Consider the following 170,707-nt stretch of genomic DNA (forward strand, 5'->3'; position numbering starts at 1 on the left):
TGATCCTCACGGCCAGCGCCAAGGATGCGCTGCTGAACACGGTGGTCAACAACGAGGGCGTGATCGAAGCCAAGGGCATCGACGCTGCGGGCGGCACCATCCTGTTGCTGGGCGGCTTCAACGGCGGCACCGTCAAGGTGGCGGGCACGCTGGATGCCTCGGCCAGCGGCGCCCACGACGGCGGCTTCGTGGAGACCAGCGGCGCGCATGTGCAGGTGGCCGGCGGGGCTCGGATCAGCACCCTGTCCCAAAGCGGCAAGACCGGCACATGGCTGGTCGACCCGACCGACTTCACCGTCAGCGCCGGCAGCGCGGCCGGCACCACGAGTGGCATCGGCGCCGACACGCTGTCGGCCAACCTGGCAACGACCAACGTCACGCTGGCCACCGACAACAGCACGGGCACCGACAGCGGCGACATCAACGTCAACGCCGCGGTGAGCTGGGGGGCCAACACCACGCTGACGCTGAATGCGTACCACGACATCAACATCAATGCAGCCATCACCGCCACGGGCACCAGCGCCGGGCTGGTGCTGAACCACGGCAACTACGCCAGCACGGGAACGGTCACCAGCGGCACCGACTACAACGTGAAGGCGCCCATCACCTTGAGCGGGGCCAGCGCCACGCTGGGCATCAACGGCACGGCCTACACGCTGCTGCACAGCATGGCTGAGATCGACGCCATCGACAGCACCGGCCTGAGCGGCAACTACGCGCTCGCGCAGGACCTCGATGCCGGCGGCACCACCTACACCAGTGCGCTGGTGGGCTCGACCAGCTTCGTCTTCGGCGGCCGCTTTGCCGGCTTGGGCCACACGATCTCGAACCTGACCATCAGCGCCGGCAGCGCCAACAGTGTGGGCCTGATCGCGCAAAACTTCGGCACCCTCCGTGATCTGGGCCTGGTCGGCGGCAGTGTATCGGGCGGCGACCGCGTCGGCTCACTGGTGGGCTTCAACGGCAGCAGCGGCAGCATCAGCAACGCCTATGCCACCGGCAGCGTTTCAGGAGACGACTACGTCGGTGGCCTGGCAGGCTACAACGGCATCGGCGGCAGCATCAGCAACGCCTATGCCGCCGGCAGCGTTTCGGGGACTGGCGACTTCGTCGGCGGGCTGGTGAGCGTGAATTACGGCAGCATCAGCAACGCCTATGCCGCCGGCAGCGTTTCGGGAACCAGCAGCTGGGTCGGCGGGCTGGTGGGCGTGAACGCGGGCAGCGGCAGCATCAGCAACGCCTATGCCACCGGCAGTGTTTCGGCGACTGCCGGCAACTACGTCGGCGGGCTGGTGGGCTTGAACGACGGCGGCACGATCAGCGGCGCCTATGCCACCGGCAACGTCCTGGCACCCGGCGGCTTCGTCGGCGGGCTGGTCGGCTACAACAACGGCGGCATCGGCAACGCCTACTGGGACAGCAGCACCACGGGCCAAGGCGCCGCGGTGGGCACGAACAGCGGCACGGTCACCAACGTCAACGCCGTCACGAGCGGCACCGCCTACAGCCACGGCAGCTACGCCAACCTGGGCACCTGGGCCGAAACGGTTTCGGGCTCCGGCGTCTGGGTGGCCAAGGACGGCAGCGGCAACCCGCAGTGGGTGATGGTCGAAGGCGCGACCCGCCCCTTCCTGTACAGCGAGTACTCCACCAGCATCCGCAACGCCCACCAACTGCAGCTGATGGCCTACAACCTCTCTGCCAGCTACAGCCTGGCCGCCAATGTCGACGCCAGCGAAACCGCCGGCGCCAACCCCAGCGGCATGTGGACCACGGCGGGCTTCTCGCCGGTGGGCAATGGCACGGTGGCGTTCAGCGGCAGCCTGGACGGCCAAAGCCACACCATCACCGACCTGGTGATCAACCGCGGCACGACGTCGAAGGTCGGGCTGTTCGGCCAGGCCGGCAGCAGCAGCGTGATCCAAGGCGTCGGCTTGCTGGGCGGCAGCGTCACCGGCGGCGACGAGGTGGGCAGTCTGGTGGGCCACAACGAAGGCAGCATCAGCAATGCCTACGCCACGGGAACCGTCAGCGGGGCCAACAGTGTGGGCGGCCTGGTGGGCTACGGCTTCGGCGGCAGCATCAGCAATTCCTTTGCCACGGGCGATGTCAATGGCGCCGGCGACAGCATTGGTGGCCTGCTGGGATTCAGCTACGCCGGCAGCATCAGTGGTGCCCACGCCACGGGTGCCGTCGATGGCTCCGGCAACGAAGTCGGCGGCCTGGTGGGCCACAGCGCCGGCAGCAGCGGCAGCATCAGCAATGCCTACGCCACCGGCACCGTCAATGGCACCGGGAACGATGTTGGCGGCCTGGTGGGCTACAACCGCGGCAGCATCAGCAATGCTTACGCCACCGGTGCCGTCACCAGCGCGGGCAACAATGTCGGTGGACTGACGGGTCTTCTCGACCTTGGCAGCATCAGCAATGCATACGCCACGGGCGCTGTCAGCAGTTCCAACGCGGCTGGCGTCGTGGGCGGCCTGGTGGGCTACAACTCCCTCGGCAGCATCAGCAACGCCCATGCCACGGGAGCTGTCGGTGGTGTTGCCTCCTTGGGCGGCCTGGTGGGCTACAACTACAGTGGCAGCATCAGCGATGCCTACGCCACGGGCAACGTCACTGGCTCCGGAGCCACTGTAGGTGGCCTCGTGGGCCTCAACGACGGCGTCATCAGCAATGCCCACGCCACGGGGGCCGTCCGCGGGGCCACCGCCGTCGGCGGCCTGGTGGGCCACAACAGCGGCATCGTCACGAGGGCCTACGCCATCGGCACCGCCACGGGTATGAACGACGTGGGCGGTCTGGTGGGTTTCAACGTCGGCGTCAGCAGCTTCATCGGCAATGCCTACGCCACGGGCGCCGTCAGCGCATCCAATGACTATGCCGGTGGTCTGGTGGGCCGAAACGGCGCCGGCGGCGTCAGCAATGCCTACGCCACCGGGGCCGTCAGCGCGGCCAATGACTACGCGGGCGGCCTGATGGGCTGGAATGGCGGGAGCATCCTCAACACCTACGCCACCGGCGTCGTCAGCGGCGCCGGCCTTGTGGGCAGCCTGGTGGCCCACAACGCCGGCTACATCACGGCATCGTTCTGGCTCGGTGCGGGCAACACTGGCGTGGGCATCAATGCGGGGTCGGTCGATGCGCTGACGCGGGGCCTGAGCATCAGCGAAGCCACCAGCGCCAACACCTACAGCGCCGCCGGCTGGGACATCGCCACCACCGGTGGCAGCAGCGCGGTGTGGCGCATCTACGAGGGCAACACCATGCCCTTGCTGCGCAGCTTCCTGACCGCGCTGACCGTCACGGCCGGCAACGTCAGCAAGACCTACGACGGCACGACCAGCTTCAGCAGCAGCTACACCCTCAGCGATCCAGGTGCCAACACCGGCCTCATCATGGGGACCGCGAGCTACGACACCAGCAGCAAGAACGTGGGCAGCTACGCCATCACCGTCGGCGGCCTGTATTCCAGCCAGCAGGGCTACGACCTGATTTCAGCGGGTACGGCCAGCATCACCGCCGCCACGCTGACCGTCAGCGGCGCGACTGCGGCCGACAAGACCTATGACGGCACGACCAGCGCCACCGTGAGCGGCGGTAGCTTGAGCGGCCTGGTCGGCGGCGACACCGTGGCGCTGAGCCAGAGCGGCAGCTTCAGCGACAAGAACGCCGGCACCGGCAAGACCGTCACCGAGACCTTCGCCATCAGCGGCAGCGACGCCGGCAACTACGTGCTGGCCAGCAGCAGCGGCACCACCACGGCAAACATCACTGCCGCCACGCTGACGGTCAGCGGCGCGACTGCGGCCGACAAGACCTATGACGGCACGACCAGCGCCACCGTCAGCGGCGGCAGTTTGAGCGGCCTGGTTGGCGGCGACACCGTGGCGCTGAACCAGAGCGGCAGCTTCAGCGACAAGAACGCCGGCACCGGCAAGACCGTCACCGAGACCTTCGCCATCAGCGGAAGCGATGCCGGCAACTACGTGCTGGCCAGCAACAGCGCCACCACCACGGCCAGCATCACCGCCGCCGCGTTGACGGTCACCGCCAACAACGACAGCCGCGTCGCCGACGGCAGTGCCTACAGCGGCGGCAACGGCGTCAGCTACAGCGGCTTCGTCAATGGCGAGACCGGAAGCGTGCTCAATGGCAGCCTGGTCTATGGCGGCAGCGCCCAGGGCGCCACCGCGGCCGGCAGCTACAGCATCGCGGCCGGCGGGCTGAGCTCGGGCAACTACACGCTGAGCTATGTCGACGGCGCGCTGGTGATCAGCGCGGCGGCGGCCAGCCCCGCTCCGTCGAGCCCCGCTCCATCTAGCCCCGTACCGTCGAGCCCCGTGCCGTCCAGCCCCGTGCCGTCGAGCGCCAACCCGTCGCTTGGCGATGCGCAGCAGCGCGCAGTGGCCAGCCTGGCCGACTTGCCTAAGTCGCCGGCCAACCCGCACGAGCCGCTGCGCATCGAGTCTTGCGGTCTGAACATGGACCAACCCGCGACCGACTTCTTCACCCGCAACGAGAACAAGCTTTCATGCATGTCACGCCTCGAATCCCGCTGAGCCTGCTTTCCACCGCCCTGGCTCTGGTTTCCACCATCGCCGTCGGCCAGGTCCGCACGCCCACCCCGGATGCCGGCCAGATCCTGCAGGAACCCCGCGCTCCGCAGCCCCTCCCCAGCACCGGGGCTCCGGCCCTGACCATCGACAAACCCGGCGCCGGCAGTGTGGCCGAGGGCGGCGCCCAGGTCCGCGTGGCGGCCATCCACTTCAGCGGCAACACCGCCTTCAGCAGCGCCGCCTTGGAGAGCCTGCTGGCCGACGCCATCGGCAAGGAACAGACCTTTGCCGACCTCAGCCGCCTGGCCGCACGCGTGACGCGGCACTATCGCGAAGCCGGCTACCTGGTCGCCCGGGCCTACCTGCCGGCGCAAGAGCTCAAGAACGGCGTGCTCGACATCGCCGTGCTGGARGGCAACCTGGGCCAGGTCAGCRTCACCAACAACGCCGGCCTCAAGGACTCGGCCCTCGCGCCCTTGAGCGCCCTGCCGCTGAACGCCCCGGTGCARGCCCAGAGCCTGGACCGCACCCTGCTCACCCTGTCGGACCTGCCGGGCACCCGCGTGCAGTCCACCCTGCGCCCGGGCACCACCCTGGGGGCCTCGGACCTGCTGGTGGAGGTGGACAAGACCCGCGCCTTCCAGGGCATTGCCGATATCGACAACTTCGGCAGCACCTACACCGGGCAGTACCGCGTGGGCACCAGCCTGTACTGGAACAATCCGCTGGACCGCGGCGACCAGATGAGCCTGCGGCTGCAGGCCAGCAACACCAGCATGCACTACGCGCGCCTGGGCTACCAGYTGCCGCTGGGCGCCAGCGGCACCCGCGTGGGCGTGGCCGTGTCGCACCTGGACTACCGCCTGGGCAAGGACTTTGCGGCCCTGGAYGCCGACGGCAAGGCCGATACCGTCAGCCTGTATGTGCGCCAGCCCTTGCTGCGCAGCCTGGAGAACAACTGGTATGCCCAGCTCCAGSTGGACGCCAAGAATCTGCGCGACACCGTGGGCAGCACCGCCACCACGTCGGTGCACCAGCTGCGCAATGTCGTGCTGGGGCTGAACGGCGACTGGCAGGATGCGCTGGGTGGGGGTGSCGGCAACAGCCTGGCCGTGAACCTGACCACCGGCCAGCTGCGGCTGGACAACGACAGCCTGGCGCAGGACGCGGCCAGYACCCGAAGCGCCGGGCACTTCAGCAAGCTGAACTACCAGCTGCAACGCGTGCAGGCCTTGCGCCCCRACTGGTCGCTGGCACTCAACCTCGGCGGCCAGCTGGCCGACCGRAACCTGGCTTCGGCGGAGAAGTTCAGCCTGGGCGGCAACAACGGGGTGCGCGCCTATGCGCAAGGCGAGGCCCTGGGCGACGCGGGCTGGCTGGCCAGCGCGGCGCTGCGCTGGCAGCCCGCRCCGGGCTGGCAACTGCAGGCKTTCTACGACGCGGGCGGCGTGCAGCTSAACCACCGCGCGTGGAACCGCACCGGCAGCACCGGCAACCGCGCGCATCTGGCYGGCGCCGGCCTGGGCGTGGGCTGGGCGACGGACAAGCTGGCGTTCTCGCTCACCTCGGCCTGGGCCACCGAGGGCCGCGCCAGCGATGGCCGCCGCGGCGCGCGGCTGTGGGCGCAGGCGACCGTGGCGTTCTGAATCGCTGCAGCTTCCTCGCCTACTTGTCGTGACGCAGGTACGTCGCCTGCTTCGGCAACAGCAAGCTCACCAGGAACGCCACCCCCATCATCGCCGTCACGTACCAGTAGAAGTACGACTCGTGCCCGATCGACTTCAGCCCCAGCGCCACGTATTCCGCGCTGCCGCCGAAGATGGCATTGCCTATCGCGTACGACAGGCCCACGCCCAGTGCACGAATCTCGGGCGGGAACATCTCCGCCTTCACGATCCCGCTGATCGAGGTGTAGAAGCTGACGACTGCCAGTGCGAGCGTGATCAGCATGCCGGCCACCAACGGGCTGCCGACGTTCTGCAGGTTGCTCAGCACCGGCACTGTCATCAGCGCGCCCAGCGCACCGAACAGCAGCATGTTGCTGCGCCGGCCGATGCGGTCCGACAGCGCGCCGAACAGCGGCTGCATGCACATGTAGATGAACAGGCAGGCCGTCATCACGTTGCTGGCGGTCTTGATCGACATGCCGGCCGAGTTCACCAGGTACTTCTGCATGTAGGTGGTGAAGGTGTAGAAGATCAGCGAGCCGCCGGCCGTGTAGCCCAGCACCACGAGGAAGGCGCGCTTGTGGTTCGTGAACAGTTCGCGCATCGTGCCCGCGCCCTTGGCGGCGCGGGTCTTGGTGCTGGCGGTTTCGGTCAGCGTGCGGCGCAGCATGAGGGCGACCACCGCGGCGATGGCGCCGATGACGAATGGAATGCGCCAGCCCCAGCTCTTGAGCTCGGCTTCGTCGAGCACCTGCTGCAGCACCACCACGACAACCACCGCCAGCAGCTGCCCGCCGATCAGCGTGACGTACTGGAACGAGGAGAAGAAGCCGCGCTGGCCGCGCATCGCCACTTCGCTCATGTAGGTGGCGGTGGTGCCGTATTCGCCACCGACCGACAGACCCTGCAGCAGCCGCGCGGCCAGCAGCAGCGCGGGCGCGGCGGCGCCGATCTGCGCATAGGTCGGCAGGCAGGCGATGACGAGCGAGCCCACGCACATCATGACGACCGAGGTCACCATCGAAGTCTTGCGGCCCTTGCGGTCGGCCAGGCGGCCGAACAGCCAGCCGCCGATCGGGCGCATGAGAAAACCGGCGGCGAACACGCCGGCGGTGTTCAGCAGTTGCACGGTGGGGTCCGACTTGGGGAAGAACGCCGGCGCGAAATAGATCGCGCAGAAGGCGTAGACGTAGAAGTCGAACCACTCCACCAGGTTGCCGGACGAGGCGGCAAAGATGGCGAAGATGCGCTTGCGCTTTTCTTCGAAGGTGTAGGGGGTGTTGTTGGCGGCGGTCGCGTCGGGGCTGGAGGCGCCGGCGGTGCTCGCACTTGCGATGGCGGTCATGGAAAAGGGGTCCTTGTCTCTGGCTGCGGCCTGCCGCGAAACCACACGCGAAGCCGTTCTGCCGAGTCTGTCCGGCCGCCGCCGTGCTGTCGTCCGTAGCCGGCCGCCGCAGGGCTGCGTAGCGGTACGCAAGGGTAAATACCTAGAAAGGCTTGCAGGCGCGACGCAGAGGCGCTAGAGAGCGTGTTCCCGCAGAAACCGGTCCAACTGGTGGCTGTTCGCCAGCCCCAGCTTGGCGAACAYGTGGGCGCGGTGGGTTTCCACCGTGCGCTGCTCCAGCGGCGCCAGCTCCAGGGCGATCTGCTTGTTGGGCTTGCCCTCGGCCACCAGCCGGGCCACCTGCATCTCGCGCGGCGTGAGCTTGGCCCACAGCGCCTGTGCCGCCTGGCGGGCCTGCCGGCGCACGGCGAGCTCCTCGGCCTTCTGCAGGGCCTTGGCGATGCTGTCGAGCAGGCGCTCGTCGTTGCAGGGCTTCTCGAGCCAGCCGAAGGCGCCGTTCTGCACCGCCTCGACCGCCATGGGAATGTCGCCATGGCCGGACAGGAAGATCGCGACCAGCGGGCTGTCCTGCGCGCGCAGTGCATCGAACACCTGCAGCCCGCTGACGCCCTCCATGCGCAGGTCCAGGATCACGCAGCCCGCACGCTGCAGGTCGGCGCCGGCCAGAAAGGCCTCGCCCGATGCAAAGGTCTGCACCGCGTAGCCGCGCGACAGCAGCAGCAGGCCCAGCGAGCGTCGCACGGCCTCGTCGTCGTCCACCACGCACAGGTTGTTGGCAAGAGCGGTCACGGGGGAGAGATTTCCAGTTCGAGGGTGAAAACTGTGCCACCACCGGCCCGATTGGCAAAGGACAGCCGGCCGCGATGGGCCTCGACGATGGTGCGGCAGATGTTCAGGCCCAGCCCCAGCCCGCCGGTCTTGGTGGTGAAGAAGGGCGCGAACACCTGCTCGGCCAGCGCGGCGTCGATGCCCGGCCCGCGGTCGGCCACGCGGATGTGCAGGCGTCCTTCCCGCACCTCGGCCTCGATCTCGACGAGCCGCTGTTCCGGCGGCGTGGCCTGCATGGCATGCAGGCTGTTGGACAGCAGGTTCAGCAGCACCTGTTCCAGCAGCACGCGGTCGCCGCGCACCTCGGGCAGCCCCGCCGGTATGCGAACCTCGGCGCGCGCCTGGCGCATCCGCATCTCCCCCTGCAGCAGCGCCAGCGCGTTGGCGACCAGCGCCGCCACCGCGCAATCCTCGGTGCCGACGGTGCGCTGGCGCACGAAGCCGCGGATGCGCCGCACGATCTCGGCGCTGCGCTGGGCCTGGGCCATGGTCTCGTCGAGGCTGCTGACCAGCAGCGACTGGTTGCCTTGCTCCGCAAAGGCCTTGGCGGCGCTCGCGAAATTGCTCAGCGCCATCAGCGGCTGGTTCAGCTCATGGGCCAGGGTGGAAGCCATCTCGCCCAGGCTGGCGAGGCGCTGGGCATGCTGCAACTGCTCGTCGTTCTGGCGCTGGCGCAGTTCAGCGCGCTTCTGCTCGGTAATGTCCACCACCGAACTCATCCAGCCGCTGTGCTCGCCGTCGGCGTCGATGAGCGGCGCGGTGTAGACCATGGTGATTACCTCGTGCCCGTCGCGATGCCGCAGGCGCGACTCGAAGCCGGAGCGCGTGGGCTGTCCGCTCATCATGGCGTCGTAGTGGTGCCAGTGCTGCGCCACGTCATCGGGGTGCCAGTAGGGGTAGGGCGGAAGCCGGCCGAGCAGTTCGTCGGCGCCGTAGCCGGTCATCTCGCAGAAGGCGGGGTTGACGTAGATGATGCGGCCCTCCAGGTCGCGTGCGCGCATGCCCACCAGCAGCGAGTCTTCCATCGCCTTGCGGAAGGCGTGGGCCTCGTCGAGCTCGTGGGTGCGCTCGCGCACGCGCAGTTCGAGGTCGCGCCGCGCATCGCGCTGTTCGGCGAAGCGCCGCTCGCGCAGCTGCCAGTACAGCCCGCCCAGCAGCAGCACGCCCGCGCACAGCAGGCCCAGCATCCAGGTGCGCTCGCGTGCGCGGGTGACCTCCGAATGGTCGGCCATCACTGTCAGCGTCCATCCCAGGTCGGGCAGCGGCTCGTCGACCGCGAGGAAGTGGCGCGTCTTGCCGCCGATGTCGGTGCGCACGAGGTAGCCCGGCTGCCCTTCCTTGCGCTCCACCGTCCATGGCAGCGGCGAGAAGCCGGCGCGGGCGCCGTACTGCTGGTCGCGCTTCATGCCGTCCAGGTCGGCAGCGCCGAGGGGCCGCGTGGCCTGGTACATCCACGCGGGCACCGAGCTCAGGAACACGATGCCGCGCGCGTCGGTCAGCAGGATCGGTTCGCGCGCGAAGGCCCAGGCTTCCTGAAGCTGGCGCAGGCTGATCTTGACCGTCAGCACGCCCAGTACGGCGCCGGCCTCGGAGCGCACCGGCGCGGACATGAAGAGCCCCGGCTCGCCGGTGGTCTGGCCCACGCCGTAGAAGAGGCCGCTGCGGCCCGCGCGCGCGTCGATGAAGTAGGGCCGGTTGGCATAGGACTCGCCGACAAAGCTCTGCGGCGTTGCCCAGTTGCTCGCCGCCAGCGTGAGGCCCTCCAGGTCGATCAGGTAGAGCGCGTCCGAGCCCGCGTGGCGGTTCACTTCCTCGATGTAGCGGTTGGCGCGCTGCTGCGCCGCGGGGTCCCGGGGATGGGCCAGCACGCCGAAGACGTCCGGGTGCATGCCTGCGGTGCGCGGGAGGTAGCCGTACTTTCCGGCTGCGTCGCGCAGGCCCAGCGCGTGGACTTCCATCGCGCGGCGGATCGAGTCCGCCTGGAAGCTCGCCTCGCGGCCTGCGGCCCATTGGCCCGCCGCGCCGATCAGCAGCAGCGCCACGGCCACGGCGGCAACCCAGGCGTACAGCGTGCGGTAACGGCCGAGGTGGGAGCTGGCCATCGGCGGTTCGGGCGGGAGGGGCGTCGTGGGAGGCATGAAGGGCGGGGCCRGCCGGAGCGGCGATCGGAATTTTGCCCTGATCCCCGGATCGGCCGGCGTGGCCGCCGTACCATCGCGCCCATGCGAACCCTTTCACTCCCGGCCGGCGGCGAGATGCCGGTGCTTGGCCTCGGCACCTGGCGCATGGGCGAGGTCGCGGGCCGTCATGCAGCCGAGGTCGCCGCGGTGCGCGAGGCCATCGGCCTGGGCTACCGGCTCATCGACACAGCCGAGATGTACGGCGAGGGCGGCGCCGAAACCGTGCTCGGCCAGGCCATCGCCGAGGCGCTGCGCGCAGGCGACGTGCGGCGCGAAGAGCTCTTCATCGTCAGCAAGGTCTACCCGCACAACGCGAGCCGTCGCGGCACGGTCGAGGCCTGCGAACGCAGCCTGAAGCGGCTGGGGCTCGATGCCATCGACCTCTACCTGCTGCACTGGCGCGGCAACCACCCGCTGAGCGCAACGGTCGAGGCGATGCACGCACTCGTCGCGAGCGGGCGCATCGGTCACTGGGGCGTGAGCAACTTCGACACCGACGACATGGAAGAGCTGGCGCAGGTCACCGGCGACGGCCCGGGCTGCGCGGCCAACCAGGTGTACCTGTCGCTCGGCGAGCGCGGCCCCGAGTTCAGCCTGCTGCCCTGGCTGCGCGAGCGCGGCATGCCGCTGATGGCCTACAGCCCGATCGACCAGGGCGCGCTGGCCGGAGACGATGCACTGGGAGCGCTGGCCGGGCGGCTCGGCGTGACCGCCGCGCGGCTTGCGCTGGCCGCGGTGATCGCGCGGCCCGGCGTGGTTGCGATTCCGAAGGCGGTGCGCAGCGCGCACCTTCAGGAGAACCTGGCGGCCGCTTCCCTGAAACTCGACGCGGCCACGCTCGCCGAACTCGAACGTCTCTATCCGCCGCCTCGGCGCAAGAAGCCGTTGGCGATGATCTGACGGACTTCTAGTGCGCTTCGGCCTGCTTGGCCGCGTCGATCACGGCCTGCTCATCGTGCTTCGCACCATTGAGAAACAGGTTCAGCAGCACCGCCGCAATCGACGCCAGCAGAATGCCCGACTCGATCAGCGAGTGGATCGCATGCGGCATCCATTGCTTGAAGTTGGGTGCGATGAGCGGAATCATGCCGATGCCGATCGACACCGCGACGATCATCGCGTTGTGCCGGTTGCCCTTGAAGTCCACGCCCGAAAGAATGCGGATGCCCGTGGCCGCCACCATGCCGAACATCACCAGGCCCGCTCCGCCGAGCACCACGGTGGGCAATGACTCCACCAGCGCCGCCATCTTGGGCAGCAGCCCGAGCACGACCAGGATCACGCCGCCGGCCACGCAGACATAGCGGCTCTTGATGCCGGTGACGGCCACCAGGCCCACGTTCTGCGAGAAGCTGGTGTACGGAAAGGTGTTGAAGATGCCGCCGATCAGCGTGCCCAGGCCGTCGGTGCGCAGGCCGCGTGCCAAGTCCTTCTGCCCGATCTTGCGATCGGTCATTTCGCCGAGCGCGAGGAACATGCCCGTCGACTCGATCATCACCACGATCATGATCAGCGTCATCGTGAGGATCAGGATCGGGTCGAACTGCGGCATGCCGAAGTGGAAGGGCAGCACGACATCGACCCACGCGGCCTTGCCCACCTTCTCGTAGGTCATGAGCCCGGTGATCGAGGCCACCACCGCGCCGATCACGATGCCCAGCAGCACCGAGATGTTGGCGACGAAGCCCTTGGCGTACTTGACGATCAGCAGGATCGACACGAGCACCAGCGCCGCCACGCCGAAGCCCGAAAGGTCCGCGTACTTGGGGTTGGGCACCGTGGGCATGATCGCGAAGCCCTTGGGCACTGCCGGAATCGAGCTGCCCGGCGAGGTCACTTCCGCGAGCCACTTGGCATACACCGGGTCCACCAGTGCAGGTGCGGTCGGGCCTACGGGATTGCCGAAGATCCAGTTGATGCCCACGCGCATCAGGCTGATGCCGATGACCGCGATGATGGTGCCGGTGACCACCGGCGGAAAGAAGCGCAGCATGCGGCTCACGAGCGGCGCGATCAGTATCGACACGACGCCCGCGCCGATGATGGCGCCGAAGAGCAGCTGCGCACCGTTCTGCCCGGGGTTGGCATTGGCGATGGCCACCATCGGCGCGACCGACGCGAAGGTCACGCCCATCATCACCGGCAGCTTGATGCCGAACCACTGCGTGGCGCCCAGTGCCTGGATCAGCGTGGCAATGCCGCAGCAGAACAGGTCGGCCGAGATCAGCAGCGCCACCTCGTCGGGCGACAGCTTGAGCGCGCGGCCGACGATCAGCGGCACCGCGACGGCGCCCGCATACATCACCAGCACATGCTGCAGGCCGAGGGCCGCGAGCTTGCCCGAAGGCAGGCGCTGGTCTACCGGATGGACTGTCTGAACAGTGGAAGAGGTCTCGGCCGTCATCGTGCATCTCCTGGCGCAGCAAGGGGAAAACGTGCGTGGACGGCGCGGTTGTCCGTGGCGTCCACAGTGTGTGTACGCCAAACTGTATACAATTTATGCGGCAATCTGGATGCGGAAAACCCGCATCGCGGGCGGTCGAGCGAAGACGATCAATCTTCCATTTTCAGCCGCCGCATGAGCCAGTTCGCGGTGAACTCGAAGTGCTCTCGCATGTTCGACTCCGCCGTGTGACCATCATCCCCAAATACCAGTGGCGTCACATTGAAGCCAAGCGCCGCAAGAGATGCAGGTTCATCTCTGGAGACGAGATCTTCGCGAGCGCCGTTCACCATGAGAATGGGTTTGCGCAACTGCACCGCAGTCGGTGTCTTCAATTGGCGTGAGAGCTGGAATGCTTCGTAGTATTCGCACATCGCCTGACGAGGTGTCGTCTGCGGATTCATGTTCGCGAACACGGTGTAGGGCGCGACGATCCATGCAGGCGCTGTCTTGCAATGCGCTTGTCCAAAGCTCGAATCGCTGGGGCCGCCGATGTTGACAATCGCTTTGTAGAAGTCGTTTCTCAGCCCGCCAAGCGTCCCCAGATAGCCTCCCATGCTCCACCCGTACACGGCCACTCGGTTCGCGTCCAGGTCGCTGCGGGTCTTGATGTAGTCGGCAATGGTGTCAAACATCACGGAGGACTCCGGACGGAATCCCAGCTGGTTCTCCCCAGTGTCTGGATTTTCCACAATGATGGTGGCGAACCCGCGGCTCATGAAGTAGTTGCTGTGCCGGATCATCTCCGTCTTCAGGTTGTCGAGGCCGCCGAGAATAACCAGCACCGGCAGCTTCTCGTTGCTGCTGCGTCGTGTCGGGGGTGCTCGGAAGTAGCCAATGAATTCTTTCTCTCCGGTCTTGAATGTGATCCGTTGGAGCGGCTTTCCCGCGACCGCATGGGCTCGTTCGGTCGCCTGCAGATCCGCGGCGGGGACACGCTTGGGCAGCCGATTCATCCGCAGATAGAAAGCCGCCTTCTTGTATTCGGCCGATGCGGCAGTGCTGTCGCCCCGCTCTTCGGCCACGCGGGCTCGTTCCAGATGCACCTGAGCGGGCTTGTTGAAAGTCGCTTGCCAGACCGCCTGCGACGGCCCGGCGTGCTCCGGCAGCGTTCCAGCGATGTCGTCGAACGTGCTTGCTTCGATGCCGGCATCCTCGAGCCACCAACAGATGTTGAATTTGAACGAAGGATGCATGCGAGCGATGCCTCCTGGGTACTCCGCCTGTCCTTTCCTGCAGAACTCGGCCATGCTGTCCGCGGCCCTGCCCGAAGGGATGCCCTGCGCTGCGGATTCTTGCGGCGCTGCCGCGACAAGAAAGACGGCTCCGAGGGCCGTCGAGAGTTTCAAGATCAATCTGTTCGTCATGGTCTTTCCTTTGTCGGGTTGGGTGGCTCACGCCCGTCGCAGGGGCGAAGAAGCGATCTACTTGGCGTTATTGGGGCTACACACTGGGCAGCCAGCCATTGCCGCGATACCAGGCGACCGTATCGGCAACGGTTTGCTCGATCGGGCGAAACTTGAGTTGAAGTTTCTGCTCGCTCTTCGTGTGGTCGAAATGGCTGCGCCCCGCCTCCTTGCGCATCAGCCGCACCGTCGCCAGGCTGAGCAGGATGGGCTTGCCGCTGATCCGCGCGTAGAGCTCCTGTGCCGCCGCCAGGAGATACAAGAGCGCAAAGGGCAAGTTGCGTGTCGGCGTCTTGATGCCCGCGATCTTCCCCACCAAGGGCACCAATTCCTGCATCGTCATGTGGCGGCCGGCAGCCAGATAGCGTTCGCCGCGCTGCCCGTGCTCCGCGGCCGAAATCTGCGCCCTCGCCACATCGCGGGCATCGACGACGGAAAAGCTGCCGGGCAGCAGCCCCGGCAGTTTTCCACGCACCACGTCGTTGACAAATTGTCCCGAGGAGGTGGGGCCGATATCGGCTGGCCCCCACATCCATCCCGGCAAGACAAAGCTCGCGTGCATGTCCGGGTGCACCGCAAGAAAGGCCGATACGACCTGATCGGCCAGTATCTTGCTGCGGTAGTAGTCGTCGCCGGCATCCGCCAGGTCGCGCAGACAGGTCTCGTCGATGGGCATTCCCGGCTCGCCATTCAGCACCGCGATGGACGAGGTCTGAACGAAGCGCCGGATGCCGGCGTCGTATGCCCGCTCGATGAGCTGCTGTGTGCCGTCCACATTGATGCGCTTGAGCTCTTCCCAGTGGCTGCCTCCCTTGAAGTTGTCCCGGAAGAACGCGGCGGTGTGGAATACCACGTCGCATCCCTGCAGTGCCCTGGAGAAAGCGGGTACATCCGCCATGTCGCCCAGCACCAGTTCGACACCTTTCACCCCTGCAAACTGCTGCTGACCTTTGGCCTTCGAGCGGACGAGCGCCTTGACGGAGACGCCTCGCATGACCAGCTCGCGCACAAGGTTGTTGCCGAGAAGGCCGGTGGCGCCGGTGACAAACGCGGACCTTGGGCTCTTGGTTTTTTCCATATCGAATGAATCTCAAAGATCAAATGAGCTTTGAATGTACCTTTGCCATTTTGAAATATCAAGTGATATCTGAATGCCGATGTCCAGACTTGCTTTCGGAAGCACGCACCCGCCGGTCGATATCCAAAGTTCATGTGATATCTTTTGGGGCATGAGCCCAACGACGGCAAGAAGGCGCCTGACCCGCGAGGAAAGCCGGGCGCAGACGCGCGAGCGTCTGATCGAAACCGCGCAGCACTTGTTCGTGTCGAACGGGTATGGGGGCGCGTCGATCCGCGACATCGCGGACAAGGCGGGCTACTCCCAAGGCGCCTTCTATTCGAACTTTTCGAGCAAGGAAGACGTCCTGCTGGAGTTGCTGCGACGGCATATGGAAGGGGAAGCAACGCAGCTTTCCAAGGTCATGGGCAACGACCGACAAAAGCCTGAGCAGATGCTGTCCGAACTGGAAACCTGGGCTTCCACGCTCAACCACGATGCCGATTGGTGCATGCTTTCCATCGAACTGCAGTTGCATGCCAACCGCAGTCAAACCTTCGCTGCGGAGTACCAGAAGGTGTGGGACAAACACCGGTCCGAGATCGGCGGCGTGATCGGCCAGCTGTTCGGCAAGCTCGGGCGCACGCCTCCTGCCGCACCGGACGAACTGGCCGCTGCCTTCATGGCACTCTCGCATGGGCTGGCACTGCAGCGGATGACCACGCGCCCGGATCCCTCGGGACGGCTGATCATGGTGTTCCTGCGCGGACTGATCGCAAGTGCGGAATGCCTGGGAACCGAAACTGCCGCACCGGCCGACGCCTCTTCGCGCGGGCCCAAAAAACGCTCTCCGAAGAAAGGCCAACGCTGAATCGCACCCGGGTGCCCTGGACACCGTCGAGTCGTCCTGCAGGCGCTCCCTAGGCGAGCAGCGCCTTCACCAGATCGAGCTGCCGGTCGGGCTTCTCGGTGCCCAGTTCGAGGCTGGCCTCGATGCGCTCCAGGTGATCGATCATGCAGGCCACGGCGCCTTCCACGTCGCCCTTGCGGCAGATGCGCAGGAACTCGGAGTGCTCGTCGGACGAGCAGTGCGGGTCGTTCGACGAGTGATAGAGCATCGCGATCAGCGAGCTGCGCGCGACCAGCTCGCGCACCAGCTCGGCCAGCGTCTTGTTGCCGGTGGCCTCGGCCAGCGCCACGTGGAAGTCGCCCAGCACCTTCTCGCGCACGGTGCCGGTGGTGGTGGTCTGGCGCAGCGCAGTGCGCTCGAACTTGATGTGCTGCTCCAGCACCTGGTAGTCGCGCGGCCGTGCATGGGCGACGAACAGGCGCACCACCTCGCTCTCGAGGATGCGGCGCACCGCGAACACCTCGCGCGCCTCCTGCACCGTCGGCTGGCAGACGAAGGCGCCCTTGTCGGGAACCATCTCGATGAGCTTGTCCTTCGAGAGCATCAGCAAGGCCGCGCGCACCTTGGTGCGGCTCACGGAGTAGACGCGGCCCAGTGCCTCTTCGCGCAGCCAGGTGCCGGGCGGCAGGCGCTTCTCGACGATCGCGGTGGCGATGTCCTGGGCGATGCTTTCGATCGAGCTGCCCTTGTCGGTGGCAGTGGCCCCGCTCTCGGCCGGAGCGGCGGTTGCAGGAGAGGCGGGGGATTTGGAGCTGGCGCGGGGYATGCGGAGATTGTGGCTCAGCGTGCGGCCCCGGCGCCTGCGCAGCCCCGTATCACCCGATGAGGGTGAAGCCTTCGAGGGCGCCGGTCATGGTCTTGGGCAGGGGCCGCGCGAGTTCGCCGTGCTTGCTGGTCTGCAGCTTCAGCGCGACCAGCGACTCGACGAGCTTGGTGCCCGCGGCCACGCCGTCGATCACCGGCACGCCGAGCAGGCCGCCGATGTGCTCGCACAGGTCGGTCATGCCCGCGCAGCCGAGCACGATGCAGTCGGAGCCATCTTCCTCGAGCGCGCGCCGGCATTCGTCGACGATGCGCTCGCGTGCACGCGAACCCGGCGCTTCCAGTTCGAGCACCGGCAGCTCGCAGGCGCGCACGTTGGCGCAGAAGCGCTCCATGCCGTAGATCTCGGCCAGGTGCCAGGCCTGGCCCATCGTGCGGCCCAGCGTCGTCACCACGCTGAAGCGGCTGCCGATCATGCTGGCCAGGTGCATCGCCGCTTCGGCGATGCCCACTACCGGGCCGCGCGCCAACTCGCGCGCGGCCTTCAGGCCCGGGTCGCCGAAGCAGGCGATCACATAGCCGTCGATGCCGTCGCGCTCGCCGGCCGCAATCTCCTGCAGCAGGCCGGGCACGGCGAGCGCCTCGTCGTAGTGGCTCTCGATGGAAACCGGCCCCATGGCCGGGCTGACCGCGACGATTTCCGTGCCGGCTTGCGCCACTGCGCGGGCGCAGGCGCCGATCTTCTCGGTCATGCTCCAGGTGGTGTTGGGGTTGATGATCTTGATGCGCACGGCGCGGCCCTTTCTTTCTCTTTCGGTTCAAGTCTTGTTGTTGCGGTTCAGCAGGGCATAGATGACGAAGCCCAGGCCCATGCCGATGAACCATGCATAGTTCGCGCCACCGCGCAGCACCGGCACCATCACGCACAGGATCGGAACGATCGCCGACGGCACCAGTGCCTGGATCGCCTTCGGGTTGTAGCCGCTGCTGTACCAGTACTTGCCCTGCTTGCTCATGGTGTAGAGCGCGTCGACGTCGATCTGTTGCTTGCGCACGATGTAGTAGTCGGCAATCAGGATGCCGAACAGCGGGCCGATGAACGAGCCCAGCACATCGAGCGTGTAGTGGATGACCTCGGGGCTGTTGTAGAGGTTCCACGGCGTCAGGAACACCGAGCCCACCGCGGCGATCATGCCGCCCGTGCGCCAGCTGATGTGCTGCGGCGCCACGTTCGAGAAGTCGAAGGCCGGCGAGACGAAGTTGGCGACGATGTTGATGCCGATGGTGGCGATCATGAAGGTCAGTGCACCCAGCACCACGGCGGTGGTGCTGTCGATCTTGCCCACGGTGTGCACCGGATCGGTGATCAGCTCGCCGAACACCGGCAGCGTGGCGGCCGTGGTGATCACGGTCAGCAGCGAGAAGAAGACGAAGTTCACCGGCAGGCCCCAGAAGTTGCCCTTCTTCACCGCGTCGAAGCTCTTGCCGTAGCGCGAGAAGTCGCCGAAGTTGAGCATCGGTCCGCTGAAGTAGCTCACCACCAGCGCAATGGCCGAGAGCATCACCGGCAGCGCGTCCCAGCCCTGGAACTTGATGCCGCCCAGGTTCAGGTCGATCCTGCTCCAGCCGGCCTTCCACACCAGCCAGCCGCACAGCACGGCCATCACCACGTACACGGCGGGGCCCGCCCAGTCGATGAACTTGCGGATGGCCTCCATGCCGTGCCAGAACACGAAAGCCTGCAGCACCCACATGACCATGAACGCCACCCAGCCGAGCGTCGACAGGCCCACGAAGCCGTGCTGCGCCACGTCGGCGTAGGGCGCGAGGTTCGGGAGCATGTGCAGCGCCAGCACCATGAAGGCGGCCGAGGCGAGGTAGGTCTGCACGCCGTACCAGGCCACCGCGATCAGCCCGCGGATGATGGCCGGGATGTTGGCGCCCAGCACGCCGAAGGGTGCGCGGCACACCACGGGGTAGGGCACGCCCGTCATCTGGCTCGGCTTGGCCACGAGATTGCAGAAGAACTGCACGATCACGATGCCCACCAGCAGCGACACCAGCACCTGCCAGCTCGACAGGCCCAGCGCGAACAGGCTGCCGGCCGTGATGTAGCCGCCCACGCTGTGCACGTCGGACATCCAGAACGCAAAGATGTTGTATTGGCCCCAGGTCTGCTTCTTCAGCGGGGCGAGGTCCTCGTTGGTCAGGCGCGGGTGGTAGCCGGGCTTGATGACGGCGTTCGATTCCGCGTGCGGCGCAAGGCCGGCTTCGCTTGCCCCCGCGGGGGCCTGGCTGACGACTGTGCTCATGGTCTTTCCTCGTGCGAGTGAATTGGGGTTTCGAGACCCGTTTTGACGCAAATTTCGCGCCGGATTTACGGATGCGTTATTTGTATACAAAAACTGCGCGCAATCAAGACCATTCGAGGAATCATATATCCGTAGATTCCCGGAGGGAATGCTGATGCTCAATAAAGTGCGTCGCCATGTCGACGATTTCGTCGCGGGGCTGGGGAGTTCGCTGGGCCCAGTAGCGAATGGCTGTTTTCATCTGTCGATGCGACCACAGTTACACATACTTCTCCGACAACACCAGAGGCATCGCAGGAGAGTCGAATGGGTCGATGCCTCCGATCTCTACGCCTGCACCTCTGACCCAGGCTGACAAGGATCTTGTAGCGTTCTGCAGACGCAGCCCAGCACCGACAACATCATGCTGCGCGGGGTGAACGCCGCGCCAGTGCTGCCGGATACGACGCTGCAGCGCTCGAACAACCGCGGTGCGGGCAGCACCCGCATGGAAGGCACGCAGCTCATTCCGCCGCCGCAGCCGCTGGTCGATACGCGCAAGCTGGCGCCCAGCCCGCTGCGTGGGGCGCTGCCGCCTACGGCCGATCCGGTCAGCGCGCGGGAGCTTCCGTAGGGCAGCAAGCGGAGGTGTTCAGTGTCATCAAAGGCCGGTCAAGGTCGCTAATGGGAAGGCTGGCAAGAGGAAGCAGTCGAGCGCTGCATCGGTATGTGAAGCACCCTGCACGGTCTTGCGCTTCTTGGCAACGCCCGTGGACCTCCGCACCCCACGGTTCCGGCACCTGCCTCGGCGCGCACGAAGCCGCGGCGTGCCGGCTCATCGGGCAAGGTGCCCATCGCAGTTGTCTTGCTGATGAGCGATGCGGGGATGAGGCGGACGGGGTTCAGTTGCTGTAGAACGCGCCCCGGCCGGTGCCGCTCACGTAGATGCGTCCGTAGATGTTCTGATCGGCCGCCATCACGCCGATGCCGCCGAACTGGTGGGCGTCGTCGTTGAAGCGGGTCCAGGTGGCGCCGGCGTCGTCGGAGCGGTACACGCCCCACACGCCGTTCACCACGCCCACCACGTAGACCGCGGCCGAGTACGCCGCACCAGGCGCTGCCTTGCCCAAGGCCACCAAGGTGGCGCCCTGGACGTCGGGCCACGGGTTGCTGCCCATGATCGACGTAAAGTGGCTCAGCTTCTTCCAGGTCGCCCCCGAATTCACCGAGCGGTACACGGCGTTGCCGTCGGCCAGCCAGAGCTCGCCTTCGACGTTGGGGTTGACTGCCAGCGAGGTGTTCGTGAAGTAGTCGGGAACCAGCCCCGCGGCCACCGAGCCCTGGCTCAGCGTGAACGTGTGGCCGCCATCCGTCGACACGTAGACCTTGCCCGGCGTGCCCCACCAGTGGCCGCCGGAATCGTAGGCATAGACCTTGTTCGGGTTCTTGCGATCTGCGACCAGGTGGTAGGCGCGGGGGAAGATGGTGTCGATCGCGGGCAGATTGGTCGGCACCCAGGTGGCGCCGTTGTCCGTGGTGTAGGACGGCACCGAGTAGCCGGGCGCCCAGACCGCCCTGTTGCGCGCGGTGACGGCGATGCTCGCTTCCCCACCCTTGTTTTCCGCGACGCCCGGCGGGTAGGTGGCGAACTTCGCCCAGGTCTTGCCGCCGTCGCCGGACCAGACGCCGTAGCCGGTGCTGTTGCCCAGGACGACGCCGATGGTGGCCATGTATTGCGGGTCGGACCACGCCATGTCGGCGGCGAAGCCGTTGCTCCAGCTGGTGGCCGGCGTCAGGGTCGGCTTGGTCGCAAGGTTGGTATGCACCCAGGTGCCGATGTCGCCCGTGCTGTTGATCACGGTGTATGTGGCGCCGGCCGGCGGCGTGGCCAGGCCCAGGACGGCAGTCTCCTCGATGCCGTCGTTCAGCTCGTTCCAGCTCGGCGTGGCCGAGGAAGCGTCGCGCGTTTCCCAGACCCCGCCGCCATGGCCGTACAGGATGTGATCCCGGTCGGCAGGATCGATCTCCATGTCGTCGGGCCATCCCCAGAAGGGCGCGTCGGCCGGCGTATGCGGCATGGTGGCCGCGATCTCGCGCCAGTTGCGGCCGGCATCGTCGGACAGCTGGATGATTTGCTGGCCGCTGAAGCTGCCCCAGGTGTTGGTCACACCCAGCGCAATGCGCGTGGTCGAGCCGGTGCCGGAGACGGACAGGCCGCCGTAACCGGTGGAGTCGTTGCTGTCGAGCAAGGTCCAGTTGCTGCCGTTGAACTTGTACAAACGGGCGGGACCACCGGCGCCTGGTCCGGTCTCCTTGGTGAACACGACATAGAACATGCCGTCCGCGGCGCGCACCATGTGCGGGATGTGATAGCCGGAGATAGGGACCGAGACCGGGGTCCACGAGACGCCGCCGTTGCTGGACTTGTACAGGTTCGAGGCCAGGCCTGCTGTCTGGACGTAGTCCGGGGCGATGGGCGCGTAGATCGTCTGCGTGGCCGAGCCACTGCCCTTGGTGCCGGTGTCGTACACGACCGTCTCGACGCCCATCGCGCTGTCCATGCCCAAGGCATTGACCTGATCCTGGGTCAACTTGGCGGACGACAGCGACGTGACCTGCGCCCAGGTCAGGCCCGAGTCGATGCTCTTCCATAGGCCGGCCGTGCGCGTGCCGTAGAACAGCGTCGAAGGCTTGTTGGGGTCGACCATCAGGCGTTCGCCGATGGCCCGGCCGGGGTTGTTGCCGCCCAGCGGGAAAGGCAGGGCGACGTAGGTCCACTGGTCACCGCGGTTGCTGGAGATGTACAGGCGGCCGTTGCCCCCGGACGTGTACATGCCGGCGGCCATGTAGACGAGCTGGTCGTTGTTCGGATCGACGGCAATGCTTTCGACGCCGTGGAAACTGGCCTCGCCTCCACCGAAGCCCAGGCCATCGGTGATGGGCACCCAGGCTGAGGTGGGCTGATTCCAGCGGTAGGCGCCGCCGACGTCGGTGCGTGCGTACAGCAGATTGGCGGTCGTCGGGTGGAAGACGAGGCCGCTGACGTAGCCGCCACCGCCGAACTTCACGCTCTTCCAAGAGGTGCCCTGGGCGGCTGCGGGTTCAAACGCGGGTGCGGGTGCGGGTGCGGGTGCGGTTGCGGTTGCGGTTGCAGGTGCGGTCGCGGGTATGCCTGCAACGAGCGCTGCTGTCGAAGTGCCCGACGACCCACCACAAGCCGCAACCCATGTGCTCAGCAGCCCGATCGCGATGAGCCGCGCGCGATTCCAGTTGCGGGGGATCGTGGATCGAGCCGGCGACAATCTGTCAATGGACGTCTCACTCATTCTTCTTGAAATCCGTGACATTTTTGGCATATTTGTGTAATTGTGCAAACGCAGCAAGAACCGAACCGCGCAGATCGTCGCCGCGCGGCCGTGAAAAAACGACAAGATGCGTCGCCCGGATCGATGCGCGGGTAATCGCGCATCGAGCCCACTACGGCTTGGAAACGAACAGCCCGAATTCGGAAAGAGCTGTCGCCGTTGTTGGCTGCGATGTTCAGCCGGTAGTAGCGATACGAGGCCGGACTCGCGACCGCGTAAGTCTTCAACTCGAAGCGTTTCTGGTTGCTTTGCGTGTCGAGCGTGGTCCAGTTGGAGCCATCGTTGGAGCCCTGGAGCTGCCAGTCCTTCGGATCACGCTCGACGAGATTGGCGTCGGGCGTGCTGGTGACCGCATAGCGCAGGACGCGCTCCGTGTGCCCGAGGTCGTACTGCAGCCAGCGGGTCGTGCCGGAGTAGAACTATTGCGTCGCCGAGTCCTGGTCCAAGGCGCTTTCAGCGTTGCCGGAGTTGCTCGCGCTGTCGGTGGCAGTGCCGCCTGTGGCAGCCTTGACCATCGGACGCCCCGGTGCGGCACTGTCCTCAGGAGAACGGCCGCTCGTTCCGACGGAGTTGCTCGCCGTGACGGTGTAGTAGTAGGTYGTGCCATTGACCACGGAAGTGTCCGTGTAGCTGCTGCCCGTGACGCCCGACGCGATGGCCTCGTAGGGCCCGCCGCTGAATTCGGAGCGGCCGACGGTGTAGCCGGTGGCCCCGAAGGACGCCTGCCAGCGCAGCGGCACGGCGCCATCGCCCGGCGAGGCCAGCAGCATGGCGGGCGCCGCCGGAACGACGCGCGGGGCACCACCGTCGCCGCCGGTGATCTGGACATTGCTGAAGACGCTGTTGTTCAGCTTGCTTGTGACCGACGAGACCACCAATCCGACATAGATCGTGTCGGGAACGGGGGCGACGATGCGGCCGACATCGGTGGCAGCCCAATTGGTGCCATCGGGAGAAACGTAGCCGGTGATGATGTTCCCGATGCGCTCGAGCTTCACCCAGTGAGTGGGCCCGGAGCTCGTAACCTTGTTCGCGTAGTACGAGCCGCCATACACCGCCAGTTTCGTCATGTTCTGCAAGACTTCACTCTTGTAGTTCATCGCCATCCAGGCGCGCGGAGCGCCTGGTTCCAGGCTTGTGCGCATCATCACGCCCGCCACTGCGGACGGGTGGGTGTTCTCGAGCGACTCGACTTTCGCGATGATGGTGCTGTTGCCGGTGAGGGCCTTGTAGACGAAGTGGCAACTGTCCCTTGCGCCCCAGATGTCGTAGCCTGCCCCAGCCACGTTCCACTTGCCGTCGGCGTAGGTCGCCGAGCCGGCCGGGCTGGCGCCCCCGATGTCAGCACTGCTGAACCCCGAGGTGATCGAGGTCGCCGAGGGAATGGGCAGCGCCGGCGGCGGCGTCGCCTTGGAGGTGTCGGACTCCCTGAGGAACATGAAGCTGCCGCCGTCCACCGGCATCCGGAGGCGCCTCTGCGCGATGAAGGGTGCCTGGAGACCCTTGCGCAGGACGTAGGCGTTATAGATCTGGGTCAGCGCCACGGTCCCGCCATTGGCGCCGTCCCAGCCGTGCCCGGTGACATCGGTGAGGTAGTAGCGATCGGTGGTGCCGAAAGGAAGCGCGGGCGTCGGCACGCGCTCGTTCACCCTCGCGAAATACTCACCCGCCGCCAGCAGGCGGTTGTCGAAGTCGGAATAGATGTCGATGCCTTGACTCCAGAGCGCCTCGGCGAGCATGGTCAGTGACTTGAGCTGCCCATAGGCATGCCCCTGGTCGCGCAGCGAGTCGCCGAGCATGCCGATGTCGTTGGAGTTGCGCAGCCCGATGTGGGCCAGCGTGCGGGCCTGATAAACGACCCTGTCCAATGTCTCGATGTCGTCGTTGTAGATCGCCATCAGCCCCAGCGCGGTGAGGGACAGTGCGCCCTTGTTGGCGGCCCCGAACTGGCTTTCGCCGTAGGGGTTCGCTGCCGGCATCAGCACGTCCTTGAAGTACTTCTTGACGATCGCCGTGTCGGCCTCCTTCCAGCCCGGCCATGTGGTGCGCAGGATTTCCGCGCCGCCCACGAAATCGAGCGCGTAGTCGCCCAGGTCGAGCATCGACTCGCGACCCGAGAACTCCGTATGGGTGGTGGCCCATCCAAGCAGGAACTTGCTCGCGTGCTCCGCGTATCGCTCGTCACGGGTGAAATACCACAGCCGCGAGAGATTCGAGATCGCAACCATGTCGTTGCGCCAGGCCCAGAGGTTCTCGTCGGGAGCGCGGCTCACCTTCGCGAACGGTCCATACCCTCCGTAGCTGAGCCTGGACTTGGGACTGTTAGCCAGTTGGTCGTAACCGGACTTCCACGGCTCCTTACCCTGATCGACGTTCACCTTGAGCGTCTGAAGATCCGAGAGGGTAAGCCCGGCGCCTGGATGCTTGATGACGCGGGCCACCGGGGTGTCTCCCGGGGCGGCGGGAATCTCCGGTGTGCCTCCCGCGACAGCGGGCACCTCCGGGGTGCCCCCCGCGACAACAGGGACCGTAGCGCCTGCCTGGAAACTTCCCGAATCTCCGCCCCCGCAACCGGGGAGCACGACCGCGCTCAATACGAGCAACGCAGCAGCAAAATTGGTTTTATCAAACATGGGAACCTTCTTAGTCAATACGCGGAAAAGTCGCGGGACCCGGCATGGGTCGCCAGCTTTCCTCGAGGCGTTGATTTCATTGATAGGCCCGCGATCCGCCTTAAAGGCTTTTCGGCTCGCGAGGCTGACTGATCCTGGTGTTCATCCAGGAAAAGGATGTAGAACCGGGGCGCCTTCCACATACATGGTGGTCGAGTACGTCGCCGTCGGATCAAGTGCGATTCCAGCGTCCGATCGCTACTTCAAGGCCGCACCGCCTCGCGCAAGGTACTGGCCCGAGAGGCGGGCAAACTGGCCGCCATCGGTGGTAATCGAGGTCTGATGGCTCCCTCCGGGGCTGAAGACGATCGCGAACGTGTGGGTGTCGCCGTACTCCTGTGTGTTGCGCAGCATGTAGTCGACATGGTTGTTGCGGTAGTGCTGGTCGGTGCCGCCGGGCGTGTCGGAGGGCACGCCCATCGGCGTCTGCCACCACAGGATCGGGAGGTCATTGCCCAGTGCTGCACGGTAGTCCGAAATCTGCTTCTGGGAGTCGTGGAAATTCGGGCTGGTCTTGTTGCTTGCGTCCCAGTAGAACGTTCCGCTTCGTCCCGTGCATTCGTCGGGCGGCGATTCAACTTCCCAGCAGCCCGCGTCGCGGTCGCTGGTCTGGGCGACGATGAAGTCCGCCTTGTCTGCTCCGACCACGCGCATCTGCGCGCCGATCTCGGCAGCGGTGCCGCTCCAGAAGGAGGGCGGGAACCCTATCAGCGCCTTGGGCGCGATCTGCCTGCCCATCTGCACGAGGCATTGACCGAGGCCCGCGGCGGTGTTCGGCAACCCGGCACATTCCGCCTGGCTGTTGACGACGGCCGGAACTTGCGTCGCGTCGTGATCGGGCCTCTTCGACGCAAGGAATCCCCAGAAGTCCGGCTCCAGGTTGATCAGAACGGGCCCGCGCAGGTCCGCAATGAGCTGGTACATCAGCCGCGTCTGGCCCCAGTATTTGTTCATGAAGGCCGCGTCGTTGATGCCGCTCAGATCGCCCTTCATCTGGTAGAGCGTGAACATCGGAATCGCGCCGTAGGCCTGCTTGGCCTGCGCGGTGTATGTGAGGTACGCGCCGTCGGGACTGTTCCAGGTAGGCCAGGCGCCTGCGCCAGTGCCTACCAGGTAGGTGTCCACGATGTCCGGGTGAATGTCCTGTTTCTTCATCTCGTCGATGGAACCGGAGCCGAGCCCGAACAGCACCCGGGCGGGCTTGCCGAGCCTGGTCACCAGTGCTGTGGTCGCTGCGACGGGCGCAGTTCCCCCATTTGTGCCACCTGCGCTGCCTGTGCCGGCTGTGCCAGAACCACTTTGGGCAGCACCTTGGCTGCCGCCAGTGCCACTGCCCAGGCCGAACAGGCCGGCCGGGCCACTGCCTTGGTTGCCGCCACCTCCTCCGCCACAGCCAGACAGGAGCACCGAAATCATCAGTGCGGAAACGCATCCTCGGGGAAACATCATCATGGGAATGATTTTTTTGAGATTGAAGAGAACCAGCCGCCGCACTCGTTGCGTACTTCGCATGCGGGGGAATACTTTCGTAGTGCATGGCCAGCGGCATGTCGCAGGCTCGGGCCCGGATCCACTCGCCGACCAAGCCATGAGGCGCACGATTCATGCCTCAGTTCCCCGCCGCAGAAGAACGCGCCAATTGATCCCGGAAAGTGACGCGGAGCGTCGCTTCGGATTCACTTTGTGACAAGTTATGGCCAGCTCTTAAGTGGAGTCCGACAAAAAAGGAAATACCGGCGCATCAGGCCTAACATCAACCAACACTTGTGCATTACAACGTGCTCCATTCACGATGCGGCGATCGACGGAGTGGGAGCAGCTGAGACTTCGTCCTTGTTTTTTTGACTGCATCGAAAATCGAGATGCACTCGCTCATTTTTCAGGGGAATGGCATTGTTCTCTCACGCGTGCGGACAGCCTCTGAACGCTATGCACTGGATGCTGGCACCCAATCCTGATGACTGAGCTTCGCCACGCCCATGTCGGCGAGCATCGACGCTGCCAGCGGCCGCTGCTGGCGGCTGGGGTAGAGCACACTCAGGCCGCGGCCGGCCCGCGTGTACTCGGGCAGCACCCGCACCAGCCGGCTGGCAGCAATGTCGGAGGCCGTGAGTACCGACGGCAGAGTCGCGATGCCCGGACCCGCGCATGCAGCCTAGCGCAGCACCTCTTGCGCGTTGCCGTTGAAGTGCCTCTCACACGCACTTCCGCTTCTCCATGTTGATTTCCATCTCAAAGCGCCCCAGTTTTCCGTAGAGCATTGATCCGCATGCAGCACTCAGGCCGCCTGATGAACAACGGACAGAAAGGGCATTTCAACGGGTCAACGCTCCATGGAAATGTGAGCCGATCGAGGGCGGAAATCCACACCCTGAGAAGACTGAATGCTGCGACGCACTTTCCGCAGCTCTCTTTCAAACAAGAAAATCCCAGGCGAATCAATAAGTTGCGGTGACGCTGAGCGCGACGCACCTTGTTCCGAATCAGCACAGATGTTGCGCGCATCGATTCATCCAATTGGCTCCCGCATTGACCAACAGCGCAATTTGAATTGCACCAACCCGCCCAGGTGCGCCAGAGCGGGCTGTAGCCCCGAGCATCCGCCTGCAGAGACAACTCAGGACGGACACGGGACAACAACATGGCGCAACAGGTTTTCGACTTCGTGGTGGTGGGGGCCGGCTCGGCCGGCTGCGTGCTGGCGCACCGGCTGGTGCTGGCGGGGCACAGCGTGCTGCTGCTGGAGGCGGGGCCGCCGGACAATGACCGCTTCATCCACATGCCTGCCACTTTCGTGCGCGTGATCGGCACCGAGCGCACCTGGGCCTACGAGAGCGAGCCGCAGTCTGCGGTGGGTGGCCGGAAGATGTTCGTGCCGCAGGGGCGCACGCTGGGCGGAGGCAGCTCGGTCAACGCGATGGTCTACATCCGGGGCACGCCGGCCGACTATGACGGCTGGCGGGCGCAGGGCTGCGAGGGGTGGGGCTGGGACGATGTGCTGCCGTGGTTCCGCAAGGCCGAGTCGAATGCGCGGTTCGCGTGCGAACTGCACGGCACCACCGGGCCGCTGAAGGTGAGCGACACACGCTTCCGGCACCCGCTGAGCCTGGCCTTCCTGCGCGCTGCGCAGCAGAGCGGGCTGGTCTACAACGACGATTTCAACGGCGCCGGACAGGAGGGCGTGGGCTTCTACCAGACGACCACCTTCGAGGGGCGGCGCGCGAGCACCGCGGCCACCTACCTTGCGGCAGTGCGCGACAACCCGAAGCTCACCTTGGTCACGGGCGCGCACGTGATGCGCGTGCTGATGCAGGACGGCGCCGCCACTGGCGTGGTCTATCGCACGGGGCAGGGCGGCAGCGGCGAAGACATCGTCGCCACGGCCCGCCACGAAGTGATCCTCTCGGCTGGCGCACTGGCCTCGCCCAAGTTGCTGCTGCTGTCGGGCATCGGCCCCGGCGCACAGTTGCAGTCGCTCGGCATCCCCGTGGCGCACGCCTTGCCGGGTGTGGGCGAGAACTTCCAGGACCACCTGGAGGTGTCGGTCTATGGCCGCACGCGCGAACCCATCAGCCTGCTCGGCAACGACCGCGGCTTCGCAGCGCTGAAGCACGGCCTGCAATGGATGCTCTTCAACACCGGCCTGCTGACCTCCAACGTGGTCGAGAGCGGCGGCTTTGTCGACACCACCGGCGAAGGCCGGCCCGACCTGCAGTTCCACGTGCTGCCGGTGCTCGTGGGCGACGTGGACCGCGCGCCGCTCGCTGGCCATGGTTTGTCGATCAACCCCTGCTTCCTGCGCCCGGCATCGCGCGGCAGCGTGCGCCTGCGCAGCGCCGACCCGATGGCGCCGATCCTGTTCGACGGCGGCTACCTCCAGGCGCAGGCGGACGTCGACACGCTGGTCCGCGGCGTGAAGCTGGCGCGCCGCATCCTGCGCGCACCCGCGCTGCGAGCGGTGATCTCGCAAGAGCTGGCACCTGCCGACGCGGACGACCTGGCCGACGACGCCATCGAGGCCTACGTGCGCCAGCGCGCCAAGACCGTCTACCACCCGAGCGGCACCTGCCGCATGGGCCGCGACGGCATGGCGGTGGTCGACCCGCAGATGCGCGTGCACGGCGTGGCGAAGCTGCGCGTGTGCGACGCCTCGGTGATGCCGTCGCTCGTGAGCGGCAACACCAACGCGCCGACCGTGATGCTGGCCGAGCGCTGCGCGGCCTTTGTGCTGGGGCAGTCGGCATGAACCTGCCCGGCAGCGCTGCCGGGCAACGAACACTGCGCGTTCGGTCAATCGCCGAGGCGCCCCGAAACCTAGAGTCCATCCCAACAAGGAGACAGGGCGAATGAGTTCCACAGCTTCCATGGCCGGCAAGGTCGCATTCATCACAGGTGGCGGCACCGGCATCGGTGCAGCGGTTGCCGCGCAGTTCGTTGCGGCAGGTGGCCGCGTGGTGCTGATGGGGCGCCGCCTCGCGCAACTCGAAGCGGTGGCTGCCCGGCTCGACGGCCTTGCCGTGGCCGGCGATGCCGCCAGCACTGCCGATGTGCAGCACGCGGTTGCAGCGGCACGCGAGAAGTTCGGCCGCATCGATGTGCTGATCGCCAACGCGGGTGGTCATGGCGTGGGCGATGCGCTCTCCACGGACGACGCCTCCTGGGCGCTTTCGACGCGGCTCAACCTCGACACCGCCTTCGTCTGCGCACGCGAGCTGCTGCCCGAGCTGATCGAAAACCGCGGCAACATCGTCGTGCTCTCGTCGCTCGCGGGCCACTTCGCCGGCCCGGGTGTGATCGGCTACGTGACGATGAAGCATGCGCTCATCGGCCTCGTGCGTTCGCTGGCACGCGACTACGGCAAGCAGGGCGTGCGCGTGAACGCGGTGTGCCCCGGCTGGGTGCGCACCGAGATGGCCGATGAGCAGATGCAGGTGCTCGTCGACAAGTACCGCCTGCCGGATGCCGACGCCGCCTACGACCTCGCTACGCGCGACGTGCCCATGGGCCGGCCCGCCAGCCCCGGGGACGTGGCGAATGCCGTGCTGTTTCTCGCCTCGCCGCTGGCCGCCATGGTCACCGGCAGCTCGCTGATGGTCGATGGAGGGGCCTCCGCAGTTGACCTGCCCACCATTGCCTTCGCGCACGACGCCTGAGGAAAACGCCATGAGCACCGAAGCCACCAGGCCGGCCGACTGGAAGACCTACGACCAGTTCGCCCTCGGCATCGCCACCAACCGCCTGCCCGCCACCGATGCGCTCGCCGGGCAGACACTGAAGCTCGCCTTGCCCGACTTCCAGCTCACGCTGCAGCCGCGCTCGCAGGATGCGCTGGATTGGCAGGAACAGGGCGCTCGCGGCGGGCAAGGCAACGGCGACTGGTACGAGGCCATCGAAGTCGCGCCCGATACCTTTTTCCTCGACATCACCCAGGCCAGTCGCCCGACCGAAGCACTGAGCGTCGTTCTCAACACGCGCACCCGCCGCGTGCTCGCGATCCGCTGCCGCATCGTCGGCGCCGACGAAGCCGCGGGCCAGCCGCGCGTACCGCAGGACTTCGGGGTCGGCACGCTCGAAGGTGGCACCGCCACGGGCCTCGTTCCGCATGCCACGCGCGACCTGGTCGGCCTTCGCACCTGGCAGACCTACAGCCCCAACCACACCTATGAGCACACCTACCTGAGCGCCGAGCGCTACGCCTGGCAGTGCCTGGTCGGCGTGCAGCGCGGCCATGGCGATGTCGACCTTGCGAGCTACTACAAGTTCGACGACGACCAGTACATCTTCACCTTCCGAGAGTTCCTGATTCCGGTCGCCTCCGTGTTCTTCTTCAATTTCGCGAGCAGCCGCTCGACCGGCAAGTTCCTCGGCGTGACCGGCGCGGGCGAAATCGCCAACAACCCCGCCGGCGCCTTCATGCGCAAGGCCTCGCAAACCTTCTATCCACCCGAGTTCGGGCCGGTCTGACCTTCTTCGTTTGCTCTCACTTCTTCAGGAGCCCTTCTTCATGCGCACGCCCCATCAGATCGTTGCCGATCACTACGCCGCTTCCGACCGCCACGACCTCGATGCCATGTTCGCCGACGTGGCCGACGACGTGCAGTGGACCGAGATGGCCGGCTTTCCCTGCGCCGGCACGCACGTCGGGCCGGCACAGGTGGTCGAAAAAGTCTTCAAGGTGCTGGGCGCCGAGTGGGAGGGCTACCGCTTCGTGCTCGAGCGGCTGGTCGACGGCGGCGACACGGTGGTCGGCATCGGCGACTACCACGGCCGCCATCGCCTGACCGGCAAGACGATGCATGCCCGCGTGACGCACGTCTGGCAGGTGGCGGGCGGCAAGGTGCGGCGCTTCGAGCAGTTCACCGACACGCTGCTCGTCGCGCAGGCCATGCGATGAAACCGTCGCTTCCTTCATCAACGCATTGCCCCGGAGCCAACCCATGAATCTGCGAGACCTGTCCATCGAGCACCTCGGCCTGGTGGGCCTGCTGGCCCAGCGCCGTCGCGGCAACCACATCGATGGCCGCGAGGCGGCACCCGCCAACGGCATGTACCTGCCCGTCGTCGATCCGGCCACCGAGATGACCGTGGCCGAAGCACCCGACAGCGATGCGGCCGATGTGAATGCCGCCGTCGCCAGCGCGCGCCGCACCTTCGAGAGCGCCGCATGGAAGTCGCTGCGCCCGGCCGACCGCGAACGCATGCTCTACACGCTCTCGACGCTCATCGAGTCGCACGCCGACGAGCTCAGTGCGCTCGAAACCCTGCAGAGCGGCAAGCTGCGCGGCATCGCGCGCATGGTCGATGTGGGTGGCGGCGCTGAGTTCGTGCGCTACATGGCGGGCTGGGCCACCAAGCTCGAAGGGCAGACGCTCGACAACTCCATCGGCATCCCCGGAGCGCAGTGGGTGACGTACACGCGGCGCGAACCTGTGGGCGTGGTCGGCGCGATCGTGCCGTGGAATTTTCCGCTCGCGATCGCGCTGTGGAAGGTCGCGCCCGCGCTCGCCGCCGGCTGTACCGTGGTGCTCAAGCCCTCGGAAGAAACGCCGCTCTCCGCGCTGCGGCTGGCCGAGCTGGCCATCGAGGCGGGTTTTCCGCCCGGCGCGCTCAACGTGGTGTGCGGGCGCGGCGCAACGGCCGGTGCCGCGCTCGCCGCACACCCGGATATCCGCAAGATCAGCTTCACCGGATCGACCGCCGTGGGCCAGCGCATCGGCCATGCCGCGGTCGACAACATGGCGCGCTTCACGCTGGAACTGGGCGGCAAGTCGCCGCTCATCGTGCTCGACGACGCCGACCCGGCTGCGGCGGCGCAGGGCGCGGCCAACGGCATCTTCTTTCACCAGGGGCAGGTGTGCACGGCGGGCTCGCGCGTCTATGTGCAGCGCGGCATCTTCGACAAGGTGGTGCAGCAGCTCGCCCACGTCGCGGAGGGCCTTCGCATCGGCTCGGGCTTCGACCCGCAGGTGCAGTTCGGGCCGCTCGTGTCCAAGCGCCATATGGACCGCGTGATGGCGCACATCGACGGCGCGGTGGCCGAGGGGGCCACGCTCGTCACGGGCGGAAGCCGCGCCTTCGATGGCGGCTGCTTCGTGCAGCCGACGGTGTTCGTCGACACGCAGCCCTCGATGCGCATCGTGCGCGAGGAAGTGTTCGGCCCCGTCGCCACGGTGGTGCCCTTCGACGATGTCGAGGATGCCATCCGCCTGGCCAACGACAGCGCCTATGGCCTCGCCGCGAGCGTGTGGTCGAACAACCTTTCGGCCGTGCATCGCATCGTGCCGCGCCTGCAGGCGGGGGTGGTCTGGGTCAACGCGCACAACGTGCTCGACAACGCGCTGCCGCTGGGCGGCGTGAAGCAGTCGGGCTACGGGCGCGACCTGGGGCGCGCGGCGGTCGAGGGCTTCACCGAACTCAAGAGCGTCTGCATGGCGGTGTAGCCGCGCCCGGTTCCGATCACAACAGGAGACATTCATCATGCTGAGCAAAAAGAAGATCGCGCTGTCGGCCATCGTCGGCACCATGGGCCTTGCCGGCTTCAGCGGGGCCTGGGCACAGTCCGGCCTCGACTGCGGCCTCAACAGCGGCAAGCCCGCGGCGGGCGAGCCCATTCCCATCGGCGCCGTGGTCGGCAAGACCGGACCCGACGACTTCAGCGCCTCGGGCCAGGCGGCGGCCGCGTACTTCAAGTGTGTGAACGCCAACGGCGGCATCAACGGCCGGCCGGTCGACTACATCGTGGTCGACGACCAGTGGAACCCCGAGACCGCGGCACAGGTCGCCTCCAAGCTCGTGAAGGACCGCAAGGTGGTTGCGCTGGCGGGCAGCACCAGCTTCGTGGAATGCGGCGCCAACGCCAAGATGTACGCCGACGAGGGCGTGATGGTGATCGCCGGCACCGGCGTGCCGCGCGAATGCTTCAACGCGCGCAACTATGTGCCCGTGAATGCGGGGCCGCGCGTGTCGGCCACCATCGCCGCGATGTATGCGGCGCAGAAGTACAAGTCGAAGAAGATGGTCTGCATCATTCCGAACATCCCGAGCCTGGGCAACTGGGCCTGCGAGGGGCCGAAGGAGTGGGGCAAGAAGAACGGCGTGGAAGTCGAGACCATCGCCATCGACCCCGGCTCGGCCGACGCCACCTCCACCATGCTGCAGGCCGCCGCGAAGAAGCCCGACACCATCATCATGAACGTGCCCAAGGGCATCCTCGTGCCCATGCTGGCCGCCGCCGAACAGCAGAACCTGGGCAAGAAGATCCACTTCGTGTCGTCTGCGCCGGCCTACAACGCCGACGTGCCGAAGGCCATCGGGCCCTACTGGAAGGGCAACTTCGACGTCAACCTCGAGTTCAACCCGCTCGAGTCGGCCGGCCCCGACAACAAGAACTGGCTCGCGGTGATGGAAAAGTACGGCGCCAAGAGCGATCCGCGCGACACCTTCTCGCAGGCCGGCTACGTCGCCGCGCGCCTCGTGACGCAGGCCCTGCTCAAGATGGACCCGAAGAAGATCGACCGCGCGAGCGTGACCGACGCCTTGCGCAAGGTGACGGACTTCCGCAGCGACATCCTCTGCAAGCCCTTCTACGTGGGCAATGGCAACCGTCACAACGCCAACAACAGCGGGCCGATCGCGAGTCCGGACGGCAATGGCTGGCGCTTTGCGCCTGGCGGTTGCCTGACAGCGGAAGACCCGGAACTCGTGGACATCCGCACCGACGAACTGAAGATGGGCCTCAAGTGAGGCGGCAGGCAATGACGCTGGTGCGCTGAGCCATGGAAGACTACCTGCCTTTCGTCATCTCCGGCCTGGGCCTGGGCGCGGTCTATGCGCTCTCGGGCGTGGGGCTGGTGGTGCTCTATCGCTCGTCGGGCGTGCTGAACTTCGCGTTCGGCGCCATCGGCGCGATCGGCGCGTACGTGGCCTGGTCGCTGCTGGAGGCGGACTGGCCGCAGGGCCTCGCGTGGTGCGCGGCCATCGCCGCGTCGATGCTGCTGTCGCTGGCCTACGGGCGGCTGCTCGCGCCACGGCTGTCGCACCGCGACCCGACCATCCGCAGCATCGCCACGCTGGGCTTCGCGCTGGTGGTGGTGGGCTTCACCGAGTGGTACTGGGGCGAACAGCCGCGCCGGCTGGTGCTGCCCACCGATGCCGGTGCGCTGGAGTTCGTGCTCGGCGAGGTCGAGGTGCGGCTCACGCACACACGTGCACTGGGGCTCGCGCTGGCGGTGCTGATGATGGGGGGCGTCGGCCTGCTGCTGTCGAAGACGCGCGTGGGCCTCAAGATGCGCGCGCTGGCCAACGACCGCGACCTGAGCGCGCTGCTGGGCATTCGCGTGCTCGGCGTCGACACGGTGGCCTGGGTGCTGAGCGGCGCCTTCGCCGGCGTGTGCGGGCTGCTGCTGGCGAACATCGTGCGGCTGCAGGCCACGCTGCTGACCTTCCTGGTGATTCCGGCCTTTGCCGCGGCGATCATCGGGCGGCTGCATTCGCTGCCGGCCACGGTGGCGGGCGGCATCGCGATCGGCGTGCTTGAAGCGCTGGCGATCACCGTACCGGGCTTTGCGGCGTTTCGCACGGCCACGCCGTTCCTGATCGCGCTGGCCATGATCGTCTTCTTTCGCACGGGCACGCGGCAGGCATGAGCGCTTCGATCTACACCGACGCGGCACCGGCTCCGGACATCGCGCCGCCGCCGGCCTCGCTGGCGGAGGCAACGCGCCGTGCACGGATTTCATTGGCCGTGATGGTCGGCTGCGTGCTGCTCATCGGCATCGTCGTCCCGTGGTTGGCGAATGCCTACTGGATCAAGACGCTCACCTCGTCGCTCGCGCTGTCGATCGCGGCGGCCGGCGTGGCGCTGCTCTACGGCCAGCTGGGACTGGTGTCGCTGTGCCAGTACGCGCTGCTCGGCGCGGGCGGCTGGATCGCGTTGCGAGCGGGGCACGGACTGGGCTGGCCCTTCGAACTTTCGGTGCTGGCGGGCGGGTTGCTGTCGTGCGGGGTGGGCATGCTCGCGGGACTGCCGGCGTTGCGCCTCAAGGGGCTCTACCTCGCGCTCGTCACGATGATGATGGCGGGCGGCTTCCAGGTGGTGATCAACGTCATGGGCTTTCCCGACGGCGGCGCGGGCTGGCTCGGCCGCGTGTTCGGCAGCGAGCGGCTGATGATGCCGCGGCCTGCGCTGGCGCTGTCCGATGCGGCGTACTTCCGCTACGTGGCGATGTGGCTGGCGGCGGTGCTGGCGCTGATCGAGCTGCACCGGCGCACGCGTGCCGGCCGATCGTGGGCGCTGATCCGGCGCGGCGAGGCTGCGGCCGTGGCGGCGGGCGTGAACATCCTGCGCTACCAGACCTGGGCCTTCGGGCTCGCGGGCTTCTGCGCCGGCGTGGCGGGCGCATTGCTCGCGGGTGGGGTGGGTCAGCTCGACGGGCGTGCCTTCACCGCGGGCGATTCCGTGATGCTGTTCGCGCTCACCGTGGTGGGTGGCGCGTACCACTGGGCCGGTGCACTGATCGCGGGGCTGTTGCTGCGTGCGGTGCCGGCTTTGCTCACGGACTTCGGCGTGAACGGTTACCTCGCGATGATCTTTTTCGGTGTCGCCCTGCTGCATGCGCTGATCACGGCGCCGAGCGGCATCGCGGGGCAGCTCGTGGGCGCGCTCGATGCGGCGCGGAAGTGGCTCTCGCCGCGCGGCAGGAACGTTTCGCCATGATCCGCATTCACGACCTCACGGTGGCCTTCGGCGGCGTCAAGGCCATCGATGCGCTGAGCGCCGAACTCGATGCGCCGGTGTGCGGACTGATCGGGCCGAACGGCGCGGGCAAGACCACGCTGGTCAATGTGCTCGGCGGCCTCGTGCTGCCACGCGCAGGCACTGTCACGGTGGACGGCACCGACCTGCTGGGCCTGAAGTCCATCGAGCGCGTGCGCTTCGGGCTGCGGCGTTCGTTCCAGACCGAGCAGGTGGTGGAAGATCTCAGCGTGTGGGACAACGTGCGGGCGCTGCTCGACCATGTGCCGCACGCGCGCGGTGATGCGGCTGCGCAGGTGGCGCGGGCGCTGTCCCACACGGGCCTGCTCGAGGTGGCGACTGTCCTGGGCCAACGCCTCAACCTGTTCCAGCGCCGCATGCTGGAGATCGCGAAATCGCTGGTCGGCGCACCCAAGCTGCTGTTGCTCGACGAACCCGGCGCAGGCCTGACCGAGCAGGAAGCCGGCGTGCTGCGCCGCGTGATCGGCTCGGTGCATGCCTTCTGCGGCGCGCAAGTGCTGCTGATCGACCACGACGTCGACCTGATCGCGGCCACCTGCACGCAGACGCTGGTGCTCGACTTCGGCCGCCGCCTTGCGCTCGGGCCGACGCGCGCGGTGCTCGACGATCCGGCTGTGCGCAAGGCCTACCTGGGGACGGAATGACATGCTGAGCATCCACGATCTGCGCCTGCAGCGCGGCGGCAAGGCCGTGCTGCACGGCATCGACCTGCAGGTGCCGCCGGGCGAGGTGACCGCGCTGCTCGGCGCCAACGGCGCGGGCAAGTCGAGCACGGTGATGGCCATCGGCGGCGTGCTGCCGCTCACCGGCGGGCGCGTCGAGGTCGAGGGCCATGCGTTGCACGGCCAGCGCCCCGAGCGGGTGCGCGCACTTGGCGTGGCGGTGGTGCCGGAGGGGCATCGCGTGCTCGGCGATCTGTCGGTGCTCGACAACCTGCGCGCCGCAGCCACCGCGTTGCCGGCGGCCCGCGTGGCGGACGCGGTCGAGCAGGTGCTTGCCGTGTTTCCCGAGCTGCGCGTGAAGCTCGCGCTGCCCGCGCGCTCGCTCTCTGGCGGGCAGAAGCAGATGGTCTGCATTGGCCAGGCACTGATCGGCAAGCCGCGCTACCTGGCAATCGACGAGCTCTCGCTGGGACTCGCACCCACCGTGGTCAAGCGGCTGGTGGAGGTGGTGCAGCAGGTCGCGCGCGAGGGCGTCGGCGTGCTGCTGATCGAACAGTTCACCACCGTGGCGCTGGCCGTCTCGAGCCGCGCCTATGTGCTGGAGCGCGGCCGCATGGCCTTCGAGGGATCGTCGGGAGAATTGCGCAGCCGGCCGGAGATCCTGCACAGCAGCTACCTGGCTGCTGCCTAGGCCCTGCAAGTCCTCAGTGCGTCAGCGCCACCGAGGCGAGGGCCCGCTCGGCTTCGCGCCGCTGGAACTCGCGCGGCGAGGCGCCGTACTGCGCCTTGAACACGCGGCAGAAATGCGCGCTGCTGTTGAAGCCCCAGGCGAAGGCGATCTCGGACACCGAGATGCGGCGGCCGGCCGCGCTGCGCAGCGCCTCGCTGCAGCGTTCGAGCCGCGTCTGCCAGATGAAGCGGTCGAGCGTCTGGTCTTCGTCTTCGAACACGCGGTGCAGGTAGCGCTTGGAGCAACGCAACTGCTGGGCGATGAGATCGAGCGACAGGGCAGGGTCCGCGAGGTGCGCATGCACGAACTGCTTGACGCGGGCCTTCAGCACGCCCGGCACCGGGTGTGCGCCGAACTGCTCGTCGGAGTGCGTGGCGAGCGTCGAGGCCAGCAGGCCCAGCACGGTGTCGCTGACCGAGCGGCCAACTGCATTGGGCAGCGACGGAAGCTGGTCGGCGAGCGAGGTGAGGAATGAGCCCAGCACCGCATAGAGTCCCCGCATCGCCGGCGTGTGCGCCTCGCAGGTGTGCAGGTCGGGAATCTTCATGCCCTTGAACTGTTGGCGCGGGATGGTGATGGCCAGCAGGCGCGAGCGCTCGGGGTTGGTGATGGCGTAGGGCACGCGCGGGTCGTACAGGCTCCAGTCGCCGGGGTGCAGGTGGAACTCGCGGTCGCGCTGCGAGATGTGGCCGTGGCCTTCGAGTTGCAGCACCAGCTTGTAGTGCTCGTCGAGCGCGATTTCCTGGCGCGTATCGGGCCGCGCCACGCGATGCGACGGCGCCTCGATCAGGAACATGCCGAGCGGACCCAGTTCGTAGGCGTCGAGGCGCGCGTCGAAGGTGCCCGCATCGAGGCACTGCACGCGCAGCGCGCCGAAGTACGAGGTGTTGATGCGGCCCCAGCAGGCCTGCCGGTCCGCAGGGTGTTCGAGCAGAGTGCTGAAGTGGTGTGCGTTCATGCCATGGGTTCCGTGGAGGGCGCCCGGAAGCGCTTCCGCAGGATAGGCATGCGAGGGCGCGACATCATCGGTGTTTCCACCCGTCCAGGGCGGGCCCTGCACTGCCGGTCAACGCGCGGTGCGCGCTGGGTCAACGCACGGATGGGTCGCCGAAGACGCCGGCCAAAGGAATCGCAGCCCGATTTCGCCGGTGGTGATGGCCTGTCGCGAAGCCGGCCCGCATTGAAAACAATTCGTGCGCGGCTTTGCTCAGATGGGTCGTCCTGGGTGGATTCCGCCATTCTGCGGGCGTTCTGGAACGCCAAAAAGATCAATCGACCTTGATGTTGTTTGCCTTGATGAGGCGGCCCCAACGTTCGCGCTCGTCCTTGACATACCTGGCCATGTCGTTCGGTGTGCCTGGCAATCCCTCCACGCCCAGTGCGAGGAAGCGTGCCTGAACCGCTGCCGAGTTCAGTGCGTCGACCAAGGCCTTGTTGAGCTTCGTCACAGTTTCGGCAGGCGTGCCGCTCGGCACTGCGAGCCCCTGCCACGCATATGCCTCGAAATCGGTCAGGCCTTGTTCGGCCAGCGTCGGCACGTCGGGCAGCGTCGCAATGCGCTTCGCGCTCGCGACGCCGATGGCCTTGACCTTGCCGGCCAGCACGAACTGATTGCCGCTGGCAGTGTCGACCATCATGAAGGGCACCTGGCCGCCGAGAATGTCCTGCATCGCGGGTGCCGCGCCGCGGTAGGCGACGTGCGTCATCGCGACGCCGGTTTTTTCGCGCAGCAGTTCGGCGGCCAGATGGTGCGGGCTCCCGGCACCGGCCGAAGCGTAGTTCACACCGCCGGGCTGCGCCTTGGCCCAGGCGATGAATTCCTTGAAGTTCTTCGCCGGCACCTGGGGTCCGACCACCAGAACGAGCGGAAAGCGCGCCAGCATGCCGACCGGCGCGAGGTCTTTCTCGGCGTTGTAGCTGAGCTTGGAAAACAGGAACGGGTTGGCTGCGAGCGTGGCGAAGTCGGCCGTCAGCATGACATTGCCGTAGTCCTTCGAGCGGGCGACATAGTCCGCGGCAATGTTGGTTGCCGCGCCAGGCTTGTTGGTGATGACGACGGGCCGGGCCACGCTCTTCGACATCGCCTCGGCCGTGGCACGCGCGACGGAGTCGGAGCCRCCACCCGCGGCGTAGCCGACCACCCATTCGATGGGTTTGCTGTCCTGCGCGACGGCGAGGTGGGTGGTTGCGGCCAGTGCCAGGCCGGTCAGGAAAAGGCGAATCATGGGTTTGTCTCCGGTGGTTGTGATGGGTAATTTCAGCTGCGTGTTGCGGCGGCGAATGCCTCGCGCAGCACGGGCAAAGATCCGATGTGATTGGCCAGGACGAGCACCAGCCGCGCATTGAAGGCGTGGCTTTCGTCCGTGGAGAGGCCCTGGTGCGCATCGATCAGTGCCTCGTAGAAATCGTCCGGCACATCGATGTTCGGTGCGGTCGTCAGGTGCGCGGCGGTGGCTTGCGGCATGGCAGGGGAATCCTTCAGGCGTTGCAGAGCGCGCGATGCAGCGCGGCACGCACGATGCCGGCGTCGACCTGGCGCCAACGTCCGCACACGTGCTGGTCGGGGCGCAGCAGGTAGACCGTGCCGGCTCGCGCGTCGTAGCGTCGGGCTGCCAGCGCGTGGGCTTCATCGATCGGGATGCGTACCGTCGCGACAGGCACGCCGGCGGCGGCGCCAGCTTCAGCCGCAGCGCGTGCCGCGCGGTCCGCCGTCTCGCCGTCGCCGAACACCACGGCCGTGAACGCGCCACTGCCTGCTTCCTGCAGCAACCAGCCCGCCTTGCCATCGGCGCGGATCACCGGCGCGTCTGCCGCCACGGCGCCCGGCACCATGCATCCTTCGAAGGTTTCGGTGTCCGGCGTGTTCAAGGCCGACGTGCGCAGCGTGGCCGGCACGGACAGCCGGCCGCTGTTGACCAGGGTGCGTGCAAAGGCGTGGAACTTTGCAAGCTCCAGCACGGCGTCCCGGAACAGTCTGCTGATCTCGCTCTTGGGCGTGATGAAATCGGTGGCTCGCGTCGAGTTGAGGATGTTTTCGTCGGCGGCGCATTCGCGTTCGTGGCCATAGCTGTCGAGCAGCGCGTCGGGCGCCCGGTGCTGCAGGACCGCGGCAAGCTTCCACGCCAGGTTCTCCGCGTCCTGCACACCCGAGTTGGCACCGCGGGCGCCGAACGGGGAGACGCCGTGCGCCGAATCCCCGGCGAAAAACACGCGGCCATGCCGGAACCGATCCATCCGCAGGCAGGAAAATGTGTAGACGCTCGCCCATTCGAGGTCGAACTGCGCGTCTTCGCCGAGCAGCGCCTTGACGCGGGGAATGATCTTCTCGGGCTTCTTTTCTTCTTCGGGGTCGGCGTCCCAGCCGAGCTGGAAATCGATGCGCCAGACGTTGTCGGGCTGCATGTGCAGCAGCACGCTCTGGTTGCGATGAAATTCGGGATCGAACCAGAACCAGCGCTCGGCAGGCCGGTCGAGCTTCATCTTCACGTCGGCGATCAGGAAGCGGTCCTTGAACTGACGCCCCTTGCTTTCCAGCCCCAGGAGCCCGCGCATGCTCGAGCGGCTCCCATCGCAGGCCGCGACATGGTCGGCATCGAGCTGGTACGGCCCGTTGGAGGTCTCGACCGTCAACTCGACATGGTCCGCGTGCTGCACGACGCCCGTGACCTTGTTCTTCCAGCGCAGGTCGATCAGCGGCAACTCCGCTGCGCGCTCGGCCAGAAAACCTTCCACGTAGTACTGCTGCAGGTTGATGAAGGCGGGGCGCGCATGCCCCGTTTCCGGCAGCAGGTCGAAGCTGTAGATCTCCTCGTCCTTGAAGAACACGCGGCCGACGTTCCAGGACACGCCCTTGTCGACCATGCGGTCGCCACAACCGAGCCGATCGAAAATCTCGAGCGTGCGCTTCGCAAAGCAGATGGCACGGGAACCGGTGGACAGCGTGTTGTCGTTGTCGAGAAGAACGACCGGAATTTCGCGCTGCGCCAGATCGATGGCCAGCGCCAACCCCACAGGGCCTGCGCCGACGACGACCACCGGGCGGCGCACCGGCGTCGCGGCGTCCTGGTCGGGATGGCGGGAGTAGTCGAACACCAGCTTCTGGTAGTCGACGGCTTCCCCCTTGCGGAACGCAAGTTCATTCAGTTGCATGGTTCTGTCTCCTGCGGCGCGGGGCGGTTCAGCCCTCCAGCGTCTTCCACATCTCGATGTCGCGTTCGGCCGTCCAGATGCGCGGGTCCGGGTACTGGGTGGCTTCGTCGTAGCAGCGCGTCACGTCGAACGGCATGCAGTGGTCGAAGATGACCCAGTGGCCGTACTTGGGCTTGAGGGTGGCGAAGGTGTCCTGGTAGACCGCATGGAGGTCCTTGCCGGCGGCCACGCCGGCTTCGACGCAGGCGCGCACGTCGGCAATGAAGCCGCCGGTGGCGGCAAGGCCGGCTGCGACCTGCTCCTCGCCCAGCAGGGCGGGGCCGCGGCCCGGAACCAGCGCGATGGGCTTCAGCGCTGCGATGTTCTCGAGCGTCTGTGGCCAATCCTTGAAATAGGCGTCGCCCGCATAGGGGGTGGCGTCGAACTCGACCAGGTCGCCGCTGAGCAGCACTCGGTCTTGCGGCAGCCAGACCACGGTGTCGCCCTTGGTGTGGCCGCGGCCGAGTTGCAGCAGTTGCACCTCGAGCTTGCCCAGCCACAGCGTCATCTTGCCGGTGAAGGTCATGGTGGGCCAGGTCAGGCCCGGGGGCACCGTCTCGACGTTCTGGAACAGGCGCGGGAAACGCCCGATCTCACTGGCCTTGTCCTGTTCTCCACGCTCGACGATCAGGTCACGCGTGTCCTGGCTCGAAATGATCTGCTGCGGATCGAAGCCGCTCGCGCCCAGCACGCGCACCGCGTGATAGTGGGTCAGGACGACGTACTTGATCGGCTTGTCGGTCACCTCGCGAATGCGCCTGACCACGTCTTGCGCCATTGCCGGCGTGGCCTGGGTGTCGGCCACGAGCACGGCGTCGTCCCCCACGATGATGCCGGTGTTCGGGTCGCCCTCGGCGGTGTAGGCCCAGGCGTGTTCCGAGAGCCTTGTGAAGCTGACGGTCTTCTCTTCGAGGTCGGCCTGCGAGGCGAATTTCTTGGGGGTGTTCATGCGAGGTTCCTGGGATCGATATTTGTCTAAAACAAACGCGTTTGCAGTATGCGATGTGAATTCGTTTATGGCAAACTAATTTGCATATGGAGAATTAGGTGCTTTCCCTAGGTCGTCCATGCCGGCGATTTGCACATGGCGAATCTCTTCGTCCAGGGCGAAATAGACTTGCGATAACTTGAAAGGCGATATGCAAGACAGCCATCCCGAAGAAGCCGCGAAGGAAGACAAGGGGCAGCGGGCCGTCCAGGCGATCGAGGTGGGAGGGCGGCTGCTGCTTGCCTTGGCCGACAGCCAGACGCCCTTGACGCTCAGGGACCTCTCGAGCCGATCCGGACTTCCCGCTTCACGCGCGCACCCGTATCTGGTGAGCTTCGGCAAGCTCGGATTGATCGAACAGGAATCCGAAACCGGCCGCTATGCGCTCGGCCCGGCCGCATTGCAGTTGGGACTGACCTGCCTGCACCAGCTGGACCCCGTCCGGGTTGCGTTGCCCATCGCCCAGCAGCTTGCGGCCTCGACCGGGCATGCAGTCGCGGTATCAATCTGGGGCAACTTCGGGCCGACGATCATCCGGATGATCGAAGCGCGCGAACCGCTGCACGTGTCCATGCGCGCTGGAACCGTGATGTCCATACTCGGCACGGCCACCGGCCGCGCCTTTGCGGCCGTGATGCCCGCCGAACGCATCGAGAAGGCCATGGCGGTAGCGCTCGGAGACCCGGAAGACCGGAAGGTGCCGCTGCTGAAGCCGAAGACCAAGGAACTCCGCGAGGCTGCGGCGGAGCTGCGCGACCATGGCGTCACTCGCGCCGAAGGCAAGCCGATTCCCGGCGTCAACGCTTTCAGCGCCCCTGTGCTGGACCACGACGGTGAACCCGTTGTCGTGATTACGGCACTGGGACATCGGGACAGCTTCTCGGCCGACTGGAACTCTGATGCCGCGACAGCCGTTCGCAATGCAGCAGCAGAAGCATCCAGCCGTCTTGGATGGCGAAATATCTGAACCGCGCCCGCTCGGTGACGGCACGCTTGCTGCATCGTCCGCGGCTGCGCCATGCCACGCGACGATCTGGTCTGGACGAATCGACGCAAGCGGCGCTTCATGGAGCTCGCGCGGGGACGGCTGCGCCAGCCGCACCACGCGCAAATCGATCGCCAGTGTCCGGGCCGCGGGCTCGAAGGCCTCGGTAGCGGGGGAATCGGGGCCCCGTGCCAGCAGCAGGCTCAGGCTGCGCGCCCGGTCGTCAGCGGATAGCCTGCCTCGCGCCAGGCCTTCATGCCACCGTCCAGCGCGACCGCGTGCAGAAAACCCATGCCGCGCAGCGTCGAAGCCGCCAGCGTCGAGATGTAGCCCAGCTCGCAGCAGGTGAGGATGCGCCGCGTGGGGTCGGGCAGGTCCTGGTTGACGCGCAACTCCAGTTGGCCGCGCGGCAGCAGGCGTGCGCCGGGAATGTGGCCGGCCTCGTAGGCGTCGCGCTCGCGCACGTCGAGCACGATCAGGTTGTCCTCCGCGGCCTCGACGCGCGCCTTGAGTTCGGCCAGCGACATGAAGGGCACCGCCGCCGTCGCTTCGGCGAGCAGGCTCGCCACGGTCTTGCCGCCGCTCATGTTCGTGCGCAGCGCCTCGGTGATGTGCGTCGGCATCGTGAGGTTGAGGCTGCGCATCATCTCGACGAAGGCTTCGCGGTCACGCGCCTGCAGGCGCGGGTTGGATGCGATTTCCTCGGCGATCGTCGAGTGGGTGCGCCCCTTGTAGTCGTGCGCGGGGCAGACCTTGAGCGCCGGGTCCATTCGCAGCACGCGGCTGAACAGGCTGTCGTAGAGTGCCTCGGGGTCGCCGCTGGGCAGGTCGGTGCGCCCGGTGGCGCCGATGAGCAGCGTGTCGCCGGTGAACAGGCGGTCTTCCACCTGAAGGCACATCGAGTCGGCGGTGTGGCCCGGCGTGTGGGTGACCTGCAGCCGCAGGCGCCCGACGACGATCATCTCGCCGTCGCCGATGCGCATGTCCACGAAGGGCGCGGGGCTCGCGTGGTGCATGACCACGGGCACCTTCAGCTGGCGCGCGAGTTCGCGGGTCGCCGAGAAGTGGTCGGCATGCGTGTGGGTGTCGATCAGGTAGCGGATGCGCACGCCGTCGCGGGCGGCGAGCGCGATGTAGTGATCGATCTGGCTCAGCTCCGGATCGATGAGCGCGGCGGCACAGGTCTGGTCGCAGCCGACGAGGTAGGACTGGCAGCCGCCGGTCGCGATCTGCGCGAAGACCATGCTGCGCTCGCGTCAGCCGGGCTGCTTCACCACACGCAGGTAGGGCTTCGGCGACTTCCAGCCCGCGGGGAACAGCTTCTTGGCGTCCTCGTCCGACACCGAGCCGGCGATGATCACGTCTTCGCCCTTTTGCCAGTTGACGGGCGTCGCGACCTTGTGCGCCGCGGTCAGCTGCATCGAGTCGAGCACGCGCAGGATCTCGTCGAAGTTGCGCCCGGTGGTCATCGGGTAGGTCAGCATCAGCTTGATGCGCTTGTCGGGCCCGATCACGAACACCGAGCGCACCGTCGCATTGGTTGCCGCGGTGCGGCCCTCGGACGTGCCCGGCTCGTCGGCCGGCAGCATGTTGTACAGCTTGGCCACCGCAAGGTCGGTGTCGCCGATCATCGGGTACTTGGGCAGGTAGCCTTGCGTTTCCTCGATGTCCTTGGCCCAGCGGTCGTGGGCATCGACCGGATCGACGCTCAGGCCGATCAGCTTGGCGTTGCGCTTGGTGAACTCGGGCTCGATCTTCGCCATGTAGCCCAGCTCGGTGGTGCAGACCGGCGTGAAGTCCTTGGGGTGCGAGAACAGGATCGCCCAGCCGTCACCGATCCATTCGTGAAACTTGATCGGCCCCTGGGTCGTCTGGGCCGTGAAGTCGGGGGCAGTATCGTTGATGCGCAGTGACATGATCACTCCTTGAACGGGTTGACGACATACGCTCTTTCTTGCCCGCCATCCGGCAAGACTCGAAGCATAGAACGGTGCGGCGGCGGACGCCAGTGCCGGCAAGCCGGAAATTGCCGCGGCAGGTTCGCGGCGGCCCTGTCGCGCCTTTTGGGACGGTGACGTGCGCCCCCGGGATGCTCAGCAGCACGACGACCTCGTCTCCGTCCAGCTCAACCCACGACACCGTTTCGCGCGTGCAGCGCACTCGCCGCATCATCACGGCGGCTCAGGTGGCCCCGTCGGAGGGTTTCGCGGCCATGGAGGCGCCCGTGGTCTCGTTCCATCCGCCGCCCAGCGTCTTGTACAACGTCACAAGGTTGGTGAAGCGCGACAGGCGCGTGCCGATCAGGTTCTGCTGGGCGGCGTAGAGTGAACGCTGCGAGTCGAGCACGCTCAGGTAGCTGTCCACGCCCCGCCTGAAGCGGGCCTCCGAAAGCCGGTAGCTCTCCGTCGTCGCATCTGCCAGCGATTGCTGCGCGTCGAGCTGGCGCCCGAGCGTGCTGCGTTGCGCCAGCGCATCCGAGACTTCGCGGAACGCCGTCTGGATCGCCTTCTCGTACTGCGCCACCGAGATGTCGCGGCTCACCGTGGCGATCTTGAGGTTGGCGCGGTTGGCGCCGCCATCGAAGATCGGCAGCGTGATCTGCGGCGCGAAGCTCCAGCTGCCCGAGCCGCCCTTGAACAGGCCCGAGAGTTCGCTGCTCGACGTGCCGGCCGACGCCGTGAGGCTGATGCGCGGATAGAAGGCTGCGCGCGCCGCGCCGATGTAGGCATCGGCAGCCTTGAGGTCGCGTTCGGCCTGCAGGATGTCGGGGCGGCGCTGCAGCAACTCCGAGGGCAGCCCCGGCGGGATGGTGGCCATCGGGCTCGCGGACGCTGCCGCGCCGTCCGGCAAGGCCTGGGGCAGCAGTTCGTCCGGCACTTCGGCGCCCACGAGCAGCACCAGCGCATTGCGGTCCTGCGCCACCTGCGAGGTGTAGCGTTCGACGTCGACGCGTGCGGCATCCACGCTGGTTTGCGCCTGGCTCAGCGTGAGCGCGGACGCCACGCCCAGCTCGAAGCTGCGCTGGTTGAGGCGATAGGAATCGCTTTGGCTCTGCAAGGTGTCGCGTGCGAGCTTCAGCCGGTCCTGGTCGGCTGCGAGCGTGAGGTAGCTGGTCGCCACTTCGGCCACCAGGGTGATCTGCGTGCTGCGGCGCGCCTCGGCGGTGGAGAGGAACTGCTGCAGCGCCTGCGCGCTCAGGCTTCGCACGCGGCCGAACAGGTCGATCTCGTAGGAGCTGAATCCGAGCGATGCGCTGTACTGGCGGGCAGTGAGCGCCTCGCCGGTGGACGACAGGTCGGCCGGCGTGCGGCTGCCGCTGCCGCCGGCGCTGGCGTTGACGGTGGGGAAGAGCGCCGCGTCCTGCACCCGGTACTGGGCGCGGGCCTTCTCGATGTTGAGCACCGCAACGCGCAGGTCGCGGTTGTTGGCGAGGCTCATCTCGATCACGCGCTGCAGCGACGGATCGGTGAAGACTTCGCGCCAGCCGAGATCGGCGACGGGCATGGCGGCCGGGGCGGCGCCCGCGTCGCCGGCGAACTTGCCGGGCACGGGCGCTGCGGGCTGCTGGTAGGCGGGCATCAGGCTGCAGCCGGCCATCAGGGCCACGAGCGCGAGCGGTGTAAAGCGGAACAGGTTCATGACAGGCACCTCAGGATGCGGCCGCAGCCGGTTGTGCATGCGCGGCGGGCGCGGCGAAATCGCCTTGGTCCTTGCCCTTGAAGAGGCCACGCACCAGCACGAAGAAAAGAGGCACGAAGAAGATCGCGAGGAGGGTGCCGGACAGCATGCCGCCGATCACCGCCGTGCCCAGCGCATGCTGCGCGCCGGCCCCGGCGCCGCTGCCCAGAACCAGCGGCAGCACGCCGAGGATGAAGGCCAGCGATGTCATGAGGATGGGGCGCAGCCGCAGTCGCGCCGCTTCCAGCGCGGACTCGACCAGCTCCTTGCCCTGCGCGTGCAGGTCTTTCGCGAACTCGACGATCAGGATCGCGTTCTTCGATGCGAGGCCGATCGTGGTGAGCAGGCCCACCTGGAAATAGACGTCGTTCATCTTCCACGTCAGGATCGCGCCGACCAGCGCGCCCAGCACGCCGAGCGGCACCACCATGATCACCGAGAACGGGATGGCCCAGCTCTCGTAGAGCGCGGCAAGGCAGAGGAACACGATCAGGATCGACAGCCCGTACAAGAGGCCGGTCTGGCCGGTCGAGGCCTTCTCCTGGCGCGACAGGCCGGTCCATTCGTAGCCGATGCCTGGCGGCAACTGCGCGACCGCCGCTTCCACGATGGCGAGCGCCTCGCCGCTCGATGCGGACCCCGGCATTGCCATGCCCAGGATTTCCACGGAGGGGACCCCGTTGTAGCGCTCCAGGCGGGGCGAGCCGGAGCTCCAGCCCGCCTTGGCGAACGAGGTGAAGGGCACCATCGTTCCGGCGCTGTTGCGCACGTACCAGCGGTCGATGTCCCCGGGCAGCATGCGGTACTGGGCATCGGCCTGCAGCATCACCTTCTTCACGCGGCCCTTGTCGATGAAGTCGTTGACATAGCTGCTGCCCCATGCCGCCGAGAAGGTGTCGTTGATGTCGGTCATCGAAAGACCCTGGGCCTGTGCCTTGTGCGGATCGATCTCCAGCCTGAATTCGGGCGTGTCTTCCATCCCGTTGGGGCGCACGGCCACCAGGCGCTTGTCCCTGGCCAGCGTGGCGAGCAACTGGTTGCGCGCCTGCATCAAGGCCTCGTGCCCGAGGTTGGCACGGTCCTGCAGCATCAGGTCGAAGCCGGTCGCGTTGCCGAGCTCCGCCACGGCCGGCGGGGCGAAGGCAAACACCTTCGCGTCGCGGATCGTGTTGAAGAAGGTGCCGGCCTTCGCCGCCACGCCCGTCACGCTCAGCGCTTCGCCCTTGCGCTCGTCCCAGGGCTTGAGCTTGATGAAGGCGAAGCCCGTGTTCTGCCCGCTGCCCGCGAAGCTGAAGCCCGCCACCGTGAAGATGCCCGAGACCGCATCCTTCTGATCGACCAGGAAGTGATGCTCCACCTGGCGAATCACTTCTTCCGTGCGCGCGTTCGTCGCGCCCGGCGGCAGCTGGACCAGCGCGAACATCGTGCCCTGGTCTTCGTCCGGCAGGAAGCCGACCGGCAGTTTCATGAAGCCGAATACCACCGCGGCCAGCAGGACCGCGTACACGACCATGTAGCGCCAGCCCTTGCCCACCATGTGCCGCACGACACCCTGGTAGCGGTGGTTGCCGCGGTCGAAGCTGCGGTTGAACCCGCCGAAGAAGCCGGTGGTTGCCATCGCATGGCCCTTGGGCACCGGCTTGAGCAGTGTCGCGCACAGGGCCGGCGTGAGTACCAGCGCCACCAGCACCGACAGCGTCATGGCCGAGACGATGGTGATCGAGAACTGCCGGTAGATCACGCCCGTGGAGCCGCCGAAGAACGCCATCGGCACGAACACCGCCGCCAGCACCAGGGCCACGCCGACCAGCGCGCCGGTGATCTGGCCCATCGACTTGCGCGTGGCCTCCTTGGGTGAGAGGCCTTCCTCGGTCATCACGCGCTCGACATTCTCGACCACCACGATGGCATCGTCGACCAGGAGGCCGATGGCCAGCACCATCGCGAACATCGTCAAGGTGTTGATGGTGAAACCGAAAGCCGCGAGCACGCCGAAGGTGCCGAGCAGCACCACCGGCACGGCGATGGTCGGAATCAGCGTGGCGCGGAAGTTCTGCAGGAAGAGGTACATCACCAGGAAAACCAGCACCACGGCCTCGATCAGCGTGCGCACCACCTCCTCGATGGAGATGCGCACGAAGGGCGTCGTGTCGTAGGGCTTCTGCACCTTCATGCCCTGCGGAAAGAACTTCTCGAGCTCGGCCACCCGCGCGTCGACCGCCTTGACCGTGTCGAGCGCGTTGGCGCCGGCGGCCAGCTTGATGGCCAGGCCGGCGGCCGGCTTGCCGTTGTAGCGGCCGACCGTGTTGTACGACTCGCTGCCGAGCTCGATGCGGGCTACGTCGCGCAGGCGGACCTGGGCGCCGTTGGTCTGCGTGCGCAGGAGGATGTCTTCGAACTCCCGTGCGGTCTTCAGGCGCGTCTGCGAGGTGATGGTTGCGTTGAGCTGCTGGTTGCCGGCCGCCGGCATGCCGCCGAGCTGCCCCGCCGACACCTGCGCGTTCTGCGCCTGGATCGCGTTCTTCACATCCAGCGGCGTGAGGCTGAAATTGGCCAGCTTGTTCGGGTCGATCCATACGCGCATGGCGTACTGCGAACCGAAGAGCATGGTGTCGCCCACACCCTCGACACGGCTGAGGGCGTCCTGCACGTTCGCAGCCACATAGTCCGACAGGTCGGAGCCGTTCATGCTGCCGTCCTCGGAGGTGAAGGCAAGCACGTTCAGGAAGTTGGTGGCCGACTTCGTGACGGTGACGCCTTGCTGCTGTACCTCCTGCGGCAGCAGCGGCGTGGCAAGCGAGAGCTTGTTCTGCACCTGCACCTGCGCGGTGTCGGGGTCGGTGCCGTTCTCGAAGGTGAGCGTGATGGTGACCGAGCCCGACGACTCGCTGGTCGAGGCCATGTAGCTCAGCTTGTCGAGCCCCTTCATCTTCTGCTCGATGACCTGGGTGACGGTGTCCTCCAGCGTCTTGGCGGAAGCGCCGGGGTAGTTGGCAGTGATGGCGACGGCAGGCGGCGCAATGCTCGGGTACTGGGCGATCGGCAGGGTGGCGATGGACATGACGCCGCCCAGCATCACGATGATGGCGAGAACCCACGCGAAGATGGGGCGGTCGATGAAGAAACGTGCCATGACGGTCTCTCGCAATCAGTTGGCCGCGCTGCCGGGCTCGGAGGGCGCGGCCTTGGCGGTTTCGGTGCCCGGCTTGGACTTGGGACTCCATTGCACCGTCTTCACCTCGACGCCCGGCGTTGCGCGCTGCTGACCATCCACCACGAGCTTGTCGCCGGCCTGCAGGCCGCCGCGCACCAGCCATTGGTCGCCGATGGCGCGTTCGGTCTCGAGCACGCGCCGCTGCAGCTTGCGCTGGGCGTCCACCACGTAGGCCGTCGGCTTGCCGGTGCCGTCGCGCGACACCGCCTGCTGCGGCACCAGGAGCGCCTCTTCCTTCACGCCTTCCTGCAACACGGCGCGCACGTACATGCCGGGCAACAGGTCTGCATTGGGATTGGGGAACACCGCGCGCAGCGTGATGGCACCGGTGTTCTGGTCCACGGTGACGTCCGAGAACTCGAGCTTGCCTTCGAGCGGATACGCGCTGCCGTCTTCCAGCAGCAGCCGCACCCTGGCTGCATTGGCGCTGCTCTTCTGGAGGTCGCCGCGCGCCATCGCCTGCTTGAGCTGGAGCACCGCGGCGCTGGGTTGGGTCACGTCGACGTAGATCGGGTCGAGCTGCTGGATGGTCGCCAGCGCGGTCGACTGGCTGGCCGTGACCAGCGCGCCGGGCGTGACCGTCGACTTGCCGATGCGCCCCGAGATCGGCGCCTCGATGCGCGCATAGGCGAGATTGATGCGGCTCGTCTCGACATTGGCCTTCGCAGAGGCGACATCGGCTTCGCCTTGCTGCAGCGTGGCCGCGGCGTCGTCGTAGTCCTGCTGGCTCACCGCCTTGATGGCCACCAGTTCCTTGTAGCGCTCGGCCTTGAGCCGCGTGGTGCCGAGGCTGGCCTGCGCCTTGGCGAGCGCGGCGACGTTGCTGTCGTAGCTTGCCTTGTACGTGGCGGGATCGATCTGGTAGAGGGCCTCGCCGGCCTTCACATCGCTGCCTTCGCGGAACTTGCGGGACTTCACGATGCCTCCGACCTGCGGCCGCACGTCGGCGATGAGGAAAGGCACGGTGCGCCCGGGCAGTTCGGTCGTGATGGCCACGCGCTGCGGCTGCACCGTGACGATGCCGACTTCAGGAGTGCCGGGCGCTGGCGGCGGACCGCCCGGTGGCTTGCCGCAGGCGACGAGCATGCAGGTGGACGCGAGGGCCGCGGCAAAGGTCAGGCCGTAGGCGAGAGGGGGGCGCATTGCGATTCTCCTGAAGAAGGGCGACCGGGCCGTAAGGTGTCCGGGCTTTGATTAACTAGACAGTGCTGTACTGAAATGTATTTTGACTTCCAGCCGCTTGTCAATCAATAATGAACAGTCTTGTATAGAAATAAGGAGATGTGAGATGCGGGTCAAGACCGAAGCCAAGCGCGAGGCCATCGTCCAGGTGGCATCGGAGGTCTTCAGGGAACTGGGGTTCGAGGGGGCCTCGATGGTGGAGATCGCCGCACGCGTGGGCGGTTCGAGGGCAACGCTCTACGGGTACTTCAGCTCCAAGGAGGAACTGTTCGTGGCCGTGATCCACGCTGCCGCGAAGAGTCACTTCGAGCCGATCTTCGCGGCGCTGGGTCAGGAGGACGACGACGACCTCGAGCGCGTGCTCCAACGTTTCGGCGAGAAGGTGCTGGCCGTGGTGTGCTCGCAAGAGCTCATCCAGGCGCACAGGGCCGTGATCGCCGAGGCCGGCCGCAGCGACATCGGGCGGCTTTTCTTCGAGGGAGGCCCGAGGAAGGGCCTCGAGGAGTTGGGAGGATTCCTGGAACGACAGATGCGCAAGGGCCGGATGCGGACGGCCGACCCGTACGTGGCGGCGGGCCATCTGACCGCGCTGCTGGACTCGGAAACCGTCAGGCCGAGTCTTCTCGGCATGCAGGGGCCGTTGACCCGGAAGGATCTGCGAGAGGCGACGCGCCGCGCCGTGCAGGTGTTCCTTGGTGGCTACGCATCGGCCAGCAAGCCTGCGGAATGACGGTGGATGGAGGCGCCTCGTGCACGCATCCCGATCGGCAGGCCCGCTCACATGAAATTCGGCATCAGGGCAAAGCTCTTCCTGTTCGTTCTGCTTGCCTGCGCTGCCGTGGTCGTGGTGCAGGCCGTCGCCGCGCGGCTCGTGATGGAGCGTGGTTTCCTGGGCTACCTCAACCAGCAGAGCCGGACGCGGATGGAGGAGATCGTTCCACGCCTGGAGCAGGCCTATGCCATTCGTGGCAGCTGGGACTTCTTGCACTCTGATTTCCGGGAGTGGGTGAACCTGGTGTTGCCCTTTCTCCGCGAAGCGGGGGGTGATGCTGCGCCTCGGTTGGCGGCTTCCGATCAGACTGGCGCACTTGCACGCGTGGGCCTGCTGGACGCGGAGATGCGCCGCGTGGTCGGCAATCCGGACGTCAACGCGGATTCGATCCGTGTTCCCGTCGTGGTTGGGGGACGCACAGTGGGTTGGGTCGCGACGGTGCCGTTCGAGGCTGTGCTTCCGAAGAATGACAAGCGCTTTCTCGAACACCAATTCACCGCCTTGACGATGGTCGGGCTCGGATCGATTCTTGTGGCGGCCTTGCTGACATTCATCCTGGCGCGCGCTCTGTTGCGGCGGGTTCGCGATATGGCCCGGGCCACGCATCGCCTGGCCGCAGGAGACTTCGCGTCGCGTATTGCGGATGGAGCCCATGACGAGCTCGGCGCGCTGGCGCGTGACTTCAACCACATGGCGCAGACGCTGGAGCATGCCGACCGGGCAAGGCGAGGCTTCATGGCGGACATTTCCCATGAATTGCGAACGCCGCTGGCGGCGTTGCGAGCGCAACTCGAGGCCATTCAGGACGGCATCCGTTCATCCTCGATCCAGTCGACGAACGCCATGCACATGGAGGTCGAGCGGCTCGGCAGGCTGGTCAACGACCTTCACGATCTGTCGCTGAGCGATGTCGGTGCAATGGCGTACCGGCGGGTCCCCATCAATGTGGTCACGGTGCTCCGGGCGGCGGCCGAAAGCATGCAGCGGCGGCTCGACGCGGCGTCGCTGCAGTTGGTACTGCAGGTCGCACAGGTGCCGCTGACGATCAGTGGCGACGAGGCACGCTTGCACCAGTTGTTCGGCAACCTGCTCGAAAACTCGCTGCGCTACACGGACGGTGCCGGCATGGTCCGTGTGGACTGCGCCCGGCACGGCGCCACCGCGCTCATCGTCATCGAGGACAGTGCGCCCGGCGTGCCGGACGACAAGATGGAGAAATTGTTCGAGCGCTTCTACCGTGTCGAACAGTCGCGCAACCGCGCCACCGGTGGAAGCGGCCTGGGATTGGCAATCTGCCGCAACATCGCGCAAGCCCATGAAGGCCGCATCACTGCCTCGGCGTCGCAATGGGGCGGACTTCGCATGGCGATCGAACTGCCGCTGATCTGACATGCAGGTGGCAGGCATAACGCGCCCACGGCGTCAATGCCGGGACCCCGCATCGACACCGCGGCCCGGCGCGTTTCACGGAACTCCCACACGGACTTCACCCTGACTTCACTGGGGTCACGCACACTGCCTCTCGACAGCGGTTCGGCGCTGGTAGAGGCGGGGAGAAAAAAACCGCTCAGGGACTCGCCTCGATGCCGACCGCTGTCACCCTCCATACCCAGGCTTGCAGGTGGCGCTCCTGCGCCTGGAATCGAGGGGGAGCCTACTGCGCCGCGACCTTCACGAACACCGGGTTCGAGTAGAACCACAGGTCGCTGTAGTTGCGGGCATTGATGGCGTTGAAGCGCGCCACGTTGTCGGTGCCGGTCGTCTGAGCATCGAACAGCGGTTCGCCGCCGGCGGTTTCGTTGGGCACGTCGGCCCCCAGGTTGGTGCCCCGCAGGCGGAAGTACTGGTTGCTGCTGGCCTTCACGGTGTAGCTCACCGCGAAGTAGCCCTCGGCATCGAGCTTCCAGTCGTTGCGCGTGAAGCGCTTGAGCACGCGGGTCGACGGGTTGGTGTCGCGCGAATAGCCGGGGGTGCCCGGCTTTTCGGGGCCGGTCACGTCGCCCGCGATCAGGTCGATGTGGTCCACCACCGGTTTCACGTTGGCGAAGACGCCGCTGCCGAGCTGGAACTCGAAGTTGTTGCGCTCGGGGCTCTTGAAGCGGATGGTGATCTTCAGGTCCTCGTCCGGCCTGGCCGCCACTTCTGAACCCATCTCGCCCGCGCCCTTGGCGCTCTGCACCTTGAAGTCGAGCGCATCGATCAGCCCGCCATTGACCGCGAAGAGCTTGCCCGAGCGCATGGCCGCGAGCAGCGATTTCGGGTCCTTGATGTCGCCCCACAGGTGGTTCTTGGCGTATTCACCGGGTGCGTAGCCGCTGCTGTACTGGCCCTGCGAGGTGGTGAAGTGATAGTCGGAATCCGCCACGTTCCAGATGTGGCGGCCTTCGGAAAGCAGCGCGTCCCAGGTGCCGCCGAGCTTCGCGACGAGGTAGTCCACGCCGCCGTAGGTGCGCGAGGGCAGGTTGGCCGGGCTGTAGGCGCTGTTGTAGCCGCCGCGGTCGGGCTCCATCTGGTTGCCGACCATGCCTTCGAGCGAGAACACGATGTTCGGTGCGGCGTCGTTCATCTCGCGCAGCTGGGCGATCGTGTATTTGCCCGGGTTGCGCGAGGGATGGTTGATCTGCAGGTAGCTCGTGTCGGGGTAGTTCTTCTTCAACCAGGCGATGGCCTTGAGCACGTCCGCATGCGTGGAGAAGGCCCGTGCATCCTGGGCATTCCATGCGGCCACATCGGCGGCCGGGAACAGCGCGGGGTCGCGGTTGGTGAAGAGGTATTCGAACTGGCTCGCGGCCTTGAGCGCGGCATCCGACATCGGGTTGTCGGTCAGGATGCCGATGTTGCCGTGGTCGTGGGTGGGCATGTCCCATTCGAAGGACGAAAAGATCGTCTTGTCGGCGTACTTCCCGCTGGCCTGCAGCGCCTTGATGCGCGGCACCTCGTACTTCGCCATGCCCAGCGAGAACGGAATCTGCGCCGGCAGCCTGTTGCCGTCGTTGTCGTAGGAAGACAGGCGCAGGTGGTTGGAGATCGCGGCCCAGTCGAGGCCGAACCGGTCGAAGGCCTTGGCGAGCACCTGGTCCAGCGTGGAGATCTGCTGCGTGTCGTCCGACTGCATGGTGTGGATGTGCAGGTCGCCGATGGTCCAGCGGCCGGCCGGGGGCGGAGCGACCGGCTCGACGGGCGGCGAGGGCGTGGTTGTGGGCGGCGCAACGGTCGCCGGCGTGCCCGGGGTGTTCGGCGCCACGGGAAAGAAGGCCGTGCCGTTGGAACTGCCGCCGCCGCAGCCGGCCAGCATCAGCGTGCCGAGGGCGAGGGTGGACAGGAGCGAGCGGGGAAGGGGGAGGACTGTCGGGAGGATGGACATGGCGGAAGAAAAAAAGGATGACGGATGCCTGAAATGCATCCGCCGGAGCGAGCCGCCGAGTCTGGGATTTCGCCGTGACGCCACGATGAAAGCGAAACGAAAGTTCACGTGTGCACCGTGCGTGGATGTTTATCGCCCCGCGAGGGGGCCCAGCCGCGCTTCCGCTCTATAAACTGTGCCGATCCATGAATTCCAGCGAGCCCTTCCCCACCTTCACCGCTTCCGTCGACGGTGAGGCGTTGTCGCGCACGGTCCGCACGGAACAGCTCGTGGTGGTACGCCGCAGCGTGCTGTCGGCCATTCCGATCAACATCGTGCTGAGCTGCACGGCCGCGCTGGTGGCCCTGAATTCGGGCCGGGTGATCGTTGGGCTGTGCTGGCTGATGCTGTCGCTGGCGGTGAACGGCGCGCGCATCGTCATCAGCCGCCGGCCGTTCGCGCTGCCGGAGGGCGTGGCGGTCGACAGCAACGTCGCCACCTCGCCGACGGGCCGGCCGGTCGAGTGGCACCTGCGGATCGCGGTGGTCTCGGCCCTGGCCTCGGGCTGCGTCTGGGCGCTGATTCCGGTGCTGTCCGACGGGTATACGTCGCCGCAGACAGTGTTCTACCTGACGGTGGTGTGCGGCATCTGCGCGGGCGCGGTGACCTACGGCATCGCCTACGCCTTCGTGCCGATCTGCTTCATCACACCGGTCCTGCTGTCGGTCATGGGCTGCCTGGTGTATGCGGGGGGCTTCGACAACCTGAGCCTGGCGGCGATGGTGCTGGTGTACCTCGCGGCGCTGGTGCGCAGCGCGTTGCAGAGCGATCGGGTCTTCCGCGAAGGCAGCCGCCTGAAAAACGAGGCGACCGCCATGGCGGCGCAGTTGCGCCAGGTGCATGGGCTGTCGCTGGAGGCGACGCAGCAGCTGTCCTTTCGCGCCTCGCACGACGCGCTCACCGGCCTGCTCAACCGCGAGGGTTTCACGGAAGCCGCCTCGCTGCACCTGACCGCGCCCGACGGCCGGCAGCATGGCCTGCTGCTGCTCGACCTCGACGGCTTCAAGGCGGTCAACGACGCCTTCGGCCACAAGGGCGGCGACCGCGTGCTGCAGGACGTGGCGGCCTGGCTGCAGCGCGAGCTCACCGACCTGCAGCCGGTCCTGGGGCGCTGGGGCGGCGACCAGTTCGCCGTGCTCTACGACCTCCAGCCGCAACGGCGTGCGCCGGCGGCCGTCGCCGAGGCGCTGATCGAGGCGACGCCCTCCGCCACGGCCTCCTACGGCGGCCAGTTCGGCGTGAGCATCGGCGTCCTGGTGTCGGGCGACGCCGAGATCGCAGACATGATCAGCTTCGCCGACGAGGCGCTCCACGAAGCCAAGCGCGCCGGGCGCAACCGCTACCAGCTGTTCGACGAAGCGCTGAACCTGCGGCTGGCCACGCGCCGCGATGTCGAGCGCGACCTGCTGACCGCCATCGAGGAGCGCGACATCGGCGTGTGGTACCAGCCCATCGTGAGCTGCGACGGCAGCAAGATCCACAGCCTCGAGGCGCTGATGCGCTGGCACCATCCGCGCCACGGCCGGATCGCGCCGGAGGACGCGGTGTTCGCCGCCGCCAACACCGGCATCGCCGAGACGCTGCTGCGCCACCTGGTCGACGAGGTCTGCCTCGGCATGCGGAAGCTGGAGCAGGCGGGTTCGCCGCTGGCGCGCGTGCCGGTGGCCATCAACGTCTCGCCGCGCGAGATGGCGCAGCTGGCCGTCGACGACATCGTGCTGGGCATGCTGGAGGCGCGCGGCATCGCGCCGAACCGGCTGCAGATCGAGATCACGGAAGAGGTGGCGCTCGACACCCATGCCACGCGCACCCGGCTTGCGGCGCTGGCGGCCGCGGGGGTGGCGATCGTGGTCGACGACTTCGGGGTGGGCTACTCGTCGCTCGCCTCGCTGCGCGGCGAGTACGTGCGCCAGGTCAAGATCGACCGCAGCTTCATCACAGGGCTGCCGACCGTGCCGGGCAACGTGGTGCTGGTGGATTCGATCATCCAGCTGGCGCGCTCGCTGAACCTGCAGGTCGTGGCCGAGGGCGTCGAGACGGAGGGAGAGCTCAATGCGCTGTGCGCAATGGGCTGCCCGCTGGTGCAGGGCTACTTCCTCTCGCTGCCGGCACCGCTGGCCGATGTGGACGCGTGGGCCGCGCGGCGCCGGCGTGCGCTCACCACCGGCGCGCGCTGACCGCCGGGTGGGCGGGGGTCAGGCCAGCAGGTCGCCGAGCGTGCGCGCGATCACCTTGGTGGCGCGGCGCAGGTCTTCGAGCACCACCCGCTCGTCGCTGCGCTTGGCATGCGACTCGAGCACGGTGCGCGGGCCGGCGCCGTAGATCACGCCGGGAATGCCGGCTTCGCCATAGAGGCGCACGTCGGTGTACAGCGGCGTGCCCATCGCCTTGATCGGCTCGCCGAACAGTTCCTGGCCGTGCTTCTGGATCGCGTCGACCAGCGGCTTGTTGCCGGCCAGCGGCTTCATCGAGTTGGCCAGCAGCAGGCGCTTGATCTCGACCGTGATGCCGGCGCCGTCCGTTCCAAAACTGGCCGCCGCATCGGCGATCACCTTGCGGATCGCCGCTTCGACCTCGACCGGGTTCTCTTCGGGGATCATGCGGCGGTCGAGCTTGAACACGACCTTGCCGGGCACCACGTTGGTGTTGGTGCCGCCTTCGATGCGGCCCACGTTGAGGTACGGGTGCGTGATGCCCTCGACCTTCGACGTCACCTGCCGGTAGAGCGTGTTCTGCGCGTAGAGCGCGTTGAGGATCTTCACCGCGCCTTGCAGCGCATCGACGCCGGTGGTCGGAATGGCCGCGTGGGCCATCTTGCCGTGCACCGTCACTTCCATCTGCAGGCAGCCGTTGTGGGCGGTGACCACCTCGTAGCTGAAGCCGGCCGCGATCATCAGGTCGGGCTTGGTCAGCCCCTTCTTGAGCAGCCAGCCCGGGCCGAGGATGCCGCCGAATTCTTCGTCGTAGGTGAAGTGCAGCTCGACGCTGCCCTTGGTCGGCCTGGCGACGGCTTCGAGTGCGCGCAATGCGAAGGTGAAGCTGGCGAAGTCGCTCTTGCTCACCGCGGACGCGCGGCCGTAGAGGCTGCCGTCGGCGATCTCGCCGCCGTACGGGTCGTGCGTCCAGCCTTCGCCCGGGGGCACCACGTCGCCGTGGGCGTTCAGCGCCACGGTGCGGCCACCGTCGCCGTCCTTGCCGTACTTGCGGCGCACGATCAGGTTGGTGATCGATTCGAGGCCGTAGTCCTTCACTTCCTGTGCGGGCACGGCGTGTTTCTCGGCCTCCAGGCCGAAGTCCTTCAGCAGCTCGGCGGTGCGCTCGGCGTGCGGCGCGTTGTTGCCGGGTGGCGTGTCGGTGGGCACGCGCACCAGTTGCTGCAGGAACTGCACTTCTTCGTCGAAGTGGGCGTCGATCCAGGCGTCGAGCTTGGCGTAGTCGGTCATGGTTTTTCTTTTCAGTGAGCTTGTTCGGCGGCGAGGTTGTCCAGCAGCAGCTGGAAGGCCTGCACTGCGAGCTGGATGTCGTCGTTGGTGCTCGATTCGAGCGGGTTGTGGCTGATGCCCGAGTTGATGCCGCGCACGAAGAGCATGGCCTGCGGCATCACCTCGTGCAGCTTCATCGCATCGTGGCCGGCGCCGCTGGGCATGCGGAAGAGCGGGATGCCGAGGGCGTCCACGGCTGTCTCCCAGCGCTGCTGCCAGGCGGGTGCGCTCGGCGCGGCGGCGGCGCGCATGGTTTCTTCGAGCTCGTAGCGAACGCCGCGGCGTTCGCAGATGTCCTTCAGCGCATTGACCACGTCGGTGGCCAGCGCATCGCGCTGCGCGTTGTTGGGCGCACGCAGGTCGAGGCTGAACTTGCAGCGGCCCGGCACCACGTTGATGGAGCCGCTGGGCACTTCGAGCATGCCGACGGTGCCGACGGAGTCGCCGTCTTTTGCGGCGCGCTGCTCGGTGTAGAGGATCAGCTCGGCCACCGCGGCGGCGGCGTCGCGGCGGCGGTCCATCGGCGTCGTGCCGGCATGGCTGGCGATGCCGATGACTTCGCCGACATAGCGCACGCTGCCGTTGATGGAGGTGACGATGCCGAGCGGCAGGTCGAGCTCGGTCAGCACCGGGCCCTGCTCGATGTGCACCTCGACAAAGCCGAGGTAGCGCGCCGGATCGCGCTGGATCTTCGGAATGTCTTCCTGCTTCAGGCCCGCATGCTGCATGGCCTCGCGCATCGTGATGCCGTCGGCATCCTTCTGGTCGAGCCAGCGTTGATCGAAATGGCCGATGAGCGCACCCGATCCCAGGAAGGTGGCCTTGTAGCGCTGGCCTTCTTCTTCTGCGAAGCCGACGACCTCGAAGGCGAAGGGCAGGCGCTTGCCTTGCCGCTTGAGTTCGCGCACGCAGGCCATCGGCACGAAGATGCCCAGGCGCCCGTCGTACTTGCCGCCGTTGCGCACGGTGTCGTAGTGCGAGCCGGTGAGGAGGGTTTTCGCATCCGGCGTCGCGCCAGAACCTTCGATGAAGCCTGCTGCTTCATAGCGGCCGACCACGTTGCCGACGGCGTCGATGTGCACGGAGTCGAAGCCTGAGGAGCGCATCAGGCCCGAGATCTGCGCGGCGCAGGCGCGGTGCGCATCGGTCAGGTAGGTGACGGTGAGCTGGCCTTTCTCGGCATAGCCGGGGTCGGTGTGCACCGAGAGCGCTTCCTGCCAGTCCCACACGTCGTTGCCGAGCGTGATGTCGGCGGCGAACTTGTCGTCGAGGCGGATCTCGGCGATGCGGTGGATGTTGCGCAGCGCTTCGCCGAGCTCGAAGGCGGGGTGGTTGTACAGCCGGCGCTCGAAGGTGTCGATGATCTCGCGCTTGGCGAGGCCGGTGCCGCGCGGCCCGCGCACCGCGAGGATGAACGGAAAGCCGAACTTCGCGTTGTAGTCGGCGTTGAGCTTCTGGATCTTCGCGAACTCTTCGGGCGTGCAGTCGGTGAGGCCGGCCTTGCTCTGCTCGTTGGTCGATTCGGCCGTGAGCGTCTTGCTGACCATGGCCTTGCCCGCGAGCTCGGGGTGGGCGCGGATCAGGCCGATCTGCTCGTCGGCCGACGACGCGGCCAGCGCCTGCACCAGTGCATGCTTGAGGTGTGCGAGCGAGCGGAAGGGGCGTGCAGCCAGCGCGCGCTGGGCGATCCAGGGCGAGTGCTCGTAGATGCCGTCGAGCAGCGCGACGGCTTCGGCCGGCACCGCGGCGTTGAGTTGGGCGATGGTGAGGCTCATGATACGGCTCCGGCTTCAAAGGGGTGCGCCTGCTTCCAGTGGCGCGCAATGTCGATGCGCCGGCAGACCCACACGCGGTCGTGCTGCGCGATGTGGTCGAGGAAGCGCTGCAGCGCCGTGATGCGGCCGGGCCGACCGAGCAGGCGGCAGTGCATGCCGATGCTCATCATCTTCGGGCTGTTGTCGCCGCTCGGGTCGCCTTCGGCGTACAGCGCATCGAAGGTGTCCTTCATGTACTGGAAGAACGGGTCGGCGTGCGAGTAGCCCTGCGGCAGCGCGAAGCGCATGTCGTTGCAGTCGAGCGTGTAGGGCACGATGAGCTGCGGCACCACGCTGCCGTCGGTCTTCTGCACTTTCATCCAGAAGGGCAGGTCGTCGCCGTAGTAGTCGCTGTCGTATTCGAAGCCGCCGTAGTCGGCCACGAGGCGGCGCGTGCGCGGGCTGTCGCGGCCGGTGTACCAGCCCAGGGCGCGTTCGCCGGTGAGTTTCTCGATGGCTTCCATGCCCAGGCGCATGTGCTCGCGCTCGGTGGATTCGTCGAGGTTCTGGTAGTGGATCCAGCGCCAGCCGTGGCAGGCGATCTCGTGGCCCAGCGCCTTGAAAGCGGCGGTCAGCTCGGGGTAGCGCTCCAGCGCCATGCCCACGCCGAACACGGTCAGCGGCAGGCCGCGCTTCTCGAACTCGCGCAGGATGCGCCATACGCCGGCGCGCGAGCCGTACTCGTAGATGCCTTCCATGCTGATGTGGCGGTCCGGAAAGCTGGCCGGATTGAACATCTCGGAGAGGAACTGCTCGGAGCCCGCGTCGCCATGCAGCGTGGCGTTCTCGCCGCCCTCTTCGTAGTTGAGGACGAACTGCACCGCGATGCGCGCGCCGCCGGGCCACTGGGCGTGCGGTGGGTTGCGGCCGTAGCCGACGAGGTCGCGCGGGTAGGGCAGGGTGGTGTCGTAGACGGTCATGGTGTGGATCAGGACAGCGCGAGGGAGATGTCGTTGGTCGGAACCTTGCGGTCGAAGGTCAGGTTGGCCTCGACGTGTTCCAGGTGTTCGGTCATGAGGCGCACGGCGCGCTCTTCGTCGCGCGCGGCCAGCGCCTTCACGATGTCGGCGTGCTCGTCGTTGGAGTGCTCGGCCGCGCTGGTGCTCTGGTACATCAGCGTGATGAGGGCGCAGCGCGAGATCAACTCGCCGAGGATCTGTGCCAGCACCTGGTTGCCCATGAGCTCGGCCATGCGCACGTGGAAGTCGCCGAGCAGCTCGGTGCGGCCCGAGATGTCCTCGCCCGATACGGCCGACTTTTCCAGCGCGACGTGTTCCTTGAGCGCCTTGATCTTGGCGGGCGTGACGGTGCGCACGAACTCGCGCGTCATCTCGGCCTCGAGCATGCGGCGCACGGCGAACACCTGCCTGGCCTCGTCGACGGCGGGCGCGGCCACGAAGGCGCCGCGCGCGGGCTCGAGGCGAATGAGTTTGTTCTGCGAGAGCTGGAACAGCGCCTGCCGCACCAGCGTGCGCGACACGCCGAAATGATCGGCCAGCTTCTGCTCGGCGAGTTTGGTGCCGGGCTGAAGCCGGTGCTCGACGATGGCCTTGGTCAGGGCATCGACGATCGAACGGGTGGTGGAGGACTCCATGTTTTTCATGATAGACCCAAAGCCGGTAACTGTATACACTTTTGTCCACCGGAATTTCCCGCACCCGATCCCCTCTTTGAAGGAGCGCCCCATGGGCCTGAGCACTCACGTACTGGACACGATGCACGGCGGCCCCGCTGCCGGCATGGAGGTGGCGCTGTACACCACCGACGGCGACGCCGCGACGCTGGTGAAGCGCTTCACGCTGAATTCGGACGGCCGCAGCGACGGGCCGCTCTACGACAACGACTCGCTGAAGGCCGGCACCTACCGGCTGGTGTTCGACGTGGCGGGCTACTTCAAGACGCGCGGCGTGAAGCTGCCGGAGCCCAATTTCCTGAACAAGGTCTCGCTGGATTTCGGCGTGGCGCACACCGACCAGCACTACCACGTGCCGCTGCTCGTCAGCCCGTGGAGCTACTCCACGTACCGCGGGTCTTGATGTCAGTCGCCTTGCTGCTGCCCTTCGGTGAGGGTGTCCAGCTGGAAGCGCCCGCTCTTGTCCCAGAGCCAGGTGTCGGTCCATGTCACCGCGCCGAGGCGGCTGGCGGCGGGGAAGGGCGCGGCCTTCAGCACCATGCGCTCGATCTCGGCGATGACCTCGGGCGCATGCTTGGGTGCGCGCAGCCAGTGCATCGACAGCACCTTGCCGCCGGCATCGAGGTGGACCTGCAGGGTACCGACCGCATAGAGCATCGGCGGCAGCTGGCCACTGTAGATGCGCGACCTGTTGGCGTCGTAGATGTGGCGCGCTGCGTCGCGGCGGTAGTCGCGCGCATTGGCCGCATTCGATCCGCGCGACACCGGGGCGGCCGCACCCTGTTCGGCCTTGGCCGCGCTCAACTGGCCGGGAACGGTCCCGGGGCTCCCGCAGCCGGCGAGCCAGAGTGCGGAAATGACGGATGCCGCCAGGGCAAGGCGGCGCGGCGTAAGCTGACGATTCATCGATGGGTTTATACCGTGAGTCCTCGCGGGCCCGGCAACCGAAGGTATCGGCAATGAGCGGTGCGGTCGATCAACTGCTGGCGCGTCTCCGAAAAGAAGACGCGGTGCTGGTGCGTGTCGAGTCCACGCAGGGCTCGGCGCCGCGCGAGGCCGGCACCTGGATGGCGGTGTGGGCCGAAGGCCTCACGGCCACCATCGGCGGCGGCCAGCTCGAGTTCCAGGCCACGCAGGAAGCGCGCGAGCTGCTGGCCGGCAAGCGGACCATCGACGGCATCCGGCGCTATCCGCTCGGCCCCAGCCTGGGCCAGTGCTGCGGCGGCGTGATGTTTCTTTCGTACCGTCGCGTCACGGCGGCCGATGCACCGGCGCTGCAGCGCGAACTGGTCGCGCAGCTCGAGCCGGTGGCGCTGTTCGGCGGCGGCCACGTGGGCGCCGCGCTTGCGCGCCTGCTGGCCGCGCTGCCGTTCTCGGTGCGCTGGATCGACAGCCGCGACGGCGTGTTCCCCGATGCGCTGCCCGCGCAGATCGACACCGAGCATTCCGAGCCCGTGCAGGACGCCGTGGCCGCGCTCGCGCCGGGCAGCCGCGTGCTGATCATGAGCTTCAGCCACGCCGAAGACCTCGACATCGTCATCGCCTGCCTGAAGCGCCTGCGCACGCACGGCGACCTGCCGTACATCGGCCTGATCGGCAGCAAGACGAAGTGGGCCACCTTCAGCCATCGGCTCGAAGCCCGCGGCTTCAGCGCCGACGAGCTGGCCCGCATCACCTGCCCGATCGGCGTGCCCGGCATCACCGGCAAGGAGCCCGAGGTGATCGCGGTCGCGGTGGCGGCACAGTTGTTGCAATCGCTGGGCTGAACAGGGTTTTCCCGGCGGCGACGCCCCAAAAAAGCATCCCGCCCTTTGCCAAAACTGTATACACTTTCGGTCCACAACAAGCCGCAGCGGAGCGAGGCCCAATCCACGGAGCCTGCGTTCGCGGCACTTTCTCTGCTTACAGCGCCCGCAGTGGTGAGCAGGCTGAAATCCCTTGGCGACGCCCCCATGCGCGCACAGGGCTGAGAGAGAGCACATGGAAAGCTACTACCTCGACTGGGCCAACCTGCTGCTGCGCTGGGTCCACGTCATCACCGCCATCGCCTGGATCGGCGCCTCCTTCTACTTCGTGATGCTGGACAACAGCCTCGAGAAGCCGCAGGACCCCGAGTCGCTCGACAAGGGCGTGGGCGGCGAGCAGTGGGCCGTGCACGGCGGCGGCTTCTACAACATGCAGAAGTACACGCTGGCGCCCAAGAAGCTGCCGGACCATCTGCACTGGTCGTACTGGGAGAGCTATTCGACCTGGATCACCGGGTTCGCGCTCTTCACCATGTCGTACCTGTGGAACGCGAGCACCTACCTGATCGACAAGTCGAAGATGGACTGGCAGCCCGGCGCCGCCATCGGCGTGGCGCTTGCTTTCTTCGTCGTGTTCTGGATGGTCTACGACGGCATCTGCCAGATCTTCGGCCGCCGCAAGAACGGCGACACCATCGTCGGCGTGCTGATCGCGATCTTCATCGTCTTCGCGACCTGGCTGGCTTGCCAGTGGTTCGCGGGCCGCGCGGCTTTCCTGCTCGTGGGCGCCATGATGGCCACCACGATGAGCGGCAACGTGTTCTTCTGGATCATCCCGGGCCAGCGCAAGAACGTGCAGGCGCTGCGCGAAGGCCGTCCGGTCGATCCGGTGCACGGCCAGCGCGGCAAGCAACGCAGCGTGCACAACACCTACTTCACGCTGCCCGTGCTGTTCGCGATGCTGAGCAACCACTACAGCTTCACCTACACGCACAAGTACAACTGGATCGTGCTGCTCTTGATCATGCTCGGCGGTGCGGCCATTCGCCAGTTCTTCGTGGTGCGCCACCGCTTCAAGCTCGGCAACGCGGGCAATCCGCTGCCCTATGCGCTGATCGGCATCGTGGTGCTGGGCCTCAGCATCGTCTGGATGAAGCCCGAGCCGGCTGCCGCGCCCGTGGCCGCCGCGGCGGCGCCCGCCGTGGCGTACAAGGACGTGCAGAAGGTGCTGGAGCAGCGCTGCTTCATGTGCCATGGTGCGGCCGTGCAGATGAAGAACGTGCGCGTCGATACGCCCGACCAGGTGACGGCGCATGCGCAGGCGATCTACCAGCAGGTCGTGGTGACCAAGATCATGCCGATGAACAACGCGACCGGCATCACGGACGACGAGCGTGCCCTCATCAGCCGCTGGTTCCAGGCCGGCGCAAAGACAAACTAGACCGCGGTCAAGAGGGCGGGCCACCGCTCCCCGCACAATCGCCGGATGGAGACAAGCAAGCCATGACCGCATCGAACCCGGCCTTAGTGCCCGCACCCGACCCGCGCGAAGCACCGCGCGCCTTCCTCGAACACCTCTACCGCGTGGCGGTGGATCGCGCGCTGCCGCTGTCCACGCTGGGCGCCCACTTGCCGCCGCCGCCCAAGGGGCGCACGCTGGTGCTCGGCGCCGGCAAGGCCGGCGGTTCGATGGTGCAGGCGCTCGAAGCCCTGTGGCCGGCCGATGCGCCGCTCTCGGGCCTCGTCGTCACGCGCTACGACCACATTCCGCCGCGCCCCGAAGGCGTGCCGCAGCGCATCGAGCTCGTCGAGGCCGCGCACCCGGTGCCCGATGCAGCGGGGCAGCAGGCGGCCGAGCGCATCCTGGCCCTGGCGCAAGGCCTCACGGCCGACGACCTCGTGCTGTGCCTGATCTCTGGCGGTGGCTCCTCGCTGCTGGTGCTGCCGGCCGAGGGCTTGACGCTGGCCGACAAGCAGCGCATCAACAAGCAGCTGCTCGACAGCGGCGCCGGCATCGGCGAGATGAACTGCGTGCGCAAGCACCTGTCGCGCATCAAGGGCGGCCGGCTGGCGGCGGCCTGCGCCCCGGCGCGCGTGGTGACGCTCACCATCAGCGACGTGCCGGGCGACGACGCGGCCGTCATCGCGAGCGGCCCCACGGTGCCCGACGCGACCACCTGCGCCGATGCGCTCGCCATCCTCGACCGCTATGGCATCGAGGTGCCCGCACCCGTGCGCGCCCAGCTTGAAAGCGGCGGGCTCGAAACGCCGAAGCCGAACGACGCGGCCTTCGCGGGCCACGAGACCCACATGATCGCCACGCCCCAGCAGTCGCTCGAAGCCGCGGCCACGGCAGCGCGCGCGGCCGGCATCGAGGCGCACATCCTCAGCGACGAGATCGAGGGCGAGTCGCGCGAGGTCGGCAAGGTGCATGCCGCGCTGGCCCGCGCCGTGGCGCACCGCGGCCAGCCGTTCGCACGGCCTTGCGTGATCCTCTCGGGCGGCGAAACCACCGTCACGATCCGACCGCGCCAGCCGGGCCAGGCCAAGGGCCGCGGCGGCCGGGCCGGCGAGTTCTGCATGGGGCTGGCCGGCGCGCTCATGGGCCAGCCGCAGGTCTGGGCGCTGGCCGCCGACACCGATGGCATCGACGGCGTGGAAGACAACGCCGGCGCCTTCGTCGCGCCCGACACGCTGGCGCGCGCGACAGCTGCGGGCAAGAAGCTGTCGGACCACCTCGACCGCAACGACGCCTACGGCTACTTCGACGCCATCGGCGACCTGTTCGTGACGGGGCCGACGAACACCAACGTCAACGACTTCCGCGCGCTGCTGGTGTTGTAAGGGGCCTTCTTACTCCTTCAGCACCATGTCGATGCACATCACCGCCGCCATGATCAGCAGGCGGCGGGCGTCGTTGGCTGGCACGCCCGGGTCGATCGACAGCATGTAGTTGTCGGCGGTGGTGAAGAGCTCCTTGCCCAGCCCCGCCCATTTCTTGGACACGGCGGCGAATTCGGCGCTGCCCTGCACGAAGCGGAAATCCCAGCTGGTCCACTTGCCCTTGAGCGTGCAGGCGATCTGCTCCTGTGCGTCGAGCACGTCGAACTTGCCGCCGATGGAGAAGAGCTTCTGCCTGAACGAACCGACGACCCGGTCGTTGCCGTCCAGCACCTGCACCTTCGACAGGAAGATGGAAACGCCGCGCTTGACCGACAGCACTTTCTGCCCCTCGGGCGTCGACACCACCACGTCGAAAGGCGTGAAGCGCTTGTAGTCGGTGAAGCGCAGCAGCTTGCTGAGGAAGCCGAGGTTCGGCTCGCGGCACTCCAGAATCTTCTGCTGCGAATGCGGGTCGAAGACGTCGTAGTTGTTGGCCGCCTTGAAGATGCCGACGTGTTCCTTGATGAAAAACAGGTTGTTGCGCAGTGCTGCGTGCATGGATTTCCCTCGGTCCTCTGTGTGTATTGGTGTGGCGGGATTATGTTCGGCGCGAATGACGGCCCCGTTCCCCGTCCGTGACCGGTGGCGGGGCGGGGTTTGCGAACTCGGGTTAACCTATGCCCCCGGCGGCCTGTGGCTGCCGTTGTCGCCGGCGCATCCCCCCGGGTGCCGCGCCGCGCAGCACATCCAGAATTCCCCATTCTTCTTTTCATCATCCAGTCCCCGAAGGAAAAGTTCGCCATGACCGCCACCTACACCGACACCCGCCTGCTGATCGACAACGAATGGGTCGACGCCACCGGCGGCAAGACCCTGGACGTCGTGAACCCCGCCACCGGCAAGGCCATCGGCAAGGTGGCGCATGCCAGCATCGCCGACCTCGACCGTGCCCTGGCTGCCGCCCAGCGCGGCTTTGAAAAGTGGCGCAACACCCCCGCCAACGAGCGGGCCGCCGTCATGCGCCGCGCCGCCGGCCTGATCCGCGAGCGCGCCCCCGACATCGCCAAGCTGCTGACGCAGGAGCAAGGCAAGCCGCTGGCCGAAGCCAAGGGCGAGACGCTGGCCGCCGCCGACATCATCGAATGGTTCGCCGACGAAGGCCGCCGCGTCTACGGCCGCATCGTGCCCTCGCGCAACCTGGCGGCGCAGCAGCTCGTGCTGAAGGAGCCGCTCGGCCCCGTCGCCGCGTTCACGCCGTGGAACTTCCCGATCAACCAGATCGTGCGCAAGCTCGGCGCCGCGCTGGCCACCGGCTGCTCGTTCCTGGTGAAGGCGCCTGAAGAAACCCCGGCATCGCCCGCCGCGCTGCTGCAAGCCTTTGTTGACGCCGGCATTCCGCCCGGCACCGTGGGCCTCGTGTTCGGCAACCCGGCCGAAATCTCGAACTACCTGATCTCGCACCCGATCATCCGCAAGGTCACTTTCACCGGTTCCACCCCGGTCGGCAAGCAGCTGGCCGCGCTGGCCGGCTCGCACATGAAGCGCGTCACGATGGAGCTGGGCGGCCACGCCCCGGTGATCGTGGCCGAAGACGCCGACGTGGCGCTGGCCGTCAAGGCTGCCGGCGCCGCCAAGTTCCGCAATGCGGGCCAGGTCTGCATTTCGCCGACCCGCTTTCTGGTGCACAACAGCCTGCGCGAGGAGTTCGCGCGCACGCTGGTCAAGTACACCGAAGGCCTGAAGCTCGGCGACGGCCTCGCCGAAGGCACGACCCTCGGCCCGCTGGCCAATGCGCGCCGCCTCACTGCCTTGGCCCATGTGCTGGAAGACGCGCGCAAGAAGGGCGCGACCGTGGCCGCCGGCGGCGAACGCGTCGGCGACTCGGGCAACTTCTTCGCCCCGACCGTGCTGACCGACGTGCCGCTCGACGCCGACGTGTTCAACAACGAACCCTTCGGCCCGATCGCCGCGATCCGCGGTTTCGACACGCTCGAGGAAGCAATCGCCGAAGCCAACCGCCTGCCGTTCGGCCTGGCCGGCTACGCCTTCACCAAGTCGATCAAGAGCGCGCACCTGCTGAGCCAGAAGCTCGAACTCGGCATGCTGTGGATCAACCAGCCGGCCACCCCGTCGCCTGAAATGCCGTTCGGCGGCGTAAAGGATTCGGGCTACGGCTCGGAAGGCGGCCCCGAGGCGCTCGAGGCCTACCTGAACACCAAGGCCGTTTCGATCCTCGGCGTCTAGTCCTCGGCGCTGGCGTTCCAGAACGCTTGCTGGACGCCACTCAGCGCTTCGAGTTCTGTAATCACCTGGTCGAGTTCCAAGGGCTCGACCGCGGTGGCGTACAGCGTCGCTTCGATTTCCGTGTCGGCCGGCCCGAAGGCGTGCTGGTCGACATCGCGCACCGGGTAGTTCGCGGCTTCGAGCAACAGCAGGAGCTGGTCCATCACCTCGGGCCGTGCTGCGCGCGAGCAGATCACCCGCACCGTGTAGGTCGCCTCGCTCGATTCTTCATTGATCGGACGGCGGTTGATGCGGTTCACCACCGGCAGCAGCAGCGTGTTGCTGGCCAGCACGAACAGCGCGGCGATCATCGCTTCGCCGATCAGGTCCGCACCCGCGCAGGCGCCCACCGCCGCCGACCCCCACAGCGTGGCCGCCGTGTTCAGGCCCGTGATGTTGGTGCCTTCCTTCATGATCGCGCCCGCCCCCAGAAAGCCGATGCCCGAGACCACGTAGGCCGCCACATGCACGGCCCCATCGTGACCGTGCAGCCGATTCGCCATGTCGACGAACACCGCCGCACCCACCGCCACGAGCGTGTTGGTGCGCAGGCCCGCGGCGCGCTGCCGTATCTGGCGCTCCAGGCCGATCAGCGAGCCGAGTGCGAAGGCGACCGCTACGCTGACGAAGGTGTCGAGCAGCGAGGGCAGGTTGAAGTTTTGAATGGCTTGCATCCGATGTGTCTTTCGATGTTCGCGCCAGTTTGCGGGACTTGGGTGTCATCTGCGTGTAGCTTTCGCCCAGAGCACTGGTTGATCGGCCAGCACTACAGCTGTGCACGCGCCCTGAACAAACGCGCCTGGTCTTCACTGCCACCCATACCGCCGCGCATACCACCCCTTCACCGTCTGCGTCAGCACCGCATAGCCGACCAGCATCGCCACCAGCCACGGGAAATACATCAGCGGCAGCGCCTGCAGCTTGAAGTAGTGCGCGAGCGGCCCCATCGGCAGCCAGATGCCCACCGCAGCGATCGCCGCGCCCATGATCAGCAGCGGCCAGGCCGCGCGGCTTTGCAGGAACGGGATCTTGCGCGTGCGGATCAGGTGAACGATCAGCGTCTGCGACAGCAGCCCCTCGACGAACCAGCCCGATTGGAAAAGGGTCTGGTGCTCTACCGTGTTGGCCGCGAACACGAACCACATCACCGTGTAGGTCAGGATGTCGAACACCGAGCTCAGCGGCCCGAAGAACACCATGAAGCGCCCCAGGTCGGCCGGGTTCCAGCGCTGCGGCGTCTTGAGGAATTCCTCGTCCACGTTGTCGAACGGAATCGCGATCTGCGACACGTCGTACAGCAGGTTCTGCACCAGCAGGTGCAGCGGCAGCATTGGCAGGAACGGAAGGAAGGCACTCGCCACCAGCACCGAGAACACATTGCCGAAATTCGAGCTCGCGGTGAGCTTGATGTACTTGAGCATGTTGGCGAAGGTACGGCGGCCTTCGACTACGCCTTGCTCCAGCACCATCAGGCTCTTCTCCAGCAGGATGATGTCGGCCGATTCCTTGGCCACGTCCACCGCGCCGTCCACCGAGATGCCGATGTCGGCCGCACGCAGGGCTGGTGCGTCGTTGATGCCGTCGCCCATGAAGCCGACCACGTGCCCGTTGGCGTGCAGCGCGTGCACGATGCGCTCCTTGTGCGCCGGCGTGAGCTTGGCGAACACCTGGTGCTGCTCGACCAGTGCGCGCAGTTCGGCGTCGCTCAGCTCCTCGATCTCACGGCCGAGCACGATGTGGCCGGCATCGATGCCCACGTCGCCGCAGACCTTGCGCGTGACCAGTTCGTTGTCGCCCGTCAGCACCTTCACCGCCACGCCGTGCTCGGCCAGCGCGCGCAGTGCGGGTGCGGTCGACTCCTTCGGCGGATCGAGAAAGGCCACGTACCCCAGCAGCGTGAGCGACGATTCGTCGGCCACGCCGTAGGCGGGCTTGCGCGCCTCGGCCTTCAGCGTGCGGCTGGCCACGGCCACCACGCGCAGGCCCTGTTCGTTGAGCTCCGACGCCACGCGGTGGATGCGCGCGAGCAGCTCGGCATCGAGCGCCAGCACTTCGGCGCCGCGCTCGACGGCAGTGCACACCGACAGGATCTCTTCCAGCGCGCCCTTGCAGATCAGCAGATGCTCGCTGCCGCCGTTCTCCACCACCACCGACATGCGGCGGCGCGAGAAGTCGAAGGGCACCTCGTCGATCTTGCGGTAGGCCGTCTGCAGCCGCGTCTCGGGCTGCATCTCGGCGTGGTTCAGCACGGCCTTGTCGAGCAGGTTCTTCAGTCCCGTCTGGTGAAAGCTGTTCAGGTAGGCGAGCCGCAGCACATGGTCCGAGCCTTCGCCCCAGGCGTTGGTGTGGCGCTCGAGCACGATCCGGTCCTGCGTCAGCGTGCCGGTCTTGTCCGTGCAGAGCACATCCATCGCGCCGAAGTTGTGGATCGCTTCGAGCCGCTTCACGATCAYCTTCTGGCGCGACATCACGACCGCGCCCTTGGCGAGCGTGGCGGTCACGATCATCGGCAGCATCTCGGGCGTGAGGCCGACCGCGATCGACAGCGCGAACAGCGCCGCCTCCCACCAGTCGCCCTTGGCCACGCCGTTGATCACCAGCACCAGCGGCGCCATCACCAGCATGAAGCGGATCAGCACCCAGCTCACGCGGTTGATGCCGGCCTGGAAGGCGCTGGTGCCGCGGTCGGTGGCCGTCACGCGCTGCGCGAGGGCGCCGAAGAAGGTGCGGTCGCCGGTGTGCACGATGAGCGCAGTGGCGGTGCCGCTGATCACGTTGGTGCCCATGAAGAGCAGGTTCTCGCGTTCGAGCACGCCGGCTTCGTGGTCGCCGCGGTCGATGGTGAATTTTTCGACCGGCATGGCCTCGCCCGTCAGTGCCGACTGGCTGATGAACAGGTCCTTGGCGGTCAGCACCCGGCAGTCGGCCGGGATCATGTCGCCGGCCGAGAGCGCGATTACCTCGCCCGGCACGAGGTCGCGCATCGGAACCTCGACGCGCACCGTGCCGGCGTGCGTGGTGTCGAAGCCTTCATCGCCCGCGGCGCCGGCCTTGCGGCCCGGCGCGGGCCGCAGCACCGTGGCGGTGTTGCTCACCATCGCCTTGAGCCGGTCGGCCGCCTTGTTGGAGCGCGACTCCTGCAGGAAGCGCAGCACCGTCGACAGCACCACCATGCTGCCGATCACGAGCGTGGCCTTCATGTCCTCGGTGACGTAGGAGACCAGCGCCAGCACCGTCAGCAGCAGGTTGAACGGGTTGCGGTAGCACTGCCACAGGTGCGTCCACCAGGGCAGCGGCTGCTCGTGGCGCACCTCGTTGCTGCCCAGGCGCTTGCGCAGCACCTGCGCATGGCCTTCGCTCAGGCCGCGCGGCGAGCTGTCGAGCCTGACGAGCATTTCGCCGGCATCGGTGCGCGATGCCGTGGCCAGTGCCTTGGCAATGTCGGGCGGCATGCTGGCCGAGGCCACGCCGACGGGCTTCGAGCCCAGCATCGTCTGCCAGCGCTCGAAGTGATGCAGCATGTGACGGCTGCGCAGGAAGCTCTCGAAAAAGGACTTCAGGACGTTCTTCATTTTGTTTTCTCCTCGAGGGGATCGGGTCAGCGTGCGAAGGCCCAGGTGAGGCCCAGCGTCCACCAGGCCGGTGCGTCGATGCGAAGAAGAAGGTTTTGCGCGCGGCTCGGGGCGACGCTCGCCGCCGGCAGCGGCGTCCAGCGCACGCCGGCGGCATGCGTCTGCGTTGCCGCGAGGCCGCAGGGGTATGCCGCCCAGAGGCGCGGCGAGGGACGTTGGGGATAGAAGCGGGGTCCGTCGGGGCGGGCGGCCGTGGCCGTCCGCACGACGCGCCGCAGGCGTTCGCGGGTCATGGGAGGTTCTCCTTCGGGGCAACGAGCCGCGAAGGAAGGAACCTCCCGCTTCAATCAGCCGGCAGGAATCTTCCGCAGCACGGCGCGCTGCGTTGTGGGGGTGGGTGGCAATGGAGGGGGCGCGCTACGGCGCCAGCGAGGGTCTGGGTCCATGGTGGCCTCCTTGCGATCTGCGTTGCGGTCCTGCGGGCGCGTCGTCAGCGGTGCGCCGTGCGGGGCGGTTGCTCGAGCAGCAGGAAGAAGCTGCGGATGCGCCGTGTGGTCCAGAGCGCGGCGGCCCGGTCCAGCGTTTCGTTCTCGACGTCCTGCGCCGTGACTGCGCGCGCAGGCACGTGCGCCGGCGGGCGAACGGGTTGCTGCATCGGCGGCTGTTGCTGTTGCTGCTGACGAGGTTGAGATTGACGCATGACAAGGCTCCTTCGCGATGAAGGGCCTCGTGCACGGACACACGCGAGCTGACTGAAAAAGCCAGTGACGAGAACGACGGAAATCGGAAGGGAGAGAACCGCTTGCCGAAGAAGCAAGAGGATCACGCTGCGTGCACGGCGGCCACAGCGCGGGAGAAGCCTGCGCTAGAGGGCCGGATGTGTCACGCCTGCCGAGGCACGCGTCTTGTCACTGATCCAACTGGCACTGTCCACGCACGGGGCTCCGAAGTAAAGATGCAAGATTGTTGCACCGCATCACAAAGAGCGTCAACCTTTTCGGCCATGTCCTGCAATGCCATCATGGTCGTTATCGCCTCAATGTTGCGATTCCGCCTCGCAACCTTTCAACCGGCTTTCAATTCGATGAAAAAACCATCTCAGACCCTCGATGCATGAAACGGGCACAGTGTTCGGGGTGCGTGCACAGGACACCGGGTGCTCCCCTCCGCGAATGTCCCCCGCTTCGCTCCTTTATTTCGCTGCGGGGAGCACCCGGTGCCCTGCGCACGATGAGCGCAGCGCCACAGCTCACGCACTCCATGCAAAACAGCAACGCGACGAATCGACAAGCAAGGTTTCCGAGCGCGGCGTCGACGGCCTTCTCGCCAAACTGCAGGCCGAGGCGCGCTGACCGGCCTACGCGCAGAGCGCGCGGATGTTCGGCGGAATCGGCACCGCGCGGATGCCGCCGCCTTCACGCTTCGCGCCGAAGATCCGCACTTCTTCGCATTCGAGGATCAGGTCTTCGCCGCGCGTCACGCGGTAGGTCTGCACGAAGCTCTTGTCGCGCCACTCGGTGATGCGCACCGCGATCTGCAGCGTGTCGCCGTAGCTCGCGGCTTTCACGAAGCGGGTGTGCGTGTCTACCAGAGGCGTGCCGATCACGCCCAGCGTCTGCGCCGTTTCCTCCCAGCGTGGCACGCCGCATTCCGCGAAGAAGTGGCGCGAGGCCGCATCGATCCAGCGGAAGAAGTTGGGGAACCAGACGATGCCGGCCGGGTCGCAGTCGCCGAACTCGACGCGCGTGGTGTAGGTGATTTCCTTGGTGCTGCTCATCGGTTCATTCTCGTCGGCAACCACGGGGCGATGCGCGCGCTCAGTCCGCGACGATCTTCCGGTCGCGGATCAGCGCGCCGAAGCGTTGCGAATCGGCCGCCGCGCGCTGCTGGAACTCGGCCGGCGAGCCCGGCACTGCTTCGCCCCCGAGCGAGGCGATGCGCTCCTTCACGGCCGGCAGCGCGAGCGCGCTGTTGATCTGCGCATTGAGCTGCGCCACCACCGCCGGCGGCGTGCCCGCGGGCGCGTAGAAGCCGAACACGGTGTCGGCGTCGAAGCCGCGCAGCCCGACCTCGTCGAGCGTGGGCACATCGGGAAAGAGCGGCGAGCGGTGCGGGCTGCCCACCGCCAGCAGCCGGAGCTTGCCGGCGCGAACCTGCTGCAGGCCGATGCCAGGGTCGAAGGCGTAGTCGATCTGGCCTGCCAGCAGGTCCTGCAATGCAGGCGCCGCGCCGCGGTAGGGCACGTGCAGCGCGAAGAGGCCTGCCTGGCTCTTGAACATCTCGCCGGCCAGGTGCGGCGAGCTGCCGCTGCCCGGCGAGCCGTACGACAGCTTGCCCGGGTTGGCCTTGGCGTACGAGATGAACTCGCGCACATTCGCGGGCGGCAGCGAGGGCCTGGTCACCAGAAACACCAGCACGCGCGCCGCCGCCGCCACCGGCACCAGGTCCTTCGCCGGATCGAAGCTCATGCGCGAATACAGGTGCGGGTTCACCGACACCATGCCGCCCGAGCTCATGAGCAGCGTGTAGCCGTCGGCGGGTGAGCGCGCCACGGCCTCGCCCCCGACGTTGCCGTTGGCGCCCGCGCGGTTTTCGATCACCACGGGTTGCTTGAGCGCCTCCTGCAGCGGCTGCGAGACCGCGCGCGCGATCTGGTCGGCGGCGCCCCCGGGCGGGAAGTTGACGATCACCTTGATCGGCCTGGCGGGCCATGTGTCGGCATGCGTCTGTGCGTGCGCGCAGGCCAGCAGCGCGCAGGCGGCGGTGAACAGCAGGCGTCGCTGCCAGGGAAGGGCGGAGTGGGGCATGTGTCGTGTCTCCTGGGTTGTTATGAAAATCTGGATCGGGCGGGATCAGGCGGAGGTGGACGGCGGCCGTTTCATCCAGCGGATAGCCTGCGCCTGCACCGGCCGCGGCGCGGCGCCGTGGCGCACCAGCGCGGCGTCGAGCGCCTTGCCGCCCTCGTCGGCCAGGGCTGCTTCGCGCGCCGCGGCAATCGCCTCGGCGCGCGTCGGTGCGGGCAGCGTTGCACGGCCTGCGAGTTCGTCGATCACGTGCAGCAGGTTGTGCTTGCCGCGCTCGTTGGTGCTGCCGTAGCCCTTGATGAGCCGGCCGCACAGCGCAAGTTCGTGGCCCAGCGCCCAGGCTTCGCGCGTGCCGGTCTCCACGGCCGCGAGCCAGCGTTCGATCAGCGCCTGCTCCTCGGCAAAGCGATTGCCGCGACGGCGCAGCCACTTCAGCGAAGACAGGAGCCGCAGCGAAGCCATACCGAACACCGAGTGGCTGCCCACCTTGAGCGGCAGCGCCCAAGGCTCCCGGCCGCGCGCCTGCCGGCCCCGGTCCCACGCCGTCACGCGGCGCGAAAGTGCGGGCGGCAGCAGCGCGGCGAACTCGGCCGCGCCGGGCTTGAAGTGGTCGTAGACCTTCACGATGTCTTCGTCGGTGGCACGCACTTCCTGCCGCACGCGCTGCGCGCGGCTCGCACGGCCTTTCAATGCGGCCACGCGCACGATGTCGTCGAAGGCCATCCACAGCGCGAGCCAGCGTGCCGCCTCGCGGGTGATGGCGAAGCCCTGGGCGCCGGCCGGATCGGTGGCGCGTTCGGCATCGAGCACCTTGCCCAGCCGCTCGGCGTAGAGCGCGGCGTAGGCGGCATCCTGGTAGTCGAGCACGCGGGCATGGCCGAGCGCGAGCGTGTCGTGCACGGCCGGCGGAAAACGCCGCGCCAGTTCATCGGGCAGGGCGCGCGCCGGTGGTGGCGCATCGCTGGTGTCGCCGGCCATCACGCCGCTCACGAAGGCGGCCTGTGCCCGGGGCGTGCCCACGGCGTCGAAGGCGGCCGCAAAGCCGCGCAGGCTGGCGGCGGCCGCCTTGCCCAGCGTCCGGTGCGCGCTGGCGTCGCCGCCGCGCACCACGTGTTCGTAGGCACTGCGCGGGAACGGGAACAGACCGCTGCCCGCAATGGCACCGAGCATCACCGCACTGACCACCGTGCCGGTGTCGCGCGCGATGGCGTTCATGTCGAACACATGGTGCTCGCGGCTGAAGGCCTTGACCACGTCGAGCAGGCGCTGCGCATCGGCGCGGCCGTCGCCCGGCTCCATGCGCTCGGCGGTGGTGAGGATGCGCGCCGACGAGCTGACGACCAGCGTGCGCAGCGGCGCGCTCATGCCGTTGCCGATCTGGCGCGCGGTTTCGAGCAGCTCCGACGAGACGATCGCGTCGAGCGCGCCCGGCACCGGGCTCAGGCTGAACACCGGGCGCTTGCCGCCGAGCTGCGCGATCGGCACGGGGAACACCTCGATGTAGTAGGTGGTGGCGCCGGTGCGCTGCGCCACGCCGGGAATCGAGGTGCTCTGTGCGGCGTAGCCGGCATGGCGGGCGGTGTCCACCAGCCATTCGGTGAGCACGCCGCCGCCTTCGCCGCCGAGGGCGCAGACGAGCAGGGTGATGGGGCGGTTCTGTTTCATGTCTTCGCCCTTCATGCCGGTTGCAGTGCGCGCACCATGGCACCGCGCAGTCCGTGCAGAAGGCGTTCATGCCACTTGGGGTTCTGCACCACCTCGGCCCGGTAGAAGCTCGGGCACAGCGTGGCCGCATGCGCATTCGCGCCGCACAGGCCGCAGCCCACGCAGCCGTCGATCACGGTGGCGACCGGGTCGACCTTGAGCGGATCGGGGTTGTCCTTGAGCGTGAGCGTGGGGCAGCCCGAGAGGCGGATGCAGGCGTGGTCGCCGTTGCACACGTCTTCGTCCACGCCGTACTTCACGCGCACCACGCGCTCGCCTTTTTTCAGGAGGCTTGCAATCCACGGCTTGATGCGGCGCTGGCGCTCGAGCTGGCACTCGCCCTCGGCGATCACCACCTTCAGCCCGTTGAAGTCGCTGGTGAGCGCCTCGGTCAGCGTCTTGCGCATGCGCTCCACGTCGTAGGTGGTGACGGTGCGCATCCACTTCACGCCCAGGCCCGTCAGCGTGGCCTCGATGGTCTGGTTTTTGTCGACCAGGCTCTGCTGCTTGTCGACGGCGCGCTCCTTCATCTCGTCGTCGGGCGTGGAGATGATGTCCTGCGTGCCGGTGGCCGAGGTGTAGCCGTTCTTGAAGATCAGCAGCACCGCGTCGTCGTCGTTGAAGAGCGCGCTCTGCACGCCGGTGAGCAGGCCGTTGTGCCAGAAGCCGCCGTCGCCCATGATCGACAGCGTGCGGCGGCTCATCATCGGCGCCACGCCCGCGCGGCTCGCGAGGCTCATGCCGTAGCCGAGGATCGAGTGGCCCATCGAGAACGGTTCGAAGGTGCCGAAGGCATGGCAGCCGATGTCGGCCGCGATGTGCACCGGCCCCGTCTCTTGCTGCGCGAGCTTGAGCGCGGAGAACACCGGACGCTCGGGACAGCCGATGCAGAAGCTCGGCGGCCGGTTGGGCAGCGGCGCGGCGAGCTGCCGTGCCACGGCCTCGCGGCGCTCCCGGTTGCCGGCCAGCCAGGCCTGCGCGGACGACGAGGCCTCGCTGGCCTCGATGTATTTCGCAGCAAAGGCGCCGATGCCGCCCGACAGCACCTCGACGCCATACTCACCGGCCGCGGGCAGCAGGTCCTTGCCATGCAGCGGCGTCTGGATGTCGCGGCGGCGCAAGAGCGTGGCGATGTCCTGCTCGATGTATTCGGGCTGGCCTTCCTCCACCACCAGCACCGCGCGCTTGCCCACGCAGAAGTCGGCCACCTGCTCGGGCACCAGCGGGTAGGTCACGTTGAGCACGAGGATCGGGATGTCCGTCTCGCCGAAGGCATCGGCCAGCCCCTGCTGCTGCAGGCTTCGGATCAGCGCGTTGTAGAGCCCACCCTGCACCACGATGCCAAGGTCGGCGTGGGCGCGGCCGGGCATCAGTTCATTGAGCCCGTGCTCGACGACGTAGCGACGCGCCGCCGGAATGCGCTCGTCGCCCTTGAGCTTCTCGTGGCGGAAGGTGACGGGCGGATGCGCGAGCCGCATGTAGTCGAAGCCGGCAGGCTCGGCCATCGGCGCGCGGGTCGACACGGCGGGCGCGATGTTGTCCTTGCACTCGAAGCTGCCGCGCACGTGGCAGGTGCGGATGCGCAGCTCCATCAGGCAGGGCATGTTCGAGGTTTCGGAGAGGCGGAAGCCTTCTTCCACCATGCGCACCATCACGCCGAGGTCGGGCCGCGGATCGAGCAGGCACATGCTCGACTTGAGCGCGTAGGCATGCGTGCGCTCCTGGATCACGCTGGCGCCTTCGCCGTAGTCCTCGCCCACCACGATCAGCACACCGCCGGTCACGCCCGGCGAAGAAAGGTTGGAGAGCGCGTCGGCCGCCACGTTGGTGCCGACTATCGACTTCCACGTCACGGCGCCGCGCAGCGGATAGTGAATGGACGCGCCGAGCATCGCCGCGGCCGAGGCCTCGTTGGCGCAGGCCTCCACATGCACGCCGAGTTCGTCCATGTAGGTCTTGCCCTGGACCATCACGTCCAGCAGGTGCGACACCGGCGCGCCCTGGTAGCCGCCCACATAGGCCACGCCCGACTGCAGCAGGCCCTTGGTGATGGCGAGGATGCCCTCGCCGTGGAAGGTGTCGCCTGCGCCGAGGCGCAGCAACTCGACTTCCTTGCTGAATGAAACTTCCATCGTGTCTCTTTTTTCTGGGGGTCTCGCAGTGTGGTCGGCGTGCCGCCATACATCAATAAAATAAGCAAGCTATCCAACATGAATGCCATGCATATCGAAAAGCTCGACCTCAACCTGCTGCGGCTCTTCGATGCGGTCTTCAGGGCCCGCAGCGTGAGCCGTGCGGCCGAAGCCCTGGGCCTGACGCAACCGGCGGCCAGCCATGGCCTCACGCGGCTGCGCCTGCTGCTGGGCGATGCGCTCTTCACGCGCACCCCCGGCGGCGTGGCGCCCACGCCGCGGGCCGAGCGGCTGGCGGTGCCGGTGCAGGCCGCGCTGGCCATGTTGCAGCAGGCCTTGGCCGAGCCCGAGCGCTTCGACCCGGCGGCCTCGCGCAAGCTGTTTCGCATCCACATGAGCGACATCGGCGAGGGGCGCTTCCTGCCGGCGCTGATGGCGCGGCTGCGCGAACTGTCGCCGGGCGTGCGGATCGAGACCATGCCGCTGGCCACCGGCGACATTGCCGCGGCGCTCGACAGCGGCCGGGTCGACTTCGCCTTCGGCTTCCTGCCCAAGGTGAAGGACACGCAGCGTGCCCAGTTGCTGAAAGACCGCTACATCGTGCTGCTGCGCAAGGGCCATCCCTTCGTGAAGCGGCGGCGCAGCGGGCAGGCGCTGCTCGAGGCGCTGCAGGAGCTCGACTACGTGGCGGTGCGCACGCACGCCGACACGCTGCGCATCCTGCAGCTGCTGAATCTCGAAGACCGCCTGCGTCTCACGACTGAGCACTTCATGGTGCTGCCGGCCATCGTGCGCGCCACCGACCTCGCAGTGGTGATGCCGCGCAACATCGCGCGCAGCTTTGCCGAAGAGGGCGGCTACGCCATCGTCGAGCCGCCGTTTCCGCTGCGCGACTTCACGGTGTCGCTGCACTGGAGCAAGCGCTTCGAGGCTGATCCGGGCAACCGGTGGTTGCGGCAGGTGATCGTGGCGTTGTTTTCGGAACGTGCTATTTGAAGTGCTTTGTTCAGGGCGCGCTCACGCCGACGGTGTGCTCTGCTCCGCGAATGTCCCCCGGCGCGGCCTAGGGCCGCAGGCCTCCTCCTTTATTTCGCTGCGCAGAGCACACCGCCAGCGTGATCGTTCAGAGCACTTGTTGATCGGCCCGCACGAGAGCAGCGCTCATCGTGCACAGGGCACCGGGTGCTCCCCGCAGCGAAATAAAGGAGGAGCGAAGCGGGGGACATTCGCGGAGGGGAGCACCCGGTGTCCTGTGCACGCGCCCCGAACGCTGCTTCAGAGAACCAAAAGTACGCGCTGCGAGGCGCGTCTTTAGCACGCCAATGTATGCCCCTACAAGGCCTGCAACAAGTTGCTGCATCGCAACATTCTTTCGAGGCGCCGGGGCTTCGAAATACGATGAAAGCCTTCGCATTTCGACACCGCGGATCGAATGCTCACTTCCCGATGAAATCTTTCGCGCTCAAAGCCGTGTGCGAAATGTTTTCATCCCAAAAACCGTCACTGAAATTATTGCAACCACTTGTACATTGGTCTGGCAATGTGAACGGATTGTCATCGCGGACCACCAGCATTTCTCCTTGAGCGGCGGGTGCGCCACGCGTCCATTTCACGCGCACATGCATCGTTGCCAATTTCATTCAAGACCTGGAGAAGTGCATGAGTACCGTCGATCAGCTGGGCCGCACCGCGCCCCTCACCTCGGGTCAGATGGCGATGTGGCTCGGCGCAAGGTTCGCGTCGCCCGACACCAATTTCAACCTCGCCGAGGCCATCGATATCGATGGCGAAATCGACCCCGCCATCTTTCTCTCGGCCATGCGGCAGGTGGCCGATGAAGCCGAAGCCACGCGCCTGAGTTTTGTCGATGCGGGGCACGGGCCGCGCCAGGTCGTTGCGCCCACCTTCACCGGCGAGATTCCCTACCTCGACCTCAGCGGGGAGAGCGATCCGGAGGCCGAAGCGGAGCACTGGATGCGTGCCGACTTCACCCGCAACATCGACCTGGCGAACGGACAACTGTGGCTGTCCGCGCTGATCCGTCTCGCGCCCGGTCGCCACATCTGGTACCACCGCAGCCACCACATCGTGCTCGACGGCTTCGGCGGCGGCCTGATTGCGCGCCGCTTCGCGGACGTCTACAGCGCGATGGTCGCCGGCAGCGCAGCGGTGCCCGAAGAGTCTCGCCTGGCACCGATCTCGCAGCTCGCCGAGGAAGAAAACGCCTACCGCGAGTCCGGCCGCTTCCTGCGCGACCGCCAGTACTGGGCGGAGCGCTTCGGCGATGCACCCGATCCCCTGAGCCTTGCCTCGCGCCGCTCGGTCAACGTCGGGGGCCTGCTGCGCCAGACGGTGCACCTGCCGGCCGCCAGCGTGCAGGCGCTGCAGGGCATCGCGCAAGAGCTCGGCACCACGCTGCCGCAGATCCTGATCGCGACCACCGCGGCCTACCTGTACCGCGCCACCGGCATCGAGGACATGGCGATCGGCATCCCGGTCACGGCGCGCCACAACGATCGCATGCGGCGCGTGCCGGCGATGGTCGCGAACGCACTGCCGCTGCGGCTCGCCATGCGCGCGGATTTGCCGATTCCGGAGCTGATCCGCGAAGTCGGACGGCAGATGCGTCAGATCCTGCGGCACCAGTCCTACCGCTACGAGCACCTGCGCAGCGACCTGAACATGCTGGTCAACAACCGGCAGCTGTTCACCACCGTCGTCAACGTCGAGCCCTTCGACTACGACTTCCGCTTTGCAGGGCATGCCGCCAGGCCGCGCAACCTGTCCAACGGAACGGCCGAGGACCTGGGCATCTTCCTGTACGAGCGCGGCAACGGGCAGGACCTGCAGATCGACTTCGATGCCAATCCCGCGGTGCACACCGCGCAGGCGCTGGCCGATCACCAGCGCCGGCTGCTCGCCTTCATGGCCGCGGTGATCCGCCAGCCGGACCAGGCCATCGGCCACATCGACCTGCTCGGCGCCGACGAACGCCGGCAGTTGCTGGTGGACTGGAACGACACGGCCCATGCGGTGCCGGACACCAGCCTCACGGCATTGATCGAGGCGCAGCTTGCAGGCAACCCGGAGGGCATTGCCTTGCGCTTCGACGGGCAGGCGATGCGCAATGACGAACTGAACCGGCGCGCCAACCGGCTCGCGCACCTGCTGCGCGCACGCGGCGCAGGCCCGGAGCGCACGGTGGCGCTGGCCATCCCGCGCTCTATGGAGCTGATGGTGGCGTTGCTGGCCGTCCTGAAAACCGGCGCTGCCTACCTGCCGGTCGATCCGGATTTTCCGCAGGACCGCATCGCCTTCATGCTCGGCGACGCGCAACCGGTGTGCCTCATCACGACCGCGGCGCTGGCGGAGACACTGCCGGGCGACGCATCGCAACTTCTGCTCGACCTGCCGCAAACGATTGCCAAACTGGGGAGTCATGCCGAAACCAACCTGGGCACCGCGATCGATCCCTCGCATCCGGCCTATGTGATCTACACCTCCGGCTCCACCGGAACGCCGAAGGGCGCGGTGGTGTCGCACCGCGCCATCGTCAACCGCCTGCGCTGGATGCAGGACCGGTACGGCCTGCAGGCCGACGACCGCGTGCTGCAGAAAACGCCTTCGAGCTTCGACGTGTCGGTCTGGGAGTTCTTCTGGCCGCTGATCGACGGCGCGACGCTGGTGCTGGCGAAGCCGGGTGGGCACAAGGATGCGGTGTACCTGGCCGGCCTGATCGCCGGCGAAGGCATTACCACGATCCACTTCGTGCCGTCGATGCTCGAGGTCTTCCTGCGCGAGCCCGCCGCGTCCACATGCACCACGCTGCGCCGGGTGATCTGCAGCGGCGAAGCCTTGTCGCCCGCGCTCCAGGCGCAGTTCCGGCAGCGCCTGTCCTGCGAGCTGCACAACCTCTACGGACCGACCGAGGCCGCCGTCGACGTCACGTCGTGGGAGTGTCTGCGTGCACCGGAGGCCGAGCCGGCATCGGCGAGCGTTCCCATCGGCCGCCCGATCTGGAACACGCAGATGCATGTGCTCGACAGCGGCCTGCAGCCGGTGCCGCCCGGCGTGACCGGCGAGCTGTACATCGCGGGCATCGGCCTCGCGCGCGGCTACCTGAACCGTCCGTTGCTGAGCGCCGAGCGCTTCATCGCCAACCCTCATGGCGCACCCGGCAGCCGCATGTACCGCAGCGGCGACCTCGCGCGCTGGCGCAACGATGGCAGCCTCGACTTCCTCGGCCGTGCCGACCAGCAGGTGAAGATCCGCGGCCTGCGCATCGAGCCGGGCGAGATCGAATCGGTGCTGCTGCAGCATCCGCAAGTCGCCCAGGCCGCAGTGGTGGCACGCGAGGATGTACCGGGCGAGAAGCGCCTCGTGGCCTACGTCGTTGCAGCCGATGCGGCCGACCCGCAGCCGGCCGAATTGCGCACCCACCTCGCGCAGGCCTTGCCCGAGTACATGGTGCCTTCGGCCTTCGTCAGCCTGCCGGCCCTGCCGCTGGGCCCGAGCGGCAAGCTCGACCGCAAGGCACTGCCGCCGCCGGAGCTGCAGGCCGCAACGCCGTACGCCGCACCGCGCACGCCCACCGAAAAGATCCTGGCCGGCCTCTGGGCCGAGACCCTGCACCTGCAGCGCGTCGGCGTCCACGACAACTTCTTCGAGCTCGGCGGGCATTCGCTGATGATCGTGCAGCTGATCTCGATGATCCGGCAGCAGTTCATGATCGACCTGCCGGTGGACACGCTGTTCCAGGTGTCCACCATCGCCGGCCTCGCGGAGCTGCTGGACCGGGAGTCGGTCGCGCGCCCCAGCCTCACGCCGATGCCGCGTCCGCCGCGCATCCCGCTGTCCTTCGCGCAGCGCCGCCTGTGGCTGATGAACCAGCTCGAAGAAGCCAACCCGGCCTACAACATGCCGCTGGCCTTGCGCCTCTCCGGCGTGCTGGACCGCGCAGCGCTGCACGAGGCGCTGGGCGACCTCGTGCAGCGCCACGAAAGCCTGCGCACCATCTATCCGAACGAAGACGGGCTGCCGTACCAGCACATCCTCGACGGTGCGGACGCACGGCCGGCGGTGATCGAAGCCGACAGCAGCGAAGAAGAGATCGCGGCCCAGCTGCATGCCGCGGGCCGCCGCGGCTTCAAGCTCGGCACCACGGCACCCTTGCGCACCCACCTGTTCAGGCTGGCCAGCGACGAGCACGTGCTGCTGCTCCTGACGCACCACATCGTCGGCGACGGCGCGTCGCTGTTGCCGCTGGCGCGCGACCTGAGCATGGCCTATGCCGCACGGTGCGAAGGCAAGGCGCCGGACTGGGCGCCGCTGCCGCTGCAATATGCCGACTACGCGCTGTGGCAGCAGGATCTGCTCGGCAGCGAAGACGACGCCGACAGCATGGCCGGCCGCCAGCGCGAGTTCTGGCGCGAGACCTTGCGCGACCTTCCCGAGCAGCTGAGCCTGCCCGTCGACCGCCCGCACCCGCCCGTCCCCAGCTACCGCGGCGACGTGGTGCCGATGCAGATCGCGCCGCATGTCCACGAGCGCATGCTGCAGCTGGCGCGCGACGGCCAGGCCAGCGTCTTCATGGTGCTGCAGGCCGCGCTGGTGGGCCTGCTGCATCGCCTGGGTGCCGGCGACGACATCGCCATCGGCACGCCGGTTGCCGGGCGCAGCGATCACGCGCTGGACGACCTGATCGGCTGCTTCGTCAATGCGCTGGTGCTGCGCACCGACGTCTCGGGCCAACCGAGCCTGCGCGAACTGATTGCGCGGGTGCGGACCACCAATCTCGCTGCGTATGCGAACCAGGAATTTCCGTACGACCGCATCGTGGAGCTGCTGCGGCCGGGGCGCTCGGGCGCCAATCTGCCCCTGTTCCAGGTCATGCTGGGATTCCAGCAGGGCAGCAACCGGTTGTCTTTCAGCCTGCCCGGCCTGTCGATCACGCCGCAGCCGGTGGCCATCGACACCGCGAAGTTCGACCTGTCCTTCATCCTCGATGAGCAACGCGGCGCCGACGGCCTGCCGGGCGGCATTGCCGGCGGCATCCAGTACAGCACCGATTTGTTCGACCGCAGCACGGTCGAAGCGATCGCGGCGCGGCTGGTGCGTTTGCTGGAAGAGGCTTGCGATGCGCCCGATGAGGCGCTGGGCAGCCTGGCCATCCTGAGCGCCGAGGAAAACCATCGCCTGCTGTCCGACTGGAGCGGCCCCACGCGCGAGCTGGCGCCGCTTTCGCTCGCCGCCATGGTGGCGTCGCATGCCGCCGAGCGCCCGCAGGCGGCGGCGGTGGTGCTCGACCACGCGACCGTCAGCTATGCCGAGCTCGATGTGCGGGCCAACCGGCTCGCGCACCTGCTGCGTGGCCGGGGCATCGGTGCCGGCGCCATCGTCGCGACGGTGTTGCCGCGTTCGCTCGACCTCGTCGTCGCGCACCTGGCCATCGTCAAGGCCGGTGCGGCCTACCTGCCCATCGACCCGAACCACATGGCCGCGCGCAGCGCCTTCGTGTTCGAGGAAGCCGCGCCCGCCGGCGTGTTGACCCACGCGTCGCTGTTGCCGCAGCTGGCCGGTGTTCCGCATTGCCTGGCGCTCGACAGCGACGAGACGGTTGCCGCGCTGGCGATCCAGTCGGATGGCCCTCCGGCGCCGGCGCACGCTGCCGACCCCCAGGATGCCGCCTACATCATCTACACCTCGGGCTCCACCGGCGTGCCCAAGGGCGTGGTGGTGCCGCATGCGGGCCTGAGCAGCCTGGGGACGGCCATGGCGGAGCGGCTTGCGATCGGCCACGACGCGCGCGTGCTGCAGTTCTCCTCCTGCGGCTTCGACGCCTCCGTCATGGACCAGCTGATGGCCTTCCACGCCGGCGCCGCGCTGGTGGTGCCGGCGGCCCCGCAACTGCTGGGCACCGACCTGGCCGACCTGCTCGAAAGGCAGGCCGTCAGCCATGCGCTGATTCCGCCGGCCGCACTGGCGACCTTGCCGCACGGCGAGTTCCCGCACCTGCAGACGCTGGTGGTGGGCGGCGATGCCTGTCCCGCCGCGCTGGCCGCGCGCTGGTCGCAAGGCCGCCGCATGGTCAATGCCTACGGCCCGACCGAAATCACCATCTGCGCGAGCATGAGCGCACCGATGACGGCCGAAGCGTTGCCGTCCATCGGCCAGCCGATCTGGAACACGCGGATGTATGTGCTCGACGACAGCCTGCAGCCCGTGCCGCCGGGCGTCGTGGGCGAGCTCTACATTGCCGGCAGCGGCCTGGCGCGCGGCTACCTGAACCGTCCGCTGCTCAGCGCCGAGCGATTCGTCGCCAACCCCTACGGCGCACCCGGCAGCCGCATGTACCGCAGCGGCGACCTGGTGCGCTGGCGCAGCGACGGCAGCCTCGATTTCCTCGGCCGGGCCGACCAGCAGGTGAAGATCCGCGGCTTCCGCATCGAGCCGGGCGAAATCGAATCCGTGCTGCTGCGGCACCCGCTGGTGACGCAGGCGGCCGTGATCGCACGGGAAGACGTGCCGGGCGAGAAACGCCTGGTGGCCTACGTGGTCGCCGCCGCCGATCCGCAGCCGATCGAGTTGCGCGCGCACATGGCGAAGGCCTTGCCCGACTACATGGTGCCCTCGGCTTTCGTCCACCTGCCGTCGCTGCCGCTGACCCAGAGCGGCAAGCTCGACCGCAAGGCGCTGCCCGTGCCCGAGCAGCAGGCCGCCGCGCAGTATGCCGAGCCGCGCACGCCCACCGAGAAGCTGCTGGCCGGGCTCTGGTCGGAGACGCTGCACCTGGAACGCGTCGGCATCCACGACAACTTCTTCGAGCTCGGCGGGCATTCGCTGATGGCCATCCAGCTCGGCATGCGCATCCGCCAGCAGGTCCGCGCGGACTTTCCGCACGCCGAGGTCTACAACCGTCCCTCGATTGCCGAACTGGCTGCGTGGATCGACGACAACGCCGGCGGCACCGCCGAGGCACTGGACCTGTCGCGCGAACTCCAGCTGCCTGCGCACATCCGCCCCCAGGACACTGCACCGAAGCGGGTGCCGAAGCGGGTGTTCCTGACCGGCGCCAGCGGCTTCGTCGGCAGTCACCTGCTGGCCGCATTGCTGCGCGACACCACGGCCTGCGTGGTCTGCCACGTGCGCGCCGAAGACGAGAAGGCGGGCGAGCTTCGCCTGAAGCGCACGCTGGCCCAGCGCCAGCTCGGCGCGATCTGGGACGACGCGCGGATCAAGGTCGTGACCGGCGACCTCGGCAGGCCGCGCCTCGGCCTCGACGACAGCGCCGTGCAGCTGGTGCGCGACGGCTGCGACGCCATCTACCACTGCGCCGCGCAGGTCGACTTCCTGCACCCCTATGCCAGCCTGAAGGCCGCCAATGTCGAGAGCGTGGTCACGCTGCTCGAATGGACCGCGCAGGGCCGGGCCAAGAGCATGCACTACGTCTCCACGCTGGCGGTGATCGACCAGAACAACAAGGAGGGCACCGTCACCGAGCAGTCGGCGCTGGCTTCGTGGAGCGGGCTGGTCGATGGCTACAGCCAGAGCAAGTGGGTCGGCGACGCGCTGGCCCGCGAGGCGCAGGCGCGGGGCATGCCGGTCGCGATCTACCGGCTGGGGGCAGTCACCGGCGACCACACCCATGCGATCTGCAACGCCGACGACCTGATCTGGCGCGTGGCGCACCTCTATGCCGACCTGGAAGCGATTCCCGACATGGACCTGCCGCTCAACCTGACGCCGGTGGACGACGTGGCGCGCGCCATCCTCGGACTGGCGGGGCAGCAGGCCTCGTGGGGCCAGGTGTTCCACCTGATGAGCCAGGCGCCGCTGCGGGTGCGCGACATCCCGCCGGTCTTCGAACGGCTCGGCATGCGGCTGGAACCGGTGGGGCTCGAGCCCTGGCTGCAGCGCGCCCATGCGCGGCTGGCCACCGGGCAGGACCGCGACCTGGCCGCGGTGCTGGCCATCCTCGACCGCTACGACACCTCGGCCACGCCGCCGCAGGTGAGCGGTGCGGCAACGCATGCGCAGCTCGAGGCCATCGGCACGCCGATCCGCCCGGTGGACCGCGAGCTGCTGCAGCGTTACTTCGTCGATCTCGGCATCGACACCAAGGCGCGCCGCGCCCTGGAAACCAGCGCATCGTAGGAGGACCGTCGGATGGCACGCTATCTCATCGCGGCAACCGCTTTGCCGGGCCACGTCCTGCCGATGCTGGCCATCGCCCAGCACCTGGTGGGCCTTGGGCACGAGGTGCGGGTGCACACCGCCAGCCAGTTCAGGACGCAGGCCGAGGCGACCGGCGCGACGTTCACCGCCTTCGAGCCCGCGATCGACTTCGACCACCGGCAGCTCGACGAGCGCTTTCCCGAGCGCCGGCGGCTGCCGTCGGCGCATGCCCAGCTGTGCTTCGGCCTCAAGCATTTCTTTGCGGATGCCATGGCCGCGCAGCTGAAGGGCATCCGCACCATCCTGGAAGACTTCGAGGCCGACGCGATCGTGGTCGACACGATGTTCTGCGGCACCTTTCCGCTGCTGCTGGGTGCGCGCGACGACCGTCCGGCGATCGTCGCCATCGGCATCTCGGCGCTGCCGCTGTCCAGCTGCGACACCGCCTTCTTCGGCACCGCGCTGCCGCCGTCGTCCACACCGGAAGGGCGCGTGCGCAACCGGGCGATGAACGCCAACCTCAAGCAGGCGATGTTCGGCGAGGTGCAGCGCTACTTCGATGGCTTGCTGACGCGCTCGGGCTTGCCCGCGCTGCCGGACTTCTTCGTCGACGCGATGGTCAAGCTGCCCGATCTCTACCTGCAGCTCACCGCGCCGTCCTTCGAATACCCGCGCAGCGATTTGCCCGCGTCGGTGCGGTTCGTCGGCCCGCTGCTCTCGCCCGCCAGCCGCGACTTCGTGCCGCCCGACTGGTGGCACGAACTCGACGACGGCCGCTCGGTCGTGCTGGTCACGCAGGGCACGCTGGCCAACCAGAACCCGGCGCAGCTGATCGGCCCGACCTTGCAGGCGCTGGCGGGCGACAAGCGCATCCTGGTCATCGCCACCACCGGCGGCCCGGTGCCGGCCGCGCTGGGCGCGAACGTGCCTGCCAATGTCCGCGTGCTGCCGTTCCTGCCCTACGACCGGCTGCTGCCCAAGGTGCATGCGATGGTGACCAACGGCGGCTACGGCTCGGTCAACCATGCGCTGAGCCTCGGCGTGCCGCTGGTGGTGGCGGGAACCACCGAGGAAAAGCCGGAGATCGCCGCGCGCGTGGCCTGGTCGGGCGCCGGCATCAACCTCGCCAATGGCCAGCCGAGTGCCCGCCAGATCGGCGACGCCGTGCGCAAGGTGCTGGGCGAATCCACCCATAGGCAGCGTGCCGCCGTGCTGCGCGAGGATTTCGCGCGCCATCACGCGCTGACCGGCATCACGGAGGCCCTCGCGGTGCTCCTGCAGACAACCCCCGCATCCGCGGAAATGGCTTGAACCCCCAAGGAAATCGACGATGAGCAACCCGTTTGACGACAAGAACGCCAGTTTCCAGGTCCTGGTGAACGACGAAGGCCAGCACTCGCTGTGGCCGGCCTTCATCGCCGTGCCCGCCGGCTGGCAGGTGGCCCTGGCCGCGACCGACCGGGGCGCCTGCAACGCCTTCATCGAAGCGAACTGGCAGGACATGCGCCCGCGCTCGCTGGTGGCGGCAGGTACGTCGGGCGCACCGGCGCAATGAGCGGTCAGCGGTCTTCGCTGCCCTCCTGCTTGTTGAGGACGAAGCAGTAGACCGCGCAGGCAGCGAAGAAGCCCGCGCAAAGGCTGTACGACAGCGGAAACTGACTCAGGTAGCTGGCGTTGAGCTGCCAGTGCCTGGGACTCAGTTCCGGATGCAGGCGAACGGCGCCCAGGAAATACAGGACCGGCAGCGCCAGGAAGGGCAGTGGCCGGTACTTGCTTCGGATGAAGAGAAGGTAGGCGCCGATGCCGATGAGGATCGGGACCGACAGGAAGACGTAGTAGTCCACGAACCCCAGAAACCCCTTGGGCGCCTTGGCCAGCACGACGATGAGGGCCAGAAACGTGACGGGCGACCAGAGGGTCAGCAGGGCAAGCAGCAGGTTCGTGTGCCATCTGCGCCCGGATCGCTCGGCCTTTGTGTCAGGCAAGGGGACGATCGGCGCTGTGGGCGGTGCGTAGGGATTGTTTTCCATGGGCGTGGACTGTAGCCGCGGTGCGTGTGCCGTCATGGCCCCGCGGCTCGCTCATGGCCCGGGAATTGCTCTCGCTCTCCAGGGTTTCCCCCTAGGTCGCATACCCGCGCCGGCATACGCAATATGGCTCCGGCGGTATGTGGGCTGCGGCGCAACCGGCTAACGTTCAGGCATGGCCGGGAAACCGAGCCGCCCACGAGCCCAAAGAGCATGAGTACAGAGCGCAACAACATCCAACCCGTCCGCTTCTTCCATCGCGGCAAGATCGTCGACGTCAGCGGCGTCCATCCGACCCGCTCGGTGCTCGACTGGCTGCGCGAGGACGCGCACTGCACCGGCACCAAGGAAGGCTGCAACGAGGGTGACTGCGGTGCCTGCACGGTGGTGATCGGTGAGCTGGCCACCGATGCCAACGCCCCCGGCGCCATCGGCGGCCTGCAACTGCAGACGGTCAATGCCTGCATCCAGTTCCTGCCGACCCTGCATGGCAAGGCGCTGTTCACGGTCGAAGACCTCAAGGCACAGTGCGCCGCAGCGCAGCCGCAGGACAAGAAGCACGCCGTCCACACCCTGCACCCCGTGCAGCAGGCGATGGTCGACTGCCACGGCTCCCAGTGCGGCTTCTGCACGCCGGGCTTCGTGATGTCGCTGTGGTCCACCTACGAGCACCACCAGGCCGGGGGCACGCAGCCGACGCGCCAGCAGCTGGCCGACGAGCTCTCGGGCAACCTCTGCCGCTGCACCGGCTACCGCCCGATCCTCGATGCCGGCCAGCGCATGTTCGACCTGCCGGCCGTCCGGCTCGACACCGGGCCCGTGGTGGCCGCGCTCACCGCGCTGCACGACGACGGGCTGGACCTGGACTACGCCGCGCCGCTCGGCGCCCGCATGGACCATTTCCACGCCCCCCGGACCCTGGCCCAGCTCGCCGCGCTGCGCGAGCAGAAGCCGCGCGCCCAGCTGCTGGCCGGATCGACCGACGTCGGCCTCTGGGTCAACAAGCAGTTCCGCGACCTCGGCGACATCATCTACGTGGGCGACGTTGCCGAAATGAAGACCATCGAAGTCCGTCAGAACGACACGGGTGGCGAGCTCTACATCGGCGCCGGCGCCTCGCTCGAATCCGCCTTCGAAGCCCTGGTGCAGCGCGTGCCCAGCCTCGAGGACGTGTGGCTGCGCTTCGCCTCGCCGCCGATCCGCCATGCCGGCACCATGGGCGGCAACGTGGCCAACGGCTCGCCCATCGGCGATTCGCCGCCGGTGCTGATGTCGCTCGACGCCGAGATCGAGCTGCGCCGCGGCGACGCCGTGCGCCGCATGCCGCTGCCCGACTTCTACCTGGACTACATGAAGAACCAGCTGCAGCCGGGCGAGTTCGTGCAGGGGCTGGCGGTCCCGCTGGCCGCCATGCGCCGCCAGGTGCGCGCCTACAAGATCAGCAAGCGCTTCGACTGCGACATCTCGGCGCTGTGCGCGGGCTTCGCGATCGAACTCGAAGCGGGCAGCGACACCGTCAAGGCCGTGCGCCTCGCCTTCGGCGGCATGGCCGCCACCGTCAAGCGCGCCGCGAATGCCGAGGCGGCCCTCGTCGGCAAGCCGTGGACGCAGGCCAGCGTCGCCACCGCCAAGCTCGCGCTCGCGCAGGACTTCAAGCCGCTGTCGGACATGCGCGCCTCGGCCGACTACCGGCTGCAGGTGGCACAGAACCTGATCCAGCGCCTCTGGCTCGAAACCCGTACCGATGACGCGCTCTCCCTCGAAGAGACCAGCGTCTGGAGCGCGATGCCTCATTCAGCAATCAAGGCCACCAAGGCCGTGGAAGGCGTCTGACCATGAACAAACCCATCGACGCCCGCCTGCTGCAGCCCGCCGAGGCCTTTGCCGACTACCTGAAGAACACCGCCGCCCGCATCGACGTCGGCGGCGAAGCGCTCGCGCACGATCTGGGCATGCGCGTCGGCATCAGCCGGCCGCACGAATCGGCACACCTGCACGTCGCCGGCGAAGCGACCTACATCGACGACATCCCCGAACTCACCGGCACGCTGCATTGCGCGCTGGGCCTTTCGCCCGTTGCCAACGGTCGCGTCACGGCACTGTCGCTCGACGCGATCCGTGCGACGCCCGGCGTGGTCGCGGTGCTGACGGCGGACGACATCCCCGGCACCAACGACTGCGGCTCGATCGTTCACGACGACCCGATCCTGCTGCCCGTGGCGGACGGCGGCGAGATCCGCTACCTCGGCCAGCCGGTGTTCGCGGTGATCGCCGAAACGCGCGACGCCGCGCGCCGCGCGGCCGCCAAGGCCAAGGACGCGATGACCATCGAGGCGCAGCCGCCCGTGATCACGCCGCAGGACGCGCACGCGCGCGGCCAGTACGTGGTGCCGCCGATGCACATCGTGCGCAGCGGCGGCAGCGCCAACGAAGGCGACGAGGCTGCCGTGCGCGCCGCCATCGCCAAGGCGCCGCACCGCCACACCGCCACGCTCGACGTGGGCGGGCAGGAGCAGTTCTACCTCGAAGGCCAGATCAGCTACGCCATTCCGAAGGAAGGCGGCGCGCTGCACATCCACTGCTCGACGCAGCACCCGAGCGAGATGCAGCACCTGGTGGCGCATGCGCTGCACCTGCAGTCGAACGAAGTGCATGTCGAATGCCGGCGCATGGGCGGCGGCTTCGGCGGCAAGGAGTCGCAGTCGGCGCTGTTCGCCTGCGTGGCGGCAGTGGCGGCGCGGCAGCTGCAGCGCCCGGTGAAGCTGCGGCTGGACCGCGACGACGACTTCATGGTCACCGGACGCCGCCACTGCTTCTGGTACGAATACGACGTGGGCTACGACGACGAGGGCCGCATCCTCGGCGCGGAGATCACGATGGTCTCGCGCGCCGGCCACTCGGCCGACCTGTCGGGCCCGGTGATGACCCGCGCGCTGTGCCACTTCGACAATGCCTACTGGCTGCCCAACGTGGCGATGCACGGCTACTCGGGCAAGACCAACACGCAGAGCAACACCGCCTTCCGCGGCTTCGGCGGCCCGCAGGGCGCCATTGCCATCGAGAACATCATGGATTCGGTGGCGCGGGAACTGAAGCGCGATCCGCTCGACGTGCGGCGCGTCAACTTCTACGGCAAGGCCGAGAACAACGTCACGCCGTACCGCCAGACCGTGACCGACAACATCGTCCACGAACTCGTGGCCGACCTCGAGGCCGGCAGCGACTACCGCGCGCGGCGCGAAGAGATCGCGGCGTTCAACAGGAAGAGCGTGGTGCTCAAGCGCGGCCTGGCGCTGGCGCCGCTCAAGTTCGGCATCTCGTTCAACGTCAAGCATTTCAACCAGGCCGGCGCGCTGGTGCACGTGTACACCGACGGCTCGATCCTCGTGAACCACGGCGGAACCGAGATGGGGCAGGGCCTCAACACCAAGGTGGCGCAGGTGGTGGCGCACGAGTTGGGCGTGAGCTTCGAGCGCGTGCGCGTCACGGCGACCGACACGACCAAGGTGGCGAACACCTCGGCCACGGCCGCATCGACCGGCGCCGACCTGAACGGCAAGGCCGCGCAGGATGCGGCCCGCCAGATCCGCGAACGCCTGGCCGAAAGCGCAGCCGAACGCCACGGCGGCAAGGCCAGCGAAGTGCGCTTCGCCAACGACAAGGTCGAAGTCAACGGCCGCACGCTGGCGTTCAGCACAGTGGTCGGCGAGGCGTACCTCGACCGCAAGCAGCTCTGGTCCGACGGCTTCTACGCCACGCCCGGCCTCAGCTGGGACAAGGACAAGATGCAGGGCCGCCCGTTCTTCTACTACGCCTACGGCGCGGCGGTGAGCGAGGTGATCGTCGACACCCTCACCGGCGAATGGAAGCTGTTGCGCGCCGACATCCTGCACGATGCGGGCAAGTCGCTGAACCCGGCCGTGGACATCGGCCAGGTCGAAGGCGCCTTCATCCAGGGCATGGGCTGGCTTACCACCGAGGAGCTGGTGTGGCATCCGCAAAGCGGCATGCTCACCACGCACGCGCCGAGCACCTACAAGATCCCGACCGCCAACGACTGCCCGCCCGTCTTCAACGTGCGCCTGTTCGAAGGCCAGAACTTCGAGGACTCGATCCACCGCAGCAAGGCCGTGGGCGAGCCACCGCTGCTGCTGCCGTTCTCGGTGTTCTTCGCGATCCGCGACGCGGTGTCGGCGGCCGGCGACCACAAGGTCGATCCGCCACTGAAGGCGCCGGCCACGAGCGAGTCGATTCTTCGCGCCGTCACAGCGGTGCAATCTGCATCGGTCGAATGAAAACGGGCCGTGCTCGCACGGTCCGAGCTTCCTTCCGATCCCCAAATGCTGCGCTGTATAACTGTTCGCACAGACAAGAAAGGTGTGAACAGCCATGAGAGACCAGGCGCTTTTCGACAAGATCGATCTTCATCTCATACGGGTGCTTCATACCGTGCTGACCGACCGCAGCGTCTCGCGCGCAGCCATCCGCCTGGGCATGTACCAGCCGGCCGTTTCGGCCGCGCTGAAGCGCCTGCGCGAGCTGTCGGGCGACCCATTGCTGGTGCGCTCGGGCTCGGGCATGGTGCCGACCGATGCGGGGCTGCGGATGATCGAGCCCGCCGCGAGCATCCTGCGCGCCGCCGAGATGCTGTTCTCCGACGCGCGCGGCTTCGAGCCGCAGTCGGCGGCCACCACCTTCCGCATCGCAGCGAGCGACTACATGGACCCGCTCTTCCTGCCGATGCTGGTGGCGCACGTCAAGCGCGAAGCACCCTTGTGCCAGATCGAGATCCACGCGCTTTCGCCCGACTCGGACTACCACGGCCATCTCGCATTGGGGCAGGTCGACCTGGTGATCGGCAACTGGCAGAAGCCCCCGGAAGACCTGCACATGGCGCGCCTCTTCGGCGACGAGGTGGTGTCGCTGGTGAACCAGGACCATCCGGCGGTGCGCCGCGGCTGGGACCTGGAGACCTGGCTTGCGGCCGAGCACATCGCGCCCACGCCGATGCACCCCGGTGGGCGCGGCATCATCGACCAGATGCTCGACGAGCTCGGGCGGCAGCGCAACATCACGGCGCGCTGCGCGCACTTCAGCCTGATCCCCGACATGGTGGCCTCGAGCCTGCTGGTGTTGACCACCGGCCGCCAGTACTGCGAGCGCTTCGCGGCGCGGCTGCCGGTGAAGATCCTCGACTGCCCGGTGGCGCTGCCGCGGCTCATGTACTACCAGCTCTGGCACGAACGCACCCATTCGTCGAGTTCCGCGCGCTGGCTGCGCGAATGCATCAAGGACGTGGCGGCGTCACTGCGGCCCGCCCTCGCCACACCCTCCGCGCGGACCCTCGCGCCTGAAGCACCCGATCCCCCCTGACCCTTCGGTCGCGCCGGCGTCGCGACCCGAAGCAACGATGAACGAACCGCCACATAAAACAGCTGGAGACAAGCGACATGAACAGGTTTGAAGAGGTGCCCAAGGTCACCGATCCCCGCGCCTCGGGGGTGAACGAGGCCGCGCGCCCGCGCGCCGCTGCCGGCAGCGCGCTGGGCAGCGCGAACTGGCTTGAACGCATGTTCAAGCTGACAGAGCACAACACGACCGTGCGCACCGAAGTCATCGCGGGGCTCACCACCTTCCTGACGATGGCCTACATCATCTTCGTCAACCCGTCGATCCTCGGCGACGCGGGCATGCCGAAGGGCGCGGTCTTCGTGGCCACCTGCCTGATCGCCGCGCTGGGCACGCTGATCATGGGCCTCTACGCCAACTACCCGATCGCCATGGCGCCGGGCATGGGGCTCAACGCCTACTTCGCCTACGTGGTGGTGCTGGGCATGGGCTATACGTGGCAGGTGGCGCTGGGCGCGGTGTTCATCTCGGGCTGTCTGTTCCTGATCGTCACGGTCACCGGGTTGCGGGAGCTGTTCATACAGGGCATACCGCAGTCGCTGCGAACGGCGATCACCGTGGGCATCGGCATGTTCCTGGCGCTCATCGCGCTCAAGAGCGCGGGCGTGGTGGCGGCCTCGCCGGCCACCTTCGTCACGCTGGGCGACCTGCATTCGGCGCCGGTGGTGCTGGCCACGCTGGGCTTCCTGATCATCGTGACGCTCGACCGGCTCAAGGTGCGCGGCGCCATCCTGATCGGCATCCTGGTGGTGACGGTGCTGTCGTTCTTCTTCGGCGGCAACAAGTTCCATGGCGTGTTCGATGCGCCGCCGTCGATCGCTCCCACCTTCATGCAGCTCGACATCCTGAGCGCGCTCAAGGGCGGCATCCTGAACGTGGTGCTGGTGTTCTTCCTGGTCGAGATGTTCGACGCCACCGGCACGCTGATGGGCGTGGCCAAACGCGCCGGCCTGCTGGTGCCCGGCAAGATGGAGCGCATGAACAAGGCGCTGCTGGCGGACAGCGGCGCCATCTTCGCGGGCTCGCTGCTCGGCACCTCGAGCACCACGGCCTATGTGGAGAGCGCGGCCGGCGTGCAGGCGGGTGGCCGCACCGGCCTCACGGCCGTGGTGGTGGCGGTGCTGTTCCTCGCCTGCCTGATGATCTCGCCGCTGGCGGGCTCGGTGCCGGCCTATGCCACCGCCCCGGCGCTGCTCTTCGTGGGCTGCCTGATGCTGCGCGACCTGGTCGAGCTCGACTGGGAAGACACGACCGAGGTGATTCCGGCGGCCGTGACCGCGCTGGCCATGCCTTTCACCTACTCGATCGCCAACGGCCTGGCCTTCGGCTTCATCACCTACGCCGTGCTCAAGCTCTTCACCGGCCGGGCACGGGAAGTGCATGCGATGGTCTGGGTGATCGCGGCGATTTTCCTGTTCAAGTTCGCCTATATCGGCGGACACTGAGCGGAGTGCCGTCGGGCGCCGATGGTCGCTGGGACGCTATTAAACTGATAGCTGTTCCAGCACGTTGATGTTGAACGAGACAAACCCACGAAACCCGGCATGACAACCCCCAGACTCCAGCTCGCGCACATCACCAAGCGGTACCCCGCGGTGGTGGCGAACAGCGACATCTCGCTGGCCGTGGCACCCGGCGAAATCCATGCCGTTCTCGGCGAGAACGGCGCGGGCAAATCGACCCTGATGAAGATCATCTACGGCTCGGTCAAGCCCGACGAAGGCACGGTCACCTTCGACGGCCAGGCCGTCACCCTGCGCAACCCGCAGCAGGCGAGGGCGCTGGGCATCAGCATGGTGTTCCAGCACTTCAGCCTGTTCGACACGCTCACGGTGGCCGAGAACGTGTGGCTGGGGCTCGACAAGTCGCTGCAGCTCGCCGAAGTGGCGCGCAGCATCACGGCCAAGGCCAGCGAATACGGGCTCGACATCGATCCTTCGCGGCCGGTGCACACGCTGTCGGTCGGCGAGATGCAGCGCGTGGAAATCATCCGTGCGCTGCTCACCAACCCCAAGCTGCTGATCCTCGACGAGCCGACCTCGGTGCTGACGCCGCAGGCCGTCATCAAGCTGTTCGCGGTGCTGAACAAGCTGGCGTCGGAAGGCTGCAGCATCCTCTACATCAGCCACAAGCTGCACGAGATCCGCGAGCTGTGCACGGCGTGCACGGTGCTGCGCGGCGGCAAGGTCACGGGCGTGTGCAATCCGCAGAACGAAAGCAACGAGTCGCTCTCGCGGCTGATGATCGGCAGCGAGCCGCCGCCCTTGCAGCACCGGCCGGTGCATGCGGGCGCGGTGGCGCTGCGCGTGAAGGCACTGTCGCTGGCGCGTGAAGACCAGTTCGGCGTCGATCTCGACGGCATTTCCTTCGAGGTCCGGGCCGGGGAGGTGGTCGGCATTGCGGGCGTGTCCGGCAATGGGCAGAAGGAATTGCTCTACACGCTCTCGGGCGAGGACGTGCGCGCCGAGGCCGCGATGGTCCAGGTGTTCGACAAACCGGCAGGGAGATTGCGGCCGCGCGCGCGGCGTGCATTGGGCCTGCACTTCGTGCCGGAAGAACGGCTGGGCCGCGGCGCGGTGCCTACGCTCGGGCTCGCGCACAACCTGCTGCTCACGCGCAGCAATGCGGTGGGCAAGGGTGGCTGGATCAGCACCTCGGGGCTCGAACGGCATGCCAAGGCGATCATCGAGCGCTTCAACGTCAAGGCCGGCGGACCGAATGCGGCGGCGCGCTCGCTCTCGGGCGGCAACCTGCAGAAGTACATCGTCGGCCGGGAGATCGACGCCAATCCCAAGCTCTTCATCGTCTCGCAGCCGACCTGGGGCGTGGACGTGGGAGCGGCCGCATTGATCCGCGGCGAAATCCTCGCGCTGCGCGATGCCGGCTGCGCCGTGCTGGTGGTCAGCGAGGAGCTCGACGAGCTGTTCGACATCAGCGACCGCCTGCACGTGATCGCCAAGGGCCGGCTCTCGCCCTCCATCGACCGCGCGGCCGCCACGCTGCCGCAGATCGGCGAATGGATGAGTGGTCTATGGAAGAAGGAGGCCACCCATGCTTAAGCTCGAACCCCGCCCGGAGCTCTCGCGCTTCTGGACCTTTGCCTCGCCGATCCTGGCGCTGCTCATCACCGTGCTGATCGGCGTGGTGCTGTTCGCCGCACTCGGCAAGGACCCGGTCAAGGGCCTGATGGTGTTCTTCTACGAGCCCGTCAAGAACGGCTATGCGCTCGGCGAGTTGATGGTCAAGGCGACGCCGCTGCTCATCATCGCGCTCGGCCTGGCCGTGTGCTTCCGCTCCAATGTTTGGAACATCGGCGCCGAAGGGCAGTTCGTGTTCGGTGCCATTGCGGCGGGCGGCGTCGCGCTGCTGGCCGACAAGAACACGGGCGCGTGGATCGTCATGGCCATTCTCGTCGCGGGCATCGTCGGCGGCATGGTGTGGGCGGGCATCGTCGCGTTCCTGCGCGACAGATTCAACGCCAACGAAATCCTCGTGAGCCTGATGCTGGTCTACGTGGCCACGCTGCTGCTGAGCTACATGGTGTTCGGGCCGTGGAAGGACCCGCACGGCTACAACTTCCCGCAGACCAAGACCTTCGAGGCGGTCACGCAGATCCCGCGGCTCTTCAAGGGCTCGCGCGTGAGCATCGGGCTGATCATCGCGCTGGTGGGTGTGGGGGCGCTGTGGGTGTTCCTGTTCCGCACGCGCGCGGGCTTCGCGCAGCAGGTCGGCGGGCTCGCGCCCGCGGCGGCGCGCTACGCCGGCTTCTCGGCGCGGCGCGCGGTATGGATCGCGCTGCTCACGTCCGGCGGTGCGGCCGGCCTGGCCGGTGCGCTCGAAGTCGCCGGCCCGCTCGGCCAGCTCACGCCCTACGTGCCGGCCGGCTACGGCTTCGCGGCCATCATCGTGGCCTTCGTCGGGCGGCTGCATCCGGTGGGCATGGTGTTCTCGGCCATCCTCATGAGCATGTTCTACATCGGCGGCGAGTTGGCGCAGTCGCGGCTCGGGCTGCCGAAGTCACTCACCGGCGTGTTCCAGGGCCTGCTGCTCTTCACGCTGCTGGCCTGCGACACGCTGATTGCCTACCGCGTCCGCCGCAAGGCTGCGGCCAAGGCGGCAGCCTCCACGATGACGACGAGTTCGCTGCAAGCCAGCACGCCGCTGACTGCGCCTGTCGCGCGGCCGACCGAAGGAGCGCTCTGAAAATGAAACCTTGCTTCTCGAATCGTCGTGTTGTGGGTCATTCAGGGCGCGCTCACGCCGACGGGGTACCTTGCTCCGCGAATGTCCCCCGGCGCGGCCTATGGCCGCATGCCTCCTCCTTTATTTCGCTGCGCAAGGCACCCCATCGGCGTGATCGCTCGGAGCACTGGTTGATCGGCTCGCATGAGCGCTGCGTCCATCGTGCACAGGGCACCGGGTGCTCCCCGCAGCGAAATAAAGGAGGAGGGGGCGCAGCCCCCGGGGGACATTCGCGGAGGGGAGCACCCGGTGTCCTGTGCACGCACCCCGAACGCACCCTCTCGAACACAACCAACCCGCGCTGGAGCAACTGACATGGACAGCTACGCACTTCTGCTCGGCTCGACGTTGAGCGCCGGCACCGTGCTCGCGATCGCGGCACTGGGCCTGTTGATCAACGAGAAAGCCGGCATCGTCAACCTCGGCGCCGAGGGCATGATGCTCTGCGCCGCCATCGCGGGCTTCGCGACGGTGGTGACCACGCACAACCCCTGGCTCGGCTTCCTGGCCGGCATGGCGGCGGGCGCTCTGCTCGCGGCCTTCTTCGGTGTGCTGGTGATCTGGCTCAACACCAACCAGTACGCGACCGGGCTTGCGCTGAGCCTGTTCGGCGTGGGCTTCTCGGCCTTCGCCGGCATCAACTTCGTGCAGGCCAAGCTGCCCGAAAGTGCGTCGTACGCGATTCCGGTGCTGGCCGACATTCCGCTCGTTGGCCCGGCGCTGTTCCAGCACCACCCGATGGTGTACTTCGCGGTGGTGCTGACCTTCGGGCTGATCTGGTTCCTGTACCGCACGCGCGCCGGCCTGGTGTTGCGCTCGGTGGGCGAGTCGCCCGAGTCGGCGCATGCGCTCGGCTACCCCGTGCGGCGCATCCGCTTCCTGGCGGTGATCGCGGGCGGCGCGCTGTGCGGGCTCGCGGGCGCCTACCTCTCGACGGTCTACACCCCGCTGTGGGTCGAGGGCATGGTCGCGGGCCGCGGCTGGATCGCGCTGGCGCTCACCACCTTCGCCACCTGGCGGCCCATTCGCGTGCTGCTGGGCGCCTACCTGTTCGGCGGCGTCTCGATGCTGGGCTTCCACCTGCAGAGCAGCGGCGTCAACGTGCCGTCCCAGTTCCTCAGCATGCTGCAGTACATCGCGCCCATCGTGGTGCTGGCGCTGATCTCGCGCAACCCGGCGTTCATTCGCATCAACATGCCGGCTTCCATAGGAAAACCGTTCTACCCCGGCTCATAATCCCGTTTCGTTTTTGCCAACCTGTCCTTTTGAGGATTTCCGACAATGAATGATCTGAACAAGCGCTCCCTGCTCAAGCTCGCCGCCCTCACCGCGGTGGCTTCGGCGGCCCTCGTGGGCTGCGGCAAGAAAGAAGAAGCGGCAGCACCGGCTGCGGCCCCCGCAGCCCCTGCGCCCGTGGCGGCCACCCCGGCGCCCGCCGCGGCCGCACCGCTGAACATCGCATTCGCCTATGTCGGCCCAGTGGGCGACGGCGGCTGGACCTTCGCGCACGACAACGCCCGCAAGGCGCTCGAAAAGGAATTCGGCGACAAGATCAAGACCACCTTCGTCGAAAGCGTGCCCGAGGGCGCCGACGCCGAACGCGTGTTCCGCGACCTCGTGGGCCAGGGCAACAAGCTGATCTTCGGCACCACCTTCGGCTACATGGAGCCCATGCTCAAGGTTGCCGCCGACACCAAGGACGTGAAGTTCGAGCACGCCACCGGCTACAAGACCGCCGAGAACATGCGCACCTACGACAGCCGCACGTACGAAGGCGCGTACATGGCCGGCGTGATCGCCGGTGCCATGACCAAGAGCAACACGCTGGGCGTGGTCGGCTCGGTGCCGATCCCCGAAGTGCTGCGCAACATCAACAGCTTCACGCTGGGCGCGCAGTCGGTGAACCCGAAGATCACGACCAAGGTCGTGTGGGTCAACGAATGGTTCAGCCCGCCGAAAGAAACCGAAGCAGCCACCGCCCTCATCAACGGCGGCGCCGACGTGCTGTTCCAGAACACCGATTCGCCGGCCGTGCTCAAGACCGCGCAGGAAAAGGGCAAGCGCGCCTTCGGCTGGGATTCGGACATGACCGCCTACGGTCCCAAGGCCCACCTGGCCTCGGCCACCATCAACTGGGCCCCGTACTACATCAAGGCCACCCAGGAAGCCCTGGACGGCAAGTGGGCCACCGGCACCAGCTGGTGGGGCGTGAAGGAAGGCGCCATCGACATCGTGTCGATCGCCGAAGACGTGCCGGCCGAAACCAAGGCCAAGGTCGAGACCGTGAAGAAGGGCCTGAAGGACGGCAGCTTCGTGATCTGGAAGGGCCCGATCCTGGGTCAGGACGGCAAGGAATTGGTCGCCAAGGACGCCGTGGCCGACGACAAGTTCTTGTCGGGCGTGAACTTCTACGTCAAGGGCGTCGAAGGCAAGGTGCCTGGCGGCGACAAGAAGTAGTCGTCAGCCTCGCTGATTGCGGACAAAGGGTCGCCCGAGGGCGGCCCTTTTTTATGTGCCGTGCGCGCCATGACGCTTTGCAGCAGTCACGATCCTTGCGCTGTCGACGAAGCCCTGAATCAACCGCTGCCGAGGCGAGGCGCGCAGCCACAGGATCCCGAAGCGCCGCGGTTCCGAAGGCAGCGGCAGCGCAATCTTCGCAACGCGCTGGCCTTCCAGCAGCGGCGACGCGATGTCGGGCACCAGCGAAACGCCCAGCCCGCGGTCGACCATCATGGCGATCGCCAGCAACGAACTGAGTTCGAAGCGCTCCTGCGGCACGATGCCCGCGGCGCGCAGGTAGCGGTCGGCCTGCTTGCCGCCGTCCAGGGCGCGGTCGTAGCGGATGAGCGGCGAGGTTCGGAGCAGCTCGTGCGGGTCGCGCTTTGCCAGGCGGCTCGGCGCCAGCAGCACGAGCGGCTCCTCGCGCAGCAGCGACCAGTCGAAGGTCTTGGCGAGCACATAGGGCGGGTAGAGGCACACGGCCGCATCCAGCTCGCCCTGCTGGACGGCCTTGTGGAGCGTGGCCGTCGTGCCCGATTGCAGGAAGACCTTGACGCCGGGATGCGTCTTCACGAAGCGCGCGAGGATGTCCGGCAGCAGGCTGTGAATGGCCGTGTTGATGGTGCCGATGAGCAGCTCGCCGCCGGCCGCGTCGCTGCCCAGCAATGCCTTGATGTCGCCCACCTCCCGAAGAAGATTCCGGGCCCGCTGCACCAGCAGGTGCCCCGCCTCGGTGGGCTGCACCGTGCGGCCCGCGCGTGCCAGCAGCGGCGCATGGAGCTCGCGCTCCAGCGTGCGGATCTGCTGGGCCACGGCCGCGGGCGTCAGGTCGAGCCGGCGCGCGGCCTCCGACATCGAGCCCGACTCCACCACCAGAAGAAAGCTTTGCAGGTAGGCTGTTTCCATGAAAGATAGATTTTCTATCATCTGATCATAGGGAGCATGTGTTTTTCCAGGCTCATGAACTGCGCACACTGCAGCGCATGAGAAGCAAACTGTTCGTTCCCGGAACGCGCCCCGAGTTGTTCGCCAAGGCATTGAGTGGCGCGGCCGATGGCGTTTGTCTCGACCTGGAAGACGCGGTGTCCGAGCCGCGCAAGGACGAGGCGCGCCACGCCGTGCGGCAACTGCTGCAGGGCGGCGAAGCGGCCGCATCGGGCAAGACCGTGATCGTTCGCGTCAACGCGATGGACACGCCGCATTTCGAACGCGACGTCGCGGCGGTGACCCAGGCCGGCGTGCACCTGATCAACCTGCCGAAGCCGGAAAGCCCGGCGCATGTGCGCGCCGCGGTCGAGGCGATCGAGCGCGCCGAGCAGGCCAACGGCGTGCGCGTGCCCATCGGCCTGCTGCTGAACATCGAGGCGCCCGCCGCCTTGCGCACGGCATCGCAGCTCGCTTCGGCGCATCCGCGCGTGGCGGGGCTGCAATTGGGCCTGGGCGACCTGTTCGAGCCGCTGGGCATTGCGCGGCGCGAGCCGGCCGCGGTCCAGCAGGCGATGTTCGCGATGCGCATCGCCGCGGGCGAAGCGGGCGTCTATGCCTATGACGGCGCGTTCGCGGACATTCGCGACGCCGAAGGATTCCGCGCCGAGGCCATGCTGTCGCGCAACCTCGGCTTTCTGGGAAAGACCTGCATCCATCCGAGCCAGGTCGCGATCGCCAACGAGGTGTTCCGTCCCACCAACGAAGAGATCGCGCATGCCTGCAAGGTGGTCGAGGCCGCCCGCGATGCCGACGACAAGGGCGTGGGCGCCTATGTGGTGGACGGAAAGATGATCGATATCCCCTTCGTGATCCGCGCGCGCGCCATCGTCGCGAGCGCGCGCAGCCTCGGCCTGCTGCCGGGCTGACCCTCTCGCCTTCAAAAAAATCCAGGAGACAAAACCCATGCACATTCCCTCGTCCCGTCGCCTGCGCGCGCTCGCAGTGGCCACCCTTGCCGGTGGCAGCCTGCTGAGCGGCGGTGCGTTCGCGCAGGCCGCGTACCCGGCCAAGGCCATCACGATCGTGGTGCCCTATCCGGCGGGCGGCTCGAACGACACCTTCGCGCGCCAGGTGGCCAAGGAACTGGGCGAGGAGCTCAAGCAGCCGGTGATCATCGACAACCGCCCCGGCGCGAGCGGCAACACCGGCACCGGGCAGGTCGCCAAGGCCGCACCCGACGGCTACACGCTGGTGGCAGTGTCTTCGAGCATGACGACCAACGCGGCCGTGCAATCGAAACTGCCGTTCGATGCGGTCAAGAGCCTGGCGCCCGTGGCGATGTTTGCCAAGGGCCCCTTCATCGTCGCGGTCAACAACGACTTTCCGGCGAAGACGCCCGCCGAGCTGATCGCCGCCATCAAGGCGAAGCCGGGGCAGTACAACTACGCGTCGTCCGGTTCGGGCAGCGTCAACCAGTTCGGCACCGAGCTGCTCAAGGCCAAGGTGGGCGACCTGCAGATCGCGCACATCCCCTACAAGGGCATGGGCCCGGCCGTGACCGACCTGATCGGCAACCAGACGCAGCTGCTGATCTCCAGCGGGCCTTCGCTGCTGCCGATGGTGCGCGCCGGCAAGCTGCGTGCGGTCGGCATCACGAGCCTGAAGCCGAGCCCGATCGCGCCCGACCTCACGCCGTTGTCCACCGCCGTGCCCGGCTACGAATTCGAACTCTGGTGGGGCCTGCTGGCACCGGCGGGCACGCCGCCCGACGTGGTCGCCAAACTCAACGGCGCCGTCAACCAGATCCTGGCCAAGCCCGCGATCGCGGCCAACTTCCTGCGCGAAGGCGCCATTGCCACGCCGCTCACGCCGGCGCAGTTCGGCACCGTCATCGCCGACGACGTGGAGCGCTGGAAGAAGCTGGCCAAACAACAGAACATCACTGCCGACTGAGGAAAGAAGGATCCATGAGCTTCAACGCCCCCCACGACGACACACGCCTGCCTGCACGCAGCGGCCCGGCCGGCCCGCTCAGCGGCCTGCGCGTGCTCGATCTGAGTGCCTACATCGCGGGCCCGTACGGCTGCTCGCTGCTGGCCGACCAGGGCGCGGAAGTCATCAAGATCGAGCCGCCCACCGGCGACAACCTGCGCAAGTACCCGTCGACGCTGGAAGCCGAGAGCCGTGCCTTCATCGGCGTCAACCGCAGCAAGCTCGGCGTGGTGCTCGACCTGAAGAATGCGGACGATCTTGCCGCGTTGATGGCGCTGGTGCGCACGGCCGACGTGCTGGTGCACAACTTCCGGCCCAGCGTGCCGCCGCGGCTGGGCATCGCCCATGAGCAGTTGAAGGCCGTCAATCCGCGCCTGATCTATTGCAGCCTCACGGGCTACGGCGAGACCGGGCCGCTGCGCGAGAAGGCCGGCTACGACCAGGTGCTGCAGACCATGACCGGCATGTGCGCGCTGCAGGGCAAGCGCGGCGAGCCGCCCGAGATCCTGTACGGCTCGGTGGTCGACTACTACGCGGCCGCCCTGGTGGCGGCCGGCGTGGCTTCGGCGCTGTACGAGCGCGAGAAGAGCGGCGAGGGCCAGTTCGTCGGCGTGTCGCTGCTGCGCTCCGCGCTCACGATGCAGTCGGCCCGCATGGTGTGGGCCGAGGGCGAGCCCAAGGACGTGGGGCGCGATATGCGCTCGGGCGGCATCACCGGCATTCATCCGACCCGCGAGGGCCACATCTACATCTCGGCCAACACGCCGCATTTCTGGCGCGCGCTGTGCGCCAAGGTGGGCCTGCCCGAACTCGCGGACGACGAGCGCTACGACTCGGTGCGCAAGCGCGCGCAGCATTTCGCCGAGATCGTGCCGCGCCTGCGCGAAGCGCTGGCCGCGCGCACCGCGCTCGAGTGGGAAGAACTGTTCGGCGAGGACGTGCCCTGCGCGGCGGCCCGCACGGTCGAGGACATGTTCGACAACGAGCAGGTGCTGGCCGAAGACATGGTGGCGAACTTTGCGCATCCCACGCTGGGCTCCTACCGCGGTTTCACCCGCGCGGTGCAGTTCGGCCGCACGCCAGGTCCGGAGCCCTTTGCCGCACCGACGCTGGGGCAGCACACGGAGGCGGTGCTGGCGGCGCGCAAGGCCGCGGACGCGGCCGGCGGCTGAGCGACACGCGCATGGACATCGCCTACCCCCACAGCAGCGGCACCTGCAAGCCCGTCAGCGCTGCACCGGAGGGTGCCTGCGACGCGCACATGCATGTCTACGACCGCCGCTTCGCGCCGTCCGGTTCGCCGGATGCCATGGTCGACAGGGCCACCGCCGACGACTACCGCGTGGTGCAGCAACGCATCGGCATGCAGCGCACAGTCGTCGTGCAGCCGCGCGTTCACGGCACCGACAACAGCGTGACGCTGGACGCCATCCGCGCGCTCGGCGCCGCGAGTGCGCGAGGCATCGCGGTGGTCCGGCCCGACGTGACCGACGCCGAGCTCGAGCGCCTGCACGCGGGCGGCATTCGCGGCATCCGTTTCACGCTCTATACGTCGACCCACGCGGCGACCGATTTCTCGATGGTCGAGCCGCTGGCGCAGCGCGTGCACGCCCTGGGCTGGCATGTGCAGCTGCACTGGAGCGCCGACCAGATCGCCGGGTACGCGGCAATGCTGGCGCGCCTGCCTTGCACGGTCGTCTTCGACCATCTCGCGCGGCTGCCGCTGCCCGGCGCGCAGTCGCATCCCGCCTTCGGCGTCGTCAGCCGGCTGCGCGACAAGGGCCGCGCCTGGATCAAGCTGTCCGGCGCCTACCTCGATTCGCAGCTGGGCGCCGAAGGCGGCTATGCCGACACGACCGGCATCGCACAGGCCTGGGTCCGGCAGGCCCCCGAGCGCGTGGTGTGGGGCAGCGACTGGCCCCATCCGACCGAGCCCGTCGCCAGGAAGCCCGACGACGCGGTGCTGTTCGACCTGCTGAGCCAATGGGTTCCCGACGAGTCCGCGCGCCGCCGCGTGCTCGTCGACAACCCGGCGCTGCTCTACGACTTTTCCTGAAACTGCAAATAAAGACCGAGACATCCGAATGAAGAAGAGACGCGTCCTGACATCGATCGCCGCCGTTGCCGCCTGCGTGCCCCTGCTGGGCTGGGCCGCATGGCCCGACAAGCCGATCCGCATGGTAGTGCCGTACGCCGCGGGCGGCGGCGCCGACAACACCGCGCGCATCGTCGCGCAGCAGATGAGCATCGCGCTGGGCCAGCAGATCGTCATCGACAACAAGCCGGGCGCGGGCGGCGTGATCGGCGAGGACAACGTGGCCAAGGCGGCCGCCGACGGCTACACCGTGCTCTACGACGCCTCGGCGTTCTCGGTGAATCCGTCGCTGCGCAAGCTCCCCTTCGACGCGGCGAAGGACTTCATTCCGGTGTCGCTGGTCGCCACCGCGCCGCAGATCCTCGTCGTGCCCGCCACCGCGCCGTACAAGACGGTGGCGGAGTTCCTGGACTTCGCGCGCAAGAACCCCGGCAAGCTGAGCTTCGCCTCGGCGGGCGGCGGCACCGGCTCGCACCTGGCCGGCGAGGCGCTGAACGAGCAGGCCAGGGTCAACCTGATGCACGTGCCCTACAAGGGCGGCGCACCCGCGCTGACCGACGTGATGGGCGAGCAGGTGTCGGCCTACTTCGGCAACGTGGCTTCGACGCTGGGCTACGTCCAGTCGGGCAAGCTCCGTGCGCTCGCCGTCAGTTCTGCCAAACGGGTGCCCGGCTTGCCCGACACGCCGACGCTCGGCGAGTCGGGTCTGCCGGGCTACAACGTCGTCGAATGGAACGGCGTGTTTCTTCCCAAGGGCACGCCGCCCGATGTCGTGCAGCAGCTCGGCAAGGCCGTGCAGGCGGCGATCAACGAGCCCAAGGTGAAGCAGAAGCTGCTGCAGCTTGGCCTGGAGCCCGCGGGCAGCACGCCCGAGGCGTTCTCGAAATTCGTGCAGGACGAAACGGGCAGGGTGAGTGCGCTGGTGCGGGCGCGCAATATCCGGGTCGACTGAGTCCGATCGCGTCTTCCGAACTATGCTCTCGGCTCGAACTTCTATCCAGGAAGAAAACATGAACAAGTCGGGCACGAACCAAGGCCAGCCGGCCTCGGAACTCATCTCGGAAAGAATCGCCGAACTCGGGGACTGGCGTGGGAAAGCCCTCGGCAGGATGCGCAAGCTCATCCAGGCCGCGGACCCGGACGTCGTCGAGGAGTGGAAGTGGATGGGTACGCCGGTCTGGTCGCACGACGGCATCCTCTGCACTGGCGAGTCCTACAAGGACAAGGTGAAGCTGACCTTCGCCAAGGGCGCGTCCCTGGAAGACCCGGCCCGTCTCTTCAACGCGAGTCTCGGCGGCAACGCGCGCCGCGCGATCGACATCCACGAAGGGGAAGAAGTCGACGCGTCCGCCTTCCAGGCGCTCGTCCGCGAAGCGGTGGCGCTCAACGGTTCCGCCAAATCGAAAGCGCCGAAGAAAAAGGCGAAGTCCTAACTACCAGAAGGCGTCGTCTTCACGTTCACGCACGACCTGTAGGCGGTGTTCGGCGATCTTGCGGATCAGCGCCTCCGGCAGGGGGGCGTCGTAGGGAACCTGAAGGGTTTCCTTGGTGGTCCTGTGCTTTTCCAGTTCCTTGCGAAATGCCTCCAGCGCCGCCGCCGATGGCGCGAAGTCGAGGTGTGCCTTGTGCGCGGAGAAAGCGAACAGGAATCGGGGCTCCACGAAGAAAGGGGTTCCCCACTTGATCGCCTCCTCGGCCTCCGGCGCGACGCTCTTGAGGATCGCGTACAGCCGGCGCAAATGCGGCTGGCCCTCGCGTGGGGCCGCCTGTATGTACGCGGCGATCGTGGTCGGACGCTCGCTTGCCATCGTTTGTGCCTCGATTCAATTCTTTCCTGCGATTGGAGCGACTGCGAACAGGTTCGTCAATGACGTGGACCCGGCAGCGAGACCGCCTGCAGTCGGCCAGCAGCCGCCCTTCACCAGCGTCGGCTTTACGGAACTACTGAGGGAACGCGCTCCTGCAGGCGTACAGTCGAGCATCGAGCCCACACAACGGCCGCGGCAGGCAGACTGACGCAGGCAGCCGCCGCAGCCATATCGGGGCTCTCCACGAATGGAGGTCGAAGATGGCCCAGTATGCAATTACCGCTGTTCACTTCAGTGGCGGAAAGATGGATCTCGTCGCCATTCACCAGGTGGTGGAGAAGGAGTTCGGCTCTACAGAATTTGCCCTTGGCACGGTGCAGCGAATCAGCCTCGGCGAATGCGTCAATCTCATTGCTGCCGGCGAGGAAGTGTGCCTTGCGCGGCGCACCGAAAGCCATGCCTGGGAAGTCATTTGCGACGTCAAGCTCTTGCCGGGCGGGGCCGGCATCACCGGCGTCGACGTTGTTGATCATCCCAACGATGCGTTGCAGAGCCTTCCTGTGTGGGACTAGATAGCCTGGTATCTGTGCTGGAATGCCGCCGCTTTGAAGGGCGGCGTGCGGCCATGATCGGTCGCTCGACTTGAAGCGCTGAACTTCCGGTTCAGACTGGTTGCACTTCCTCAAACATCAAACAGTCGCTTGGCCATGCTGTTGGTGACGACAACGAAATCCGATACCGGCCGATCCCGGAAATAGTCCTTGAGATCCGCGATCAATCGATGGAGGTACGGGGGCTTCGCGGCACCGTAGATGTCGGCAACCATCAGCACAGCCGGTGGTAGATCGTCCGAAATGGGCCGTCGCACCAAACTGGCCCCATCGGCGTTCAACTGGCCAATAGGCCTCATGTTGAGGACAGCTGCGCCAAATCCTGCGTTCACCGCTGCACGAACGGTGTCGTATGACCTTGTGCGAAAGCTGACATGCGGCTTTGTTGCAAACGCGTCGAACAGCGTCATGACCCAGGTTGACGTCTCAGGCAGGTCTAGAAGAACAAGCGGTCTTTTGGCCAGGTCTTCCACGGACACCGACTTTCGAGCGGCCAGCGAATCTGAAACATGCAAGAGCGCATGAGCTGGAGCCATGCAAATCGGCGAGACCCCGTCTCCCATTTGGGGGCCGACGTTGTAGGTGACCACGGCATCGACCGTTCCCTCGGCCAGCCATTGCCGCAGTTCAGGCTGGTTTCCCTCCATCAGCGAGACTTCGGCGTATCCCTCCCGGTCTCGAAGCCGAGCCAGGAAGTCGGCCATGAACTGAGAACCGAGTGATTGAAAGCAACCGATCCTCAAGGTCCTTGGGGCCCGCGTTCCCAGATCACCCATCGCACGCACAAAGTCCGACTGCGCGGACAGCACCACTTGCGCGGCGCTCACAAACCGGTTGCCAATAGGGGTTAGCCGTACGCCTCGGGCCTGCTTGCGATCGAACAGTCTCAACTTCATCTGGGACTCGGCCAAGTCGATGGCCGCGAGGATGGACGATTGCGCAATCCCCAGAGCCTGCGACGCGGCAGAAATGCTTCCCAGCCTGGCCGCTTCGCAAACATAGCGCATCTGTCGCGGCGTGATCTGCGTCGGGCCCGTACGCGCGACGCCGGGCTCACTCGACCCGCTCGTTGGGGGCTGTGGGCCCCGTTTTGAGTCTGCACCTGCCAGCGGCATGCGTCACCTCCGTTAATACAAAAATGCGAGAAACAAGATCTCATTTATACATTAAGTTGTAGTTTTTCCGAGGCCTGTCTACATTTCATCGAAATCAATCGGAGACAAATAGCGATGGAAGTTTCTAGCTGGCTGTGGCCACACGCACCCGAGCTCTGTCGGCTGGGCGCAAGCGAGCTTTCCGAGGCCTATCGGAGTCGGGCGCTCTCGCCTGTGGAAGTGGCAGAGGCCTGCCTCGAAAGAGCGCAGAAAGTCGATGCAGTCTTGAACGCCTTCACCTTCATCGACGAAGAGCGGGCGCTCGAGCAAGCTCGGGAATCGGAAGAACGCTGGCGGAAGGGCAAGCCTGCATCATCCGTCGATGGCGTGCCGGCCACGGTGAAGGACACCGTATGGGTGAAAGAGTGGCCCCTTCACTTCGGCAGCAGCGCGGTCCAGATCGATTCGTGTGCGATGGATGCTCCCTCGGTCGAGCGTATGCGGCGAGCCGGTTCGGTTTTCCTCGGTCAGACGACAACACCGGAGTTTGGATGGAAAGCGGTGACCGAGAGTGCGAGATTCGGAACCACGCTAAATCCCTGGAACCCCGCGTTGACTCCAGGCGGATCGTCGGGAGGCGCCGCTGTCGCTGCCGCGACTGGCGCTGGTGTTTTTCATGTTGCTACAGACGGCGGTGGCTCGATTCGCATTCCGGCCGCATTCTCTGGCGTTTGCGGTCTCAAGCCCACCTTCGGCCGAGTGCCGGCATACCCGCTCAGCGTTTTTGGAACGGTTGCGCATCTTGGTCCGATCGCGCGCCACACGAACGACCTCGCCGCCATGCTGCTTGCGATGAGTGGCCCCGATTCTCGCGATTGGCCACAGGGTGCCGGCGCACTCGATCCTGTCCGAGGGACAACAGACATCGTGTCAATCGACGGCATGAAGGTCTTGGCGTGGCGGCAACCTGCCAGCGGACCATTGGCTGCGTCCGTTCAAAGGGTGTTCGAGAAAACCATCTCCGTCCTCTCCGGAGCTGGTGTCCAGACAGGGGAGTACAGCCTGCCGCCCGGTGATTGGATTGAAGTGTTCCATCGGCACTGGTTCTCCGGTGCTGCTTGCAGGCTCCGCCAGATGACCGAACAACAGCGCTCTACCGTCGATCCCGGGCTGGTCGAGGTCTACAAGGAAGGCTCCCGCCTGACCGCAGTGCAGCTCGTCGAGGCACAGACACAGCGTGCTCTCCTTGGCGCATCCATCGAAGAGGCGTTGCAGGGGTGCGACGTGATCATCTCTCCCGCCGTAAGCATCGAACCATTTGCAACTGGAACGGATGTGCCTGAATGGAGCTCCTGCRAGTGGTCCACGGAGTGGGCAGGCTTCACTTACCCGATCAATCTTGGCCAGCAGCCCGCCTGCGTCATTCCGATGGGGCTGACCGAGAGCGGCGGACCGTGCGGACTGCAAATCATCGGCGCTCGCGGCGCGGATCAGCAGGTCCTGAATGTGGCTGCAGCCATGGAGCGGCTCATCCGATTCACACCATGAGCGAGCTGATAGTCACCCTCCTGAATGCGCTCACGCTCATCAGCATTCTCATGCTTGTCGCGTTGGGGCTTGCCGTTGTCTATGGCTTGCTCAACGTCATCAACATGGCCCATGGCGAATTTGTTGCGCTAGGTGCGTACTGCCTTGCACTCATCAATGCGCTCGGGTTCGGATTCTGGTGGGCGCTGCTGGTGGCGCCAGTTGTTGGCTATGGGGTGGGCGTGGTCATCGAATGGTGTCTTGTCAGGCACCTCAAGCGCGACGCGGTGGCCACCATTCTTGCAACCTGGGGCCTGAGCCTGGTTATTCGGCAACTTATTCAAATCGCCTTCGGTGCAGCGCCGAGACCCGTCACATCACCGTTCGATGGTGCTGTTTCCATTCTGGGAGCGAGCTATCCCGGGTATCGGCTCCTCCTGATAGGCATGGCCGCGGGGGTGCTGGTTCTCTGCCTCGCGTTCTTCTACAGGACGGCTCTTGGACTCGACATGAGAGCCATCATGCAAAACCGGCCGATGGCCGAATCTCTTGGGGTAGACACGGGACGTGTGTCGCTTCACGCATTTGGGTTGGGGGCCGCGCTTGCAGCCATAGCTGGCGTCATGCTCGCCCCGCTGACGGTCGTCGTACCGCAGATGGGGATCAACTATCTCGCGCGATCTTTCCTGGTGGTGATCGTGGGTGGGTCTGGCAATGTCGCCGGCGTGGCGGCCGGCAGCACCCTCATCGGCGGTCTCGAAACCGTGCTGACCTATGAGCTTTCCCCAGCAATTGCACAGGCGCTGGTGTTGGTGCTTGCCGTCGTCCTGCTTCGCTATCGACCCACCGGCCTGATCCGCGGGAGGCGGGCATGAACACACGCTTCATTTCCGCAAGATCGGACCGCGGCTGGTGGATGTTGGCCGCCATCCTGTTCGTTGGACTCGCTGCTTGGCCGTGGTTGGATGTCGATTCCGCTTCCCTGCGGGACGTGCTGCTTCTTGCCTTGTTCGCTGTCGCGCTAGACCTGTTCTGGGGACGCAGCGGCATCCTGTCGTTCGGCCACGCCGCGTTCTTTGGCCTCGGGGCTTACGGAATGGCCATCACGACCGTCACCTATGGCTGGCCCGCATGGGCAGGCCTGCTCGCGGGCGTTCTCCTGGCCGGCGCGGTGGCCCTGGCCCTGGCTTACTTCCTGTTGGGCGGTGGCGTTCGCGGTGAGTACTTCACTGTCGTCACCCTCACGACATCGCTGGTCGCGCAGCAAATCGCGGTGGGTTGGTCCACAGTCACCGGCGGCGACTCGGGGTTGATTGGCGTCCCACCGCTGGGGGTGGGATCGTGGCAGCTGACCGATCCCATGGTGCAGTTCTATGCGGCGCTAGGCCTGTTGCTCGCGGTGGTGTTGCTGTTGCGGCGTGTCTTTTCGGGTGCGCGAGGCAGGTTGTTCATGGCCATAGAGGCGTCCGAGATAAAGGCCCAGACCCTGGGCTACGCAACCGCGGGGCACCTGATCGCGCTGTTCACCGGCTCGGCGCTCATCGCAGGGATGGCGGGCGCGATCTACGTGGCAATGAATGGCTTCGTGTCGCCCGACCTCATCGGCCTCTTGCTATCTACCGAGGTCATCCTCTGGGTGGCCACCGGCGGGCGGGGCGGCTTTCTGGGCGCGATCCTGGGAACCATCGTCGTCTGGCAGGTTCAGCGATGGGTTTCGTCCGTCAACCAGACGCTCTGGCCGCTGTTCATGGGACTGTTCTTCATCGTGCTTGTCTTCGCGCTGCCGCAGGGGCTGGAGCCATGGCTGCGAAAGGCCGCCGGCCTGTTCCGGCGGCACAGGCCCCAGGGGGCGCCACCGGATGCGACAAGCCCGGCTGTCGATTCCCGCGCCGGAGGGACCGAACGATGAGCGCGCTGCTCGAAGTCAAGGCGCTGGGCCGCGCTTTCGGCGGCGTCATGGCCGTTCAGGCCGTGGACCTGAAGGTCGCACCGGGGGAAGTGGCATGCATCATCGGACCGAACGGTGCCGGCAAGAGCACCCTGTTGAACATGCTGTGCGGTGTCCTGGCGCCCAGCCGGGGGGACATCGTTTTCGAGGGCGCGTCCATCCTGGGTTTGCGCAAGGCGCAAGTGGCCAGGCGAGGGATCGCCCGCAAATTCCAGGTGCCGAGCGTTTTCGAGACCTTGACCGTTGCGGAGAACCTCGAACTGGCGGCACGTGGGGCGGCCGCACGCGCATCGACACGGGCGCGCATGGAGCCCGCCGAGTTGTTGCGGCGGATCGAACTCGAAGAGGTTCGAGACCGCTTGGCGGGTGAACTCGCCCACGGGCAAAAGCAATGGCTGGAAATCGGGATGGCGTTGGCAACTGGGCCCAAGCTCCTGTTGCTGGACGAGCCGACGGCGGGTATGACGCCGGATGAGACTGCCAGCACCGCACGCCTCGTCCGCAGCCTGGCCGGAGAACTGGCCGTGCTGGCGATCGAGCATGACATCCAGTTCGTGCGCGACCTCGCCGCCCGAACCATCGCGATGCACCAAGGCAGGGTGATCGCGGAAGGACCGTTCGACGAAATAGCGGCTGACCCTTTGGTCAAGGAGGTTTACCTTGGACGCTGATGTCGCATTGAAGCTGTCCGGCGTACGGGCAGGATACAAAGCCCTGCCGGTCCTGAGTGGCATCGACCTGGAGGCCCGCCGCGGCGAGGTGCTCACCATTCTCGGGCGGAATGGTGCAGGGAAGACGACCTTGCTCAAGGCAGTGGCCGGCCATCTCGGCCTGACGGCCGGGTCCATTCTTCTGAATGGGCGAGAGATCGGGTCGTCGCCCAGTCACCGGATCGCCAAGTCCGGCCTGGCCTACGTGCCTCAGGGGCGAGGGATCTTTCCAGGCCTGACTGTCCTGGAAAACCTGACGCTCGGCACGCGCGCCAAGGCCACGGCCGGCGCGAGAGTGCCGGACCTCGTGTTCAGTCATTTCCCGGTCCTGGCCGAGATGCTGGGCAAGCCAGCCGGCGCCTTGTCAGGCGGCCAGCAGCAGCAACTCGCCATTGGGCGTGCGCTGGCGGGCGAGCCGGGCGTGTTGCTGCTCGACGAGCCGGCAGAGGGAATCCAGCCAAACATCGTGCAATCGCTCACCGAGCTGCTGAAGTCCCTCGCGCATGACCGGGGGCTGGCCGTGATCGTCGTCGAGCAGAACCTGAGCCTGGGGTTGGGTGCAGCCGATCGCTGTGTGGTGCTCGCCAAAGGCGCGGTCACCTTCGAGGCGCCGCCGAGCGCGTTCGAAGACGCCCAGCTTCTCGCGCGCCACTTGGCGATCTGAGGGCCGGGCATGTGCGCAGGCCTTTCCGTTGAATGTTTCAAGGCATGTGGCGGGCCTCGTCCCAAATCGCCGTAATCCACTCTTTGGAGGAATTTCTGATGATCACTTTGAATCGGCGCGACGTCCTGCGCATCACCGCGGCCGGCGCAATGGCGGCAGGGGCCCTTCCGGCCCTGTCGCAGACAAACCGTCCTGTGAAGATTGGCTTCCTTAGCGGGATGACCGGCCTTGAATCCATCTTGGGGGAAACGCAGCTCAACTGCTTCAAGCTCGCTGTTGACGAGGTCAATGCCGCCGGCGGCATCGCCGGTCGGAAAATCGAGTTCGTCGTGGAAGATGACCAGACTACCACCCGCGGCGCCATCGACAAGTCCCGCAAGCTGATCACCTCGGACAAGGTCGACGTGATCATCGGGTTGCTCGCCTCGTTGACGCACGTCGCGGCGCGCAGTGTCACCGGCCCGGCAAAGATGCCCTTGATCTACACGACCTACTACGAAGGAGGGGTGTGCGAACCCCATTTTTTCTCGACCGGACAAATCCCGAACCAGCAAATCGTTCCGACCGCCCGCTGGCTGACCAGCAACGTAGGGAAGTCGGTGTATGTGATCGGATCGGACTACATCTGGCCCAAGAAATCCACCGAGGCCGTGGACGCTGCGTTCAAGCAGCTCGGTGGCAAGCTCCTGGGAGCGGAGTTCGTTCCCTTCGGCACGCAGGACTTCGCCCCGGTCCTCAACCGGGCCAACGCCGCGAAACCAGACATCGTGTGGCTCATGGTTGCAGGCTCCGACGCCATCACTGCACTCAAGCAATTCAAGAGTTTCGGCATGAAGCAACAACTCGTGCACCAAGGCCTGGACGACGTCATTTCGAGTGCGCACCCGGAATTGACGGCGGGCGCGATCTCCAACCAGTCGTATTTCATGTCGCTCGACAACCCGAGGAACTTGGCGTTCGTCAAGGCGTACCAGGCGAAGTTTGGCGCCAAGGCGCCCGTGAACGCGATCGGTGAAGCGACGTACAACGCCGTGCACCTGTACGCGCTGGCGGTAAAGAAGGCGGGCACGACCGATCAGGCCAAGGTCCTCCCCGCGCTGAGGAGCGTGGAGTTCGACGCGCCGCAAGGCAAGGTGTCGTTCGCCGCGAACAACGTCATGAAATCCAACAGCCTTCTGGCGCGCGGCCGGCCTGACGGCAGCTGGGAAATCGTCCAGAACTTCGGCCAGATCGAACCCGGTGTGCCGGGCTGCAGCCTCGCTTGAACTGTCGCAAGATGAGCACGCCCGGATTTGGAGCGGCCCCGCCTGACAGCCTGGCGGAGGCACAACGAATGTTGCAGACAAGGGCCATCACTTCAGTAGCGCTGTGTGAAGCGATGCTGGAGCACATTCGGCGAGAGAACGGCCGGATTCGGGCGGTGCGTACACCGTTCGATGCGCGGGCCCGAGCCGACGCAGCCGAAGTAGACCACCTTCGCGCGCAAGGGCAGCCGATGGGCGCGCTCGCTGGAATTCCGTTCCTGGTCAAGGAGAACATCGACGTTCTGCCAGGACCGGTTTCTGCCGGGCTGGAATTCCTTGCCTCGCGCGTCCCTGACCAGGACGCTTGGATTGTCAAGAAATTGCGAAGCGCGGGCGCAATCGTTCTGGGCACTACCGTTAGCGATCCGGGTGCCTTTGGAGTTCGGACTGAGTACGTGAAGCACCCCAAGAATCCGGCGCTGACGGTTGGGGGGTCCAGTGGTGGCTCCGCGGCCGCTCTCGCGGCCGGATTCGCGTTCGCAGCATTGGGCACCGACACCGGTGGGTCGATCCGCATTCCGAGTGCATGTTGTGGCACCGCAGGCCTGAAGCCTACGATGGGTGCCTGGCGCAACGATGGCGTGCATCCCTTGGTTCGGGATCTCGATCATGTGGGGCCAATGGCGCGAACGGTGGCTGACCTCGCAATCGTCTGGAACGCCTTGGCGACTGGTGGAGCACCGCAGCAGCCTGCGAACGGTGCAATTTCGCTTCGGGTCGGATGGTGCCCAGAATGGCTCGCCTGGGCGCAACCCGATGTTCAACGCGAGTTCGAGCGTACGCTGCGCCAACTGGCTCAAGAAGGGTGCCAGCTCATCCCGATCCGCCTTCCGCGGCTGGAGGACGTTATCCACGTGCACGTCACGCATTTCTGTCACGAGGCGTGCAAGCTTCATCTTGAGGAGTTCGGCTACGCCCCGGACATGTTTCCTGCCGAGGCGCAGGAGGCGTTTCGAGCAGGTCGGTCGTTGAGCCGCGAAGAGCTGGATCGCGCAGAGGCGATTCGGAGGGGCTTGAGGAGTCAGGTCGATGAAGCTCTGGACAACGTGGACATTCTGGTCGTCCCGACGCTGCCCGTTCACCAGCCAGAGGTGAAGGCTGAGTCTTTCCAGATCGGGGGACGGTCGTTGGGGTTCACCCTGTCTCTTGTTTTGTTCACGAGCCTGTTCAACCACACGGGTCACCCCGTCCTTGCGACGCCAGCACCCGGCGCAGCGACAGACTCATTCCACGGGGTGCAGTGGGTCGGACGTTGGGGCACTGAACGATCGCTCCTCGAAGCAGTCGGGCGCCTCCTGGAGCAAGCGATATAGCGGGCGAAAACGGTGAGCAAAGCATTCTGGCCGACTCGCCTGGGACTGAATCGCCTTCGGCCTGTGGGTCCAGATCGCCGCCCCGTCAGCGCGCGAGCCAGCCGTTGATCTCGTCGATGACTTCGGCCTTGGCGCCGCCCGCGAGTGCCTGCAACCGTATCCGCGACATCAGGTAGACAAAACGAGCCTGCGCCAGATCACGCTGGGCGGAGACTTTCTGTTGTTCCGCATTCAGCACGTCCGGCAAGGTGCGGCTGCCGGCCTCGAACGAGCGGCGATTCGAGATGACGACCTGCTCTGCGGAACGCACCGCTTGTTCAAGGGCCTAGTACATGCGGAAGATGGGTTGCCTCAAGGTCAGCGCCTCGTTGCTGCTGGTGTAGTGCAGGTTGGAGGTGACGAGTTGCCCCGAGGCATCCGGCGAAGTTCTTTCCAGCCAGTTCCGATAGCGCGAGACACTCGCCGACACGTTGGGAAGCAGTTGCGCGCGGGCCTGCGGCAGGCGCTCGCGCCGGGCGTCGGTGGCTGCCCGCACCGCCCGGATCGTCGAGTCTTGTTCCAGTGCTTCCCCATAGGCCTGCGACAGGTCGAGCGACCAGGCCTGCCCGGAGAGAAGGCCGGCGGCAGCAGCGAATGCCAACTGGTTTTTCTTCACCTTCATTCTTCCGTCATCGAGGCGGCGATGCGCTTGGTGAGCGGATGCAAAAGGTAGACGAGCAGCGAGCGCTCCCCTGTCTTGAAGACCACCTCGACCGGCATGCCCGGCTGCAGCGAGCGCTTGCCGAGCTTCTTCAGGCCCTCTTGCGTCACGGCCACCCGCGCAAGGTAGTAGCTCGCGTTGGTCTGCGGGTCGACCAGCAAGTCACCGGAGACCGAAACCAGCTTGCCCTGCACCACGAGCTGCGGAGAATGGGCAAAGTTCGAGAAGCGCACATCCACCGGTATGCCGGCGCGGACGCGGTCGATCAAGTGGGGCGGCACTCTGGTCTCGAGCAGCAAGGGCTCGTTGGCAGGAACCACGTCCATCAGTTTTTGCCCCGGCGAGATCACGCCGCCAACGGTCTGCGCCACCAGTGCCACCACCTGGCCCGAAGCGGGCGAGCGGATCTCGGTCCGGCCCAGTTCATCGCGCAAGGCGACGAACTTCTCGAAATCTCCAAGCACTTCGCGGCTGACTTCGGCCTGCTGAGTCTCCACCTCCTTGTGGTACTCCTGCTGCCGGGCAATGGCACGCTGGCGAAGCTCCGCGACCGACCGCCGGGCCCGGCCCATGTTGCCGATGAGTTCGGCAATGGAGGTGTTCGATTCCGCAACCTGGCGTTCCATCTCCAGCTGGCGATTGCGCGGGGCAAACCCTTCGCCGACCATCTTGCGCGTCTGGGTCAGTTCTTCGTTGAGAAGCGACAGCTGGGTTCGGCGGCTGCCCAACATGCTTGAATAAGCTTGAGACAACTCTTGCAGGCCCTGGATGTTCTCTTCGATCGATTGCAGATCGGCGCGCAAGGCGGCGCGGCGAGACCTGAGCAGGTGCTCCTGGTTGAACATCTGTTGCCGGATCAGCGGATCCGAGGCAGCCGTCTGCAAGTCCGGATGAAAGTCGATGGTGTTCTGATCCGCCTGTTCCGCCAGCAGCCGACTCTGTATGGCACGAAAGCCCAGGTAGCGCTGCCGCACCGTCTCGAAGCTCGCCCTCGCCGCGGCGTCGTCGAGTTTGAACAGCAACTGGCCCTCCTGGACCTGATCGCCCTCGCCGACCCGCACCTCCTTGAGGATGCCGCCGATCTGGTGCTGGACAGCCTTGCGCTTGGTGTCGATGGCCACCTGCCCCTGGCTCGGCACGCCCTCGTCCAGCGGAGCAAACGCAGCCCACAGCAGAAACCCGCCGAATCCAGCCGCCAGTGCCCACGCGCCGATGCGCCCTGCGCGGCCGAACTCGTTCCTGAGGTCATGTGCATCATCCTGCGACGGGTCGCTGTCCCCGACCGGCAAGGGGCTGGAAGTGACGTCCCTGAGAAGATTCGGTCTGGCCATTTGGAGCTCCGGAAGATGGATCGATGACAGGGCTGCGCCGCCTCAAGCCGACTGCACCAGGGCCGCTGTTCGCACGGCAGGCTGCGGGCGACGAGAAGACGCGAGCACGGCATCGCGCGGCCCGTCCGCGGCCAGTACGCCATCGCTCAGGACCATGAGGCGGTCGGCCACGGAAACCGCGCCTTGGCGGTGCGTCACCAGGAACACCGTTTTTCCCTTGGCCTTCAGTTCCCGTATGGCTCGCACCAGTGCTGCCTCCCCGGCATCGTCCAAATTGGCATTCGGCTCATCCAGGACAATGAGCGAAGGGTCGCCATAGATCGCACGCGCGAGTCCGATGCGTTGCCTTTGCCCGCCGGAAAGCAGCTTGCCTGCGTCCCCGATGAGGGTGTCGTAGCCTTTCGGAAAGCGCAGGATCGTCTCGTGCATGCCGGCGCTGCTTGCGGCCTCGATGACCTTGCGCGAGTCGATCTCGCCGAGCCGCGCGATGTTTTCGGCAATGGTGCCGCCGAACAACTCCACGTCCTGCGGCAGATAGCCGATATGCGGCCCCAGCTCCAGACGATTCCAGCCACCGATCGGCACCCCGTCGAGCAGCACCGTGCCGGAAGATGCGCTCCAGATGCCCACCATCACCTTTGCCAGCGTCGACTTGCCCGAGCCCGAAGGGCCCAGCACCGCGACCACGGTTCCTGCGGGAACCGCAAACGAAATATTCTTGAGGATCGGTGTCGTTCGCCCCGCGGCCCCTGCAGAGACACCTTGCAAGCCGATGGTGCCGGTCGGTCCGGCCCGGGAAGGAACATGGTCCTGTTCGGGGAATTCGTCCAGCAGTCTTTCGAGCCGCTGGAATGCGCTGCGGCAGGAGACAAAGCCACGCCACGTGCCGACCAGCTGGTCGATGGGCGCCAGTGCGCGGCTCATCAGCACGTTCGCCGCAATCATGGCGCCTGCCGACAGCTGGCCGTCGATCACCAGCAGCGCGCCTGCCCCCAATGCGAGCGACTGTTGGCTGTAGCGTATGAATTTGCTCCAGCCGGCAACGCGGTTGATGAAGCCCTGCGCCAAGGCGCCCTTGTCCATGGAGGCCGCGTGCTGGCGATTCCAGCGCTTTTGCAGATTGGCGATCATGCCCATCGATTCGAGCACCTCGATGTTTCGAAGCTTGCCCTGCAGGTCGCCGATCGTCTCGCCCGCGGCTTTCAGGACCTCTTCCGCCGGCGCAACGGTCTGCCTCTGGCCGAACCACGCCAGTGCCGCCTGGACCAGCGCGAACCCCAGCGCGAGGACCCCGAGCCAGGGATGAAGAAAGAAGATCACCGCGATGTAGATCGGCGTCCAAGGCGCGTCGAAGAGCGCAAAGACGCCCGGGCCGGTGAGAAACTGGCGGATCTGGTTGAGGTCTGCGAAGGGCCTGGACTTGTTGGACGCCGGCTGGCCGAGATAGGCCTGGAAGCTTCCGTTGAACACCCGGGTGCTCAGTTGCCGGTCGAAACGCAGGCTGGCCCGCACCAGCAGGCGCGAGCGCAGCCATTCCGACAGGGCCAGCGCCACGAACAGGAGCAGCGTGATCAAGGACAGCGCGAGCAAGGTCAGTTCGCTTTGGCTGGACAGCACGCGATCGAATATCTGCAGCATGTAGAGGGTCGGCGCGAGCATGAGCATGTTGGCCAGGAAGCTCAGCGATCCGACCAGCAGGAACTCCCTTCGGAACCCCCAAAGAGCGCGCGCCAGTTCGCTGCGGCTGAAGAACGATGGTTTGTTCATGGCTGTGGGCTCGCCTCTGGCGCGACGCTCGCGGCGTTTGCCGCCTTGCGCACGCGCTCCATCGCCTGCTCACCGGCTTGCCGCAGTGCGGCCAATACTTCGTCGCGTGCGCCGAACCCCTGCATCGCGCCATCGCACAGCACCAGCATCTTGTCGGCCACGGCCAGCACACTGGTGCGGTGCGTCATGACGACGAGCGTGGTACCGCGCGCCTTGAGTTTCAGAATGGCGGCCGTCAATGCGGCGTCACCGGCGTCGTCGAGGCTCGAATTCGGCTCATCGAGCACCACCAGCGCGGGCTCGCCGTAGATCGCGCGCGCCAATGCAACCCGCTGCCGCTGCCCACCCGACAGCACCGTGCCTTCGGGCCCGACGGGGCTGTCGTAGCCCAGCGGAAGGCTCGTGATGTAGGCATGCAGGTCGACGGCCAACGCGGCCTCCTTGACCTTCGAAGGCCGCACCTCCCCGAAGCGCGCAATGTTCTCGGCCAAGGTGCCTTCGAGCAGATCCACGTCCTGGGGCAGATAGCCGATATGCGGGCCGAGCTCGGTCTTGTCCCACGCGAACACATCCGCGCCGTCCAGCCGCACCTTGCCGCTCGTCGCCGGCCAAAGGCCGACGATGAGGCGTGCCAGGGTCGTCTTCCCCGCGGCAGAGGGACCCACGACGGCGAGTACCTCGCCAGGCAAAAGGCTGAATGCGATGTTCTTCAGGATGGCCGAGCCGTTGCCCGGAGCGCCTGCAACAAGGCTTTCGACTTGCAGCGCGCCTTTGGGCGGCGGCAAGGGCATCGTCTCCGGCCGCGGCGCGATGGCGCTCAACAGGCTGCCCAGCCGCTGCCATGCGTCGCCCGCGTGGACCACCATGCGCCACTGCGCCGCCAGCAGCACCAGCGGTGCCAAGGCCCGGCCGCCCAGGATCGAGCCGACCACCATCATTCCGGCGTCGCCGTTGAGCTGGTTCTTCAGCAGCAGCCAGGCACCGAGGCCGAGCAGCAGGGAACCCATGGTGACCTGCATGAACTTGCTGACGGCCTGGTAGGCCCCGGCGTTGTCCGAGGCCAAGGCCTCGCGTTGCAGGAAGTCGCGCCGCTTGCTCATCCAGCGGCGATGGACGTCCCGCAGCATGCCCATCGACTCGATGACCTGCGAGTTTCGGAGCGCGGCGTCCGCATACTGCTGCGCCTCGATCGCGCATCGATTGGCCGACACCAACGGCGGCCGCGTGCTCCGGTCGTTGAGCCAGCCCACGAACACCTGCAGCAGCGAGCCCACCACGGCCGACCAGCCCAGCACGGGGCTGATGGCAAACATCAGCCCCATGAAGACCAGCGCAACCGGCGCTTCCATCAGCGCCAGCAACGGCGGTGAATACAGGAATTCCCGCAGGGTCCGAAGGTCGTTGAGCGGCTGCACGGTGCCGCCCGGCAAGCGCTTGAGACCGGCTTCGAAGATGGCGACGAACACGCGGTCCCGCAGCTTCTGATCGAGCTTCTGCCCGGCCCGGTACATCACCTCCGCGCGTGCCCAGTCGAGCACTTCCATCAGGCAGTAGGCGGCCAGGACCAGCAACGTCAGCATGGCCAGCGTGAGCGTACTGCGGCTGTTCACGACGCGTCCATACACCTCGAGCATGTACGCGCTCGGAGCCAGCAGCAAAAGGCCCGAGCACACACTGAACCAGGCGGCCCGCACGAAGTAAGGGTGGAGCGTTGTCACCGCCTGCCGCAATTCGCCAGACTTTTCCTGGGGCTTCATACCACCTCGCAGGTTCGACATCCATACGCCTGAGCACAGGCCAAGTGAGAAGGGGGCCGCATTTCTGCGGCCCCCTTGCTCCAGAGCTCGTTACGCGATCGCTTCCGTTTGCTGGGTTGTGCCTATCAGGTTGGCCACGCCATCGATCTCCAGGTGGACATCGAAGTCGAAGTTCGCAAAGTCGGCATCGCCGTCGATCAGTTGGCCTGCAAAGTTCAGGTCCACATCCGAGTTGATGGTCGTTGATGTGATCACATCGATCTTTATGATCTTGAACACATCGTTGTCCGCCGTATCGGCATAGTTCGAGCCGGTCGCGGTCAGGTTCACCGTGTTGTGGGTACTCAGGCTGATGCCCGTGCCGGTGAGGTCTTCGGTGCTGCTCAGAACCTGCACGCCCGCTATCTGGAAGTTGGCGCTGTCGTAGTCGTCCTCGCCGATGCTGACGATCTTCATGCCTCCTCCGGCCGATTGATAGTCCGCCGCAGAGTTGGCGATCAGCAGCCGGGTCGTGGTGGCGTTGGTCGACGTATTGACCAACTTCAGCAGGATGGCCACGTCTTCGCCGTCCGTGATCTGATCGATCGTGATGTTGATCGCGTCGGCGTAGGCCTTGTCCGTACCGACGACGGTCGCGTTGGGCCGCTGCGGCGGACTCGTCAGGTCGGGGTTGCTCACCGGGTTCGACCTGTAAAAGTCGAAGTTCAGCAACTCGCCGTTCTGGACGGTGTCGGAGTTCACGCCAAGGGTGTTGGTCGCGACATTGACAAAACCGGCACTCACGCTGTTGAAGGTTTCGCCCACCGTGAACGCGTGATCGTTGCCCGACACCAGATCGCTGGAGTCGCTTGGAGGCGTGGCGGTCCTGGCGGACAGCACGCCGAAGAAGTCGCTGCTGTACTGCTGGACCACGATCTCCGGCGAGTTGTTGCCTTCCGTGTCGTAGTTGAAGGAGGCCAACGGCGCACTCGTGGAGAACGTCGTTTGTCCACCGAAGACCTGATCCAGATCGAAGGTGAAAGTACCGTCCGTCTTGTTGAAGACGACCGTGCCGGTTGCCGCCTGCGTCGTCGTCGACGTCGGCCCCGGGAAGTAGTTGAAGCTGAAGTTGTAGGTGACCGTGGTGGCGTCTTCGGCGAAGTGCGAGACGGCTGCATCGGTGATGGGCCGCCCGCCGCCGGTCGTGCCGGTCAGGCTGTTCAGCACGATGCCGTCGGTCGACGCGTTGTCCACGTCGTCGGCGCCCACGGAGAAGTTGTAGGTTCCGGCAATGGGCTGGGCGTCGTTCGCTCCCGTGAGGTCGGAAATCGCGGTCACCGTCGGGCCGTGGTCGTCGAACTTGATGTTGGCGCCGATGTTGAGCACCTTCGAATCGCTCGCCGTATCGCCATCCCCATCGGTGAGCGTCACTGTATTGGTGAGGGTGATCAAGGTGTCGAGCATCGTGGCCTGCTGGGCCGCGTAGTTGGACCCCACGCCCGGCAGCGCGTGATCGATTTCCGCAAACTGCTGCAAGGTCACCGAACCGGTCGCGCTCACGGCCAGGTCGAAGATGGTGTTGCCCGCCGTGATGGCGCCCGCGGTAGCGGCCGTCGATCCGACGACATTCCCGCCCACCAGGTACAGCCTGATGACCGCGCCATCGCTCGTGAGCCCTGAAGCTCCGCCCGGCGTGGACAGGCCGAGCGCGAAGGTCGAGGCGGTGGAACCCGCTCCATCGGCGCCGTAGCTGCTCGAAGTCACGCCGAAGGCGGTCGAGAAGTCCTGGGCGGCGGAGTCGGTGGCTGCTGCGATGGTCTGGGCGTCCTGGGTATTGACCAGCGCCGTGTCGGTGGGCGTTGCCAGCACGACCGACGGGCCATCGTCGTCGAACCTGATGTTGGCGCCGATGTTGAGCACCTTGGAATCGCTCGCGGTGTCGCCATCCTGGTCGGTGATCGTCGCCGTATCGCTGAGCGTGACCAGGTCGTCGGCCATCGTGGCTTCCTGGGCCGCGTAGTTCGACGAAACACCGGGAAGCGCGTGGTCTATTTCGGCAAACTGCTGGAGCGTCACCGAACCGGTTGCGCTCACGGCCAGGTCGAAAATGGTGTTGCCCGCCGCGACGCCGGCCTCGGTGGCGGATGTCGAGCCGATGACCTTGCCGCTCACCAGGTACAGGTAGATGGTCGAGCCGTCGCTCTTGAGCCCAGAGTCGCCACCTTGCGTTTTCACGCCGAGTGCGAAGACCGAGCCAGTGGAGCCCGCCCCATCGGTGCCATAGCTGCTCGAAGTCGTGCCGAATGCAGTCGCGAAGTTCGTTGTGGCGGAGTCCGTATTGGCTCCGATGGTGTCGGCATCCTGCGTGTTGACCAGCGCGGTGTCGGTGGGTGTCGCCAGCGCGATGCTCGGCCCGTCGTCCTCGAAGTTCATCTGCGAGCCGACCTCTGCCGTTACGCTGGAAACCTGCAGCAGCCTGAAACCCCCGATGTCGAAGTCCGCGTGGGTGTTGCCCGAGGCATTGAGGGCCGCCCCGTTTTCGATGAGTACGCGGTTGTGGTCCGCTGACGTCGTGTATTCGATCGACTGGCCGGCCTTGACGCCGGTGATCGTCGCGATGCCGTTGGTGATGCTGATGACGATGGCCGAACTCAGTCCGCCCTCGGCGCCGTTCGCGAAGGTTTCGAGCGCCGTCCCGGTGACGGAGTCGAGCACGCGCACGCTCGTGATCGAAACCACCGTGTCKCCCGCATAGCCATCGATGAAGCCGTTGCCGGACTCAAGCGCCGTGCTGTATGYGGTGACCTTGACCTGGGCACTCTTTCCGCTTTGCAACTGCACGATGTCGAAATCGGCAGTCCTCGCTCCGAACATGCCGGTGAAGTCGATGTTCGACTCCAGATCGGCCTCGTTCTGGTCCAGGTTCGGAATGGTGACGTCCGCCCTGGCGCCGGTCACGAACGTGAAGCGGATGCCCTCCTGCTCGGTGATCATCTGGCTGTTGGTGCCGAATGTGGTCGCGTTGTTCGCGCCGCCGGCCTGGCTGCTAACGATCGTGTCACCGGTGTTGATGTTGACTCCGGTCGATTCATTCGCCGGGTCCTTCCCCGTCGCGATGATCGTCACGTCGGAAATCCGGCCGTTGACGATCGTCGGATTGGCCTTCGTGAACATCAGGAACAGGTTATTGCCCGATGGCGCACCTTCGAGATTGAAATCCGTATCCTGGCTGACACTGACGTAGACCTTGTTCAACAGGTTGACTGCATCGTCGGGGTTGGTCGCATCGGGGTTCGCCATCGCTTCATACTGGACCATCCAGATCTTGGCGCCCGTCACCGGGGTTCCCGTTTCCTCCAGGTAAGCCGCGAACACGACGACGCCGCCGGCAGTCTTCCCGTAGACGACGTTGTTGTTGGTCGTGTCGGTGAACAGGAAGATGTCTTCGTTATCGGCGGTATTGAGGCCGCTGTCGAAGCCATTGAGCGGAGCGCCGTTCGCGTCCGTGAATGCCATACCGGTGAAAGCGCCGGTCCCGCTGAGCGTGATTGCGTTGGTGCCGGTGTTGCTCCCGGTATAGCCACTCAAGGCGATTTTGGTTGGGGTTCCCGCGCCCTGGGCGGTCAGGCGGGTGGTGAAGACGGTCGGCGGCGTCAGTGCGGTGTCATTGTCGTTAGCGTCTTCCGCAGCTGTGGGGGTCACGGCAAGGTTCTGCAAACCGGCGGTTTCGTCCAGGGTAACTGTCGAACCGGGCGTTAGATTGAGCGCGGGCATAGATACTCCTTTTTTGGAAAAAATGCCGCCGATAGGAATCAGTGCACCCGATTGAGGCGCGTTCGCTGGCGATCAACCAAGTTCACATATCAGCAGAGAAGGGATGCTGAACCGCCGGACGGCGCCCTGTCCATAGGATAAAAGTTGTCACCCAAAGGATGACGCGCCGTGCCGGTCGTGCGCCCCCATGGCCAGAAATCCGGCCCGCCTTCATGCCCTTAACCTTTTGATACCTTGCGAGGGCCGCGGACCTATTCGCACGATTCTGTGGTCTTTATCATTACCTCAGATGCCTCCAAACGAGCGCCTCGGAGGGAAACCATGGAACAAGTCCCACTGTCGTCTGCTGGGCTGGAGCCTGCGTGGAACGTAGATTCGCTGTCGTTCACGCAAGGCTTTCGCCCCCCGTCGCCATTCGCAACACCCGCGCTGCGGACGTCGGACTGTTTTCAGCCGGCTTGGCTGGAGATTCCATCTCCTGTCCCGTGCCCTGCGGTCGAAGCCCGTGTTTCGGTTCTCATCGCAGCCTGCCCAAGCCGCGCATCGCCGCTGTTGGGTCTGGGCCTGCTGGCCTCGAGGCACCGGGCCGGGCGGATGTACCAGGTCGGGTACGCGGAGATGAGCAGCATCTCTGACCTGGAAGCCCGCTGCCGGCTGCAGGCGCCTCGTTTGCTGCTGGTGGACATCGCGTTGATTGCGCCGGAGAGAGTCAACAGATTGGACGATCTGCGCCGCCGATTTCCAGCCACCGACTGGCTCCTCGGCTGGGAGGCGCCCTCCATGCAGGGTCTGGATGCCGCGATCCGAAGCCAGGCGCGCGGCTGCGTCGAGTGGGCCGCGAGCGCAGAGCAGTTCGCACAATCGCTGGATGCCGTACTGGCAGGCATCTTGGGTTTCCCGGGGCCGGTGTTGCAGGCGCTGTATCTGTCCGTGCTGCGATCGAAGGCATCCGGCGGGCGGCCGGCGTCCTGTGCGATACCGCCTGCATTCAGACTGACCGCACGAGAGGACGAGGTGCTGTCGCTGATGTACCGGGACATGACCAACAAGCAGATCGCCGAGCGGCTCGGCATCAGTGTCAACACAGTCAAGAAGCACCTCGCGCATGTGTTCGCGAAGCAGGGGCAGCACAGTCGGCGCTGGCATCTCGCCTGATCCGTAGCAGGCTCCGACGTCGGATCGGGCGCGGCCGCTCTCGGGCCTAAGAGCGGCTCATGGTCTTTTCGGCGCCGACCCTGTGGTGAAGGGGCAGCCAGAGCGTGAAGCGCGTTCCGGCGCTGTCGGATTCCCAGCTCACGGTGCCGCCGATGGCCAGTGCGCGCCGCTGCTGGTTGCGCAGCCCCCGGCCACTTCGGTGCAGGGCCTCCTCCACGGCGAAGCCCGCGCCGTTGTCTTCGATCACCACGCATACGCCTTGGCCATCCGTCGCGGTCCTGAAGCAGATGGTGGTGGCCTGCGTGTGGCGCAGCACGTTGGCCACGCATTCCTGCATGATGCGCAGAATGTGCAGTGCGCTGCTCGGGTCCAGCCAGGACAGCGCAGGCACGGGCTGTACCTCCCAACGCAGCGCGAGGCCGGCGCTCTCGATGCGCGGCGCCAGGCGAAAGCGCAAGGTCGCCAGCAACAGCAGCAAATCGGCGTCCAAGCTCTCCATGGAGTCGATCGCCAGCTTCAGGTCGTCCATGCAGCCCTTGAGCACGCCGGAGATCTCGGCGTCGTTCATGGCGCCTTGCTCCACCGAACGGATGGCGCTGATCAGCGACGAACCCAGCCCGTCGTGCATGTCCTGCATCAGGCGCCGGCGCTCGGCACTGAGCATCTGCTCGTTTTCGATCACGCGCAGCCGCTGGTAGCTTTGCTCCAGCTCGGCTTCGCGCGCTTGCAGGCGCTGGGCCAGGCCCTTGTTCAGCCGGGCCACCTCGGCGAACGCGCCCGTGTACCGCTGGAACATGATGTACGAAAAGATGAAGAACAGGCCGATGATGGCGTAGGGAGAGGTGTAGACGCTCTCGGGGCTGACCAGGTTGTTTTGCAAGAGCCCGTCGTAGGAGGTGAATGCAACGGTGAAGACAGCCCAGCCCGCCACCAACCGCCCCTCGGGAAACTGTGCGCGCAGCGCCTTGCGCAGGTTCACCGCAAAAATCAGCACCGCGACGGGCAACACCGTCAGGTTGAGCAGGGGCGTGATCAGGTAGAGGCTGGCGATCGACGTCGACACATGAGGCAGTGTCGCGACGTTGCAAACCAGTGCCAAAGCCACCGACGAACGGGTCAGCCAGGCCGAGGGCTGCTGGTGCAGGCGCTGCAGGAACAGGTGGATGAGGATGATCAGCCAGAGCAGGGAGGCCACGGTGATCCATTCGAACCACTCGTCCGAGACCGGGAGGTAGTCGCCGCTCACGTAGTAGTGAAGCATGCGCAAGAAGGCGGCCGCCGAGATGGCGAAGAACAACAAGTAGAGCGATTCGCGCCTCTTCCCCAACCACACCGCGAATGCGAATGCGCCAACCGCCAGGAACGCGGCGCTGCCCATGAACGGCAACTGCACTTGCAGCAGTTGGCGAACCTGGTAGCGCCAGTTCAGCGAATCCTGGTCGCCCACCCACAAGGTCGAAAATCCGCTTCCGCTGCTGCGCAGGCGGTCGACGCGAATCAGCACGGACGCCGGGGACAGCGTATCGGCGGCCGCGTTCAAGGGCAGCAACAGCGGATGGTTGTAGCCGTTGTGCACGGGGCTGCCATGCGACTGGTAGAGCAGGACGCCGTCGCCGTACACCGCAATGTGGCCCAGGGTCTTCCAGCGCGGGAGGTAGAGAAGGCGCTCCTGCGCCGATGGCGCCAGCCCGGCCAGATCGATGCGGTACCAGTCGGTGACGGTTTGCGTACCGCCCGACGACGTGGGTACCAGTTCGCGCCCGGCTGTATGCGGGAGGCTGACCGCCTTCCACCCGTCGCTCGGCAGCCCGGCGTCCTCGGCAAGCCGCGGAGGGGTGGAATAACCCGTGCCGGGAATGGACAGCAACTCGGCCTGGGTGATGTGGACAGCGCCGTCGCGCTGCGGCACCGCATCCGCTGCCGGTGGTTCGCCGGCGTGCGCACAAGGCAAGGCGGCCAGCGGCAAGGCCAGCCACAGCGTTGCGATCCAACGGCCGATCCGCCCACAGCCCTGGCTGCTCCGCTTCATGCGATGAAGTTCAACGTCTCGCTCTCGCTGTGGCGGCCTTGGGCAAGGGGAGACGTTTTCATCAGGACACAATTATGTCCTCGGCCAACTTTTCCGGCCAAGCAGGCCTCCGGTCGCGGGACTCGCCGTGCTATTCAAACCGTATCCGGGCCACCGTCGGAGCATCCGGTCCCTTGGTATTTGCATTCGCGATGGTGCCGTCTTTCGTGAACCAGTAGCGGCAACCGGTTCGCAAGACCATCGTGACGCACATCGAGCCATCGGCGTTGAGAGTCCACCTGCCCGACGCGCTGCCGGGGCCGCTTCGGTTGACGAAGTCGACGCGGCCGTCCGAATGAAATTCCCAGCGCGAGATCATTCCGGTCGCAAGATTGTTTGAAACGATGGCCTTGCCGATCAAGGTTCTCTCGATCTCGGCCTTGCTCAGGAACACGCGATCCTGGGCTGGCACCGGCTCCTCGGAGATGGCGGGGATGGCCGCGACGCACAACAGCATGCGGACGATGCAACGGGTGAACATGACAGTCCCTTCGTGACGTTGCCGGAAACGTCGCCTGGACAGGGCAAGCTCGACCCAAACGTTGGCCCGTCGCGTTGAGGTAGGCGCGACGGCGAAGGCCTTCTTCGACAAGTCTGCTCAGCCAGGTCATCTCCTCGGGTTCTGCGCCAGCATTCAACCGAATTCATGGTCTTCGGAAATCGACAAGGTGGCGCGACCTCGGCGATTGCCGCTGCAACTGAGATCAGCGTGTGCGCCCACTGATCGCCCGGCGGCCGCCGGCTCGACGTTCACATGACGCACACGGTATTCATGGTGGTTACATCGCAGTAACCAAAAAGTGCTAATGACGCACCTTGCGGGCATGCTCTGTCGTGCTGYCCACGACGCTGCCAAGGGACTGCCGTCGGAAACGGAGTCGGTGGCCTTGCGCATTTCCGCCTCGACCGAATCGACGACGGTGGGCTCTCGCGATGCCAACTGGCCAGCAATGTGCAATGACACGATGTACTCCGATGGCCCCTCTGCGAATGGCCGAGGAGCGGCGCAGGGGTCGAAAGCGAGGTGCCAGGACGCTAGGGACGGCGCGAAATCACTGTGCCCGCCCTTTCGACGTCGCATGTACTCCGGATGTAAACAGGCGGTGTCGTCGATCGGGTCGTTGATCAAGGACCCCGCGCCCGGCGCACCGGTGCCCCCGATCCTTCCGCCGCAGGATGGTTTCCTGCTGCTCGACAAGGCGAAGTTCGCTGCCTCTTTCGCGGCGGATGTGAAGCGCGAAACGGCCACCTTCATGGTGAATTCGCAGGTGCCGTGGGGTGTCGCCGTCACTGAAGCCCCTGGCAGTCACGCTGTCTACGTTTCGAATCCCAAGGCTGTTGCCGCGTTCAACCCATTTGCTTTCAAGCCATCCGATCCAGCAGGCTGTACCAGGCCACCCCCCCGGCCACGTAAAACCGCTGCAGCCCATGCAGCGGTATTGGCTGGATCGCCGTCACCGGATACGGAAAGTCAGCGCCCGCATCGACGAGCCGTGCGGCCAGGTGCTTGCCCATGCTCGTCGCCAATGCGATGCCCCGCCCGTTGTAGCCCAGCGCGATCGTCATGCCCGGTGCGGGCGTGTGCACATGCGGCATGAAGTCGCGCGTGACCGCGATGCGGCCGGCCCAGCGGTACTCGTAGCGCAGCGGCCCGAGCTGGGGAAACAGCAGCTCGAGCGAACGCTCCAGGTGCGCGAAGTCCGCAGGCCCGGACGGATCGGCGAAGTGCCCGCGGCCGCCCATCAGCAGCCGGCCCTGTGCATCCTTGCGGAAGTAGAGCAGCAGGCGCTGCGAGGTCGAGGCCGTCTCGCCGTGCGGCAGGATGGCATCGGCGGCCGCGCCTTCGAGCGGCTGCGTGGCCACGATGAAACTGTTGGCGGCCAGCACGGTGCGTGACAGCCCCGGCCACAACGGCCCTGTGTAGCCGTTGGTCGCGAGCACCACCTGCTCGGCGGTGATGGTGGCGCCGGTGGAGGTGCTGGCGTGCCAGTGCGTGCCCCGGCGCTCCAGTGCGGTGACTTCGGTGCCGCCGTGCACCGCGGCGCCGAAGCCCTGTGCGGCGCGCACTAGGCCGCGCGTGTAGGCCAGCGGCTGGATGCCGCCAGCGCGGGGGTCGAGCCAGCCGCCCGCGAAAGCCTCGGTGCCCAGCCGCGCGCTGACGGCGGCGTGGTCCAGCATCTCTGTTTTCACGCCGCGCTTCGCCCATTGGGTGGCGCGTGCATGCAGGCCTGCCACGTGCTTCGGCGAGTAGGCGACCTGCAGCCAGCCGTTGCGCACCGGCTGGCAATCGATTCCGTGGCGCGCGATCAGGTCGAACACCACGTCGGCCGAGCGGGAGACGGCGTCGATCAGCGGCGCCGCGCGCCCGGCGCCGTAGAGGCGCAGCAACTCGTCGGGGTCGTGCTTCAGCGTGGGGTTCACCTGCCCGCCGTTGCGCCCGGAGGCACCCCAGCCGGGCTCGTGCGCCTCGAGCACGCAGACCTGCACGCCGGCCTCGGCGAGGTGCAGCGCAGTGGACAAGCCGGTGAAGCCGCCGCCGACGACCAGCACGTCGACCTTGCGCGATTCGGTCAACGGCGGTGTCGGCGCAGCGGGCGGGGCGGTGGCCGCCCACAGCGACGGGGGAAGCGCCTGCGCAACAACGCTCATTGCCGCACCTCGGCGGGCGTGGCCGACGGATGCAGCACGCGCCGCAGGAAGTCCTGCGTGCGCGGCTGGCGCGGCGCGCCCAGCACCTGCGCGGCCGGGCCTTCCTCGACGATGCTGCCGCTGTGCAGGAAGCAGACGCGGTCGGCCACCTCGCGCGCGAAGCCCATCTCGTGCGTCACCACGATCATGGTCATGCCTTCGTCGGCCAGTGCGCGCATCACGCCGAGCACGTCGCCGACCAGCTCGGGGTCGAGCGCCGAGGTGGGCTCGTCGAACAGCATGGCTTCGGGTTTCATCGCCAGCGCGCGGGCGATGGCCACGCGCTGCTGCTGGCCGCCCGAGAGCTGGGCCGGCCAGGCCTGCGCCTTCTCTGCGAGCCCGACCTTGGCGAGCAGCGCGAGCGCTTCCTCGCGCGCCTGCGCGGGCTTGTGGCCCAGCACGTAGACCGGGCCTTCCATCACGTTCTCCAGCACCGTGCGGTGCGGGAACAGGTTGAAGCGCTGGAACACCATGCCCATGCGGCTGCGCAGCCGATGGATGCTGCTGCTGTTGCGGTCGACGCGTTCGCCGAAGGCGCGCACCTCGCCGCCTTCGTACGACTCCAGTCCGTTGATGCAACGCAGCACCGTCGACTTGCCCGAGCCCGAGGGCCCGATCAGGCACACCACCTCGCCGGCATCCACATGCAGGCTCACGCCCTGCAGCACGCGGTGTGTGCCGAAGCGCTTCTCCAGTCCATCGACGCGGATCATGGCTGCTTCCTCCCGGCGCCGAAGCGCCGCTCGAGCCGCCGCAGGCCGTAGACCAGCGGCAGGCTCATCAGCAGGTAGAGCAGGGCGACCAGCGTGTAGACCGTCATGTTCTGGAAGGTCGACGAGGCGATCAGCTGGCCGGCGCGCGTCATCTCGGCCACGGTGATGGTCGAGACCAGCGAGGAGTCCTTGAGCATCATCACCAGCGTGTTGCCGTAGGGCGGCAGTGCGATGCGAAAGGCCTGCGGCAGGATCACGCGCCGCATGATCAGCGCCGAGCGCATGCCCATCGCCTGCGCGGCTTCGCGCTGCCCCGGGTCGACGGCCTCGATGCCGGCGCGGAAGTTCTCGGCCTGGTAGGCCGAGTAGGCAATGCCGAGGCCGATCACACCGGCCTGGAAGGCCGTGAGCTGCACGCCGAACTCGGGCAGCACGAAGTAGATGTAGAACAGCTGCACGATGATCGGCAGGCCGCGGATCACGTTGACGATCACCGTGCCCGTCCACGAGAGCGCGCGCACGGGCGAGAGCTTCATCAGCGCGAGCGCAAGCCCGAGCGCGCTGCTGAGCAGGAACGAGAGCACGGTGACCTGCACCGTGACCACGGCGCCCTGCAGGAGGATCGGCAGGAAGTCCTGCGCGTTCTGGAGAAAAGAAGCAGCCATGGGTGCGATGCGTCAGATGCCCCACTTCTGGACAATTTTTGCGAGCGTGCCGTCGGCCTTGATCGCAGCGATGGCCTTGTTGAGGCGGGCCATGGTCTCGGTGTCGCCCTTGCGCACCACCAGGCACACGTCGCCCACGTTCACGGGCTTGTAGCTTTCCACCAGCTTCACGCCGTTGAAGGCGTTCTGCCGCAGCTGGTAGGCAATGATGGGCTGGTCGCCCAGGCCGGCCTTGATGCGGCCCAGCGAGAGGTCGCGCGTCATGTCGGCCACCGAGTCGTAGCTGCGCACTTCCTTGAAGATGCCCTTCTTGGTGAGCATGTCGAGGAAGACCGTGCCGACCTGCGCGCCGACCACCTCGCCCTTGAGCTCGTCGAGCGAAACATACGCGCGGGTGTCGTCGCTCTTGACGATCAGCCCCTCGCCGTACGAGTACACCGGGTCGCTGAAGTCGACCACCTCCTGGCGCGCCGCCGTCTTCAGCATCGCGGCCGAGACGATGTCGATCTTGCGCGCGGTGAGCGAGGGGATGAGCGCCGAGAACACCGTTTGCTGCACGTTGACGCCGAAGCCGCCGGCCTTGCCCACGGCGGTGACGGTGTCGACCATCATTCCCTGGATGGTGTTGGTCTTCACGTCCAGGAAGGTGAACGGCACGCCGGTGGCCGTGGCGCCCACGTTGTAGGTGGCGGGCGCGGCGCCCTGTGCGCCGGCCAGCGAAGCGGCGCCGGCCATGCAGAAACCCAGGGCCAGGCGGTGAAGGTGGCGAACGATGCGATTCATGGAAGCACTCCTCGAAGAAGGTGAAAAGAGCGGAAAGAAAGCGAAAGAAGGACCCAGCGGCCGATGCAACATGTGTGCCAATAATCGATTCTTTTGAATCTCTAATCAATAAATACAAACCACTAGTCGCCTTTATAGTATCGATATTCGATATTTAAAACCGATATCGGTATACTCCGCAGCGATGGACGCCTCACCCGAATCCCCCTCCGGCGAAAGCCCCAGCCTGCTGTTCAACCAGTCGCTGGAGAAGGGCCTGGCCGTGCTGCAGGCCTTCAGCGCCCGGCGCCGCACCATGACGCTGGCCGACGTGGCCGAGGCCACCGACATCACCAAGAGTTCGGCGCAGCGCATGGTCTTCACGCTCGAGAAGCTGGGCTATGTGCGCAAGCACCCGAAGACGCGGCGCTACCAGCTCACGCCGCGCGTGATGGAGATCGGCTTCAACTACCTGGCGGCCAACCCGCTGATCGACGTGGCCAATCCGTTCCTGTCGGAGCTGACCAAGGTGACGACCGAAACCTCCTGCCTCACCGAGCCCGACGGGCTCGACATGGTCTACGTGGCGCGCTTCGTCAGTGCGCAGTTCGTGCCGGTCCACATGCCGATCGGCAGCCGTATCCCGATGTACTGCACCGCTTCCGGGCGCGCCTACCTGAGCGCGTTGCCCGAGGACGAGGCGCGGGCGCTGATCGAGGCCTCCGACCGCGTGGGCCATACCGCCCACACCCGCACCGGCGTCGACGAGATTCTCGAGGCGCTGCGCCAGGCGCGGCTGCAGGGCTTCGCCACCAACGCCGAAGAGCTGTTCCTTGGCGACATGACCATCGCGGCGCCCGTGGTGGGCAGCCAGGGTCGTCCGGTCGCGTCGGTGCACGTGGTGGCGCCGACCAGCCGCTGGACGCTGGACGAGGCGGTGCGCAAGCTCGCGCCGACGCTGCTCTCGTGCGCACGCTCGCTGACCAGCTCGGCGCGCAGCATCGACTGACGGCTATACGGTTTCGGTGATCGCGCAGGCGGTGGCTGCGCTTATGCTGTGCGGGATCACAACGCAGATTTCCCCGCCATGACCGACCCACGCCCCGTCTTCGACAAGATCTCCGCCGAGCGCCTGCCCGAGCTGCTGCGCGCCATGCCCAAGGCCGAGCTGCACATGCACATCGAAGGCTCGCTCGAACCCGAGCTGATCTTCGCGCTCGCGCAGCGCAACGGCGTGGCCATTCCGTACGCCAGCGTCGAAGACCTGCGCCGCGCCTACGCCTTCACCAACCTGCAGAGCTTTCTCGACATCTACTACGCCGGCGCCAGCGTGCTGCTGAAGGAGCAGGACTTCTACGACATGGCCTGGGCCTACCTCGAGCGCGCCGCGGCCGACAACGTGGTGCACACCGAGATGTTCTTCGACCCGCAGACGCACACGGCGCGAGGCGTGCCGATGGAAACCGTCGTCAACGGCCTGCACCGCGCGTGCGTCGATGCGCAGCCGAAGCTCGGCGTCAGCGCGGCACTCATCCTCTGCTTCCTGCGCCACCTGAGCGAGGAAGAAGCCTTCGAGACGCTGGAACAGGCGCTGCCATATCGCGACAAATTCATCGGCGTCGGCCTCGATTCGAGCGAGGTCGGCCATCCGCCCGAGAAGTTCGCGCGCGTGTTCGCGCGCTGCCGCGAGCTGGGCTTCCACCTCGTTGCCCATGCGGGCGAGGAAGGCCCGCCAGCCTATGTCTGGAGTGCGCTCGACGTGCTCAAGGTCGAGCGCGTCGACCACGGCGTGCAGAGCGCCAAGGACCCAGCCCTGATGAAGCGGCTCGCGCAAGACCGCATTCCGCTCACCGTGTGCCCGCTGTCGAACCTCAAGCTCTGCGTGTTCCCCGACCTGTCGAAGCACAACCTCGGTGCGCTGCTCGATGCCGGGCTGGTCGCCACCGTCAACTCGGACGACCCGGCCTACTTCGGCGGCTACATGAACCAGAACTTCACGCAGACCTTCGCGGCCACCGGCCTCGGTGTGCAGCAGGCCTGGCAGCTCGCGGCCAACAGCTTCGAGGGCAGCTTCATCGACGCGGCTGCCAAGCGCGCCTACGTGGACCGGCTCAACGCCGTCTTCGCAACCTTCTGATCGGCGGCTGCCGCGGCGCGCGGCACCAGCAGCGGCATCGCCACCAGCGCGCAGGCGCTGGCCGTGAGCCACACCATGGGCCAGCCCTGCAGCGCCATCAGGTGCGGAATCGAGAAGGGCGTGACGAAGCACACCAGGAACACGCTGGTGTTCGCCATGCCCAGCGCGGTGCCCGCACGGGCCGCGCCGGCCAGCGTGGCGAGCTCGGTGTAGGCCACGCCGTGCCAGGCCGACACGCAGACACCGCTCGCCCCCAGCAGCACGACCAGCGCGATGCGCAGCGCCGGTGAATCGGCGGCATGCGCGCCCGCGGCCATCACCAGCACTGCGAGCCCCGCGAACAGCAGCACGCTGAGCGCACTGCAGGCGCGCAGGTAGGCGGGGCGGTTGCGGCGGCGGTCGGTCCAGCGGCCGCTCCACACGCGCATCACCATCGCGCCGACCTGCACGAAGACCATCGTGGCGGTGATGGTCGCGAGGCCCGCATGGCCGAAGTCATGCAGGAACACCGTGCCGAAGGACAGCACCGCGAACTGCGGCGCGCAGAGGATGCCGATGCCGAGCACGATGCGCCAGACGCGGGCGTCGCGCAGCGGGCCGGTCTTCGGCGCGGCGGCCGCTGCGGCAACGCCGGCCCCGGTGCGCGGCGCATCCGGCGCAACAGGCGGCTCGTGCACCCAGGCCCAGCTCATCACCGCGCTCAGCGCGCACAGCGCGGCCAGCAGGCCGTAGAGCGCGGCAAAGCCGAAGTGCAGCGCCACGAACGGCAGCACCAGCGCGCCGATGCCGCCGCCCAGCGGCACGGCGGTCTGCCGGATGCTCATGGCGAGCCCGCGCTCGCCGGCGTCGAACCACGTCATCACCGCGCGGCCGCTGGCGCCGTTGACGCTGCCGCCCAGCAGGCCGACCAGCAGCAGCCCCGCGCCCAGCCAGCCGAGGCCGGGTATGTGCTGCGCATCCGGTGCGGCCCAGAGCGCCATCGCCACCAGCGCGATGGCGGTGCTGCCCAGGCCGGTCAGCAGCACCGGCCGGTCGCCCCAGCGGTCGGTCAGCAGGCCCCATGGCAGCTCGCTCACCGCGATGCCCAGGCCCATGAGGCCGAGCACCAGGCCGAGCGTGGCGTTGTCGAGCCGGTAGCCGGTGCGCATCAGCACGGCGGTCATCGGGATGCCGCTGAAGGCCACGGAGAACGCCGCGTTGGCGGCCACGCCCGCGGCCAGCACCTTCCAGCGGTGGCGGGGCGAATACGAAGGGGAGGAGAGGGTCGGATGGGTCATGTTGCGGCGCAGTGTCCGCTGTTGCCAATGTTTTGAAAATCAGAAAATAATGAGGGAATCGTTCCAAAAAACAGGACGATGAAAAGGACCCGACATGAGCCAGGTGATGTTCGATCTCGATGTGCTGCGCACCTTCTCCACCGGCATCGCGCTCGGCAGCTACGCGCGTGCGGCCGGCAAGCTGGGCCGCTCGACCTCGGCCGTGAGCGCGCAGTTGAAGAAGCTGGAGTCGCAGGCGGGCACGGTGCTGTTCCGCAAGGCCGGCCGCGGTCTCGAGCTCACCGATGCCGGCGAGACACTGCTGGCCTATGCGCACCGCATGCTGGAACTCAACGACGAGGCCAGCGCCGCCATGCGCGGCGCCGACCTGCAGGGGGCGGTGCGTCTTGGCTTGCAGGAAGACTTCGGTGAGGCGCTGCTGCCCGCCGTGCTGGGCCGTTTCGCGCGCGCGCATCCCAAGGTGCGCATCGAGGCCTTCGTGGCACGCAGCGCCCATCTGCGCGAGCGGCTTGAACTCGGCGAACTCGACCTCGCGCTGGCATGGGACGCGGGCGACCAGCCGCTGTCGCCCTACGCCGAGCGCGTGGCGCGCATGCCGCTGCTGTGGATAGGCCCCAAGTCGCCCGAGCGCATCGACGCCCCCTGGTGGACCGAGCGGGAGCGCCGCGGCCCGGGCGCACGCAAGAGCAAGGAGCCGCTGCCGTTGATCATGCTCGACGCGCCGTGCCCGTTGCGCGAGATCGTCATCGCCGCGCTCGACCGCGCCGGCGTGCCGTGGCGCCGCTCGTTCGCCAGCGCCAGCCTGTCGGCGCTGTGGGCCGCCGCATCGGCAGGGCTGGGCCTCACGGTGCGCACGCCGTTCGGGTTGCCCGCGCATGTGCGCGCCCTCGATCGCACGACGCTGTCGTTGCCCGCGCTGCCGCAGATCTCGCTCGTGCTGTATCGCGCGCAAGCCCACGCCGAGGCTCCGGCGAGCCGGCTCGCCACGCTGCTGCTCGAGGCGGTACGCCAGCACGTGCAGACCGACGTGTTGCCCGGACACTGAAGGAATGCTGAAGACGGGGCGGCACAATCCCTTGCACGGGCGCCGTGGCAATGCCCAGAATTCGCCGCTGGAGATAAAAACAAAGGCGATACGGCATGGCCTCGCAGAACTTCTTGCACCTGTGGGATGACAGGTTCCTCTACATCACGCCGGCGATCCAGTCGGGGCTCACGGCGCGCTCGTCGGCGACGCTGCTGGCCTCGGTGAGCGGCCATCCGTTCACGCTCGAGGCGGTCGACGGCACGCGGGTGCGCTGCGCCGCGGCGCTGGTGGCGCCGCACGTGTCGCGCCGGCTCGACGCCGACGGCTGCGGGCTGCTTTCGCTCAACCTCGACCCGGCCTCCAGTGCCTACCGCATGCTCGCGCGGTGCATGGGCGGCCACGGCATCGAGCCGATCGATGCGCGCCGCTTCGGCAAGCTGCGCGACGACTTCGACCCGGCGCAGCGCGGCCTGCTGCCTGGCCACAGGTTGCAGATGCTCAGTGCCAAGCTGGTCGAGGCCATCACCGAACACCCGGAGCGCGAAGCAGCCATCGACAAGCGGATCGAACGCGTGCTGCAGGCCATCCGCGCGAACGCCGGCCAGATCCAGCTGCGCGAGCTGTCGGTCGTGGCCTGCCTGTCGCCCGACCGTTTGACGCACCTGTTCGCGCAGCAGGTGGGCGTGTCGGTCAAGCGCTATGCGCTGTGGACCAAGGTGCGCCGGACGGTGCAGCAGTTCACCGGGCATCGCCCGCTCACCGACGTGGCGCTGGTCAGTGGCTTCACCGATGCGGCGCACATGAGCCGCACCTTCCAGCGCTACTTCGGCCTGCCGCCGTCCTTTCTGGCGAACCAGGTGCGCGTGACTGCGGACGAGCAGGCCTCGCACGCGTGGGGGCGCGCCGGCGCCATCGTCTAGGGCCAACCCTAAGCATCACAGCGGCTGCGTTCAAGCGGCTGCAGAGGGCCGTGCCTAAGCTCCGGAGTGCTCCGCCAAGAGAGCATCACCTGGAGACATCATGAGAAAAATCATCCGTCGCGGCGCCATGCCGCTGTCCCTGCTCGCGCTCGCCGCGGCAGCCACCCTGACCGCTTGCGGCGGTGACGGAGGCAACGGCTTCTCGTTCCTGCCGGTGGCGCCCAGTCCGGGCAACCCACCGGCCGAAGGCACCTACAAGGCCGAGATCCGTCGCACGGCCATGGGCGTGCCGCACATCAAGGCCGACGACTGGGCCGGCGCGGGCTACGGCTACGGCTACGCGCAGGCGCAGGACAACCTGTGCACCATGGCCGACTCATTCCTCACCTACCGCGGCGAGCGCTCGCAGTACTTCGGAGGCGATGCGCAACCGGTGGCCAGCAGCATCATCTCGCGGCCGAAGAACATCGACTCCGACTTCTTCCACCGACACGTGATCTCGGCCGACGTGCTGAAGAAAATGATCGACGCGCAGCCCGACGACCTGAAGAAGCTGGTCGAAGGTTTCGCGGCAGGCTACAACCGCTACGTGCGCGATGTGAAGGCCAATGGCAACGCGCATGCGGCATGCCGCACCGAGGCCTGGGTCCTGCCGATCACCACCGACGACATCTTCCGCCGCATGTATGCGGCGAATCTTGCGGGTGGCTACAGCATCTTCCTGCGGCAGATCGCAAATGCGATCGCGCCCGCCGCGGTGGCGCCGGCGAAGATCGCTGCGCGCAGCAGCAAGAAGCAACAGCAAAAACAGGCACTGCAACTCGCCGCGCGCGACATCGCCGCACCCGAAATGCATGTCGGCGGCAAGGAGGGCGTGGGCAGCAACATGATCGGCTTCGGCACCGCCGCCACTGGCGACGCGAGCCCGCTGCTGTTCGGCAACCCGCACTGGTACTGGCGTGGGCCCGACCGCTTCTACCAGGCGCAGCTCACCATCCCGGGCAAGCTCAACGTCAGCGGCACGTCGTTCCTGGGCACTCCGGTGATGCTCATCGGCTTCAACGACAACATCGCGTGGAGCCACACGGTGTCGACGGCGAAGCGCTTCGGTTTCTACGAGCTGAAGCTCGCCTCGGGCGACCCGACCAGCTACATGCGCGACGGCAGCGCGGTGAAGATGCAGGCGTCGGAAATCGCGGTCAAGGTGAAGCAGGCCGACGGCAGCGTGACGCCGGTGACGCGCACGCTCTACAAGTCGGAGTACGGGCCGATGATCAATCTCGGCCTGTTGGAACCGACGCTGGCCTGGAGCCAGGCCATGGCCTTCGCCATCCGCGACATCAACGGCGAGAACTACCGCAGCTTCCGCAACTGGCTGCGCTGGAACCAGGCCGGATCGCTCGATGAATTCACCGCTATCCAGCGCGAAGAAGCCGCCATCCCGTGGGTCAACACCGTGGCCGTGGGCCGCGGCAGCGCCAAGGCCTGGTACGCGGACATCGGCGCGGTGCCCAATGTGTCGGCGGACCAGGAGGCGACCTGCACCACGGCAACGGGCAACGCATTGAAGACCATCGTGCCGAGCATGTCGAACCTGCCGATCTTCGATGGCTCGCGCAGCGCCTGCGACTGGCAGACCGATGCCGACTCCGCACAGAAGGGCGCCATCGGTGCGTCGCGCCTGCCCAGCCTGATGCGCGACGACTACGTCGCCAACATGAACGACAGCTACTGGCTCGCGAACCCGAAGCAGCCGCTGACCGGCTATCCGACCATCATGGGCGGAACGAACGCGGAGGTCAGTCCCCGCACCCGCCTGGGCAACGTGCTGGCGCAGAGCCGCATCGACGGCGCCGACAGCTACGGCACCAGGGGCGCGACGGTCGACACCGTGAAGCGCATGGTGCTCAACAGCCGCGCGCTGACGGCCGAACTGTTCAAGGACAAGGCGCTGGCCATGCTCTGCGCATCGCCGACGGCCACCTTCTCCGAGGACCCGCTCGACAAGACGGTTCCCGGGCGCACGGTCAACACCGCCGCGGCGTGCGCCGCGCTGCAGGCCTGGGACAACACCGGTGTCACCGGCGCACGGGGCGCGCATGTGTGGGACGAGTTCTGGAGCCGCGTGAAGCTGCCGTCGACAGCCTACGACAAGCCCTTCGATGCCAACGATCCGGTCAACACGCCGCGCGAGCTGAACGCCAGTGCGAAGGTGCTGCTGGAGCCGGCCTTCGGTGCCGCCATCGCGCGCGTCGAAGCCAGCGGCTTCGCGTTCGACGCAGCGCGCGGCAACTACCTGTTCGCCACGCGCGACGGCAGGAAGATCCCGCTGTACGGCGGCTGCGGCGACCCGGGCTACTTCACCATCGCGTGCTCCGACAACCGTCTCGACAAGGGCGGCTACTCGATGGACGGCAACCCGAACGGCAACAGCTACATGCAGATCGTCCGTTTCCCCGAAGGCGGTGTGGAGGCCCACACCTTCCTGACCTTCTCGTTGTCAGACGATCCGGCATCGGCGCACAACGCCGACTACACCCGGGCCTACAGCGCCGGGCAGTGGCTGAAGGTGCCGTTCTCGGAGTCGGAGATCAAGGCCGACGCGGCCTACAGCAGCGCGGTCATCAGCGAGTGAGACTGCAGCACAGCAGCGAGCCAGTTCCACCCGGCGTCCGCGGCCGGGTATGCCCGCACACTAAAATCTTCAACCCCGCAGCCGGGCGTCCCGGCCGGCTGCGGGTCTTTGCTTTTCCGGGGCCATGTAGAGGACCACCATGTACAAAAACCTCGCGGGCCGCGCCGTTCTGGCGTGGGTGACCGCCTGTTTTCTATCTCCCGCTTTTTCCCAACCGCAGGCGCCGAAGGAGCCGCTGAAGATCGGCTTCGTCTACGTCGCGCCGGTCACCGATGCCGGCTGGGTGCGCCAGCATGAAGAGGGCCGCAAGGCCGTCGATGCGGCACTCGGCGCCCGGGTGAAGACCACCTTCGTCGAGAACGTGGCCGAAGGGGCCGATGCCGAGCGCGTGATCCGCGATCTCGCGCAGCAGGGTAACCAGCTGATCTTCACGCCCAGCTTCGGCTACATGGAGCCGACACTCAAGGTCGCGAAGGACTTTCCCGGCGTGAAGTTCGAATCGATCACGGGCTACAAGGCTGCGCCCAACGTTGCGACTGCCAACGCGCGCTACTACGAAGGCCGCTACCTCGCGGGCATCGCGGCCGGCCGCATGACGAAGACGAACGTGGCGGGCTATGTGGCGGGCTTTCCGATTCCCGAGGTGCTGCAGGGCATCAACGCCTTCACGCTCGGCATGCGCTCGGTGAACCCGGATGCGAAGGTGATCGTGGTGTGGCTCAACGCGTGGTTCGACCCGCCGAAGGAACGCGATGCCGCAATGGCGCTGTTCAACCAGAACGCCGACGTCGTCGCCTTCCACACCGGTTCGACCGCGGTGATGGCCGCGGCGCAGGAGCGCGGCAGGATGGCCGTCGCCTACCACTCCGACATGCGCAAGATCGCGCCCGATGCGCAGATCGTCGCGGTCACGCACCAGTGGGGCGGCTACTACACGCAGCGCGCCCGCGCGGTGCTCGACGGCAACTGGAAAAGCGGCAACCTCTGGGGCGGCGTGAAGGAGGGGATGATTCGCGTCGGCGACTTCGGCACCAAGGTGCCCCAGGCCGTGCAGCAGGAGGTGCTTGCGCGGCAGCAGGACATCGCGGCGGGCAAGCTGCAGCCGTTCCGCGCGGTGAACGGCGACGTGCGCGACAACGAAGGCCGCACCGTGATCGCCAAGGGCGTGCAACTGAACGACGAGCAGATCCTGCAGATGAACTGGCTGGCCGAGGGCGTGCAGGGGCGCGTGACGCGCTAGCGGTCCGATTGCACGCCGGTCTGTGGCACATTCGACCTTCGGCAAAAGACCCATGAGCCAACTGGACCTCAACCTCGTTCGCGTGTTCGTCGCGATCTACGAAACGCGCAGTGTCACGCAGGCGGCGGAACGGCTCGACCTCACCCAGCCCACCATCAGCTACGGCCTCGCGAAGCTGCGCAAGGTGTACGCCGACCGCCTGTTTTCGCGCAGCAGCAATGGCTTGGTGCCCACCAGCCTGGCGGAGCAGCTGTTCCAGCGCTACCGGGATGCGCTGACCTCCGTCGAGAGCACCCTCGAGCAGAACACCGCCTTCGATCCGCTGCGCTCGACGCGGCGCTTTCGCCTCGCGATGTCGGACATCGGCGTGCTGTATTTCGTGCCGCCGCTGCTGCGCAAATTCCAGGAGTCGGCGCCGCACATCGAGATCGACATCGTGCAGATCCCCGACGCGCCGAGCGAGGACCTGTCGGTCGGGCGGCTCGACATGGCCATCGGCAACATCCCGGCGCTCGCGTCGCCGGTGCACAGCGTGCTGCTGTTCCGCGAGCATTACGTGTGCCTGATGTCGGCCAACCATCCCACCATCGGCGAGCGCATGAGCCTCGAGGAATTCTCGTCGGCGCGGCACGTGATGGTGTCTTCGCCGCGTTCGGGCCACTTCCTGATCGAGGAAGCGTTGGCAGAGCGCGGCATCCACCGAAACATCGTGGCGCGGGTGCCCCAGTTCACCGTGCTGCCGCAGCTTCTGTCGCAGAGCGACCTGCTGGTGCTGCTGCCGTCGCGGGTGGCGAACCTCTACGTGTTGCAGGGCGGGCTGAAGGCGCTGCCGCTGCCCGTGCCGCTGCCCGACTTCCAGGTGCAGGCCCACTGGCATGCGCGCCACGAGTACAGCGCTGCCCACCGCTGGCTGGTCGACGAGATCGTGCAGACGCTGAGCAAGCTCTGAACGTTCGACCGCCTAGAAAGCGGGCATCGCCCCCAGCGCCCTGGCGGAACGCGCAAGGCCTTCGAGAATCCTGTCGGACACCGCGGCCGGAAAGTGCGCAGGCAGGCGCGCGCCGATGCGGTCGATCACGCCCGGCGTTGCCGAGAGCACGCGCTGGATGAGGTCCTCCGCGTCCGGCCCGTAGTGGCACTTCCGTGCCATGGCATTGAAATGGCGCCGCTGGACGGTCTTGAACTGGTAGTGCTTGCTCTTGCCGATCAGGGCCATGGCCAGTTTGGCCTCGTGCCTGGAGAACTGGTTCGGACCGTTGCCCTCCACCGGCCAGATGGACATCACGTCGTAGACGGGTGTCAGCCTGTAGCGGCCCATCGGCAACCAGGCGATGCTGAAGTTCTTCGCATGTCCGTCGGGCGCGCCGAGCATCCAGAAGAGCAGCTGCACGGTGATGAGCGTGGCCAGGTCCTGCTGGGCATCGACCGAGCTTCGAAGCACGCCCGCCAGGTCGACCATGCCGGGACCGCCGTCGGCCTCGTACTTCAGGTGCGGCGGCTTGCCCAGGGCCTGGCAGAAGTCTTCCTGCGGCAGGCGCAGCCACCAGTTGCCGGACGAGTGCAACCTGCGATCGAAGCGCTCGACGGCCAGCACCTTCTGCGAGCCGAAGCGCAGGATGGCCGTACGGGGCACGGGTATGCCGTACTCCTGCAGGATGTTCAGGCAGAGCCACTCGTTTTCCACCGAGGTGCTGAAGTCGGCTTTGCGGTGGCCGACCAGGCCCAGCGGCAACTTCAGGATGTGCGTGGTGGGCGTCGAGCCGTGCGGGCGGAACCATTGGCCCTCGTGCCACAGCAGCGCGGTCTTCTCCTGGGCGCCGGCCAGGGAGATGCGCAACTCGTCTTCGGGTGCAGATTGCGCAGCGAACCTGCCGGGGGTGACGGTCTGCTGCAGCAGCTTTTCGACGTCGGCCTCGCTCATCGCCTCGCCCGCGATGCGATCGACATCCGCCGGGCCGTCGTCCTCGCCAAGCAGTTGGATGGCGCCCACGCAATCGCGGCCGATGGCCTGCAGGAGGTCGAAGGGCTGCGTCGTGCGCGTCCTGAAGCGGCTCGCGATGCGCTCGCGAATGGGCTGACTGTCGGGCAGCAGATTGTCGAAGTAGTTCTGGACGACCGGGCCCTTGTGGATGAAGCCGCCGACCAGCGGCAAGGAGAGCGAGAGCGGGCGCCCTGTCGGCGAGCCGACCCAGGCGTCGTCGTAGCGCAACTCGTCCGCCCCGCGCGCAGGAATGCGCCAGGTGCCGACGCGCTCGCCGTTGGCCCATATGGAAAGCGCCGGCATGTTCGATGTACGCGCCATGCTCACCACTCCGAAGCGGGCGGCTCGTTGGCGACATGCCTTGGGCTCGGGCGGTCGGATTGCGCAGTCGAGCGCTTCGCCGGATTCTTCGAGCCGACCAGCATCTCGAGGCCCAGCACGCCGAAGAGCGCCAGCAGTTGCTCCAGGCTCACCGAGCCAGGGTTGAGCTCCATGTGGGACATGCGACTCTGGCTGATGCCGAGCCGCTCGGCCAGCTTCACCTGAGAGATGCCTGCTTCCTTGCGGGCCGCCTTGAGGAGCACGCCGAGCTGCGATGGAACCGAGAGGACTTGCTGCATGGGAATACCAATGAAATGGGTAACCCAATTTTACCGATGTGAGGGGTATTGGTCAAAATACCCATCAAATAGGTAATTCGATAGATGCCCATGGTATGGGTAGATTGTCTTCTAGCATCAGCCCAGCCGCTCGACCACGAAGTCGACGAAGGTCCGCAGCTTGGCGCTGGGCCGGGCTTCGGGCAATCGCATGATGTGCACCTGGCGCGTCGGCAGCTCCCACTCGGGCAGCAGCTGAACCACCTGGCCCGAGGCCAGGGCGGGGCCGAGCAGCGCATCGGCCTGCACGATCACGCCGACGCCGGCCATGGCCGCGACCAGCAGCGCCTGGCCGTTGTTAGTGTTCAACGGGCCGCGCACCGGCACGTGCACGGTCTTGCCGTCGCGCGTGAAGCGCCATGAATGGTTCGGGCCCCAGGTCGCAAAGCCCAGCAGCGGAAAGGCTTCGAGGTCCGACGGGTGCCTGGGCTGGCCGTGGCGCGTGACCCAGGCCGGGCTTGCCACCGCGAACATGCGCGACAACGCGAGCGGTCGCGCGATGAGCCGTTCATCGACCGCGGCGCCCGAGCGGATGCCGCAGTCGAAGCCTTCCTCGGCCAGGTCGACCACGCGGTCGTTGAGCACCAGGTCCACCTTCACCTGTGGATAGGCCGCGATGTATTCGCCGATCACCGGCGTGAGCCGGTGCGCGCCATAGGCCACCGGCGCCGTCACGCGCAGCACGCCCTGCGGCATGGCGCGCAGCGACTCGGCCACGCCGTCGGCCGTGTGCACGCTGGACAGCACATCGCGGCAGCGCTCCAGGTAGGCCGCACCGATCTCGGTCAGCGCGTGGCGCCGCGTGGTGCGCTCGAGCAGCCGGGCGCCGAGCTGGTCTTCGAGCGCGCGGATGTGCTTGCCGACCATCACGGCCGAGAGATCGAGCGCCTCGGCAGCGGCGGCGAAGCTGCCCGCGTCCACCGTAGCGACGAAGACTTCCATGGCGCGCAGCTTGTCCATATTGATTGATAACTCACAGTTTCGAATTGCCGAACCGAATGGCAATTTATCAAACTATCGATTCGCAAAACAATAGGCCTTCCTATTCATTTTTTGGCGAGGTTTTCCATGAAGGTTCTTGTTGTGGGTGCGACGGGCGCAGTGGGCAGCGCGGTGGCACAGGCGCTGGCCGAACGCGGTCACGAGGTGGTGCGTGCGGGTCGCACGCGCGGCGACCTGCAGGTCGACATCACGAGCGATGCAAGCGTCGAGGCGCTGTATGCCGCGGTGGGGCGCGTCGATGCGATCGTCTCGGCGGCCGGTGGCCTGTTCTTCGGGCCGTTGGGCGAAATGCGGCCGGCCGACTTCAACATCGGCCTGCAGGACAAGCTCTTGGGCCAGGTGCGGCTCGCGCTGCTGGGTCAGCATGTGCTGGCCGACGGCGGCTCGATCACGCTGACCACGGGCATCGTGGCGGACGAGCCGATCCGGCAGGGAGCGAATGCAACGGCCGTCAATTCGGGCGTCGAGGGCTTTGTGCGCGCCGCGGCGATCGAGCTGCCGCGCGGCATCCGCATCAACGCGGTGAGCCCGACGGTGCTGACCGAATCGCTGCCGGACTACGGGTCGTTCTTTCCCGGTTTCGAATCGGTGTCGGCCGCACGTTCGGCGCAGGCCTATGTGCGCAGCGTCGAAGGTCCGCAAACGGGGCGCGTCTATTGCGTGTGGCAATGAGGGTGCTGCTCGTGGGGGCCAGCGGCGCGGTGGGTGGTGCCGTGGCCGAGGCGTTGGCCGGGCGGCATGAACTGCTGCGCGCGGGTCGTTCGCACGGCGACCACCGCGTCGACCTGGCCAGCGATGCCAGCGTGGAGGCGCTGTTCGCCGCCACAGGCCGGGTGGACGCCATTGTCTGCGCGACGGGTGGCATGTACTTCGGGCCACTCGCTGCCATGCGCCCGGCCGATTTCGACGTGGGCCTGCAGGGCAAGCTGCTGGGGCAGGTGCGCCTGGCACTGATCGGCCAGCATGCGCTGACCGACGGGGGATCGATCACGCTGACGACCGGCATCGACGAGCCGATTCTTCAGGCCGTCAATGCCAGCGCCGTCAATTCGGCGGTCGAGGGCTTTGTGCGCGGGGCGGCGATCGAGCTGGCGCGCGGCATCCGCATCAATGCGGTGAGCCCCACGGTGATGACGGAGTCGCTGCCGGTCTTCGGGCCGTTTTTCCCCGGCTTCGAGTCGGTGCCGGCTGCGCGCGTGGCGCAGGCCTATGTGCGCAGCGTCGAGGGGCCGCAAACGGGGCGCGTTTACCGCGTGTGGGCATGAAGCGCTCGACTTCGCTGGCGGGGGCGCTTCTTTTCGCACTGAGTTCATCCGCGTCGATGGCCGCTCCGCCCGCCACGCAGGCGCTGCCTGAGGACTGGTATCCGGAAAGCGTCGCCATCGATCCGGACGGTTCGTTCTACGTCGGCAGCTGGCGTCGGGGCGCGGTCGCCAGGTTGAAGCCGGGCGCCGCGCCGAAGGCCGAAGTGCTCGTGAAGCCTGGCGCCAACGGCCTGGCGAACGGCCAGGGCGTGCTGGTCGATGCGAAACGCCAGGCCCTGTGGGTCTGCTCGGGCAGCAGCGGCTTCACCACCGTGCCGCAGACGCCGAGCGCGCTCAAGCGCTACGACCTGGCCACGGGCGCGCCGCGTGCGAGCTATGCGATGCCCGATGACGGCTACTGCAACGACCTGGCGCAGGATGCGGCCGGCAACCTCTACGTGACCGACTCCTACCACCCGCGCGTGCTGCGGCTCGCGCCGGGCGCCGCCGCGCTCACGGTCTGGAAGGAAGATCCGGCGCTGGCCGGCGCGGGCCCCTACAAGGGACTGAACGGCATTGCCATCGATGGCGGTCGCAACGTCTACGTGAGCCTCGTGGCCGCGGCGTCCTACCTGCTGCGCATCGACCTCGGCACTGGCGGGCGGGCCGGCGAGGTCACGCGCATCGAGGCGCCGCGCATGATGAAGAACGTCGACGCGATCCGCGCCTGGAAGCCCGGCCGGCTCGTGCTGTTCGAGAGCAATGCCTTCGGCGACGGACCGTACGGCGGGCAGGTCACCGTGGCGCGCATCGATGGCGCGAAGCTCGGCCTGCAGACGGTGGTGGCCGGACTCAACGACCCGTCCTCCGGCGCGGTGCTTGGCAACCGCGTCTATTTCATCGAGTCGAAGTACGCGCTGCTGCTCAAGCACAAGGACGACGACGCGGCCGTTCCCCGCGCCGTGCCCTTCGACATCCAGTCGCACGCCTTGCCGCCGGATTGAAGTGCGTTCGGCGTATAGCACTCATACGCGCATGGAAATTGCGGCGGCGCGGGGCTGGATTACCCTCCGCACCCACGATGAAAAAAGCCTACCGCGCCTCCCTCCTGCGATTCGACGACGCCGGCCTGCCCGTTTTCGACGAAGACGGCCTGCTGGTCGTCGCCCCCGACAGTGCCGGCCGCCTGCGCGTGCTCGACGCCGGCAGCCATGCCGCCGTGTCGCCGCGCCATCCCGATGCCGAGCTGACCGACCTGCCGGGCCGCATCCTCGCGCCGGGCTTCGTGGACATGCACATCCACTTCCCGCAGACCGACATCATCGGCGCGCCGTCGCCCGGGCTCCTGCCCTGGCTCGAGAACTACACCTTCCCGGCGGAAGCCAGGTTCGCCGACCCGGCGCATTCGCGCGAAGTGGCCGAGGTGTTCTTCGACGAGCTGCTGCGCAACGGCGTCACCACCTCGCTGACCTTCGCGACCTCGCATCCCGCTTCGGTCGATGCCTTCTTCGAGAGCGCGCAGCGCCGCGGCCTGCGCATGATCACCGGCAAGGTGCTGCAGGACCGCAATTCGCCCGACGGCGTGCGCGATGAAACCGAGCAGAGCCTGATCGATACCGAGTCGCTGATCCGCAAGTGGCACAACGTCGACCGCCTGGGCTACGCCATCACGCCGCGCTTCGCCCCCACCAGCACCGACGCCCAGATGCGCGGCGCCGGCGAACTGGCGGCGAAGTACGCCGACACCTGGATCCAGTCGCACGTGGCCGAGAACAAGGACGAAGTGCAGTGGGCGCGCGAGCTGTACCCCAAGTCGCGTTCCTACCTCGACGTGTACGCCGGCTTCGGCCTGATGCGCGAGCGTGCCGTGTATGCCCACTGCATCTACATCGACGACGAAGACCGCCGCCTGATGCGCGAGACAAAAACCGCCGCGGCCGTGAGCCCCACGAGCAACCTCTTCCTGGGCAGCGGCTTCTTCGACTTCGGCGCGGCCGACCGCGTCGCGTCGCCCTACGGCCTCGCGAGCGACGTGGGCGGCGGCACCAGCTTCAGCCCCTTCCACACCATGCTCGCGGCCTACTACGTGGGCCGCGAGGGCCAGACCAAGGCCGGCCTGAGCATTCCGCCTTCGCGGCTGTGGTGGCACCACACCGGCGGCGCGGCGCGTTCGCTGGGGCTCGATGGCGTGGTCGGCAACCTGCAGCCCGGCTGCGAGGCCGACTTCCTGGTGCTCAACCCCTCGGCCACGCCGCTGCTCGCGCGCAAGACCTCGCTCGCGAACAACCTCGAGGAACTGCTCTTCGCGATGATCGTGCTGGGCGACGACCGGCTGGTCGAGCGCACCGTCATTTCGCAGGCGGGGTAGCCTGAAGGCCCGGCAGTAGCAGGGGGCAGGGCGATGGCGCATGCCACAATTCGCGCCATTCCTCCCCGCAGCAGCAGCGACCGCATATGAGCATCAAGAGCGACAAATGGATCCGGCGCATGGCCGAGCAGACCGGCATGATCGAGCCCTTCGAGCCCGGTCAGGTGCGCGAGGCCGCCGGCCACAAGATCATCAGCTACGGCACCTCGAGCTACGGCTACGACATCCGTTGCGCGCCCGAATTCAAGGTCTTCACCAACATCCACAGCACGGTGGTCGACCCGAAGAACTTCGACGAGAAGAGCTTCGTCGACATGCACGGCGACTACTGCATCATCCCGCCCAACAGTTTCGCGCTGGCGCGCACGGTCGAGTACTTCCGCATCCCGCGCAACGTACTCACCATCTGCCTCGGCAAGAGCACCTATGCGCGCTGCGGGATCATCGTCAACGTGACCCCGTTCGAGCCCGAATGGGAAGGCTACGTGACGCTCGAATTCAGCAACACCACGCCGCTGCCCGCCAAGATCTATGCGGGCGAGGGCTGCGCACAGGTGCTGTTCTTCGAAAGCGACGAAGTCTGCGAAACCAGCTACAAGGACCGCGGCGGCAAATACCAGGGCCAGCGCGGCGTCACGCTTCCCAAGACCTGATTCGCGCCTCCTGACCGCCGGTTACGCAACCGGCGTTCAGGCCAAGTACCATCCTGCGACGCTCCGGCAAAACTTCTGCAAGGCCGGCAAGGAGACTGCGATGAGATGGGAAGGCAACGAACAATCCGACAACGTCGAAGATCGTCGCGACGAAGGCGGCGGTGGTGGTGGGGGCGGCTTCATCGGCGGCCGCAGCATCGGCATCGGCACCATCGCAGTCGCGCTGATCGCGGGCTGGGTCTTCGGCATCAACCCGCTCACCGTGCTGAGCCTGCTCAGCGGGGGGGGCGACCCGGCCCAGGTGCAGCAGCAACAGCAAGGCCCGGCGCCCCGACCGCCTTCCGGCGACCGCGAGGCGGCCTTCGTCTCGACCGTGCTCAAGAACACCGAAGTGGTCTGGACCGACCTCTTCCGCAAGAACGGCGGCGCCTACCAGGCGCCACGGCTCGTGCTGTTCCGCGGCGCCACGCCGACGGCCTGCGGCACCGGGCAATCGGCCATGGGCCCGTTCTATTGCCCCGGCGACAAGAAGGTCTACATCGACCTCGGCTTCTACGAAACGCTCAAGAACCAGCTCGGCGCGCCGGGCGAGTTCGCGCAGGCGTACGTCATCGCGCACGAGGTCGGCCACCATGTGCAGGACGAGCTCGGCATCACCGCCAAGGTCGACGGCATGCGCGGCCGCCTGAGCCAGACGCAGAACAACGCGGTGAGCGTTCGCGTCGAGTTGCAGGCCGATTGCTTCGCGGGCGTATGGGCCCACCATTCGCAGGAGTCGAAGAAGTGGCTCGACCCGGGCGACATCGAAGCCGCGATGAACGCCGCGCAGAAGATTGGCGACGACGCATTGCAGCGCTCCGCAGGCCGCGCCGTGGTGCCCGACAGCTTCACCCACGGCTCGAGCGCGCAGCGCCAACGGTGGTTCGGCGCGGGCTATCAAAGCGGCGAGATGAAGTCCTGCGACACCTTCAACGCACGCAATCTTTGAGCGTCAGGGGCTTAGGGTGCCCGTGTTTGTTGGGTTTGGTGCTATTGAATAAATAGCAATGCAGGCGGCGCGGACGTTGTCACGGCGCCGTCACTGCCGTTTTTTGCGGCAATGCGACAATAGCAGGCTCAATGACAAGCTCCTTCTCCAATCTATCGCTGGCGGAACCGCTGGCGCGCGCCGTGGCCGAAATGGGCTACGAGACCATGACACCGATCCAGGAGCAGGCCATTCCGGTCGTGCTCGCGGGCCAGGATGTGATGGGCGCCGCCCAGACCGGCACCGGCAAGACGGCGGCGTTTTCGCTCCCGTTGCTGCAGCGCATGCTCAAGCATGAAAACGCGTCGACCTCGCCCGCGCGGCATCCGGTGCGTGCGCTCGTGCTGCTGCCCACGCGCGAACTCGCCGACCAGGTCGCGCAGCAGGTCAAGCTGTACGCCAAGTACACCAACCTGCGCAGCACGGTGGTGTTCGGCGGCATCGACATGAAGCCACAGACGCTGGAACTGAAGAGGGGCGTCGAGGTGCTGGTCGCCACGCCGGGCCGGCTGCTCGATCACATCGAAGCCAAGAACGCGGTGCTCAACCAGGTCGAGTACGTGGTGCTCGACGAAGCCGACCGCATGCTCGACATCGGCTTCCTGCCCGATCTGCAGCGCATCCTGAGCTACCTGCCCAAGCAGCGCACCACGCTGCTGTTCTCGGCGACGTTCTCGCCCGAAATCAAGCGGCTGGCCGGCAGCTACCTGCAGAACCCGGTCACCATCGAAGTGGCACGGCCGAACGAAACGGCCTCCACCGTCGAACAGCATTTCTACAGCGTGTCCGACGACGACAAGCGCCGCGCGCTGAAACAGATCGTGCGTCAGCGCGGCATCACGCAGGCCTTCGTGTTCGTCAACAGCAAGCTCGGTTGCGCGCGCCTCGCACGCTCGCTGGAGCGCGACGGTCTGCGTACCACCGCACTGCACGGCGACAAGAGCCAGGACGAACGCCTGAAGGCGCTCGCCTCGTTCAAGGCCGGCGAAGTCGACCTGCTGGTGTGCACCGACGTCGCGGCCCGCGGCCTCGACATCAAGGACGTGCCGGCCGTCTTCAACTTCGACATTCCGTTCAACGCCGAAGACTACGTGCACCGCATCGGCCGCACCGGCCGTGCAGGCGCCTCGGGCCTGGCCGTGAGCTTTGCCAGCGGCGGCAACGATGCACGCCTGGTGGCCGACATCGAGAAGCTGATCAAGAAGAAGATCGAGCTCGAACCCGTCGAGTTCGAGGAAGACAATCCGCGCGGCCGCATCAACGACGGACGCCGTCATTGGCGCGAAGAGGGCGAGGCCGGCGACGCGCGCGATGTGCTCGACCAGCCGCGCGAACGCAGCAGCATCGGTGCCGATGCGCGCCGTGGCGGCGGACGCCCGCACCGTGCGCCGTCCGCACCGCGCGATCCGTTCTTCGACAAGCCCTACGAACCGGGCCAGGCCGACGCCACGCCGGCCTGGGAAGCAGCCGCCAAGGCAGCGCCCGCACGCGGCATCTCGAGCAACATCAAGACCAAGCGCAAGGTCGCAGCCCTCTTCAAGAGCGCCGAAACGAATTGATCGAAAGCCCCTCTTTTGGGGCTTTGTCATTTTCGTGGAACACCGCGGAACCGGCTTCGCCGCGCCGCTGGTGTTGCCCCCGGTAGGGGGCGAGCTCTACCTCCATCCGCGGTGCCACCCATAGCGCGGGTGGTGCCAGCCATATCCGTAGCGCGGGTGGTAGTTCCACACGAAACCCACGCCCGGCGACACGTAGGTCGGTGCCACATAGGCCACACCCGGCGGTGCCGCGTAGACGGGTTGCGCCGGTGCGACCACGCAGCCGGTCAGGATGGCCGCGAGCGCGGCGGCCGAAAGGGCAAGAATGGGCAATCTCATGGCGATGCTCCTGGGACGAGTTGATCGGTATTCCCAAGAAACGCCCCGCGCCACCGGCGGATGACCTCCTTTACCCGGGCGAAATAATGTGACCGGCCGTTGCAGGCCGGCCTCGCGGGAGCGCGCTGCTGCCCCCTCAGATCACGTTGAAATGGTGCGTCCCGTCGCGCCCCAGCTGCGCGACAAGGCCGTATTCCCAGTCCAGGTAGGCCTGCATGGCCTCCGCCGGCGCCTCCGTGCCTTCGTAGGGCCGGCGGTAGCGGTCGGTGCGCGGTGTCGCGAGCCGCGTCTCGCCGGATTCCGCCTCGAGGCCTGCCGCGAACCATGCCGCGTTGCCGCCGGCCAGCACCCGCACTTCCACGTCGTGGTGGCCGCGCGCGTCGAGCAGTTGGCGCAGGTCGGCCGCAGCGTAGCGTGCGAGCAGGCTGCTGCCGCAGGTCAGCACATAGCGTTGCGCCGACGGGATGGCGCTGCCGATGGCCTGTGCAAGCTGGGCGCGAATGGCGTACCAGGCGCCGGGGATGTGGCGTTTCACGTAGTTGGCGCTGGTGGTCACGTCGATCACGGCCGTGCCGATCTGTTGCTTGAGCAAGGCCGCCAGCTCCGTGGGCGAGATCTCGCCCACGACAGCCGCAACGGCCGGATGGGCAGGCGGCGGCGCGGTCGTTTCGGTGAATGCCGAGGCGACCGGCACCGTGTCGGGCACGTAGACCTCCCAGCCCATCTGCGCGAGCCACGAGGCGCTCATGGAGGCCCGCACGCCGTCGTCGTCGGCCAGCACGATGCGCGCGCCGCGCACCGGCACCTGGTGATCGGTTTCCTGCACCAGTTGCCCGCCGGGGGCACTTGCAAAGCCGGGCAGATGGCCCGCTGCATATTCCTCGGGTGTGCGCACGTCGAAGCGGTACACCGTACGACCTGGCGCTTCGAGCGTGTGCAATGCATCGAGCGCGATGCGGCGAACGCCGGCCGTGTCGGCCACACGGCGCGCATCGGCTTGCGCCTGCGCGAGATGTGTGTCGGACACCGCAGCCGGCGCCTGCCGATCCGCCCCATGATCCAGCACCTGCCCTGCGAGCTTCCAGCCGATGGTGCCGTTGCGCAGCGCCGCCACGGGGTTCGGAATGCCCGCATTCACCAGCGACTGGGTGCCGATGATGCTGCGCGTGCGGCCCGCGCAATTGACGATCACCTGCGTCGACGGGTCGGGTGCGAGCTCGCGCACCCGCAGCACCAGTTCGGCACCGGGCACGCTGGTGGCCGAAGGGATGCTCATGGTCTGGTATTCGTCGAAGCGGCGCGCGTCGAGCACCACCACGTTGGCCTTGCCGTCGACCAGCGCCTTCACTTCGGGTGCGGAGAGCGAGGGCGTGTGCCGTTCGTGCTCGACCAGTTCGCCGAAGGACTTGCTCGGCACGTTCACGTCGCGGAACAGCTCGCCGCCGGCCGCGCGCCAGCCCTCGAGGCCGCCTTCGAGCAGATGCACGTTCGTGTAGCCCAGCGCGACCAGCGTGCGCGCGGCGAGCGGCGCGAGGTCGATGCCGCCGTGCGCGCCGTACAGCACGATCAGCGTGTCCCGCCGCGGAATGCGCCGCCAGGCTTCGATCTCGATGCGCGAGAGCGGCAGGTTCGCGGCCCACAGCGGATGCTCCTGCGCGAAGGGATCTTCCTCGCGCACATCGAGCAGGGCGGTTTCCTCGCGCGCGAGAAGACGCGTGCGCACGGCGGCGAAGGGCAGAAGGGGAAAGGCGGTGGTCGTCATGCTGGAGTCGATCTGAGTTCGGCGGAGCGGTCCCACAGGTTGGGAAGCAGCGTGTTGGAGTAGCCCGAGACGAACGGCTTGCGTCCGCCCTCGGCCGGGTAAGTATGCCGCCGCACCGCGCCGATGTTGGCACCGTAGACATGGATGCTGACCGACACGCGGTCGGCATGCGCGTTGTGCACGCGGTGCAGGTCGCCGATGGTGGGCGACACGGCCTCCACATCGCCGGCGTCGAGCCGCAGGGCCTCGCCTTGCGGCTGTGCGCTGCCGTCGCTGCCGATGGCATAACCCTGGCTGTACTCGGCGCCGCGCAGCATGCCGATCAGGCCCCACACCGTGTGGTCGTGCACCGGCGTGGCCTGGCCCGGCCCCCAGACGAAGCTCACGACCGAGAAGCGCTCGGTGCTGTCGGCATGCAGCAGGAACTGCCGGTAGTGCGTTGGGTCGGGCTGCGCGAAGGCGTCGGGCAGCCAGTCGTCGCGAGCGACCAGCGTGCGCAGCAGGGCACCGCCTTCCAACATGATGCGAGGCTCGTCGGGCGCGCTGTCGAGCAGCCGGCCGAAAGCGCCGACGAAGTCGCGCAGCGGCGCGATCACGCGGGGCGCTTCCAGAGCTGTGTGTCGGTGATCGCGCGCACGTCCACGCGCACCGGCAGGATGCCGTCGCGCGCCGAGCGGTCGGCCACGGCCTGCAACGCGACGATGTCGGCCTCGCTCACGGGGCGGCCCGCGACGGAAGCACGCGCGGTGATGATGCGCGCCGACTCGATCGGCAGCCGCGTGAGCTGGCTGTAGGCCTGCGCATAGGCCTCCGGGTTGGCCAGCGCCCAGTCGCCCGCGCGGCCCAGCCGGTCGAGAAACTGCACGATGGCAGCGCGCTTCGCCGGATCGGCCAGCGACGGCTCGCTCGCCGTGATGAAGCCCAGCGCCGTGTTGATGCCGCGCCCGTCGCGCAGGATGCGGCCGCCCTGCTGCAGCGCGATCGCGTAGTACGGATCGAAGATGGCCCAGGCATCGATCTGCCTCGAGGCGAAGGCCGCCGCCGCATCGGTGGGCAGCACGAACTTCACCGTGACCTCGTCGCGCCGCACGCCGGCTTCCTCGAGCGCGCCGTAGAGCTGGTACTGCGAGATGCTGCCGCGCGCCGACGAGACGATCACCGTCTTGCCGCGCAGCTCGGCCACGCTGCGCAGCGGCGAATCGGGCTGCACCACGATGCCCAGCGAATCGGCCTTGCCGACGCGCGTGGCGACGATCTTGAGCGGCGTCTTGCCGACGGCCGCGGCCAGCACCGGCAGGTCGCCGGCCATGGCGGTATCGACGGCCGCGCTGCGCTGTGCTTCGAACAGCGGCGCCGCGCCCTGGAAGTTGGCCCAGCGATGGGCGAAGGGCGCACCCTCGAGCGCCTTCGAGGCCTCGAACAGCGAGCGCAGGCCGCCGGCCTGGTCGCCGAGCACCAGCGTGGTCTGCGGCTGCGCCCCTGCGCGCAGCGAGCCGGCGGCGGCCAGCGAGAGTGCCGCGCCTTGCTTGAGCCAGCTGCGGCGCGAGGCTTGGGTGAACAGAAGACCGGTCATGCGGCGGCTCCCGGCGACAGCAGTGCGCGCTTGCCTGCACCGACCAGGATCGCATCGTTCTGCGGCGTGTGGATGCGGCTGCACAGCACGTCGCGGTAGTGCCGCTCCAGCGGGTTCTGCCGCGTGAGGCCGTGGTTGCCGCTCAGTTGCAGCGCGAGCTCGACCACGCGGACCGCGTTGTTCGTCACCGTGTACTTGAGCAGGCCGCTGTCGGTGGCGGGTTGCGCGTGGCCGTTGTCGACGGCGACCGTCGCGTCGTCGAGCAGCACGCGGTTGGTACGCAGCAGCGCCTCGATTTCGCCCACGTGCTCCTGCACACGGGGCAGGGTCGAGAGCGCAGCCCCCAGGCTGCCGGGCGCGCGCTGGTTCAGGAAGCCCACGAGCCAGTCGCGCGCGGCCTGCGCCACCGCGTCGTAGAGGCTGCCGAGCAGCACCGTCATCCAGGCTTGCTGCGTGGCGTGGGCGTCGATGTCGGTCTGGCTGCCGGCGTCGGGCGCCCAGTCGGCCGGTGCACGCAGATCGACCGCGTGGTCGAGGTCGATCGCGACGTTCTCGAACACCACTTCATGGCTGCCCGAAGCGCGCAGGCCCAGGTGGTCCCAGCTGGCGATCACGCGCACGCCGGGTGCATTGCGCGGCACCAGGAACACGCCGGTGCGCGGCGTCGCTTCGTCGGTGCGCGCCCACACGGCGAGCCAGGTCAGGCCCTCGATGCCGGTCGTGTAGAGCTTGTGGCCGTCGATCTTCCAGCCGTTGCCGTCGCGCCGCGCAACGGTCGCGGGCAGGCCGCCGCGGGCCGGCGAACCCAGCGCTGGCTCCACGCGCAGCGCGTTGATGAGCGCGCCGCGCTCCACCGCATCGCGCGCCACGCGTTCGCGCAGCTGTGGCGGCCAGCGGTTGTCGCCGCGCGTGAGCGCATGGTGCTGCAGGTAGGTCATCGTGAGGATCAGCGCGGTGGCCGGCTCGCCGCGCGCCACGGCCGCGATCACGCGCCGGGCCGTCGCCAGCGTGGCGCTGCCGCCGCCGTGCGCAGCCGGCRCCACCAGGCCGATCAGGCCATGCGCCTGCAGCGCCTCGAAGTTCTCGCGCGGAAAGGCGCCGCTGCGGTCGTGGTCGGCCGCGGTGGCGGCGAATTGTTCCGACAGGCGTGCCAGCAGCGCGGCATCGACGGTGGCGGGCGTGGTTTCTTCGGGCGTGGCCGGCAGGCGGCGCAAGGGGAGTGCACTCATGGTTCCTGCACGGTAACGGGCCGGCCCGGGACGGAAAACGACGCATCCTGCATATGCAAACTCGTTTTTCTGCGTTCGCTTTTGCCGCCTGCGTCGGTACGGTCTCGCTTCTCTCCATGGCGGAGAAAGAAAGAACTCGACGCATGAAACCGGATTTCCCCCTCGATCGACGCAGCCTGCTGCAGGCCGCCGCGGCATGGGGCGCAGCAGCGGCAGCCGGCCTGGGGACCCGCGCGGCGCAGGCCGCTGCACCGTCGCGCGACCTGTCGGGCGTGACCTTGCGCGTCGGCACCTACAAGGGGCTCTGGCGCCCGCTGCTGCAGGCCTCCGGCCAGGCCAACACGCCGTACAGGATCGACTGGCGCGAACTCAACAACGGCGTGCTGCACATCGAGGCCATCAACGGCGATGCGCTCGACCTCGGTTCGGGCAGCGAGATCCCGCCGGTGTTCGCGGCGCGCCAGAAATCCAGCGTGCGGCTCGTCGCTGTGACGCACGAAGACCTCAACAACCAGGCCACGCTGGCCCGCAAGGATTCGCCGATCCGCAGCATTGCCGACTTGAAGGGCAGGCGCGTGGGCTATGTGCGCGCCACCACTTCGCACTACTACCTGGCCAGGCAGTTGGCCGAGGCAGGGCTCTCGTTCGGCGACATCCAGGCGGTGAGCCTCACGCCGTCCGACGGGCTCTCGGCCTTTGCGCGCGGCGACCTCGATGCCTGGGCGATCTACGGCTACAACGGCCAGCTTGCGCGCACCCAGTACGGCGCGCGCACCATCAAGACCGGCGTGGGCTACCTCTCGGGCAACTTCCCGATCTATGCCAACCCGCGCGCGCTCGACGACGCGCCGCGCCGTGCGGCGCTGAGCGACCTGCTGCAGCGCCTGCAGCGTTCGTTCGCCTGGATCAACGGCAACTTCCTGGCCTATGCACGCGCGCAGTCGGCCGAGACGCGCGTGCCGGTCGGCGATCTTGTCGAGCTCTTCAACGGCCGCAGCGGCGACTACAGCCTCGGCCCGGTCACCGATGCGGTGGTGCGCAGCCACCAGGACGTGGCCGACACCTTCCTGAAGATCGGCGTGCTCGACGGTCCGGCCGATGTGAAACCCCTGTGGGACCGCAGCTTCGAGAACGTGCTGCGCCTGCCCGCCGCCTGACAACCCAACACCTCGACAACAAAGGACACCCATGAGCCAGAACGACGTTGAATTCATCGGCATGATCCAGGGCCAGAAGGTCTCGGAGATCCATGCCGCCAAGGGCCCGGCCATCGACCGCGACTACGTGCGTGCCTTTGCACAGGCACACGAGAACGCCGGCTTCGACCGCGTGCTGGTGCCGCACCATTCGACCGGCCCCGATGCCACGCTCACGGTGGCCTATGCGGCCTCGGTGACCGAGCGCATCCACTTCATGCTCGCGCACCGCCCCGGCTTCGTGGCGCCGACGCTGGCGGCCCGGCAGTTCGCCTCGCTCGACCAGTTCAGCGGCGGGCGGCTGGGCGTGCACTACATCTCCGGCGGTTCCGACGAGGAGCAGCGGCGCGACGGCGACTGGCTCGACCACGACCAGCGCTATGCCCGCACCGACGAATACCTCGACGTGCTGCACAAGGTGTGGACCAGCGAGAAGCCCTTCGACCACGAAGGCGCGCACTACCGTTACCAGAACGCGTTTTCCGAAGTGAAGCCGGTGCAGACGCGCAACGGCAAGCCGCATGTGCCGGTGTATTTCGGCGGTGCGTCGGAGGCTGCGATCCCCGTGGCCGGCAAGTACGCCGACGTGTATGCGCTGTGGGGCGAATCGCTCGACCAGGCGCGCGAACTGACGACGCGCGTGCGCGCCGAAGCCGCGAAGCACGGGCGCAGCGTGCGCTTCTCGGTGTCGTTCCGCCCGATCCTGGCGGAGACCGAAGAGGCCGCATGGGCGCGCGCCGAGAACATCCTGGCGGAGACGAAGCGCCTGCGCGTGGTGCAGGGCTACAACCGCGGCGGCCCGCAGCAGAGCGAAGGTGCGAAGCGCCTGCTGGCCACAGCCGACAAGGGGCCGCGCGTCGACAAGCGCCTGTGGACCGCCATCGCGCAGGAGATCGGCGGGCGCTCCAACAGCACCGCACTCGTCGGCACGCCCGAGCAGGTGGCCGATGCGCTGCTCGACTACTACGACCTGGGCGTGACCACCTTCCTGATCCGCGGTTTCGATCCGCTGGAGGACGCGACCGACTATGGCCGTGCGCTGATTCCGCGCACGCGCGAACTGGTGGCTCAACGTTTGCAATCGCAACGCAAGGCGGCCTGAGCGATGAGCGCTGTTCTCTCGATCGACCGCAATGCGGTCCAGCCGCTCAAGCTCAACCCGAACCCGCAGCAGAAATACTGGTTCGACCCGATTCCGCCGCGCACCAGCGTGCAGGCCGAGCGCCGCCACCGGCAGGAGCGCCTGGCCGGCGCCTTCCGCCTGTTCGCCCGCTTCGGCTTCGCGCAGGGCCTGGCCGGCCACATCACCGCGCGCGATCCCGAGCTCGGCGACCACTTCTGGGTCAACCCGCTGGGCATCCATTTCTCGCGCATCAAGGTCTCCGACCTGCTGCTGGTCAATTCGAAGGGCGAGACGGTGATCGGCGACAGGCCGCTCAACAAGGCCGCCTTCGCCATCCACGCTGCGATCCACGAGCACAACCCGAAGATCGTCGCCGCCGCGCACACGCATTCGACCTACGGCAAGGCCTGGTCCACGCTGGGCCGCAAGCTCGACGCGATCACGCAGGACAGCTGCGTGTTCCATGAAGACGTGGCGCTGTTCGACGACTTCACCGGCATGGTGGTCGACACCAGCGAGGGCGACCGCATCGCGCAGGCGCTGGGCGACAGGAAGGGCGCGATCCTCAAGAACCACGGCATCCTGACCGCGGGCCCGACGGTGGAAGCGGCGGCATGGTGGTACATCGCGCTCGACAACGCCTGCCATACGCAACTCCTCGCCGAGGCCGCCGGCAAGCCGCAGCCCATCGACGAGGAAACGGCGCGCCACACGCACAACCAGATCGGTGGACCCGAAGGCGCGATCCATTCCTTCGACAGCCTCTACGAAGGCCTGGTCGAAGCCGAACCCGAACTCTTGCTTTGAATCCCCGGAGCCTTCGATGACCGCATCCCTTTCGCGCCGCAGCGTTTTGCGTGCAGGCGGCGCCGCCGCCGTGGTCGCCTCCGGCGGCCTGATCGCCTCGCAGGCCTTCTCGCAGCAGGCCCGCAAACTCACCTTCGCATGGAATGCCGCCGCGTTCTGCCTCTCGCCGGTGGTGGTGGCGCAGGAGCGCGGCTACTTCGAGCGCAACGGGCTGCAGGTGGACCTGATCAACTACACCGGCTCCACCGACCAGCTGCTGGAGTCGCTGGCCACGGCCAAGGCCGACGCGGCGGTGGGCATGATCCACCGCTGGCTCAAGCCGCTGGAGTCGGGCTTCGACGTGAAGATCGTCGGCAGCTCGCACGGCGGCTGCGTGCGGCTGGTGGGCGCGAAGAGTGCGGGCGTGAGCAACATCGCGAGCCTCAAGGGAAAGATCATCGGCGTGTCGGACATCGCGAGCCCGGGCAAGAACTTCTTCTCGATCCTGCTCGCCAAGAACGGCATCGATGCCGACAAGGACGTGACCTGGCGCCAGTATCCGGCCGACCTGCTCGACATCGCGGTGCAGAAGGGCGAGATCCACGCCATTGCGGACGGCGACCCGAACGTCTACCTGATCGAGAAGCGCAACAAGGGCGTCTTCGTCGAGGTGGCGAGCAACCTCTCGGGCGAATACAAGGACAAGGTGTGCTGCATTGTCGGCGCGCGCGGCGAGCTGGTGCGCAAGGACAAGCCCACCGTTGCAGCGCTGGTGCGCGCCATTGCGCAAGCCTCCGACTACGTGGCCGAGAACCCGAACGAATCGGCCAGGCTCTTTGCGAAGTACTCGCCCAAGGTGCCGGTCGAAGACCTGCGCGCGCTGCTCGGCACGCTCACGCACAACCACCACCCGCTCGGCAGGAACCTGCGCGACGAGGTGGAGTTCTACGCACGCGACTTCCGCGGCGTCGGCGTGCTCAAGAAGACCACCGACCCGGTGCGCTTCGCGGAGCACGTGTCCTTCGATCCCCTCGCATGAGCACCCCCGACCCCGCATTGGGCTTCGATTCCCTCCCCTTCCGGGGGAGGGCCAGGGTGGGGGCTGCGGCGCCCGCACGCGCATCGGCTCCTGCCCCGACACTGGCCCGCACGCCAGCGACCCTGCCTGCATGGCGCAGCGGCTTTGCCGCCACCGTTGCATGGCTCGCACTCGGCCTCCTGACGATCTACTGGCCGAACAAGGCGGTGGGCTTCAGCGACTGGGCCTACACCGAGGAGTTCGGCATCGCCGCCATCGTGGCCGGTGCGCTGTTGCTGGCCGTCGCATTGCTCGGGCCGCGCGCCGGCCGCGTTGCACGGGCGCTGCGGCCTGCCGGACCCTGGCTCGTTGCGCTGCCGCTGCTATTCGCCGTCTGGGAAATCGCGACCGCCAAGCTCGCCTTGCTCCCCACGCCGTTCTTCGCCCCGCCGCAAAGCCTGGTCGAGACCTACATCGACGACTGGCGCCGCCTCGGCGAGAGCCTGTTGCACTCGACCCGGCTGCTCGCCCATGGCTTCGTGCTCGGTGCGCTCGCGGGCTTTCTCACGGGCGTGACCATCGGCTGGTCGCGCATCGCGGGCTACTGGGTGCATCCGGTGCTGCGCTTCGTGGGGCCGGTACCGGCCTCGGCGCTGCTGCCGCTGGCGTTCTTCTTCTTTCCATCGAGCTATGCGGCGGCCGTGTTCCTGATCGCGCTTGCCACGGGCTTTCCGGTGGCGGTGCTCACCTGGTCGGGCGTGGCGACCGTCAACCGCAACTACTACGACGTGGCGCGCACCATGGGTGCGAGCGAGCGCTTCCTGGTGCTGCGCGTGGCGATTCCCGCTGCGCTGCCGCAGGTGTTCGTGGGCCTCTTCATGGGGCTGGGCGCCGCGTTCTCCGTGCTCGTGACGGCCGAGATGATGGGCGTGAAGGCCGGGCTTGGCTTCTACCTGTCGTGGGCGCAGGGTTGGGCTTCGTACTCGAACATGTACGCCGCGCTGATCGTGATGGCCGTGCTGTGCTCGGGCCTGATCACGCTGCTTTTCAAGGTGCGCGACCGCGTGCTCTTGTGGCAGAAGGGGACGGTGAAGTGGTAGCCATTGCTGAAGCCGGCGTGCGCCAGGCCGGCGCGCACATCGACATCCGCGGCGTGAGCCACTGGTTCGACGTGACTGCGGGACCGCTTCAGGTGCTCGACGACATCGACCTCACGGTGAGGCCCGGCGAGTTCGTCGCGCTGCTCGGCCCGAGCGGCTGCGGCAAGTCGACGCTGCTGCGGCTGGTCGCGGGCTTGGAGCCCGCCACCGCCGGCCGCATCACGCAGGACGACGCGCCGATCACGCGGCCTGACCCGTCGCGCATCGTCGTGTTCCAGGATCCGACGCTCTACCCATGGCGCAGCGTGTGGGACAACGTGGCGCTCGGCCTGCAGGCGCGCGGCGTGCTCAAGGCGCAGCGCGGGCGGGTCGACGAGGCGCTCAAGCTCGTGGGCCTGACCGATTTCGCGAAAGCCTTTCCGCACCAGCTCTCGGGCGGCATGGCGCAGCGCGTGGCGCTGGCGCGCGCGCTGGTCAACGACCCGCAACTGCTGGTGCTCGACGAACCGCTCGGCAAGCTCGATTCGCTCACGCGCATTGCGATGCAGAGCGAGCTGGTCAACCTGTGGCAGCGCGCGGGCTTTTCGGCGCTGCTGGTGACGCACGACGTGGAAGAGGCGCTGTTCCTCGCCAACCGCGTGATCGTGCTGAGCGACCGGCCGGGGCGCATCGCGGCGGAGATCGTGGTCGACCTGCCGTATCCGCGGCACCGCGGCCATGCAAGGCTGGCGGAGCTTCGCCACGAAGCGCTGAGACACCTGGGGCTCGACGCCACCTGGTAGATGTTGCTCGCCCCCAGGCTGCGCGCACTTCGTGTCGCTTCGCCAACCCCCTACCGGGGGCGGGCCGGCCGCTTCGGGCGGCCGCGCGCGGCGGCCCTCTGGAATCGAGATGAACGCTCTGCCGGAAGCTGACTGGCTCAACTTCTTGATCGGCCTGCTCCAGGGCGCGCAACTGCAACTGCTGCGCGTGCTCGATGCGCTCGGGCTCGCGGCGCATGTGCATGGCCAGCCGGCCTGGCCGTGGGCGCACCGTCTGTCGGGCGAGAACCTGCTGATCGACCTGGGCCAGGCGCGCAGCCTCGCGTGGACGCTGGTGTTCGTCGCCATGGCGGTGCTCGCGTTGCTGCTCGCGCTGTTCTGGCGGCGTCCGCGCTTCTACTTTCTCGCGCTGGTGCCGATGCTGCTGATCGCGGCGCCGTGGCCCGAGGCGCGCGTGGTGCTGGTGCCCGCGACACCCACGAGCTTCCAGTCTTCGCCGACCGGCTTCACGGCCACATCCATTGCGCAGGGCCGCGTGCTCTACGAACAGAACTGCGTGGCCTGCCATGGCGCGGACGGCAAGGGCGAGGGGCCGCTCGCGGCCTCGCTGGCGGTGTGGCCGCCGAATCTCGGCGGCCCCTTGCTGTGGCGGCGCGCCGACGGCGACCTGCTCTGGCGCATTCTTCACGGCACGCGCGACCCGCAGCAGGTCGGCAAACCCACCATGCCCGGCTTCGGCGGCAAGCTCGACGAGGCCGACGCCTGGGCGCTGATCGACTACATGAAGGCGCAGGGCGCGGGCCAGAGCCTGCGCGCGCTCGGCAGCTGGCCGCAGCCCATCGGCCTGCCCGACATGGCGGTGCGCTGCGGTGCACTGCCGCCGCGGCTGCTCGCGAGCTGGCGCGGGCAGCGCGTGCGCATCGTGGCGGGAAACGACATACCGGCCGAAGACCCTCGGCTCGTCACGGTGCTGCTGGTGCCTCCTTCCTCAAAGACTGCGCCGGCCGCCGCCGATTGCGTGGCCGACTCCGCCGCCGCGTGGGAGGCGCTGGCGCTGATCGCCGGCACCGACCGCCTCGCCGGCACGCAACTCATCGCCGACCGCGACGGCTGGCTGCGTGCGCGCGGCGAGCCTGGCAAGGCGGGTTGGTCCGACGACGACTTGCTGTGCCGCAGCGAACGCCTGCCCGCATCGGCCAAGAGCAGCACACCGCCCGCCGACGGACTGGGCGCACTGATCGCCCGCATGGACGCCGAGCCCGTGCGCTTCGTCAAGGGCGGCTTCATCCACTGATCGATTTTTTCTTGACCTCAATCGAATACGGAGAACCCATGAACTCACACCTCGACCGATCGCGCCGACAGCTCCTCACGCAAGGCCTCGCAGCAGCCACTGCCGTCGCCTTGCCCGCCTTCTCATTGCAAGCCCGCGCACAGGGCCGCCCGGTGCTCAAGGCCGGCGACCAGAAGGGCGGGCTGCGCGCGCTGCTCGAAGCGGCCAATGGGCTCGAAGGCTTGAACTACGACATCCAGTGGTCCGAATTCCCCGCAGCCGCGCCGCTGGCCGAAGCGTTGAATGCAGCGGCGATCGATTCCGGCCCCATCGGCGACGCACCGCTTGTCTTCGCGCTTGCCGCCGGCACGCGCGTCAAGGCCATCGGCGCGAACCGCTCGGACTCCTACGGCACCGCAGTGCTCGTGCGTCCGGACTCCACCCTCAAGACCGCCGCCGACCTCAAGGGCAAGAGCATCGCCACCAACCGCGGCTCCATCGGCCACTACGTGACGCTCAAGGCGATCACCGCAGCAGGCTTGAAACCCGAGGAGGTGAACATCCGTTTCCTCGCACCAGCCGATGCCAAGCTCGCGCTCACGCAGGGCTCGGTCGATGCCTGGGCCACCTGGGAGCCTTACACCGCGCTGGCCGAGGTCAGCCACCATGCACGCGTGCTCGTGAGCGGCCGGGGGCTGCTGCCGGGGCTCAGCTACCTCGCGGCCACCGATGCGGCCATCGCCGCCAAGCGACCGGTGCTGCAGGACTTTCTGCAGCGCGTCGTGAAGGCGCAGCTCTGGTCGTACAGCAATGCCGATGCCTACTCGGCCGCGCTGGCCCGCATCATCGGCATTCCGCCGGAGGCGGCCAGGCTGCAGTTCGAGCGCCGCCAGCAGAAGTGGGTGGCCATCGACGCGCAGGTCGTTGCCGACCAGCAGGGCACGGCGGATTTCTACCGGCAGGTGGGACTCATCAAGCAGCCGCTCGATGTGAAGACCACCTTCGATACCGGCTTCGGCGTCACGGCCTAACGCTCGGCAGAGAGCATTTCGCCGAATCGGCGGCAGACCAAGGCGGCTTGCGGCGGTGGCGTTCACTAGAAGGAAATTCGTGACCCGGGCAGCCTGGTTTTTCTTCTGGCGGCTGTCCGGTTGGCGCGTCGTGGCTCATGCCTGAGTGTTTTTGTCGGGAATGCCCTAAACAGATTCGAATTCCTCTGGATAGGTTGCTTGAACCGTAAGCCGACTCAAAGGAGGTTGGCACAGCCATCAGGGAGAAATCCTGCGGCAGGCAGTCCGCAGCATCAGATGTGGGTCGCCTGCAGGCTGCCGTTTCGGCGGTTCGCAGGAAATCTTGAGGCTGTGAAATGGTTGCTATCGTCAGTGGGAATAGTCTGGGTCTGAGCCTGAGTTCGTTGGCCACCCTGGGGCAACGCGGTCAGCTGGGGACGGCAGGTCAGGGGCGCAGCGGCGAACAGTCCTTCGTCAACATCGCCAACGGCAACCTCGTGCTGCAG

At 67.0% G+C, this 170,707-nt stretch carries 135 protein-coding genes and 1 pseudogene; 73 read left to right on the top strand and 63 right to left on the bottom strand.

What is annotated here, in order from left to right:
• Both AC1DXX_RS03970 and AC1DXX_RS03975 read left to right on the top strand, forming a co-directional pair.
• A partial coding sequence (locus AC1DXX_RS03970) for a beta strand repeat-containing protein (RefSeq protein WP_478132864.1) occupies positions 1-4,568 on the top strand: 4,568 nt, incomplete at its 5' end.
• Positions 4,541-6,211 (top strand): ShlB/FhaC/HecB family hemolysin secretion/activation protein, encoded by a 1,671-nt coding sequence (locus tag AC1DXX_RS03975; RefSeq protein WP_478132865.1) that lies wholly within the window; start codon positions 4,541-4,543, stop codon positions 6,209-6,211. The genes AC1DXX_RS03970 and AC1DXX_RS03975, both read left to right, overlap by 28 nt.
• Positions 6,212-6,230: 19 nt before the next feature.
• On the opposite strand, the gene AC1DXX_RS03980 is transcribed toward AC1DXX_RS03975, so the two are convergent.
• The 3 genes from AC1DXX_RS03980 to AC1DXX_RS03990 all read right to left on the bottom strand — a co-directional run bounded on the left by AC1DXX_RS03980 (position 6,231) and on the right by AC1DXX_RS03990 (position 10,543).
• The gene (locus AC1DXX_RS03980; protein WP_478132866.1) at positions 6,231-7,577 is read right to left on the bottom strand and encodes an MFS family transporter; all 1,347 of its coding nucleotides are present in this window, start codon (positions 7,575-7,577) and stop codon (positions 6,231-6,233) included.
• Between the two features lie 174 nt (positions 7,578-7,751).
• The gene (locus AC1DXX_RS03985; protein WP_478132867.1) at positions 7,752-8,366 is read right to left on the bottom strand and encodes a response regulator transcription factor; all 615 of its coding nucleotides are present in this window, start codon (positions 8,364-8,366) and stop codon (positions 7,752-7,754) included.
• Positions 8,363-10,543: a sensor histidine kinase gene (locus AC1DXX_RS03990; RefSeq protein ID WP_478132868.1), complete on the bottom strand. Its 2,181-nt coding sequence runs from the start codon at positions 10,541-10,543 to the stop codon at positions 8,363-8,365. The genes AC1DXX_RS03985 and AC1DXX_RS03990 overlap by 4 nt, the downstream gene beginning before the upstream one ends.
• Before the next feature lie 84 nt (positions 10,544-10,627).
• Between AC1DXX_RS03990 and AC1DXX_RS03995 the strand changes: the two genes are divergently transcribed.
• Complete coding sequence (locus AC1DXX_RS03995) at positions 10,628-11,485, top strand: aldo/keto reductase (RefSeq protein WP_478132869.1); 858 nt, start codon at positions 10,628-10,630, stop codon at positions 11,483-11,485.
• A gap of 7 nt (positions 11,486-11,492) precedes the next feature.
• Here the strand turns inward: AC1DXX_RS03995 and AC1DXX_RS04000 are convergent, their stop codons facing one another.
• The 3 genes from AC1DXX_RS04000 to AC1DXX_RS04010 all read right to left on the bottom strand — a co-directional run bounded on the left by AC1DXX_RS04000 (position 11,493) and on the right by AC1DXX_RS04010 (position 15,512).
• Positions 11,493-12,989, bottom strand: a complete 1,497-nt coding sequence (locus tag AC1DXX_RS04000) for a nucleobase:cation symporter-2 family protein (RefSeq protein WP_478132870.1) — start codon at positions 12,987-12,989, stop codon at positions 11,493-11,495.
• 149 nt (positions 12,990-13,138) lie between these two features.
• Positions 13,139-14,395, bottom strand: coding sequence for an alpha/beta hydrolase family protein (locus AC1DXX_RS04005; RefSeq protein WP_478132871.1), 1,257 nt, complete (start codon positions 14,393-14,395; stop codon positions 13,139-13,141).
• Positions 14,396-14,471: 76 nt separating this feature from the next.
• A complete protein-coding gene (locus AC1DXX_RS04010) occupies positions 14,472-15,512 on the bottom strand; it encodes an SDR family oxidoreductase (protein ID WP_478132872.1) in 1,041 nt (346 codons plus the stop codon).
• Positions 15,513-15,663: 151 nt separating this feature from the next.
• Between AC1DXX_RS04010 and AC1DXX_RS04015 the strand changes: the two genes are divergently transcribed.
• Positions 15,664-16,362 (top strand): TetR/AcrR family transcriptional regulator, encoded by a 699-nt coding sequence (locus AC1DXX_RS04015; protein WP_478132873.1) that lies wholly within the window; start codon positions 15,664-15,666, stop codon positions 16,360-16,362.
• Positions 16,363-16,411: 49 nt separating this feature from the next.
• Here AC1DXX_RS04015 and AC1DXX_RS04020 read toward each other — a convergent pair whose 3' ends face one another.
• From AC1DXX_RS04020 to AC1DXX_RS04030, 3 genes are read right to left on the bottom strand one after another with little or no spacing between them, the layout of a single operon-like run.
• Positions 16,412-17,167, bottom strand: coding sequence for a GntR family transcriptional regulator (locus AC1DXX_RS04020; RefSeq protein WP_478132995.1), 756 nt, complete (start codon positions 17,165-17,167; stop codon positions 16,412-16,414).
• A gap of 49 nt (positions 17,168-17,216) precedes the next feature.
• Positions 17,217-17,954 carry an aspartate/glutamate racemase family protein gene (locus AC1DXX_RS04025; RefSeq protein ID WP_478132874.1) on the bottom strand — a complete coding sequence of 246 codons (738 nt, stop codon included), beginning with the start codon at positions 17,952-17,954 and terminating at the stop codon, positions 17,217-17,219.
• 27 nt (positions 17,955-17,981) lie between these two features.
• Entirely contained in the window at positions 17,982-19,475 is a 1,494-nt protein-coding gene (locus tag AC1DXX_RS04030) for an NCS1 family nucleobase:cation symporter-1 (protein WP_478132875.1), read from the bottom strand.
• 403 nt (positions 19,476-19,878) lie between these two features.
• On the opposite strand from AC1DXX_RS04030, the gene AC1DXX_RS04035 reads away from it, so the two are divergent.
• On the top strand, positions 19,879-20,088 hold the full coding sequence (locus AC1DXX_RS04035; RefSeq protein WP_478132876.1) for a hypothetical protein: 210 nt from the start codon (positions 19,879-19,881) through the stop codon (positions 20,086-20,088).
• A gap of 268 nt (positions 20,089-20,356) precedes the next feature.
• Here the strand turns inward: AC1DXX_RS04035 and AC1DXX_RS04040 are convergent, their stop codons facing one another.
• The 4 genes from AC1DXX_RS04040 to AC1DXX_RS04055 all read right to left on the bottom strand — a co-directional run bounded on the left by AC1DXX_RS04040 (position 20,357) and on the right by AC1DXX_RS04055 (position 27,003).
• Positions 20,357-22,522: a dockerin gene (locus AC1DXX_RS04040; protein WP_478132877.1), complete on the bottom strand. Its 2,166-nt coding sequence runs from the start codon at positions 22,520-22,522 to the stop codon at positions 20,357-20,359.
• Between the two features lie 254 nt (positions 22,523-22,776).
• Positions 22,777-23,214, bottom strand: coding sequence for a discoidin domain-containing protein (locus AC1DXX_RS04045; protein ID WP_478132996.1), 438 nt, complete (start codon positions 23,212-23,214; stop codon positions 22,777-22,779).
• A gap of 24 nt (positions 23,215-23,238) precedes the next feature.
• The gene (locus AC1DXX_RS04050) at positions 23,239-25,092 is read right to left on the bottom strand and encodes an alginate lyase family protein (protein ID WP_478132878.1); all 1,854 of its coding nucleotides are present in this window, start codon (positions 25,090-25,092) and stop codon (positions 23,239-23,241) included.
• 597 nt (positions 25,093-25,689) lie between these two features.
• The gene (locus AC1DXX_RS04055) at positions 25,690-27,003 is read right to left on the bottom strand and encodes a hypothetical protein (RefSeq protein WP_478132879.1); all 1,314 of its coding nucleotides are present in this window, start codon (positions 27,001-27,003) and stop codon (positions 25,690-25,692) included.
• A gap of 1,129 nt (positions 27,004-28,132) precedes the next feature.
• Between AC1DXX_RS04055 and AC1DXX_RS04060 the strand changes: the two genes are divergently transcribed.
• From AC1DXX_RS04060 to AC1DXX_RS04105, 10 genes are all read left to right on the top strand, one after another.
• On the top strand, positions 28,133-29,737 hold the full coding sequence (locus tag AC1DXX_RS04060; protein WP_478132880.1) for a GMC family oxidoreductase: 1,605 nt from the start codon (positions 28,133-28,135) through the stop codon (positions 29,735-29,737).
• Between the two features lie 100 nt (positions 29,738-29,837).
• The gene (locus tag AC1DXX_RS04065) at positions 29,838-30,644 is read left to right on the top strand and encodes an SDR family NAD(P)-dependent oxidoreductase (protein WP_478132881.1); all 807 of its coding nucleotides are present in this window, start codon (positions 29,838-29,840) and stop codon (positions 30,642-30,644) included.
• A gap of 10 nt (positions 30,645-30,654) precedes the next feature.
• On the top strand, positions 30,655-31,455 hold the full coding sequence (locus AC1DXX_RS04070) for a MoaF C-terminal domain-containing protein (RefSeq protein WP_478132882.1): 801 nt from the start codon (positions 30,655-30,657) through the stop codon (positions 31,453-31,455).
• A gap of 40 nt (positions 31,456-31,495) precedes the next feature.
• Positions 31,496-31,885 carry a nuclear transport factor 2 family protein gene (locus AC1DXX_RS04075; protein WP_478132883.1) on the top strand — a complete coding sequence of 130 codons (390 nt, stop codon included), beginning with the start codon at positions 31,496-31,498 and terminating at the stop codon, positions 31,883-31,885.
• A 43-nt stretch (positions 31,886-31,928) separates the two neighbouring features.
• The gene (locus AC1DXX_RS04080; protein ID WP_478132884.1) at positions 31,929-33,431 is read left to right on the top strand and encodes an aldehyde dehydrogenase family protein; all 1,503 of its coding nucleotides are present in this window, start codon (positions 31,929-31,931) and stop codon (positions 33,429-33,431) included.
• Between the two features lie 37 nt (positions 33,432-33,468).
• Positions 33,469-34,734 carry an ABC transporter substrate-binding protein gene (locus tag AC1DXX_RS04085; protein WP_478132885.1) on the top strand — a complete coding sequence of 422 codons (1,266 nt, stop codon included), beginning with the start codon at positions 33,469-33,471 and terminating at the stop codon, positions 34,732-34,734.
• Between the two features lie 32 nt (positions 34,735-34,766).
• Complete coding sequence (locus tag AC1DXX_RS04090; protein ID WP_478132886.1) at positions 34,767-35,636, top strand: branched-chain amino acid ABC transporter permease; 870 nt, start codon at positions 34,767-34,769, stop codon at positions 35,634-35,636.
• On the top strand, positions 35,633-36,706 hold the full coding sequence (locus AC1DXX_RS04095) for a branched-chain amino acid ABC transporter permease (protein ID WP_478132887.1): 1,074 nt from the start codon (positions 35,633-35,635) through the stop codon (positions 36,704-36,706). The genes AC1DXX_RS04090 and AC1DXX_RS04095 overlap by 4 nt, the downstream gene beginning before the upstream one ends.
• Positions 36,703-37,410: an ABC transporter ATP-binding protein gene (locus tag AC1DXX_RS04100; RefSeq protein ID WP_478132888.1), complete on the top strand. Its 708-nt coding sequence runs from the start codon at positions 36,703-36,705 to the stop codon at positions 37,408-37,410. The genes AC1DXX_RS04095 and AC1DXX_RS04100 overlap by 4 nt, the downstream gene beginning before the upstream one ends.
• 1 nt (position 37,411) lies before the next feature.
• The gene (locus AC1DXX_RS04105) at positions 37,412-38,119 is read left to right on the top strand and encodes an ABC transporter ATP-binding protein (protein ID WP_478132889.1); all 708 of its coding nucleotides are present in this window, start codon (positions 37,412-37,414) and stop codon (positions 38,117-38,119) included.
• Between the two features lie 13 nt (positions 38,120-38,132).
• Here the strand turns inward: AC1DXX_RS04105 and AC1DXX_RS04110 are convergent, their stop codons facing one another.
• From AC1DXX_RS04110 to AC1DXX_RS04130, 5 genes are all read right to left on the bottom strand, one after another.
• Positions 38,133-39,116, bottom strand: a complete 984-nt coding sequence (locus tag AC1DXX_RS04110) for an AraC-like ligand-binding domain-containing protein (RefSeq protein WP_478132890.1) — start codon at positions 39,114-39,116, stop codon at positions 38,133-38,135.
• A gap of 310 nt (positions 39,117-39,426) precedes the next feature.
• Complete coding sequence (locus AC1DXX_RS04115; RefSeq protein WP_478132891.1) at positions 39,427-40,383, bottom strand: Bug family tripartite tricarboxylate transporter substrate binding protein; 957 nt, start codon at positions 40,381-40,383, stop codon at positions 39,427-39,429.
• Positions 40,384-40,415: 32 nt separating this feature from the next.
• Entirely contained in the window at positions 40,416-40,622 is a 207-nt protein-coding gene (locus AC1DXX_RS04120) for a DUF2783 domain-containing protein (RefSeq protein WP_478132892.1), read from the bottom strand.
• Between the two features lie 14 nt (positions 40,623-40,636).
• On the bottom strand, positions 40,637-42,307 hold the full coding sequence (locus tag AC1DXX_RS04125) for an FAD-dependent oxidoreductase (RefSeq protein WP_478132893.1): 1,671 nt from the start codon (positions 42,305-42,307) through the stop codon (positions 40,637-40,639).
• A gap of 28 nt (positions 42,308-42,335) precedes the next feature.
• Positions 42,336-43,295 (bottom strand): MBL fold metallo-hydrolase, encoded by a 960-nt coding sequence (locus AC1DXX_RS04130; protein ID WP_478132894.1) that lies wholly within the window; start codon positions 43,293-43,295, stop codon positions 42,336-42,338.
• A 190-nt stretch (positions 43,296-43,485) separates the two neighbouring features.
• On the opposite strand from AC1DXX_RS04130, the gene AC1DXX_RS04135 reads away from it, so the two are divergent.
• Positions 43,486-44,301 carry an IclR family transcriptional regulator gene (locus AC1DXX_RS04135; RefSeq protein WP_478132895.1) on the top strand — a complete coding sequence of 272 codons (816 nt, stop codon included), beginning with the start codon at positions 43,486-43,488 and terminating at the stop codon, positions 44,299-44,301.
• 221 nt (positions 44,302-44,522) lie between these two features.
• Here the strand turns inward: AC1DXX_RS04135 and AC1DXX_RS04140 are convergent, their stop codons facing one another.
• From AC1DXX_RS04140 to AC1DXX_RS04160, 5 genes are all read right to left on the bottom strand, one after another.
• A complete protein-coding gene (locus tag AC1DXX_RS04140) occupies positions 44,523-45,563 on the bottom strand; it encodes an MBL fold metallo-hydrolase (protein WP_478132896.1) in 1,041 nt (346 codons plus the stop codon).
• A gap of 12 nt (positions 45,564-45,575) precedes the next feature.
• Positions 45,576-46,235, bottom strand: coding sequence for a peroxiredoxin (locus AC1DXX_RS04145; RefSeq protein WP_478132897.1), 660 nt, complete (start codon positions 46,233-46,235; stop codon positions 45,576-45,578).
• A 265-nt stretch (positions 46,236-46,500) separates the two neighbouring features.
• The gene (gene adeC / locus AC1DXX_RS04150; RefSeq protein ID WP_478132898.1) at positions 46,501-47,958 is read right to left on the bottom strand and encodes an AdeC/AdeK/OprM family multidrug efflux complex outer membrane factor; all 1,458 of its coding nucleotides are present in this window, start codon (positions 47,956-47,958) and stop codon (positions 46,501-46,503) included.
• Between the two features lie 10 nt (positions 47,959-47,968).
• Positions 47,969-51,130 (bottom strand): efflux RND transporter permease subunit, encoded by a 3,162-nt coding sequence (locus AC1DXX_RS04155; protein ID WP_478132899.1) that lies wholly within the window; start codon positions 51,128-51,130, stop codon positions 47,969-47,971.
• A 15-nt stretch (positions 51,131-51,145) separates the two neighbouring features.
• Entirely contained in the window at positions 51,146-52,354 is a 1,209-nt protein-coding gene (locus tag AC1DXX_RS04160) for an efflux RND transporter periplasmic adaptor subunit (RefSeq protein WP_478132900.1), read from the bottom strand.
• 145 nt (positions 52,355-52,499) lie between these two features.
• Here AC1DXX_RS04160 and AC1DXX_RS04165 point away from each other — a divergent pair, with 145 nt between their 5' ends.
• Positions 52,500-53,123 (top strand): TetR/AcrR family transcriptional regulator, encoded by a 624-nt coding sequence (locus AC1DXX_RS04165; protein ID WP_478132901.1) that lies wholly within the window; start codon positions 52,500-52,502, stop codon positions 53,121-53,123.
• Between the two features lie 51 nt (positions 53,124-53,174).
• Entirely contained in the window at positions 53,175-54,554 is a 1,380-nt protein-coding gene (gene baeS / locus AC1DXX_RS04170) for a sensor histidine kinase efflux regulator BaeS (protein WP_478132902.1), read from the top strand.
• A 265-nt stretch (positions 54,555-54,819) separates the two neighbouring features.
• Here the strand turns inward: baeS and AC1DXX_RS04175 are convergent, their stop codons facing one another.
• Entirely contained in the window at positions 54,820-56,529 is a 1,710-nt protein-coding gene (locus tag AC1DXX_RS04175; protein WP_478132903.1) for a CehA/McbA family metallohydrolase domain-containing protein, read from the bottom strand.
• A 185-nt stretch (positions 56,530-56,714) separates the two neighbouring features.
• Here AC1DXX_RS04175 and AC1DXX_RS04180 point away from each other — a divergent pair, with 185 nt between their 5' ends.
• On the top strand, positions 56,715-58,745 hold the full coding sequence (locus AC1DXX_RS04180) for a putative bifunctional diguanylate cyclase/phosphodiesterase (protein ID WP_478132904.1): 2,031 nt from the start codon (positions 56,715-56,717) through the stop codon (positions 58,743-58,745).
• An 18-nt stretch (positions 58,746-58,763) separates the two neighbouring features.
• Here AC1DXX_RS04180 and AC1DXX_RS04185 read toward each other — a convergent pair whose 3' ends face one another.
• Genes AC1DXX_RS04185 through AC1DXX_RS04200 form a run of 4 tightly spaced genes read right to left on the bottom strand, consistent with a single transcriptional unit; the run spans position 58,764 to position 63,458 of the window.
• Positions 58,764-60,011, bottom strand: a complete 1,248-nt coding sequence (locus AC1DXX_RS04185) for a M20 family metallopeptidase (RefSeq protein ID WP_478132905.1) — start codon at positions 60,009-60,011, stop codon at positions 58,764-58,766.
• Between the two features lie 11 nt (positions 60,012-60,022).
• Entirely contained in the window at positions 60,023-61,825 is a 1,803-nt protein-coding gene (gene uraD, locus AC1DXX_RS04190) for a 2-oxo-4-hydroxy-4-carboxy-5-ureidoimidazoline decarboxylase (protein WP_478132906.1), read from the bottom strand.
• Positions 61,822-62,784, bottom strand: coding sequence for an allantoinase PuuE (gene puuE / locus AC1DXX_RS04195; RefSeq protein ID WP_478132907.1), 963 nt, complete (start codon positions 62,782-62,784; stop codon positions 61,822-61,824). The genes uraD and puuE overlap by 4 nt, the downstream gene beginning before the upstream one ends.
• Before the next feature lie 8 nt (positions 62,785-62,792).
• The gene (locus AC1DXX_RS04200; RefSeq protein WP_225612662.1) at positions 62,793-63,458 is read right to left on the bottom strand and encodes a GntR family transcriptional regulator; all 666 of its coding nucleotides are present in this window, start codon (positions 63,456-63,458) and stop codon (positions 62,793-62,795) included.
• 91 nt (positions 63,459-63,549) lie between these two features.
• On the opposite strand from AC1DXX_RS04200, the gene uraH reads away from it, so the two are divergent.
• Positions 63,550-63,900, top strand: coding sequence for a hydroxyisourate hydrolase (uraH, locus tag AC1DXX_RS04205; protein ID WP_478132908.1), 351 nt, complete (start codon positions 63,550-63,552; stop codon positions 63,898-63,900).
• Between the two features lie 2 nt (positions 63,901-63,902).
• On the opposite strand, the gene AC1DXX_RS04210 is transcribed toward uraH, so the two are convergent.
• Positions 63,903-64,403: a hypothetical protein gene (locus AC1DXX_RS04210; protein WP_478132909.1), complete on the bottom strand. Its 501-nt coding sequence runs from the start codon at positions 64,401-64,403 to the stop codon at positions 63,903-63,905.
• Between the two features lie 53 nt (positions 64,404-64,456).
• On the opposite strand from AC1DXX_RS04210, the gene xdhC reads away from it, so the two are divergent.
• The 3 genes from xdhC to AC1DXX_RS04225 all read left to right on the top strand — a co-directional run bounded on the left by xdhC (position 64,457) and on the right by AC1DXX_RS04225 (position 68,086).
• Positions 64,457-65,263, top strand: coding sequence for a xanthine dehydrogenase accessory protein XdhC (gene xdhC / locus AC1DXX_RS04215; RefSeq protein ID WP_478132910.1), 807 nt, complete (start codon positions 64,457-64,459; stop codon positions 65,261-65,263).
• Between the two features lie 214 nt (positions 65,264-65,477).
• Positions 65,478-66,683, top strand: a complete 1,206-nt coding sequence (locus AC1DXX_RS04220) for a urate hydroxylase PuuD (RefSeq protein WP_478132911.1) — start codon at positions 65,478-65,480, stop codon at positions 66,681-66,683.
• 62 nt (positions 66,684-66,745) lie between these two features.
• Positions 66,746-68,086 carry a glycerate kinase type-2 family protein gene (locus tag AC1DXX_RS04225; RefSeq protein WP_478132912.1) on the top strand — a complete coding sequence of 447 codons (1,341 nt, stop codon included), beginning with the start codon at positions 66,746-66,748 and terminating at the stop codon, positions 68,084-68,086.
• Positions 68,087-68,095: 9 nt separating this feature from the next.
• Here AC1DXX_RS04225 and AC1DXX_RS04230 read toward each other — a convergent pair whose 3' ends face one another.
• The gene (locus tag AC1DXX_RS04230) at positions 68,096-68,683 is read right to left on the bottom strand and encodes an LURP-one-related family protein (RefSeq protein WP_478132913.1); all 588 of its coding nucleotides are present in this window, start codon (positions 68,681-68,683) and stop codon (positions 68,096-68,098) included.
• A gap of 243 nt (positions 68,684-68,926) precedes the next feature.
• Here AC1DXX_RS04230 and AC1DXX_RS04235 point away from each other — a divergent pair, with 243 nt between their 5' ends.
• A complete protein-coding gene (locus tag AC1DXX_RS04235) occupies positions 68,927-70,369 on the top strand; it encodes an NAD-dependent succinate-semialdehyde dehydrogenase (protein WP_478132914.1) in 1,443 nt (480 codons plus the stop codon).
• On the opposite strand, the gene AC1DXX_RS04240 is transcribed toward AC1DXX_RS04235, so the two are convergent.
• The 8 genes from AC1DXX_RS04240 to AC1DXX_RS04275 form a co-directional block, all read right to left on the bottom strand.
• Positions 70,366-71,082: an MgtC/SapB family protein gene (locus AC1DXX_RS04240; protein ID WP_478132915.1), complete on the bottom strand. Its 717-nt coding sequence runs from the start codon at positions 71,080-71,082 to the stop codon at positions 70,366-70,368. The genes AC1DXX_RS04235 and AC1DXX_RS04240 overlap by 4 nt on opposite strands.
• Positions 71,083-71,214: 132 nt before the next feature.
• Positions 71,215-73,980, bottom strand: coding sequence for a magnesium-translocating P-type ATPase (mgtA, locus tag AC1DXX_RS04245; RefSeq protein WP_478132916.1), 2,766 nt, complete (start codon positions 73,978-73,980; stop codon positions 71,215-71,217).
• Between the two features lie 26 nt (positions 73,981-74,006).
• Complete coding sequence (locus tag AC1DXX_RS04250; RefSeq protein WP_478132917.1) at positions 74,007-74,273, bottom strand: hypothetical protein; 267 nt, start codon at positions 74,271-74,273, stop codon at positions 74,007-74,009.
• 197 nt (positions 74,274-74,470) lie between these two features.
• The gene (locus AC1DXX_RS04255) at positions 74,471-74,680 is read right to left on the bottom strand and encodes a hypothetical protein (RefSeq protein WP_478132918.1); all 210 of its coding nucleotides are present in this window, start codon (positions 74,678-74,680) and stop codon (positions 74,471-74,473) included.
• Between the two features lie 657 nt (positions 74,681-75,337).
• Positions 75,338-75,757, bottom strand: coding sequence for an acyl-CoA thioesterase (locus tag AC1DXX_RS04260; RefSeq protein WP_478132919.1), 420 nt, complete (start codon positions 75,755-75,757; stop codon positions 75,338-75,340).
• 40 nt (positions 75,758-75,797) lie between these two features.
• Entirely contained in the window at positions 75,798-76,787 is a 990-nt protein-coding gene (locus AC1DXX_RS04265) for a Bug family tripartite tricarboxylate transporter substrate binding protein (RefSeq protein ID WP_478132920.1), read from the bottom strand.
• Between the two features lie 45 nt (positions 76,788-76,832).
• A complete protein-coding gene (locus tag AC1DXX_RS04270; protein ID WP_478132921.1) occupies positions 76,833-78,449 on the bottom strand; it encodes an indolepyruvate oxidoreductase subunit beta family protein in 1,617 nt (538 codons plus the stop codon).
• Positions 78,450-78,460: 11 nt separating this feature from the next.
• Positions 78,461-80,620 (bottom strand): thiamine pyrophosphate-dependent enzyme, encoded by a 2,160-nt coding sequence (locus AC1DXX_RS04275; protein WP_478132922.1) that lies wholly within the window; start codon positions 80,618-80,620, stop codon positions 78,461-78,463.
• A gap of 78 nt (positions 80,621-80,698) precedes the next feature.
• On the opposite strand from AC1DXX_RS04275, the gene AC1DXX_RS04280 reads away from it, so the two are divergent.
• On the top strand, positions 80,699-81,616 hold the full coding sequence (locus tag AC1DXX_RS04280) for a LysR family transcriptional regulator (protein WP_478132923.1): 918 nt from the start codon (positions 80,699-80,701) through the stop codon (positions 81,614-81,616).
• 440 nt (positions 81,617-82,056) lie between these two features.
• Here the strand turns inward: AC1DXX_RS04280 and AC1DXX_RS04285 are convergent, their stop codons facing one another.
• A complete protein-coding gene (locus tag AC1DXX_RS04285) occupies positions 82,057-82,260 on the bottom strand; it encodes a hypothetical protein (protein WP_478132924.1) in 204 nt (67 codons plus the stop codon).
• Positions 82,261-82,279: 19 nt separating this feature from the next.
• On the opposite strand from AC1DXX_RS04285, the gene AC1DXX_RS04290 reads away from it, so the two are divergent.
• From AC1DXX_RS04290 to AC1DXX_RS04300, 3 genes are read left to right on the top strand one after another with little or no spacing between them, the layout of a single operon-like run.
• Positions 82,280-89,773, top strand: a complete 7,494-nt coding sequence (locus AC1DXX_RS04290; protein ID WP_478132925.1) for a non-ribosomal peptide synthetase — start codon at positions 82,280-82,282, stop codon at positions 89,771-89,773.
• Positions 89,774-89,785: 12 nt separating this feature from the next.
• Complete coding sequence (locus AC1DXX_RS04295) at positions 89,786-91,105, top strand: glycosyltransferase (protein ID WP_478132926.1); 1,320 nt, start codon at positions 89,786-89,788, stop codon at positions 91,103-91,105.
• A 19-nt stretch (positions 91,106-91,124) separates the two neighbouring features.
• Positions 91,125-91,349 carry an MbtH family protein gene (locus tag AC1DXX_RS04300; RefSeq protein ID WP_478132927.1) on the top strand — a complete coding sequence of 75 codons (225 nt, stop codon included), beginning with the start codon at positions 91,125-91,127 and terminating at the stop codon, positions 91,347-91,349.
• A gap of 4 nt (positions 91,350-91,353) precedes the next feature.
• Here the strand turns inward: AC1DXX_RS04300 and AC1DXX_RS04305 are convergent, their stop codons facing one another.
• Positions 91,354-91,824: a hypothetical protein gene (locus AC1DXX_RS04305; RefSeq protein ID WP_478132928.1), complete on the bottom strand. Its 471-nt coding sequence runs from the start codon at positions 91,822-91,824 to the stop codon at positions 91,354-91,356.
• A gap of 210 nt (positions 91,825-92,034) precedes the next feature.
• Here AC1DXX_RS04305 and xdhA point away from each other — a divergent pair, with 210 nt between their 5' ends.
• From xdhA to AC1DXX_RS04345, 8 genes are all read left to right on the top strand, one after another.
• The gene (xdhA, locus tag AC1DXX_RS04310; RefSeq protein WP_478132929.1) at positions 92,035-93,654 is read left to right on the top strand and encodes a xanthine dehydrogenase small subunit; all 1,620 of its coding nucleotides are present in this window, start codon (positions 92,035-92,037) and stop codon (positions 93,652-93,654) included.
• A 2-nt stretch (positions 93,655-93,656) separates the two neighbouring features.
• On the top strand, positions 93,657-96,116 hold the full coding sequence (gene xdhB, locus AC1DXX_RS04315) for a xanthine dehydrogenase molybdopterin binding subunit (protein WP_478132930.1): 2,460 nt from the start codon (positions 93,657-93,659) through the stop codon (positions 96,114-96,116).
• A gap of 94 nt (positions 96,117-96,210) precedes the next feature.
• Positions 96,211-97,194, top strand: coding sequence for a LysR family transcriptional regulator (locus tag AC1DXX_RS04320; RefSeq protein ID WP_478132931.1), 984 nt, complete (start codon positions 96,211-96,213; stop codon positions 97,192-97,194).
• 77 nt (positions 97,195-97,271) lie between these two features.
• The gene (locus tag AC1DXX_RS04325) at positions 97,272-98,675 is read left to right on the top strand and encodes an NCS2 family permease (protein WP_478132932.1); all 1,404 of its coding nucleotides are present in this window, start codon (positions 97,272-97,274) and stop codon (positions 98,673-98,675) included.
• A gap of 99 nt (positions 98,676-98,774) precedes the next feature.
• Positions 98,775-100,289, top strand: coding sequence for an ABC transporter ATP-binding protein (locus tag AC1DXX_RS04330; protein WP_478132933.1), 1,515 nt, complete (start codon positions 98,775-98,777; stop codon positions 100,287-100,289).
• Entirely contained in the window at positions 100,282-101,433 is a 1,152-nt protein-coding gene (locus tag AC1DXX_RS04335; protein ID WP_478132934.1) for an ABC transporter permease, read from the top strand. The genes AC1DXX_RS04330 and AC1DXX_RS04335 overlap by 8 nt, the downstream gene beginning before the upstream one ends.
• Positions 101,434-101,787: 354 nt before the next feature.
• Positions 101,788-102,708 (top strand): ABC transporter permease, encoded by a 921-nt coding sequence (locus AC1DXX_RS04340; protein ID WP_478132935.1) that lies wholly within the window; start codon positions 101,788-101,790, stop codon positions 102,706-102,708.
• A gap of 45 nt (positions 102,709-102,753) precedes the next feature.
• On the top strand, positions 102,754-103,929 hold the full coding sequence (locus tag AC1DXX_RS04345) for a BMP family ABC transporter substrate-binding protein (protein ID WP_478132936.1): 1,176 nt from the start codon (positions 102,754-102,756) through the stop codon (positions 103,927-103,929).
• 51 nt (positions 103,930-103,980) lie between these two features.
• On the opposite strand, the gene AC1DXX_RS04350 is transcribed toward AC1DXX_RS04345, so the two are convergent.
• Complete coding sequence (locus AC1DXX_RS04350) at positions 103,981-104,877, bottom strand: LysR family transcriptional regulator (RefSeq protein WP_478132937.1); 897 nt, start codon at positions 104,875-104,877, stop codon at positions 103,981-103,983.
• Positions 104,878-104,954: 77 nt separating this feature from the next.
• On the opposite strand from AC1DXX_RS04350, the gene AC1DXX_RS04355 reads away from it, so the two are divergent.
• From AC1DXX_RS04355 to AC1DXX_RS04380, 6 genes are read left to right on the top strand one after another with little or no spacing between them, the layout of a single operon-like run.
• Positions 104,955-105,824, top strand: a complete 870-nt coding sequence (locus tag AC1DXX_RS04355) for an HpcH/HpaI aldolase/citrate lyase family protein (RefSeq protein ID WP_478132938.1) — start codon at positions 104,955-104,957, stop codon at positions 105,822-105,824.
• Positions 105,825-105,861: 37 nt separating this feature from the next.
• Positions 105,862-106,851 (top strand): tripartite tricarboxylate transporter substrate binding protein, encoded by a 990-nt coding sequence (locus AC1DXX_RS04360; RefSeq protein ID WP_478132939.1) that lies wholly within the window; start codon positions 105,862-105,864, stop codon positions 106,849-106,851.
• A 14-nt stretch (positions 106,852-106,865) separates the two neighbouring features.
• Positions 106,866-108,062, top strand: coding sequence for a CaiB/BaiF CoA transferase family protein (locus AC1DXX_RS04365; RefSeq protein WP_478132940.1), 1,197 nt, complete (start codon positions 106,866-106,868; stop codon positions 108,060-108,062).
• An 11-nt stretch (positions 108,063-108,073) separates the two neighbouring features.
• Positions 108,074-108,946, top strand: a complete 873-nt coding sequence (locus tag AC1DXX_RS04370; RefSeq protein WP_478132941.1) for an amidohydrolase family protein — start codon at positions 108,074-108,076, stop codon at positions 108,944-108,946.
• A gap of 28 nt (positions 108,947-108,974) precedes the next feature.
• The gene (locus tag AC1DXX_RS04375; RefSeq protein ID WP_478132942.1) at positions 108,975-109,937 is read left to right on the top strand and encodes a Bug family tripartite tricarboxylate transporter substrate binding protein; all 963 of its coding nucleotides are present in this window, start codon (positions 108,975-108,977) and stop codon (positions 109,935-109,937) included.
• A gap of 58 nt (positions 109,938-109,995) precedes the next feature.
• Positions 109,996-110,418, top strand: coding sequence for a DUF1801 domain-containing protein (locus AC1DXX_RS04380; RefSeq protein WP_478132943.1), 423 nt, complete (start codon positions 109,996-109,998; stop codon positions 110,416-110,418).
• Here AC1DXX_RS04380 and AC1DXX_RS04385 read toward each other — a convergent pair whose 3' ends face one another.
• Entirely contained in the window at positions 110,419-110,793 is a 375-nt protein-coding gene (locus tag AC1DXX_RS04385) for an iron chaperone (RefSeq protein WP_478132944.1), read from the bottom strand.
• 260 nt (positions 110,794-111,053) lie between these two features.
• On the opposite strand from AC1DXX_RS04385, the gene AC1DXX_RS04390 reads away from it, so the two are divergent.
• A complete protein-coding gene (locus tag AC1DXX_RS04390; RefSeq protein ID WP_478132945.1) occupies positions 111,054-111,365 on the top strand; it encodes a hypothetical protein in 312 nt (103 codons plus the stop codon).
• 110 nt (positions 111,366-111,475) lie between these two features.
• On the opposite strand, the gene AC1DXX_RS04395 is transcribed toward AC1DXX_RS04390, so the two are convergent.
• A complete protein-coding gene (locus AC1DXX_RS04395; RefSeq protein WP_478132946.1) occupies positions 111,476-112,519 on the bottom strand; it encodes a LysR family transcriptional regulator in 1,044 nt (347 codons plus the stop codon).
• Positions 112,520-112,633: 114 nt separating this feature from the next.
• Between AC1DXX_RS04395 and AC1DXX_RS04400 the strand changes: the two genes are divergently transcribed.
• The 7 genes from AC1DXX_RS04400 (at position 112,634) to AC1DXX_RS04430 (ending at position 119,964) form a co-directional block, all read left to right on the top strand.
• Entirely contained in the window at positions 112,634-114,046 is a 1,413-nt protein-coding gene (locus tag AC1DXX_RS04400) for an amidase (RefSeq protein WP_478132947.1), read from the top strand.
• The gene (locus tag AC1DXX_RS04405) at positions 114,043-114,900 is read left to right on the top strand and encodes a branched-chain amino acid ABC transporter permease (RefSeq protein ID WP_478132948.1); all 858 of its coding nucleotides are present in this window, start codon (positions 114,043-114,045) and stop codon (positions 114,898-114,900) included. Before AC1DXX_RS04400 ends, AC1DXX_RS04405 begins: the two co-directional genes overlap by 4 nt.
• Entirely contained in the window at positions 114,897-115,934 is a 1,038-nt protein-coding gene (locus tag AC1DXX_RS04410) for a branched-chain amino acid ABC transporter permease (protein WP_478132949.1), read from the top strand. The genes AC1DXX_RS04405 and AC1DXX_RS04410 overlap by 4 nt, the downstream gene beginning before the upstream one ends.
• Positions 115,931-116,644 carry an ATP-binding cassette domain-containing protein gene (locus tag AC1DXX_RS04415; RefSeq protein ID WP_478132950.1) on the top strand — a complete coding sequence of 238 codons (714 nt, stop codon included), beginning with the start codon at positions 115,931-115,933 and terminating at the stop codon, positions 116,642-116,644. Before AC1DXX_RS04410 ends, AC1DXX_RS04415 begins: the two co-directional genes overlap by 4 nt.
• A complete protein-coding gene (locus tag AC1DXX_RS04420) occupies positions 116,634-117,347 on the top strand; it encodes an ABC transporter ATP-binding protein (protein WP_478132951.1) in 714 nt (237 codons plus the stop codon). The genes AC1DXX_RS04415 and AC1DXX_RS04420 overlap by 11 nt, the downstream gene beginning before the upstream one ends.
• Positions 117,348-117,445: 98 nt before the next feature.
• Positions 117,446-118,612, top strand: a complete 1,167-nt coding sequence (locus AC1DXX_RS04425; RefSeq protein WP_478132952.1) for a substrate-binding protein — start codon at positions 117,446-117,448, stop codon at positions 118,610-118,612.
• An 11-nt stretch (positions 118,613-118,623) separates the two neighbouring features.
• Complete coding sequence (locus tag AC1DXX_RS04430) at positions 118,624-119,964, top strand: amidase (RefSeq protein ID WP_478132953.1); 1,341 nt, start codon at positions 118,624-118,626, stop codon at positions 119,962-119,964.
• A gap of 85 nt (positions 119,965-120,049) precedes the next feature.
• On the opposite strand, the pseudogene AC1DXX_RS04435 reads toward AC1DXX_RS04430, so the two are convergent.
• From AC1DXX_RS04435 to AC1DXX_RS04455, 5 genes and pseudogenes are all read right to left on the bottom strand, one after another.
• A pseudogene (locus AC1DXX_RS04435) lies at positions 120,050-120,625 on the bottom strand (TolC family protein).
• Entirely contained in the window at positions 120,622-121,995 is a 1,374-nt protein-coding gene (locus AC1DXX_RS04440; protein WP_478132954.1) for an HlyD family type I secretion periplasmic adaptor subunit, read from the bottom strand. The pseudogene AC1DXX_RS04435 and the gene AC1DXX_RS04440 overlap by 4 nt, the downstream one beginning before the upstream one ends.
• 42 nt (positions 121,996-122,037) lie before the next feature.
• Entirely contained in the window at positions 122,038-123,762 is a 1,725-nt protein-coding gene (locus AC1DXX_RS04445) for a type I secretion system permease/ATPase (RefSeq protein WP_478132955.1), read from the bottom strand.
• Positions 123,759-125,519: a type I secretion system permease/ATPase gene (locus AC1DXX_RS04450; protein ID WP_478132956.1), complete on the bottom strand. Its 1,761-nt coding sequence runs from the start codon at positions 125,517-125,519 to the stop codon at positions 123,759-123,761. The genes AC1DXX_RS04445 and AC1DXX_RS04450 overlap by 4 nt, the downstream gene beginning before the upstream one ends.
• 90 nt (positions 125,520-125,609) lie before the next feature.
• The gene (locus AC1DXX_RS04455) at positions 125,610-129,272 is read right to left on the bottom strand and encodes a DUF5801 repeats-in-toxin domain-containing protein (RefSeq protein ID WP_478132957.1); all 3,663 of its coding nucleotides are present in this window, start codon (positions 129,270-129,272) and stop codon (positions 125,610-125,612) included.
• Positions 129,273-129,890: 618 nt separating this feature from the next.
• Here AC1DXX_RS04455 and AC1DXX_RS04460 point away from each other — a divergent pair.
• Entirely contained in the window at positions 129,891-130,427 is a 537-nt protein-coding gene (locus tag AC1DXX_RS04460) for a helix-turn-helix transcriptional regulator (protein ID WP_478132958.1), read from the top strand.
• Between the two features lie 46 nt (positions 130,428-130,473).
• Here the strand turns inward: AC1DXX_RS04460 and AC1DXX_RS04465 are convergent, their stop codons facing one another.
• From AC1DXX_RS04465 to AC1DXX_RS04490, 6 genes are all read right to left on the bottom strand, one after another.
• Complete coding sequence (locus AC1DXX_RS04465) at positions 130,474-132,456, bottom strand: sensor histidine kinase (protein ID WP_478132959.1); 1,983 nt, start codon at positions 132,454-132,456, stop codon at positions 130,474-130,476.
• Positions 132,457-132,586: 130 nt separating this feature from the next.
• Positions 132,587-132,976, bottom strand: a complete 390-nt coding sequence (locus AC1DXX_RS04470; RefSeq protein WP_478132960.1) for a hypothetical protein — start codon at positions 132,974-132,976, stop codon at positions 132,587-132,589.
• Between the two features lie 881 nt (positions 132,977-133,857).
• A complete protein-coding gene (locus tag AC1DXX_RS04475) occupies positions 133,858-135,144 on the bottom strand; it encodes an NAD(P)/FAD-dependent oxidoreductase (RefSeq protein ID WP_478132961.1) in 1,287 nt (428 codons plus the stop codon).
• Positions 135,141-135,896 carry an amino acid ABC transporter ATP-binding protein gene (locus AC1DXX_RS04480; RefSeq protein ID WP_478132962.1) on the bottom strand — a complete coding sequence of 252 codons (756 nt, stop codon included), beginning with the start codon at positions 135,894-135,896 and terminating at the stop codon, positions 135,141-135,143. Before AC1DXX_RS04480 ends, AC1DXX_RS04475 begins: the two co-directional genes overlap by 4 nt.
• Positions 135,893-136,561: an ectoine/hydroxyectoine ABC transporter permease subunit EhuD gene (gene ehuD / locus AC1DXX_RS04485; protein WP_478132963.1), complete on the bottom strand. Its 669-nt coding sequence runs from the start codon at positions 136,559-136,561 to the stop codon at positions 135,893-135,895. Before ehuD ends, AC1DXX_RS04480 begins: the two co-directional genes overlap by 4 nt.
• A gap of 12 nt (positions 136,562-136,573) precedes the next feature.
• Complete coding sequence (locus AC1DXX_RS04490) at positions 136,574-137,344, bottom strand: ABC transporter substrate-binding protein (protein WP_478132964.1); 771 nt, start codon at positions 137,342-137,344, stop codon at positions 136,574-136,576.
• Between the two features lie 184 nt (positions 137,345-137,528).
• Here AC1DXX_RS04490 and AC1DXX_RS04495 point away from each other — a divergent pair, with 184 nt between their 5' ends.
• Positions 137,529-138,332, top strand: coding sequence for an IclR family transcriptional regulator (locus AC1DXX_RS04495; RefSeq protein WP_478132965.1), 804 nt, complete (start codon positions 137,529-137,531; stop codon positions 138,330-138,332).
• Positions 138,333-138,410: 78 nt separating this feature from the next.
• Positions 138,411-139,460: an adenosine deaminase gene (locus AC1DXX_RS04500; RefSeq protein ID WP_478132966.1), complete on the top strand. Its 1,050-nt coding sequence runs from the start codon at positions 138,411-138,413 to the stop codon at positions 139,458-139,460.
• On the opposite strand, the gene AC1DXX_RS04505 is transcribed toward AC1DXX_RS04500, so the two are convergent.
• The gene (locus tag AC1DXX_RS04505) at positions 139,421-140,737 is read right to left on the bottom strand and encodes an MFS transporter (protein ID WP_478132967.1); all 1,317 of its coding nucleotides are present in this window, start codon (positions 140,735-140,737) and stop codon (positions 139,421-139,423) included. The two genes, AC1DXX_RS04500 and AC1DXX_RS04505, sit on opposite strands and share 40 nt — an antisense overlap.
• Before the next feature lie 94 nt (positions 140,738-140,831).
• Between AC1DXX_RS04505 and AC1DXX_RS04510 the strand changes: the two genes are divergently transcribed.
• The 5 genes from AC1DXX_RS04510 (at position 140,832) to AC1DXX_RS04530 (ending at position 147,508) form a co-directional block, all read left to right on the top strand.
• Positions 140,832-141,782 carry a LysR substrate-binding domain-containing protein gene (locus tag AC1DXX_RS04510; protein ID WP_478132968.1) on the top strand — a complete coding sequence of 317 codons (951 nt, stop codon included), beginning with the start codon at positions 140,832-140,834 and terminating at the stop codon, positions 141,780-141,782.
• A gap of 95 nt (positions 141,783-141,877) precedes the next feature.
• Complete coding sequence (locus tag AC1DXX_RS04515) at positions 141,878-142,684, top strand: helix-turn-helix domain-containing protein (protein WP_478132969.1); 807 nt, start codon at positions 141,878-141,880, stop codon at positions 142,682-142,684.
• 100 nt (positions 142,685-142,784) lie between these two features.
• On the top strand, positions 142,785-145,319 hold the full coding sequence (locus AC1DXX_RS04520; RefSeq protein ID WP_478132970.1) for a penicillin acylase family protein: 2,535 nt from the start codon (positions 142,785-142,787) through the stop codon (positions 145,317-145,319).
• A 139-nt stretch (positions 145,320-145,458) separates the two neighbouring features.
• Entirely contained in the window at positions 145,459-146,559 is a 1,101-nt protein-coding gene (locus AC1DXX_RS04525) for a BMP family ABC transporter substrate-binding protein (protein ID WP_478132971.1), read from the top strand.
• A gap of 52 nt (positions 146,560-146,611) precedes the next feature.
• The gene (locus AC1DXX_RS04530; protein ID WP_478132972.1) at positions 146,612-147,508 is read left to right on the top strand and encodes a LysR family transcriptional regulator; all 897 of its coding nucleotides are present in this window, start codon (positions 146,612-146,614) and stop codon (positions 147,506-147,508) included.
• 12 nt (positions 147,509-147,520) lie between these two features.
• Here the strand turns inward: AC1DXX_RS04530 and AC1DXX_RS04535 are convergent, their stop codons facing one another.
• The 3 genes from AC1DXX_RS04535 to AC1DXX_RS04545 form a co-directional block, all read right to left on the bottom strand.
• Positions 147,521-148,861 (bottom strand): type II toxin-antitoxin system HipA family toxin, encoded by a 1,341-nt coding sequence (locus AC1DXX_RS04535; protein ID WP_478132973.1) that lies wholly within the window; start codon positions 148,859-148,861, stop codon positions 147,521-147,523.
• Between the two features lie 2 nt (positions 148,862-148,863).
• On the bottom strand, positions 148,864-149,160 hold the full coding sequence (locus tag AC1DXX_RS04540; RefSeq protein WP_478132974.1) for a helix-turn-helix domain-containing protein: 297 nt from the start codon (positions 149,158-149,160) through the stop codon (positions 148,864-148,866).
• Positions 149,161-149,277: 117 nt separating this feature from the next.
• Positions 149,278-150,159 carry a LysR family transcriptional regulator gene (locus AC1DXX_RS04545; RefSeq protein ID WP_478132975.1) on the bottom strand — a complete coding sequence of 294 codons (882 nt, stop codon included), beginning with the start codon at positions 150,157-150,159 and terminating at the stop codon, positions 149,278-149,280.
• A 108-nt stretch (positions 150,160-150,267) separates the two neighbouring features.
• Here AC1DXX_RS04545 and AC1DXX_RS04550 point away from each other — a divergent pair, with 108 nt between their 5' ends.
• The 7 genes from AC1DXX_RS04550 to AC1DXX_RS04580 all read left to right on the top strand — a co-directional run bounded on the left by AC1DXX_RS04550 (position 150,268) and on the right by AC1DXX_RS04580 (position 157,052).
• Positions 150,268-150,873: a short chain dehydrogenase gene (locus AC1DXX_RS04550; protein ID WP_478132976.1), complete on the top strand. Its 606-nt coding sequence runs from the start codon at positions 150,268-150,270 to the stop codon at positions 150,871-150,873.
• A complete protein-coding gene (locus tag AC1DXX_RS04555; RefSeq protein ID WP_478132977.1) occupies positions 150,870-151,466 on the top strand; it encodes a short chain dehydrogenase in 597 nt (198 codons plus the stop codon). Before AC1DXX_RS04550 ends, AC1DXX_RS04555 begins: the two co-directional genes overlap by 4 nt.
• Positions 151,463-152,449, top strand: a complete 987-nt coding sequence (locus AC1DXX_RS04560; protein ID WP_478132978.1) for an NHL repeat-containing protein — start codon at positions 151,463-151,465, stop codon at positions 152,447-152,449. The genes AC1DXX_RS04555 and AC1DXX_RS04560 overlap by 4 nt, the downstream gene beginning before the upstream one ends.
• A 77-nt stretch (positions 152,450-152,526) precedes the next feature.
• Entirely contained in the window at positions 152,527-153,813 is a 1,287-nt protein-coding gene (gene guaD, locus AC1DXX_RS04565) for a guanine deaminase (protein WP_478132979.1), read from the top strand.
• Between the two features lie 86 nt (positions 153,814-153,899).
• The gene (gene dcd / locus AC1DXX_RS04570; RefSeq protein WP_018905384.1) at positions 153,900-154,466 is read left to right on the top strand and encodes a dCTP deaminase; all 567 of its coding nucleotides are present in this window, start codon (positions 153,900-153,902) and stop codon (positions 154,464-154,466) included.
• 100 nt (positions 154,467-154,566) lie between these two features.
• Positions 154,567-155,454: a KPN_02809 family neutral zinc metallopeptidase gene (ypfJ, locus tag AC1DXX_RS04575; protein ID WP_478132980.1), complete on the top strand. Its 888-nt coding sequence runs from the start codon at positions 154,567-154,569 to the stop codon at positions 155,452-155,454.
• 131 nt (positions 155,455-155,585) lie between these two features.
• Positions 155,586-157,052 carry a DEAD/DEAH box helicase gene (locus AC1DXX_RS04580; RefSeq protein ID WP_478132981.1) on the top strand — a complete coding sequence of 489 codons (1,467 nt, stop codon included), beginning with the start codon at positions 155,586-155,588 and terminating at the stop codon, positions 157,050-157,052.
• 96 nt (positions 157,053-157,148) lie between these two features.
• On the opposite strand, the gene AC1DXX_RS04585 is transcribed toward AC1DXX_RS04580, so the two are convergent.
• The 5 genes from AC1DXX_RS04585 to AC1DXX_RS04605 all read right to left on the bottom strand — a co-directional run bounded on the left by AC1DXX_RS04585 (position 157,149) and on the right by AC1DXX_RS04605 (position 161,934).
• Complete coding sequence (locus AC1DXX_RS04585; RefSeq protein ID WP_478132982.1) at positions 157,149-157,370, bottom strand: hypothetical protein; 222 nt, start codon at positions 157,368-157,370, stop codon at positions 157,149-157,151.
• A gap of 136 nt (positions 157,371-157,506) precedes the next feature.
• Entirely contained in the window at positions 157,507-159,132 is a 1,626-nt protein-coding gene (locus tag AC1DXX_RS04590) for a rhodanese-related sulfurtransferase (RefSeq protein WP_478132983.1), read from the bottom strand.
• Positions 159,129-159,728: a cysteine dioxygenase family protein gene (locus tag AC1DXX_RS04595; RefSeq protein ID WP_478132984.1), complete on the bottom strand. Its 600-nt coding sequence runs from the start codon at positions 159,726-159,728 to the stop codon at positions 159,129-159,131. The genes AC1DXX_RS04590 and AC1DXX_RS04595 overlap by 4 nt, the downstream gene beginning before the upstream one ends.
• The gene (locus tag AC1DXX_RS04600; protein ID WP_478132985.1) at positions 159,725-160,705 is read right to left on the bottom strand and encodes an ABC transporter substrate-binding protein; all 981 of its coding nucleotides are present in this window, start codon (positions 160,703-160,705) and stop codon (positions 159,725-159,727) included. Before AC1DXX_RS04600 ends, AC1DXX_RS04595 begins: the two co-directional genes overlap by 4 nt.
• On the bottom strand, positions 160,702-161,934 hold the full coding sequence (locus AC1DXX_RS04605; RefSeq protein WP_478132986.1) for an acyl-CoA dehydrogenase family protein: 1,233 nt from the start codon (positions 161,932-161,934) through the stop codon (positions 160,702-160,704). The genes AC1DXX_RS04600 and AC1DXX_RS04605 overlap by 4 nt, the downstream gene beginning before the upstream one ends.
• A gap of 143 nt (positions 161,935-162,077) precedes the next feature.
• Between AC1DXX_RS04605 and AC1DXX_RS04610 the strand changes: the two genes are divergently transcribed.
• The 8 genes from AC1DXX_RS04610 (at position 162,078) to AC1DXX_RS04645 (ending at position 170,222) form a co-directional block, all read left to right on the top strand.
• Positions 162,078-163,091 (top strand): ABC transporter substrate-binding protein, encoded by a 1,014-nt coding sequence (locus AC1DXX_RS04610; protein WP_478132987.1) that lies wholly within the window; start codon positions 162,078-162,080, stop codon positions 163,089-163,091.
• Positions 163,092-163,122: 31 nt separating this feature from the next.
• Complete coding sequence (locus AC1DXX_RS04615; protein ID WP_478132988.1) at positions 163,123-164,232, top strand: LLM class flavin-dependent oxidoreductase; 1,110 nt, start codon at positions 163,123-163,125, stop codon at positions 164,230-164,232.
• 3 nt (positions 164,233-164,235) lie between these two features.
• Positions 164,236-165,060, top strand: coding sequence for a class II aldolase/adducin family protein (locus AC1DXX_RS04620; protein ID WP_478132989.1), 825 nt, complete (start codon positions 164,236-164,238; stop codon positions 165,058-165,060).
• A 16-nt stretch (positions 165,061-165,076) separates the two neighbouring features.
• The gene (locus AC1DXX_RS04625; protein ID WP_478132990.1) at positions 165,077-166,078 is read left to right on the top strand and encodes an ABC transporter substrate-binding protein; all 1,002 of its coding nucleotides are present in this window, start codon (positions 165,077-165,079) and stop codon (positions 166,076-166,078) included.
• On the top strand, positions 166,075-167,157 hold the full coding sequence (locus AC1DXX_RS04630) for an ABC transporter permease (protein WP_478132991.1): 1,083 nt from the start codon (positions 166,075-166,077) through the stop codon (positions 167,155-167,157). Before AC1DXX_RS04625 ends, AC1DXX_RS04630 begins: the two co-directional genes overlap by 4 nt.
• A complete protein-coding gene (locus AC1DXX_RS04635; protein WP_478132992.1) occupies positions 167,130-167,939 on the top strand; it encodes an ABC transporter ATP-binding protein in 810 nt (269 codons plus the stop codon). Before AC1DXX_RS04630 ends, AC1DXX_RS04635 begins: the two co-directional genes overlap by 28 nt.
• A 109-nt stretch (positions 167,940-168,048) precedes the next feature.
• Complete coding sequence (locus AC1DXX_RS04640; RefSeq protein ID WP_478132993.1) at positions 168,049-169,212, top strand: c-type cytochrome; 1,164 nt, start codon at positions 168,049-168,051, stop codon at positions 169,210-169,212.
• Positions 169,213-169,250: 38 nt separating this feature from the next.
• Positions 169,251-170,222, top strand: coding sequence for an ABC transporter substrate-binding protein (locus AC1DXX_RS04645; RefSeq protein WP_478132994.1), 972 nt, complete (start codon positions 169,251-169,253; stop codon positions 170,220-170,222).
• Positions 170,223-170,707 lie beyond the last annotated feature (485 nt).

This window comes from Variovorax sp. P4_B10 (genome assembly GCF_056402375.1).

What these genes read in the sequence shown, in the direction of transcription:
- AC1DXX_RS04390 (WP_478132945.1), top strand. Translation starts at nt 111,054, where the DNA reads ATGGCCCAGTATGCAATTACCGCTGTTCACTTCAGTGGCGGAAAGATG.
- AC1DXX_RS04335 (WP_478132934.1), top strand. Translation starts at nt 100,282, where the DNA reads ATGCTTAAGCTCGAACCCCGCCCGGAGCTCTCGCGCTTCTGGACCTTT.
- AC1DXX_RS04105 (WP_478132889.1), top strand. Translation starts at nt 37,412, where the DNA reads ATGCTGAGCATCCACGATCTGCGCCTGCAGCGCGGCGGCAAGGCCGTG.
- AC1DXX_RS04495 (WP_478132965.1), top strand. Translation starts at nt 137,529, where the DNA reads ATGGACGCCTCACCCGAATCCCCCTCCGGCGAAAGCCCCAGCCTGCTG.
- AC1DXX_RS04370 (WP_478132941.1), top strand. Translation starts at nt 108,074, where the DNA reads ATGGACATCGCCTACCCCCACAGCAGCGGCACCTGCAAGCCCGTCAGC.
- AC1DXX_RS04255 (WP_478132918.1), bottom strand. Translation starts at nt 74,680, where the DNA reads ATGCGTCAATCTCAACCTCGTCAGCAGCAACAGCAACAGCCGCCGATG.
- AC1DXX_RS04175 (WP_478132903.1), bottom strand. Translation starts at nt 56,529, where the DNA reads ATGTCCATCCTCCCGACAGTCCTCCCCCTTCCCCGCTCGCTCCTGTCC.
- AC1DXX_RS04610 (WP_478132987.1), top strand. Translation starts at nt 162,078, where the DNA reads ATGAAACCGGATTTCCCCCTCGATCGACGCAGCCTGCTGCAGGCCGCC.
- AC1DXX_RS04600 (WP_478132985.1), bottom strand. Translation starts at nt 160,705, where the DNA reads ATGACCGGTCTTCTGTTCACCCAAGCCTCGCGCCGCAGCTGGCTCAAG.
- AC1DXX_RS04240 (WP_478132915.1), bottom strand. Translation starts at nt 71,082, where the DNA reads ATGCAAGCCATTCAAAACTTCAACCTGCCCTCGCTGCTCGACACCTTC.
- AC1DXX_RS04295 (WP_478132926.1), top strand. Translation starts at nt 89,786, where the DNA reads ATGGCACGCTATCTCATCGCGGCAACCGCTTTGCCGGGCCACGTCCTG.
- AC1DXX_RS04410 (WP_478132949.1), top strand. Translation starts at nt 114,897, where the DNA reads ATGAACACACGCTTCATTTCCGCAAGATCGGACCGCGGCTGGTGGATG.
- AC1DXX_RS04580 (WP_478132981.1), top strand. Translation starts at nt 155,586, where the DNA reads ATGACAAGCTCCTTCTCCAATCTATCGCTGGCGGAACCGCTGGCGCGC.
- adeC (WP_478132898.1), bottom strand. Translation starts at nt 47,958, where the DNA reads ATGAACCTGTTCCGCTTTACACCGCTCGCGCTCGTGGCCCTGATGGCC.
- AC1DXX_RS04275 (WP_478132922.1), bottom strand. Translation starts at nt 80,620, where the DNA reads ATGGAAGTTTCATTCAGCAAGGAAGTCGAGTTGCTGCGCCTCGGCGCA.
- AC1DXX_RS04280 (WP_478132923.1), top strand. Translation starts at nt 80,699, where the DNA reads ATGAATGCCATGCATATCGAAAAGCTCGACCTCAACCTGCTGCGGCTC.
- AC1DXX_RS04145 (WP_478132897.1), bottom strand. Translation starts at nt 46,235, where the DNA reads ATGTCACTGCGCATCAACGATACTGCCCCCGACTTCACGGCCCAGACG.
- AC1DXX_RS04225 (WP_478132912.1), top strand. Translation starts at nt 66,746, where the DNA reads ATGACCGCATCGAACCCGGCCTTAGTGCCCGCACCCGACCCGCGCGAA.
- AC1DXX_RS04350 (WP_478132937.1), bottom strand. Translation starts at nt 104,877, where the DNA reads ATGGAAACAGCCTACCTGCAAAGCTTTCTTCTGGTGGTGGAGTCGGGC.
- AC1DXX_RS04590 (WP_478132983.1), bottom strand. Translation starts at nt 159,132, where the DNA reads ATGACGACCACCGCCTTTCCCCTTCTGCCCTTCGCCGCCGTGCGCACG.
- AC1DXX_RS04535 (WP_478132973.1), bottom strand. Translation starts at nt 148,861, where the DNA reads ATGGCGCGTACATCGAACATGCCGGCGCTTTCCATATGGGCCAACGGC.
- AC1DXX_RS04305 (WP_478132928.1), bottom strand. Translation starts at nt 91,824, where the DNA reads ATGGAAAACAATCCCTACGCACCGCCCACAGCGCCGATCGTCCCCTTG.
- AC1DXX_RS04030 (WP_478132875.1), bottom strand. Translation starts at nt 19,475, where the DNA reads ATGAGCACAGTCGTCAGCCAGGCCCCCGCGGGGGCAAGCGAAGCCGGC.
- AC1DXX_RS04440 (WP_478132954.1), bottom strand. Translation starts at nt 121,995, where the DNA reads ATGGCCAGACCGAATCTTCTCAGGGACGTCACTTCCAGCCCCTTGCCG.
- AC1DXX_RS04375 (WP_478132942.1), top strand. Translation starts at nt 108,975, where the DNA reads ATGAAGAAGAGACGCGTCCTGACATCGATCGCCGCCGTTGCCGCCTGC.
- AC1DXX_RS04325 (WP_478132932.1), top strand. Translation starts at nt 97,272, where the DNA reads ATGAACAGGTTTGAAGAGGTGCCCAAGGTCACCGATCCCCGCGCCTCG.
- AC1DXX_RS04075 (WP_478132883.1), top strand. Translation starts at nt 31,496, where the DNA reads ATGCGCACGCCCCATCAGATCGTTGCCGATCACTACGCCGCTTCCGAC.
- AC1DXX_RS04425 (WP_478132952.1), top strand. Translation starts at nt 117,446, where the DNA reads ATGATCACTTTGAATCGGCGCGACGTCCTGCGCATCACCGCGGCCGGC.
- AC1DXX_RS04080 (WP_478132884.1), top strand. Translation starts at nt 31,929, where the DNA reads ATGAATCTGCGAGACCTGTCCATCGAGCACCTCGGCCTGGTGGGCCTG.
- AC1DXX_RS04345 (WP_478132936.1), top strand. Translation starts at nt 102,754, where the DNA reads ATGAATGATCTGAACAAGCGCTCCCTGCTCAAGCTCGCCGCCCTCACC.
- AC1DXX_RS04520 (WP_478132970.1), top strand. Translation starts at nt 142,785, where the DNA reads ATGAGAAAAATCATCCGTCGCGGCGCCATGCCGCTGTCCCTGCTCGCG.
- AC1DXX_RS04355 (WP_478132938.1), top strand. Translation starts at nt 104,955, where the DNA reads ATGAGAAGCAAACTGTTCGTTCCCGGAACGCGCCCCGAGTTGTTCGCC.
- AC1DXX_RS04475 (WP_478132961.1), bottom strand. Translation starts at nt 135,144, where the DNA reads ATGAGCGTTGTTGCGCAGGCGCTTCCCCCGTCGCTGTGGGCGGCCACC.
- AC1DXX_RS04210 (WP_478132909.1), bottom strand. Translation starts at nt 64,403, where the DNA reads ATGAATCGTCAGCTTACGCCGCGCCGCCTTGCCCTGGCGGCATCCGTC.
- xdhB (WP_478132930.1), top strand. Translation starts at nt 93,657, where the DNA reads ATGAACAAACCCATCGACGCCCGCCTGCTGCAGCCCGCCGAGGCCTTT.
- AC1DXX_RS04445 (WP_478132955.1), bottom strand. Translation starts at nt 123,762, where the DNA reads ATGAACAAACCATCGTTCTTCAGCCGCAGCGAACTGGCGCGCGCTCTT.
- AC1DXX_RS04515 (WP_478132969.1), top strand. Translation starts at nt 141,878, where the DNA reads ATGGCCTCGCAGAACTTCTTGCACCTGTGGGATGACAGGTTCCTCTAC.
- AC1DXX_RS04085 (WP_478132885.1), top strand. Translation starts at nt 33,469, where the DNA reads ATGCTGAGCAAAAAGAAGATCGCGCTGTCGGCCATCGTCGGCACCATG.
- AC1DXX_RS04100 (WP_478132888.1), top strand. Translation starts at nt 36,703, where the DNA reads ATGATCCGCATTCACGACCTCACGGTGGCCTTCGGCGGCGTCAAGGCC.
- AC1DXX_RS04405 (WP_478132948.1), top strand. Translation starts at nt 114,043, where the DNA reads ATGAGCGAGCTGATAGTCACCCTCCTGAATGCGCTCACGCTCATCAGC.
- AC1DXX_RS04380 (WP_478132943.1), top strand. Translation starts at nt 109,996, where the DNA reads ATGAACAAGTCGGGCACGAACCAAGGCCAGCCGGCCTCGGAACTCATC.
- AC1DXX_RS04125 (WP_478132893.1), bottom strand. Translation starts at nt 42,307, where the DNA reads ATGCAACTGAATGAACTTGCGTTCCGCAAGGGGGAAGCCGTCGACTAC.
- AC1DXX_RS04185 (WP_478132905.1), bottom strand. Translation starts at nt 60,011, where the DNA reads ATGACCGACTACGCCAAGCTCGACGCCTGGATCGACGCCCACTTCGAC.
- AC1DXX_RS04545 (WP_478132975.1), bottom strand. Translation starts at nt 150,159, where the DNA reads ATGGACAAGCTGCGCGCCATGGAAGTCTTCGTCGCTACGGTGGACGCG.
- AC1DXX_RS04330 (WP_478132933.1), top strand. Translation starts at nt 98,775, where the DNA reads ATGACAACCCCCAGACTCCAGCTCGCGCACATCACCAAGCGGTACCCC.
- AC1DXX_RS04200 (WP_225612662.1), bottom strand. Translation starts at nt 63,458, where the DNA reads ATGGAGTCCTCCACCACCCGTTCGATCGTCGATGCCCTGACCAAGGCC.
- AC1DXX_RS04285 (WP_478132924.1), bottom strand. Translation starts at nt 82,260, where the DNA reads ATGAAATTGGCAACGATGCATGTGCGCGTGAAATGGACGCGTGGCGCA.
- AC1DXX_RS04035 (WP_478132876.1), top strand. Translation starts at nt 19,879, where the DNA reads ATGCTGCGCGGGGTGAACGCCGCGCCAGTGCTGCCGGATACGACGCTG.
- AC1DXX_RS04010 (WP_478132872.1), bottom strand. Translation starts at nt 15,512, where the DNA reads ATGGAAAAAACCAAGAGCCCAAGGTCCGCGTTTGTCACCGGCGCCACC.
- AC1DXX_RS04135 (WP_478132895.1), top strand. Translation starts at nt 43,486, where the DNA reads ATGCAAGACAGCCATCCCGAAGAAGCCGCGAAGGAAGACAAGGGGCAG.
- AC1DXX_RS04540 (WP_478132974.1), bottom strand. Translation starts at nt 149,160, where the DNA reads ATGCAGCAAGTCCTCTCGGTTCCATCGCAGCTCGGCGTGCTCCTCAAG.
- AC1DXX_RS04140 (WP_478132896.1), bottom strand. Translation starts at nt 45,563, where the DNA reads ATGGTCTTCGCGCAGATCGCGACCGGCGGCTGCCAGTCCTACCTCGTC.
- AC1DXX_RS04470 (WP_478132960.1), bottom strand. Translation starts at nt 132,976, where the DNA reads ATGTTCACCCGTTGCATCGTCCGCATGCTGTTGTGCGTCGCGGCCATC.
- AC1DXX_RS04130 (WP_478132894.1), bottom strand. Translation starts at nt 43,295, where the DNA reads ATGAACACCCCCAAGAAATTCGCCTCGCAGGCCGACCTCGAAGAGAAG.
- AC1DXX_RS04070 (WP_478132882.1), top strand. Translation starts at nt 30,655, where the DNA reads ATGAGCACCGAAGCCACCAGGCCGGCCGACTGGAAGACCTACGACCAG.
- xdhC (WP_478132910.1), top strand. Translation starts at nt 64,457, where the DNA reads ATGAGCGGTGCGGTCGATCAACTGCTGGCGCGTCTCCGAAAAGAAGAC.
- AC1DXX_RS04620 (WP_478132989.1), top strand. Translation starts at nt 164,236, where the DNA reads ATGAGCGCTGTTCTCTCGATCGACCGCAATGCGGTCCAGCCGCTCAAG.
- AC1DXX_RS04120 (WP_478132892.1), bottom strand. Translation starts at nt 40,622, where the DNA reads ATGCCGCAAGCCACCGCCGCGCACCTGACGACCGCACCGAACATCGAT.
- AC1DXX_RS04500 (WP_478132966.1), top strand. Translation starts at nt 138,411, where the DNA reads ATGACCGACCCACGCCCCGTCTTCGACAAGATCTCCGCCGAGCGCCTG.
- AC1DXX_RS04230 (WP_478132913.1), bottom strand. Translation starts at nt 68,683, where the DNA reads ATGCACGCAGCACTGCGCAACAACCTGTTTTTCATCAAGGAACACGTC.
- AC1DXX_RS04615 (WP_478132988.1), top strand. Translation starts at nt 163,123, where the DNA reads ATGAGCCAGAACGACGTTGAATTCATCGGCATGATCCAGGGCCAGAAG.
- AC1DXX_RS04480 (WP_478132962.1), bottom strand. Translation starts at nt 135,896, where the DNA reads ATGATCCGCGTCGATGGACTGGAGAAGCGCTTCGGCACACACCGCGTG.
- AC1DXX_RS04360 (WP_478132939.1), top strand. Translation starts at nt 105,862, where the DNA reads ATGCACATTCCCTCGTCCCGTCGCCTGCGCGCGCTCGCAGTGGCCACC.
- dcd (WP_018905384.1), top strand. Translation starts at nt 153,900, where the DNA reads ATGAGCATCAAGAGCGACAAATGGATCCGGCGCATGGCCGAGCAGACC.
- ypfJ (WP_478132980.1), top strand. Translation starts at nt 154,567, where the DNA reads ATGAGATGGGAAGGCAACGAACAATCCGACAACGTCGAAGATCGTCGC.
- AC1DXX_RS04260 (WP_478132919.1), bottom strand. Translation starts at nt 75,757, where the DNA reads ATGAGCAGCACCAAGGAAATCACCTACACCACGCGCGTCGAGTTCGGC.
- AC1DXX_RS04365 (WP_478132940.1), top strand. Translation starts at nt 106,866, where the DNA reads ATGAGCTTCAACGCCCCCCACGACGACACACGCCTGCCTGCACGCAGC.
- AC1DXX_RS04550 (WP_478132976.1), top strand. Translation starts at nt 150,268, where the DNA reads ATGAAGGTTCTTGTTGTGGGTGCGACGGGCGCAGTGGGCAGCGCGGTG.
- ehuD (WP_478132963.1), bottom strand. Translation starts at nt 136,561, where the DNA reads ATGGCTGCTTCTTTTCTCCAGAACGCGCAGGACTTCCTGCCGATCCTC.
- AC1DXX_RS04630 (WP_478132991.1), top strand. Translation starts at nt 166,075, where the DNA reads ATGAGCACCCCCGACCCCGCATTGGGCTTCGATTCCCTCCCCTTCCGG.
- AC1DXX_RS04235 (WP_478132914.1), top strand. Translation starts at nt 68,927, where the DNA reads ATGACCGCCACCTACACCGACACCCGCCTGCTGATCGACAACGAATGG.
- AC1DXX_RS04005 (WP_478132871.1), bottom strand. Translation starts at nt 14,395, where the DNA reads ATGACGAACAGATTGATCTTGAAACTCTCGACGGCCCTCGGAGCCGTC.
- AC1DXX_RS04110 (WP_478132890.1), bottom strand. Translation starts at nt 39,116, where the DNA reads ATGAACGCACACCACTTCAGCACTCTGCTCGAACACCCTGCGGACCGG.
- AC1DXX_RS04155 (WP_478132899.1), bottom strand. Translation starts at nt 51,130, where the DNA reads ATGGCACGTTTCTTCATCGACCGCCCCATCTTCGCGTGGGTTCTCGCC.
- AC1DXX_RS04460 (WP_478132958.1), top strand. Translation starts at nt 129,891, where the DNA reads ATGAGCAGCATCTCTGACCTGGAAGCCCGCTGCCGGCTGCAGGCGCCT.
- AC1DXX_RS04340 (WP_478132935.1), top strand. Translation starts at nt 101,788, where the DNA reads ATGGACAGCTACGCACTTCTGCTCGGCTCGACGTTGAGCGCCGGCACC.
- AC1DXX_RS04525 (WP_478132971.1), top strand. Translation starts at nt 145,459, where the DNA reads ATGTACAAAAACCTCGCGGGCCGCGCCGTTCTGGCGTGGGTGACCGCC.
- AC1DXX_RS04555 (WP_478132977.1), top strand. Translation starts at nt 150,870, where the DNA reads ATGAGGGTGCTGCTCGTGGGGGCCAGCGGCGCGGTGGGTGGTGCCGTG.
- AC1DXX_RS04060 (WP_478132880.1), top strand. Translation starts at nt 28,133, where the DNA reads ATGGCGCAACAGGTTTTCGACTTCGTGGTGGTGGGGGCCGGCTCGGCC.
- AC1DXX_RS04490 (WP_478132964.1), bottom strand. Translation starts at nt 137,344, where the DNA reads ATGAATCGCATCGTTCGCCACCTTCACCGCCTGGCCCTGGGTTTCTGC.
- AC1DXX_RS04585 (WP_478132982.1), bottom strand. Translation starts at nt 157,370, where the DNA reads ATGAGATTGCCCATTCTTGCCCTTTCGGCCGCCGCGCTCGCGGCCATC.
- AC1DXX_RS04385 (WP_478132944.1), bottom strand. Translation starts at nt 110,793, where the DNA reads ATGGCAAGCGAGCGTCCGACCACGATCGCCGCGTACATACAGGCGGCC.
- AC1DXX_RS04220 (WP_478132911.1), top strand. Translation starts at nt 65,478, where the DNA reads ATGGAAAGCTACTACCTCGACTGGGCCAACCTGCTGCTGCGCTGGGTC.
- AC1DXX_RS04560 (WP_478132978.1), top strand. Translation starts at nt 151,463, where the DNA reads ATGAAGCGCTCGACTTCGCTGGCGGGGGCGCTTCTTTTCGCACTGAGT.
- AC1DXX_RS04000 (WP_478132870.1), bottom strand. Translation starts at nt 12,989, where the DNA reads ATGACGGCCGAGACCTCTTCCACTGTTCAGACAGTCCATCCGGTAGAC.
- uraH (WP_478132908.1), top strand. Translation starts at nt 63,550, where the DNA reads ATGGGCCTGAGCACTCACGTACTGGACACGATGCACGGCGGCCCCGCT.
- AC1DXX_RS03980 (WP_478132866.1), bottom strand. Translation starts at nt 7,577, where the DNA reads ATGACCGCCATCGCAAGTGCGAGCACCGCCGGCGCCTCCAGCCCCGAC.
- AC1DXX_RS04450 (WP_478132956.1), bottom strand. Translation starts at nt 125,519, where the DNA reads ATGAAGCCCCAGGAAAAGTCTGGCGAATTGCGGCAGGCGGTGACAACG.
- AC1DXX_RS04300 (WP_478132927.1), top strand. Translation starts at nt 91,125, where the DNA reads ATGAGCAACCCGTTTGACGACAAGAACGCCAGTTTCCAGGTCCTGGTG.
- AC1DXX_RS04395 (WP_478132946.1), bottom strand. Translation starts at nt 112,519, where the DNA reads ATGCCGCTGGCAGGTGCAGACTCAAAACGGGGCCCACAGCCCCCAACG.
- AC1DXX_RS03990 (WP_478132868.1), bottom strand. Translation starts at nt 10,543, where the DNA reads ATGCCTCCCACGACGCCCCTCCCGCCCGAACCGCCGATGGCCAGCTCC.
- AC1DXX_RS04430 (WP_478132953.1), top strand. Translation starts at nt 118,624, where the DNA reads ATGAGCACGCCCGGATTTGGAGCGGCCCCGCCTGACAGCCTGGCGGAG.
- AC1DXX_RS04510 (WP_478132968.1), top strand. Translation starts at nt 140,832, where the DNA reads ATGAGCCAGGTGATGTTCGATCTCGATGTGCTGCGCACCTTCTCCACC.
- AC1DXX_RS04090 (WP_478132886.1), top strand. Translation starts at nt 34,767, where the DNA reads ATGGAAGACTACCTGCCTTTCGTCATCTCCGGCCTGGGCCTGGGCGCG.
- AC1DXX_RS04505 (WP_478132967.1), bottom strand. Translation starts at nt 140,737, where the DNA reads ATGACCCATCCGACCCTCTCCTCCCCTTCGTATTCGCCCCGCCACCGC.
- AC1DXX_RS04415 (WP_478132950.1), top strand. Translation starts at nt 115,931, where the DNA reads ATGAGCGCGCTGCTCGAAGTCAAGGCGCTGGGCCGCGCTTTCGGCGGC.
- AC1DXX_RS04065 (WP_478132881.1), top strand. Translation starts at nt 29,838, where the DNA reads ATGAGTTCCACAGCTTCCATGGCCGGCAAGGTCGCATTCATCACAGGT.
- AC1DXX_RS04465 (WP_478132959.1), bottom strand. Translation starts at nt 132,456, where the DNA reads ATGAAGCGGAGCAGCCAGGGCTGTGGGCGGATCGGCCGTTGGATCGCA.
- AC1DXX_RS04290 (WP_478132925.1), top strand. Translation starts at nt 82,280, where the DNA reads ATGAGTACCGTCGATCAGCTGGGCCGCACCGCGCCCCTCACCTCGGGT.
- AC1DXX_RS04055 (WP_478132879.1), bottom strand. Translation starts at nt 27,003, where the DNA reads ATGCGAAGTACGCAACGAGTGCGGCGGCTGGTTCTCTTCAATCTCAAA.
- AC1DXX_RS03995 (WP_478132869.1), top strand. Translation starts at nt 10,628, where the DNA reads ATGCGAACCCTTTCACTCCCGGCCGGCGGCGAGATGCCGGTGCTTGGC.
- uraD (WP_478132906.1), bottom strand. Translation starts at nt 61,825, where the DNA reads ATGAGCCTCACCATCGCCCAACTCAACGCCGCGGTGCCGGCCGAAGCC.
- xdhA (WP_478132929.1), top strand. Translation starts at nt 92,035, where the DNA reads ATGAGTACAGAGCGCAACAACATCCAACCCGTCCGCTTCTTCCATCGC.
- AC1DXX_RS04640 (WP_478132993.1), top strand. Translation starts at nt 168,049, where the DNA reads ATGAACGCTCTGCCGGAAGCTGACTGGCTCAACTTCTTGATCGGCCTG.
- AC1DXX_RS04530 (WP_478132972.1), top strand. Translation starts at nt 146,612, where the DNA reads ATGAGCCAACTGGACCTCAACCTCGTTCGCGTGTTCGTCGCGATCTAC.
- AC1DXX_RS04095 (WP_478132887.1), top strand. Translation starts at nt 35,633, where the DNA reads ATGAGCGCTTCGATCTACACCGACGCGGCACCGGCTCCGGACATCGCG.
- AC1DXX_RS04250 (WP_478132917.1), bottom strand. Translation starts at nt 74,273, where the DNA reads ATGACCCGCGAACGCCTGCGGCGCGTCGTGCGGACGGCCACGGCCGCC.
- AC1DXX_RS04160 (WP_478132900.1), bottom strand. Translation starts at nt 52,354, where the DNA reads ATGCGCCCCCCTCTCGCCTACGGCCTGACCTTTGCCGCGGCCCTCGCG.
- AC1DXX_RS04180 (WP_478132904.1), top strand. Translation starts at nt 56,715, where the DNA reads ATGAATTCCAGCGAGCCCTTCCCCACCTTCACCGCTTCCGTCGACGGT.
- AC1DXX_RS04645 (WP_478132994.1), top strand. Translation starts at nt 169,251, where the DNA reads ATGAACTCACACCTCGACCGATCGCGCCGACAGCTCCTCACGCAAGGC.
- AC1DXX_RS04165 (WP_478132901.1), top strand. Translation starts at nt 52,500, where the DNA reads ATGCGGGTCAAGACCGAAGCCAAGCGCGAGGCCATCGTCCAGGTGGCA.
- baeS (WP_478132902.1), top strand. Translation starts at nt 53,175, where the DNA reads ATGAAATTCGGCATCAGGGCAAAGCTCTTCCTGTTCGTTCTGCTTGCC.
- puuE (WP_478132907.1), bottom strand. Translation starts at nt 62,784, where the DNA reads ATGACCGTCTACGACACCACCCTGCCCTACCCGCGCGACCTCGTCGGC.
- AC1DXX_RS04015 (WP_478132873.1), top strand. Translation starts at nt 15,664, where the DNA reads ATGAGCCCAACGACGGCAAGAAGGCGCCTGACCCGCGAGGAAAGCCGG.
- AC1DXX_RS04320 (WP_478132931.1), top strand. Translation starts at nt 96,211, where the DNA reads ATGAGAGACCAGGCGCTTTTCGACAAGATCGATCTTCATCTCATACGG.
- AC1DXX_RS04625 (WP_478132990.1), top strand. Translation starts at nt 165,077, where the DNA reads ATGACCGCATCCCTTTCGCGCCGCAGCGTTTTGCGTGCAGGCGGCGCC.
- AC1DXX_RS04270 (WP_478132921.1), bottom strand. Translation starts at nt 78,449, where the DNA reads ATGAAACAGAACCGCCCCATCACCCTGCTCGTCTGCGCCCTCGGCGGC.
- guaD (WP_478132979.1), top strand. Translation starts at nt 152,527, where the DNA reads ATGAAAAAAGCCTACCGCGCCTCCCTCCTGCGATTCGACGACGCCGGC.
- AC1DXX_RS04265 (WP_478132920.1), bottom strand. Translation starts at nt 76,787, where the DNA reads ATGCCCCACTCCGCCCTTCCCTGGCAGCGACGCCTGCTGTTCACCGCC.